The sequence below is a fragment of the Herbaspirillum sp. 1130 genome (assembly GCF_017833835.1).
GTDB classification, from domain to species: Bacteria; Pseudomonadota; Gammaproteobacteria; order Burkholderiales; family Burkholderiaceae_D; genus Herbaspirillum; species Herbaspirillum huttiense.
The window spans coordinates 57,672-284,379 of sequence record NZ_JAFICQ010000002.1 but is presented as its reverse complement, the minus strand read 5'-3'; the positions used below and the strand labels follow the sequence as shown (position 1 = coordinate 284,379).

The following is a 226,708-nucleotide window of genomic DNA, read 5'->3' as shown; positions in this document are numbered from 1 at the left end:
GACCGGACTGGTCAAGAACCGCAGCAAGAGCGGCGACCATTACTGGGTGCGTGCCAACGTGACGCCCATCCGCGAAAGCGGCCAGGTGGTCGGCTACATGTCGGTCCGCACCAAGCCCGAACGCGCGGCGGTGGAAGGCGCCGAGAAGCTCTACGCAAGCATGCGCCGTGGCCAGGCCAAGGGCATTGCCCTGCATCGTGGTGAAGTGGTGCGGACCGGACTGGCCGGATGGCTGGGCAAGCTCGGGCGCATGCAGTTGAATACGCGCCTGAACTGGTCGATGGGCGTGATGCTGGCGATCCAGATCGCCGTCGTACTGGCCGGCATGATGACGCTGCACCAGTGGTGGATCAGCGCACTGGCGGCCGCGTCAGCCCTGCTGTCCATCGTGCAGTGGATCGCCCTGCGCGCCGCGCTCATCAAGCCGCTGCAGCAGGCCCTCGATATCACCCACGCCATCACCGGAGGCGATCTCTCGGTGCGCATCGAGACCGGCCGCCATGATGAACTGGGCCGCCTGCTGGCCTCGCTGCGCCAGATGAACGTGAACCTGACCGCCATCATCGGCGACGTGCGATCCAACGTCGAGACCATCAATATGGCGACCCGCGAAATCGCCACCGGCAACATGGATCTCTCACGCCGCACTGAACAGCAAGCCGCGAATCTGGAAGAAACGGCATCGAGCATGCACCAGCTCGCCGGCACCGTGCGGCAGAATGCGGATCACGCGAGCCAGGCCAACGAGCTGGCCGGGACCGCATCATCCATTGCCATGCGCGGCGGCGATGCCGTGGCCAGCACCGGCACGACGATGAACGAGATCAGCGAATCCTCCAACAAGATCGTGGACATCATCAGCCTGATCGACAGCATCGCCTTCCAGACCAATATCCTGGCGCTCAATGCCGCGGTGGAAGCGGCGCGCGCCGGCGAGCAGGGACGCGGCTTTGCGGTGGTGGCCTCGGAAGTGCGCATGCTGGCGCAGCGCTCGGCAGCGGCGGCCAAGGAGATCAAGCAGTTGATCGACGACTCGGTGGCCAAGGTGGAAGTGGGCAATCGCCAGGTCGAGCAGGCCAGCAGCACCATGCGCGACATCGTGGCTTCGGTGCAGCGGGTCTCGGGCATCATGAGCGAGATCAACGAGGCGACCCAGCAGCAGAGTGCGGGCATCAACCAGGTGCATGAAGCCATCACGCAGATGGATGCCAGCACCCAGCAGAATGCCTCGCTGGTCGAAGAAGCGGCCGCAGCGGCCACCAGTCTGGAAGAGCAGACCATGCGCTTGCTGCAGGCCATTTCGGTGTTCAAGTTCCAGCGCAAGTAAGCGCTGCGCTCAGGCACTCTCTCCCTGCAAGGGCGCAAACGGCGCATAGATCGCCCGATAGCGTTGCAGCCGCACCTGCAGGGCCGCATGCCGTGCCGCATCGGGCTGGTACAGCGCCTGCTGTTCCGGTTTGCGGCACACCTCGGCTTCATCGCCGCCGTCGGCCAGCCAGGCCAGGCGCGCCGCACCCAGCGCACCGCCGGCCTCGCTGCCCACGTGGGTGACGATGCGCACCTGCAGCGCATCGGCCAGCAACTGTGCCCAATAAGCACTGCGCGCGCCACCTCCTACCAGCGACAGTTCGGCCACATCGGTGCCCGCCGCACGCAGCGCATCGAGTCCATCCACCATGCCGAAGGCCACGCCTTCAAGTACCGCATAACCGAGTGCGGCGCGCTGGTGTTCCGGTGTCAGCCCGTGGAAGACGCCGGTGGCGTAAGGATCGTTGTGCGGTGTGCGCTCACCTGACAGGTAAGGCAGGAACAGCGGCGCATTGTTGCGCGCTTCTTCGTCGAGTTGTTCGATCTCGGCCAGGAGGCTCTTCTCATCCACGGAACACAAGCGGCAGAACCAGCGCAGGCAACTGGCCGCCGAGAGCATCACGCTCATCTGGTGCCAGCGCTGCGGCAGGGTATGGCAGAAGGCATGAATGGCCCGCCCCGGATTCGGACGGAAGCGATCATTGACCACGAACAGCACACCGGACGTGCCCAGCGAAAGGAAACCATCACCCGGCTTGACCGCCCCGATGCCCACTGCACTGGCCGCGCCATCACCGGCACCACCGGCCACGATCACGTCCGCACGCAAGCCCCAGGCCTCTGCCACTTCCGGCAGCAGCGTGCCCGAGACCGCGCTGCCATCGACCAGCGCCGGCATCTGATCGCGCCGCATGCCGGAGGCGGCCAGCAGTTCGTCGGACCAGTTGCGGCCTTCCACATCCAGCCACAGCGTGCCGGCGGCGTCCGAGGGATCGCACACCTTGCGCCCGGTCATCATGAAGCGCAGCCAATCCTTGGGCAGCAGCACGGTCGCGATACGCGCAAACAGTTGCGGTTCATGGCGCGCCACCCACAGCAGCTTGGGCGCAGTGAAACCCGGCATAGCCAGGTTGCCGGCGATACCGTGCAGGCGCGGTGCGCGGCGTTCCAGCTCGGCGCATTCGGGGGCACTGCGCGAATCGCTCCAGAGGATGGCCGGACGCAGTACCGCATCTTGCGCATCCATCAGCACCGCACCATGCATCTGGCCGGACAGGCCGATGGCGCGGATGCGGCCGAAGCGCTCACTGCCGAGCTGCTCGCGCAGCTTGTCCACGGTGGCACAGGTGGCCTGCCACCAGTCGGCCGGACTCTGCTCGGACCAGCGCGGATGCGGACGCGAGACCGTCAGCGTACTGCCAGCCAGCGCCAGCAGCGCGCCCGTCTCGTCGATCACCACCGCCTTGACCTCGGACGTACCCAGGTCGATCCCAAGATACATGGTGCTCCTCGTTATTCGTTATTGAACGGCAATTCTATGACGCCTTGGGCACAAAAGGCAGCGTCAGTGCGCCTGCCCCAGCCACTGCTGCACGCGTCCATAAGCCGAGCGCACCAGCGCCACCAGGCGCGCGTCCCCGGCCAATTCGCCCCACAGCACGGCATCCGCGCAGAAGGCCTGCACCACATCCTCTGCCGCCAGCATGCTGCGCGCGGCAGCGGCGTCGAAGATGCCGTCCTGGTATTCGTAAGGCAGCGCACCGGCGGCCCAGCGCTGCAGGAATACCAGGAACAGCGCAGGCAGCATGGCTGTAGCCTGCGGATCGCGGCCGGCCGCCAGGCTCTCCTGCAAGGTCGGGCGGATGAAGCCGGGGATCTTGGAATAGCCATCGGCAGCCACGCGCTGGTTGGTGTCCTGGATGGCCGGATTGGAGAAGCGCGCCAGCGTCGTATCGCGGTATGCCGCCAGGTCGATGGGGCTGGGCGTGAGGCAAGGAATCACGTCCTGCGTCACATAGTCATGCGCCATCTGGCGGATGTCCTCGCGCAACGTGCCTTCGTGGATGTATTGCAGCCCGGCCAGCGTGCCGGCCCAGGCGATGCAGCTGTGGCTGGCATTGAGGATGCGGATCTTGGCTTCCTCGTAGGGCAGCACCGATTGCACCATCTCCACGCCGGCCGCTTCCAGGCGCGGGCGACCGGCCTTGAAGTCGTCTTCGATCACCCATTGGATGAAGGACTCGCCCATGAGGGCGCAGGGATCGTCGACACCTGTATTTTCTTTCACACGGGCCGCAACCGCCGGTGTGGGGCGGGGGGTGATGCGGTCCACCATGGCATTGGGGCAGGTGGTATGTGCATCCATCCAGGCCACCAGTGCGCTCTCGCCGCGCAGGGTCAGGAACTGGCGCAAGCCGTCGCGGAAACGTTCGCCATTGTGGCGCAGGTTGTCGCAGTTCAGCAGGGTCAGCGCCGCCTGCGGATGGGCCTGGCTGCGTGCGCGCAGGATGGCTGCAATCGCGCCGTAGATGGTGCGCGGTGCACCGCTGCCATCGAGGGCACAACGCAGGTCATCGGCCAGATCGGCGTTGCCGGTGTCGAGCTGGTAGTGATGGTCGAGGTAGTAGCCGCCCTCGGTCACGGTGAAGGAGATGATGCGGGTGCGCTCTTCCGCACCGGCGGCGATCAGTTGCGTGAGCCGCTCATCCCACGGCAGGATGCGGCCGATGGAGGCGATGCGCTGGTAGCTGCGCTCACCCTCGGGTGTGACGGTCTCCAGCGTGTACTGGCCCTGCTGGCGGGCCAGCGCTTCCAGCAGCGGGCTCATGTCGGCGCGGATGTTGGCCAGCGCCAGTTGCCAGCGACGGTCGGCACCGCTCTCGCGCAGCGCATTCAGGTAGACCGCCTGGTGGGCGCGATGGAAGGAACCGGCGCCGATGTGCAGCCAGGTCAGGCTGTCGGCGGCGTCCTGGTCGAGGGAAGTGGCGGTACGGGTCATGCCTGGTCCTTGTCGAGGAAGTGAATGGGCGAAGGGATCAATGCGGGCGCGGCGCGGCCACGCCCGATGCCAGGCGCGGCAAGGCCTGGCCGTCGGCACCGAACAGATGGCAGCGGGCCGGATCGGCAGCCAGGTGCAAGACGCTGCCATGCGGCGGATCGAGGCTGTCGGGCACGCGCAGGATCAGCGCATCATCGCTGCCTTCCTGGGCCGCATAGAGGTAAGAGAAATCACCCAGCAGTTCCAGCGCTGTGCAGCGTGCCTGCAGCGCGGCCTGGCCCTGGGCGATGTTGAGATGCTCGGGCCGCACGCCTAGCGTGACCTTCTGCCCCGCTTGCAGCGTGCTGCCGTCAACCGCCGCCCACTGCAGACCGCCCCCGGGCAATTGCACCTGCACGCCATCGGCCTGCACGGCGGCCACGGTGCCATCGATGAAGTTCATCTTGGGCGAACCGATGAAGCCGGCCACGAAACGATTGGCCGGATGGTGATACAGCTGCTGCGGCGAACCGACCTGTTCGATGCGTCCCTCGGAGAGCACCACGATCTTGTCGGCCAGGGTCATGGCTTCGATCTGGTCGTGGGTCACGTAGATCATGGTGGTCTTGAGGTCATCGTGCAGCTTGGCGAATTCCAGGCGCATCTTCACGCGCAGCGCGGCATCGAGGTTCGACAGCGGCTCATCGAAGAGGAACACGCTGGGCTGGCGCGTGATGGCGCGGCCAATGGCCACGCGCTGGCGCTGCCCCCCGGAGAGCGCACGCGGCTTGCGGTCCAGCAGGTGATCGATGTGCAGGATCTTGGCGGCATGCTGGACGGCGGCATCGATCTCGGCCTTGGACTTGCCCGCGATCTTCAACCCGAAGGCCATGTTGTCGTACAGGCTCATGTGCGGATACAGCGCATAGGACTGGAACACCATGGCCACCCCGCGCTTGGACGCGGGCACGTCGTTCATGCGGCGCGTACCGATGTCGAGGTCGCCATCGCTGATCTCTTCGAGCCCGGCGATCATGCGCAGCAAGGTCGACTTGCCGCAGCCCGAGGGGCCGACGAAGACGACGAATTCGCCATCCTCGATTTCCAGATTGATGTCGCGCATGACCTCGTTGTCGTCGTAGCGCTTGGCCAGGTTCCTGATGCTCACGGCTGCCATGGGATTCTCCTCGTTCTCTTGTAGGGGGACTGCGCGCTCTTTGCTCAGCGCAGCCAGATCAATTCACTCACCAGTTGCGGAAACTGTTTCATGTCCTCGAATACCTGATGCGCACCGGCATCCTTCAACTTGCGCGCCATCGTCTTGCGGTCGTGCGCCACGCCGGTAAAGCCCAGCACGTGCATGCCGGCGGCTACCGCTGCACGCACGCCGGTGACACTGTCATCGACTGCCACGCAGCGCGCGGGATCAACATTGAAGCCCGCCGCTGCCGCCAGATACACATCCGGTGCCGGCTTGGGATGGGCCACGTCATGACCGCTGTAGATGCGGCCGGCGAATTGCGGATACAGGCCGCAGCGGCGCAAGCCCGCTTCGATGCGCGGCGCATCGCTGTTGCTGGCCACCGCACGCGGCAGGCGGATGGCCTGCAAGGCCTCGACCACGCCCGGCACCGGCTGCGCTTCTTCGCCGCAGGCCACGGCCACCGCCTGGTGGATGCGCTCGGCGGCGGATGCATCCAGGCCCAGTTCGAATTCCAGATCAACTTCGCCCAGCAGGATGTCGGTGTACATGCCCAGGCGATGCGCGATGGCGGTGTGCAGGGCCTGACTGCGCTGCTCTTCCTGCTCGTCATCGTCGGCACCGCTCCAGGCGGGCAGCAGCGGCAACAGTTCACGATGCAGCACGCGCAGGGCGATGCTCTCGCTGTCGAGCAGCACGCCGTCGCAGTCGCAGATCAGGTGGGTGATCGCCTGGCGCGCCATCATCACTTCACCGCCCCGAAGGTGAGGCCGCGCACCAGCTGCTTCTGCGCCAGCCAGCCCAGCGCCATGATCGGGGCAATCGCCAGCAGCGAGGCGGCCGACAGCTTGGCCCAGAACAGCCCTTCCGGATTGGAATAGGAGGCGATGAACACCGTCAGCGGTGCCGCATTGACGCTGGTGAGGTTCAGGCTCCAGAAGGCTTCATTCCACGACAGGATGATCAGCAGCAAGGCCGTGGAAGCCAGGCCCGGCATGGCGGTGGGCAGCAGCAGGTAAATCATTTCCTGCCACGCGTTGGCCCCATCGATACGGGCCGCTTCGAGGATTTCCTTGGGTACGTCATTGAAGTAGGTGAACGCCATCCACACCGCGATGGGCAGGTTGATGAGCGTATAGATGATGGTCAACCCGGTTACCGTATCAAGCAGGCCGGTGTTCTTGGCCAGCAGATAGATGGGGATCAGTACGCCCACAGCCGGCATCATCTTGGTCGACAGCATCCACAGCAGCAGCTTCTGGGTGCGGCCGGTCGGGAAGAAGGCCATCGAATACGCCGCCGGCACCGCCAGCAGCAGCGACAACAGCGTCGACCCCAGCGACACGATCAACGAATTCTGCACATAGCCCAGGTAGTGGCTGCGGCTGAAGACTTCGCGGAAGGTGTCCAGCGTGGGCAAGAAAATCAGCGAGGGGGTATAGGCCTGGGACTCGGTCTTGAAGGCCGTCACCGCCACCCAGAAGATGGGGAAGAACAGCACGATGGCGCAGGCCCAGCCCAGCACCGCCACCCACAGGGGGCTTTTCTTAGGATCGCTCATTTTTCGTTGACTCCCTTGAGGTTCCTGGCCAGCATGCGCACCAGGAAGAACGAGACGATGTTGGCCAGCACGACCGCGAAGATGCCGCCGGCCGAAGCGATGCCGATGTCGAACTGCTGCAGGCCGATCGAATAGACCAAGAAGGTCAGGTTGGTGGTGGCCGTACCGGGGCCGCCTGCGGTGGTGGTGAAGATTTCAGCAAAGACCGAGAGCAGGAAGATGGTCTCGATCATGATGACCACCGTAATGGCGCGCTTCAGGTGCGGCAGAACGATGTAGAAGAAGATGCGCACCGGTCCTGCGCCATCAAGCTGTGCAGCTTCCTTCTGGTCGGTATCGAGCGACTGCAGCGCGGTCAAGAGGATCAGGAAGGCAAACGGAATCCACTGCCAGGCCACGATGATGATGACCGACAGCATGGGGTACTCGGCCAGCCAGTCAATGGGCTCCAGCCCCAGGTGGCGCATCACGTAGGCCAGGATGCCGTAGACCGGATGCATGATCATGTTCTTCCAGATCAGCGCGGCCACGGTGGGCATGACGAAGAAGGGACCGATGACCAGCAGGCGCGCAATGCCGCGCCCGCGGAAGGGCTGGTCGAACAGCACCGCCAGCAGGGTGCCGCCGATGACGCTGATGGCCAGTACCGAACCGATCAGCAGTGCGGTGTTGCCGATGGAGGGCCAGAAGGCCGGGTCCTGCAACAGGAAAATATAATTTTCCAGACCCACGAAACCGGTCTGGTCAGGGGCCATCAGGTTGTAGCGATTGACCGAAAAATAGATGGTCATCACCAGCGGAACGATCATCCACGCCAGCAGGATCAGCACCGACGGCGTCTGCATCAGGCGGATGGGATTGAAGCGCTCCTTGCGCGGCGGACTGGTCTGCTGCTTGCGTGCAGCAGGCTGGGAAGAACTCTGCATCATCGGTGAGGTGGACGACACCTGGGTAGAGTGGATCGTGGACATGACGGCCTCGGCATTTCAATCCCGGCGGCGCACGCAAGGTGCAGACAGCCGGGGAGAACGGCGCGATGTGCAAGGCATGCAAGCATGCCGCTCACATCGCGCGCGGGGCATGCAGCACGGGCTGCATGCCGGCGGAACCACAAGCGGAAGGACTTACTTGATGTAGCGGCCCTGGCGCATCATCCGCACTGCCTGTGCCTGGGCGGCATCCAGGGCGGCATCCGCGCTGGTCTTGCCGGCCAGTGCACCGGCAATGGCCTGGCCGGTCACGGTGCCGATCGACTGGAACTCGGGGATGGTGGCGAACTGCACGCCGGTATAAGGCACCGGCTTGAGGGTCGGCTTGTTGGCATCCGCGGTCTGGATCGCATCGAGCACGAAGTCGGAGAAGGGCGAGACCTTCTTGTATTCGGCCGACGCGTAGGTCGAATTGCGCGTACCCGGCGGCACCAGGGCCCAGCCGGAATCCTTGGCGACCAGGTTGATGTATTCCTTGGAAGTGGCCCAGGCCGCAAACTTCTTGGCGGCTTCCTGCGACTTGGAGGACTTGGGCACGGCCAGCGACCAGATCCACAACCAGTGCGAACCCTTGTCGGTCACCTGCTGCGGCGAGGGCGCGAAGGCGGTCTTGTCAGCCACCTTGGAATCCTTGCCGTGATAGAGCATGCCGGCCGCCACGGTGGCATCGACCCACATGCCGCACTTGCCGCTGGAGAACAGCACCAGGTTTTCATTGAAACCGTTGGAGCTGGCGCCCGGCGGACCGTACTTGCGCATCAGGTCGACATAGAAGTTGACCGATTTCTTCCATTCCGGCGAGGACAGCTGCGGCTGCCATTGCTCGTCGAACCAGCGGCCACCCCAGGCATTGGCCATGGTGGTGATGATGGCCATGTTCTCGCCCCAGCCGGCACGGCCGCGCAGGCAGATGCCGTAGACGCCCTTGGCCGGGTCATGCAGTTGCGCGGCCAGCTTGGCGACCTCATCCCAGGTCGGGTGCTGCGGCATGGTCAGCTTCTTCTGCTCGAACAGATCCTTGCGGTAGTAGGTCATCGAGCTTTCCGCGTAGAACGGCAGTGCGTAGAGCTTGCCATCCACGCTCAGGCCCTCCCGCACCGGCTTGATGAGATCGGCCTCATCGTAATCCGCCGGCAGGCCGCTCATCGGTGCCAGCCAGCCCTTCTTGGCCCAGATCGGCGCTTCATACGCACCGATGGTCATCAGGTCGAACTGGCCGCTGTTGGTAGCGATATCGGTGGTCAGGCGCTGGCGCAGCACGCTTTCTTCCATGGTGACCCAGCGCAGCTTGATGTCGGGATTGGCCTTCTCGAACGCCGGTGCCAGCTTCTGCAGTTCGATCATGTCGGGGTTGTTGATGGACGCGATGTTCAGCGTCACCGGCTCGGCTTGTGCATGGCCGGCAGCAAACAGGGTCGAGATGGCCGCAGCGGCCAGGGTGAAGCGAACGCGGGTAAAGCCGGACGCACGGGTGCGCACGAGTTTGGACATGCTGGTCTCCGAATGTTATGGGCCCTCCTGCACGTTCTTCCTGGGTGGCAGCGGCAGACGATGCCGGTGTACGCATGCAGGGAAAGGCGGTTTTCGCTAACGGTTTTCGCTAACTACGTTTTGAGCAAATATTATTTTTATGGGCAAATATTCATTCATTCTCGAATTTGTGTCAAGCATTTGCTTTTTGATTGAGCATTTGCCCAAGCTTCGCAATAATGGAACGGTCAACTCGCCGTAAAATGGCGACCCAAGAGGGAATTCACCGCATCAACATCACAGAGACAGCCCGCGCCCGCCTGCATTGGCAGCCACGGGGACGGCTGGCGAGGAGAACATGTCTAGCAGCGCATCCAAACTCGACCTGGCGGCGCGCGCCGCGTGGATGTACTACGTGGCCGGCAACACCCAGAACGAAATCGCCGAACGGCTCGGCATCTCGCGCCAGATGGCGCAGCGCATGGTGGCCTATGCGGCCGATGCCAACCTGGTGAAAGTGCAGATCACGCATCCGGTCTCTTCCTGCCTGGAACTGGCGCAGGGCCTGCAGGAGCGCTACGGGCTGGAGGTGTGCCGCGTGGTGCCCGGCGCAGGCGGCGCGGGCAATCCCAACGAATCGCTGGAAGTGCAGCAGATGCTGGCGGTAGCCGGGGCCGAGGTGATGGAGCAATACCTCAGTTCGGAAGCACCGCTGGTGGTCAACGTCGGCTCGGGACGCACGCTCAAGGCGGCCATCGAGCGCCTGTCGGAACTGGAGCGCCCGCAGCACCAGATCGTCTCGATGATTGGTGCCTTTGCTTCCGACGGTTCGGCCAATCGCTACGACGTGGCTCTGCAAGCCGCAGAAAAACTGGGCGCACGCTTCTACCTGCTGCCCGCCCCGCGCGTGGCCGAAAGTGAACGCGACCGCCAGCAATGGTGCAACCACCGCGCCTACAAGATCGTGACCGGCCTGGCCGAGCGCGCCGATGTGACGTTCCTGGGCATCGGCACCATCGCCCTTCAGGGCGCGATGCACGAAGATGGTTTCATCGACGATGAGGAAGTGGCCGACCTGCAGCGCCAGGGGGCGATCGGCGAGATGATCTGCCACGCCTTCGACATCGACGGCGTCATGCTGCCCTCGTCGCTGGCGGCGCGCGTGACCACGCCGCCGCTGGCGCAGAGGCCGCAGCGGCCGGTGATCGCGCTCTCCGGCGGCAGCAAGAAAGCCGACGCCGTGCGCGCCGCCTTGCGCGGCGGCTGGCTCACCGGCCTCGTGACCGACGAGACCTGCGCGCGCCACGCCTTGCAGGATTGAACCGCCTACGCATTTACTGACCACTACAACGACACGCACACGGAGACCAGCATGACCCAGAGCGCCGCATTCGTCGTCTTCGGCGAAGCCTTGACCGATTTCATCCGCCAGCCTGACGGCCAGTGGCGCGCCATTCCCGGCGGCGCCTGCTGGAACGTGGCACGCGCGGCCGCCCGCCTGGGCGTGGCCACCGGTTACGCCGGCAGCGTCAGCACTGACGTCTTCGGCGCCGAGCTGTATGCGCTCACAGAAGCGGCCGGACTGGACATGCGCTTCACCCAGCAGCACGCCAAGGCACCGCTGCTGGCCATGGTGACCTCGACCACGCCGCCCGATTACTTCTTCATCGGCGACGACAGCGCCGACCTGCATTTCGATCCGCAGCGCCTGCCCGCCGGCTGGATGGACGAAGCGCGCGTGCTGCACTTCGGCTGCATCAGCCTGACCCGCGAACCGCTGGCCTCGCGCCTGCTGCAGATCGCCCAGGAAGCGGCGCTGCGCAACAAGAAGATCGCCTTCGATCCCAACTGGCGCAAGTTGATGGACAGCCCCTCCTATCGCATCCTGTTCCAGCAATTGCTGTCCCTGTCGCATTACGTGAAGGTGTCCGACGAAGACTTGGAGCGCCTGTTCCCCGGCGACGGCAACGCGCTGGCCACGCTGCAAGCGCTGGCCCCGCAAGCGGAAATTCTCTACACGCTGGGTGCAAAGGGCATGCAGTGGATCAAGGGTGAGCAAGTCATTGACCAGCCTGCCTATCGCGTCGATGTGGTCGATACGGTCGGCTGCGGCGACGCCTCCATGGGCGGCTGGATCGCCAGCCAGCTACGCCAGCCCGAGGCCCCGGCGCAGGTCCACCTGCAATGCGCCGCGGCCGGTGCGGCCATTGCCGCCTCCAAGGCCGGGGCCTATGCCGCGACCTGGGACGAAGTGCAAGCCATGATCGCCGGGGCCTGAGGCTGGGGACTGCGCTTGTGGGCGCGTGAGCGAATGGCTAGAATCCGGCACCACTGCTCTTCTTTGTCTCCATGAACAAGCCCACCCCGCAAACTGTTGCCATCGTCGATGGCCAATCCGCCATGCGCCTTTCTCCGGCACAGGAACAGTTCAATGCGCTCATCGACGCCATCGGCACGCGCCGTGCGCAGCTCAAGGAGTGGGAAGCGGCCAGTGATGAATTCCACAAGAAATTCACGGCCCAATATGTCCCGTTGGAGCAGGAACTGCTCACCCTCAAACGTCAGGTGGTCTATCGCCTGCATGCCGCCTGGCCCGACAAGGCACTCGGCAAGGGCGAGCGCATCGCACTCTCGGCGCTGATCGCGGACATGGCGCAGGCCCTGTTGCAACGGGCCGATGATGCGGAGTTGGCGCTGATCTACCAGCAGCATGCGGAAGAAGAGGAGACGGAAGAACCCGCCTCCGTTGCGGAAGTACACGAAGACAAGACCATACAAGCAGAGCCCGCGATCGCCGAGGACGATTTCACCACCGGCACGCCGGAAGAAATCATGCAGCGCATGGAAGCGATGCTGGAACGCCAGGAGCGCGAACGCATGCAAGCCGCGCAAGCGCGCGAGGCCCAGCGTGCCAGCCGCAAGAAACCGCCCAGGCAGCGCGCCGCAGAAGCCCGCCAGCAGGCGCAGCGCATCGAATTGAGCCAGTCCATCCGCGCCGTTTATCGCCGGCTGGCCAGCGCCCTGCATCCGGATCGTGAGCTCGACGAGAGCGAACGCGCTCGCAAGACCGCGCTGATGCAGCAGGTCAACCAGGCCTATGAAAAGAACGATCTGTCGCGACTGCTTGAGCTGCAACTGGAACTGGAACAGATCGACCAGCATTCCATCCACGGCGTCAGCGAGGAGCGGCTGACGCACTACAACCGCATCCTCACGGAACAACTGGGCGACCTGGATCAGGAGATCGCCCACATGGAGCGGCATTTCAGGCAGACCTTCGGACTGGGGCCTGCCGCCCGGGTGTCGCCAAAAGGGATAGGTCGCGATTTGAACAAAGTCATTGCAGGCATGCGGCAGGAGATGCGCGATGTTGGAATGGTGTTGGGATCGTTTGACGATGTGGAGCAGGTCAGGGCCTGGTTGAAGCAAGGCGGACGCAGACAATAAGGCGTTCCTTGGAGGCCTGTCATTTACGGATCTCAGACATGCTCTTGAAGCATGAGCCACGACTCACATCAACGTATCTCCTCGATAAACCGAGGGCGGTCTATTGCCACCATGCGCCGAACGCCCAGACACTCGCAATGAGCGCAAAGATGAATGCCACCACGACGATATAAATTCTTTTTCCTGCAGGCGATGCTTCATGCCAGCGTTGTGCTCTGGTTTTGCCGAACAGCTCAGAGAGAATTTCCCGCCCCTTCATGCTGCATCTCCTTTCACTGCGTGCATCTCGGCATCACGCCCACATGAAAAACGCCTCGTTGCGCTGTTGATGGCAACGGGGCGTTTCACTGCTCAAACCCAATTCAACGGCAACGCAAAAACTTAGATTCTCTCCAGCTTCGCCACCGACAGATCCAGCAATTTCATCCCGAACTTGCCAAAGTTGATCTGCGCCCGCGCCGCACCGCCACCGCCTTCGATGTTGACGATGACGCCCTCGCCGAACTTGGCATGGGACACGTTCTGCCCGATGCGCCAGCCGGAATCGGTCTGGCGCGAGAAGTTCTGCGCGATGCGGTTGTTACCCGCTTCCGGCACTTCATCCCAGGCCGACTTGGGATTGGCGAACCAGTGATGCTGGGCGATCTTGGGCGAGAGCCACTTGATCGACTGCTCCGGCATTTCATCGAAGAAGCGTGAACGCATGTTGTAGCGCGTCTGGCCGTGCAGCATGCGGGTCTGCGAGAAGGTCATGAAGAGCCGCTTTCTCGCCCGCGTAATGGCCACGTACATCAGGCGGCGCTCTTCTTCCACGCCGCCCTCTTCCTTGGCACTGTTCTCGTGCGGGAACAATCCCTCTTCCATGCCGGTGATGAAGACCGCGTCGAACTCCAGCCCCTTGGCCGAGTGCACCGTCATCAGCTGCAGGGCATCCTGGCCGGCCTGCGCCTGGTTGTCGCCGGCTTCCAGCGAGGCATGCGAGAGGAAGGCTGACAGCGGCGACATGATGGTCACCAGCGGCGCATCGGCATCGAGCACTTCCACGCCATCGGCGGTGGTGATGGCCGTGCCGGCCGAGGCCTGCGCCTGCGGGCCGAGGAAAGCCGGGGCATCGAGGCCATAGCCCTCTTCCGAGACGAACAGCGTGGCCGCACTGACCAGCTGTTCCAGGTTCTCGATGCGGTCTGCGCCTTCCTTTTCGTTGCGGTAGTGGGTCATCAGGCCGGACAGGTCCAGCACCACCTTGACCATTTCGGGCAGGGGCAGATGCTGGGTCTCGAACCGCGCGCCTTCGATCAGCTTGATGAAGGCATTCAAGGAAGAGCCCGCCTTGCCCGCCACGTAAGGCACGGCGGCGTAGAGCGAGCAGCCATACTGGCGCGCTGCATCCTGCAAGGACTCCATGGCCTTGGCACCGATGCCGCGCGTGGGGAAGTTGACCACGCGCAGGAAGGCCGAATCATTGTGCAGGTTGTCCATCAACTGCAGGTAGGCAATGGCGTGCTTGATTTCGGCGCGCTCGAAGAAGCGCTGGCCGCCATAGACGCGGTAGGGAATGGCCGAGCTGAAGAGCGCATGTTCCAGCACCCGCGACTGCGCGTTGGAACGATAGAGGATGGCGATCTCGCTGCGCGCCCACCCTTCGGCGATCAGGTCCTTGACCTGTTCGATGATCCACTGCGCTTCCTGCAGATCGCTGGTGGCTTCATAGACCCGCACCTGCTCGCCGTGGCCGGCATCGGTGCGCAGGTTCTTGCCCAGGCGCTTGCTGTTGTTGGCGATCAGTTCGTTGGCGGTGTCCAGGATGTGGCCGTGCGAGCGATAGTTCTGCTCCAGCTTGATCAGGTTCTCCACATGGAATTCCTGCTCGAAGGCCGACATGTTGCCCACGTTGGCACCACGGAAGGCATAGATGCTCTGATCATCATCGCCCACCGCGAAGACCGCGCCGTGCTGGCCAGCCATGAGCTTCAACCATTTGTATTGCAGGTCGTTGGTGTCCTGGAACTCGTCGACCAGGATGTGGCGGAAGCGGCCCTGGTAGTGCTCGCGCAGCGGCTGGTTGCGCGAGAGCAATTCATAGGTGCGCAACAGCAGCTCGGCGAAATCGACCACGCCTTCGCGCTGGCATTGCTGGTCGTAGAGCTCGTAGAGTTCGACGAACTTGCGGTTGTAGTCGTCGTAGGCATCCACATCTTTGGCGCGCAGGCCCTGGTCCTTGGCGCTGTTGATGAAGTACATCAGGTTGCGCGGCGGATACTTCTCGTCGTCCACGTTCATCTGCTTGAGCAAACGCTTGATGGCCGAGAGCTGGTCCTGCGTATCCAGGATCTGGAAGGTCTGCGGCAGGCCGGCATCCTTGTGATGCGCGCGCAGCAGGCGATTGCACAGTCCGTGGAAAGTCCCGATCCACATGCCGCGCGTATTGATGGGCAGCATGCCCGACAGGCGCGCGGTCATTTCCTTGGCGGCCTTGTTGGTGAAGGTCACCGCCAGGATGCCCGAGGGCGAGACCTGCCCGGTCTGAATCAGCCAGGCGATGCGGGTGGTCAGCACACGAGTCTTGCCGGAACCGGCACCGGCCAGGATCAGCGCCGATTGCGCGGGCAGCGTCACGGCGGCGAGCTGCTCTTCATTGAGGTTGTGGAGAAGATTTTGCATCCCGCGATTATAAAGGGCGCGTGCCCTGACCGGGCGGGCAGGCGCGGCGCTATACTGCCGCACAGTTGATTTATCCACAGCCGAACCCGGCACTCACCTCAGCAATCGACTCTTCCGACCATGCGCCGCCTGTCTTCCCGCTCCTTCGCCGCCCTGCCCCTGATCGCCGCCCTGCTGCTCGCCGCCTGCGCCACCACACCGCCCCCGGCCGCGCGCAGCGATGTCGAACAATTGTTGACCTTGCAGAAGACCCGTCTCGACGTCGCCGCTCCCGTGGCGCGCAGCAAATGGAATTCGCATGCGCCCATCGATGATCCGGCGCGCGAGGCGGTCATTCTCGACGACGTGGCCGCCCGTGCGCAGAAACTGGGACTGGATGCCGCATGGACGCGGCGCTTCTTCCAGGACCAGTTCGAGGCCGGCAAGATCGTTCAGCGCGACCTGCATCGCCAGTGGCGTGTGGAGCAGCGTCCGCCCTTCGCCAACCCGCCAGACCTGGCGCTGCAGGTGCGCCCGGTGCTGGACCGCCTCACCCCCGACCTGCTGGCGGCGCTGGCCCGCCTGAACGGCCACTGGTGCGAGCCGGCCGTGCAGCGCGATCTGGCCGAGCTGGCACCGGAAATCCTGGGGGCCGACTACACCCCCGCCGTACGCGAACGGGCCACCGACGCACTGCACTGCCAGCGCTGAAAACCAGCCTGCAGGCAACAGGACGTCGCACAAAAACGACTAAGTTGCTGAATTGACAGGCAAAAATCTTTTGCTGTCCTGCAGCATTTTTAGGGCGGGAGTAAAATTCGGTCTGGCTGTTCACGCGCACACCGGCGCGCGCGGCCTGTTCATTCCGGTTTGCCCTTCCGGATTCACATTCCGACTTTCCCGCCATGTCCGACGATTCCTGTAGTCCCAGTTCCACCGGCACGCCCGTGCCCGCCGCTGCGCCGCGTCCATTGACGCCGGCCAAGGTCACGCGGCAGATCATCGCCACCGCCTTCTTCACCTTCCTGGTTTATCTGGCCATCGGCATCCCGATGGCGGTGCTGCCGGGTTACATCCACCTCGACCTGGGCTACAGCTCGGTGATCGCCGGCCTGGGCATCAGCGTGCAGTATTTCGCGACCTTCGTGAGCCGCGCCAATGCCGGCCGCATGATCGATACCATGGGGGCCAAGCACACCGTCATGCGCGGCATGCTGCTGTGTTCAGCCAGCGGTGGCTTGTTGCTGCTCTCGGCGCTGGCGCAGCCGCTGCCCTTCCTGTCGCTGGTGCTGCTGTTTGCCAGCCGCGCCTTCCTCGGCTTGGGCGAAAGCCTGGTCGGTACCGGCGCCATCATGTGGGGCGTGGGCCGCGTGGGGTCGGAGAACACCGCCAAGATGATCTCCTGGAACGGCATCGCCACCTATGCGGCGCTGGCCATCGGCGCGCCGCTGGGCGTGGTACTGGACCGCTCGCTGGGCTTTGCCATGATCGGCCTGACCGGCATGCTGCTCACCGTACTCGGCTTCGTGCTGGCACGCGGTGGTCCGGTCACCCCGGTGGTGCAGGGCGAACAGTTGTCCTTCAAGCTGGTGCTGCGCAAGGTGTTTGCGTATGGCATGGGCCTGGCCTTCGGCACCATCGGCTTCGGCTCGATCGCCACCTTCATCACCCTGTATTACGCCGATCAGCACTGGAGCGGCGCGGCCTTCGCGCTGACCGCGTTCTCGTCTGCCTTCGTCGGTGCGCGCCTGCTGTTTGCCAATGTCATCACGCGCTTCGGTGGCTATCGCGTGGCGGTGGTGTGCTTCCTGACCGAATCGATCGGCCTGCTGCTGCTGTGGAGTGCGACCACGCCTGCGCTCGCCTTGCTGGGCGCGGCGCTGGCCGGTTTCGGCTTTGCGCTGGTGTTTCCTTCGCTGGGGGTGGAAGCCGTCAGCCTGGTGTCACCGGCCAATCGTGGCGCGGCACTGGCGGCGTATTCGGTATTCCTCGATTTGGCGCTGGGCATCACCGGTCCGCTGGCCGGGGCCATCGCGGGACAGCTGGGATATCCGCAGGTGTTCCTCTTCGCCGCCATTGCGGCCATTGGTGGCGTGGCCCTGTCGCTGTCCTTGTATCGCACTGCGCAGCAGGGCGCCAAATCGTGATCTGATTGCCGTTGCAGTCGATGAGACGTCGGGCCGATAGGTTTTGATCTATCGGCCCGATTGATTTATAGGCGTGCATTTATCTCCAAAATCGATTGAAATGGGGAACGTCGGCCCCACTCTTTTATCAATAGTTGCGTAGTCGCAGTTTGTCCGTTTGCGATTTGCAATAGAATCGCGGTGTTGCGCAGTGTATGTACCCGCTTACGAAAAACCGAACAGCTAAGGAGCGAATAATGGCAAAGAAGAATGTGGCAGCCCCCTCGATCAACATCGGCATCAACGACAAGGACCGCAAGAAGATTGCCGACGGCCTGTCCAAGCTGCTGGCAGACACCTACACGCTGTACCTGAAGACCCACAACTTCCACTGGAACGTGACCGGTCCGATGTTCAACACCCTGCACCTGATGTTCGAAGGCCAGTACAACGAACTGGCACTGGCAGTGGACCTGATCGCTGAACGCATCCGCGCACTGGGCTATCCGGCACCGGGTTCTTACAAGGAATTCGCCAAGCTGTCTTCGATCCCCGAAGCGGAAGGCGTGCCCAATGCGCAAGAGATGATCGCCCAGCTGGTGGCCGGCCAGGAAGCCGTGACCCGCACCGCACGTTCGATCTTCCCGACCGTCGATGCCGCCGCTGATGAACCGACCGCCGACCTGCTGACCCAACGCATGCAGCTGCACGAAAAGAATGCGTGGATGCTGCGCAGCTTGCTGGAAGGCTGATGATCTGCCGGCCTTAGCCAAAGAAAAATGTCGTTCAATTGAACGGCATTTTTTTCGTCGACGCTCCGGACGGGCCCGGCATTCAGCGATACAAATCCGCCAACTGCCGCGTCTTGCGCTCCTCCACCGGCACCAGATACACGCTGCTGATGACAGCCACCATGTCCGCTCCCTGCGCCACCAGCGGCGGCGAGTTCTCCAGCGTGATGCCGCCGATCACCACCACCGGCAAGGGGATCTCGCGCTTGGATTGCGCAATGATTTCAGGCGCGGTCCGAAAATCATATTTTTTTACGCGCGACGGATAGAAGCCGCCGAAGGCCACATAACTGGCGCCATCGCGATACGCCGCATGCGCCAGCTCCAGCGTGCCGTAGCACGAGGCCCCGACGATGCGCTCCGGCCCCACGGCCTTGCGCACCTCGGCAATGGAAGCATCAGTACCGCCGACGTGGATGCCATCGGCATCGATCTCCAGGCACAGGTCCACGTGGTCGTTGATGATGAGGGGCACATCATATTGCCGGCACAGCGCCAGCAATGCCGAAGCCTGTGCGCGGCGTTGCTCCACACCGGCGGTCTTGTGGCGGTACTGCACCAGCGCAGCACCGTTCTGCAAGGCCAGCTCGGTGGCGGCCAGCAATTGGGCGGTGTCATCCCAATCCGGCGTGACGATGTAGAGGCCACGCAGATGCGTTGCGTACTGGGGGTTCATGTCAGGCTCCTGCCGCAACGGCGGCGTCAATAACAGGTTCAAAGGCAGGCACGCGATTGGGAATGCGCTGCCCCTCGGCAATCGCATAGGACGTCGACAAGGCCTGCTGCGTGTACTGCTGCGCCAGGTCGATAGCCTCGCGCATCGGCAGACCGCGCGCCAGGCAGGCCGACAGCGCGGCTGCCAGCGTGCAGCCGCTGCCGTGGAATTCATCAGGCAGCCGGGTCCAGCGCCAGCGCGCGCTCTCGATGGCCTCTTCGGCAAACTCGGAACGGAACAATTGTCCGAACCAGCGATTGATCACATCCTGCTCTTGCGGACCGTGGCCGCCCTTGAGCAGCACATGCGCGCAGCCGCGCTCCATCAGCAGCGCCGCCTGCCGCGCCGGTTCCACATCACCGCACAAGCGGCGCCCCTCGTTGAGGTTGGGGGTGATGACGGTGGCCAATTCATACAAGGGTTCGATCACGCGCGCAGCATCGTCGCGCGAGAGCTGGTCGCCCTTTCCATTGGCAAGCACCGGATCGAGCACCACCGGCAAATGCGGGTCACGCGCACGCAAGTGTCGGATCAGGCCGGCGATCACTTCGGCATTTTCTCGACTGCCTGCGATGCCCAGCTTGACCGCTGCGATGTCGAAGCGGTCAATCAGCACCTGCGCCTGATGACGCACCAGTTCCGGATCGAGCGCATGCACCGCAAAGACGCTGACGTTGTCCTGCACCGTCAATGCCGTCGGCACCGACAAGGGATGCGCACCCAGTGCCGTGATGGCCGGGATATCGGCCTGCATGCCGGCCCCGCCGCTGGGGTCGGAGCCGGAGAAGACCAGCACGCAGGGTGGCGTGGCGCGATAAGCTGCCTGCATGCTCACTCCACGCGGCCGGCCATCGGCGAGGACGGCGAGGCGGCAAACTTGCGCGCAATGCGTCCTGCGAGGAAGGCTTCGCGGCCCGCCTCCACCGCCAGTTTCATGGCGCGCGCCATGCGAATCGGATCGCGTGCACCGGCAATGGCCGTATTCATCAGCACGCCATCACAGCCCAGTTCCATCGCAATGGCCGCATCGGAAGCCGTGCCCACGCCGGCATCGACCAGCACCGGCACCCGCGCCTGTTCGATGATGAGCGAAAGATTCCAGGGATTCAGAATACCCATGCCCGAGCCGATCAGCGAAGCCAGCGGCATGACGGCAGATACGCCCAGGTCTTCCAGCATGCGCGCCTGGATCGGATCGTCGCTGCAATACACCATCACGTCGAAGCCATCCTTGACCAGGGTCTCGGCGGCCTTCAGCGTTTCGGGCATGTTGGGGAAGAGGGTCTTCTCGTCGCCCAGCACTTCCAGCTTGACCAGCTTGTGTCCCCCCAGCAGTTCGCGCGCCAGTTGCAGCGTGTAGACCGCATCGGCGGCGTTGTAGCAGCCGGCGGTATTGGGCAGGATGGTGAATTCGGAAGGCGGCACCGCGTCCAGCAGGCTGGGCGCATTCGGATCCTGGCCGATGTTGACGCGGCGGATCGCCACCGTGATGATCTCGGCACCGCTGGCGACCGTCGCCGCACGGGTTTCGTCGAGGTCCTTGTACTTGCCGCTGCCCACCAGCAGGCGCGAGCGATAGGTCTTGCCGGCGATGGTCAGGCCCTTGTCCTCGCTCAGGAGGGGGGCGTCATTCATGTTCATGTCGATTCCTTGTCTGTGAGAGCTGCGTGCCACGGGAGGAGGCCGCTGGCGGCACCGGCGCGCCGCAGCGGAACAATCTTTCATCCGCCCCCGATGGCGCGCACTACGTCTACCTGGTCGGCCTCGGCCAGCGCGCGCGCTGGCCATTGCGCGCTGGGCACCACCTGGCGGTTCACCGCCACCGCCACTGCCTTGCCAGCCAGAGAGAGGCCGGCAATGAGCTGGTCCAGCGTGGCGCCGTCAGGCAGGGTGTGAGGCTTGCCGTTCAGTTCGATCTGCATGGCGCTTACTGCTTCGCATAAATCTCGGCGCCCATCTTGACGAACTCGACCGATTTCACCTGCATGCCTTGCTTCAGGGCGTCGATCTCGGAGATGCCTTCCTTGGCGGCGTAATCACGCACTTCCTGGGTGATCTTCATGGAACAGAAGTGCGGGCCGCACATGGAGCAGAAATGCGCCACCTTGGCCGAATCCTTGGGCAGGGTTTCGTCGTGGAATTCGCGCGCCTTGTCCGGGTCCAGGCCGATGTTGAACTGGTCTTCCCAGCGGAATTCGAAGCGCGCCTTGGACAGCGCGTTGTCGCGGATCTGCGCGCCCGGATGGCCCTTGGCGAGGTCGGCTGCATGCGCGGCAATCTTGTAGGTGATGATGCCGTCCTTCACATCCGTCTTGTTGGGCAGGCCCAGGTGTTCCTTGGGGGTGACGTAGCACAGCATCGCCGTGCCATACCAGCCGATCTGGGCGGCACCGATGCCGGAGGTGATGTGGTCGTAGCCGGGCGCGATGTCGGTGGTCAAGGGGCCAAGCGTGTAGAACGGGGCTTCGTGGCACTGCTCCAGCTGCAGGTCCATGTTTTCCTTGATGAGATGCATGGGCACGTGGCCGGGACCTTCGATCATCACCTGCACGTCGTGCTTCCAGGCGATCTGGGTCAGTTCGCCCAGGGTGCGCAATTCGCCCAGCTGGGCTTCGTCGTTGGCGTCGTAGATCGAGCCGGGACGCAGGCCGTCGCCCAGGCTGAAGCTGACGTCGTAGGCTTTCATGATCTCGCAGATCTCTTCGAAGTGTTCGTAGAGGAAGGATTCGCGGTGATGCGCCAGGCACCACTTGGCCATGATGGAACCGCCGCGCGAGACGATGCCCGTCATGCGCTTGGCCGTCAGCGGCACGTATTGCAGGCGTACGCCGGCGTGGATGGTGAAGTAGTCCACGCCCTGCTCGGCTTGCTCGATCAAGGTGTCGCGGAAGATTTCCCAGGTCAGGTCTTCGGCCTTGCCATTGACCTTTTCCAGCGCCTGGTAGATCGGCACGGTACCGATGGGGACCGGCGAATTGCGGATGATCCATTCACGGGTTTCGTGGATGTTCTTGCCGGTGGAGAGGTCCATGACGTTGTCGCCGCCCCAGCGGATGGCCCAGGTCATCTTTTCCACTTCCTCGCCGATGGAGGAAGTGACGGCCGAGTTGCCGATGTTGGCGTTGATCTTGACCAGGAAATTGCGGCCGATGATCATCGGTTCGACTTCCGGGTGGTTGATGTTGGCGGGGATGATGGCACGGCCACGGGCGACTTCGTCACGCACGAATTCCGGAGTGATCTCGGCGGGAATGGACGCTCCGAAGGACTGGCCGGGATGCTGGCGACCCATCAGGTCGGCCAGCTTGTTGCCCATGGGGCCGGAGGCTTTCAGTTGCTCCAGGTATTCCTTGCGGCGCAGGTTTTCGCGGATGGCGATGAATTCCATTTCCGGCGTGATGATGCCGCGGCGTGCGTAGTGCATCTGGGTCACGTTGGCACCGGCCTTGGCACGGCGCGGCTTGCGATGCAGGTTGAAGCGCAGCTCGGCCAGGGCCGGGTCGTTCAGGCGCTGCTGGCCGTATTCGGAAGTCGGGCCGGGCAGTTCCTCGGTGTCGTTGCGTTCCAGGATCCAGGGCAGGCGCGGGGTGGAGAGACCAGCGCGGATGTCGATCTTCACGTCCGGGTCGGTGTAGGGGCCGGACGTGTCATAGACATAGATCGGCGGATTCTTTTCGGAACCGAACATGGCCGGCGTGTCGGCCTGGCTGATCTCGCGCATGGGCACGCGGATGTCCGGGCGCGAGCCGGTCACATAGATCTTGCGGGAATTCGGGAGAGGCTGGACGGCTGCCTCGTCGACGGTGGCCGTCGCGGACAGGAATTTCGGGTTGGCATTCATTTCGGCTCCTTTGCTTGATGACTCATGGCTCGGAGCCAGCAAAGGAGGTTGCGGAAGAGGACGAACGGCGTGGAGTACTGCGGACCGTGGGTGCGTCATGCTGCCGGTTGCTTCCCTTCGCTGGCATTATCCAGATCAGGTTCAAGGGTATTTCTCACCCGGCTGCCAGAGCATGTGCTCCGGTGCCAGGACCCCTAGCGATGCGACGCGGACCGCTTGCGCAGTCCTTGTCGTGGACCGGATTCTACACCGATGGCCAGCGGAGACAAGCGCTGCTTCATGAAAACTGAACTCCTGCAGCATGAGATTCAGGAACGGCAAATCAAGATAATCAAGTAATTATTTGCCATTCATTTAACTAATAATTAAAAATAATCAAATCCTGCCAAGCGAGAAACTTTCTGCGTGATATATTTTCGGCGGGAAAGAAAATGGGTTGCGCCAGAGCAAGCAGTACAGGCAACAAGCGCTTGCGGTCAACCCCATCCAGCCCGCCGCCAACGAGGCGGGCACGAGGGCACGATAAGGCAGCCTGGCACAGGGGCTGGATACGCCGGCTGCCACCGCAACACCAGACGACGCGTCGCACCCGACCGGGTGCATGCTGGGGGGCATGCGCGACTGGCAAGAAGAAATACGGCGATCCCGCTGCGCCGTCAGCAAACAAGAAACATGACTCTGACACTTCGTCGCAAGACGCTGGTGGTGCGCACGCTCGTGGCGGCCATCGGTGCAAGTTTCGTCTCGGGCTGCGCGGTCGATCCGGCCACCGGCAAACCCTCCTTCAAGGAAACCTTCGCCAGCGATGATCCCTGCTCGCAAAACGCGCGCAACATCGGCATCGGCGTGGGCGTGCTGGCCGGCGCACTGCTGGGCCGCCAGGTCGGCGGCGACAACAAGGGGCTGCTGGTCGGTGCCGCACTGGGCGGCGTCATCGGCGGCCTGATCGGCAACGACATGGACAAGCGGCGCTGCGAGTTGTCCAAGATCGCGAAGCAGTATCAGCTCGACCTGCAGATCACGGCGCTGGACAACAAGGGCGAAGCGATCACCACCACCGACAGCGCCAAGGCCAAACAGGAGACGGCGGGATCGGTGGTCGAGATCCGCGATCCGGCCGGGGCCGGCGGCCACTTCGAAAGCAATTCCGATCAGCTCACATCGCGTGCCCGCGATTACTTCACCGCGATCGCCGCCACTTACGACATACGCAAAAGCGCGGCCGAAATACAGGATCCCAACCTGCGCAAGCAATACCTGGAGAAGATGAGCCAGCGCAAGCTGCTGCTGGTCGGGCATACCGACGACACCGGCTCCTCGCGCCTGAATGCCGACCTCTCCGAGCGCCGTGCCCGCGCAGTGTCGCGCTTCATGCAGGAGCACGGCGTACCGGCAGCTTCGCTGTATTTCCAGGGTGCGGGCGAGTTCTATCCGATTGCCAGCAACGACACCGAAGACGGACGATCCAGGAATCGCCGCGTGGAAATCGTCGAGTTGGGCGACAAGGCCAGCTTCGACAACTATCTCGCCGCGCGTCGTCCGCGCGTGGAGTTCTATCGCCAGGAAAAGAGCGACGCACCGACCGTCGCGCAGTCCGGTGCAAGTACCGGGGTCACCGCTGCAGCCGCAACTCAAGGAGTGCCGCGCACGCGTGCGGCCACCAGCGCCAAAAACAACACGGCCAGGACTACCAGGAGTGCGGACGTCGTTGCCAGGGACAATCGCAACGACGGCAAAGGCGATGCGGCAGCCACTGCCCCTGCGCCGAAGACCTCTGCGTCTGCGCCTGCCGCGAACGCACCCGCCAGCGCATCCACCCGTAAAGCGGGGTTGCCCGACAGCGGCGACTGGATCGACTTTGGCGGCGCGCCGCTGATCGCCTCCAGCGACACGGCCGCCATCGGCAAGGTCGAGGGCAAGCGTCCCTTCTCCTCGCTGATCAGCCCGGCCTACGCCGATGAGCCGCCGGTACTGGCCGACTGCACGCGCGACCGGCCGCGCGCAGCCAATGGTGTCAAGTCGTTGGCTGACGGCAAGGCCTATCGCACCAGCGAACACATCCCCGGCCTGTATGGCAAGACCTGGACCGAGCAGGTCAACGGCCATCAGGTGGTGATCAACCGCATCGCCGTGCTGGCGGGCGACGGCACGCTGGCCAACCTGCCCGAGTTCAAGGTCTACAAGAACTACGATGCGGCGCGCCGCACGTCGGCCAAGGCCGATGTCCAGCTGCAGCCGGAGGTCAACACCTACCTGGGCAGCAAGGGCCTGCTGTATCGCATCTTCCTCAAGGGCCAGGGCGGCATGCAGTGCGCCGACATCGTCTTCGATGCCGGTGGTGGCAGCGCGGCCAGGGCCGGACGCCTGGTCTACCTGCGCGCCAACACGCCCTATGCGGCCGACTTCAAGCCCAGGATGTACCAGTAGGCCAGCACCGACAACCACAACACATCAACCGGGGAGCCCCTCAATGAAAGAATTCTTCGACACCTATCCACTGGCGGCCTGGAGCGTGGTGAGCGTTCTCATGGCAGCCGTCGTCATCATGACCCTGTGGGAGCAGGTCAAATGGTGGTGGTTCAACACCTGGGTCCGCTTCCCGCTGGTGGGCCGCATCGCCCGCCTCTCGCGCGACCTCAACGAAGACTCCAGCCTGCCCGGCTGGCACAAGGGCGAAAGCACGCTGTGCCTGGAATACAAGAAGTTCATCCACATCCAGGACGAGCATGACTTCAACGAGAAGGTCACCTATCTGACCAAGTCCGGTGACAACGGCCGCAAGGCCACGCCCAACTGGATCTGGCTGCTGACGATCTCGATGGTGTTCGTCGAAGCGATGGGTTTCTCCTACGTGCTGGCGGGCTACACGCTGCCGGGTGCCAGCGAGAACCTGCAGCAGACCGGGGCTTACGGTATCGCTTTCCTGATCTCGGTGATCCTGGTCGCCTTCACCCACCTGGCCGGACATGAGCTGTACAAGTCAGAGCGCGTCAATCTGGCGCGCCGCCAGTGGAACGAGGCAGGCCGCAAGCAGGAACTCTTTACCGGCACCATTCCGCTGGCCCGTCCGCAATCCAGCGATGACCACAAGCCCACCTTCACCCAGCTGTGCAACCGCGTGGGCTCGCACCCCAGCTACAAGATCACGGTGCTGACCGTGATCTTCGTGCTGCTGGTGGCCAGCCTGGCGACCTACGTCCGCGGCCAGGTGCTGGAGCGCGAGCTGGAAGCACGCGTGACCCTCAGCAGCAATCAGGCCGGCAATGCGGCACGCTCCGCAGCGGGCAGCCTGGACATGTCCGCTACCAATGTGCGACTGCCGGCCGACGATGATGCCGCCAACCGCGCCGCCGACCGCAAGGCCGTCAGCGACGAGGCCGACATTGATCGTCACGGCGGCTGGGCGACCTTCATCGTGCTGGCGTTCGTGTTCGTGTTCCTGCAGATCCTGGGGGTCATCTTCGGCTATCGCTGGGGCTTTGCCGGCGAGAACAGTGCCGAAGCCTATCGCGACATCGGCAGCGGCCGCTATTCCAGCTACAGCGCCGTACGTGAACACTATCGCCGCATCGCCGACACCGCCCAGGCCAGCCTGGCCACGCTGCAGCAGAAAATGATGATGCACAACAGCACGCATGGCACGTCCGGCCAGCACCTGAGCAAGACCTTCCGCGACTTCATGCAGCAGACCCGTCTGGCCGATGCCGCCGAACGCCAGAGCGAACGCGACTTTGCGCAGACGGTCGCGGCCCAGCAGGCGACGCCCTTGCACGTTCCCGCCCACCCTGCGGCAGCGGCCGCGCCGGTGGCTGCACCGGCCGTGGTGGCAGTGGCTGCGGTGGTACAGGCCCCTGCCGCCCCCGCTGGCACCGACAGCCTGCCGGACGTGATGACGCGCCTGGATGCGCTCGGTGAAGACAAGGAAGCCAAGAAGAAACTGATGGCGCAATTGCCCGAGGCACTCAACGTAGCTGTGCGGGAAGAACTCAAGCGCCGCAAGGACGAGCGCGAACGCAAGGCGCGCGAGGCTGACGCCGAACTGGAGGATCTGCTGTGAGGAACTGGTCTGCCCTCGTCCTGGCCACCAGCCTGCTGGGCGGCAACGCCTGGGCTGGTGCCATCGATGCCATCCCGACCTGCTACGACAACAAGCTGGTGGGGACGGCCCCGGCTGTCGTGGAGTCCGAACTGTTCGTGGTCATCGACCAGACCACCCTGCTCGATGGCGGTCTGAAACAGTCAGTGGCCGACAACCTGAAGCCTTTCCTGGCAGGGGGCAATGCATTCCAGATCATCACCTTCTCCGCCTATACCCAGGGCCATTACACGGAAGTGCTGGCCTCCGGCAAGCTGGATGTACCGATGGAGGCCAGCCGCCGCAATGATGTCTCCAAGACTGCGCTGGCCAAGTTCGACCAGTGCATGGCGCGCCAGCCGCAGCTGGCGGCGCAGGTCGCCGGCGGGGCCTTGCGCGCTGCCTTCGATGGCACCAGCGGCGAGATCGCCAAGTCCGACGTGCTGGCCAGTCTCAAGTCGATTGCCGAACTGAGCCGCAAGTCCAAGGCGCGCAACCGCATCGTGCTGCTGGTCTCGGACATGCTGGAGAACTCCTCGGTGTCCAGTTTCTACGCCGACCGCGGCCACAGCGTGCGCAAGATCGACCCGGCCAAGGAAATGCAGCTGGCCGAACAGAATCAGCTGCTGGGCGACTTCGGCGGGGCGCGCGTGTATGTGATCGGTGCCGGACTGCTGTCCGAGGATGGCAAGAAGAGCAAGAGCTATCGCGATCCCAAGACCATGCAGGCGCTGGCCGGTTTCTGGAAAACCTATCTGGAAAAGTCCGGTGCACAGCTGGTGGAGTTCGGCCAGCCGGCGCTGCTGAGCCCGATTCGTTGAGCTAGCCAACGATACAAGCTCGTCAGTTGCCTTAACCTGAATGTATAGTAAGGCTCGCGACATTTTCTGATGTCGCGAGAAAATCAACCTCAAAAATCCAAGAATCAGGGGAATCATGAATCAACTCCAGATGTTCAAAGCCGGCGTCCTGCTTGCCGTTTCCATCGTACTGACCGGTTGCGCTACCAGTCGCAGCGAGATCAAGCTGAGCGAACCATCAAGCGCCGCTGCCACCAAGGCCGCAGTGGCCTCCAAGAACAAGACGGTATTGCTGCGGGAAGTCTTCGATGAACGCGTCTTCGAAGATGCCCCCTCGTCGCCGAGCACTCCTTCGCTGGGCTTTGAGGGCTCTGCAAAAAGCACCGCCGAGATCAAGGCGCGGGCGATCGGTCGCAAGCGCAACGGCTTCGGCAAGGCGCTGGGCGATGTGCTGCTGGAAAACGGCATGACGGTGAGCCAGGTGATGCGCAAGAACATCACCACCAGCTTGCAAGAGGCCGGCTTCAAGGTGGCGGTCAACGCTGCTGACGCAGGCGAGGCCCCCATCGTGATCGATGCCCATGTGAAGAAGTTCTGGGCCTGGTTCACCCCTGGTTTCTGGGCCGTCAGCGTGGGAACGCAGATCTCGACTGATCTGGTGGTGCAGAACAAGAACATGCCCATCGTGATCAACATCGAAACATCGGAAAACCATATGGCGGTCACCGAAGGCGTCTGGATCGAGGACATCGACAAGGCGCTCGTGAAGTACCGTTCCGAAGCCACCGGCCGATTCATGGACATGAACTGAACCACAGCAGCTGCTGCAGCTGGTCGAGCAACTAAACAACGGGAGTCTCAGGACTCCCGTTTTGTTTCCGCAAAGAAAAAGGTTGCCCGTCAGCGCCCCGGCCAACGCTGCGCTTGGCCGGTTTGGCGCGCCGTTCCCTTATAATGGATGGTTTCGCAAAAACACACGTCAAATCATGGAATTAGCCAAGTCGTTCGAGCCCGCCGAGATTGAGAAATTCTGGCGCGAGGAGTGGGAAAAGCGCGGTTACTTCGCCGCCACCACCGACGCGGAGAAGCCCTCGTTTTCCATCCAGCTGCCGCCGCCCAATGTGACCGGCACCCTGCACATGGGTCACGCGTTCAACCAGACCATCATGGATGGCCTGACGCGCTACCACCGCATGCGCGGCTACAACACCGCCTGGATCCCCGGCACCGACCACGCCGGCATCGCCACTCAGATCGTGGTGGAACGCCAGCTGGATGCGCAGAAGATCTCGCGCCACGACCTGGGCCGTGAAAAATTCGTCGAGAAGGTGTGGGAGTGGAAAGAGAAATCCGGCTCCACCATCACCGGCCAGATGCGCCGCATGGGCGCCTCCACCGACTGGGCCCGTGAATACTTCACGATGGACCCCAAGATGTCCAAGGCCGTCACCGAAGTCTTCGTGCGCCTCTACGAGCAGGGCCTGATCTACCGTGGCAAGCGCCTGGTGAACTGGGACCCGGTGCTGGGCACCGCCGTCTCCGACCTGGAAGTGGTGTCGGAAGAAGAAGACGGCTCCATGTGGCACATCAAGTACCCGCTGGCCGATGGCAGCGGCCACATCGTGGTGGCCACCACCCGTCCGGAAACCATGCTGGGCGACGTCGCCGTGGCCGTGGACCCGACCGACGAGCGCTACGCCGCGCTGGTGGGCAAGATGATCAAGCTGCCGCTGGTGGGCCGCGAGATCCCCATCATCAAGGATGAATACGTCGACAAGGAATTCGGCACCGGCTGCGTGAAGATCACCCCGGCGCACGACTTCAACGACTACCAGGTGGGCGCACGCCACAACCTGGAAATGATCAGCGTCTTCACCCTCAAGGCCACCATCAACGAGAATTCGCCCGAGAAGTACCAGGGCCTGGACCGCTTCGAAGCGCGCAAGCAGATCGTGGCCGACCTGGACGCGCTGGGCCTCTTGGAACTGGTCAAGCCGCACAAGCTGATGGTGCCGCGTGGCGACCGTACCGGCGTGGTGATCGAGCCCATGCTGACCGACCAGTGGTTCGTCGCCATGAGCAAGCCGGCACCGGAAGGGACCTGCTTCCCCGGCAAGTCGATTGCCGAAACCGCGCTGGAAAAAGTCTCCTCGGGCGAGATCAAATTCGTCCCCGAGAACTGGACCAACACCTACAACCAGTGGCTCAACAACATCCAGGACTGGTGCATCTCGCGCCAACTGTGGTGGGGCCATCAGATCCCGGCCTGGTACGACGAGGATGGCGGCATCTACGTTGCCCGCACCGAAGAAGAAGCGAAGAAGCAAGCCGGTGGCAAGTCCGTCAAGCGCGATGAAGACGTGCTCGATACATGGTTCTCCTCGGCGCTGGTGCCCTTCTCCACCCTGGGCTGGCCGGAAGAAACGCCGGACTACAAGCTGTTCCTGCCCTCCTCGGTGCTGGTGACGGGCTTTGACATCATCTTCTTCTGGGTGGCGCGCATGGTCATGATGACCACGCACTTCACCGGCAAGGTGCCTTTCGATACCGTCTACGTCCACGGCCTGGTGCGCGATGCGTCTGGCCAGAAGATGTCCAAGTCCAAGGGCAACACGCTGGACCCGATCGACCTGATCGATGGCATCGGCGTGGATGAACTGGTGGCCAAGCGCACCGTCGGCCTGATGAATCCCAAGCAGGCGGCTAGCATCGAGAAGGCTACCCGCAAGGAATTTGCGGACGGCATTCCGGCCTTCGGCACCGATGCGCTGCGCTTCACCTTCGCCTCACTGGCGACCCTGGGCCGCAACATCAACTTTGACCTGAACCGCTGCGAAGGCTATCGCAACTTCTGCAACAAGCTGTGGAACGCCACCCGCTTCGTGCTGATGAATACCGAAGGCCAGGACTGCGGTTTCGACGGCCACGAGAAGGGTGTCTGCGACAAGGAAAAGCTGCAGTTCTCCAAGGCTGACCGCTGGATCGTGTCGCTCTTGCAGCGTACCGAAGCCGAAGTCGAAAAGGGCTTTGCCGACTACCGCTTCGACAACATCGCTACCGCCATCTACAAGTTCGTCTGGGACGAGTACTGCGACTGGTACCTGGAAATGGCCAAGGCCCAGATCCAGAGCGGCAATGAAGCGCAACAGCGCGCCACCCGCCGCACCTTGCTGCGCGTGCTGGAAAGCGTGCTGCGCCTGGCTCATCCGGTGCTGCCCTTCATCACCGAGCAGCTGTGGCAAAGCGTGGCCCCGCTGACCGATCGCAAGCCGGATCCGGCGGGCGATTCCATCATGCGCCAGGCCTATCCGCGTCCCGACCTGGAAAAGATCGACACCGATGCCGAAGCCTGGGTTGCCCAGTTCAAGGCCTACACCGATGCCTGCCGCAACCTGCGCGGGGAGATGCAGCTGGCACCGTCCCTGCGCGTGCCGCTGATCGTGGAAGCCGCCGATGCGTCGGCCGTGGAATCCTTCCTGCCTTACCTGCAAGGGCTGGTGCGCCTGTCGGAAGCCACGGTGGTGCCGCAACTGCCGGAGTCGCCGGCACCGGTGGCCATCGTCGGCGAAGTCAAGCTGATGCTGAAGGTGGAAATCGACGTGGCCGCCGAACGTGAACGCCTGGGCAAGGAAGTCACGCGTCTGACCGGCGAGATCGCCAAGGCCAATGGCAAGCTGTCCAATGAAAGCTTCGTGGCCCGTGCGCCCGAAGCCGTGGTGGCGCAGGAGAAGGAGCGTGTCGCCAACTTCAGCGCTACGTTGGAAAAGGTGAAGGAACAGCTGGCCAAGCTCAAGTAAGCCAGCCTGTTTCTTCATGAAGCCGTCGTCCCTTGCGGGGCGGCGGCTTTTTTTGTGCTTGCCTTGCGGCGCGGGCTTGTCTAGACTGGATCGAATAAATTAGAACAATCGTGCTTTTTTATGGCATTCGACTTGATAACAGGAGACAAACATGCCCCGTACTTCCTCCCCTTCCCGTCTGTTCAAGCTGTCGCTGCTGGCAGCCGGCCTCCTGGCCAGCGCCGCTGCCTGGGCCGATGGCTCGCCAGTCGGCCTGTGGAAGAGCATCGATGACGCCACCGGCAAGCCCAAGGCGCTCATCCGCATCAGCGAAAACAATGGCGAACTGAGCGGCAAGATCGAGAAGCTGTTCCGTGCGCCGGAAGAAGACCAGAACCCGGTCTGCCAGAAGTGTGAAGGCGAGCTCAAGGACAAGCCGGTCATCGGCATGACCATCCTGTCGGGTCTGAAGAAGGACGGCGAAGAATACAACGGTGGCCAGATCATCGATCCGGCCAATGGCAAGGTCTACAAGAGCAAGCTGACGGTGGTCGATGAGGGGCAAAAGCTCAATGTGCGCGGTTATGTCGGCATGCCCATGCTGGGCCGCACCCAGACCTGGCTGCGGGAGCAGTAACGCCGACGCGTCAGGCCGGACGTGAAGCTTTGAGCACGTAACGGTCCAGCTCACGGGCGAAGGCGCGGCCGTCGCTGGCGCTGAAGGCGGCCGGGCCGCCGGTCTCGACGCCGCTGCTGCGCAGCTCTTCCATGAAATTGCGGGTGCTGAGGTGATGGCCGATGTTCTGCGCCGTATAGAGCTCGCCGCGCGGATTGAGCGCCAGCGCGCCCTTGGCCACCACGTCGGCAGCCAGCGGAATATCGGCGGTGATGACCAGGTCGCCGGGTTCACACTGGCGGGCGATTTCCTTGTCGGCCACGTCGAAGCCGGCCGGCACCACCATGGATTTGATGTAACGCGAAGGCGGTGTGCGCAAGGGGCGGTTGGCCACCAGCGTCACGATGATGGTGGTGCGGTCGGCCACCCGGAACAGCATGTCCTTGATGACACCCGGACAGGCATCGGCATCCACCCAGATCGCCATCAGCGCGCGTTCGCCCGCGTCAGACGAAGGACACGGTCAGGCCCGGCAGGGTCACGCCCGAGAAGGCTGTTGTCCAGGTCTGGCCGGGCTCGATGGGACAGGCGTCGGTCCACGTTCCGGTGCTGATGATCTCGCCGGCCTGCAACTGGCGGAAGCGGGTCTGCTTCTGCAGCAGCTGGTGCAGGTGCCACAGCGCGTGCAGGGGGCTGTCCATCTCGTCATTGCAGAAGCCGGCGGCACGCAGCACGCTGGACGACTCCGTGTTGCAGGACAGAGAGACGCTGGCGCTGGCCAGGATCTGCGGCAGGTGGTGTTTGGTCGCCGAAGACAGCACGTGCGGCTCGCCCACAATCAGGGTGCCATGCAACCCGAAGGCGGCAATTGAATCGGCTACGGTGAATTCCCAGTTGGGGAAGGGACAGACCACGATTTCGAAGCCATGCGCCATCCACTCCAGGCAATCGGCCAGCTCCAGCAGCGATGCGCCGGGGGCCGGGGTCTTGCCGAGCTTGAAGACGATCTCGGGTTCGATACGCGGCTGCACGGCCCCGGTCAGCGATTGCGCGCCGTAGTTGTCGTCGGCGAAGCGGACCGTGGCATCGTACATCGGTGCCCAGGTCGGAATCCGCGCTTCATCGATGATGCCGTAGCGCTCCCAGTTCTTGCGCACCACAAACCCGATCTTGCGGCCGATAGGCTGCTCGCCTTGGGCAACGCGGATGTTGCGGATGTTATGAGCGATTTCGTAGGCGTCTTCGACCGACAGCGGCTCGGACTCGGAAATGCGCGGGATGATGCGGGACTGAGCGCGGGCATCCAGCAACTGATGCGCGTAGCGGAGGGCTTGGCTCGACATTAGCATGGAGGGCTCACATCGAAAGATAGTGAATAGCTATCCATTGTCGATGACGATTAATTTTTGCACAAGCAAAAACTCGCTTTTATACGAGATCTGACGAAAATTTCATCAGATTGACCTGCTCCGCGTCATGCTGTTTTTCAGTGGCTGCAACAGTCCTGTCCAGCTTGAGAATGGCAGAGCTCATGCGCCCCAGAGTTCACCGTTCGGACCGGTTTGAGGCGCGGTCACGCCGAAATGCTGATAGGCCAGCCCCGTGGCGATGCGCCCGCGCGGGGTGCGCTGCAGGTAGCCTTGCTGGATCAGGTAGGGCTCCAGCACGTCTTCGATGGTGTCGCGTTCTTCACCGATGGCCGCCGCCAGGTTGTCCAGCCCGACCGGCCCACCGCCGAACTTGAAGAGCACGGCCTCCAGCAGCTTGCGGTCCATCAGGTCGAAGCCGACCGGGTCCACGTCCAGCATCACCAGAGCGGCATCGGCCATCTCGCGGGTGATGCGCCCCTCCCCCTTGACCTCGGCATAGTCGCGCACGCGGCGCAGCAGGCGGTTGGCGATACGCGGGGTACCACGGCTGCGGCGGGCGATTTCCAGCGCGCCTTCCTCGACAATGGGGGCATTGAGCAAGCCGGCGCTGCGCGTAACGATGCGGGCCAGCTCGGGCGGGGTATAGAACTCCAGCCGGGCGACGATGCCGAAGCGGTCGCGCAGCGGATTGGTCAGCATGCCGGCGCGGGTGGTGGCGCCCACCAGCGTGAAAGGCTGCAGGTCCAGCCGCACCGAACGGGCGGCCGGGCCTTCGCCGATCATGATGTCGATCTGATAATCCTCCAGTGCCGGGTAGAGGATTTCCTCCACCACCGGCGACATGCGGTGGATCTCGTCGATGAAGAGCACGTCATTGGCTTCGAGATTGGTCAGCAGCGCGGCCAGGTCGCCCGCGCGCTCCAGCACGGGGCCCGAGGTCTGGCGCAGGTTCACGCCCATCTCGCGGGCGATGATGTGGGCCATGGTGGTCTTGCCCAGGCCGGGCGGGCCGAACAGCAAGGTGTGGTCGAGCGGCTCGCCACGCTTGCGGGCGGCCGAAATGAAGATTTCGAGCTGGGCGCGCACCTTTTCCTGGCCGACGTATTCGTCCAGCTGCTTGGGCCGCAGGGCGCGCTCGATGGCTTCCTCGTTGGCCGAGGCCGGGGTGGCGGAGATGATGCGCTGTTCGGAGAAATCGTCGGTCTGGATGCTCATGCTCTAATCCTTGTCTGGCCGGGCTCAGCCCTTGGAGAGCGCCTTCAGGGCCAGCTTGATGCCGTCCGAGACGCTGCTGTCCTTGGGCACCTGCTTCATGGCCAGGGTCGCTTCCTTGTCCGAATAGCCCAGCGCCAGCAGGGCATTGAGGATGTCGGCCGAGGCGTCGCTGTGGACCACGCCGGCCACCGCGCCAAGATCGGCACCGAGCTTGCCCTTCAGTTCCAGCAGCAGGCGTTCGGCGGTCTTCTTGCCGATGCCGGGCACGCGGGTCAGGCGGCCGGCTTCCTGCAGGGTCACGGCCTGGGCCAGGTCGGCCACCGACATGCCGGAGAGGATGGACAAGGCCGTGCGTGCGCCCACGCCGGAAATCTTGATGAGCTCCTTGAACGTATTGCGTTCTTCGGCGGTCCCAAACCCGAACAGGATGTGCGCGTCCTCGCGGATGGCCAGATGCGTCAGCAGCGTGACCTTCTCGCCCAGGCCCGGCAGGTTGTAGTAGGTGCTCATGGGCACGGCCACTTCGTAACCGACGCCCTGGCAGTCGACCAGCAGGTTCGGGGGGATTTTTTCTAGAAGAATTCCGGAGAGGCGACCGATCATGGCGTCAGGGATGTGCGTGGGAGGCAGCTTCTGTGATAATCCCGCGATGATACAGCACTGTTCGGATAAACAGTATCCAAGCCACCTCGCAGAGATGAAGACAAAGGAAAAACATGGCCGGTAGCGCCTTCTTCGCATTGATTGACGACATCGCCACCGTGCTCGATGACGTTTCCCTGATGACCAAGGTGGCCGCCAAGAAGACGGCCGGCGTGCTGGGCGACGACCTGGCCCTCAATGCCCAGCAGGTCGCGGGCGTGCGCGCCGAGCGGGAATTGCCGGTGGTCTGGGCGGTCGCCAAGGGCTCGCTGAAGAACAAGGCCATCCTGGTGCCGGCGGCACTGGCCATCAGCGCCTTCATCCCCTGGGCGGTAACACCGCTGCTGATGCTGGGCGGCGCTTTCCTCTGCTTCGAGGGCTTCGAGAAACTGGCGCACAAGTATCTTCCCCACGATGAGGAACATCATGAAGTCGCCGCCAAGGCGGCCGACGACGTCGATCCGCTGGTCTACGAGCAGGAAAAGATCAAGGATGCCGTGCGCACCGACTTCATCCTCTCGGCCGAGATCATCGCCATCACCCTGGGTACCGTCGCCGGTGCGCCCCTGCAGCAGCAGATCACGGTACTGGTGGGCATTGCCCTGATCATGACGGCGGGCGTGTATGGGCTGGTGGCCGGCATCGTCAAGCTCGATGACGGCGGCCTCTACCTGGTGCAGCATGCGGGTGCGAGCGCCTGGGGTCGCTTCAAGGCCGGTGTCGGCCGGGCCGTCCTGGCGGCGGCACCGAAGATGATGCGCAGCCTGTCGGTGATCGGGACGGTTGCCATGTTCATGGTCGGCGGCGGCATCCTGACCCACGGCCTGCCCTTCGCGCATCACGCCATCGAGGCGGCGGCGCAAGCGGTGGAGGGTGTCGCCGTAGTCGGGCCGGTCCTCGGGGCGATTACCCCGGCGGTCTTGAATGCCCTCTTCGGCGTGGTCGCAGGGGCAGTGGTGCTGGTGGTGGTGAAGCTGGCGCAGCGCGTGCTGTCGCTCTTCAAGAAAAAAAACTAACCCACCAGACGCCCGCCGCGCATGCGAATGCCCTTGCGCGCCAGCGCCGGGGCCAGCGCGCCGAGGTCCGACAAAATCCCTCCCCCATGCGCATGGCAGATCGCCACGCCCAGCGCATCGGCGGCATCGGTACCCGGCAGGCCGGGCAGCTTCAGCAGCCGCGCCACCATCTCCTGCACCTGCGCCTTCTGGGCGCGTCCATGGCCGGCCACGGCCTGCTTGACCTGCAGGGCCGTGTATTCGGCTACCGCCAGGTCGGCTGCCACCAGCGCGCAAATGGCCGCGCCGCGCGCCTGCCCCAGCAGCAGGGTGGATTGTGGATTGACGTTGACGAACACTTTTTCGATGGCCGCGCAGTCCGGTGCATAGGACTTCACCACTTCGCCGACACTGGCCAGGATCACCTTCAGGCGTGAAGGCAGGTCGCCGTCCGGCGTCTTGATGGTGCCGGAAGCGATATAGGAGAGCGTGTTGCCCTGCTTGTGGATGACCCCGAAACCGGTGGTGCGCAAGCCAGGGTCGATACCGAGGATTTTCATGCCCGCCAGTCTAACCGATCAGGCGGGCATCCCGTGTCAGAACAAGACGCCCTGCCCCGGATCCGGCATTTTCTGGCGCGGGCGGCGCTGGGTGGTCGAGGGCAGGCCGCTCTTGCGCGAGCCATGCTTGTCCTGGATGGCATCGGCTTCCGCCCGCGCGCTACTGCTGCTGCGCTGGCCGTAGAGGGCGTCCTTGGCGTGCTTGAGGGCCGTCTTCTCATCCACGATGGGGTCGGGATAAGCCGTCGTGCCGACTTCCGGCACCCAGCGCCGCACGTACTCGCCCAGCGGATCATGATCGCGCGCCTGCTTGGCCGGCGAATAGATGCGCAGGGTGTTGATGCCGGTGGTGCCGGATTGCATCTGCATCTGGCTCCAGTGGATGCCCGGTTCGAAATCCAGGAACTGCCGCGCCAGGAACAGCCCCGGCGCACGCCAGTGCAGCCACAGGTGATAGGCGGCAAAGCTGACCAGCATGGCGCGCATGCGGAAGTTGAGCCAGCCGGTCGCGCACAGCTGGCGCATGCAGGCATCGATCATGGGATAGCCGGTACGGCCTTCGCACCAGGCATCGAAACGCGCCTGCGCCTCCACGCCCCACGGACCGCCATCGCCCGGACGCAAGCCATCCAGCGAACGCGCCACGTTGCGCCATTCGATATCGGGCTGGTCTTCCAGCTTCTGCATGAAGTGGCAATGCCAGCGCAGGCGGCTGGAGAAGCCGCGCAGGCCGTAGGCCAGCGCGCGGTCGGCCGTATGTTCGATGGCCAGTTCGGTAGCCTGATGCACGCTGCGCATGGAAATGGTGCCGAAGGCCAGGTGCGCGCTGAGCCTGCTGCAGGCGTCGGGTGCGGTCAGCGGACTGGACATGCCACGCCGGTAATCGCGCCCGCCGCCGCCGAGGAAGGCGCGCAGCGTATCCCATGCTGCTGCTTCGCCGGCGGGCGGTTGCAAGCGTACCTCGGGCAAACCCAGTTCGGTCAATGTGGGCAGCCTGTCGGGCTGCATGCCTTGCGGCGCACGGAAGCCGACCGGATTGGCAATCTGCGCTGCCTCCATGCGCTGCACCCAGCGCGCGGCCCAGCCATCACGGCTGCGCAGGCGGCGCACCACGCCGGTTTGCGGAAACTCCTGCCACTGCACGCCCTGGATGCGGCTCCAGCGGTTCACCGAAATGTCGCGCGCATAGCTCCAGGCCGGGCCGGTTTCTTCGTGGCTGAAGAGATGGGTCACGCCCCACTCGCGACGCAGGGATTCCAATACCTGCACCGCCTCACCAATCCGCAGAAGCAAAGGCAGGCCGCGTTGCTTCAATTCGATCTGCAGGGGGGCCAGGGAGCGCAACAGGAAATCCACATGACGCGGATCACATTCAAAACTCTGCAGCCACGCTGGCTCGATGATGACGACCGCAAACGCACGCTCACACCGCGCCGCCTCGGCCAGCGCCGCGTGATCGCGCAGGCGCAGGTCGCGCTTGAACCAGACCAGGCCGACGCTCATCTCAGCCTCGCTCCTGACGGCGTTCGAGCCGCACCACCAGGCGTTGCACGGCCGGACGCACGCGCAGGAAGCCGCGATAGCTGCGCTCCATCAGCCACAGCATGCCGGGCAGACGCGCCAGCCGGGCCAGCCAGCGCCATCCCGGCAAGGTGGCCCACAACTTCACGAAGGCTTCGGCACCGCTGAAGACCACGCCATCGGCACGACGCACATGAAAGCGCGCCAACAACTGCTCGCGCGTCATGCCCGAAGGAAGCTCTGTGGCGGGCACATCCGCGCGGCTGATATCGCAAAAGCGCAGCGGGGCATCCTGCGCACCGCGCTGGTACATGCCGATCTCGCGCCGGCACAGCGGACAGGCACCGTCATACAGCACGGTGATCTCTTCCTGTGGCGCACGAGGGTCAGGGTCAGGCTGCGCCATCGCGCCGCTCCTTGCGCTCGGTGCGCGCCAGCAGCTCGGCGGCGCTCTGCAGGCCTTGCGTGCTGCGACGCCACCACTGGGTGAACAGGTCGCTGGGCTTGTCGACCACCGGGAACAGTTCCGGTGCCGCTACGCATTGTGCCCACAGCGGCAGCCAGGGAGCCAGATGCGGATCGGCCACACAACGCACGCTGCGCGCAGACTTCAGCGCACGGCCAACGGTGGCGGCATCACCATGCCAGCACAGCGATGTCAGCTCGCGCATGCGCGCACCAACGAAATCCCAGCGGCGCTGATCCCAGGGCCAGAGCAGATGGAAGTCCGACAGATACAGGCCCACCACCACGGTGTCTGTGGGCAGATCGGCGGGCAACTCGCCCAGGCTCCACGGATGGACCAGCCAGACATCCCGTCCGGCTACCGCTTCCGCCTCCGGGGTCACACTGCCCAAATGTTCAGGTGGCACTGGCAGCAGGGCCGGCTCCTTGCAGCGTTCCCGCGCGCGCTGGGCGGGTTCGGCGGCCACCGGGTCGGGATTGAGGGCGATTTCGCCCAACGCTTCATAAGTGGTATCTACCACCGTGCCCGGGCTATGCCACTCGGGCGGGGCGTACTTGGCCACGTTCTCGGCATTGAACAGATAAGGCTTGTGGCTGCCGGTCCCGGCCACCCATTGCCAGCTCAGGTGATTGCTGGCCAGGTCGCCATCCAGCAGATGGCCGACCATCCAGTCCGCCCCCGCACGCCAATGCACCTTGCGCAGATGCACCACGTAGCTGGCCAGCCACATGCGCGCGTGATTGTGCAGGGTGCCGGTGGCATACAGGGTGCGCACGGCCTGGTCGATCACCGGCAGGCCGGTGGCAGCTTCGCGGATATCGGCCGGCAGTTCGCGCGCATAGGCCGACTCCCGCAGCGGGCCGGCGTGCAGCGAATCGAAGATGCGCGCCCCGCGCCTGGCCCACACGTAGCGATAGAAGGCACGCCAGCCCAGCTCATAGACGAACTTGTGCTGCACATCCAGCGCCTGGCGGCTGCACACGCCCGCCAGCACCTCGCGCAGGCTGACGAAGCCGTGCGTGAGATAGGGCGACAAGCCCGTCACGGCACCGTCAAGACTGTTGCGGGTGCGGGCATAAGCACCGGGACGCACGGCGGCGATGCGCTCGCGCGCGGCGGCCAGGGTCGGCAGCAAGGGCAGCAGCGCCAGCGGTCGTGGTGCAGGGGGCGCAGCGACAGCAGCAGGGGCGGCGGGTGCGTCTTCCGGGGAAGGGGACTCCAGCACCAGGTCGAATTGATGTTTGCGATACATGGCTCGACTCCTCAAAGGCCAGGGTGGGCGCGCTTGCGGCGGCAGGCTTCGGAACAGTATTTGACCTCGTCCCAGTTCTTGGCCCAGGCGCGCCGCCAGGTCATGGGCAGGCCGCACACGGCGCAGGGCTTGCTGGGCAAGTGCGCCTTGTTGCCGCGATGTCCGGCGACTTGGCTTTTCTGTTTCATGACTCAGGATTGTACTGAATAAATGCGTCACACTTGACTCATGACGCCAAATTAGCGTCTATAATCTGTGTCAAACATGATTCACCGGAGCCCATCATGAGCCTTGCGCAATCGACCCCTTCCCCGGCCCTTGCGGCCGACAAACCTGCTGGCGAAGCCTTGCGCCGCACTGGCGCGGTGGCGCGCATGCTGCGCATGCCGGTGGCCACGCTGCGGGTGTGGGAGCGCCGCTATGCACTGACCCACGGCCAGCTGTCACCGAGCGGCCAGCGCCTGTATTCGGAAGCCGATGTGCGGCGCCTGGCGCTGATCCGGCAGTTGACCGAACTGGGCCACGCCATCGGCAGCCTGGCCGGACTGGATATGGATCAGCTGCAGCAAGTGGCGGCCACCCACGCCGAACTGCACGCAGCCCGCCCGACGCCACCGGAAGCGGTGCAGGGGCAATGGCGGCTGGCCGTGATCGGCTCCACCCTGGCGCAGCGCCTGGACAAACCCGGCCTGCTGCAGCGCCTGGGGCGTCCGCTGCAGTTGCTGGGCCCGTTCGAGACCATCGAACAGGCGGCCATGGCCTTGAAGCGTGAAGAAGTGGATGCCCTGCTGCTGCACGAGCCGCAGTTGCACGCCGGCTGGCTGGGCGCGCTGGAGAGTTCGGCACCGGCGCTGAGCGGGCTGCCGATGGCGGTGCTGTATGGATTTGCCAGCGAAGCCGTGTGCGAGACGCTGGCGGCGGTGGGCATCAGCCTGCTGCGTGCGCCGCAGCCCGATGTGGTGATCCTGCAATGGCTGCGCGGCCTGGCGGCACTGTCGTCACCGGCGCGCGATGAAGAGGCAGGCGACAAGGCGCTGCCGCCGCGCCGCTGGGATGACAATGAATTGATCGCCTTTGCCAACCAGTCCACCACGGTGGCCTGCGAGTGCCCGCGCCACGTGGCGGAATTGCTGATGCAGCTCTCGCAGTTCGAGCGCTACAGCGCGCAATGCGCCAACCGCAACGTGGCTGACGCACAGTTGCATCAATATCTGCAGCAACTGACCTCGGAATCGCGGCAGCGGTTTGAGGCGGCCTTGACGCGCATTGCCATCCATGAAGGAATGATCAGCGAGAACAGCTGAGCCCTGCGCACTGCGGCACACGAAGCACCAACAAAAACGCCCGGCATGAAGCCGGGCGTTTTCGTCGGATCTGGCAGCGATCAGTGACGGAAGTGACGCGTCCCGGTCAGCAGCATCACGACATCGCGCTCATTGGCCGCATCGATGACTTCCTGGTCGCGCATGGAGCCACCCGGATGGATGACGCAGGTGGCACCGGCATCGACCACCACATCCAGGCCATCGCGGAACGGGAAGAAGGCATCCGACGCCACGGCCGAACCGGCCAGGGTCAGGCCGGCATTCTGCGCCTTGATGGAGGCGATGCGGGCGGAATCGATACGGCTCATCTGGCCGGCACCGACGCCCAAGGTCATGCCATTGCCGCAGAAGACGATGGCATTGGACTTGACGAACTTGGCCACGCGCCAGGCGAACATCAGATCCTGCAATTGCTGCTGGGTCGGCTGCTTCTTGCTGACCACCTTTACATCGGCCAGCAGCACGTTCTTGGCGTCCGGCGACTGCACCAGCAGGCCACCGCCGACACGCTTGAAGTCGTAGCCATTCAGACCGGTGCCCAGCGGGATTTCCAGCAGGCGCACGTTCTGCTTGGCAGCGAAGATCTGCTTGGCTTCAGCGCTGAAGGACGGAGCGATCAGCACTTCCAGGAATTGCTTGGCCACAGCTTCGGCCGCTGCGGCGTCCACTTCGCGGTTGAAGGCGATGATGCCGCCGAAGGCCGAGGTCGGGTCGGTCTGCAGGGCCTTGCTGTAGGCTTCCAGCGGGTGGGCACCGATGGCCACGCCGCAGGGGTTGGCGTGCTTGATGATGACGCAGGCTGCTTCCGTGGCCGGGTCGAAGCTCTTGACGCATTCCCAGGCAGCATCGGCATCGGCGATGTTGTTGAAGGACAGTTCCTTGCCTTGCAGCTGGGTGTAGTTGGCCAGGGCGCCATCGACCTTCTTGATGTCGCGGTAGAAGGCAGCGCTCTGGTGCGGGTTCTCGCCGTAGCGCATGTCCTGGACCTTCTCGAAATGAAGGTTCAGGGTCGCGGGGTAGGCGCTGCGGGTGCTGTGCTGCTTGTCTTCACCCAGGGCGGTGAAGTAATTGGTGATGGCGCCATCGTATTGCGCGGTATGGGCGAAGACCTTCTTGGCCAGCGCGAAGCGCTTTTCGTAGGGCAGGTCGCCACCGGACTTCAGCTCGGCCAGCACGCCTTCATAATCGGTGGGATCGCAGATGACGATCACGTCCTTGTGGTTCTTGGCCGAGGAACGCAGCATGGCCGGGCCGCCGATGTCGATGTTTTCGATCGCGTCTTCCAGCGAGCATTCATCCTTGGCCACGGTCTGCTGGAACGGGTACAGGTTCACCACCACCATGTCGATGGTGGGGATGCCGTGCTGTTCCAGCGCAGCGACGTGCTCGGGGAAATCGCGACGGGCCAGGATGCCGCCATGGACCTTGGGATGCAGCGTCTTCACGCGGCCATCCAGCATTTCCGGGAAACCGGTGTAGTCGGCCACTTCGGTGACCGGCACGCCATTGTCGGCCAGCAGCTTGGCGGTGCCACCGGTGGACAGGATGTTGACGCCCATGGCGGACAGTGCGCGCGCGAAGTCGAGCACGCCTGCCTTGTCGGATACGGAAATGAGTGCTTGTTTGATCATGGTAGGCAAGACTGGTAAGGAAAAGGAAACCTGAAAAACCGTGGAAGGAAGCTGCACCCGCGCACCCTCCCGGCGCCCGCCCTGGCGCGCCGGCAAGGCCGCTGGCGGCTACAGCAGGCCGTGCTGCTGCAGCTTCTTGCGCAGCGTGTTGCGGTTGATGCCGAGGATCTCGGCGGCCTGGGACTGGTTGCCCTCGGCGCGCGCCATCACGGTCTCGAAGACCGGTTTTTCGACCGTGGCCAGCACCATGTCGTAGACATTGGTCGGTAGCTGTTCACCCAGATCCCGGAAATATTTTTCCAGGCTCTTCTTGACGACATCCTCAATACTTTCTTTGCTCATTGCTCTGCTGCTTCTGTTCTTGTCGGTGTCACCCCGCAAACCTGAATGCGCCGTTTTCCCGCGGGCGCGATGGTGCGTGGCGATGCCGTGTTGTTGATCAATTGCGCCGCTGTTGCTGCTTGCGCGAGCGCATCCGATACCCTTGTTGTCCTGTCGTGCTGTCCTGCCGTCCTGCGGTGTTGCTTCAGGCGGCCAGGGCTACCTCGTCGGCCAGTCCGTATTGCAGGCGATCGCCATGCACGGCCTGCTCGGCAAAGAACTGCCGCACCGCCTGCAACTGCTGGCCGCAGTCTTCGATGCGGTTCATGCTGCGGCGGAAGGTCTCGCCGCCCGGCAGGTCGCGCACATACCAGCCGATATGCTTGCGTGCCGTGCGCACGCCCAGGTAGTCGCCATAAAAAGCGTAATGGGCTTGCAGGTGCTCATCCATGAGGTGCGCCACCTCGGTCACCAGCGGTGCCGGCAGGTGCTCGCCGGTGCGCAGGAAGTGATCGATCTCGCGGAAGATCCAGGGCCGTCCCTGGGCGGCACGACCGACCATGACGGCGTCGGCCCCGGTCAGGCGCAGGACTTCGCGCGCCTTCTCGGGCGTGGTGATGTCGCCATTGGCCACCACCGGGATCTTCACGGCGGCCTTCACGGTCGCGATGGTCTCGTACTCGGCTTCACCGCTGTAACCGTCGGCGCGGGTGCGGCCGTGCAGGGTCAGCATGGCGATACCGGCGGCCTCGGCCCGGGCGGCAATCTTGAGGGCGTTCTTGTTGGCGCGGTTCCAGCCGGTGCGGAATTTCAGGGTCACCGGCACATCCACCGCCGAGACCACCGCGTCCAGGATGCGCGCCACCAGTTCCTCGTCCTGCAGCAGGGCCGAACCGCACCAGCTGTTGCAGACCTTCTTGACCGGGCAGCCCATGTTGATGTCGATGATCTGCGCCCCGCGCTCGACGTTGTACTTCGCGCAATCGGCCAGCATGACGGGATCGGCCCCGGCGATCTGCACCGCCTTGGGTTCCATCTCGCCATCGTGGTTGATGCGGCGCGAGGTCTTCTCGCTCTGCCACAGGCGCGGATCGGACGCGGCCATTTCCGAGACGGCATAGCCCGCCCCCAGCTGCTTGCACAGCTGGCGGAACGGACGGTCGGTCACACCCGCCATGGGGGCGACGAACACGTTGTTGCGCAGGGAATAGGGCCCAATGTTCACGACGTGGATAGGGGGAGATACGGGGAAGGGCGCTATTTTAGCGCGATTGCCTGCCTCGCCCAACAAGAATCGGGCGCGGTTACATCTTTGGGGCTGATTATTTATTGGGCAGCGGAGATTGTTGAAGAAATGCCAATATCAAATATCACTGCACAGGAAAAACGGCAGGCCAAATGCCTTCCTGCCACCCTGCTGATTACCTCAAGGCAATGAATGATCAGCGATCCACCTCATCCAGCGTCTCCCGCTGGAGATGCCCGATCTCGCCCCAGGAGCGGATGTGGGCACGTTCGCCATCCCAGTGCAGTCGATTGACGCTGGCGTTGAAGATGTCAAAGCTGCGTGGCTGGGCGAAGGAAGTCTGGCTGGCCCAGTGATGCACGCACTCCAGCACGCCGCCATGGGTGACGATGGCCACCTTGCGATAGCGGCCCGAAGCCAGCACGCGCTGCACGGCCGCCACCGAACGTTCATAGAATTCGCGCATGGTCTCGGCGATGCGCTCGCCGGCGGGATAGCGGAAGTCCGGCTCGCGCGCCTTCCACTGGCGATACGCCTCCGGATAGCGCGCTTCGATCTCGGTATGGCGCAAGCCCTCGAAGCCGCCGTAGCAGCGCTCGCGCAAACCCGCATCGATCTGCACCGTCAATCCCGCTGGCCCGGCCACGGCCTGCGCCGTATCGCGCGCACGCTGCAGGTCGCTGGCGAAGACGGCATCGATGCCCTCCCCCGCCAGCGCCTCGCCCAGCGCCAGGACCTGGCGCTGGCCGGCTTCATTCAAGCCGATGTCGATATGCCCTTGCAGGCGCTTGTCCACGTTCCAGTCGGTTTCGCCGTGGCGGATCAGCAGGATGTCGGTCATGCAGTGCAGTCAGGTCAGCTACGCGGTACCGCGTTGGGGTTGAGGGTGTAGAGGCCGGTGAGGGACGCCTGATCCAGCACATGGTCGCGCAGCGCAGTGACCACCACCGAACCTTCCAGGTTGCCGGCCACGGGCAGCTGTTCCACGTCCAGCGCGTACAGCGTGAAGATGTAGCGGTGCACCAGCGCATCGTTCCACGGCGGGCAGGGGCCGTCATAGCCGAAGTAGTCGCCGCGCATGTCGCCGTCGCCGGCGAACCAGCCGGTGTAATCGTTGATGCCTTGGCGCGCGCCCGGCATCACATCGCCCAGCACCGCCGGTCCCGGCTTGCCGCGCGCGGTCACCCCGTTGCTGAACTGGCCGGCCTTGATTTCGCTCACGCCCGCCGGAATGTCCACCAGCGTCCAGTGATAGAAATCCACACGCGGCAGCTCCAGCGGCACGGTCTTGCCTTCCTGGTTCACATCATCGCCGCGCGAAGGCACGTCGGGATCATGCACCACCAGTGCCAGCGACTTGGTGCCGGCCGGCAGATCGCTCCAGGCGAAGTGCGGATTGCGATTGGCAGAAAGGGCCACGTGCGTCTTGGGATCCATCACCGCAAAGGCGAATTCGCCCGGGATGGTGGCACCGTCCTTGAAAGAATCGCTCCAGAATTTCATATCACCTCCTAAAAGTAAGGCCACATGCAACACGCATTACGAATCCATTTGGGGACGCGCCGCCCGGCTTCAATGCCGGGCTCGGTTTTATTCAGTAACGTTCATATCGGCAACCGGTGCCTTGGGCTTGACCTGCAGCCAGAAGGTCACCGGACCGTCGTTGGTGAGCGACACCTTCATATCGGCTCCGAAGCGCCCTGTCCCCACCCTTTCCTCGCCATGGCGCGCACGCGCCTGGGCCACGAAGTGGTCGAACAGTTGACGTCCCAGTTCCGGTGCCGCCGCCGGGGTGAAGGACGGGCGCGTGCCTGAATTGGTATCGGCCGCCAGCGTGAATTGCGGGATCAGCAGCAAGCCGCCTTGCACGTCGGCAACGCTGCGGTTCATCTTGCCGGCCTCGTCGCTGAAGACGCGATAGGCCAGCAGCTTCTTCAGGAGGGCATCGGCTTCGGCCGGGGTGTCATGGCGCTCGGCGCAGACCAGCACCATGAGCCCGGTGCCGATGCTGCCCAGCGTCTGGCCATCCACCACCACCGAGGCCTGGCTGGCCCGCTGCAAGAGGGCGATCATGCGCGTTCCAGCTTACGCCAGGGTGACGCGGGCAAACTTGCGCTTGCCCACTTGCACCACGCACTGGCCGGCCTCGACCTTCAGGCCCTTGTCGCTGATGACGGTGCCGTCGATGCGCACACCGCCCTGCTCCACCATGCGCAGCGCTTCCGAAGTGGAGGCGCACAGGTTGGCTTGCTTCAACAGCTGGCCGATGCCCAGCGGCGCGCCCGACAGCGAGACTTCCGGGATATCGTCCGGGATGCCGCCCTTGGAGCGGTTCACGAAGTCGGCCAGCGCATCTTCCGCGGCCTGCTGCGAGTGGAAGCGGGCGACGATTTCCTGAGCCAGCGCCACCTTGATGTCGCGCGGGTTCTTGCCGGCCTCGACCTCGGCCTTGTAGCCAGCGATCTCGGCCATCGAACGGAATGACAGCAGGTCGTAGTAGCGCCACATCATCACGTCGGAAATGCTCATCACTTTGGCGAACATGGTGTTGGCCGGCTCGGTGATGCCGATGTAATTGCCCTTGGACTTGGACATCTTTTCCACGCCGTCCAGGCCTTCCAGCAGCGGCATGGTCAGGATGCACTGCGGCTCCTGGCCGAAATCCTTCTGCAGTTCGCGGCCCACCAGCAGGTTGAATTTCTGGTCGGTGCCGCCCAGCTCCAGGTCCGACTTCAGGGCCACCGAGTCATAACCCTGCATCAACGGGTAGAGGAATTCATGCACCGAAATCGGCGTGCCTTCCTTGAAGCGCTTGGTGAAGTCATCGCGCTCCATCATGCGCGCCACCGTGTAGCGCGAGGCCAGCTGGATCATGCCGCGGCTGCCCAGGGCATCGCACCATTCGGAGTTGTAGCGGATCTCGGTCTTGCTTGGGTCCAGCACCAGGCTGGCCTGGGCGAAATAGGTCTTGGCGTTGATCTCGATCTGCTCGCGCGACAGCGGCGGGCGCGTCGCATTGCGGCCGGACGGGTCGCCGATCATGGAGGTGAAATCGCCGATCAGGAAGATCACCTGATGGCCCAGGTTCTGCAGCTGGCGCATCTTGTTCAGGACCACGGTGTGGCCCAGGTGCAGGTCGGGCGCGGTCGGGTCCAGGCCCAGCTTGATGCGCAGCGGCTGGCCGCTTTGCTCGGCGCGCGCCAGCTTCTGCGCGAATTCGCTTTCGATGAGCAGCTCATCGATGCCGCGCTTGGTGATGGCCAGCGCTTCCTGCACCTGGTCGGTGAGGGGCAGGCGGGAAGGAGCTGCTTGGGCAGCGGCGGCGGAGGTGGACTGGTCGGCGTTCATCGATATAACTAAAAAATTGGCTTTTGTAGGACAGGACCGCTAAATCGTGTTGCTATAATTCCGACTTTCGTTTTTTCTGCCCAGCGCCAGGACGCGGCCTCAGAAGCTCAGCAGCAGGAAAACGTTCTCGACCCGTAGGCGATGTTACGCGGGCGCAACACGGCGGGGGGACAGGAAACGCCGCATTGCAGCCATCACCCGCCATCCGCCACGGAAACGTCAGATTTTAACGTATTCGGTTTGCATGTTCCCACAAGATAAACTCAAGCACGTCTCGTCCCTGTGCTTCTCCGCGTTGCAGTCCTGCCACCACAAAGTCGCCGCTTCCTCGCCCAAGACCCGCATCATCGGCGCCAGCGCCCTGTTCCTGGCCGCCTTCACCATCGGTGCCGCCGGCTTCGCCCCGGCCGAGCCTGACCTGCGCGATGCCCCGGTGAACCCGATTTCCAAGGAGCTGGCCCTGCCCGACCTGCAACAGCAGATCAGTGCACTGGAAGAGCGTTCGCAGTATTACGTCAACGAAGAGAAGGTCCGCAGCGGCGACACCCTGGCCACCCTGCTCAACCGCCTCGGTGTGGATGACGATGAGGCCACCGCCTTCATCAAGTCCGATACCCTGGCGCGCACCGTGATGCAGTTGCGCGCCGGCAAGCGCGTCGTGGCCCAGACCGATGACAACGGCGAGCTCATCAAGCTCTCCGCCACCCTCGACGACGGCAGCGACACGCCCAAGAACCTGGTGATCGCGCGCCATGACGGCAAGCTCACCGCCGAAGCCCAGCCCGCCGTGCTGGAGCGCCGCGTGGAAATGCGCGCCGGCACCATCTTCTCCTCGCTCTTCGCCGCCACCGACAACGCGCAGATCCCCGATGCGGTCGCCATGCAGCTGGTGGACATGTTCGCCACCAACATCAACTTCGCCTCCGACCTGCGCCGTGGCGACCGTTTCAACGTGGTCTACGAGACCTTCTATCAGAATGGCGACCTGGTGCGCACCGGCCGCGTGCTGGCCGGTGAATTCGACAATGCCGGCAACCGCTACCAGGCTGTCTGGTTCAGCGACCCGGCCAGCAAGACCGGCGGTGGCGGCTATTACGCCTTCGATGGCAAGTCGCTCAAGAAGGCGTTCCTGAAGTCGCCCCTGGCCTTCACCCGTATCTCTTCCGGTTTCTCGATGCGCCTGCACCCGATCCTGGGTCAGTGGAAGCAGCATACCGGCGTGGACTTCGCCGCACCGACCGGCACGCCCATCCATGCAGCCGCCGATGGCGTAGTCGATTTCGTGGGCCAGCAGAATGGCTACGGCAACATCGTCGTCATCAAGCACTGGAGCGGCTACTCCACCGCCTACGGCCACATGAGCCGCTTCGCGCCCAACATCAAGAAGGGCATGAAGGTCAGCCAGAATGACGTGATCGGTTTCGTCGGCATGACCGGCTGGGCCACCGGCCCGCACCTGCACTACGAGTTCCGCGTCAACAACCAGCCGCGCAATCCGCTGTCGGTGGAGGTGCCCAACAACCAGGCCCTGACCGGCCCGCAGTTGCAGCGCTTCCGCACCGTGGCCGCCGACATGCAGCATCGCATGGCCATGCTGCGCGTGCCGGGTGCGCCCGATGTGAAGCTGGCGGCAGCCAAGTAAGAGACGGCTGTCCGAACTCCCCGACCAGGGCGGCGCTGTAGAATCAGCGGCCGCCCTTTTCTTTTTACGACCTGCCTGCCATGAACGATTCTCCCTTTTTGACCATCGGCCTGATGTCCGGCACCAGTCTTGACGGCGTCGACGGCGTCCTGGCCGCCTTCGATGGCCAGACGATCACCGCCACGCTGGCGGCGGCTTACGTGCCCTTCCCCGCCCATCTGCGCGCGGACCTGATGGCCCTGCAGGCCGCCGGACACAACGAGATCGAACGCGAAGCCCTGGCCGCCAATGCGCTGGCCGTGCATTACGCCGACTGTGTGGCGCAACTGCTGCTGCAGGCTGGCAAGACGGCGGCCGACGTGCGCCTGGTGGGCGTGCATGGACAGACCATCCGCCATCGCCCCGAACTCGGCTTCACGCGTCAGACCAATAACCCGGCACTGCTGGCCGAACTGTGCAACATCGATGTAGTCGCCGACTTCCGCAGCCGCGACGTCGCCGCCGGCGGCCAGGGCGCACCGCTGGTGCCGGCCTTCCATCGCGCCATCTTCGGCGATGCGGCGCAGTCGCGGGTGGTGGTCAATATCGGCGGCATCGCCAACATCAGCATCCTGCCGGCGGGGGAAGACGGCGCTTACGGCTTCGATACCGGCCCCGGCAATGCGCTCATGGATGGCTGGATTCATCTGCACCAGCAGCGCGCCTATGATGCCAACGGCGACTGGGGAGCATCGGGACAAGTGCATGCGGGACTGCTGGCGCAATTGCGCGATGAGCCCTTCTTCCGCTTGCCGCCGCCCAAGAGTTCGGGACGCGACCTGTTCCATCTCGACTGGCTGCAGGCGGCCCTGCTGCGCACGGGCGCTGCAATCGCCCCGGAAGATGTGCAGGCCACGTTGACGCTGCTCACGGCCAGTACCATTGCCGAAGCCATCGTCGCGCACGCACCCACGGCGCAGCAGGTCTATGTATGCGGAGGCGGCGCCGAGAATGCCTTCCTGATGCGGCTGTTGCAGCAGCAACTGGACGGCCGCGCAACCGTGCAGTCGACGGCCGCTCTGGGCGTGTCTCCGCAGCATGTGGAGGCGCTGGCCTTTGCCTGGCTGGCGCGGCGCTTTGATCTGCGGCTGCCGGGCAACCTGCCGGCGGTGACCGGGGCACGCGGCTCGCGGGTGCTCGGCGCGTTGTACCCGGCCTGAGGTCCGATCGCTGAAACGAGAAAGCCGTCCGGTGCATGGCACGGACGGCTTTCTCTTTAGCGCTTCATGATGTTTGGCGCCTGTTTCAATACCGAACGGGTCGGTATCAAAATGAATTCAACAATCAGTAATATCAGTAATGGCGCTTGATGACGCTTGATTACTCTTGCTGACGGCGATCAATAACGGCTGATGCGGCCGTTATCCAGTCGCACACGATCCCCCACGCGGAAATCGGTATTGTCTTCCTGCGCGAAGGTCTGCAAGGAGCCATCGCTCATGCGTACGCGGATGTTGTAAACCTGGCGGCCGGCAGAGTTATTGCGCTCGACCTGGTTACCGGCATAGGCACCACCGGCGGCACCCGCGACGGTCGCCAGCACGCGGCCGGTGCCGCCACCGACGGCATTGCCCAGCAGGCCACCGGCCACGCCACCCACCACCGCACCGGCCACGCCGCTGCTTTCCTTGTGGGTCACTTCAATGGCTTCCACCACGCCGGTACCGGAATAGGACGCCACGCGTTCATAGTTCTGCGAGGTCGGTGCCGCGCCATAAGGGGCTTGCTGCGGACTCGCGCAGCCGATCAGCAGACCGGCGAAACTGGCGCTGATCACGGCCAGCGAGATGTAGTGATGACGGACGGACATGGTGTTCTCCTCTGCACGAATGCACGAATGCGATGGACGATGTTCGCAGTGTGCCGCGCAGCCTGCGTGCGCGGCATCGGAGAAGCCCGGCAATGCTTGTCGGAGAAATGAGGACGTCGCCGTCAGCAGACAGTCTCAGTTGAGCCAGCCGCGCCGACGGAAATACCAGAACGGCGCGATGGCCGACCCGACCATCATCAGGATGGCCAGCGGATAACCCACCACCCAATCCAGTTCCGGCATGACCTTGAAGTTCATGCCGTAGATGCTGGCGATCAGCGTCGGCGGCAGGAAAGCGACGGAGGCCACCGAGAAGATCTTGATGATCTTGTTCTGGTTGATGTTGATGAAGCCAACGGTGGCATCCATCAGGAAGTTGATCTTGTCGAAGAGGAAGGCGGTGTGGCCATCCAGGGATTCGATGTCGCGCAGGATCTGGCGCGCATCCTCGAACTGCTCCGAACTGAGCAGACGTCCGCGCATCAGGAAGCTGACCGCGCGGCGCGTATCCATCATGTTGCGGCGGATGCGGCCGTTCAAGTCTTCTTCGTGGGCGATGGTGTTGAGCACTTCGGCGGCGGCCTGGTCGGAGAGGCTTTTCTTGAGCACGCTGGTGCTCACCGCTTCGAGCTTCTGGTAGATGCCTTCGAGGGCATCGGCCGAATATTCGGCATCGGTCTCGTAGAGGTCCAGCAGCACGTCGCGGTAGTCGCCGATGGAACCGGGCCGCGAGCGCGCGCGCATGCGCACCAGCCGGAACACCGGCAGGTCTTCCGCATGCACCGAGAACAGGATGTTGCGTGCCAGGATGAAGGCCACCGTCATGGTGGAGGAAGAATCGTCGTCGCCTTCGAAGAGGAAGTCGGTGCGCAGGTGCAGGTCGCCGTTCTCGGCTTCGAAGTAACGGGCCGAGGCTTCGATGTCGCTGAATTCGTCCTCGTCGGGCAGGGTCACGCCGTAGATGCTCTTGACCCAGGCGCGCTCTTCGTCATTCGGTTCGGTCAGGTCCACCCAGACCGGCGCGGCCTGTTCGAGGTCGGTGCGGCTGTCGATGTTGACCTGGCTCAGCCGTCCGTTTTGCAACACGAATACATTGATCATGGGTTCTCGCTCGGTGGAACGCGGGGGGAAGAGTCCCGGGTGAAATGCGGCAGCCCGTGGCGACAGGCGCGAAACGTGCGCAAGTGTACGTTCAAGCCCCGTGCCAGGCAAGCGCCAATCCAGCGCTGGCGGAACGGCTGTGGTGAGCGTGACGCGCTGTCATACGGCGGTCATCTGGCTGCGGCAGCAGCGCAGGATTACTTGTGCGCCGGCGGCAGCGTGGCCGCGTTCATGCGGCGCAGGATCAGGCTGGTGCGCGCGGCCAGGTAGCCCGAGCCACGATTGCGGTCGTAATAGCGCGGACGTGGCAGCATCACCGCCAGCCGTGCTGCCTGTTCGGCGCCGAGATTGGCGGCCGTGGTGCGGTAGTAATGCTGGGCTGCGGCCTCGGCACCGAAGACGCCGTTGCCCCACTCCACCACGTTGAGGTAGAGCTCGAAGATGCGCTGCTTGTCGAGCAGGAATTCCAGCATGTAGGTGATGATGAATTCCTGGCCCTTGCGCAGATAGCTGCGCTCGCCCGAGAGGAACAGGTTCTTGGCCAGCTGCTGGGTGATGGTGGAACCGCCGGCAACGACCTTGCCCTTCTTCTCGTTCTTTTCGTAGGCCTTCTGCAAGGCCTCCCAGTCGACGCCGTCATGCTCGGAGAAGTTGGAATCTTCCGAGGCGATGATGGCGCGTTTGAGATTGTTGGAGATGCGAGCGTAAGGCACCCAGCGGAATTGCAGCTGGGCATTCGGGTCCTTCTCGCGCAGGATCGACAACTGCTGGCGCATGAAACTGGTGGACTCCGGATTGTGATCCTTCCACCACCAGATCTGGACGAAGAAGTACAGCTGCAGCAGCACTACCAGGGTGATGGGCAGGACGATGATCCAGAAGAGCAGCTTGCGTAGCGATTTCATGAGCCGGTTGTTGTTCTGTTGCCGTGTTCTGTCGATCGGGGAAATTCCGTCATGGCGCGATCCTGCAAAGATGCACTCATGCACTCATACAGTCCTGCACTCCTGCAGTCCTCTGCATCTGTGGAGGACTGCCTTGCCTTGTTGCCTGTTGCCTTGTTGCCTATCGCTTATTGCGACAACTGCTGGCGCAGGCTGGCAAACACCTCGGCGGTGGCGGGCCGCACGCCGCGCCACAGCTGGAAGGCTTCGGCGGCCTGCTCGACCAGCATGCCCAGGCCATCGCGCACGCTGGCCCCGTGTTGCTGGGCGCTCTGCATGAAGACCGTGGGCTGGCGGCCATACATCATGTCGTAGGCCAGGGTCTCGCTGCCATACACCGATACCGGCAGCGGCGGCAGATCGTCCGACAGGCTGGCCGAGGTGGCGTTGATGATGACATCGAACACGCCCTCCAGTCCGGCATAGGCCGCGCTGCGTACCAGGCCGAATTCCCGGAACTGGCGCGCCAGTTCATCGGCCTTGGCTTGCGTGCGGTTGACGATCACCAGTTCGGCCGGCTGCTGTTGCAGCAGCGGCAGCAGCGCGCCACGCGAGGCACCGCCGGCGCCCAGCAACAGCACGCGACGGCCTGCCAGCGCCTGGCCGGCATTGACCATGATGTCGGTCACCAGGCCGGCACCATCCGTGTTGTCGCCGAGGATGCGGCCGCCTTCGAACTTGAGCGTATTGACCGCTCCGGCCAGACGCGCGCGTTCGGTCAGCTGATCGGCCAGCGCGTGCGCTTCCAGCTTGAAGGGAACGGTGACGTTGGCACCGCGTCCGCCGCGCCGCTGGAATACCTGCACTGCCGCCTTGAAACCGCGCAGCGGCACCAGCAGACGGTCGTAGTGCAGTGACTGGCCGGTCTGGGCGGCGAACTGCGCATGGATCTCGGGCGACTTGCTGTGGGCAATCGGATTGCCGATGACGACGTATTCATCCATGGTGGTTTGCCTGCTCCCTCGTTATATGTTCTGACTGCTCTTTGCTGTTCTTGTGTCGGACCGCTGCGCCGCTGGCGATATCAGCCGGCCCCCAGTTCTGCCTGCACGCCCTGGTCACGGGTGAAACGGAAGGTCACGATGACTTCCCACACATCATCCTTACCGCTGGTGCGCATGTTCTCCGGAAAACGGCCGAACGGCACCGAGCGCCGCACGATGGCCACCGCCGCCTGGTCCAGCGCGGCATTGCCGGAACTGGTGCGCACCACCACGCCGCCATCGCGCTCGTAGATGCTGCCGTCCTGGAATACCGGAATCACCACCAGCAGTTCACCGTAGAGCTTCTTGCCGTCGCGGGTCGGGAAGTTCAGGGTGCCGACCTTTTCTATCTTGTCCTGCAGCGCCTTGAAGTACTGGGCATAACCGACTTCGCGGGTGCTTGGCGTGATCTGGGTCTTCTTGGGGCGCTTGTTGTATTGCGCGATGTCCTTGGCCAGTTCGGCTTCCATGCGCGCCATGGCCTTGGCGGTTTCGGTCAGGTCGCGCGCGTTGGGCTGCGGCGTCTCGGTCGGTTTCTGCTGCTCGGCGCTGGCCACGTGCTGGCGCGCCTCCTGCAACTGCGCCAGCATCTTGCGCTGCTGCTGTTCCAGTTCAGCCACCTTGCGCTGCGCGGCCTTGACGCTGTCACCGCTCTCCACGTGCTGCATGTCCGGCAGCGGCGATCGGGCGCGGCCGTCGTCGGCATTGCCGCCGCCATCCAGGTTGGCCTGCGCCAGCGCCTGGGCGTTGACCGGCTTCTTGTCATGCTTGGCGTTGACCAGGATGACTTCCAGTTCCGGATCGGACGGCTTGAAGCGGAAGGCGTCGGGCGCGGCGAAGTGCACGGCCAGCAGCAGGCCATGCACCAGCAGCGAGATTCCGAGCGCGACGCTCAGCAGACGATGTTGGGCAAACAGATTCACAGCAGACGGGGAGCAACGACGATATTCACAGCGCCAATTCTACGCCAGCACCGCGTCATTGCGCGGCTTGGGCCGACGGGTTTTCGTCGGCATCGGCGGCGTGGGGATGTGGCTCTTCCTGTGCATTTTCCTGTACGGAATCCTGTGCATCGTTCTGTACATTGTTCTGTACCGAATTTTGCTCGGCAGCGGCTTCCTCGCCCTGTTCTTCGCTGCCCATGGAGGCCATGCCTTCGAGCAACTCGTCATCGTCTTCACCGAGGTCGCTGGCCAGCGCCTGGGCCGCAGCGGCCGGCACTTCCAGCAGGCGCGCCTCCACGGTCAGGTCGACCTCGTCCCAGCGCAGCAGGTCCAGCTTGACCTGCAGGCCGCGCGCCAGTTGCGGCAGGCCCGGCATGCGCAGCACCAGCGGGATCTCGACCAGGCGCAGGATTTCATCCTTGAGCACCACCGCTTCCACGGTACGGGCGTTTTCCTGCGCCAGCCAGCGCAGGCACCAGTAGCGTTCCATGGTCGACTGGAAATCGGCATAGCCGGAGTAAGCCGCATCGAAGCCCGAGACGATGGCGAAGAGATCGGCATCGCGCGGCTTGAAGGGCGCCACCAGCGGCGCGGTCACGCCGTGCTCGATGCAGGCCAGGATCTGCCACTGGTTGACCAGGTCGGTGTAGCGGCGCAGCGGCGAGGTGCTCCAGGCATATTGATCCACGCCCAGGCCCTGGTGAGGCGCGGCGTGAGTGACCATGCGCACCTGCATCTTGGCGGCCCAGCCGCCGGCCCCGCCGCCTTGCGCGCGGTAGATGCCCGGCACGCCGTGATCGGCCATGAGCTTGCCCCAGGTGCTGTTGGCGAAGATCATCAGCTCGGCCACGATCTTGTCCAGCGGCGCGCCACGGCGGCGGCGCACGATGCTCACCACATCGTTCTCGACGTAGAAGTTGAAGTCGACGCGATTGTTCTGTTCCGGACGCAGGCCGAAGCTCTCGCGCTTGGCCATGCGGCCCTGTTCCAGCAATTGCACCCACTGCCACAGGAGCGCGATCTCTTCCTTGTGCGGATACTCGCCGCGATTCTCGGCCAGCGCTTCCTCGGTGACCAGCTCGTCGAGGTCGTTGTGGCGCAGGTTGGCGGCGATCGGCACCAGCTCGGCGCGGGTCTCGGTGCCCAGCACTTCCCAGTTGGCCGCATCCAGCGTGGCGTACAGCGACAGCGCAGGACGGGCAGCGCCGGCATCCAGCGTATAGGTGGCCACCAGGTCGTCTGGCAGCATGGTGATCTTTTCGCCCGGCATGTAGACGGTGGACATGCGCGCACGCGCAATCGCATCGATCGCATCGCCGCGCTTGATGGCCAGGCCCGGTGCGGCGATGTGGATGCCCACGCGCAGCTTGCCGTCCGGCAGGCGGGTGACCGACAGGGCATCATCGATCTCGGTGGTGGTCACGTCATCGATGGAGAAAGCCTGTACATCGGCCAGCGGCAGGTCGGTAGCCGCCGGCGGGATATCGATGGTCGGGAAACCGGTGCCGCGCGGGAAGAATTCGTAGAGGAAACGCGCGTAATGCAGATCCTTGGGCGAGGCCACGCCACCGGCAGCCAGCATCAGGCGCTGCGGGGTGGTCTGCATTTCCTTGGCGGCGGCATCCAGGGCCTTGAATTCGATGCCGTTCTTGTCCGGCTTGAAGAGCAGTTGCAGGGCGATGGGGCGGAAGGCTTCCGGCAGTTTGTGGGCCTTGAGTTCTTCCACATACACCGCCTGTGCGGCCAGTTGCTGCTTCTTCTTTTCCAGCCCGGCCAGGGCCGCCTGCAGCGAGGCTTGCGGTGCCGCCTTGTAGCGGCCACGGCCCTTCTTGTAGAAATAGATCGGTGCGCGATGCAGGCACAGCAGCAGGCCGGCCGCTTCCGGCGGCAGCGGGGCATGCCCGAAATACTCGGCGGCCAGGTCGGTGAAGCCGAATTCTTCTTCGCCAGCCACTTCCCACAGAAAATCCAGGTCGACTTCATCAGCGATGGCCTGGGCCTGTTGCATCAGCTCCTGCGGCGCGGGGGCAGCGAATTGCAGCAGCGCATCGCGCGACTTCACCTTGGCGCGCTTGCCGGAGGCCATCTCGACCTGGTAGGACTCGCCCTGCTGGGTCATGATGGAGCCGGCCTTGAAATCGCCGGATTCTTCGAACAATAAATTCATCTGCTTCTATCGCTTTTCAATCGGTACGTGGGCCGGCAGCGGACGCATCAGCGCCTCCAGTGCCGGCAGGAAAACATCGGTGACCATCAGCACGCCGCCGCGCCGGGTAAACAGGGAGCGGCGCGCCAGCAAACTGGTCGGCAATTCGGACTCGGGCAAGGCCTGCGCGATGCGGTGCATCAGCGGGTGGCCGGCGGACAGCCGAGCATACTGGATGGGGCTGCGCCCGACCAGCGGATCAAAGAACAAGTTGGCCCCCAGGGGCGTGCTGCCAAGCTTGCTGAAAAAGGGCCAGTCGGACTTGACCGAGCTGGTCGACAGCACCGTATGGCCAAACACCACAGGCTGCCCGTCGCCCAGCAGGATGACATCGCGCTCCACCACCCGGCTACGGGGCGATATGCACAAGGCTTCATGCTCATCGGCCAGGATGCGGCCCGGGCGCTGGCGCAGCAGGCGCACACTGAAGCTTTCGGTCCGTTTCTTCAATTTCAGGGTCATGGAACCGGGGTCGGCCAGCCAGGCGCGGGTGCGCCGCACCAGGTCGCCATCGGCCGCCAGCAGCGCCGCCAATGCCTGCGGATGCGCCATCCAGCGCGCCTTGCGGACGGCATGGGGCATCAGCGCACCGCCTTGCCGGGCAGGTCCACGCCGCAGAAGGCCAGCACCTCGTCCAGATGGTCGGCAAACTCGGCCATGCCATGGTCGCTGCCCTCGATGACGGTCTGGCGCGCGCCGGGGTAATGGGCCACCATCTCGCGCCAGTCCAGCACTTCGTCGCCGGTGGCCGCCAGCAGGAAATAGCGCTCCGGCCGCGTAATCGCCGGCACCGACAGGGCCAGCAGCTCGGCGATGTACTCGCGCTTGAATTCGAAGGGTTCGTCGGAGTGGTATTGCGTGGTCACGCCGACATAGGATTCCAGGTCACGCGGCGGCTTGACCGCCGGGTTGACCAGCACCGCCCGGCAGCCGGTGTGTTCGGCCAGCCAGGTGGCGTAGTAGCCGCCCAGCGACGAGCCGACCACGGTCAGCTGCGCCGGGTACACACCCGCCACCAGCGCACCGGCCAGAGCGATGGCCCCGGCCGGCGAGGCCGGCAGTTGCGGGCAGACGTACTGGTCCTGCAGGCCGAGCGCGGCCATGCGCTGTCCCATCACGCGCGCCTTGAAGGACTGCGGCGAGGAACGAAAGCCGTGCAGGTACAGGATCATGCCAGCGCGTCCAGCAGCTTCTGGTGTACGCCGCCGAAGCCGCCATTGCTCATCACCAGCACATGGTCGCCGGGCTGCGCGGCGGCCTTGACGGCTTGCACCAGCGCATCGAGGTCGTGGAAGGCAGCGGCCTTCTGGCCCAGCGGGGCCAGCGCCTCGGCCAGGTCCCAGCCCAGTGCATCACGCCCGGACTGGGCGCCAAAACCGAAGACCAGATCCGCTTCGGTGAGGCTGCCCGGCAGGGCTTCTTTCATCGTGCCCAGCTTCATGGTGTTGGAACGCGGCTCCAGCACCGCGAGGATGCGCGCGGCACCGACCTTCTTGCGCAGGCCGGCCACGGTGGTGGCGATGGCGGTCGGGTGATGGGCGAAATCGTCATAGACGGCCACGCCATTGGCGCTGCCGCGCAGCTCCATGCGCCGCTTCACGCTCTGGAAAGCGCCCAATGCCTCGATGGCCTGGGCCGCCGGCACGCCCACGTGGCGGGCGGCGGCAATCGCGGCCAGGGCGTTCATGCGGTTATGTTCACCGGTCAGCGACCAGTCCACCGTGCCTTGCGACTGGCCCTCAAAGAAGACCTCGAAACGGCCATCCTCATGGGTCTGCAGCGACCAGCCGGGCTGGCCGGCGGCTACGCCAAAATCTTCACGTTCGCTCCAGCAGCCGCGCGCCAGCACGCGTTGCAATGCGGCTTCACGGCCATTGACGATGACCCGGCCGATGCCGGGCACGGTGCGCACCAGATGGTGGAATTGCGTCTCGATGGCCCCCAGATCGGGGAAGATATCGGCGTGATCGTACTCAAGATTGTTCAGCACGGCGGTACGGCTGCGGTAGTGCACGAACTTGCTGCGCTTGTCGAAGAAGGCGGTGTCGTACTCGTCGGCCTCGATGACGAAGAAGGGCGACGGCCCCCCCTGGCCGTCACTGCCCAGGCGTGCCGAGATGCCGAAGTTCATCGGCACCCCGCCGATCAGGAAGCCCGGCTGGTAGCCCGCGTGTTCCAGCACCCAGGCCAGCATGGCTGAGGTGGTGGTCTTGCCATGCGTACCGGCCACCGACAGGACCCACTTGTCCTGCAGGATGTTCTCGCCCATCCATTGCGGGCCGGAGACATAGGGCAGGCCACGGTTGAGGATCTCTTCCATCAACGGGTTGCCGCGCGAGACCACGTTGCCGATGACGAACAGGTCCGGCTTGATCTCCACCTGGGACGGCTCGAAACCCTGGGTCAGGGTGATGCCCTGGGCTTCCAGCTGGGTGCTCATGGGGGGATAGACATTGGCGTCGCAACCGGTCACGGTATGGCCAGCCTCTTTGGCCAGCACGGCCAGGCCGCCCATGAAGGTGCCGCAGATGCCGAGGATGTGTATATGCATAGCGAATCTTGGGGTGTAATCCCGCGATTTTACCTGAGCCGGCGGCTGCACCTGCTAACGAGTATGATGTCGCCCATGTCTGAATTTGAATTCACCTCCCCCACCGAGCAGCTGCGTGCAGAAATCGCTGCCGCCGCCGCCCGCATGATCGCCGAAGATGGCGCCGACTACGGCAGCGCCAAGCGCAAGGCGGCCAAACAGATCCTGGGCAACCAGAAGGTGCGCGGCGAGATCATGCCGGATAACGAGCAGATCGAAGAAGAAGTCCGCATCTACAACGAACTCTTCTTTGCCGATACCCAGCCGGCGCGCCTCTTGCACCTGCGCCAGGTGGCCTTGCAGCTGATGCAGGACCTGCAGCAGTTCAATCCTTATATTACTGGTGCGGTGTGGAATGGCACGGCAGGTGAACATTCGGACATCCACCTGCAGCTGTTCTCCCCCAGCGCCAAGGATGTCGAGATTTTCCTTCTGAACAAGAATGTGAACTTCGAGGTCGGGGAGACCAGCCACTTCCGCACCGGCCACGCGGTGGAAACCCTGAGCTTCCTGCTGCCCCAGCGCGGTGCCGACCCCGAACTGGCCCATCTGGCCCTGTATGACGAAGACGACCTGCGCGGCAGCCTGCGTGCCGCCCCCGGCAAGCGCCCCGAGCGCGGCGATGCGGCCGCGCTGGCAGCGCTCATCGATGCCCCCTCCGAGGACTGATTCATGACGAAGCTGAAAAATGTGATCCTGTTGGCCGTGGTTGCGGTCGTTTGCGTGGGTGTTGGCGTCTATGCCAGCCATCGCGCCAACCCGCCCGCCTCCCCCGAGACCCAGGCGCTCAACAAGCTGCTGTCGCAATCGATGCCGGATGCCAGCGGCCAGACGCAGTCCTTGGCGCAATACAAGGGCAAACCCCTGGTCCTGAACTTCTGGGCCACCTGGTGCGGCCCTTGCGTGGAAGAAATGCCCGAGCTGACGGCCTTGCAGCAGGAGATCGCGCCGGTGCAAATCCTCGGAATTGGCGTCGATAGTCAGGAAAATATCGCCAAGTTTGCGCAAAAGTACCAAATCCGCTATCCTCTCTTCGTTGCCGGAACCGGCGCCACCGATTTGCTGCGGCAATTCGGCAATCAGGCGGGCGGTCTTCCGTTCACCGCTCTGGTGGGCAAGGACGGCAACGTCAAGAAGGTCTACCTGGGCCGCATCAAGTTCGATGAACTGCGCGCCGACCTGTCACAGCTCTGAATCGCAGAGTCACTTGCAGGGCCACCTCGGCGGCCCGCAAACGCAAATCCGTGAAAAGAAAGTTTTTCTTGCCAAATGATGGCATTTGACGGCAAAATGCGCGCATCGTCGTCAAACGGAGCTTAATCTCCATGGCAAAACAGCTTCTCCTGCTCAATGGACCGAACCTCAATCTGCTCGGAACCCGGGAGCCGGAAGTCTACGGATCCACCACGCTGGCCGATATCGAACAGCGTGCACAAGAACAGGCCCGCGCCGCCGGCGCGACCCTGGCCACCTTCCAGAGCAACCACGAAGGTGCGCTGATCGACCGCATCCACCAGGCGCGCCTGGAGAGGGTCGATGGCATCATCATCAACCCGGGTGGATTGACCCATACCAGCGTGGCCCTGCGCGATGCGCTGGCCGGGGTGGCGATTCCCTTCGTGGAATTGCATATCTCCAATGTGCACCAGCGCGAGGAGTTCCGGCATTTTTCCTATCTGTCCGGCATCGCCCGGGCAGTCCTGTGCGGCTTCGGGGTCGATGGCTATCGTATGGCCGTTGATTTCTGGCTGCGTCAATCCTGAGGGCGGACACGCCGCTTCGAACGGATCGCTTCACGTACTGCAAGACCCAGACTGAACCCGCCGGGCGCCACAGAGCGCCGGCGTTTCGTTTAACACTACTCATCTACATTCCGAGGGATTCAAATGGATTTACGAAAACTCAAGACGCTGATCGACCTGGTTGCTGAATCGGCCATCGAAGAGCTGGAAGTCACCGAAGGCGAAAGCAAGGTCCGCATCGTCAAGTCGTCCCCGAATGCCCAGAACCAGGTCGTGATGGTGCCGCAACAGCAAGCCTACGCTCCCGCCGCTGCCCCCGTGGCCGCGGCCGCCCCGGCTGCTGCTGCTCCCGCTGCCGCACCGGCGGCGCCGGCCGTGCCGGAAGGCTATATCGTCAAGTCGCCCATGGTCGGTACCTTCTACCGTTCCTCGGCACCGGGCGCACCGGCCTTCGTCGAAGTGGGCAAGGAAGTCAAGGAAGGCGATACCCTGTGCATCATCGAAGCCATGAAGCTGCTCAACGAAATCGACGCCGACAAGGGTGGCGTGGTCAAGCAGATCCTGGTGGAAAACGGCCAGGCCGTCGAGTTCGGCCAACCGCTGTTCGTGCTGGGCTGATTCCCGCCGCAGCAGTCCCTGGCCTGGCAGCAACGGCCGCCGCGCGGCACATGCCGGCTGCCGCGGCCCGGCTCCGGAACCTATAACGCTTGAACCTGGCGACGCCTCATTCCTGTTATGTTTGAAAAAATCCTCATCGCCAACCGTGGCGAAATTGCCCTGCGTATCCAGCGCGCCTGCCGCGAACTGGGTATCAAGACCGTGGTCGTGCACTCCGAGGCCGACCGCGAGGCCAAGTACGTGAAGCTGGCCGATGAGTCGGTCTGCATTGGCCCGGCCCCGTCGGCCCTGTCCTACCTGAACATGCCGGCCATCATCAGCGCCGCTGAAGTGACGGACGCCCAGGCGATCCACCCCGGCTACGGCTTCCTCTCGGAAAACGCCGATTTCGCCGAGCGCGTGGAACAGTCCGGCTTCGTCTTCATCGGCCCGCGCGCGGAAAACATCCGCATGATGGGTGACAAGGTCTCGGCCAAGCAGGCCATGATCCGTGCCGGCGTGCCCTGCGTGCCGGGTTCGGAAGGCGCGTTGCCGGACAACCCCAAGGAAATCGTCCAGATCGCCCGCAAGATCGGCTATCCGGTCATCATCAAGGCGGCCGGCGGCGGTGGTGGCCGTGGCATGCGCGTGGTGCATACCGAAGCCGCGCTGATCAATGCCGTGACCATGACCAAGACCGAAGCCGGTGCCGCCTTCGGCAATCCGGAAGTCTATATGGAGAAGTATCTGGAAAATCCGCGCCACGTGGAAATCCAGATCCTGGCCGACGAGCACAAGCAAGCCATCTGGCTGGGCGAGCGCGACTGCTCCATGCAGCGCCGCCACCAGAAGGTGATCGAGGAAGCGCCAGCACCGGGCATCCCGCGCAAGATCATCGAGAAGATCGGCGAACGCTGCGCCGAAGCCTGCCGCAAGATGAACTATCGTGGTGCCGGTACCTTCGAGTTCCTGTACGAAAATGAAGAGTTCTACTTCATCGAGATGAACACCCGCGTGCAGGTGGAACACCCGGTGACCGAAATGATTACCGGTGTGGACATCGTGCAGGAACAGATCCGCATCGCCGCCGGCGAAAAGCTGCGTTACCGCCAGCGCGACATCGAACTGAAGGGTCACGCCATCGAGTGCCGCATCAACGCCGAGGATCCGTTCAAGTTCATCCCCTCGCCGGGCCGTATCACGGCGTGGCACGTGCCGGGTGGTCCTGGCATCCGGGTTGATTCGCATGCCTACTCGGGTTACTTCGTGCCGCCCAACTATGATTCCATGGTCGGCAAGGTGATTTCCTATGGTGCGACCCGCGAACAGGCCATCCGCCGCATGCAGATCGCCCTGTCGGAGATGGTGGTGGAAGGCATTTCGACCAATATCCCGCTGCACCGCGAGCTGATGGTGGATGCGCGTTTCTTCGAAGGCGGAACCAATATCCATTATCTGGAACATAAGTTGTCGGAACGACCGACAGCGCCGGAAGCGGACAAGTCCCTCAAGAAGTAAATCGCAGTTCAGCAGCAAAAGCAGCAACAACAGTAATAACAGTAACGACAGCAAAGGCAGGCAAGCATGGCTTGGGTAGAAATCGTCATCGAAGTGGCGCGCGAACAGGCGGAGGCATTGTCCGACGCCCTGATGGACTCTGGCGCCCTCTCGGTGTCGGTGGAAGATGCCGATGAAGGGACGGACGCCGAGCGTCCGCTCTTCGGCGAACCCGGCATGGAGCCGGAAGAAGCTGCCTGGGACCGCAGCCGTGTGGTGGCGCTGGCCGGCAAGGATGCCGACCACGCGACCATCGTCATGGATGCCGCCAAGGCCATCGGCCTGGACTATGCCCTGCCCTTTGCCACGCGCAATGTGGAAGAGCAGGACTGGGTGCGCCTGACGCAATCCCAGTTCGAGCCTATCCACATTGGCCAGCGTATCTGGGTCGTGCCCAGCTGGCACGAGGCACCGGCCGATCCGGACGCCCTGGTGCTGGAACTGGACCCGGGCCTGGCCTTCGGCACCGGCAGCCATCCGACCACCCGGCTGTGCATGGAGTGGCTGGAAGCCAATGCCACCCAGGCCCAAACCCTGCTGGACTACGGCTGCGGCTCGGGCATCCTGGCCCTGGTGGCCGCCAAGATCGGCGTGCCGCAGGTGATCGGGGTGGACATCGATCCGCAGGCGCTGGAGTCAGCCCAGCACAATACCGAACGCAACCACTGCAGCGCGACTTACTACCTGCCGGAACCCTTCGCTGCAGCCCACCCGGAAGGTGAGCGCTTCGACGTGGTGGTGGCCAACATCCTGGCTGGCCCCCTGCAACTGATGGCCCCCATGCTGGCCGGCCGCGTGCGCGCCGGCGGTTCGCTGGTGCTCTCGGGCGTGCTGGATCGCCAGGCGCAAGAAGTCATCAACGCCTACGCGCCCTGGATCGCCCTGTCCGTCTGGGCCGAACATGAAGGCTGGGTGGCCCTGGCAGGCCGCCTGCCGGAGTAATCCATGGCGTTGGCGACCCAGTGTCCGCACTGCCTGACCATCTTCAGGGTCGCCAGCGACCAGCTCAAACTGCGCGGCGGACTGGTCCGCTGCGGCAATTGCCGCCAGGTCTTCAACGGTAACGAATTCCTGGTCGAGGCCAGCGTGGCCGACGGCCACTACCAGCCGGCACCAGGCAGCAAAGCCCAGGCCGGGATGGCGACACCGGTGTTTGCGCCGGCAGCTTCGTCCTCCTCCGTCCCGACGCCCCCCGCTAACAGCCCCTATGAACGAACTGGCGCGCCGCTGACCGCGCAACAGCCTCCCTTCGTTCCCCCTGCGCAAACGCCCGTCCCCGAGGTGAACGTTCCTGCGCCGCAGCCAATGTCGGCAGCCGAGCCCGTCCAGGCTGCTGCGCCGGCTCCCTTGCCTGCCGCCATCCCGGTCATTGCCGAGCCCAAGGTGTTCCGCTCGCCAACCAGTCCGGGCTACCTCCCGGATCTTGGTGCGAGCTTCAAACCCGCTGTGCCTGTGGACAAGACAAGTCCCGAGGATCAAGCCAGCAGCCCGATGCCGCCGCAAGAGGATGGCCCCGACAGCGGAGCGCTGCTGCGCCGCTCCTCGGCCGAGTCCGACGAGATTGCCGCGCCGCCCGAGGTGGCCGCCGTCTTCCGTATCGACGACGAGCCGGTGTTGCATGATGTGGCCGATGCCAAGGACGGCTTCCCCGGCGATGGAGAAAAATCCGACGCACAAGAAGCGGAAGCGGAAGACGACGAGCCCGCCGACGAACCCGGCTTCGTCAAGCGTGCCGAGCGCCGCGCGCGCATCAGCCAGGCCATGAAGATGGTGATGATGGTGCTGGCCGGCGTGATGGTGCCGGTACTGCTGCTGCAATCGCTCTACTACTGGCGCAATCCGCTGGCCGCCTCCGTGCCGCAGCTGCGCCCCATGCTCAACGGCATGTGCGTGGCTTTCCATTGCACCGTGGGCCTGCCCACCGAGATCGAGCGCCTCTCGCTGGAATCCAACGAACTGCAGGTGGTGCCACCCAACCAGAACGTGTATGCGCTCTCGCTGGTGATGCGCAATCGCGGCACCAGCGCCCAGGCTTGGCCGCATATTGAACTTACGCTCAACAATGACGACGAGAAGGCGGTGGTGCGGCGCGTCTTCCGCCCGCGCGATTATCTGGCCGACCCGGCGCAGGTCGACCGTGGCATCGGGCCCGAGAGCGAGCAGCAGATCAAGCTCAACTTCGAGCTCAAGGATGCGCTGGTCTCGGGTTATCGGATCTATCTCTTCTATCCCTGACCCGGACTCATCCCGGCTGATCGTCACCGATCATCACTGCCCGGCCTGAACTCGAAACGACTTGCGTCAGGTTCGGACTGCACGCCGCTTTTCTTCTACAATGCGGCATCATTCACTCACTTGTCCCGACCACGCCATGAGCTCCCTGATCTGCGGTTCCCTCGCTTACGACAACATCATGCAATACGAGGGCCGTTTCGCTGAAGCCCTGCTGGCTGACCAGTTGCACAAGGTCAACGTCTCCTTCCTGGTGCCCACCATGCGCCGCGAGTTCGGCGGCTGTGCCGGCAACATCGCCTACAACCTCAAGCTGCTGGGTGGCGAACCGATCGTGATGGCCACCGTCGGTCTGGACAGCGCACCCTACATGGAGCGTTTTGCCGCCCTGGACATCTCGACCCGATGCGTGCGCCAGATCGAATCCTCCTTCACCGCGCAGTGCTTCATCACCACCGACGCCGACAGCAACCAGATCACCGCTTTCCACCCGGGTGCCATGACCTGGTCGCACGAGAACAAGGTCGCTGACGCCGGTGCGGTCAAGTTCGCCATCGTCGCGCCCGATGGCCGTGACGGCATGCTGCAGCACGCACAGCAGGCGGCTGAACTGAAGATCCCGCTGATCTTCGATCCGGGCCAGGGCATGCCGATGTTCGATGGCAATGACCTCAAGAACTTCATCGACCTGGCGACCTATGTCGCGGTCAATGACTACGAAGCCGAACTGCTGACCGCGCGCACCGGGCTGTCGCTGGCGCAGATTGCTGAACGCGTCACGGCCCTGGTGGTCACACGCGGCGAGCTGGGTGCCGACATCTTCGTGGACGGCAAGCACCACGCCATCCCCTGCGTGAAGGCCGACAAGATCGCCGATCCGACCGGCTGCGGCGATGCCTTCCGCGCCGGCATGCTGTTCGGCCTGACCGAAGGCTATGACTGGGAAACCACCGGCCGCCTGGCCAGCCTGATGGGTTCCATCAAGATCGCTTCGCAAGGTCCGCAGAACCATGCGCCGTCCAAGGCGGAGATTGAAGAGCGCTTCCACAAGGCCTTCGGCTATCGCTTCGGCTGATGGGCTTCCCTGCCGTTGACGCGCAGCGACTCATGCGCGATGCCGGCTTCCTGCATCATCAAGGAGATTCGCCATGCTGAACCCTTCCTCGTTTTCCCTCACGGCCGATGCGGCCGCGCGCCTGCGCCGCTGGTGTGGTGCCTCGCTCCTGCTGGGGGCAGTGCTGTGTTCTCAGGGTGCAGTGGCCGCTCTCAAGCCGGGCGACAAGGCCCCCGAGTTCTCCGCACCGAGTTCGCTGGGCGGACAAGTGTCGACCTTCTCGCTGTCGGAAGCGCTGAAGAAAGGTCCGGTGGTGCTGTACTTCTATCCGGCCGCCTTCACCTCCGGCTGCACCATCGAAGCGCACCTGTTTGCGGAAGCCGTGGATCGCTACAAGGCGCTGGGGGCCACCGTCATCGGCGTGTCGGGCGACAACATCGAAACCCTCAACAAGTTCTCGGTCAGCGAATGCCGCAGCAAGTTCGCGGTGGCGGCCGATGTCGACAAGAAGATCATGAAGGCCTATGACGCGCAGTTCATGAAGGTCACCGGCTATGCCAGCCGTACCTCCTACGTCATCACGCCGGACCATGCGATCCTCTACGAGTACACCGACATGAATCCGGAAAAGCATGTGGAGAACACCATGCAGGCACTGGAGCAGTGGTCGGCCAGGCAGAAGCGCTGATTGCCTTGTTGCCGCGTGCAGATGAAAAAAGAGCCGGATGTCCGGCTCTTTTCACGTGGAGGCAAACCCGGCGGTCTGGTCAGAATCCGCCGAAGAGCAGGCCACTGACCACGCGTACCGCGATCTGCAGCAGGATCAGCAGGACCAGCGGCGACAGGTCCACGCCGCCCAGGGGCGGGATGATCCTGCGCAGCGGACGCAGCAGCGGATCGTTCAGGGCCCGCACGAAGGGGGCCAGCGGTGCGTGCGGATTGACCCAGCTGAAGACGGCCTCGATGATCAGCGTGGCCATGAAGCCGTAGCAGATCCATTCAAAGAAGCGCTCCAGTGCCACCAGGAAGATGAGCTTGAAGTCGAAACCGCTCTGAAAGCCCAGGATGGCGATGATGGACAGCAGCACGATGAGGAAGGCCCCCAGCAGGCTGGCCCAGTCATGGCGGCCGCCCGGCATCACCCGGCGCAGCGGCAGCACCAGCCAGTCCGAGAGCTGGTAGACGAATTGACCCACCGATTGCGGCGGACGTACGCGCACTACCTGCATCCAGAAGCGCAGCAGCAGGACGCCGGCCAGGATGCTGGCGACGGCGTTGACGATCATCGTGAAAATACTATGCAGCACAGGGATCTCCATCAGTGAGAGGCAGGGCACATACTAGTGGGCAAGCGGTCGCTGCGCAATCGCTGTCTGCTGCGTGCTGCGTGCTGCCCGCGGCGAGGTGGTCGCGCAGGCAAGCGTTAGCGCCGCGTGCGAGCACACCTGAGCTTTCATATATTGTGCCATTGTGCCGGAATGCCAGAGCAGAGATACAGTCCTTCATCATCGTCGGGAGCGGCGGTGCGGGAGCGGCAAGGCCCTTCCCGCAGGCATAAAAAAACCGCTGCATGGCGCAATGCCATACAGCGGCCTTCAGTCTGAGGGGATCAGACTAGACGCACGCCGATCTTACGGACGGCCAGCGCCGGTCGGGAACGGCCATGCAGCGGCCGGGTTCAGCACGGTCTTGGCGGCCGGTGCTGCGGCGGCGGCTGCCGGCTTGGCGGCTGCCTTCTTCGGAGCGGCGGCCTTCTTGGCGGCTGCCTTCGGTGCTGCAGCTGCCTTGGGCGCTGCGGCCTTCGGTGCGGCTACCTTCTTGGCGGCGGCCTTGGGAGCAGCTGCCTTCGGTGCTGCAACCTTCTTGGCTGCTGCGGCCTTGGGAGCGGCTGCCTTCGGAGCAGCTGCCTTCTTGGCGGCGGCCTTCGGCGCTGCGACCTTCTTTGCTGCTGCCTTCGGTGCAGCAACCTTCTTCGCTGCGGCTGCCTTCGGAGCAGCTGCCTTCTTGGCGGCGGCCTTCGGCGCTGCAACCTTCTTGGCTGCTGTCTTCGGAGCTGCAACCTTCTTCGCTGCTGCCTTCGGAGCGGCTGCCTTCTTGGCGGCGGCCTTCGGCGCTGCAACCTTCTTGGCTGCTGCCTTCGGTGCTGCAACCTTCTTTGCTGCGGCTGCCTTCGGAGCTGCGGTCTTCTTGGCTGCTGCCTTCGGAGCTGCAACCTTCTTCGCTGCGGCGGCCTTCGGAGCTGCGGTCTTCTTGGCTGCTGCCTTCGGAGCTGCAACCTTCTTCGCTGCGGCTGCCTTCGGAGCTGCGGTCTTCTTTGCGGCTGCCTTCGGGGCTGCAACCTTCTTCGCTGCTGCCTTCGGAGCGGCTGCCTTCTTGGCAGCTGCCGGCTTGGCGGCGGCCTTGGCCACGGTCTTCTTGGCGGCTGCGGCCTTGGGCGCGGCTACCTTCTTGGTGGTTTCCTTGGCGGCTGCCGCCTTCTTTGCCGCCGGCTTCTTCGCCGCGGTCTTCTTTGCTGCTGTTGCCATTTTGTTTCTCCTTCTTCACGTGAATGGAAAAAATCAAGCTTGATATAAGCAACCCGCACGCGACATCGCGATGACGCGGGCGAGCTATTCATCGGCACAAGCCGCCTGTGGCTTGCGCTAATGAATTCGGCACCAGCTGAACTGCTGCATCCCCTCACCTATGCAGCGCTTCAGCTATCTTGGCGACGCCCCTCCGGTAGTGCCCGCGCAATGGCGCAGGAAGATGCGACTACGGGAGCAGGCGCGACACCAAAAAAAACGCCAGCGTGTTCAAACGCTAGCGTCGGAATCGCGTTCCTGAAAAACCTTGGTGTTTTTCAAAGGAAAAGCCGCCTGACCCGACAAGATGGGGTTAAGCGGCGATAACAGAGAAGATTGATTCGGTCTCTGACTGTTCATTAATTTGGCGTAGGCCTTTTCCGTTTCAGCAGCCGGGCATCTTGCAAGCTACCCGGCTCCTGTTGTGCATCATGTCTCGATGAAGAGAACTTCAAGACTGCACATCATTCCCAACTCAGTGCGCCCCCGGTTTGGTATTCGATGACACGGGTCTCAAAGAAGTTGCGCTCCTTCTTCAAGTCGATCATCTCGCTCATCCACGGGAACGGATTTTCTTCTTGTGCGAACAGCGGGTCCAATCCGATTTGCTGTGCGCGGCGGTTTGCGATGAATCGCAGGTAGCCCTTGAACATGGTAGCGTTCAACCCGAGCACGCCTCGCGGCATTGTATCCTCTGCGTAACGATATTCCAACTCCACCGCGCGTAAAAACAACGATTTGATTTCGTCGCGGAACTCCGGAGTCCACAGGTGCGGGTTCTCCATCTTCACGGTGTTGATCAGGTCGATGCCGAAGTTGCAGTGCATCGATTCGTCACGCAGGATGTACTGGTACTGCTCGGCCGCGCCCATCATCTTGTTCTGGCGACCCAGTGCCAGGATCTGCGTGAAGCCCACGTAGAAGAACAGCCCTTCCATGATGCACGCGAAGACGATCAGCGACTTCAGCAGCTCCTGGTCATTCTCCATCGTGCCGGTCTTGAACTCGGGATCGGTCAGCGTATCGATGAAGGGAATCAGGAACTCGTCCTTGTCGCGGATCGATGCGACCTCGTGATACGCATTGAAGATCTCGGCTTCATCCAGGCCCAGCGATTCGACGATGTACTGGTAGGCGTGGGTGTGGATCGCTTCTTCAAAAGCCTGGCGCAGCAGGTACTGGCGGCACTCCGGTGCGGTGATGTGGCGATAGGTGCCCAGCACGATGTTGTTGGCGGCCAGCGAGTCGGCGGTGACGAAGAAGCCCAGGTTGCGCTTGACCAGACGGCGCTCGTCTTCGGTCAGGCCGTTCGGGTTCTTCCACAGCTCGATGTCGCGCTGCATGTTGATCTCTTGCGGCATCCAGTGGTTGGCGCAGCCGGCCAGGTACTTGTCCCAGGCCCACTTGTACTTGAAGGGCACCAGCTGGTTGACGTCGGTGTGGCCGTTGATGATGCGCTTGTCGGCAGCATTGACGCGGCGGGTGGTGTCGACCTGCTCGCTGTTGCCGGCCATCAGTGCCGGGTTCAGCGCAGCATTGGACTGGCCGAAGGCCGGTTGCAGTTGCGGCTGCAGGTTGGGGGTGCGCGGCGCCTGGGCCGGTTGCTTGACTTCATCATCCCAAGAAAGCATCTGTGGTTCCTCTTTACTTTATCGGTAGCTGCCGGCGAGGTCGCATGACCATGGCGCGGCGGGTGTCTATCAGGTGACAACGGCGCATCCGGTGAAGTTCACCGCGATGCGCCGGCTAGGGTGGGCAGGACTTGGGGCAGTGTTGCTGCCGTCATCTCGGATGACCTTGGATCATCCTCATCAGCAGGCCGTCCCGGCCCTGCCCGGATTGCTTACTGGCAGGCCTCGCACTCTTCGAAGCCCGGATCGCCCGGACGCATGGTGCAGACCGGACCATCGGCTTCGATCGAAGCACCCGGGGTCGGCATCACGTAGGCAGCCGAGGCAGCAGCCGCCGAAGCGATCGGTGCGGCCGGCACGGCCGTACCGGAAGCCGAGGCCATGGCACCGGCGCCGCCATCAACGGCCACGGCGTTCAGTGCACCAGCACGGGAAGTCGACTTCTCGGTGTGGGTCGCGCCGATGGTGCGCAGGTAGTAGGTGGTCTTGAGGCCACGCAGCCACGCCAGCTTGTAGGTCTCGTCCAGGCGCTTGCCGGAAGCACCGGCCATGTAGATGTTCAAGGACTGGGCCTGGTCGATCCACTTCTGGCGACGCGAGGCGGCTTCCACCAGCCAGGACGGATCCACTTCGAAGGCGGTGGCGTAGATGTCGCGCAGGTCTTGCGGGATGCGGTCGATCTTGGCCAGGCTGCCGTCGAAATACTTGAGGTCGGCGACCATGACTTCGTCCCACAGGCCACGGGCCTTCAGGTCGCGCACCAGGTACTCGTTGATCTCGGTGAATTCGCCCGACAGGTTCGACTTCACGTACAGGTTCTGGTAGGTCGGCTCGATGCAAGCAGACACGCCGATGATGTTGGAGATGGTCGCCGTCGGGGCGATGGCCACGCAGTTCGAATTGCGCATGCCGTGTTCGGCGATGCGTGCACGCAGGGCGGCCCAGTCCAGGGTCTCGGTGCTGTCGGTTTCCAGGTAGCCGCCGCGTTCTTGCGCCAGCAGCTTCAGGGAATCTTGCGGCAGGATGCCGCGATCCCACAGCGAACCGCGGTAGGAAGCGTAACGGCCGCGCTCTTCGGCCAGTTCGGTCGAAGCCATGTAGGCGTAGTAGCAGACGGCTTCCATGGAGCGGTCGGCGAATTCGACGGCGTCCATCGAGGCGTACGGCACGCGCTTGATGTGCAGGCAGTCCTGGAAGCCCATGATGCCCATGCCCACCGGACGGTGGCGCAGGTTGGAATCACGTGCCTTCTTGACGGCGTAGTAGTTGATGTCGATGACGTTGTCCAGCATGCGCATGGCGGTGCGGATGGTCTTTTGCAGCTTGGCATGGTCCAGCTCGCCATTGACCAGGTGCGCCGGCAGGTTCACCGAACCCAGGTTGCAGACCGCGATCTCGCTCTCGTTGGTGTTCAAGGTGATCTCGGTGCACAGGTTGGAGCTGTGCACCACGCCCACGTGTTGCTGCGGCGAACGGATGTTGCAAGGATCCTTGAAGGTGATCCACGGGTGGCCGGTTTCGAACAGCATCGACAGCATCTTGCGCCACAGGTCGTTGGCTTGCACCTTCTTGAAGAGCTTCAGCTCGCCACGAGCGGCCTTGGCTTCATAGGCGGTGTAGGCTTCTTCGAAGGCACGGCCGAACTTGTCGTGCAGGTCCGGGGTGTCGGAGGGCGAGAAGAGGGTCCACTCGCCCTTTTCCATCACGCGCTTCATGAACAGGTCGGGAATCCAGTTCGCGGTGTTCATGTCGTGGGTGCGGCGGCGGTCGTCGCCGGTGTTCTTGCGCAGTTCGAGGAATTCCTCGATGTCCATGTGCCAGGTTTCCAGGTAGGCGCAGACCGCGCCCTTGCGCTTGCCGCCCTGGTTGACCGCCACGGCGGTATCGTTGACCACCTTCAGGAAGGGGACCACGCCTTGCGACTTGCCGTTGGTGCCCTTGATGTGCGCACCCAGGGCACGCACCGGGGTCCAGTCATTGCCCAGGCCGCCGGCGAACTTGGCCAGCAGGGCGTTTTCCTTGATGGCTTCGTAGATGCCGTCGAGGTCGTCGGCCACCGTGGTCAGGTAGCAGGAAGACAGCTGCGAACGCTGGGTACCCGAGTTGAACAGGGTCGGGGTCGAGCTCATGAAGTCGAACGAGGACAGCAGGTCGTAGAACTCGATGGCGCGGGTTTCGCGGTCGATTTCGTTCAGTGCCAGGCCCATCGCCACACGCATGTAGAACGCCTGGGGCATCTCGATGCGGGTGCCGCCGATGTGCAGGAAATAACGGTCATACAGGGTCTGCAGGCCGATGTAGCCGAACTGCAGGTCGCGCTCGGGCTTGATGGCGGCAGCCAGCTTGGCCAGGTCGAACTGGGCCAGCTTGGTGTCGAGCAGCTCGGCTTCGATACCCTTCTTCACGTATTGCGGGAAGTATTCCAGGTACTCGGCCGGGGCGTCCGCCTGGGCCACTTCCTTGCCGAAGACTTCCTTGCGGATGGTGTGCATCAGCAGGCGCGAAGTCACCTGGCTGTAAGCAGGGTCCTTTTCCATCAGCGCGCGGGCAGCCAGGATGGCGGACTTGTACAGCTCTTCGACGGGCACGCCGTCGTACAGGTTCTTGACGGTTTCGGACAGGATGGCGTCGGCATCGACGTGCGATTCCAGGCCGACGCAGGCAGCGGCGATCAGGGAACGGACTTCGTTGATGTCCAGCGGACGGCTCTGGCCGTCTTCGGTCACGTGCAGTTGCGGTGCGGCCACTTCGGTCTTGGTGGCGGCGCCTTGCTGGGCTCGCTCTTCCATGCGCTTGGCACGGTACAGCACGTAGGCACGGGCGACGTCATGCTCGCCCGAACGCATCAGGGCCAGCTCGACCTGATCCTGAATATCTTCAATATGGAAGGTGCCACCGGTGGGCTGGCGGCGCACCAGCGCCGACACCACGTTGGTGGTCAGTTGCTCGACCATCTCGCGCACGCGCGCCGAAGCGGCACCCTGGCCACCGTTGACGGCCAGGAAGGCCTTGGTCACGGCGATGGAAATCTTGGAGGGCTCGAAACCGACCACCGCGCCATTGCGGCGGATGATGCGGTATTCGCCCAGGCCAGCGGTCTGGGACACGATGGCCTGGCCTTCAGCGGAACCTTCCAGCTCGGCAGAGGTGCCGAACGGAGCGGGCGATTTGACGGAAATTTCTTGGGTTGAGCGCACTTAGCCTCCTGGGGTACATGGGGCAGATGGCCGGGGGTTGCCACCTGCGTTGCTAATAACTTCATCCGGGCCCCGAACGGCAAAGGACCCGCGAACGGCGGAAGCGTCCCACAATGACTGTCCCTTGCGTGGACATTCATGCTGACGCAAAACTGCTTGAAACTGATGTGTGGAACGGAATTAAAAGAAGGAGAACCGGGGGCGTTGTCGTACTTGGTTACTGCCTCGCGGGTCTTGCACCTTCTGAAGCACTGCCTGAAACGGGCCCACCGTGGATGAAGACCCGATACCAACAACAAGTTCAACTGAACACTACATCTAGTATCAAAACATCGAATGGGACTAATTCTAGTAGCGGGTCCGGGCGGATGCAACCGCTATTTAGAGAATTTTTCTGCTGCTCAAGCTTGACTTTTGTGAAGGCCAACGGGGAAGCGCAATTGCGCCGCGTTAACGATTTTCACCATTTTGTTGTGATAGCCGTCCCAGTCGAAGAAGGGTCCGGGGTCGGTCTTGCGCACCGGCGCGATGTGTTCGTGGCCAGCCACGGCGGTCAATCCGTAGCGCGTTACCAGGGCCTGGGAGAGCTGCACCAACGTCTCATATTGGGCTTCGGTGAAGGGTTCAAAGTCGGTCCCTTCCAGCTCGATGCCGATGGAAAAATCATTGCAGCGCTCGCGCCCCTCGAAGCTGGACACGCCCGCATGCCAGGCGCGGCGATGGGCCGGGACGAACTGCACCACTTCGCCATCACGGCGGATCAGGAAGTGGGCGGAGACGCGCAGGGGACGCAACTGGTCGAAATAGGGATGCGCGTCAAAGTCGAGCCGGTTGCAGAACAGGTCTGCGATATGGGGGCCGCCGAATTCACCGGGCGGCAGGCTGATGTTGTGGATCACCAGCAGCTCGGCAGCCACGCCTTCGGGACGTTCGTCGCAATTGGGCGAGGGTTCGCGGCGGGCGTGATCGCACCAGCCGTCGCCATCGATGATCCAGGCGCCGGGGTCAGAGAAGACAGCGTCCATGCTCAGAAGGAAGCCAGGCGGCGATGCTCTTCGCAGCAGTAGTGCGCGCCGGAGGCGTGAACCACCGCCTCGGAGGACGGGAAGTGGATGCCGCAATGGGCGCACTGCACCATGGTCTCGACATTGCTGTCGCCACGGCGGCGAAAGCGCGAGGGCTTGGGCCGCGGCATGCCGGGCTCGGGCTCACCGGCGGCAGAGTTGCCGTCGGCGGCACGGTCGCTGCCGGCCAGCATGGATTTCTTGGCGCGCTGGAACCACACCACCACGGCCAGCAGGACCACCAGCCAAATCAGATATTTCATGTCAGAACCCGATGCAGCACGACTTCAAGAACGAACCGGCTGCCCACATAAGCCAATAAAAGGATGGCGAACCCGGCCAGCGTGAAGCTCAGCGCGGTCCGCCCCCGCCATCCCTGCCAGCGACGGCCGGCCAGGAGCAGGCCGAACAGCAGCCAGGACAGCATGGTGAAGACCGTCTTGTGGTCCCACTTGAATGGTGTCCCGAACAACTGCTCGGAGAAGACGACACCCGATAGCACCGTCAGCGTCAGCAAGGTGAAGCCGAAGGCGATCAGGCGGAACAGCAGTTTTTCCATGGTCAGCAGCGCCGGCAGTCGATCCAGCGCCAGCCCGAACCAGCCCGACTGGGCAGCCGGACCGGGCCGGGTATGCAGGCGCGACTCCTGCAGCACCATCAGCACCGCATGGAAGGCGGCGATGGTGAGCGTGCTGTAGGCCAGGATGGAGATGGCGATGTGCGCCAGGAACCAGTCGGACTTGCCGGCCAGCGCCACCATGTTGCCGGGGAAGGCGCTGGGCAGCACCACCGCTACAGCTGCCACCGGCAAGACCAGCACGCGCATGCTGTCGAGCGAGAAATTGCGATTTTCCAGCCAGTAGGCCGCCACCGAGATCCACAGCGTGGACGACAGCATGACCGCAAAGCCCACCCGCAACGCGTCGGGCGCGAACATGTCCGACAGCAGCGCCCCGCCATGCAGCATCCAGCCGGCCACGATGCCCGCCGAAATCGGCACGCGCCGCTCCGAAGGCATGAAGGCGCAGCCCAGATAGAGCAGCGCAGCCAGGATGAAAAAATAAGTTTGCATCACCCGAGTTTACACTATCTCGGCCCCCGGCCCGCTTGCGCCCGGTCAGCCGGCGCGCGAATCGGGCCCGCCAAATGCGACACGGCAGGGCTTGCCTGCCGTGTCGGGCACATCACTATAGAGAGCTGCAGCCACGTCAGTCGACCGCCGCCGCCTTCATCTCCGCATTGTGATGGCGCTGCTGCTCTTCCATCACCAGCTGGCCCAGTTCGCGTTTCAAGGCATTGAACTCGGGGTCCGCCGGATCGCGCAGGCGCGGCAGGTTCACCAGCATGTCGCGCTTGACCGTGCCCGGGCGGTAGGTCATGACCACGATGCGGTCAGCCAGGTAGATGGCCTCCTCGATGCTGTGGGTGACGAAGACGATGGTCTTCCTGAACTCGTCCCAGATGCGCAGCAGCTCATCCTGCAGGTTGCGGCGGGTCAGCGCATCGAGGGCACCGAAGGGCTCGTCCATGAGCATGATGGGCGAATCCAGCGCCAGCACCCGGGCGATGGCCACCCGCTGGCGCATGCCGCCCGAGAGATCCTTGGGGAAGCGGGTGCGGAAGTCGATCAGACCCAGCTTGTCCAGCAATTGCGTGACGCGCTGGTGGATCTCGGCCTTGGGCGTTCCCTTGATCTCCAGTCCGAAGGCCACGTTCTGTTCCACCGTCATCCAGGGGAAGAGCGCGTATTCCTGGAACACCATGCCGCGATCCGGTCCCGGCTCGGTGACCACCTTGTCGCCGGTGAGGATCTGGCCGGACGATGGCAGGGCAAACCCGGCGATGGCGTTCAGGAGCGTGGACTTGCCGCAGCCGGAAGGGCCCAGCAGGCAGACGAACTGGCCGTCCGGGATATCGAAATGGATGTCCTTGAGGGCCACGACCTCGCGGTCATCGGTCTTGAAGACCTTGTGCACATTCTGTATACGAATGCGCGGAGAAGCATTTGTCTGGTTCATCTCAGTTCTCCAGCCCGCGATGCCAGCGCAGCATGTAATTGTTGAGGCGGCTCATGCCCAGGTCGATCGCCAGGCCCAGGAGGCCGATGGTGATCATGCCGGCGATGATCTTGTCCGACCAGAAATATTCACGTGCCTCCATGATGCGGAAGCCCAGGCCATTGCTCACCGCAATCATCTCGGCCACGATCACCACGATGAAGGCAGTCCCGATGCCGATGCGCACGCCCGAGAGGATGTAAGGCACCGCCGCCGGCAGCATCACCCGCAGGAACAGCGTGGACTGGCTCGCCCCCAGATTGCGGGCCGCGCGCAGGTAGATGCTGTCGACCTGGCGTACCCCGGCGATGGTATTCATCAGCACCGGGAAGAACGCCCCCAGCGAGATCAGGAACAGCGCCGGCGGATTGCCCAGCCCGAACCAGAGGATGGCCAACGGGATGTAGGCAATCGGCGGAATCGGACGGATCACCTGCACCGTCAGATTCATGAGCCCATAGATGCGCTGGCTGGAGCCCATCAGCAAGCCCAGCGGCAGGGCCAGCCCGGCACCGATCAGGAAGCCTGCCACCACCCGGTACAGGCTGCCGATGGCATCCATGATCAGTTCGCCCGAAAAGGCCCAGGCCAGCCAACTGCCGGCCTCGGGCTCATAGGGCTTGAGCGGGGTGGCGTATTCCACCCATTTCTTCAGGACCGCCCAGGGCGAAGGCAGGATCTGCGGATTGATCCAGCCAGCCCGGGACGCGCCCTCCCACAGCGCGATCACGACGATCGGCACCAGCAGCCCCTGCAGGAAGCTGCCCTTGTTGTTCTTTCCCATCGAGATTCCCCCGTCTTACTTCAGGTTCATGCTCTTCTTGGCCTGCTCCAGCAGATCGGTCTTCACCCAATCCTTGGCCACCGGCGGCTTGGCCATCTTGCCGGTACCGTACTTGGCCATGGTGTCGGTGGTGACCTGGATGTGCTCGGCCGTGATGTCGTAGGCGTAGGGCGAGTTGCCGATGGCGTCGTAGAAGTCTTCCTTGGTGATCTGGTTCTTGAAGATCACTTCACGCACGTACTTTTCGGCCACTTCCGGCTTGTCGATGAAGGTCTTGGTCGCCTCCAGGAAGCAGCGCATGAACTTCTCGGCCAGCGGACGCTTCTCGGTGTAGAACTTCTCGGTCATCACCATGGTGCGATAGGGCTCGCCGATCGGTGTGTCATACGGTTTCATCACTTCCACGCCGAAGCCCTTGTTGATGGCCTGCGAGGATTGCGGCTCGCTCTGCATCATGGCGTTGATGTTCTTGCCCAGCAGGGCCTGGTTCAGGTCGGCGAAGGCCAGATAGACGATGGTGACATCCTTGGCCGTCAGGCCGTTCTGGCCCAATTCGGCATCCAGCAGCACTTCATGGATGCCGCCCCGGGTGACGCCCACCTTCTTGCCCTTGAGGTCCTTGACCGACTTGATACCGGAGTCCTTGCCCGCCACCAGGCGTGCGCCGCCCTTGGCGAAACCGGCCACCACATAGATCGGCGCACCGTTGGCCCGGCCCGAAATGGCGGCCTCGGAGGCGGTCGTGCCCACATCGAGCTCACCGGCCAGGATGCCCTGCATCACATCCGGGCCCTTGGCGAAGACTTTTTCGTCGACCTTGATGCCACACTTGGGGGCGATCTCCTTGATGTAGGACACCGCGCCATAGTGGGCGAACTTCAGGTTGCCCAGGCGGATGACGTCGTCTGCCGCGTGGCTGGTGGCCGAGAAACCGGCAGTGGCCAGCAGGGCCAGCGCGATCCATTGTTTTGTTTTTTGCTTTTGCATTTCCACTCTCCTCTTGTGTGTATCGTTGTTGATACGGCGCGCCGGCGGCAGTCGTGCAGGCCGGCAGTCTCGATGGCGTTGGCCCGTGCTGCGTGGCAGGGGCCTTGATTATTCTGTGCGCTTGGAAATTCAGCGCCCATGTATACACAAAGAGCGCAAGCCGTACAAGCTGTTAATTTTACGTAGCGCCCCCATCTGCGCCGCAAGCGCCGGCAGGGGCGCAGCGGGGCTGATCGGTTAGAATGCAGGATTGCCCGCCGCCCCGCCTGCGCACTCCCGGTGCGTCGTAGTCCCGGCCAGCGGCCCTGCGGCCTTTCCGCCCCCATTCATTTGCAGATATCACCATGCTAGACAACCTGACCCAACGCCTCGCCAAAGTCGTCAAAACCATGCGCGGCGAGGCGCGACTGACCGAGTCCAATACCGCCGAGATGCTGCGCGAAGTGCGCCTGGCCCTGCTGGAGGCCGACGTGGCCCTGCCCGCCGTGCGCGAGTTCATCGCCAAGGTGAAGGAAAAAGCCATGGGCGAAGAGGTCATCGGCTCGCTCACCCCCGGCCAGGCCCTGGTCGGCGTGGTCCAGCGCGAGCTGGCCAGCCTGATGGGTGCCGACCTCGGTGCCGAAGCCTCGCAACTGAACTTTGCGACCCAGCCGCCGGCCATCATCCTGATGGCCGGCCTGCAGGGTGCCGGTAAAACCACCACCGTCGGCAAGCTCGCCAAGTACCTGCGCGAGAACAAGAAGAAAAAGGTCCTGACCGTCTCCGCCGACGTCTACCGCCCGGCCGCCATCGGCCAGCTGCAGACCGTGACCGGCCAGGCCGGCGCCGACTTCTTCCCCAGCCAGCCGACCGACAAGCCGGTCGACATCGCCCTGGCCGCGCTGGACTACGCCAAGAAGCATCACCACGAAGTGCTGATCGTCGACACCGCCGGCCGTCTGGGCATCGACCAGGCCATGATGGATGAAATCCGTGCCGTGCACGCCGCCATCAAGCCCATCGAAACCCTGTTCGTGGTCGACGCCATGCTGGGCCAGGACGCCATCAACACCGCCAAGGCCTTCAACGACGCCCTGCCGCTGACCGGCGTGGTGCTCACCAAGCTGGACGGCGACTCGCGCGGCGGTGCTGCGCTGTCGGTGCGCCACATCACCGGCAAGCCCATCAAGTTCGCCGGTGTGGCCGAAAAGCTCGACGGCCTGGAAGCCTTCGATCCCTCGCGCATGGCCAACCGCATCCTCGGCATGGGCGACATCCTGGCGCTGGTGGAAGAGGCACGCAAGGGCGTGGACATGGAAGCCGCGCAGGACCTGGCGCACAAGATCAAGGGCGGCGGCAAGTTCGACCTCAATGACTTCAAGGCCCAGCTGTCGCAGATGAAGAAGATGGGCGGCCTCACCAGCCTGCTGGACAAGCTGCCGGCCCAGATGCAGGCCGCCGCCGGCAACGCCAACATGGACCAGGCCGAGAAGCAGGTGCGCCGCATGGAAGGCATCATCAACTCCATGACCCCGCAGGAACGCGCCAAGCCGGAACTGATCAAGGCCACCCGCAAGCGCCGCATCGCCGCCGGTGCCGGCGTGCAGGTGCAGGAAGTCAACCGCATGCTGTCGCAGTTCGAGCAGATGCAATCGATGATGAAGAAGCTCAAGGGCGGCGGCATGATGAAGATGATGCGTGGCATGAAGGGCATGCTGCCGGGCGGCATGCGCTGACGGCATCGGCCGCAAAGTCTTTCTGGAAAAGGCTTTGCGGCCCTTCCACACGACCTCCGGCGGTCTCTTCTGGCGCCGGAAAAACTCCCCTCCTCCGCTTTTCCCCTCCGTTTTCGAGCCCCTATCCGGTCTCTCCGGATACGTTTTCTGTACGCGTCATGCGCACGAAAACATGCCCTTCTTTCATCGCTTTTCCTTCCCCTCCGATATCGCCGATGCGGCCCTTTCCGGGACTTCCGCGATCCGCCGCGATCCCTTTACCGGCGCGGCTTGACGGCGGATCGGGGCGGCTCGTTGTTTCCTGGCGCTTTCACGGGAAAATCCACTAAAAAATACTTGCGTGGCCGTGCAAAGAGCACCACTATTAGCGGTGCGTAAATGACGCATTCATCTCATTCTTGTGAGGAGTCTTTCCGATGGCCACAGCAAAAAAAGCAGCAGCCGCAGTAAAGAAGCCAGCAGCAAAACCCGCAGCCAAACCCGCCGCCAAGGCAGCCGCCAAACCGGCCGCCAAAGCCGCCGCTCCCAAGGCAGCTGCCAAGCCTGCGGCCAAGGCAGCGCCGAAAGCCGCACCGAAGGCCGCTCCCAAGGCAGCCGCTCCCAAGAAAGCCGCAGCAAAACCCGCCGCCAAACCCGCAGCAAAACGTACTCCCAATGCCGCCTTCATGAAGCCGCTGACACCGTCGGCAGCCCTGGGCGAGGTGGTGGGCGCCAAGCCGCTGCCACGCACTGAAGTGACCAAGAAAGTCTGGGAATACATCAAGAAGCACAAGCTGCAGAACGCCGAAAACAAGCGCAACATCGATGCCGATGACAAGCTCAAGGCAATCTTCGGTGGCAAGAAGCAAGTCACGATGTTTGAAATGACCAAGCTGATCTCGGCTCACCTGAGCTGATCGACGCCCGCGGTTTGCAAGCGACTTGCAAACAAAAACGCCCGCAGATGTCATGCGGGCGTTTTTGTTTCCGGATGTTTCAGGGGGCGTGGCCTTGCCGGCCGGTTTTCCTCTTGTCTGACGCCGCATGCAGCACTTCTCTGATGGCGAGCAGGCCTGTCACCGCCTACCATGGCGGTTCTGCAGGGTGTGGCACTGGCCGCAAAGGCCGGTTTCAGCTTTCCAGCTCACATCGCCTCCGGCAGAACTGAATAAAAGAACCGAAAACCGGAAACCGGGTCTATCCCTGTGCCATCCACTGATGAGCCTGGACGCTCATGACCAAGAGAAAGGAAATGACCATGCCAAACCAAACCGCCACCCTGCGTCACCAACTGCTGCGTTCGGCCAGCGCCCTCGTGATCGGCCTGGCCGCCCTGGGCGGTGCCTCGCACGTGTTCGCTGCGGGCAAGGCCGGCCATTCGGAATACCAGCAGCAGATCGCCGCCTGCAAGAGCGGCGCCTCCACGGAAGACCGCGCTACCTGCCTGCGTGAAGCCGGTGCTGCCCAGCAAGCCGCTGCGCGCGGCACGCTGACCGATCCGGGCGCGGCGCAACTGAAGGAAAACGCCCTGCGCCGCTGTGAAGGCCTGCCGCAATCGGATCGCATCGATTGCGAGAAGCGCGTCAACGGCCAGGGCAACAGCGATGGCAGCGTCGCCTCGGGCGGCATCCTGCGCGAGACCGTGACCATCGTCCCGGCCAAGTAATTTCGCTCTCCCCAAAAACGAAGGCGGACGCCATGGCGCCCGCCTTCGTCATTGCAGCCTGTGGAAAGATCAGGCAGCCAGCTTGCCCTGGATGAAGGCCAGCGCCTCGGCCAGCGGTACTTGGGTGGCTTCTGCATCGCGGCGACCCTGGTATTCGATGTTGCCATCCTTGAGGCCACGGTCACCGACCACGATGCGATGCGGCACGCCGATCAGTTCCCAGTCGGCGAACATCGCGCCCGGACGCTCGCCACGATCATCCAGTACCACATCCACACCCGCCTCGGTCAGTTGCGCGTACAGCTTGTCGATTTCGGTCTTGACGGCTTCGCTGCGGTCATAGCCCATGGGGCAGAGCACCACTTCGAAAGGCGCAATCGAGGTCGGCCAGATGATGCCGCGGTCGTCGAAATTCTGTTCGATGGCCGCGCCCAGGATACGGGTCACGCCGATGCCGTAGCAGCCCATCACCAGCGGTTGCGGCTTGCCGGACTCATCCAGGTAAGTCGCCTTCATCGCTTCGGAATAGGTGGTGCCCAGCTGGAACACGTGTCCCACTTCGATGCCGCGCTGGATCGCCAGCACGCCACGGCCGTCCGGCGAGGCATCGCCTTCAACGACATTGCGGATATCGGCCACCAGCGGCTCGGGCAGGTCACGGCCCCAGTTGGCACCGGTGTAGTGGAAATCGGCTTCATTGGCACCACAGACGAAATCGGCCATGTTGGCCACCGTGCGGTCGGCCACGACCTTGACCGGCTTCTTGGTGCCGATCGGTCCCAGGTAGCCCGGGGGCGTGCCGAACCATTCAACGATCTCGGCTTCGTTGGCGAAGCGGTAGGTGGACAGGCCCGGAATCTTGCTGGCCTTCACTTCGTTGAGTTCATGGTCGCCGCGCAGCAGCAGCAGCCAGATTTCCTTCTTGGCCGGATCTTCGTTGTCCACTGCCAGCACGATGGATTTGACGGTGCGTGCCAGCGGCAGGCCCAGCAATTCAGCCACGGCTTCGCACTTGGACTTGCCGGGCGTGGCGGTCTTTTCCAGCGCCTGGGTGGCGGCACCACGGCTGCTGTCCACGGGCAGCGCTTCGGCCGCTTCCATGTTGGCGGCGTAATCGGAGGTGGGGCAATAGACCAGTGCGTCCTCACCGGTGGCGGCGATGACGTGGAATTCGTGCGAGCCGGAACCGCCGATGGCACCGTTGTCGGCGGCGACGGCACGGAACTCCAGGCCGAAGCGGGTGAAGATGCGCACGTAGGCGTCATACATGGCCTGGTAGGACTTCTTCAGGCCATCGACATCGCGGTCGAAGGAGTAGGCATCCTTCATCGTGAATTCGCGGCCGCGCATGAGGCCGAAACGCGGACGGCGCTCGTCGCGGAACTTGGTCTGGATGTGATAGAAGTTGACCGGCAATTGCTTGTAGCTGCGCAGTTCAGTACGGGCCACATCGGTGACCACTTCTTCGGAGGTCGGCTGGATGGCGAAGTCGCGGCCATGGCGATCCTTCACGCGCATGAGCTCGGCACCCATCTTGTTCCACCGGCCGGTTTCCTGCCACAGCTCGGCCGGCTGCACCACCGGCATCAACAGCTCGACGGCGCCGGCGCGATTCATTTCCTCGCGCACGATGGCTTCGACCTTGCGAATCACGCGCAGACCCATGGGCATGTAGGTGTAGATGCCAGCTCCCAGACGCTTGATCATGCCAGCACGCATCATCAGCTTGTGGCTCACGATTTCAGCGTCGGACGGGGCTTCTTTCAGGGTGGAAATAAAAAAACGTGAGGCGCGCATGACGGTCGGTTCTTTTTAAAAAGAGGAGGGTTATAATCGTTCCAATTTTAAAGGATTAGCTGGCTGATGCGCCCTTTCTTTGCAGATTTGCTCCTAGTTTCAATGACATCCGTGCATCGATGTGATTGCTCCTGACCGCCTGGCGTACCGGCTTTGCCGCGTGCGCCCGCAGTCGCATGAGCCTGCCTGAAAGGGACTTCCAGCCGCAGAAAGTTTGAGGATCACCATGCTGGATCGAGAAGGCTTCCGCCCGAACGTCGGCATCATCCTGCTCAACGCCAATAACGAGGTGTGGTGGGGCAAGCGCGTACGCGAGCACTCCTGGCAATTCCCGCAAGGCGGCATCAAGCACGGCGAGACCCCCGAACAGGCGATGTTCCGGGAACTGGAAGAAGAGATCGGCCTGCGTGCCGAGCACGTCAAGATCATCGGCCGCACCCGTGACTGGCTGCGCTACGAAGTCCCCGATCATTTCATCAAGCGCGAAGTGCGCGGCCATTACCGCGGCCAGAAGCAGATCTGGTTCCTGCTGCGCATGGTCGGGCGCGATTGCGACGTCAACCTGCGCGGCACCTCGCATCCGGAATTCGATGCCTGGCGCTGGCATGACTACTGGGTGCCGCTGGATGTGGTCATCGAGTTCAAACGCGAGGTCTATCAGCAGGCGCTGCAGGAATTGTCGCGCTTCCTGAGTCGTCCGGGCCACGGCCCGCGCCGTGCCGAGCAAGCCGGGCGCATTGCGCATCCCCACAAGAATCCCGGCCAGGCCGCACAAGCCCAGCCCTGCAACGGCGCGAACACGCCGGAAACCAAGTGAGTTCCATGCCCTCTTTCCAGCAACCTGAACCCCCACGTTCCCTGTTCACCGTGCGCGGCCTGCGCCGCGCGGTGCTGGCCTGCTCGCTGCTGGCGGCCTGCGCCGGCGCACTGGCGCAGAGCTTCGATGAAGAATTCGACGACGAGGAAAAGCCCTGGCAGGAAATCGCCGTGCAGTTGCCGCCGACGCCGCAAGAGCAGAACCTGGCCGAGTTCTATCTCAGCCCGAATGCCACCATGAAGGCCTACATCGATACCAATTCCGTTTCGATCGGCACTGACAAGGTGGTGCGCTACACCGTGGTCACCAAGACCGAAGGCGGTGCGGTCAACGTGATGTACGAAGGCATGCGCTGCGAGACCTGGGAAAAGAAGACCTACGCCTTCGGCCATCCCGATGGCAAATGGTCGCGCTCGCGCCGCGACAAGTGGCAGCCGATCCGCGATATCGGCGTCAATCGCATCGATGGCGCGCTGTTCAAGGATTATTTCTGCGAAGGCAAGATCATTGCCGACAATGAGAACGTCAAGAGCATCGTCAATCGCCTCAAGACGCAGACGCGTATTGATCCGGTGCGTCGCTGATCCCGGCGGCTGGCTCGAAGCACACAATAAAAAACGCGGCCTTGGCCGCGTTTTTTTTATTGTCCACATGAAATTATTTATATCGTATAAATCGTATAAATCATTTCCAGAATGCAATGTGATGCATCATCCTCACAGCAGCACCAGGTTATCCCGATGCACCAGCTCCGGCTCCTCGACGAATCCCAGGATGGCCTGGATCTCCGAGGAGGGATGACGGATGATGCGCCGCGCATCCGAGCTGTTGTAGTTGCTCATGCCACGCGCGATGGCGCGGCCGCTCTCGTCCACGCAGGTAATCACGTCGCCCCGGCCGAACTCGCCCGAGACTTCCACCACGCCGATAGGCAGCAGCGACTTGCCTTCCAGGCTCAGCTTCTGCACTGCGCCGGCATCGAGCACCACACGGCCGGCGGTCTTGAGGTGATCGGCCATCCATTGCTTGCGCGCGGTCAGTTGCGCGGTCTCGGCATTGAGCTGGGTACCGATGGCTTCACCTGCAGCCAGGCGTGTGAGGACCTGTTCCTCACGGCCCCAGGCGATCACCGTATGTGCGCCGGAGGTGGCGGCGCGCTTGGCGGCCAGGATCTTGGTCAGCATGCCGCCGCGGCCGATGCCGGTGCCGGTGCCGCCTGCGATGAGCTCCAGCGACGGGTCGCCGGCACGCGCTTCGGAAATGAGGGTGGCCGCCGGATCCTTGCGCGGATCGGCGGTGAACAGGCCCGGCTGGTCGGTGAGGATGATGAGCGCTTCGGCTTCGATCAGGTTGGCTACCAGGGCGCCGAGGGTGTCGTTGTCGCCGAACTTGATTTCATCGGTGACCACCGTGTCGTTCTCGTTGATGACCGGCACCACGCCCAGTTGCAGCAGGGCGAACAGGGTGGAGCGGGCATTGAGGTAGCGTTCGCGGTCGGCCAGGTCGGCGTGGGTCAGCAGCACCTGTGCGGTGTGCAGGTCGTGCTTGCGGAAACTGGTTTCGTAGATCTGTGCCAGGCCCATCTGGCCCACGGCCGCGCAGGCCTGCAGGTGATGGATGCCGGTCGGGCGCTTGTCGAAGCCCAGGCGCTGCATGCCCTCGGCCACCGCGCCGGAGCTGACCAGCACCACTTCCTTGCCGAGCGCACGCAATTGCGCGATCTGTTCCGCCCAGCGGGCGATGGCGTTGGCGTCCAGGCCCTTGCCATCATTGGTGACCAGGGAAGAGCCAACCTTGATGATGAGTCGCTTGGCGCGTTGAATGACCGATTGCATAGTGTTCCGGGTTCTGATTCTTCTGGAGGCGGTCGGAAAATCCGACAGGCAGAGATGATAGCCCGAACCGCCCCCGCGCGCAGCCCCAAGAAGGATCAGGGCTGCGCCGGGGTGAATCAGTCCAGGACCTTGAAGCGCGGATCGTCCGGATCGATGCTGGAGATGGCGCGGGCTTCCTCGGTCATCTGGGTTTCTTCGGCGCGGTGCTCTTCGGCGCGCTTGGTTTCCAGATACTTGTAGATGTCGTTGATGAGCTCTTCGCAGCCGTCACGGTTGAGCGCCGAGATCTCGAAGACCGGGCCCTTCCAGCCGAAGCGCTTGACGAAATCCTTCACGCGCTTGGCGCGTTCGGCCTCGGGCACCACGTCCAGCTTGTTCAGGACCAGCCAGCGCGGCTTGTCGAACAGGGACTGGTCGTACTTCTTCAGTTCCTGCACGATGGCCTTGGCTTCCTTGACCGGATCGACTTCCTCATTGAAGGGGGCCAGGTCGACGATGTGCAGCAGCAGACCGGTGCGCTGCAGGTGGCGCAGGAACTGCACGCCCAGACCGGCGCCATCGGCCGCACCTTCGATCAGGCCGGGGATGTCGGCGATCACGAAGCTCTTCTCGTGGCTCACGCGCACCACACCCAGGTTGGGGTGCAGGGTGGTGAAGGGGTAGTCGGCGATCTTCGGACGCGCGTTGGAGACGGCCGTGATGAAGGTCGACTTGCCCGCATTGGGCATGCCCAACAGGCCCACGTCGGCCAGCACCTTCAGTTCCAGGCGCAGCTCGCGGCGCTCGCCTTCCTTGCCTTCGGTCTTCTGACGCGGGGCGCGGTTGGTGGAGGTCTTGAAGTGGATGTTGCCCCAGCCGCCTTCGCCGCCCTTGGCCAGCATCACGGTCTGGCCGTGGAAGGTCAGGTCGGCGATGTGTTCGCCGGTGTTGATGTCGACGATGAGCGTGCCCACCGGCATGCGCAGGTAGACATCATCGGCACCCTTGCCGTAGCAGTCCGAGCCGCGGCCGTTTTCGCCGCGACCGGCGCGGTGCAGCTTGGCGTAGCGATAGTCGATCAGGGTGTTGACGTTACGGTCGGCCACGGCCCAGATGGTGCCGCCCTTGCCGCCGTCGCCGCCGTCGGGACCGCCGAAGGGGCGGAATTTCTCGCGGCAGAAGCTGGCGACACCGTTGCCGCCATCCCCCGCCACGACTTCAATACGTGCTTCGTCGATGAATTTCATGATTTGGACGCCTCATGGGACATGGGAGCCGCTAACAAAACGTCGATGCACCTCGGTCCTGGTCAGGACCCACCCCGGCGCTTCCGACGGAAGCCTGGGCTCGGCGCTTTGTTGACGGCTCTTCAAAAATCAAAAAGGCTCCACCATCGGCAGAGCCTTTTTTATGCCTGGTTTCCGGGCGAACCCGGATGACAGGAACGCTTACGCCGTAACGACGGTAGCGTATTGACGCTGTTGCAGGCCCTTGACAACGAACTTGACCTTGCCGTCCTTCAGGGCGAACAGGGTGTGGTCCTTGCCGACGCCGACGTTTTCGCCAGCGTGGACGCGGGTGCCGCGTTGACGGACGATGATGCCGCCAGCGTTGATCACTTGGCCGCCATAAACCTTGACGCCCAGGCGTTTCGATTCTGAGTCACGGCCGTTGCGCGTAGTGCCGCCGCCTTTTTTGTGTGCCATTTAAAACTCCTTGATGACTTTGGATGAGCAGTTCGTTCGGGTCAACGCTCAGGCGTTGATGGAGACGATTTGCAGTTCGGTGTAGTTCTGACGATGGCCTTGACGCTTTTGGTAGTGCTTGCGACGACGCATCTTGAAGATGCGGACCTTGTCATGGCGACCTTGTGCTACCACAGTAGCCAGCACCGTAGCACCTGCGACCAGCGGCGCACCGAACTTCACGGTTTCGCCTGCGCCCACTGCGAGCACTTGATCCAAAGTGATTTCGGAGCCAATGTCAGCCGGTATCTGTTCTACTTTGAGTTTTTCGCCAGCAGCAACTTTGTATTGTTTGCCGCCGGTTTTTATGACCGCGTACATGTGAAACCTCACGAATGAATGAATAAGAACGATTTTTCCCTTGCCGCGCCCGTCAAAAACCCATGGCGAAACAGGAAAACCGCAAATTATACAGGCACTTAGCCCCACGGTCAAAAGCCTTGACACTTTGCCCGACCTCTGTACAACACAGTTTCCGGCAGGACAATGGAAGAGGACTTGCCTGACAGACAACCCGAATCCTCCGCCAGGTTTTCATTCCAACAATGAAAAACCTTTACTATGCGGGCTCAGGCTCTTTGGCGTGCCCCTGCCTTGTCATCGTATAATCCGGGGAATAACCATTTTCCACAGGTTCCGCCTTGTCTGCCGCCGTACAAAACGCTTCGCAACAAACCATCATGCATCCGATCGTCGCCGACATGGAGGCGGTCAACGCAGTCATCCGCCGGCAGCTGTACTCGGAGGTGCCGCTGGTCAACCAGGTCGCCGAATACATCATCAGTGCGGGCGGCAAGCGCCTGCGCCCGGTGCTGGTCGTGCTCATCGCCAATGCCTTCGGCTACAAGGGCGAGCATCACCACTCGCTGGCGGCCGTGATCGAATTCATTCATACCGCCACCCTGCTGCATGACGACGTGGTCGACGAATCCTCGTTGCGCCGTGGCAAGCAGACTGCCAATGCCATGTTCGGCAATGCGGCCTCGGTGCTGGTAGGCGACTTCCTTTATTCGCGCGCCTTCCAGATGATGGTGGCGGTGGGCAACCCGCGCGTGATGGAAATCGTGGCTGATGCCACCAACGTCATCGCCGAGGGCGAGGTGCTGCAGCTGCTCAACATGCACAATCCGGATGTGGACGAAGCCGGCTACCTGCAGGTGATCCGTTCCAAGACCGCCAAGCTGTTCGAGGCCGCCAGCCAGATCGGCGCCCTGATTGCCGGTGCCGACGAAGCCGGCATCGAAGCCGCCGGCGAATATGGCCGCTCCATCGGCACCGCCTTCCAGCTGATCGACGACGTACTGGATTATTCCGGCAACAGTGCCGAGATCGGCAAGAACGTCGGCGACGACCTGCGCGAAGGCAAGCCCACGCTGCCGCTGATCTGGCTGATGCAGCACGGCACGCCGCAGCAGCGCGAACTGGTGCGCACCTGCATCGAGAACGGCGACGAACAGCATTTCGACGAAGTGCTGTCGGCCATCACTCACTCCGGCGCCCTGGCCTATACCCGCGAACAGGCGGAGATTGCTGCGCGGCGGGCTGCGGATGCAATTATTTCACTTCCCGATAGCCAATTCAAAAAATCCCTGTTAGAATTATCGGCTTTCGCAGTAGATCGAAATCACTGACTTAGATCTCACTCGACGGGGTGTAGCTTAGCCTGGTAGAGCGCTACGTTCGGGACGTAGAGGCCGGAGGTTCGAATCCTCTCACCCCGACCAGAATTACCTTGTAGATCAAGGACAAAAAAGCCCAGCAGCGATGCTGGGCTTTTTTATTTCCGGATTCCATTGCCCATTGCCGGGCACCACCCAACAAAAAGGCGGAATCCGCGATGTCGCGCATTCCGCCTTTTCATTCACATCGGCCTTGCGGACCTGCCCGCTCAGCCAGATTCCTGGCGGGGCATTTCCGAAAACTTCATTCAGGTTCCATCTCCTGCCAGACCGGGGCCTTGTAGACGCGGTGGCGCCACTCAGTTGCCCCAATCCCCATCCAGCGCCGGATCCAGATTGTCGATCACCGCCCTCGCCCAACCCATGCCGCGCTCCACGGCCAATACCGCGCTATCAAACCGGCCAGGCAGCTGGCGACGTGGAAACAGGGGCGGCGCCAGCCCGCCGCTGTCGGCGATATGAACTTCAGCAACCTCCCACAAGCCACCCTCGCCCTGACAGCGCAGTGAAATGTGAAAGCCCTTGTACTGCTCCTGATGAGTGACCAGAGCTTGCATATTTTTTTTCTTTCGCAAAACCGATCATAGGAGGGCGCATACCGTCGTGAAGGACAGGCGGGCCGGAAGGCATCAGGCGGCGCATCACGCCATTGGGCGTGGGAGGGATGCGCCGCGCGATCTCAGCGGCGACGGAAACCCGGACGGGGGCCGCTGGGGCCGCGCTGTTCCAGGTGACGGAAGATGATGCGACCCTTGTTCAGGTCGTAGGGAGACAGTTCCAGCGTAACCTTGTCGCCCGCCAGAATCTTGATGAAATTCTTCTTCATGCGACCGGCCGTATAGGCGATCAGCGAATGGCCGTTGTCCAGCGCCACGCGGAAACGCGAGTCGGGGAGGACTTCGGAGACTTGTCCTTGCATTTCGATCAGTTCTTCTTTTGCCATTTTCTCTTTCTTGTGCGTGAGCACGCGACCTCACGGAGGAAGGGCTCGGGGATTTGCAATCTCTGGCTTTGACGACTGGCCACGCCATGGGGAGGCCGGGAGCGTTAAGGTCGGAGGACAGGTGAACCCGCTGGCGGCGAGACCGGCAGCGCAGTTTCTTTACTCGGGGAAGCGGATGAAGATGCGAATCACGCGGATTGCAAGATGCTGTACGACAAGGCGCGTGGGGATCAGGATTTCCGCTCGGTTCTTGAGCGATCCATGCATTATACGCGATTTTTGCCCTACCCGCCACTGCGCGCCTCGGGACGGTCTGCTGTGGTTTATCTGCGCCATTGCACAATCGACATCGATTTATCGATGCCACAGATAAACAAAAATGGGGATCACGCGCCATCAGCGCAAAAAAAAAACGCCACCGCGCAGGTGGCGTAAAAAACTACCAGAGGTTCTGCCAAATCAGATAAATCATTTACGCATTCCTGCGTTTCAGGCCGACGAGCTGCCGATCTCATCTCTCAATGGTGCGGCTCCAGCGCGTATTCCACACGGCGCGGTTCTTGTTGATCTCATCCCAGTCCACCGCGCGCGCGGCCTTGACGAAGCCATTCATGCGCGCCTGCTCGGCCGCGGCCGTGCCGCTGACCTGGACCTTGGTATTGGTCGGGTTGTAGTTGCCGTTTTCCAGCGCCAGCGCTTGCGCCTGCGGTGAGAGCAGATAGGCCGCCAGCTCCTGCGCCAGCTGCGGCTCGGTGTTGTTGGCGATCACGCACTGCGCCACCATCAGCACGATGGCGCCTTCCTTGGGCTGCACGTATTCCACCGGCACGCCCTTGCTCTTCAAGAGCGTCGATTGCGTGGGCGTGTAAGGGAACAGGGCCGCTTCGCCGGTCTGTGCCATCTCGGAAATCTTGGCCGAATTGGAGATGTACTCCAGCACATTGGGCCCGATGGTCGAGGGCCAGGCCTTGAAGCCGGGATCGACGTTGGCATCCGTGCCGCCCTTGAGCTGGTTGAAGGCGAGGAAGGCATGCAGCCCGAAGGTGGACGAAGGCAGCGACTGGAACACCACGCGCCCCTTGAGCTTGGGATCGGCCAGGTCGAGCCACGAGGTCGGCGGTGCCCAGCCCTTCTCGGCATAGACCTTGGTGTTGTAGGCCAGGCCGGTAACGCTGATGGTCACGCCCGTGGCCAGGTCATCCTTGATGTGCGCCACCGGCAGCAGGTTGGCCAGGTTGGGATTGGGCTTCTGCTTCTCGCACAGGCCCATGCCGACGGCACGATACATCACGCCATCGTCCAGGAACATCAGATGCATCTGCGGCTTGTCCTTGGCGGCCTGGGCCTTGGCCAGGATGTCGGCCGAGCCGCCGGGCACCACGGCAATCTTGACGTTGTACTTCTGCTCGAAGGGACCGAACACCGCCTGCGCGAAGGTCTTCTCCATGTTGCCGCCATTCATGCCGACATACAGCGTGCGGGTCTGCGCCTGCACTTGAGCGGCGGTGGCGGCCAGCAACAGTCCGAGGGCAGCGGTGCGGGAGAGCGACATCATGAGATCTTCCTTTCAGGGTGGGAGGACAACAGGTCGACAGCGTCGGAACGTGGCGGCAGGAAGCGGCCAATCGAGAAAGCATCCAGCGCGATGGTGCTGCGGCCATGCAGCACCAGCTCGGCCAGCGCCTCACCGGCAGCCGGCCCGATCTGGAATCCGGCACCGCAGAAACCAAAGCCATGCAGCAGGCCCATTTGCGTGGTGCTGGGGCCGATCACCGGATGCTGGTCCGGCAGGTAGCCTTCCACGCCGCTCCAGCTGCGGATGATGTGGACGTGGCGCAGCGCCGGCAGCAAGGCCGCCGCCTGCGGCAGCAGCCCGAGAATGGAATCATGCGAAGCGCGGGCGCGCAGTTCATCCTGCTCGTAGCCGCGGCCGCCGCCCAGCACCACGTTGCCGCGCGCCACCTGGCGGCAGTAGATGGAGCCCCCTTCCACGCCCAGGCTCCAAGGCAGGAAGTGGGGAATCGGTTCAGTCACCACCATGCTGGGGTGGCCGCTGGTCAGGGGGACGGCCTCGCCAAAGGACTGCGCCACGCGATTGGCCCAGGCACCGGCGCAATTGATGAGCACTTCCGCACGCACTTCCAAGGGTTCGCCACCCTGCCGCGCTTCGGCCACGAAGTCGCGGCCATCGTGACCCACCTGCATGACTTCGCAACGCTCGATCACGGTCGCGCCCGCCGCTTCGGCCGCACGCGCAAAGGCCGGCGAGACCAGGCGCGGATTGGCCTGGCCATCTTCCGGACACAGCGAGCCGCCGACCGCCGCGCCGCCCAGCCAGGGACATTGCTGGCGCAGGCGTTCGCCGCTGATGAGTTCGATCCCCAGGCCGTAGGGCCGGCTCAGTTCGGCATAGGCGATCAGCGATTGCATGTCGGCCTCGCTGCGGGCCAGCTTGAAGTGGCCGCTGCGTTCGTATTCGCCGGTGGTGCCGATCAGGGACTGCAGATCGCCCCAGATCTGATGCGCGCGTTGCGACAGCGGCAGCTGCACTTCGGGCCGGCCCTGGCGGCGCACGCCACCGTAGTTGATGCCGCTGGAACGCGCACCGCACAGGTCGCGTTCCAGGATGGTCACGCGGCGTCCGGCCTTGGCCAGCACCAGTGCAGCCGAGCTGCCGACGATGCCGCCGCCGATGATGAGGACTTCGGTATGGAGGCTCTTCATGAGGCATCCTCCTGCGCATGCAGCGCGATCACGCGCGCAGAGACCGGCTCGGGGGCCGGCACATGCATGCCCAATGGAATCGGCTTGATCGGTGCCTGGCCGCGCAGACGACCGACTTCCTGCACCGGCAGGCCAGCGGCATGCGACAGAATTTCGGCGGCCGCGGCACCACACATGCGGCCCTGGCAACGGCCCATGCCAACGCGGGTGAGGGCCTTGAGCCGGTTCATTTCCGCTGCGCCTTTCTCGCGCACGGCCGCGCGCAATTCACCGGCGCGGATGTTCTCGCAGCGGCAGATCACCAGATCGTCCGGCGCGGTGGCCGCCCAGCGTTCGGGGAAGGGGAAGGCGCGCTCCAGTCCGAGTCGGAAAGCACCGATGCGCACCAGCTCCGCTTCGATCTGCGTCACCCGGGCCGCATCGACGGCGATGCCGCGATCCTGCAGCAAGGCCAGCGCAGCGCGTTCACCGGCCAGCTCGGCGGCATCGGCCCCCATGATGCCGGCACCGTCACCGGCGAGATAGACGCCCGGCACGCTGCTGCGGGTGCTCTTGTCGCGCACCGGCAGGTGCGCGCGCTGCAGGCTGTCGAACTGGAAGCGGCAACCCAGCAGATCAGCCAATTGCGTTTCAGAACGCAGTGCATAGCCGAAACCGACGGCATCGCATTCAATGCGCTGCTCAGTACCCGGCTTGCCACTCGCACTTGCCAGGTTCTCGCGACGCCAGACCAGCGCCTGCACCCGCGCATCGCCTTCCACGCGCAGCACCCGCGCGTGCGAATGCACCGGCACGCCATGCAGCTTGAGCCAGGCAAGGTAGTAGATGCCCTTGGCCAGCAAGGCCGGCTGGCCCAGCATGGCGGGCAGTGCGGCAATGCGGTCAGCCAGGCTGCTGCTGTCGAGCACCGCCGCCACCCGGGCACCGGCCTTGGCATACTGGTAGGCCACCAGATAGAGCAGCGGACCATTGCCGGCCAACACCACCGAGCGTCCGATGGCGCAGCCCTGGAACTTGAGCGCGACCTGCGAGCCGCCCAGGGTATAGACGCCCGGCGTGGTCCAGCCGGGGAAAGGCAGCACGCGATCAGTCGCACCGGTGGCCACGATGATGTCTTCCCAGGCCAGCGTTGAAGCGGATTGCGCGCTGCCCTCCATCAGGTCGAGCAAACCCGGCTGGGCATTCCAGACGAGGGTGTTGGGACGGTAGTCGATGGCCTCGCGCAGCGCATGGAAGGTGCTGTGCACCGATTGCGCGCGGCTGGCTTCGAAACCATAGAGCGTCTTGCGGCTGCGCAGGAAACCGCGCGGCGGCTGGCGATAGATCTGGCCGCCGGCCTGCGCGGCTTCATCGATGACGATGGGCCGCACGCCATGGGCCAGCAGCGTCTGCGCCGCACGCACACCGGCCGGGCCGGCACCGACGATGACGGGAGCTGCGCGCGTCATGCGGGTTCCTCCTGGCCGCTGCGCAATTGCATGCCGGCACGGATGAAGGTGGAGCAGGCACGCAGGCGCTCGCCGCTTTCAGTGGCGATCCAGCAATCCTGGCACGCGCCCATCATGCAAAAGCCGGCCCGCGGCTGGCCGCTGAATTCATTGCGGCGCAGGCTCGCGGTATTGGTCAGTACGGCGGTCAGCACCGTGTCGCCTTCCAGCGCGGTCGCCGGGCGGCCGTCCAGCGTGAAGCTGACCGCAGCGCGATTGCGTTCGGCCAGCCGTACCAGCTGGGCCTGTGCAGGAGCAGAGGTGTGATTCATGAACGCCCCACCAGCACGCGGTCCAGGCCATAGACCCGGTCCAGGATGATCATGGCCACCGCCGTGATGGCCACCATCAGCGCCGAGACGGCCGCCATCATCGGATCGATGGATTCGGTGGCGTACATGTACATGCGCACCGGCAGCGTCACCGTCGAGGGCGAGGTCACGAAGATGGACATGGTGACTTCATCAAAGCTGTTGATGAAGGCCAGCAGCCAGCCCCCGGTGATGCCCGGCAGGATCATCGGCAGCGTGATGCGCAGGAACACCGTGGAGCGCGTGGCCCCCAGCGACAGGGCGGCATGCTCGGCGCTGCGGTCGAAGCCGATGAGCGCGGCCATGATCAGGCGCATGGTGTAGGGCGTCACCACCAGCGAGTGCGCCAGCACCAGCCAGCCGAAACTGCCCGCGCCACCCACCACCGAGAACAGGCGCAGCAGGGCCACGCCCAGCACCAGGTGCGGAATGATCAGCGGCGACAGGAACAGGCCCTGCAAGACGCCGGACCAGCGATGCGGATAACGCACCAGCGCCATGGCCGCCGGAATGGCCAGGGCGGTGGAGATGGTGGCCGCTGCCAGCGCCAGCCAAAGGCTGTTCCAGAAGGAACTCACGAAGTCGGGAAACTCAAACACCGCCTTGAACCAGCGCAGCGAGAATTCAGGCCCGTTCATGGTCAGGGTGTTTTCGGGGGTGAAGGCAATCACGCACACCACCAGGATCGGGGCCAGCGTGAAGAGGATCACCAGCGCATTGAAGCACAATGCAATCGGTCCGTTCTTGTTCATGGTTCAGCCCAGCGCTTTCTTGTAGCGGCGTTCGATCATGCGGTTCCAGCCCAGCATGATGACCAGGTTGGCCACCAGCAGCAGCAGCGCGATGGCTGCGCCCAGGGGCCAGTTCAGTTCGTGCAGGTATTCGTCATAGATGATGGTGGCCATCATCTTCAGGCGGCGTCCGCCCAACAGCCCCGGAATGGCAAAGGAGCTGGCCGAGAGGCCGAAGACGATCAGGCTGCCCGAGAGAATGCCGGGCATGATCTGCGGCAGCACGATACGGCGTAGCACGGTGATGGGCGAGGCGCCCAGCGACAGCGCCGCGTTGGCCACGCCACCATCGAGCTTCTGCAGCGAGGTCCACACCGGGATCACCATGAAGGGCAGCATCACATGCACCAGCGCAATGACGATGGCCGTTTCGGTATAGAGCAGCTTGACCTTGGCAAAGCCCAGCGCCACCAGCGTGCCGTTGATGAGGCCTTCGGGACCGAGCAGCATGCTCCAGCCGAAGGCGCGCACCACCACCGAGATCATCAGCGGGGCCAGCACCACCAGCAGCATGATGGAGCGCCAGGGCTTGCGCATGCGGTTGAGAATGTACGCCTCGGGCGCACCGACGACGATGCAGATGAGCGTGACCAGGCCCGAGATCCACAGCGTGCGCCAGAAGATGCCGTAGTAATACGGATCGGTCAGCACCGCTGCGTAATGCTCCAGCGTGAAGGTACCGGCCTTGGGGCCGGTCTCGGCATCATAGGCGTTGAAGGACAGCACGAAGGTCAGCACCAGCGGCACCAGCAGCATCACCGTGCACAGCAGGATGGCCGGGGCCGACATCAGCCAGGGCAGGCTGCGCTGGCCGGGGGCCTTGTCGCTGGCGGCGGCACTCACCACGGGCGGTGCCACGGAAGTCGTGCCGGCCGCGCTCATGCTGCGACCCCTTCATCGCTGCGGGCGGTAGAGACCAGGCGCAGGCTGTAGTCGCTCCATGCCAGGCCGACGGCAGCGCCCTGCTCCAGTGCTTCGGCACCATCGTTGGCCGAGAGGACCGAGAGCAGGCCCAGCGGGGTCTCCACTTCATACATCCATTGGCTGCCGAGGAAGAAGCGGCGCACCACTTCGCCATTGCAGCGGCCCTGGCCGGGCGCGGTACAGCGGATCTTTTCCGGACGCAGGCCCAGCACTACGCGGCCGCCGCCGCGCAGGCCGGTGTCGGAGCTTTCCAGCGACAGCATCATGCCGCCCACCGCGATGTCAGCGCGTTCACCTGCGGCACCGACCACCTGGCCTTCGAGCAGGTTGGCCTTGCCCACGAAGGTGGAGATGAAGCGGTTGGCCGGATGTTCATACACGTTCAGGGGACGGCCGACCTGGGTGATGTGGCCGGCCTCCATCACCACCACGCGGTCACTGATGGACATGGCTTCGCTCTGGTCGTGCGTGACCATGATGGTGGTGGTGCCGACCTTGCGCTGGATGTCGCGCAGTTCGAATTGCATCTCTTCGCGCAGCTTGGCGTCGAGGTTGGACAGCGGTTCATCGAGCAGCAACACCGGCGGAGCAATCACCAGCGCACGCGCCAGGGCCACGCGCTGGCGCTGGCCGCCGGAGAGTTCGCGCGGATAGCGCGCACCGTGTTTTTCCAGATGCACCAGCGACAGGGCCTGCGCCACACGGTCGCGCTTCTCAGCGGCGCCGCACTTGCGCATCTCCAGCCCGAAGGCCACGTTCTGCTCCACCGTCATGTGCGGGAACAGCGCATAGGTCTGGAACACGATGCCCAGGCCGCGCGTATTGGGCTTGGCATGCGTGATGTCGCGGCCGTCGAGTTCGATGCGGCCGCCGCTGACGGCCTCGAAGCCCGCGATCATCTGCAGGGTGGTGGTCTTGCCGCAGCCCGAAGGACCGAGCAGGGAGATGAACTCACCCTTTTCCACCGTGAGGTTGAACCCCGATACCGCCTGGGTATCGCCATAGAACTTACTGACATTGGTCAGCGTGAGAAATGACATTGCAAGCTCCCTGTCGCAAGGTTCGGGCGCTGCACGGCTGGCGGGCTTGTCGGCCGGCGGGCGCTCCGATGCATACTTTCAATTACGCAACCCCATCGCTGGAGCGATGTGAGCGGCGCGTCTCCTGTTTCGTTATTGATGCAATTTCGGTGCCAATTCTGCTATCGTATTTCGACAGTCGGGAAATTTTTTATATTTATTCCATTCAATGAAATGCATCGGCGAGCGAACCGCCGCCGATTCCACCCAGCAGACAAAGCCCCCTCATGAGCGAGCACAACGACGAGGCCACGGCCGCCAGCGCCCCCGCCTCCCTGCCGGTCAACGGCATCCAGCGCACCTTTGCGGTGTTGCGCGCGCTGGCCGATGCACCACCGCAAGGCATGCGGGTGACGCAAGTGGCCAAGACCATCGGCCTGACCCAGGGCACCACGCACCGGCTGCTGCAATCGCTGGCCGGGGAAGGCGTGGTGGAACAGGATGAGCGCAGCAAGCTGTATCGCCTGGGCATGGACCTGTTCGCCCTGGCCGCGCGCGCCGGCAATGCGTCGGATGTGCGCAGCCTGTGCCGTCCGGCGCTGCTGCGGCTGTGCGGCAGTCTTGGCGATACGGTCTTCCTGCTGCTGCGCTCGCGCTTCGATGCGGTGTGCGTGGACCGCGTCGATGGTCCCTTCCCGATCCGTGCCTTCACCGGCGACATCGGCGGGCGCGTCGCCTTGGGCGTGGGCCAGGGTGCGCTGGCCATCCTCGCCTTCCTGCCGGAAGAAGAACGCGAGGAAGTGATCCGCTACAACGTGCCGCGCCTGCGCGAATTCGGGGTCTATGACGAGGTCTACCTGCGCACGGAAATCGAGCGTGTGCGCGAGACCGGTTATGCGGCACGCCAGGCCGGCCTGCTCGATGGCATGGCCGGGCTGGGTGTGCCGCTCTTCGATGCCGGCGGCAACATCGTCGGTGCCTTGAGTGTAGGCACGCTGACCTCGCGCCTGACCGAGGAGCGCCTGCCGACCGTGGTGCAGATGCTGCAGCGGGAAGCCGCCGCCCTGTCGCGCCGGATCAATCCCTTCGACCCGGCCTTGCGCCGGCCCATGCACCAGGCCAATCCCGTGGAGCCACAAGCATGACCACCCCTGCTCTTGCCCCCGTGCTGCTGATCAAGTCCGGCGGCGCTGCCGCGCTGGCCGAGTGGCGCGCCAGCTTTCATGAATTCGCACCCGAACTGGGCCTCGACGTGCGCGCCTGGGATGATCCGGAAGTCGATCCGGCGCGCGTGCAGTTCGTGCTGGTGTGGCAGCCCGAGCCGGGGCGGCTGGCGCAGTTCCCCAACCTGAAGGCCATCATCAGTGCGGCTGCCGGAGTCGATCACATCCTTGCAGACCCGCACCTGCCGGAGCTGCCCATCGTGCGCATGGTCACGCCTGAAACGCAGCAGCGCATGGCCGAATTCACGCTCATGAGCAGCCTGATGCTGTTGAAGGACATGCCGCGCATCATTGCCCAGCAGGCGCGCGCCGAATGGCGCGAATTCTCCACGCCCCGCACGGCGCGCGAAACGCGCGTGGGCGTGCTGGGCCTGGGTGCGCTGGGCTTGTCGGCGGCGCGCATGCATGCAGCGGTCGGCTTCGAGACCGCCGGCTGGGCGCGCTCGCTACGCAGCGAAAAGGGGCTGGCCTGCTTTGCCGGGGCCGCTGCGTTGCCGGATTTCCTGGCCCGCACCGATATCCTGATCTGCCTCTTGCCCGAGACCACCGATACCCGCCACCTCATCGATGCCGATCTCTTGCGCCAGTTGCCGCGCGGTGCCGCGGTCATCAACGTCGGCCGCGGCAGCCACGTGTGCCTGACCGATCTGCTGGCCGCGCTCGACAGCGGACACTTGTCCGGTGCCGTGCTGGACGTGTTCGATGAAGAACCACTGCCCGCCGAGGCCGCCGTCTGGCGCCATCCGCGCGTGCTGGTCACGCCCCATGCAGCGGCCACGCCCTCGCGCCGCGAACGCGCCAGGCAGGCGGCGGTGGCCATTGCCGCGATGCTGGGCGGCCTGCCGCCGCCGCATCTCTACGACCGCAGCAAGGGTTACTGAAGGGCAAGTCCGGGCGCAGCCGCCACACCGCGCCGCCGCCCGGCTTGCGAGATAAGCCCCCATCGTCTAGACTTTGGCGCTCGCTGGCCGCCCTGGCTTGCCTGTCATGACGACAAGCAAACAGGCCCGCCGACTCCCTCCCATGCGTGAGGGCAACCCACTGACGGCAACGTTTGGATACCGTACCCATATGGGTGCAAGCTCTTGCACTCCTCATTCTCATTCTGCTCTCGGCCTTCTTTTCCATGACCGAGACGGCGCTGATGGCCGCCAACCGCCATCGCCTGCGGCACCTGGCCAAACAGGGCAACCGGGCCGCCGTCACCATCCTGTGGCTGCTGGACCGCACTGAACGGCTGCTCTCGCTGATCCTTATCGCCAATACTGTCATCAATGCGCTGGCCACGGCCCTGGTGACGGCGCTGGCCATTGCCGCCTTCGGCAACCACCAGCGCGTGATCACGGCGGCCACCGCCTTCGTGGCGGCGCTCTTGATCATCTTTGCCGAGATCGTGCCCAAGGTGATTGGTGCCACCCATCCCGAACGCATTGCGCTCTTTACCAGCTTCATCTTGAAGCCGCTGATGCGCATCGCCAAGCCGCTGGTGTGGTTCGTCAACATCTTCGTGTCGGCCATCCTCAAGGTCTTGCGCATCAAGACCGGATCGCGCGCGGCCGAGCAGCGCATTTCTCCCGAAGAGCTGCGCTCCATCGTGCTCGAAGGCGGCAGTTTCATTCCGCAGAAGCACAAGAGCATCCTGCTGAACCTGTTCGACCTGGAAAAGATTTCGGTGGAAGACGTCATGACCCCGCGCGCCCAGGTCGAGGCCCTGAACCTGGCCGCCCCGGTGGAGGAGATCCTGCACCAGCTGGCCACCTGCTATCACAACAAGCTGCCGGTGTTCGAGGGCGAGATCAATCACATCGTCGGTATCCTGCATGTGCGCAAGACGGTCTCGCTGTTCCGCCAGGAAGACGACATCACCCACGACGACATCCGCGCCCTGCTCTCGGCCCCGTATTACGTGCCGGTGGAGACCGATGTCTTCACGCAGCTGCAGTACTTCCAGGAAAACCACGAACGCCTGGGCATCGTGGTCGATGAATACGGTGAAGTGCAGGGACTGGTGACGCTGGAAGACATCATCGAAGAGATGATCGGCGAATTCACGACCTCCTCGCCCGGCTCCTCCGGCGAAGGTTTCGGCTGGGACAAGGACGGCACCTGCCTGCTTGAGGGCAGCACCACCCTGCGCGACATCAACAAGCGCCTGGGCCTGAAGCTGCCGCTGGATGGCCCCAAGACCATCAACGGCCTGCTGCTGGAAACCCTGCAGGACATTCCCGAAGCCAGCGTGGCCGTCAAGATCGATGGCTGCGTGATCGAGATCGTGCAGGTACAGAACCAGGCCATCCGCATGGTCAAGCTCATCGCCTTGCCTGCGAAAGTGAAGGCACAGGACTGAACCTGCGCCGGGCCTTGCGGGCCGGCATCGAACTCCACCGAGTTTGTCCCGCGCAAACGGCCGGCCCGCTTTTCGGGCGGCCGCCGCGCGTGGGAGACTTGCCCTCCCCTGTGCGTTGCCCTGCGGCAGCGCCCCTGCGCGAGGTCTCCCATGCTGCACACTCCCGACACGGCCGTGGCCGATGATGACGTCCCCGTGGTGCGCCTGCTGCACAAGCTGCTGGCCGATGCCGTCGGCATGGGCGCTTCCGACCTGCATTTCGAGCCCTTCGAACATCTCTTCCGGGTGCGCTTGCGGCTGGATGGCGTGCTGCATGAACTGGCGCAACCGCCGTTGAGCTTGCGCGACAAGCTGGCCACCCGCCTGAAGATCCTCGCGCGGCTGGATATCGCCGAAAAGCGCCTGCCCCAGGACGGCAAGATGCGCCTGGCGCTAGGCACGCGCACGGTGGATTTCCGCGTCTCGACGCTGCCCACGCAGTTCGGTGAAAAGATCGTGCTACGCATCCTCGACACCGCCCAGGCGGCGTTGTCGATCAGCGACCTCGGCTATGAACCGGCCCAGCAGGAAGCGCTGCTGCAGGCCATCAGCAAGCCGCACGGGCTGGTCCTGATGACCGGGCCGACCGGCTCCGGCAAGACGGTCTCGCTGTATGCCTGCCTGCAGCGGCTGAACCAGCCGGGCGTGAACATCGCCACCGCCGAGGATCCGGTGGAAATCAACCTGCCCGGCATCAACCAGGTCAGCATCAACGAGCGCGCCGGACTGGACTTCGCCCTGGCGCTGCGCGCCTTCCTGCGCCAGGATCCGGATGTACTGATGGTGGGCGAGATCCGCGACCTGGAGACCGCCGACATCGCCGTCAAGGCTTCGCAGACCGGGCACCTGGTGCTCTCCACCCTGCACACCAACGATGCCCCGGCCACGCTCACGCGGCTGCTCAACATGGGCGTGCCGGCCTACAACATTGCGGCATCGGTCAGCCTGATCGTGGCCCAGCGGCTGGTGCGCAAGCTGTGCCGCTGCCGCCGTCCGGCCGGTGGTACGCCGGCCACCTTCGTGCCGCACGGCTGCCCGGCCTGCAACCAGACCGGCTTTCGCGGGCGCACCGGCATCTATCAGGTCATGCCGGTCAGCGCGGCCATGCAGTCGCTGATACTGGCCCAGGCCGGCACATTGGAACTGGGCCGGCAGGCGCAAGCGGAGGGCATCATCGACCTGCGGCGGGCGGGGCTGCTGAAGGTCTTGCGCGGTGAAACCAGCATGGGAGAAATCCTTGCCTGCACCTGATCGCACGACATCGGCGTCCCAATTCCGCTGGGAAGGGCTGGACCGCCACAATCGCCCGCAACGCGGTGTGATACAAGCCAGCGATGAAGCCCAGGCACGTGCCCGGCTGCGCCAGCAGGGGATGCGCGTGGCGCGGCTGCGGCGCGCGGAGCGTGCGGCCGACCTCGACAATGGCCCGGCCCCTGCGGCAAACCCGGCCACAGCGAGGACGCGTGGCCGCATCAGCGCCAAACAGATCGCCCTCTTCACCCGCCAATTGGCCACCATGCTGCGGGCAGGATTGCCGCTGCTGCAGTCGCTGGACATCGCCATTCGCGGCGCCGGCCAGAGCGCACTGGCCACGCTGCTGGACGACGTGCGCCAGGCCGTGGCGCGCGGCGAGAGCCTGCATGCGGCGCTGGCGCGCCATCCGCGCCAGTTTGATGCGCTCTTCTGCAACCTGGTGCGCGCCGCCGAAGAAGCGGGGATGCTCGACAGCATGCTGGAGCGCATCGCGCTCTATCGCGAAAAATCCCTGGCCTTGCGCGGCAAGGTGCGCGCGGCCTTGGCCTATCCCTGTGCCGTGGTGCTGGTGGCGATCATCGTGACGGTGGTCATCATGCTGTGGGTGGTGCCGGCTTTCGAGCAGATGTTCCAGCAATTCGGGGCCGAGTTGCCGCTGCCCACGCGCATCGTCATGGCCACGGCGCGTCTGCTGGGCCAGCATGGCCCGTGGCTGCTGCTGGGCACGCTGGTGGCGGGCGTGCTGGCGACCCTGGCGTGGCGGCGCCATCTTCCGCTGCGACTGGCGGCGCAGCGCCTGAGCCTGTCCTTGCCGCTGTTCGGCAAGCTGTTGCGGCAAGCGGCGCTGGCACGCTGGAGCCGCACCTTCGGCACCCTCTTCGGGGCCGGCATCGCCCTCGTGGAAGCGCTGGAAACGGTCTCCGGCGCAGCCGGCAACGTGGTCTATGCCGACGCCTCGCTGGCCGTGCGCGACGCCGTGCGCAATGGCGCCTCGCTGCATGCGGCCATGCAGGCCACGGGCGTCTTCCCCGACCTGGCAGTGCAGATGACGGCCGTGGGCGAAGAGGCCGGCGCCCTCGACGCCATGCTGACCAGGATCGCAGATCTCAACGAACGCGAGGTCGATGAAGCCGTCACCGCCCTCACCAGCCTGATGGAACCCGTTATCATGGCGGTGCTGGGCGTGGTGATCGGCGGCCTGGTGGTGGCGATGTACCTGCCGGTGTTCCGCATGGGTGCAATGGTATAAGCCGGCACGCCTGTCTTCCCCTTCTTTGACGACCAAACCAGTTGAACCCGACGATGTCTTTCCTGGATGCCCTGGCCTTCCCCGGCAACGCTGCACTCGCTGGCGCGGCGGCGCTGCTGGGCCTGCTGGTCGGCAGCTTTCTCAATGTGGTGATCCATCGCGTGCCGCTGATGATGCTGCGCGAGACTGCCAACTTCGTGGCCCAGGAACGCGGCGAGGCCCTGCCGCATGCCGACCGCTACAACCTCTGGCTGCCGGCCTCCGCCTGCCCGCATTGCGCCGCGCCGCTGGCGCTGCATCACAAGATTCCGGTACTGAGCTGGCTGCTGCTGCGAGGACGCTGCGCCTTCTGCGACCACCCCATCAGCGCGCGCTATCCGCTGGTGGAGCTGCTGACCGCACTGCTGTTCGCCCTGCTGGCATGGCGCTTCGGCCTGGGCCTGCATGGCGTGGCGCTGATGGTGTGCGCGTCCTTCCTGATTGCGCTGGCGGTGATCGACGCCCGGACCATGCTGCTGCCCGACGACCTCACCCTGCCCTTGATGTGGCTGGGGCTGCTGGTCAACGTGGTGCATCGCCTGGTGCCGCTGCAGGATGCCGTGCTGGGTGCGATGGCCGGCTATGGCGTGCTGTGGCTGATCTACTGGATCTTCAAGCTGGCCACCGGCAAGGATGGCCTGGGCTATGGCGACTTCAAGCTCATGGCCGCACTCGGGGCCTGGCTGGGCTGGCAGTCCTTGCCGCTGGTCTTGCTGCTGGCCTCGGCGCTGGGCGCAGTCCTGGGCCTGGCGCTGATGGGCTTGGGCCGCCACCGGCGCGGCCAGGCCATTCCCTTCGGCCCCTGCCTGGCCTGCGCCGGCATGCTGACCCTGCTGATGGGCCATGGCTGGCTCACGCAACTTCTCTACGACTTCTGATCCCATGACCTCATTGACTGAACGCTTCACCATCGGCCTGACCGGCGGCATCGGCAGCGGCAAGACCACGGTGGCCAACCTGTTTGGCGAGCTCGGCGCGTCGCTGGTCGATACCGACGCCATCGCCCACGCCCTGACCGCACCGCAGGGCCTGGCCATCGATCCCATCCGCGATTATTTCGGCGGCGAATTCATCGATGCGAACGGTGCCATGGACCGCACCCGCATGCGCCAGCACGTGTTCGGCAACCCGACGGCACGCCATGCGCTGGAAGCCATCCTGCATCCGCTGATCCGCAGCGAGACCGTGCGCGAGGCCGAGGCCGCCACCGGTCCCTATGTCATCTTCGTGGTGCCGCTGCTGGTGGAGTCCGGCACCTGGGTTGGCCGCGCCAGCCGCATCCTGGTGGTGGATTGTCCGGAAGAGGTGCAGATCGCGCGGGTCATGCAGCGCAACGGCCTGCAGCGCGCGGAAGTGGAAGCCATCATGGCCGCGCAGGCCAGCCGGCAGGCGCGATTGGCGGTGGCGCAGGACGTCATCGACAACGGCGGCAGCAATGCCGACCTGCCGCATCAGGTACGCGAGCTGCATGCGCGCTACCTGGCACTGGCAGGCGGGCACTGAGCGATGGTGCAGCTTGCGCGGCTGCAGCAATGCACTTGGGCAGCGCGGCAAATGCGATGCGCTCCTGCAGCTTCATTTGATGGCGACTGCATTTGTAATTTTCTTCTGCATGGGTCAGAATCACAGACATTGCACATGTTGACGAGGTTATTGCACCCACGCGGCCTGTCAGCGGCCTAACAAGTCCGGTTCAACCAATAAAGGGATCATGCTTTGATCGTCTACGAATACCCTTTCAATGAGCGTATTCGCACGCTGTTGCGACTGGAAGACCTCTACGAGAAATTCGTCTTCTTCCTGCACCAGGAAAGCCCGCATCAGCATCACATCGCCCTTGCCACCATTTTTGAAATGCTGGAGGTCGCCGGACGCGCCGACCTCAAGTCCGACCTGCTGCAAGAGCTGGAACGGCAAAAGCAGATCCTCCTGGCCTACCAGTCCAATCCCAATGTCGAGCCCGAGATGCTCAATGCCATCCTGGCCGAAGTCGACCAGGCCAGCAGCGCCCTCTCGGCCGCCCAGGGCAAGACCGGCCAGAACATCCGCGACAATGAATGGCTCATGAGCATTCGCGGCCGTACCATCATTCCGGGCGGTGCCTGCGAATTCGACCTGCCGGCCTATTACGCCTGGCAACAGCATCCGTTTGAGCGCCGTTTCCAGGACATCTCCAACTGGTTCGCCCCGCTGATCCCGCTGTTCGATGCCATCGCCATCGTCATGCGATTGCTGCGCGAATCCGGACATGCAGTAAAAATCAACGCCGAAGGCGGCAGTTACCAGCAGATGCTGCAAGGCAAGGTCTACCAGATGCTGCGCCTGTCGCTGGACATCAACCTCGGGGCCATCCCCGAGATCTCGGCCAACAAATACATGCTGTGGGTGCGTTTCACCCAGCAGGATGGCGACGAGAAGCCGCGCTCCTTCGAGGGTGAAGTGCCCTTCGAACTGGCGCTGTGCGGCTTTTGATCCGTAATCTGAATTGAATGAAGTGAAGTAAAACGTATGGCCACGATCGTAGACTGCCCGACCTGCGGCACCAAGGTGGAATGGAGCGAGAAGAACAAGTACCGCCCCTTCTGTTCCGAACGCTGCAAGCAAATCGACCTGGGTGCCTGGGCCGAAGAAAAGTACACCATCCCCGCAGTGAACCTGCCGCTGGAAGACGAAGGGGACAAGCCCGTGCAGTGATGACGGGCTTTTTCCTTCATTTCGTCTTAAAACCACCCATCTTCAGGCTTTGTCGCCATAGCGCAGCTGATCCAGCCACTGCAGCAGCGGGATGGTGGCCGGCAGCAGCGGTTCCACCCCCACGCTGCCCTGCCAGGCAAAGGCCTGGCCTTCCAGACTCTGCGGCTCACCGCGCCACTGGCGGCTAATGTAGAAATGCAGGCGTACATGGGCATGCGGATAGACGTGCTCGACGCCGCACCAGGGCTCACCGTCCAGCACCTCGATCCCCAGCTCTTCCTTGAACTCGCGCTGCAGCGCCGCGAAGATGCTTTCGCCCGGCTCCACCTTGCCGCCGGGGAATTCCCAGTAACCCGCATAGGGCTTGCCCTCTGGACGCTGGCCCAACAGCACGTCGCCGTTGGGCTGCATCAGGATGCCCACGGCTACGTCAATGGGCTTGGCCACGGGCTTGGAATCGCCGCTCATCAGCCTTGCGCCTTGCCGGCGTAGTCGCGCGCGAACTGCCAGGCCACGCGGCCCGAGCGGGAGCTGCGCTGCAGCGCCCAGCGCAGGGCATCGGCGCGGGCTTCGGCGATCTGCGCGTCATTGCAGCCGAAGTGGCGCAGCCAGTGCGCCACGATGTCCAGGAAATCGTCCTGCTTGAAGGGATAGAAGGTCACCCACAGGCCAAAGCGCTCGGAGAGCGAAATCTTTTCTTCCACCGTTTCGCCGGGGTGCAGGTCGCCATCCTCGGTGTGGGTGTAGGTGTTGTTGTCGGAGAGGCGCTCCGGCATCAGGTGGCGGCGGTTGGAGGTGGCGTAGATCAGCACGTTGTCGGACTGCGCGGCGATGCTGCCGTCCAAGGCCACCTTCAGCGCCTTGTAGCCGCCCTCGCCTTCCTCGAAGGAAAGATCGTCGCAGAAGACGATGAAGCGTTCCGGACGCGCCGCCACCAGTTCGACGATGTCCTGCAGGTCGTGCAGGTCATCCTTGTCCACTTCGATCAGGCGCAGGCCACGGTCCGCGTACTGGTTCAGGCAAGCCTTGATGAGCGAGGACTTGCCGGTGCCGCGCGCGCCGGTCAGCAGCACGTTGTTGGCCGGGCGGCCTTCGACGAACTGGCGGGTGTTCTGGTCGATCTGTTCCTTTTGCGGGCCGATGTTATGCAGGTCCGACAGGCCGATCTTCGAGATCTGCCCCACCGCCTGCAGGTAGCCGGGACGCTGGGCAGTCGCGCCGCGCCAGCGGAAGGCGACGGCGGCGTTCCAGTCGGGTTCACGGGCGGCGGCGTTGGGGAGGATGGCTTCGACGCGCGCCAGCAAGGCTTCGGCACGCTGCAGGAATTGGTCTAGCTGGGTCATGGTGATCGCAAATCGGGATGAACGGGGCGGGAATGCACGCGCCATTGTGGCGCAAGGCGCTGGCGGCCGGTGTGAATAAAATTGATCCGAGGGCGCGGGCATTCATGTTGCCGCCGCCATCCGGGCGCGCCACCGGCCCGGGGATGGATGGGCCGATGGCGGCGAAACGCCGCGAGGTGAAGAAAAACGCTCAGGAACGGTAGTCGGCGTTGATCGAGACGTAGTCGTGCGACAGGTCGCAGGTCCAGATGGAAGCCTTGGCCGTGCCGCGCGCCAGCTTCACACGCACCACGATCTCGGCCTTCTTCATGACGCGCTGGCCGTCTTCTTCGCGGTAATCCGGGTTGCGGCCGCCATCCTTGGCGACCCACACATCGTCCAGCCACAGGTTGATCTTGGACACATCCAGATCCTCGATGCCGGCATAGCCGATGGCGGCCAGGATACGGCCCAGGTTCGGATCGGAAGCGAAGAAGGCAGTCTTGACCAGCGGCGAATGGCCGATGGAGTAGGCGATCTGGCGGCACTCTTCGATGCTCTTGCCGTCTTCCACGGCCACTTCGATGAACTTGGTCGCGCCTTCGCCATCGCGCACGATCTGGTGCGCCAGATGCTGCGACAGGTCGGTGACGGCAGCAGCCAGCTGCTTGTACTCGTCGCTGTCGGCGCTGGTGATCTCCAGTTCGCCGGCACCGGTGGCCATCAGGATGAAGGAATCGTTGGTCGAGGTATCGCCATCGATGGTGATGCAGTTGAAGGAGTGATCAGCGGCGTCCTTGACCAGCTGGTTCAGCAGTGTCTGCGGCAGCTTGGCGTCGAAGGCCAGGAAACCCAGCATGGTGGCCATGTTGGGCTTGATCATGCCGGCGCCCTTGCTGATGCCGGTCATCACCACCTGCTTGCCGCCGATGGTGAGCGTGCGCGAAGCGGCCTTGGGCTGGGTGTCGGTGGTCATGATGGACTCGGCCGCGTTGAACCAGTTGTCGGCCTTCAGGTTGCCGATGGCTTGCGGCAGGCCGGCGATGATGCGATCAGCCGGCAGCGGCTCCAGGATCACGCCGGTGGAAAACGGCAGGATCTGCTGCGGCTCCACGCCCATCTGCTGGGCCAGCGCGGCACAGACCGACTTGGCGCGCTGCAGGCCTTCTTCACCGGTGCCGGCGTTGGCGTTGCCGGTGTTGATCACCAGGGCGCGGATGGGCTTGCCAGCGCTCAACTGCGCCAGGTTGGCCTGGCAGATCTGTACCGGGGCGGCACAGAAACGGTTCTTGGTGAAGACGCCCGCCACAGTCGCGGTCTCGGCCAGCTTCATGACCAGCACGTCCTTGCGATTGGCCTTGCGCACGCCCGCTTCGGCATGGCCGAGTTCGATGCCGGCGACGGCTTTCAGGTCGGAAGGAACGGGAATCGGGGAATTGACGGCCATGGCGAGCTTTCAGCGTAAAAATCGGAACGCGTATTTTAAACACTTTCCGTCACCGGCTGATGACGCAGGAACTCGCTTTCGATGATCTCGGCGCTCATCCTGGCCCATTGCGCATACTGGCCGTGGCCCGGATGGAAGCGGTCAATCGCCATCTCATGCGGCAGCGCCCATTGCAGGGAGCAGTAACGCAAGGCGGCCTCGGCATCGATCCAGTCGCGCAGGGCGCGGTCCAGCTTGCGCGCGTAGCGGCCCAGATACCAGCGCAGCGGCTGCGGTGCCACCGGCAGCAGGTGCATGGGCGGCAAGCCCGAGAAGACGATGTGTTCCACCCCGGCCTGCGCCATCAGGCGTTCGCACAGCAGGCGCAGGTTGGCCACGTAGCGTTGCGGGCTCATCTGCGAGGTCACGTCGTTCACGCCCAGAGCCACCACCAGGACGGTGGCCGGACCGATCTCATGGCGCGCCAGCAGATCCAGCGCTTCGAGCGAATTGACGCCGCTCTGCGCCACCAGCTGCCAGGCCACCGGATGCCCGGTGCGCGCGGCCAGCTGGCGAGCCAGCGGCTGGGCCAGGGCTTGCTCCTGATGCTCCACCCCGACCCCGGCGGCCGAGGAATCACCCACTACCAGCACGCGCAACGGCTCGGCCACCAGCCGAGGCTGCATGGGGGGAAACTCCATGCCGCTGCGCGGACCGGCCGCTTCCGGCAGGCGCAGCGCGGTCTGGCGCAGGCGTTTGGCTTGCGCCAGCAAAAGGGGCCCCAGCAGCAGTTTTCCCAGGATCAGCATGGGCGGCCCGTCACGGCAGCAGGTTCTTGACCACCACCAGCCACGGGCGCGCGGCAATCGGCTGGGCGCGGCCTTGCTCATCCACCGGGATCAGGGATTCGGAGACCGAGTTGAAGACATTGCCCCCGATCACGCCAGCCCAGCCATCATCGGCATGCACCTCCACCACCAGATCGCAATGGCCGGCCAGCCCGGGCCGGATTTCGTCGATGGAAGTGATGTTATTGTTGCCGCGCGGGGCGCAGATCAGGTCACCGGGCGCAATCGGCTCGCTCTCGGCCGAGCGCAACACGAATTGCGGCGAGGGGCGCGACTGGCGGTCCTTGAGGAAACTCAGGTAGTTGAAGTGCGTTTCGTTGGGCGCGAAATCCTGCGGCGGCACATTGGTGCTCACCATCAGCCAGGAAATGAAGGCCGCCGACCAGGCTTGCTGGCAATCCGCACCGGTCAGGTTCTTGCCGACCGCGTGCCAGTACTCGGCCACCCGCTGCACGGCCTCGCCCTCGTCTTCCAGCAAGCCCAGGCGCGGGGCGCTGAAGGGTTCATGGCGCATGTCGATCTGCTGGTTGCCGAAGAAATCCCACTCGGCCTTGGCCGCTTCCACCAGCGCCGCACGGGTGGGGGGCGCGGTGCTGATGGCCACGGCGGGCACGCCGGTATTGGTCACCGGGATGGAGGGCGTGACGGGCGCGTAGCCCGGGTTGCCGCTGTCGCGCCACTGCGGCAGCGGCGAGGAAGCGCAGCCGGCCAGCAGGACGGCGATGGCGGTGGCAGTGAAGCTGAGACGGGAAGCACGAAACATCTTGGCGAGCGACATCTTCTTGTTCTCCTGGGCGGCAGGCGTGGGCTGCCGGAGCGTTCATCATAAAGGGAGCCAGGCCAATTTTGCAGAAGCCTTCACCTGCAGGATGTAAAAAAGGCCGCCCACCCGCCTGGGTGGACAGCCTCTTCACATCTGGCCGGAATGCGGCCGAACCGGGGGACTCTGGTTCAGGCCAGCTTGCCGTGGCACTGCTTGTACTTCTTGCCGCTGCCGCAAGGGCAGGGATCGTTGCGGCCGACCTTGGGGTATTCCGATCCGTCGTCTTCGCCACCGGCCTGGGCGGTCGGTGCCAGCAGTTCCTCCGGCGCGGCTTCGGGATCGAAGTCGGCGTGCTGGTAGTTGACGTTGATGGGCGAGCCACCGGCCATGCTTTCCTCGGCCGCTTCGATTTCCTCGCGGCTCTGGATGCGCACGGTCATGACGACCTTGATGACTTCGTTCTTGATCAGGTCCAGCATCTGGGCGAACAGCTCAAACGCTTCGCGCTTGTATTCCTGCTTGGGGTTCTTCTGTGCATAGCCGCGCAGGTGGATGCCCTGGCGCAGGTGATCCAGTGCGGCCAGGTGTTCGCGCCAGTGGTTGTCGATGCTCTGGAGCATGACGCTGCGCTCGAAACCGGCGAAGGCATCCACACCGACCACGGCGACCTTGGCTTCGTAGGTCTCCTTGGCGGCCGTCAGCAGGCGCTCCAGCAGTTCGTCTTCGGCCAGGTCGGGCTCGGCCTTGAGCATGGCTTCCAGGTCGATGTCGAGCTGCCATTCGTTCTTGAGCACAGCTTGCAGGCCGGGGATGTCCCACTGCTCTTCCATCGACTCGGCCGGCACGTATTCGCGGAACAGGTCGGTGAAGACGCCATCACGCAGGGAGGCAATCATCTCGGCCATCTCGGCCGACTCCAGCAGTTCATTGCGCTGCTGGTAGATGACCTTGCGCTGGTCGTTGGCGACGTCGTCGTATTCCAGCAATTGCTTGCGGATGTCGAAGTTGCGGGCTTCCACCTTGCGCTGGGCCGACTCGATGGAGCGGCTCACGATGCCGGCTTCGATCGGTTCGCCTTCGGGCATTTTGAGGCGGTCCATGATGGCGCGCACGCGGTCGCCGGCGAAGATGCGCAGCAGCGCATCATCCAGCGACAGGTAGAAGCGCGAGGAACCCGGATCGCCCTGGCGGCCGGAACGGCCACGCAGCTGGTTGTCCACGCGGCGCGATTCGTGACGCTCGGTGCCGATGATGTGCAGGCCGCCGGCATTGACCACGTGGTCGTGCAGGGATTGCCATTCATCGCGCAATTGCTGCGACTTGGCAGCCTTGTCGGCATCCGACAGGGACTCGTCGGCTTCGATCAGCTGGATCTGCTTGCCCACGTTGCCGCCCAGCACGATGTCGGTACCACGGCCGGCCATGTTGGTGGCAATGGTGATCATCTTGGGACGGCCGGCCTGCGCCACGATCTCCGCTTCACGCGCGTGCTGCTTGGCGTTCAAGACATTGTGCGGCAGCTTGGACTTGGTCAGGATGCCCGAGAGCAGTTCCGAGTTCTCGATCGAGGTGGTGCCCACCAGCACGGGCTGGCCGCGCTCGTAGCAGTCCTGGATGTCCTTGACCATGGCCATGTACTTCTCTTGCGCGGTCTTGTAGACCTGGTCCTGGCGGTCCTTGCGGGCATTGGGACGGTTGGGCGGGATCACCACGGTTTCCAGGTGATAGATTTCCTGGAATTCGTAGGCTTCGGTATCGGCCGTACCGGTCATGCCGGACAGCTTGGCATACATGCGGAAGTAGTTCTGGAAGGTGATCGAGGCCAGGGTCTGGTTCTCGTTCTGGATCTTCACGCCTTCCTTGGCTTCGACGGCCTGGTGCAGGCCATCGGACCAGCGGCGGCCCGTCATCAGGCGGCCGGTGAATTCGTCGACGATCACCACTTCGCCGTTCTGCACCACGTAATGCTGGTCGCGGTGATACAGGGTGTGCGCGCGCAGGGCGGCGTACAGGTGGTGGATCAGGGTGATGTTGGCGGCATCATAGAGCGATGCGCCCTCGGGCAGCAGGCCCATCTGGGTCAGGATTTCCTCGGCCTTGTCGTGACCGGCTTCGGTCAGCAGGACCTGGTGGCTCTTCTCGTCCTTGGTGTAGTCACCGGGGACTTCGATCTTGCCTTTGCCGTCCGGGGTCTCTTCGCCGATCTGCAGGGTCAGCAGCGGCGGCACGGCGTTCATCTTGTGATACAGCTCGGTGTGGTTCTCGGCCTGGCCGGAGATGATCAGTGGGGTACGCGCTTCGTCGATCAGGATCGAGTCCACTTCATCGACGATGGCGAAGTTCAGGGCGCGCTGCACGCGGTCATCGGCATCGAAGACCATGTTGTCGCGCAGGTAGTCGAAACCGAATTCGTTGTTGGTACCGTAGGTGATGTCGGCGGCGTAGGCTTCCTGCTTGACGTCGTGTTCCATCTGCGACAGGTTCACGCCGGTGGTCAGGCCCAGCCAGCTGTAGAGGCGGCCCATGTCTTCGCAATCGCGCTGCGCCAGGTAGTCGTTGACGGTCACCACGTGCACGCCCTTGCCGCCGAGCGCATTGAGGTAGGCCGGCAGGGTTGCCATCAGGGTCTTGCCTTCACCGGTGCGCATTTCGGCGATCTTGCCGAAGTGCAGCGCCATGCCGCCGATGAGCTGCACGTCGAAGTGACGCATCTTGAGCACGCGGCGGGACGCTTCGCGGCAGACGGCGAAGGCTTCCGGCAGGATCGCATCCAGCGTTTCGCCACCGGCGATGCGTTGCTTGAATTCGGGCGTCTTGGCTTGCAGTTCGGCGTCGCTCAGCTTCTCGACCGAGGGCTCCAGCGCGTTAATCTGGCGGACGATTTTTTGATATTGTTTGAGCAGTCGCTGGTTACGGCTGCCGAAAATCTTGGTCAGGAATGACATGCTTGGATTCTATAAAAGCGCCGATGAACGATCCGGCAGAGTGACGTTGGGCTCCCGGCCGCGGGATTCCAGCCGACAACGCCCGAAAATAAACCATGGATTCTAGCACGCAGGCCGAGGGCATTGGCTCGCCAGCCCGTCTTCATGCCGCCTGCGCGCCGCATTCGCTTTAGATCGGGCGTGTTTGCAAGGTTTCAATGGGGGAGGAGGATTTGGCAAAAATCGTCATGCCAGGCTTGCCAGAGATGCAACAACGTGCAGGGAATGCGGCCTGCAGGCTACCCTGCCCGGCCGCAAACGCCCGCCCCACGGGGGCTGGCGCCGGCCAGAACTTGCCTGAACGGACTCAGCGGCCCGCGACGAAGACCGGCATCTGCTTGGGCTGGTTGCCGCCGGTGGCACCGAGCGCCAGGAACTTGCGCGGATCCTGGGCGATGCCGCGAATGCGCACCTCGAAGTGCAGGTGCGCCCCGGTCGAACGCCCGGTCGAACCCACATCGGCCACGTGCTGGCCGCGCTTGACGATGTCGCCCACCTTCACGAACAGGCGCGAGGCGTGGGCATAGCGGGTGATGATGTTGTTGCCGTGGTCGATTTCCAGCATGTTGCCGAACTGATAATGATATTCCGAGGCGATCACCACCCCGGCGGCGGCGGCGACGATGCGGGTGCCGACCGGGGCCGGGAAGTCCAGGCCTTCATGGAAGGCGTTATGGCCGCTGAAGGGGTCCAGCCGCCAGCCGAAGCTCGACGAGTTGTAGGCCACGTTGACCGGTTGATTGGTCGGCAGCAGGCGCGACTTGATCTTGTCGCCCATGAGGGTGGATTCCACCGCGTTGAGATAATCGGAACGATGGCCGGCATCCTGGGCCAGGTTGTCGAGCATGCGGCGCAGCTCGTCCATGCCGACATCCCGGCCGGAGCCGGCGATGCTGGAGACTTCAGCGCCGCCACGACCGGGCAGCTCCTTGAAATTGAATTCTTCCGGACGGATGCCGGCCAGGCCCTGCACGCGTTCGCCCAGCGCATCCAGGCGCATCATCTGGGCCTGCATCTCGCCGACCTTCACGGCCATCATGGCCAGGTTCTCTTTCAGGAATTTCTCGTTGCGGCCATCTTCTTCCTGGCTCATGGAGACGGCCAGCTTGTGCAGCATGGGCGCGGCATCCGGGTCGCCGGCCTTGTTGAGCAGGAAATAGGTGATGGACAGCGAGGCGCCGGCAATCACGCTCACCAGCAGCAGCAACATCAGCAGGAGGTGCTTGGTGCCGAGCGTGACTGATCGGGCTTTGGTGAAACGGGGGTGCAACAGGATAATTTGCATCTTTGCTCCTTGGTCTCCGGCCGGTCAGACACCGGATGTGATAAGGTTTAAAGATGAAGTACGCATCTACGTTTACCCCTTATCGGCCTGCTCTCACAAGTGCTCAACGCATGGCGAAGAGCACGAAGGGAGCCGCGGATTTCTTGCGGTCGAATTCGACGATGGCGGCGCTGTTGCCCGCCTTGGCTCGCATGGGCACGCTGCAGCAGTCAGTGGCCGCGAACTTGCCGGCGATGTTTGCCGCGTGTCAGATCTTGCAGTTTGAAGCTGGCGTGCTGGTCATGAGCGCGCCCAATGCAGCGCTGGCGGCACGGTTGAAGCAGCAAACCCCGAGGCTGCAGGACCGCCTGCTGAAGGACGGATGGCAGGTTAATTCAATCCGAATCAAAGTGCAAGTTGGCCGGACGGCCCCCCCGCCAGCGCCAAAACGGGTGCTGGAACTGACCGAAAACGCGCTCACTTCCTTCGCCGAACTCAGCAGTACACTGGCCAGCGATCCGCGCAGCCAGGGCCTGAAGGAAGCCATCGACGCCATGATACGGCGGCGCGACCAGCGCAGATTGGCCAAGCAGGCAGGAGAAGACCCGCCATTTCTTCAGGGAAAATAGTCCTGAAATAGCCGGATCACGAGATTCTTCTAAAAAATTTACAAGATTTCTCTCGTCAGATCGCCAGCAAGCCACCGCCAGAAAAGCAAACGCCCCGGTCCAGGCCGGGGCGTTTTACATTGCGGCGTGTGCAGCCAGCATCAGCGCCAGCGTCAGTTCAGCGCCCACTCCTGCTGGGCTTGCATCACGTAAGTCTGCGGGGCCTGGTCGAGCTGGTCGAAGCTGACGATCTCATAGGCATCCGGCTGCGACAGCAATTCGCGCAGCAGCAGGTTGTTGAGGCCATGGCCGGACTTGTGGGCATCGTAGCTGGCCAGCAGCGGATGGCCGATGATGTACAGGTCGCCGATGGCATCGAGGATCTTGTGGCGCACGAACTCGTTGTCGTAGCGCAGGCCGTCGGCATTGAGGATGCGGTACTCATCCATGACGATGGCGTTCTCGAAGGAACCGCCACGGGCCAGGCCCATGCCGCGCAGGGTTTCCACGTCCTGCATGAAACCGAAGGTGCGCGCGCGGGCGATTTCCTTGACGTAGGAGTCGATGCCGAAATCGACCTCGGCCACCTGTCCGGTACCATCCACGGCCGGGTGGTTGAATTCGATGAAGAACTTCAGGCGGAAGCCGTCATAGGGCTCCAGGCGCGCCCATTTTTCCTTGTCGCCCGTGCCTTCGCGCACTTCCACCGCCTTCTTGACGCGGATGAATTTCTTGGGCGCGTTCTGCTCCTGCAGGCCGGCCTGCTGCAGCAGGAACACGAAGGACGAGGCCGAGCCATCCATGATGGGGATTTCTTCGGCGGTCAGGTCGATGATGAGATTGTCGATGCCCAGGCCGGCGCAGGCCGACAGCAGGTGTTCGACGGTGGACACCTTGGCACCATCCTTGGTCAGGGTCGAGGCCATGCGGGTATCGCCCACGCCGGTAGCGATCATCGGCAGCTCGACCACGGGATCGAGATCCACGCGGCGGAACAGGATGCCGGTATCGGGTGCGGCCGGACGCAGGGTCAGCTCGACCTTGGTGCCGGAGTGCAGGCCGACGCCGGTGGTCTTGACCAGATTCTTGATTGTGCGCTGTTTCAACATCCGGTCATTATAGCCAAGATGCCCCTGCCCCGCCCCTTGCGGCAGGGCTTTGTTGCAAATCGTTCCTATCTGTAAAACAGGGGCCGGAGGCGCCCATTCATCGATCACAGCGATAAATCCATTTCCCCAAGGAAAAACGGCATGCCGCAGCATGCCGTTTCTTTTTCGCCTGGTGGCCGGGAAATCCCGGCAGGCATCAGCCCAGCTGGCCCAGCAGGGTTTCCGCGTTGGAGACCTCGAACTTGCCCGGGGCTTCCAGATTCAGTTGCTTGACCACGCCGTCTTCGACCAGCATGGAATAGCGCTGCGAGCGCACGCCCATGTTGCGTTCGGTCAGGTCGAATTCCATGCCCAAAGCCTTGGTGAACGTGGCGCTGCCATCACCCAGCATGCGCACGATGCCGGTGGCCTTTTGGTCGCGGCCCCAGGCGCCCATCACGAAAGCGTCGTTGACCGAGATGCACCAGATCTCATCCACACCCTTGGCCTTGAACTGGTCAGCCAGGGCGATGTAGCCCGGCACGTGCTTGGCCGAACAGGTCGGGGTGAAGGCGCCCGGCAGCGCGAACAGCGCGATCTTCTTGCCCTTGACCAGGTCCGACACCTTGAAGGCATTGGGGCCCAGGCTGCAGCCTTCGGTCTCGGTCTCGATGAATTCGGTCAGGGTGCCTTCGGGCAGGCGGTCGCCGATCTTGATGGTCATGGTGTTTCCTCGTCTGGTTGTAGGACTGTGAATTAAGTGGTGAAACAGATGCATCTGCCGCGATTGATCGATTCAGCAGATGAGTTGCCGGCACGCTGCGCACGAAAAAAAACGCCGCGCACCAGGCGCGGCGTTAGTATGCCTTGGAACGGAGCGGCCTGCTGTGAAGCTGGCAGCCGTCCGTGGCCAACGACGATCAGTCCGCCTGCTTGCGCAGGAAGGCCGGGATGTCGTAGGTTTCCATGCCGTTCTTTTCCAGGGCGCGCACGGTGTCGGAAGCCGACTCGCGACGCCACACGGCCGGGGCCTTCAGGCCACCGAAGGTAGCACCACCGGCTTGCGCGTTACCTTGCGGCATCACGCCACCGACGGCCATCATCGGCTCGTTGTGGGTACCGGTGCGCATGACCGGGGTCTGCACCAGTTGCACGGCCTTGCGGGCACGGCCCAGGCCGGTGGCCACCACGGTCACGCGGATCTCGTCACCCATGCTGTCATCGTAGGCGATGCCCTGGGCGATCGAGGCGTCCGGTGCCGCGAAGGCGCGCACGGTGGCCATGACTTCCTTGATTTCCTTGCCCTTCAGGCCACGGCTGGCAGTGACGTTGACCAGCACGCCGCGCGCGCCGGACAGGTCGATGCCATCCAGCAGCGGCGAAGCCACGGCCTGTTCGGCGGCCACGCGGGCGCGGTCAACACCGGCGGCCGTCGCGGTACCCATCATGGCCTTGCCCTGCTCGCCCATGATGGTCTTGACGTCGTTGAAGTCGACGTTGATGTGGCCGGGCACGTTGATGATTTCGGCGATGCCGGCCACCGCGTTGTTCAACACGTCATCGGCGTGCGACAGCCATTCGATCATGCTGTCGTCTTCGTAGATCTCTTCCAGCTTTTCGTTGAGGATGATGATCAGCGAATCGACGTGCTGGGTCAGCTCTTCCAGACCGGCGTCGGCGATGTCCATGCACTTCTGGCCTTCGTAGGAGAAGGGCTTGGAGACCACGGCCACCGTCAGTGCGCCCAGCGACTTGGCCACTTGCGCCACCACCGGAGCGGCACCGGTGCCGGTACCGCCACCCATGCCGGCGGCGATGAAGACCATGTGCGCGCCGCGCAGGGAGTCTTCGATGCGGGCGCGGGTTTCCTCGGCCAGGCGGCGGCCGACGTCGGGCTGCATGCCGGCGCCCAGACCGGTATCACCGATCTGGATGACGTTGTGCGCCTTCGATTGCTTCAGTGCCTGGGCATCCGTATTGGCGGCGATGAATTCGACGCCGGACACACCCTTGTTAATCATGTGCTGCACGGCATTGCCGCCAGCACCGCCAACGCCCACGACCTTGATGATCGTACCCAGCGTCGCATTGTCGACCATATCGATTTCCATGATGACTCCTTAAAATATATGTGTCCTGCAGCTGGCAGTTGATAGGCATCACGCGGTGTGACGACTAGCAACTGATCACTGCTGTCCGTATGTGTGCTTCCCTGTTGTTTCTTGTTGATGCTGATACCGATGCTGCCAATGATGCGACTGATACCTTGAAACCTTAAATTCTTGAAACCTTAAATTCTTGAAGCCTTGATATCGCTATTCTAAGAAAACACTGCTGCAAATTTGCTGCCGTTCTCATCAATTTTTACTGCCAGAACCGTACAACCGAACCGCCAGCAACGACCAATGCTTTTACATCCTGATGCATTCACCACCGGCCGCTCGTGGCAGCCGATGAGAATCGGTCAGAAATTGCCGAGGAACCATTCCTTCATGCGCTGCCAGACCGCCTTCACAGAGCCTTCCTGGCGCGTCACGATGTAGCCGCGCAGATACTGTTTCTTGGCTTCCTGCAGCAGGCCCAGCACGGTCGAGTAGCGCGGGCTGCGCACCACGTCGGCCAGCTGGCCGCTGTATTCAGGCGTGCCCAGGCGTGCCGGTTTCAGGAAAATGTCTTCGGCCAGTTCGGTCATGCCCGGCATCATCGCCGAGCCACCGGTCAACACGATGCCGGAAGACAGCACCTCTTCATAACCCGACTCGCGCACCACCTGGTGCACCAGCGCGAACAGCTCTTCCACACGCGGCTCGATGACGGCCGCCAAGGCCTGGCGCGAGAGCGTGCGCGGATTGCGGTCGCCCAGGCCGGGCACTTCCAGCGTCTCGGTCGGATCGGCCAGGATCTGCTTGGCCACGCCATAGCGCAGCTTGATTTCTTCGGCTTCCAGCGTCGGAGTACGCAGGGCCATGGCGATGTCGTTGGTGATCTGGTCGCCGGCAATCGGGATCACGGCGGTATGGCGGATCGCACCTTCGGTGAAGACGGCCACGTCAGTGGTGCCGCCGCCGATGTCGACCAGCACCACGCCCAGCTCGCGCTCGTCGGTGGTCAGCACCGAATCGGCCGAAGCCATCGGCTGCAGGATCAGGTCCGACACTTCCAGGCCGCAGCGGCGCACGCACTTGACGATGTTCTGCACGGCAGAGACCGCACCGGTGACGATGTGCACCTTCACTTCCAGGCGGATGCCGCTCATGCCGATGGGCTCGCGCACGTCTTCCTGGTTGTCGACGATGAATTCCTGCGGAACCGTGTGCAGCAGCTGCTGGTCGGTCGGGATGTTGACCGCCTTGGCGGTCTCGATCACGCGCGAGACGTCGGCAGCGGTGACTTCCTTGTCCTTGATGGCGACCATGCCGCTGGAATTGAAGCTGCGGATGTGGCTGCCCGCAATGCCGGTATATACATTGCGGATCTTGCAGTCGGCCATCAGCTCGGCTTCTTCCAGCGCGCGCTGAATGGATTCGACGGTGGCCTCGATGTTGACCACCACGCCTTTCTTGAGCCCCTTGGATTCGGACTGCCCCAGCCCGATCACTTCATGGCGGCCATCGGGCAGCACCTCGGCCACCACCGCCACCACTTTCGAGGTGCCGATGTCCAGACCGACGATCAGATTTTTTGCGTCTTTTGTCATAGCGTTCCGCTTATTTCTTTTTCCCGTTCATTGCCGCCAGCACCATTCCATCTGCCTTCAGGGCCATCCCGTTGGGATAGCGCAAGTCGACGCTTTCTATCTTGCCCTGCAATCTTTCCAGCAGCTGCGGATATACCGCCACCAGCCGCGCCACCCGTTCCTTCAACACCGCATCGCCCTGGTCACGGCCCAGCTCGACGGTCATGCCGTTGTCCAGCCGCACGGTCCAGGCGTAGCGGTTCGACAGCACCAGCGACTCCGGCTCCAGCTTGATGGGCGCGAACCACTGGCGAAACAGCGCCAGCCGCGCCACCACCTGCTTCTCGCTGCCGGGCGGGCCATCGAACTCCAGCAGGTCACCGTCGTCCTCGGCCTCGGCCAGGTTGGCGGTGAACACGTCACCCTTCTGCGAGAGCAGCTTGCCATCCTCGCCCCAGGTGCCCAGGGCCTTGTGTTCCTCGATCTTCACCACCAGCCGGTCCGGCCATTCACGCCGCACCATGGCCTTACGCACCCAGGGCACGGCTTCGAAGGCCGCCCGCACCGCCGTCAGATCGGCGGTGAAGAAATTGCCATGGATGCGCGGCACCGCGGTCGCCCGCACCGTCAACGCATTGACCTTCTCCAGCGGCATGTCGCCGGAGGATTCGATGCGTATCGTGTGCAGCGTAAACATCGGGCGCTGCGCTACCCACCATAAACCCGATGCCACCAGGGCCAGCAGCACCAGCGCAATGAGCGCACTGCTGATGGCGTTGAGCATCTTGACGTCCTGCCACATCGACGCGTTCTTCCTTAAACCCGGGCCATTACGGCTGGCCCGCCTGCGGCGTCCAGTCCTTCGAGGGCGTCATGTCCAGCGACGCCATCTGCAGGATCGTGCAGCACAGGTCTTCATAGCTCAGGCCCACGGCCTTGGCCGCCATCGGCACCAGGGAATGGCCGGTCATGCCCGGCGAGGTATTGATTTCCAGCAGGAAGGGCTCGCTCTTGCCATCGGCCTCGCGCAGCATGAAGTCCACACGGCTCCAGCCACGGCAACCGAGCGCATTGAACGCACGTACCGCCAGATCCTGCAAATGGCGCGTCAGTTCCTCGTCAAGGGGCGCCGGACACAAATATTTCGTGTCGTCGGTGAAATACTTGTTCTGGTAGTCGTAATTGCCCTCCGGTGCGCGGATCTCGATGACCGGCAGCGCGCGCGCCTCGCGGCCCGTGCCCAGCACCGGCACCGTCAGTTCGCGGCCACGGATGAACTCCTCGGCCAGCACCACGCTGTCGTAGCGCGCGCAGAGATCAAAGCCGGCCTGCATGTCCGAGTAACCGTTGACCTTGGCAATGCCGATGGTCGAACCTTCGTGCGGCGCCTTCAACATCAGCGGCAGGCCCAGCTCGTCAGGGACCACGCGCAGTTGCTCACGCGTAGTGGCCTTGGCATCCAGGCTCAGGAAGCGCGGCGTCGGCAGGCCGTGCGAGAGCCAGATGCGCTTGGTCATGATCTTGTCCATGGCGATGCTGGAGGCCATCACGCCGGGACCGGTATAGGGCAGGCCCATCTGTTCCAGCGCGCCCTGCAGCGTGCCGTCTTCGCCGTAGCGGCCATGCAGGGCGATGAAGACGCGGTCGAATTTCTCGGCCTGCAGATCACCCAGGCTGCGCTCGGCCGGGTCGAAGGCATGCGCATCCACACCCTTGCTGCGCAAGGCCTGCAGGACACCGTTGCCCGACATCATCGACACTTCGCGCTCGGCGGAGCGGCCGCCGAAGAGCACGCCGACACGGCCGAAGGCCTTGATCTGGTCTTGGCTGATCATGCGGCCCCCTGTTCGTTCTTGCCACCGGCTTGCGCCACCAGGCGGCCGGGTACGGCGGAAATCGATCCCGCGCCCATGGTCATGACCACATCGCCATCGCGCACCACGTTGCGGATGGTCTCGGGCATGTCGCCAATGTCATCCACGAAGACCGGCTCCACCTTGCCTGCCGCACGCAGCGCATGCGCCAGCGAACGGCCGTCAGCGGCCACGATGGGCGCTTCACCGGCCGAATACACTTCGCCCAGCACCAGCACATCGGGCGAGGACAGGACCTTCACGAAATCCTCGAACAGGTCGCGCGTGCGGGTGTAGCGATGCGGCTGGAAGGCCAGCACCAGGCGGCGGCCCGGATAGGCGCCACGGGCGGCGGCGATGGTGGCGGCGGTCTCGACCGGGTGGTGGCCGTAATCGTCCACCAGCGTGAAATGACCGGCCGGATTGCCCTGCGCATCGGTGATCGGCACTTCGCCATAACGCGTGAAGCGGCGGCCGACGCCATTGAATTCGGTCAGTGCCTTCTGGGTGGCGGCATCGTCCACGTCCAGTTCGCGCGCAATCGCGATGGCGGCGCAAGCGTTCTGCACGTTGTGCATGCCGGGCTGGTTCAGGCTCACCTGCATGGGGGCGTAGCCGTCCTGGATCACGGTGAATTCCATCTTGCCCTCGACCGCCTTGGCATCGATGGCGCGCACATCGGCGTCTTCATGGAAGCCATAGGTGAGGATGGGCTTGGAGACCATGGGCATGATTTCTCGCACGTGCGGGTCATCCAGGCAGAGCACGGCCACGCCGTAGAACGGCAGGCGCTGGGTGAACTCGACGAAGGCCTGCTTCAGGCGCGCGAAATCATGGTTGTAGGTTTCCATGTGATCGGCATCGATGTTGGTGATGACTTCGATCACGGGCGTAAGGTTGAGGAAGGACGCATCCGATTCATCGGCCTCGGCCACGATGAATTCGCCGGTGCCCAGCTTGGCGTTGGCGCCGGCGCTGGTGAGGCGGCCGCCGATGACGAAGGTCGGGTCCAGCCCGCCCTGCGCCAGCACGCTCGCCACCAGGCTGGTGGTGGTGGTCTTGCCGTGCGTACCGGCAATCGCAATGCCCTTCTTCAGGCGCATCAATTCGCCCAGCATCACCGCACGCGGCACGATGGGGATGTGCTTCTTGCGGGCGGCCAGCACTTCCGGGTTGTCGCCCTTGACGGCGGTGGAGGTGACGATGGCGTCAGCGCCCTCGATGTTCTCGGCTGCATGGCCATAGCGGATGCTGGCACCCAGCTGCGCCAGGCGCTGGGTGGCGGCGTTGCTGCCCAGGTCCGAGCCGGAGACGCCATAGCCCAGGTTGAGCAAGACTTCAGCAATGCCGCTCATGCCCGAGCCGCCGATGCCGACAAAATGGATGTTCTTGACGCGATGCTTCATGGTGTTACCAGTCCTTCCAGCACGCGCGCGATTGCCTCGTTGGCATCGCGCCGGCCTTGTTCGTACGCCGCCTGCGCCATGGCATGGCATGCAGCGCGGTCCAGTTTCTGCAGCAAACCGGCCAGGTGATCCGGCGTCAGTTCGCGTTGCGGCAGGTGAATCGCCGCCTTGTTCTGTGCCATCCATTTGGCATTGTCGATCTGGTGCGAGGTGGTCGACACCGCCAGCGGAACCAGCACGCTGGCCACGCCCGCTGCCGTCAGCTCGGAGACGGTGATCGCGCCGGCGCGGCAGATCACCAGATCAGCCTCGGCATAGCGGCGCGGCATGTCGTCGATGAAATCGACCACTTCGGCCTGCACGCCTGCCGCCTCATACGCTGAACGCAAGGCCGCGATGTGCTGCTTGCCCGATTGATGCGTCACCTGCGGACGCAACTCGGCTGGCAGTTTTGCCAGCGCCGCCGGCACGTTGTCGTTCAGCACCTTGGCGCCCAGGCTGCCGCCCACCACCAGAATCTTCAGCGGGCCGCTGCGGCCGGCGTAACGCTGGGCCGGTTGCGGCAGCACGATGATTTCCTTGCGCACCGGATTGCCGGTGACCTCGGCCTTGCCCGCTGCCTTGCCAAAATCGGCAGGGAAGCCGAACAGCACCTTGGTGGCCATCGGCGTGAGGGTCTTGTTCGACAGCAGCAGGGCCGCATCCGCATTGACCAGCACCAGCGGCTTGCCACGCAGGCGCGCCATCATGCCGCCCGGCACGGTGACGTAACCGCCCATGCCCAGCACCACATCGGGGCGACGGCGGCCGAGGATGGCATGGCAATGCAAGAAGCTTGCCGCCAGGCGCCACACGCCCTTGACCGTATGCATCAGGCCCTTGCCGCGCAGGCCGGCGAAGACGATGCTGTCCATCTCCACGCCATGGCGCGGCACCAGCTCGCGCTCCATGCCGTGCGTGGTGCCCAGCCAGCTCACCTGCCAGCCGCGCGCACGCATGGTGTCGGCAATGGCCAGACCCGGGAAGATGTGTCCACCGGTACCGGCGGCCATGATGAGCAATGTGCGGGGCGCGTTCATAGACGGCCTCCGCGCATGAGCACCCGGTTTTCGTAATCGATGCGCAGCAGAATGGCCAGGCCCACGCAATTGAGCAGCACGCCCGAACCGCCATAGCTCATCAGCGGCAGCGTCAGGCCCTTGGTCGGCAGCAGGCCGAGGTTCACGCCCATGTTGATGAAGGCCTGCACGCCCAGCCAGATGCCGATGCCCTTGGCCACCAGGCCGGCAAAGGTCAGATCGAGCGCGATGGCCTGGCGGCCGATCTCGAAGGCATGCTTGACCAGCCAGTAGAACAGCAGCACCACCACCAGCACGCCGGCGAAACCGAGTTCCTCGCCGATCACGGCGAGCAGGAAGTCGGTATGCGCTTCCGGCAGGTAGTGCAGTTTTTCCACGCTGCTGCCCAGGCCCACGCCGAAGAGCTCGCCACGGCCGAAGGCGATCAGCGAGTGCGACAGCTGATAGGCCTTGCCCAGTGCGTTTTCCTCTTCCCACGGATTCAGGTAGGCAAAGATACGCTCGCGCCGCCACGGAGAAGTCACGATGACCAGCGAGAACACCCCGACCAGCGTGGCACCGATGCCGCCAAACCAGACGCCGTTGATGCCGCCCAGGAACAGGATGCCCATGGCGATGCAGACGATCACGCCGAAGGCACCGAGGTCGGGCTCCAGCAGCAGCAGCAAGCCCACCAGGCCGACGGCGGCCGCCATCGGGAAGAAGCCCTTGACCAGCTTGTGCATCACCGCCTGCTTGCGCACCGTGTAGTCGGCGGCGTACAGCACGATGAAGAGCTTCATCAGTTCGGAGGGCTGCAGGTTGATGACCTTCAGCGAGAGCCAGCGCTTGGCACCGTTGACGCCCTTGCCGACGCCAGGAATGAGCACCATCAACAGCAGTATCAGGGTGATCGCGAACAGATAGGGCGCCCACTTCTGCCAGGTCTCCATACGCACGCGGAAGGCCAGCGCGCCCGCGATGATGGAGAGCACGATGAAGATCGCCTGGCGGATCAGGAAGTGGTAATTCGAATAGGAGGCGTACTTGGGCGAATCCGGCAGCGCCACCGAGGCCGAGTAGACCATCACCATGCCGAACAGCATCAAGAGCAGCACCACCCAGATCAGCGGCTGGTCGTATTCCATCATGCGCGAACGCTGCTCGAAACCGATGCTGCCCGATGCGCTGCCACGGCCACTGCGGCCACCCTGGGCGCGGCCGGCGGCCGCCGGCGCGGCTTCTTTCAAGCCACCCAGCCAGCTGCGCACGGAAGACAGGCCCAGTTTCATGCCAGCACCTCACCGCGCGAGAGCGCCAGTTCACGCACGGCATCCACGAAGACTTCGGCGCGATGGGCGTAGTTGCGGAACATGTCCAGGCTGGCGCAAGCCGGCGAGAGCAGGACGATGTCGCCGGCGGTAGCGAGTTCGCCGGCCTTTTCCACGGCGGCTTCGAGGCTGGCGCAATCGATCAGCTCGACCCCGCTGTCGGCCAGGGCGGCGCGCACGGCAGGAGCGTCACGGCCGATCAGCAAGACTGCACGAGCATATTTCTGTACCGGCAGGTCCAGCGGCGAAAAGTCCTGGCCCTTGCCGTCGCCGCCGGCGATCAGCACGATGCGATTGGGACGGCCGCCCAGCCCCAGGCCATTGAGCGCGGCCACCGTGGCACCGACATTGGTGCCCTTGCTGTCGTCGTAGTATTCGACATCCTGGATCACGCCGACCAGTTCCACGCGATGCGGCTCACCGGTGTACTCGCGCAGGCCGTGCAGCAGCGGTGCCATCGGCAGGTCGATGGCGCGGCACAGGGCCAGTGCGGCCAGCGCATTCATGGCGTTGTGGGCACCGCGAATGCGCAGGGCATCGGCGGGCATGAGACGCTTGACGGTCACCGGCGGCGGCAGCATGTCCTTCTGCTTGCGGCGGCGCTTGCCTTCCGGCACTTCGTCGTCTTCATGCACGAAAGCATTGGCCAGCCACAGCATGCCGTTGTCGTTGACCAGGCCGAAACTGTTGGGGGTGGACGGTTCATCCAGGCCGAAGGTGGACAGTGGCGCGGCCGCGGCGCTCATCTCCATCACCAGGGCATCATCGCGATTGAGTACGCGCACGGTATCCTGGCCGAAGATGCGGGCCTTGTCGGCGGCGTAGTGCTCCATGCTGCCGTGCCAGTCCAGGTGGTCCTGGGTCAAATTCAGGACGGTGGCGGCGTGCGGCTGCAGGCTGTGCGTGGTGTGCAGCTGGAAGCTGGAGAGCTCCAGCACCCAGGCTTGCGGCATCGAGCCGCGATAGGTCGGCTCGGGCGGCGGCGGTGGCGGGACTTCCACCAGCGCATCTTCCTCGGCCTTGCGCGAGACTTCCATGAAGTCGCCCAGGTTCATGGCCTCGCCAGTGGTCGCCGGGGCGTCGATCTCGGCTTGCGGGATCGCGTCGGAAGCGACGTCCAGCGTGGCCGCGACAGCCGGCTCCGGCGCTTCGTGCGCGGCGGAGCTGGCTGCCTCGGCGTCATCGGGGGAGGCTTCGGTGGCGGAATGCGCGGCCTCGGGTGCCGGCTGCAGTGCAGTTTCCTGCCCTGTTTCCTGTCCTGTTTCCTGTCCTGTTTCCTGTCCTGTTTCCGGTACAGATTCCTGCACAGAAGCTGGTACAGAATCCTGTACGTTCTCCTGTCCTGTTTCCTGCTCTGCCACCGGCTGCTGCTCCGCAGTCGCCAGCAGATCCATCTGCGGCGCGGGTTCAGATTCCGATGCGGAGACCGGCGCGTCTGCTTGCGGCTGCGCCTGCAACACCGGCACCGCAATCGCAGCGGCCGCCTCGATGCTGGCGGCGGCACGGCGATGCTTCTCGGCTTCGGCCGCCTGCTGGGCATCCAGCACGGCCTGCTGCGCGGCTTGCGCTTCAGCTTCGGCGGCAGCCTGTTCGGCGGCGATCGCATCCTGCTCGGCCAGTTCGGCCAGGAATACCTTGTCCTTGATGACCGCTTCGCGCAGCACATCCAGGGCGGCCGGGCTGATGTTGCCCGCCACTTGCACCGACAGGCCGGCGCGCTGGCACAGCAGGCCGGTCAAACGGGTCACGGTAGTCTTGCCGTTGGTGCCGGTGATGGCCAGCACCTTGGGTTGATACAGGGTCTCTTCGCGCAAGGCGGCCAGCGCCTGCGCAAACAATTCGATCTCGCCCCACAGCGGCAGGCCGCGTTCGGCAATGGCCGGCATCAGCGGTGCCAGCTCGCCTTCGGGTGCCAGGCCGGGACTGACGGCGACGAAATCGATTCCATCCAGCAAGGACGGCGACAAGGGCTGGCCCAGCACGGCCTGCGCCTCGGGCGCGTCGGCGCGCAAGGCGGCCAGGCGCTCGGCCAGGGCCGCTTCGCCACGGGTATCGGCCACGCGCACGCCGGCGCCGCAGTAGACCAGCCACCGCGCCATTGCCAGGCCGGACTCGCCGAGTCCGAGCACCAGAACGTGTTTGCCCGAGTAATTCATCGTTGTTTCCAGACTCACTTCTTCACTTGTTTCTTGCCATGCAGGGACTGCCCTGCCAACCACAAAGGCAGCGCTTGCCATACTTCACAAGGGCTGCCGTTTTTGTTCATATCGCCTGTTTACCGCAGCTTCAGCGTCGACAAACCGACCAGCACCAGCATCATGGTGATGATCCAGAAACGCACCACCACCTGGGTTTCCTTCCAGCCCTTCTGCTCGTAGTGATGGTGCAGCGGCGCCATCAGCAGCACGCGGCGGCCGGTACCGAAACGCTTCTTGGTGTACTTGAAATAGGCGACCTGAATCATCACCGAGAGCGTTTCCACCACGAAGATGCCGCCCATGATGAAGAGCACGATTTCCTGACGCACGATGACCGCGATGGTGCCCAGCGCACCGCCCAGCGCCAGTGCGCCGACGTCGCCCATGAACACCTGCGCCGGGTAGGCGTTGTACCAGAGGAAGGCCAGCCCCGCGCCGCCCATGGCACCGCAGAAGATCAGCAGTTCGCCGGCCCCCGGGATGTGCGGGATGAACAGATACTTGGCATAGGCCGCATTGCCGGTCAGGTAGGCGAACAGGCCGAGGGCCGCACCGACCAGCACGGTCGGCATGATGGCCAGGCCGTCCAGGCCATCGGTCAGGTTGACCGCATTGCTGGTGCCGACGATGACGAAATAGGTCAGCGCGATGAAACCCCACACGCCCAGCGGATAGGTCACGGTCTTGAAGAAGGGCACGATCAGGTCGGCCTTGGGCGGCAGGTCCAGGCTGAAGCCGGAACGCACCCAGGCGACGAAGAGATCGAAGACCTTCATGTTGCTCACCTCGGATACCGAGAAGGCCAGGTAGAACGCCGCCACCAGGCCGATCAGCGATTGCCAGAAATATTTTTCACGCGAGCGCATGCCTTCCGGATCGCGATAGACCACCTTGCGGTAGTCATCGACCCAGCCGATGGCGCCGAAACCGAGCGTGACGATCAGCACGATCCACACGAAACGGTTGGACAGGTCGGCCCACAGCAAGGTGGAAATGCCGATGCCGATCAGGATCAGCACGCCGCCCATGGTCGGGGTGCCGGACTTGATGAGGTGAGTCTGCGGACCATCCTGGCGCACGGCCTGGCCGACCTTCATGCGGGTGAGCATGCGGATCACGGCCGGACCGGCGATCATGCCGATCAGCAGGGCCGTGAGCGTGGCAAACACCGCGCGGAAGGTGATGAAGTTGAACAGGCGCAGAAAGCCGAAATCCTGTTGAAAATTCTGTGCGAGCCAGACCAGCATGCTAATGGGTCTCCTGTTGATGTTGCGTGAGGGATTCAACGTTGACCAGATGCTGTACAACTCGCTCCATCTTCATGAAGCGTGAACCTTTTACCAAAACGGTCGCGCCCTGCGGCGCGGCCTGTTCCACCGCCGCATTGAGTGCGGCGATGTCGTCGAAATGCATGGCCTGCGCTACGTTTTGTAGCGCGGGGCCATACGAAGTGACGGCGTGTTTCGTCAATTCGCCCAGTCCGAAGAAGAGCGGGATGCCACGGCTGCGGGCATAGGCACCGATCTCGGCATGGAACTGCGGACCCTGGTCGCCGACCTCGCCCATGTCGCCCAGTACCAGCACGCGCGGGCCGGCGATGGACGCCAGCACGTCGATGGCGGCGCGCACGGAATCAGGGTTGGCGTTATAGGTGTCGTCGATCACCAGCGCACCGCTGCGTGCTTGCTTGCGCTGCAGGCGGCCGTTGACCGGGGCGAAGCTCTGCAGGCCGCGCACCACGGCGTCCACCGGGATGCCAGCACCCAGCGCGCAGGCGGCAGCCGCCAGCGCATTGCGTACGTTGTGCTCACCGACGGCAGCCAGTTCCACCTTGAACTGTGCGGGCGGCACGGCCAGCCCTTTCACCGTCACTTGCAGGGTGCTGCCGAACGCGGAGGCCTGGTAGCTGGCGCTCACATCGGCTTGCGCATTCAGGCCGAAGGTCAGCACGCGGCGCGCACCGGCTTCTTCACGCCAGAGCGCGGTGAAATCATCATCAGCCGGGAACACGGCCACGCCATCGGCGGGCAGGTGGCGGATCACGGCGCCGTTCTCGCGGGCCACCGCTTCCACGCTGGCCATGAATTCCTGATGCTCGCGCTGGGCATTGTTGACCAGGCCCAGCGTCGGCTCGGCGATGCGCGAGAGCACGGCGATTTCGCCCGGATGGTTCATGCCCATCTCGATGACGGCCGCCTGATGTTGTGCGCGCAGGCGGAACAGGGTCAGCGGCACGCCGATCTCGTTGTTGAAATTGCCGCGCGTGCCCAGGTAGCCGTCTTCACCGAAGGCGGCCGCGAGGATGGCGGCGATCATTTCCTTGACGGTGGTCTTGCCGTTGCTGCCGGTGACGCCGATCACGGGAATCTGGCGCTGCGCCCGCCAGCCATGGGCGATCTGGCCCAATGCGGCGCGGGTGTCGGGCACCACGATGGCCGGTACGCTCAATCCCGGCGGCACACGGTCGACCACCACGGCGGCAGCGCCTTGGGCGACCACCGCATCGAGGAAATCATGCGCATCGAAACGTTCGCCGCGCAGCGCGACGAAGACATTGCCGGGCTTGACCGCACGGCTGTCGGTGACCACGTCATTAAGTTCAAGCACGCCGGCCGGGGCATTGACCACGCCCGGCACGGTGTGCGCAGAGGCGGCTTCCTCGGCGGTGCGGATCCATTCCAGCAACTGGCGGAAATCGAATCGCATCATGCGCCCCCCATCATGGTCGAGCGCGCGGCGAGCGCCAGCGCGACATGGTCGGCATCAAGGAAGGGCAATTTCTTGCCGGCGATTTCCTGGTAGGGCTCGTGCCCCTTGCCGGCCAGCAGGACCACATCGGCCTTGGTGGCGTGGCGGATCGCCCACAGGATGGCACCGGCGCGATCGGGCAGCACGGTCGGTTCCACGCGGCTCATGCCGGCGCGGATCTGTTCGATGATGGCGTTGGGATCTTCGGTGCGCGGGTTGTCGCTGGTCAGCACGACCTGGTCGGCCTGCTCGGCGATCTGGCCCATCTGCGGGCGCTTGCCCGGATCGCGATCGCCACCGCAGCCGAACACGCACCACAGCTGTCCACCGCGCTGGGTAGCGACCTGGCGCAGGGTGGACAGAGTCTTGTCGAGGGCATCGGGCGTATGCGCGTAATCGATCACGATCAGCGGTACATCGGGTCCACCGAACTGCTGCATGCGGCCGGGTGCCGGGCTCAGCGCAGCGGCGGCCGCGACCACGGCCTCCCAGGCCACGCCCTGGGTGAGCAGCACGCCCATGATGCCCAGCACGTTGCTGACATTGAAACGTCCGACCAGCTGGGTCTTGACCTGGCCGCTGCCGAAAGGGGAATCGACATGGAAGGCGGTACCGGTATGGCTGCTGCGCAATTGGCTGGCGCGCAAAGTCGGTACGCCGTGCGTATCGCCGCCCTGCTCGTCCGCAATCGCGTAGCCGATCACCGGCAGCTTGCGCTCGGCCAGCAACGGCAGCAGGCGCTGGCCCATGCCGTCATCCAGATTGACCACGGCATGCTTCAGGCCCGGCCACTGGAACAGCTTGCGCTTGGCGTCTTCGTAGGTCTGCATGTCACCGTGGAAATCCAGGTGATCGCGGGTGAAATTGGTCAACAGGGCGACATCGACGTGCATGCCGTTCATGCGGCCCTGGGCCAGTCCGATGGAGGAAGCCTCAATGGCCAGCGCGCTCACGCGGGCCTGCGACAGCTTGAACAGGCTGCGTTGCAGCAGCACGGCGTCCGGCGTGGTGTAGCCGGTGACGTCGAAGCCTTGCGGCTTGCCGTTGACGAATGACCCCACGCCCAGCGTGCCGATGACACCGGCGCTGCTGGCACCGGCCAGGCGCGACAGTGCCGTACCCAGCCAGTAGGCGCAGGAGGTCTTGCCGTTGGTGCCGGTCACGGCCACCGTCAGCATGTGCTGGTCAGGCTGGCCATACCAGGCGGCGGCGATCTCGCCGGCACGCATCTTCAGGTCGGGCACGGCCAGGTGCGGCGCATCGATCTGCTCGGGCCAGGTGTAGCCAGCGGCTTCATACAGCACGGCAGCGGCACCGCGCTCGACGGCATCGGCAATATAGGAACGGCCGTCGGCGTCGCCCACGTAGGCGAAGAACACGTCGCCCGCTGCCACGCGGCGGGAATCCGAGGTCAGTTGCGCAGACGGCGACGCCTGGCGCAGCCAAGCGAGGATTTCTTGAAGGCTCGGAACGCGCTGGGACATTACATGCTCTCCTCTAGCGGTTCTTTGGGAATGATGATGTTGGTCACGCTGGAATCAGGCGGTACGTTCAATGCGCGCAAGGCATTGGCGGCCACGTTGGCAAACACCGGGCCGGCCACCGGGCCGCCGTAGTGCTGGCCTTGCGGCTCGTCGATCATCACCGAGATGATCAGGCGCGGGTCCGACATCGGGGCGATGCCCGAGAAGGAGGCCACGTACTTGCGCACATACTTGCCGCCCTCGATCTTGTAGGCGGTACCGGTCTTGCCACCGACGCGATAGCCCGGCACCTGAGCCTGCGGGGCCGTGCCGCCGGGGGCGACCACGGTTTCCAGCATGCGGCGCATCTGCAGGGCGGTATCAGCCGAGATGACGCGCTGGCCGATGGGCGAATCGGTGACCTTGGTGAAGGACAGCGGAATGATGTCGCCATTGCGGGCGAAGATCAGGTAAGCGTGCGCCAGCTGGATCAGCGAGACCGAGATGCCGTGGCCGTAGCTCATGGTGGCCTGCTCGATCGGACGCCACGACTTGTAGGGACGCACGCGCCCGGCCACCGCACCCGGGAAGCCGAACTTGGGCTGCTGGCCGAAACCGACCGTGGTGAACATTTCCCACATCTCTTCCGGCGGCATGCCCAGCGCGATCTTGGCGGTACCGATGTTGGAAGACTTCTCGATGATCTGCGCCACCGTCAGCGGACCGTGGGCATGCGAGTCGCCGATGGTGGCGGTGCCGATGGTCATCTTGCCGGGCGCGGTCTGGAACACGGTCGAGGGCGTGACGCGATGGGTATCCAGCGCCAGGGCCACGGTGAAGGGCTTGAGGGTGGAGCCGGGTTCGAAGGTATCGGTCACGACGCGGTTGCGCAGCTGCGCGCCGGTCAGTACCGAACGGTCATTGGGGTTGTAGGTCGGCAGGTTGGCCAGGGCCAGCACCTCGCCGGTCTTGGCATCGACCACGATGATGCCGCCGGCCTTGGCCTTGAATTTGTCGACCGCTTCCTTCAGTTGGGTGAAGGCGATGTACTGGATCTTGCTGTCGATGGACAGGGTCAGGTCGCGGCCGTCATGCGGCTCGCGGATGGATTCGATGTCTTCCACCACGCGGCCCAGGCGATCCTTGATGACGCGGCGGCTGCCGGTCATGCCGGCCAGGGTCTTCTGCGCGGCCAGTTCCATGCCGTCCTGCCCGGCGTCTTCGATATTGGTGAAGCCGACCACGTGCGCCATCACCTCGCCTTCGGGATAGAAGCGCTTGTATTCCTTGCGGGTCTCGATGCCGGGGATGCCCAGCTTGACGATCTTGTCAGCGGTATCCTGTTCGACCTGACGCTTCAGGTAAACGAAGCTGCGGTCGGAATCGAGCTTCTTGCGCAGTTCGGCATCGCTCATTTCCAGCAGCTTGGCCAGCTGCACCAGCTTGTCCTTGGGCGCGGCCTGCACGTCTTCCGGAATGGCCCAGATGGCCTTGACCGGCACCGACGAAGCCAGCACCTGGCCGTTGCGGTCGGTGATCTTGCCGCGCGTGGCCGGCAATTCGAGCGTGCGGGCGTAGCGTGACGCCCCCTGCTTCTGCAGGAAATCGGTGGACACGCCCTGCAGCCACAGCGCGCGCAGTACCAGCGCCACGAAGGCGGCAAACAGCACGAACAGCACGAAGCGCGAACGCCACGCCGGCAGCTTGACCTGCAGGATGGGATTGGAAGAAAACGCCACGCCCTTGGAAGCCGCCACACGGCCACCGGAGAGGTTGGTACGCGGAGGCATCTTGGTCATGGTGCCCCCACGGTCAGGTATTGGGTACGGGCGGAGGAGACCGGAACCATGCCCAGGTCACGGCGCGCCAGTTCCTCGATGCGGGCGTTCTTGCCCAGCGTCGATTGGTCCAGCTGCAGCTGCGCCCAGTCGACGTCGAGCTGGCGGGCCGCGCTCTGGGCGCGTTCCAGCTCAATGAACAGGCTGCGGGCCTTGTACTGGGCGCTCACGACCGACAGCGCGCAACCCACCAGCATGATGGTCAGCAGGATGCACAGGCGCCCGGTCATGCAGGCGCCCCTTGGGTCGTGGTGGAGGAAACGGGCGTCACGCGCTCCAGGCCGCGCATGACCGCCGAGCGGGCACGCGGGTTGGCAGTGACTTCGTCAGTGCTGGGCATGACACGCGGCAGCAGGCGGGCCGGCGCTTGCGGCAGGTCCACGGCACGGATCGGCAGGCGACGGTCGGGCTGCGGCGCATGGGCTTTGGAGGCCATGAACTGCTTGACGATGCGATCTTCCAGCGAGTGAAAGCTGATCACGACCAATCTCCCGTGCTGCGCCATCTGGGCAAATGCCTTGTCCAGACCTACTTCGAGTTCTTCAAGCTCTTGATTGACGAAAATCCGTACAGCCTGAAATGTACGAGTGGCCGGGTCTTTGCCTTTCTCGCGGGTTTTGACGGCTTGTGCCACGAGCGCGGCAAGCTGTCGTGTGCTTGAAATTGGCTCGATTGCCCGGCCAGCAACAATCTTCTTTGCAATCTGAAGAGCAAACCGTTCTTCCCCATAATCTCGTATCACCTTTGCAATCTGCTGTTCATCTGCCGTTGCCAGCCATTCCGCTGCCGACACGCCACGGGTGGTATCCATGCGCATGTCCAGCGGGCCATCGAGGCGAAAACTGAAGCCGCGCGCGGCGTCATCCACCTGCGGCGACGAGATGCCCAAATCCATCAATACGCCGTCGACCTGCGCAATGCCGCGTGCGGCAAGCGCTTCATCCATGGTCGCGAAGCTGTCGTGCACGATCTCGAACCGGGCATCGTCAATCTTCTGCGCCGTGGCGATGGCCAACGGATCCTTGTCAAATGCGATCAGGCGCCCTTGCGGGCCCAGCCTGGACAGGATGGCGCGGCTATGACCGCCACGGCCGAAGGTTCCGTCCAGGTAAATGCCATTGGCGCGCTCGCCCGCAATGGCCAGCGCGTCCACGGCTTCTTCCAACAGCACGGTGCGGTGCTGCAGCTCGGGCACCGGTTGCAGATTCATCTTGTCCGGCCGTCAGAAGGAAAAGTTGCTCAACACATCCGGCATGCCACCTGCCACAGCCTCGGCTTCGCTTTCGGCCAGCTTGACGGCATCCCAGATTTCGAAATGACTACCCATGCCCAGCAACATCACATCACGCTGCAGACCCACGGCCGCGCGCAGTTCGGGCGCGATCAGGATGCGGCCGGCGCTGTCGAGCTCCACGTCCTGGGCATTGCCCAGGAAGATGCGCTGCCAGGCACGGGCCGACATCGGCCAGTTGGCGATCTGCTCGCGATGCGTCTCCCAGGTCGGGCGCGGGAAAAACAGCAGGCAGCCATGCGGATGGCGCGTCACGGTGGCGCGTCCTTCGCACTGCACAATCAGGGCGTCACGATGCTTGGCCGGAATGGTCATCCGTCCTTTGGCATCGAGATTGAGTGCTGACGCGCCCTGGAACACTGTGTTTTTCCTTCGCCTGCGGCGAGTGAGATTGCTGATCGGGTGCCGTGTCCTGCCGGGCAAATGCAAATGACGCCACAAATGCCCCACAAAAAAACACTTTTTGACACTGCCGCCCACTTTAGTGGATGCACTATTGCAGGTCAAGCGGTATACGCAGCGAAAAACCGGGATTTTGCTAATAAAGTCAAAGACTTAGCGCACTTCCTTAAAACCGGCCATTCACAACATTTGTGAAGAAAATGAAGGACTTAGCATTTACATTGAAGGTGCAACCTGAGCTATACACATGTGTTTCGCGCCAGAATTGCGCAACGGCGCGGATTTGCGCCGCATGGAACAGCCGCTGTGCCCGATTTCGGGGCAGCGCCAGAGAGGAAATTGGAGGGAATCCGACTGCGCCCGATTTGCGAGTGCGCGAGGCCAACGGACATGGATTTTGCAGTGCAACTTAAGTTCACCAGAGGGCGGAAAAAAGGGCAAAAAATATCCGGATTCGGGATGCCATCACCCGGATCGTTTTCCATCCCGGTCGCGACCGCGAGGAAGGTGACACCGGGAGGGCGTACAGGGAAGAGGTCGGCGAAGCAGCATCCGAGCCCGAAACTTCATCAAATTCTTCGTCAAATGAATGGCAGGAAGCGTTTTTGTTTTGACTTCCGCGGCGAGCACCTTTTACTATCCGTGTCTTTGGGAAGATCGATACGCAAGAACGCGGCCGGCATGGCCCGTTTGCGGGTGTTGAAAAGCACGTCGATTTTTTTCAATCCAAGCCGGTTCCGGCCAGGGCCTATCGGCTGAAAACGCAGATAGGGCTTGCGGATCCGGCTCATTCCAGTGCTAAAATCTGGGCACCTTAACAGTGAAAGGAATTTTAAAGTGAACAAATCTGAATTGGTTGACGTTATCGCCGCCGACACCGAGATCTCCAAGGCAGCAGCCCAGCGCGCGCTGGACTCCGTCATCGAGAACATCATCAAGGCCGTGACCAAGGGCGATACCGTGCAATTGGTTGGCTTCGGTTCCTTCTCGACCGGCAAGCGCGCTGCTCGCACCGGCCGTAACCCGCAAACCGGCGAAGAAATCAAGATCGCCGCTGCAACCACCGTGAAGTTCTCGGCTGGCAAGGCTTTCAAGGAAGCCGTGAACAAGAAGAAGAAATAATTTCACGCTTCGCGCATTTGAATGCCCTAAACCAGGTTCAGGGCATTCAAATCGAGGCCGATTCGACAGGATCGGCCGTCCCCTCCCCCCCTCGCTTCACCCGCTTCCGCACTACGCTCCCCTGATGGTTCTTCGCTTGCACACTGGCCACAGTGAATGCACGGTGTCTGGACGCATTCCTTGCACAAGCCCCGCCAGCACAGTTGCCATCCGGACCGGCACGTACAGCAGGAGCGACCTCCATGAGCAGCAAGCTTCGTTTGCCAAGGCCACCCGCAGCGCCTAGAATTTTTTCGGCCTGACTTCTGCACACTGCCTCATTTCCGCTTGCCGTCCCGTCGTACACCATGAACAGCCGGCCCGTCCGGTTCATCCAAGGAGACCGTCGATGAATAGCCCTGCCCAGCGTCCGCCACTTCCGCCCTTCACCTGCGAGACCGCCGCCATGAAGGCGCGTGCCGCCGAAGATGCGTGGAATTCCTGCGATCCGCAACGCGTCTCGCTGGCCTATACCGAAGACAGCCGCTGGCGCAATCGTGCAGATTTCGTCCACGGACGGGCCGAGATCGTCGCCTTCCTCACCCGCAAATGGGCGCGCGAACTGGATTATCGCCTCATCAAGGAAGTCTGGGCGCACGAAGGCAACCGCATCGCCGTGCGCTTCGCCTATGAATGGCACGATGATTCGGGGAGCTGGTTCCGCTCCTATGGCAACGAAAACTGGGAATTCGACGAGCATGGCCTGATGCGCCTGCGTCATGCCTCCATCAACGACCTGCCCATCAAGGAGGCAGACCGCAAATTCCACTGGGACCGTTCAGGTCCGCGCCCGCCCGATCATCCGGGCCTGTCCGAACTGGGTCTGTAAGGCCGGACCGCTGGCCCGGCCGGGGAGCGCCTGAAGCGTTTCATGCACCCAGGTCAGCCAGCGGATGATCCGCCTGCGTCCACGGATCAGCGAAGAAACCTTCCACCCATTGCGGCGTGGCGGCGGCCAGCGAAGCCGGATTCCATTGCGGTTTCTGGTCCTTCTCGATGATCAGTGCGCGGATACCTTCGACGAAATCGGGGCGTGCCGCGCAATGCAGCGACACCACGAATTCCAGCCGGAACACCTGCGCCAGCGACAGCGGACGCACCCGCTTCTGCAAGGCGTAGCCCAACCAGGCCGAACCGGGCGAACCGGCGCGCAAGGTCGCTTGTGCCTTGACGAGCCAGGCATCCTCGGTCTCCAAGGTGAGGATGCCGTCCACGATCTCGGGCAGCGTGGGCCGGCGGCACAGGGAGTCGATCAGATCGAAATGCGTGCGCAGGTTGGAGGACGCGAAGACGGCCGCCCCTTCCTGCGAGGAGGAGGCCTGCGCGCTTGCCAGGACACGATCCAGCAATTCGGCATCATTGCCCTGCCCCCACGGCTGCATCAGCAGGGCATCGATCACCGAGGCCTTGGCGGCATGCGCCACGCGATAGTCGGCCAGCCCGGCGAAGAGCGCGTCGTTGGCATTGAGGTTGGCACCGGTCAGCGCCAGGAAGATGCCGGTCTTGCCCGGCATGCGCGCCAGGAACCAGCTGCCGCCCACGTCCGGATAAAGCCCGATGGTGATTTCCGGCATGGCCAGGCGCGATTTTTCGGTGACCACGCGGTGGCTGCAACCGGCCATCAGGCCGATGCCGCCGCCCATGACGATGCCATGCCCCCAGCACAGGATGGGCTTGGCGAAGCTGTGGACAAGATAATCCAGACGATATTCGTGCTCGAAGAATTCGGCCGCGTAGGTATTGGCGCGGATGTCCTCGCGCGCGGGCGAAGCGTGATGCTCGCGCATGGACCGATAGAGCTGCTGCAGGTCGCCCCCGGCACAGAAGGCTTTCTCGCCCTGCGCCTGCAGGATCACCATGGCCACGCCCGGATCGGCCTGCCACTGCTGCAGTTGCGGCGTGAGCAGCCGGACCATCTCCAGCGAGATGGCGTGCAGCGTCTTTTCGGAAGCGAGGGTGGCGATACCGATGCGACGGCCGTTGGCGGCCGTCAGTTCTTCGAATACCACGGGGGCGGCGGTTTGATTCATGGGTCTCCTGGGTCTCTGGCGAGCCCGCAGTGCCCACGGGCCGCAGTGTGTTTTATGTCAATGAATTCAATGAAGCAGGCCGGTAGGCCGGATTCTGTTACGGCGGGAAACCCGCTATGACAGCCATTCCTCTAGGCGACGGATCACTCCGCCGCTCAAGCTTTCTACCCGCACGCTCCGCGAGCCACATCAACGCGTGCCTATTTGAAATTGCTCCGGGTGGAGGTTACCGCGTTTCACCGTAACTGAATACGCTCGTCTCTGTGGCCCTGTTCCTCGCCTTATACCGGCTTGCGCCGGCTTTCAGCGGACGGCCGTTAACCGTCACCCTGCTCTGTGGAGTCCGGACCTTCCTCCCGCCACCTCCTTGCGAAGGCGGCCAGCGGCTGTCTGGCCTGCATCGGGCGCTATTGTAGCGCAGCATGGCCCGGCACCGGAGATCCGCCGTCGCAAAACGCTTGTGCGTGCGCGCAAAAACTCATGCCAATTCGGCATGTGACACCCGTGCGGCTCTTCGGTAGTCTGCTGCTGATCCGCTGCAGGCCCCGTGCCGCGCGGTTCTTGACAGACTTCCACGAAATTCCATGCATATCAGCGTACTGGGTGCCGGCGTGATCGGCGTGACCACTGCCTACCGTCTCCTGCAGGATGGCCATCAGGTCAGCCTCATCGATGCTCGCCAACAGCCCGGCGAGGGCACCAGCCAGGGCAATGGCGCCCAGCTCAGTTACTCCTATGTGGCGCCCTTGGCCGACCCCTCGGTCTGGACCAAGTGGGCTTACTACCTGTTCAGCAAGGATTCGCCGCTGACCATCCGGCCTACCGCCGATCTCGACCAGTACCGCTGGCTGCTGGAATTCCTGCGCTGCTGCAATGCGCAGCGGGTGCGCCAGACCACCATCGACCTGCTGCAACTGGCCTTCTACAGCCGCGATCAGCTCACGCAATGGAACGCCGGCCTGCAGCTGTCATTCGACCATCAACGTTCCGGCAAGCTGGTGATGTTCACCGACGCGCAGGGACTGGAAGCCGCCGCGCAGCAGGTGCAATTCCAGTCGCAATATGGCTGCCAACAGGAAGTCCTGGGCGCGGCCGAATGCATCCGCATCGAGCCGGCGCTGGGCCACTCGCAGCGCGACTGGGTCGGCGGCGTTTACACGCCGAGCGAAGAAGCCGGCGATTGCCCGCAGTTCTGCCGCGCGCTGGTGGCGTCCATGCAGGCCCATCCGAACTTCCGCTTCATCGGTGGCGCCCGCATCAGTGACGTGCGTCGTGAAGACCGCGCGCTGCGTGCGGTGCAGGCCGGCGGCCAATGGATTGCGGCGGATCGTTTCGTGCTGGCGCTGGGCGCCGAGAGCGTGGAGTTCGCGCGCTTGCTGGACTTGCGCCTGCCGCTCTATCCGCTCAAGGGTTACAGCGTCACGGTGCCGCTGGAGGACGAGGCCAGCCGCACGGCGGCACCGCAGGTCTCCATCACCGACATCGCCAGGAAGATCGTCTATGCGCGCCTGGGCCAGCGCCTGCGCGTGGCCGGGCGCATCGAACTGGTGGGCCAGGATCGCCGCATTCCGCCGGCGGCCATCGAAGAACTGAAGAACGGCCTGCGCGAACTCTTCCCCGGCTGCGCGCTGGGCGAGGATGCCACGCTGTCGCCGTGGATGGGCTTCCGTCCGGCGACGCCGAGCGGCGTGCCGATCGTGGGGGCGTCGCCGATCGAGAATCTTCATCTCAACATTGGCCAGGGTGCACTGGGTTGGACGCTGGCCTGCGGCAGCGCGGCGCTGGTCGCCGACCAGATCGCCGGCCGCCGCCGCGCCATCGACGACACGGCCTTCCAGTACCGCGGCTGAAGAAGTTTCATGCCAGGCTTCGGCATTCGGACTTAACATGGCCCCTGGCCTGCAATGGCGCAGGCCCATCCATGGGAGACGAACGATGCGGGAAAACCGGCTGCGCACCCTCTTCGCGCAACAGCAACTGGCCCTCTCGGGCTGGGTATCGATGGGCAACTCGCTGCTGGCCGAGGTGCTGGGCCACAGCGGCTACGATGCGGTGACGGTGGACTTGCAGCACGGTCCGTTCTCGATCGAATCGGCGCTGCCCATGCTGCAGGCCATCTCCAGCACGCCCGCCGTGCCGCTGGTACGCTGCTCCGAAAACAGCTTGGGAGAAATCAACAAGCTGCTCGATGCCGGTGCCTACGGCGTGATCTGCCCGCTGATCAACACGGCCGCCGACGCCGAGCGCTTCGTGCGCGCCTGCCATTATTCACCGCGCGGCGGACGCAGCTATGGCCCGGCACGCGGCTTCCTGTATGGCGGAGCGGACTACTTCGCCCACGCCAACGCCACCATCCTGACCCTGGCCATGATCGAAACCCGCGAAGGCTACGCCAACGCTGAAGCGATCCTGCAGACCCCGGATCTGGACGGCATCTTCATCGGGCCCAGCGACCTGGCCATCGAACTCGGCCTGGCACCGGACGCCTACGACAATGCGCGGCTCAACGAGGCCATCGATCATCTGCTGGCGCTGGCGCGCAAGCTGGGCAAATACGTGGGGATCTTCGCCGGCACCATGGAGATGGCGCAGCGCATGAAGGGCATCGGCATGGACCTGGTGGTGCCGGGGACTGACATTCAGCAGATCAAGGCGGAGGGGGCGCGGAGGATCGCTGCGTTGCGCTGACGTGCTACCCGGGAAAATCGTAAACAAAAAAAGCGGATCAGCCGCCTGCAGCTGATCCGCTTTCATGCACCGATGCGCGACGCGCGGTGTGACGTCAGCCCCTCACCACCCGCCCAAAGAACGGATAATTCGGATCGTTGTACCCATGCGTGGACGCATGCCCCGGCGTGACCAGGCTGTCGACCACTGCCTCTTCCTCGGCGCTGATCTTCATTTCCGCCGCATCGTAGTAATCCTCCATCTGCGCCAGCGTGCGCGGTCCGGCGATGACGCTGCTGATGGACGCGTTGGCCAGCACCCAGGCGGTGGCGAACTGGCCCAGCTTGATGCCGCGCGCTTCACAATGCTGCTGCAGGCGCTGCGCGATCAGCAGCGATTCCTCGCGGAATTCGGTCTCCATCATGCGCTTGTCGCCGCGGCCGGCTCGCGTGTCCTGCGGCGGCTTCTGGCCGGGCTGATACTTGCCGGTCAGCACGCCGCGTGCAATCGGGCTGTAAGGCACCACGCCCAAACCATAGTTGGCGCAGGCCGGCAGGATTTCCACTTCGGGCTGACGGTTCAACAGGTTGTAATACGGCTGGCACACCAGCGGCAGCGGGACATTGTTCTTCTCGCACAGGCGCACGATCTCGGCAATGCGCCAGCCACGGAAGTTGGACACGCCAAAGCCACGGATCTTGCCCGCACGGATCAGGTCGCCCAACGCCTGCACGGCCTCTTCCAGGTTCTCGTCCTGGTAGTCGCGGTGCATGTAGAGGATGTCGAGGTAATCGGTATCGAGCCGCTTGAGGATGCTTTCGGTCTCGCGCACGATCCAGCTGCGCGAATAGTGCGACTCATTCGGCTTGCCACTCATGGCATTGCCCAGCTTGCTGGCCAGCACCCACTCATGGCGCTGTCCGGCCAGCAGCTTGCCGACGATTTCCTCGGACTTGCCCTTGGTGTAGACGTCCGCCGTATCGATGAAATTGATGCCATGCTCGCGGGCCGATGCCACGATGCGGCCGGACTCTTCCAGGTCGGTCTGGTCCCCGAACATCATGGACCCCAGACACAGGGCCGATACCTTCAGGTTGCTCTTGCCGAGGCGACGATAATGCATGCTGTCTCCGAATCAAATGGGATGTGGATAACTTAACTGCCGCAAGCCGCTCATTCTAGCGAGCCTCCGGTACGCCTGCTCAAGCTCACAGCACCGGCGCTTCCTCTTCCTGCCAGCGCCGCTTGTCGCGCAGCGGCGGCGCGCCGAACAGGCGGCTGTACTCGCGGCTGAACTGCGATGAACTCTCGTAACCCACGCGATGCGCGGCAGTGGCCACGCTGGCGTCGGCGGTGAGGATCAGTTTGCGGGCTTCCTGCAGGCGCAAATTCTTCTGGTATTGCAGCGGACTCATGGCCGTCACCAGCTTGAAGTGGTGATGCAGCGAAGACACGCTCATATGCACATCGCGTGCGACATCCTCGATGCGCAAGGCCTGGTCAAAGCCTTCCTTGATGAGGCGGATGGCCTTGGCCACGCGGTTCATCTGGCTGTCCTGCAGCACGGTCTGGCGCAACAGCGCCCCCTGTCCGTTCATCAGCAGGCGATACAGGATCTCGCGCCGGATCATCGGCGCCATGATCGGCACGTCGCGCGGGGTCTCATGCAGGCGCAACAGGCGCAGCACCGCATCGAGCAGGTCAACGTCCAGCCGGTTCACATACAGGCCGCGCGCAGCCCCTTCGCCAAAATTGGCCGACGCCGGCAGGTTCTCGTCGCCGATCAGCTCGCCGATTTCCTGGGTATCGAGCTCCAGCCGCAACCCCAGATAGGGTTCATCGGGACTGGTCACCATGACCTTGCCGACCACCGGCAGATCCACCGAGGCGACCAGGTAATGCATGGGATCGTATTCGTAGATCTCATCGCCCACGAAGATGCGCTTGGAACCCTGCGCAATGACCGCAAAGACCGGCTTCTGCACCGCGTGCTTGGGGCCGCTCGGACAGGTGATGCGATAGATTTCCAGGTTGGGGATGGCCGTAGCCAGCATGCCTTCGACGCCGGCCGTAGTGCGCTCCAGCAGTTGCAGCAGCTCCTGCTGCATGGCCTGGAAACGCGGATCATCCTGCTGCCGGGCGGGCGCACTCTCCACTGCCTCCGGCAGCAGCAACGGGCCGGAATCCTGAACGGAATGCAGATCGAGGTCCATAAGCTCCTCTCATTGAAAGACAGACGCGACTCTAGCGCGGACTGGCAACTGCCTGATCCTCTGCAGTCCATCCATGGAGAATCGGGCAAGAAGTTTGCAGGATCAGGTATGCCCTTGCACGATTGAGCGCAATGATCATGGACCGAACACACCGAAAACCACGCACCAGCGCGATTTCACCTGAAATCCCAGCAAGCATGAAAAGAGAATCGGGCAAAAAACCAGCAGCTTAAGGCACGCGAAAACACCGGCCCGCCCTGCATAATCCTCGCCGAACCCCAAGCCAGATTTACATCGATCAGAACACGCTCTCGGCGATGTTGTACTGCTCCACCACCGTGCGCACCGTCGTGGATTCGGGCTTGTTGACGAAGTGGCACTCGCTCTCTTCCATGCCCATGGTGCAGGCCTTGTTCAACGGGCAGGTGGCGAACAGTTCGGCCACCCAGTCGACGAAGGCACGCACCTTGGGCGAGAGATGGCGGTTGTGCAGGTACACCACGGAAATCGGTAGCGGTGCCGGCTTCCATTGCGACAGCACTTCCACCAGACGGCCTTCATCGATGTGGCGGGTGACCATGTAGAGCGGCGCCTGCACCATGCCGAAGCCTTGCAGGGCGCACTCCACGTAGGCATCGGCATCGTTGACCGACAGACGGCCATTCATCTTCACCTCGCGGGTGATGCCATCGACCACGAAGTCCCAGTCGATGGTGCGGCCGGTACGGCCGGAGAAATAATGGACCGACTGGTGCTGTTGCAGGTCTTCGATGGTGTGCGGCACGCCATGGCGCTCCAGGTAGGACGGGGCGGCGCAGGTCACGGTCTGGAAGGTGCCGATGCGGCGCGCCACCATCGAGGAATCCTGCAAGTCGCCGATGCGGATGACGCAGTCCACGGCCTCCTGCACCAGGTCCACGGGACGATCGCCCATGCCCATGACCAGCTCGATGTCCGGGTACTTGCTGTAGAAGTCGCACAGGTTGGGCAGCAGCATGAGCCGGCCGATGGAGCCCGGCACATCGATACGCAGCCGCCCCTGCGGACCGCGGGTGACATTGCGGAAGGATTGTTCAGTCTCCTCGACGTCCGCCAGGATGCGCACGCAGCGCTCGTAATACGCCGCGCCGTCGGGCGTGAGGCTGATGCGACGCGTGGTGCGGTTCAGCAGACGCACCTTCAGCATGCTCTCCAGCCCCTGGATCAGGGTGGTCACGGTAGTGCGCGGCAGGTTCAGGTTGTCGGCAGCGCGTGTGAAGCTGTTGGCATCCACCACAGCAGTAAAGACTTGCATGGCCTGGAAACGGTCCATCGCTCTCTCCTTTGAGGCCGCCTCCAGGCAAAACGCCGGGACGGGAATCGGGGGCAAGACAGATCCCTGCAAGACCAGGCACCGCCCCCGGCGCGCCATCTTGCCATGACCGGATGGACCTGGATCGCAGTGACCAGCCCCATCCCAATTTAAACCAAATACAGACAAAATCCAGCCAACTTTGCGCATCTGATGACAACAGCATCGATGTTGCATGAGCCACCCACTTCACCGAGGAGGGAAGCTAGGGCTTTTTCTTCACTGAAAGGATCAGCAAGGTGAATGAATTAATTTCACTGATTGTTCAGACTTACCGAACAGTGTTGTTGGATTATAGGTGTTTATTCGAGACCCTGCTGTGGCGCACAATCCGCTCCATTCTTGGACAAGTGGCTTCGGCCCAGGCGCTCATCATGCAAGGTTCCTCTCCGCTGGACATCCGCAATTTCTTCGTTCCCGGCCCGCTGGGACGCATCCCGGTGCGCCTGTACCAGCCCGCTGCCGCCCTGCCCAAGGGTGAGAAACGCCCGCTGGTGCTGTATTTCCACGGCGGCGGTTTCACCAGTGGTTCGCTGGATGACGCCGACACCCCGGCCAGCTTCCTGGCCGAGCACAACCAGGCGGTGGTGCTGTCGGTCGGCTACGCGCTGGCGCCGGCCAAGCCCTTCCCGGCCGCGCCCGAAGATGCCTTCGCCGCTGCCACCTGGGCCTGCAAGAACGCCACCGAACTGCAGGTGGACCTGGACCGCATGGTGGTCGCTGGCGACGATGCCGGCGGGAGCCTGGCCGCCAGCCTGACGATGATGACCCGCGACCGCTGCGGCAGGCCGCTGGCGGCCCAGGTACTGATCAGCCCGATGCTGGACCCCAGCATGCGCCTGCTGGGCGATGCCACCCGCCTGCAATCCGATGTCACCGCCGAGACTTGCGCGGCCAGCTATCGCCAGTACCTGCCGCAGACCATGCAGCGCCTGCATCCCTATGCCGCGCCGCTGGAAGTGAGCCGCCTGGCGGGCCTGCCGCCGGCCTTCATTGCCACCGCCGAACGTGACGTGCTCTGCCCGGAGGCCGAGAAATACGCCTCCAGCCTGATCCGCGCCGGCGTGCCCACGCAGGTCTCGCGCTTCGTCGGCATCACGCACGGGGCCCTGCGTACGCACCTGCCGCTGCTGACCGAGATCGTCAATTTCCTGCGCTGCCGCTTCGCCACCCTGCGACGCGATGCTGCGCTCCCTGAATTTTTGCCGCATCCGCTTCACCCCTCCACTTCACTCTGAGGACAAGAAAATGAACACTCCCGCCCCACTGCGCAAACGTTTCGCTCTCACTGCCACAGTCCTGGCCGTCATCGCCCTCTCGGTCGGTGGCACCATCTCCATGGTCGGCCTCTCGGCCAATGCCTCCACGGCCCCGAACGCTGCCGCCGCCGGCGCGCCGGTCGATGTCGCCGAAGTGGTCCAGCGCCAGATCATCGACTGGCAATCCTATTCGGGCCGCATCGAAGCGGTCGATCGCGTCGAGGTCCGCCCGCTGGTGGGCGGCACCCTGACTGCCGTGCACTTCAAGGATGGCGCACTGGTGAAGAAGGGCGACGTGCTCTTCACCATCGACCCGCGCCCCTATGAGGCCGAAGTCGCCCGCGCCGAAGCGCAACTGGCCGGTGCCGAAGCCCGTGCCGGCTATACCGCCTCCGACCTGGCCCGTGGCCAGCGCCTGCTGGGCGACAACGCCATCGCCAAGCGCGATTTCGAAGAGAAGCAGAACGCCTCGCGCGAAGCCTCGGCCAATGTCGCCGCCGCCCGTGCCGCCCTGCGCGCGGCCCGCCTGAACCTGGAATACACCCGCATCACCGCACCGGTCTCGGGCCGCATCTCGCGCGCCGAAGTGACCGTGGGCAACGTGGTGAACCCGGGTGCCGCCAATGCGCCGCTGACCACGCTGGTATCAGTGGCCAAGGTCTATGCCTCCTTCGACGTGGATGAACAAAGCTTCCTGAAGTACGTGAACCCGGCGCGCGCCGCGGGTGCCACCGTGCCGGTGGAACTGGGCCTGGCCAATGAAGACGGCTACTCCCGCAAGGGCCGCGTCGGATCGGTCGACAACCGCCTCGATACCGCCTCCGGCACCATCCGCGTGCGCGCCATCTTCGACAACGCCGATGGCCAGCTGGTCCCGGGCCTGTATGCCCGCGTGCGCCTGGGTGGCGGCGCGCCGCACCAGGCCGTGCTGATCGACGAAAAGGCCCTCGGTACCGACCAGGACAAGCGCTTCGTCATGGTGGCCGACAAGGACAACAAGGCCAATTACCGCCAGGTGGTGGTGGGCGCCGGCCATGACGGTCTGGTGGTGATCGAAAAGGGCCTGCAGCCGGGCGAACGCATCGTGGTCAATGGTCTGCAGCGTATCCGTCCGGGTGACCCCATCACCCCGACCGTCGTGCCGATGCAGGCGCAGACCGCCACGGCAGCACCGGCACCTGCCGCCGGCAAGGCCTGATCCGAAGCAGCGCTCTCGCATTCAAGGAAGAACAAGTCGCAGGGGCTGCAAGGCCCGCTGCCAGGGCATTTGCATCCTGACGACTGACAAGGAACCTACATGAATATCTCAAAATTCTTCATCGACCGCCCGATCTTCGCGGGCGTGCTGTCGGTACTGCTGCTGCTGGGCGGCGTGCTGGCCATGCTGCAGCTACCCATCTCCGAATATCCGGAAGTGGTGCCGCCCTCGGTAGTGGTGCGCGCGCAGTATCCCGGCGCCAACCCGAAAGTGATCGCTGAAACGGTGGCTTCGCCGCTGGAAGAGCAGATCAACGGCGTGGAAAACATGCTCTACATGCAGTCGCAGGCCAACAGCGACGGCAACCTCACCATCACCGTCAACTTCCGCCTGGGCGTCGATCCCGACAAGGCCCAGCAGCTGGTGCAGAACCGCGTCTCGCAAGCCCTGCCGCGCCTGCCGGAAGACGTGCAGCGACTGGGCGTGACCACGCTCAAATCCTCGCCCACGCTGACCATGGTGGTGCACCTGACCTCGCCCGACAACCGCTACGACACCACCTACCTGCGCAACTATGCAGTCCTGAACGTCAAGGACCGCCTGGCGCGTATCCAGGGCGTGGGTGAAGTGGGCCTGTTCGGCTCGGGCAACTACGCCATGCGCGTCTGGCTCGATCCCAACAAGGTGGCCCAGCGCGGCCTGACGGCCACCGACGTGGTGCGCGCCATCCGCGAGCAGAACGTGCAGGTGGCGGCCGGTGTGATCGGTGCCTCGCCCAGCTCGCCCGAAACGCCGCTGCAATTGTCGGTGAACGCGCAGGGTCGTCTGAAGACCGAGGGCGAATTCCGCGACATCATCCTGAAGGCCTCGCCCGATGGCGCGACCACCCGCCTGGGTGACGTTGCACGTGTCGAACTGGCCGCCTCCGAATATGGCCTGCGCTCGCTGCTGGACAACAAGCCGGCCGTGGCCATCCCCATCTTCCAGGCCCCTGGCGCCAATGCGCTGGATGTCTCGACCCAGGTGCGGGCGGCGATGAAGGAATTGTCGGCCGACTTCCCCAGCTCGGTCAGCTACAGCATCGTCTATGACCCGACCCAGTTCGTGCGGGCCTCCATCGAAGCGGTGGTGCATACCCTGCTGGAAGCCATTGCATTGGTCGTGATCGTGGTGATCATCTTCCTGCAGACCTGGCGCGCTTCCATCATTCCGCTGTTGGCAGTGCCGGTCTCCATCATCGGTACCTTCTCGCTGATGCTGGGCTTTGGCTACACCATCAATGCGCTGTCGCTGTTCGGGATGGTGCTGGCCATCGGTATCGTGGTCGATGATGCCATCGTGGTGGTGGAAAACGTGGAACGCAACATCGGTGCCGGCCTCTCGCCGCGTGACGCCACCTATCGCGCCATGCAGGAGGTCTCTGGCCCCATCATCGCCATTGCCCTGACGCTGGTGGCGGTGTTCGTTCCGCTGGCCTTCATGACCGGCCTCACCGGCCAGTTCTACAAGCAGTTCGCGATGACCATTGCGATCTCCACCGTCATCTCGGCCTTCAACTCGCTCACGCTGTCCCCGGCTCTGGCCGCCCTGCTGCTCAAGGGCCACGGCGACAAGCCGGACTGGCTGACGCGCCAGATGGACCGCTTCCTCGGTGGCTTCTTCATCCGCTTCAACCGCTTCTTCAACCGCGCCTCCGACAACTACGGTCATGGCGTGACCGGCGTGATCAAGCGCAAGGGTGCCACCATGGGCGTGTATGTGGTGCTGCTGGCGGCGACGCTGGGTGTGTCCTACATCGTTCCCGGCGGCTTCGTGCCGGGCCAGGACAAGCAATACCTGGTGGCCTTCGCCCAGCTGCCCAATGGCGCTTCGATCGACCGCAGTGAAGAAGTGATGCGCAAGATGAGCGACATCATGCTGAAGGAACCGGGCGTGGCCAGTGCGATTGCCTTCCCTGGCCTGTCCATCAACGGTTTCACCAACAGCTCTTCGGCCGGTATCGTCTTCGTGGGCCTGAAGCCCTTCGAGGAACGCAAGAGCAAGGAACTGTCAGGCAATGCCATCGCCGCCTCGCTGAACAAGAAATTCGGCGGCATCAAGGAAGCCTTCACCGCCGTCTTCCCGCCGCCGCCGGTGATGGGCCTGGGTACGCTGGGTGGCTTCAAGATGCAGATCGAAGACCGCGATGCGCTGGGTTACGCCGAACTGGACAAGGCTGCGCAAGCCTTCATGAAGGCCGCCGCCAAGGAACCGGCGCTGGGTCCGATGTTCTCCAGCTACCAGATCAACGTGCCGCAGCTGGATGTGGAACTGGACCGCGTCAAGGCCAAGCAGTTGGGCATTCCGGTCACCGACGTGTTCAATACCATGCAGATCTACCTGGGTTCGCTGTACGTCAACGACTTCAACCGCTTTGGCCGCGTCTATCAGGTGCGGGCCCAAGCTGACGCGCCCTTCCGCGCCAAGGCCGAGGACATCGCGCAACTGAAGACCCGCAACGATGCCGGCGAGATGGTGCCGCTGTCCTCCGTGGTGAAGGTCAAGCAGACCTTTGGTCCGGAAATGGTGGTGCGCTACAACGGCTATACCGCCGCCGACATCAATGGCGGTCCGGCTCCGGGTTATTCCTCGGACCAGGCCCAGGCTGCGGCTGAACGCGTGGCGGCTGCCACCCTGCCGCGCGGCATCAAGTTCGAATGGACCGACCTGACCTACCAGAAGATCCTGGCCGGCAACGCAGGCGTCTGGGTGTTCCCGATCAGCGTGCTGCTGGTGTTCCTGGTGCTGGCGGCGCTCTATGAAAGCCTGACCCTGCCGCTGGCCGTGATCCTGATCGTGCCGATGAGCATCCTGGCGGCACTGACCGGTGTGTGGCTCACCCGCGGCGACAACAACATCTTCACCCAGATCGGCCTGATGGTGCTGGTGGGTCTGTCGGCGAAGAACGCCATCCTGATCGTGGAATTCGCCCGCGAACTGGAGATGCAGGGCCGCACTGCCGTGCAAGCCGCCATCGAAGCCAGCCGCCTGCGTCTGCGCCCGATCCTGATGACCTCGATCGCCTTCATCATGGGGGTGGTGCCGCTGGTGACCTCCTCCGGTGCCGGTTCGGAAATGCGTCATGCAATGGGCATTGCGGTGTTCTTCGGCATGCTGGGCGTAACCCTCTTCGGCCTGTTCCTCACCCCCGTGTTCTACGTCCTGCTGCGTACCATCGACCGCCGCGCCCTGCACTCGGCCTCGCATCACGAAGCCCCGATGACCGCCGGCACCCACATCGCCCACGCTGCACCGGGCGCACAGGATGATCGCTGATCTGCGGATCGGCCCATGAATGGAGCAAGAAAAATGATGACCCAATCTCTCTCGATGAGCCGCCTGCTGCGCCCCGTGCGCATCAGCTCGGCCCTGCTGGCGGCACTGCTGGTGCTGGCCGGCTGCTCGGTGGCCCCGACCTATGAACGTCCGGCGGTGGACACCCCGGCCGCCTTCAAGGAAGCCGCCCCTGCGCCGCAGACCGGCGAGAACGGCAGCCAGTGGAAGACCGCGCAACCGGCCGAAGACATTGCCCGTGGCGAGTGGTGGAAAATCTTCGGCGACGACAAGTTGAACGCCCTCGAAGACACCGCCCAGCAAGCCAACCAGGACCTCAAGGCGGCCGCCGCCCGCCTGGGCCAGGCGCGCGCCCTGACCCGCGATGCGCGCTCGGGCTACTTCCCGCAGGTGGATGCAGGGGTCGGTGCGACCCGCCAGCGCCCGTCGCCCGCCTCGCAAGGCTTGCCGGCCGATGCCAACACACAACCGTTCACTCTTTATCGTGCTCAGGTGAACGTTTCTTACGAAGTCGACCTGTTCGGGCGGGTCGCCTCGACCGTCGATGCCGCCACCGCCGACGCCCAGCGCAGCGAAGCGCTGTTCCACTCGGTACTGCTGGCCCTGCAGGCAGACGTGGCGCAGCAGTACTTCCAGGTACGTGAACTGGACGCTGCCGCCGAGCTCTATCGCGGCACCGTCGAACTGCGCCAGGAATCGCTGCGCCTGGTGCAGCGCCGCTTCGACGAAGGCGACATCAGTGAAGTGGACGTAGCCCGCGCCCGTTCCGAACTGGCCTCGGCCCAATCGGAAGCGCTGGGCATCGCCCGCCAGCGCGCCACCGCCGAACACGCGCTGGCCATCCTGCTGGGCCGCACCCCGGCCGAGTTCTCGCTGCCGCCGCAACCGCTGACACGCCTGAGCGTGTCGGTGCCGGCCGGACTGCCCTCGACGCTGCTGGAGCGCCGTCCCGACATCGCCGCCGCCGAACGCGCCATGGCTGCCGCCAATGCCCGCGTGGGCGTGGCCAAGTCGGCCTTCTTCCCGGCGTTGAACCTGACCGGTGGCCTGGGGTATGAGTCGGCGCAACTGGGTGATCTGTTCAACTGGTCCAGCCGCACCTTCCTCCTGGGCCCGCTGGTGGGCACGGCGCTGTCGATGCCGCTGTTCGATGGCGGCCGCCGCCAGGCCGGTGTGGATCGTGCGCGCGCCAGCTATGAAGAGCAGGTGGCAACCTATCGCGGCACGGTTCTGAACGCTTTCCGCGAAGTGGAAGACAACCTGGCCAACCTGCGCATCCTGGACGACCAGAACCGCGCGCAAGATGAAGCCGTGGCCGCATCCTCGCGCGCAGCCAAGCTCTCGCACACGCAGTACCGCGAAGGTGCAGTCAGCTACTTCAGCGTCATCGATGCCGACCGTACCGTGCTGCAAACCCGGCGCGCTTCGGTCACGCTCGATGGCGAACGGGCCCGTGCAACAGTCAACCTGATCCGTGCCCTGGGCGGCGGATGGGGTAGTCCGGAAATGCAACTATCCTCATCGAAGTAAGCACGCAGACGTGACATCGGCCCGCATCCTGCGATGCGGGCCGACGATGAAGCATGATTTCCCGTGGTACTTCTGGCCCGCCTTGCGCAAGCGACGGCGGGCTTTTTTTTTTACGCTACCTGCGGCAAGCCCGCGCGTTCCAGCAACTGGCTGCAACGCTGCGACAAGGCCACCACGCGCAGCTCCTTGCCAGCACGCACATAACGCTCGGCCAGGGTCTGCACGGCCGCAATGGCGGAGTGGTCCGCCAGGCGCAGATGACGGCAATCCAGGGTGACCTGCTGCGGATCGTTGGCCGTATCGAAGAGGTCGAGGAAATGCGTGGTGGAGGCGAAGAACAGCGTGCCCTGCGGCAGGTAAGTGCGGCTGCCGTCGGCCTCGTCGCGGCGGTCGGCACGGATTTCACGGGCATGCTGCCAGGCAAAGTTGAGCGCGGTGATGACGATGCCGCACAGGACGGCCACGGCCAGGTCGGTCAGCACGGTGATGATGGTCACCGCAATGATGACCAGCGCATCGCTGCGCGGCACCTTGCCCAGCACGCGCAGCGAACCCCAGGCAAAGGTCTCCTGCGCCACCACGAACATGACACCGGCCAGCGCGGCCAGCGGGATGCGCTCGATGGCCGGCGACAGGAAGAGGATGAACAGCAGGATCATCCCGCCCGCCACCACACCCGAAAGACGCGAGCGCCCGCCCGAGCCGAGGTTGATCATGGTCTGGCCGATCATGGCGCAACCGCCCATGCCGCCGAACAGGCCCGAGACGATGTTGGCCGCGCCCAGTGCCAGGCATTCGCGGTTGGGCTGGCCACGGCTGGCGGTGATTTCGTCAGTGAGGTTGAAGGTCAGCAGGGTTTCCAGCAGGCCGACGATGGCCATGAGCACCGCATAGGGACCGATGATGCGCAGCGTCTCCAGGTTCATCGGCACACTGGGCCAGTGCAGCGGCGGCAGGCCGCCGGCGATCTGCGCCATGTCGGCCAGGGTGCGGGTGTGGAGGCCACTGAAATAAGTCACCAGGCCCACGCCGAGAATGGCCGCCAGCGCCGGTGGAATCGCCTTGGTCACGCGCGGCAGCAGCCACACGATCAGCATGGTGGCCAGCGTCAGGCCGATCATGATGGCCAGCGCCCCGCCCTGCAACCATTGCGGACCGGCGGGGGTCTCGACGCGGAAATGTTCCAGCTGCGACATCGCGATCACGATGGCCAGGCCATTGACGAAGCCCAGCATCACCGGATGCGGCACCATGCGCACCAGCTTGCCCAGCCGCAGCGCGCCGAAGAGCAGCATGATCACGCCCGACAGCACCACCGTCGCCAGGAAATATTGTGCACCATGCTGAACGACCAGGGCCACGATGACCACGGCCATCGAGCCGGCCGCCCCGGAAATCATGCCCGGGCGGCCACCGAACAGGGCCGTGATGGTACAGATGAAGAAAGCGCCATATAGCCCCATCAGCGGGTTCAACTGCGCCACCAGCGCAAAGGCGATGCATTCGGGCACCAGCGCGAAGGAGGTGGTGAGGCCGGCCAGAACGTTCTGGCGCAGGTCGCGCAGGCGCGAAGTGGATGAGGAGAGAGTCGTCATGGGCAGGGAAGAAACAGGCCGCAGGGGCCGGCACCATCATGAACGCGTCAGCGCGCGTGAGGCGGCAAGGGCGGTACGGCAGAGATGCCCTGCGCACGCACTGCCATCGCCGGAAACTGGGCGAAAGCACGTCCGCAAGACTTGAAGACAGCATTTTACCGCACCGCAGCATCGACTGCCGGTGGCCGTGGCGCGGCTGCCACGCCAGGCCCTAGCTCCAGATCACCTCGATCTCGGTATCAAGAAGATAGCCAGCCCCGCGCTCGGTACGCAGCAGGGTCGGATGCTTGGGGTCGGCTTCGAGCTTGCGGCGCAGGCGCAGGATCTGCACATCGATGGCGCGATCATAGACTTCGTCGAAGGCGCGCGTGCTTTCCAGCAAGTGTTCGCGCGAGATGATGCGGCCCGGTGCGCCCAGGAACGCCACCAGCAGGCTGAATTCGGCATTGGTCAGACTGACCTGGCGCTGGTCCGGCGCGGTCAGCCGGCGCGTATTGAGGTTGAGCTCCCAGCCGGCGAAGCGATAGGCCCGCGGATGCCGGCCGCGCGTCACCGGAGCGGCCGGCGCAGCCTGCGCCGCGGCGCGCCGCAGCACCGCGCGCATGCGTGCCAGCACTTCGCGCGGCGAGAAGGGCTTGGTGATGTAGTCGTCCGCGCCCAGTTCCAGGCCCATGACCATGTCGGCCTCCTCATTGCGGCCGGTCACGCAGATGATGGACAAGCCGCCCGCAGCCCGCCAGCCGCGTGCCAGTTCGGCACCATCGACATCGGGCAGACCGAGGTCGAGCAGCACCATGTCGTACTGCGTGGCCTGCACGGCGGCCTGCGCCTGGGCACCGGTGGCGGCGCTGTCCACGATCAGTCCGTGGCCGCTCAGGTAGTCGACCAGCAATTGACGCATGGCCTGGTCATCATCGACGACCAGGATGCGCGGCGGGGGCGTGATGCTCATGGAGAACCTCGTTCGGATGCGCCCAGGGCGTGCAGGACCGCACGCCGCAGGGCAGGAAGATCATTCGGCTTGGCCAGCGAGAGCAGCACGCGCTGCACCTCGCCCGACCAGCCCAAGCCGCGCACGCCAGCAGCACGCCGCTCACCGGGAGAGCACGTGAAGGGGGGGCGGGAGCTTGGGAGATCGGCCATGAGGAACGTGTCAGCTGCGTGAGTAGAGCACGCGCAGGGCCACCCGCCGTTCGTCCGCCGGCAACTGCATGACTGCGCGCAGATAGGCAATGGAGGCGTCGCAGGTAGCGTCCGGGTCAGCCTGGCGGCGCAGGGGCGAAGACAGCAATTTCAGTTGTTCCTGGGTCAGCGGCGCAAGTGCCTTGCGCATCACGCGGGTGCGCTCGGCCAGGCTGTAGCGCCCGGCATTGGCCGGATCGGCGTCACGCAGCAGGCGCTGCGTCATCACCTGTTCGCGGTTGGCGAATTCCTGCGGCAAGGCCGCTTGCGGCGCCTCGCGCCCGGCCGCCGCCTCCGCGCGCGAACGCGGGTAGATCAGCTCGGTGCAGGCCGCCACGCTGATGCCGCGCAAGGCCACGGCTTCGTCCAGCAGCAATTGCTGGAATTCGGCCAGTGATGCATCAGAGGCAATCGGCAGCAGCCGCCGGCTCAACAGGCCGACCTGCTCGCGGCCGACGGCCAGGATCTCGGCGTCCGACGCATGCGCCTGTACCTTGGCCCAGGCCAGGTCGATGGTGCGGGCAAAGTCGGCGGGGTGGTAACGGGCCATGATGTCGAACAGCGCCCCCTTCTTGAATTCCGCCTCCAGCACGTCGCGCGAGGTGGCGATGGTGGCCAGTTGCGCGGTCTCGCCGCCCGGTGCCAGACGCGTCAGCACACCGGCCTGCAGCAGCTGGCCCAGCTCCGGATACCAGCTCTGCGCCGCCGGGGTATCGGCAATGCGTTCGATGAAGTCATGCGGCAGACCCAGCTTGCCGTAGGTATCGAAGGTCAGCTTGCGGTCGAAGCTCTTGTTGATGCGATCATCGCCGCCGACCGTATAGAGCGTATGGAAACCGATGTGTGCACGCGGGTCCATCGCGCGGTCACGTCCCGCCAGGAAGGCCAGCGTGCAGGAGGACGAGCACTCCTGCTCGACATAGGTATTGAGCCGGCGGCGGCGGATCACCTCGCCCACCAGCTTGCCTTCGCGCACCCAGCCACCGGCCGAATACAGGACCACCGTCTGCACGCCAGGATGCTGCTGCAGGATGGCATCCAGCCCATCGGCCGCGCCGTCGTTCATCCCCCCTTGCAGCAGGACCGACTTGCCATCCACCCGCACCTGGTACACCACCGGTGGCCCGAGCTGTTTGCCCAGGGCGATCTCGAGCTGTTCGCGCACGGAATGCGCGGCCCGCCAGGTACTGGTGACCATGCTGATGGCACCACACACGATCAGGAACTTGACCACCACCTCGGCCCAGCGCCGTCCGCCGCGTGCCACGTGCTTGCTGGCCGAGCGCCAGCAGCCCCACACACCCCAGGTCCAGGCCAGGTAGCTGAAGGCGGCGATACCCAGCACGCCGGCCATGCCGTAGCGCGCCGGCATGTCATTGGTCAGCCGCGCCAGTACCGAGATGGCCAGCGCCGGCACCAGCGAAGTCAGGAGGACGGTATGCAGCCAGTAGGAACGGCCCAGCGAATAGTCGCCGCGCCAATGACGGCGCAGGAAACTGGCGGGCGGGCTGGAAGGAACGGACGATCGGGTTACTGCCTGGGACACGTGATGCTTTTCCTCGATGCGCTGCCGCGCAGTGCGCACAGCGTCTTCAATGAAGGGAGACTTTATGAAGCCAACAGCATAACCCAGCTTGGCGATGCCGTCGCGCCTTCACCCGCCATGGCCGGGGATACGCGACAGGTCGACCGGGTCGATCTGGCTGGGATGCATGAATTGCTCGGCATACTTTTCGTAGATGCGTTCGCGCACGAACAGGTCGAAGATATCCGGATCGATGTGATTGCGCGCCTTGAAGCCGGCCAGGATATCGACCGCCTCGTTGAGGGTATTGCCGCGCTTGTAGGGACGGTCAGCGGCGGTCACGGCTTCGAAGATGTCGGCCACCGCCATGATGCGCGCCTGCACCGACATCTGCTCGCGTGTCAGTCCCTTGGGATAGCCTTTGCCATCCATGCGCTCGTGGTGGCCACCGGCAAACTCGGTGACGCGGGCCAGCTGCTTGGGCCACGGCAGGGACTCCAGCATCTTGATGGTGATGACGATGTGGTTGTTGATGATGGCGCGTTCGGCATCGTTGAGCGTCCCCGCACGGATGCGCAGGTTGCCGGCCTCTTCGTCATCGAGCAGCTTGCGGATCTGGCCGTCGGGACCGCGCCAGCTGCGTTCGGCGATATCCAGCACGCGCTGCTGGTCTTCGGCGCGCATGCCTTCGTTGCCGTAGTTGATCCTGCGCAGGAAGGCGCGCTCATCCTCCATCTGCAGAAACTCGGCCTGCAGGCCGGCGTCCAGCTCGGCGGAGCGCTCCGGCGTGAGCGCGCTACCCAGCGCCAGCTTCTCCTGCAGCACGCGGATCTGGGCATCGCGCTTGAGCACTTCAAAACGGGTATCGATCAGGTGGATGCGATCGAAGATGGTTTCCAGCTTGGTGGCTTTTTCCACGATGTGGCTGGGCGTGCCGATCTTGCCGCAGTCGTGCAGCAGCGCTGCCAGCCACAATTCGCGACGATCGGCGTCGGTCATGCGGAAATCGGCCAGCGGGCCTTCGGTGGTGTTGTGCGCAGCCTCGGCCAGCATCATGGCCAGTTGCGGTACCTGCTCGCAGTGGCGGCCGGTGTGCGGCGACTTTTCGCCGATGCCGATGTTGATCAGCTTGATCAGGCTTTCGAACAAGTTTTCCAGGCGCGCGATCAACTGCTGGTTGGTCATCGCCATGGCGGCCTGCGAGGCCAGGGCCTCGATGAAGCGCTGGTCGGTCTCCGAGAAGGGGACCGGCACGCCACTGTCGGGATCAATGGCATTGATGAGCTGCAACACCCCCACCAGTTCCCCCTCGTGATCCTGCATCGGCACGGTCAGGATGGACTTCGAGCGGTAGCCATACTTCTCGTCGAACAGGCGCATGCCGTTGAAGTTGAAGCCGCTGGCCTGGTAGACGTCGGCGATGTTGACCGACTCCCGGGTGTTGGCCGCATAGGCGGCGACCGCCGCCAGGTTGGGCTGGCCATCGGGAAGCGTCAGGGCGATATCGGGAATCGAGACGGCCTGGCCACTGCTGCCGCCCTGGTGCATCTTGAGGGTTTGGTTGACGGAGATGTCGAAACGCAGCGCGTCGCCATGGTCGGTGGTGCGGTACAGCGTGCCGCCATCGGCGCGCGTGATGTCGCGCGCGGTCAGCAGGATGCGCTCCAGCAACAGCGGAATGTCGCGCTGGCTGCCCAGCTCGCGGCACAGCTCGGTCAGCCGTTCCAGGCGATAGGCAATGTCGCGGTGCTCGCCGGCCGTGGGGGCGAGATCATGCATGCTGGCCGGGACGTTCATGCCGCCCTCTCCCGTCCGCCGCAGTGCAGGCACTGGACGGTCTGGCAGGTGTGGGCTGCTGGGTGGACTGCTGGCAACATGCGACTCCCTGAAGCGTTGGCGGACGGACATGGCGCGATCATTGCGCAAGGGCAATGCCGACGCACTTTTGGCGGATGCTTTTTCGGCATCATCGCGATTCTAGACCGGCAGCGCACGCTGTCTTGCAGCGAGCTTGAGGGGATTTGGCCGCCAATTCTGCGCTTGCCGGCAACCGCGACCAGCACCCCTCGGCCGCGCCCGCGTTCAGGGATCTCCCGATTGCGCTGATGAGCCGTATCCCTTACCATCCACCTGTGTTGCATAATTTGCCACATCGTCCGCAAAGCCAGTCCGGAAAAGGGTTTCCGGGCTGCAACAAGGTTCCCTCTCAACCCGTGCGGCAGGGCCGGAACCCACAACTCTATGAGCGGCAATCACAATGCGTGTAGAAATCCTGGGCTGCAGCGGGGGCATCGGTGGCAATGGCATGCGCACCACCTCCCTGCTCATCGATGACGATATTTTGATCGACGCCGGTACTGGCGTAGGCGACCTGCCGCTGACGCGGCTGGCGCAGATCGATCACGTCTTCATCACCCATGCGCACCTGGATCACATTGCCTGCCTGCCGCTGATGATCGACAGCGTGGGCGACATGCGCAGCACGCCGCTGACCATGCACGCGACGGCCGCGACCATGGAGATCATCCGCAAGCACATCTTCAACTGGCATATCTGGCCCGACTTCAGCGTCATCCCGACCCCCGAGCAACCCTTCCTGCGCTTCGCCACGGTCGAGCCCGGCCAGCCGGTGCAACTGGGCCAGCGCAGCATCACGCCGCTGCCTGCGGCGCACACGGTGCCGGCGGTCGGCTACCAGCTGCGCAATCATGCCAGCGGGTCGTCGCTGGCCTTCAGCGGCGATACCTGTCTCTGCCCGCCGCTGTGGGAAGCGCTCAATCGCATCGGACAATTGCGCTACCTCATCATCGAGGCCGCGTTCGCCAATCGCGACCGTGAGCTGGCGCTGCTGTCCAAGCACCTGTGCCCCAGCCTGCTGCTGGAAGAACTGCAACACTTGCAAGGCCGGCCCGAAGTGCTGATCACGCACGCCAAACCCGGGCAGCTGGACGAGATCGCCGCCGAGATCAAGGCTGGCAACAGCGCGCACCAGCCGCGCATGCTGGCCACGGGCACCGTGCTCGACTTCTGATCCATCCCGCCCTCAACGACAAAGGCACCGCGCTCCAGAGCCGGTGCCTTTTCTCTTGATCTACCGCCAGCCGCTCCCGCCTTACTGGGTCACGCAGGCATCCAGCTTGGCCGCGCCGATCTTCTGCGTCCCGGTGTTGCCATTGCTGCTGATGGCCGGCGGCATCGTCACTGTCACGCCCTGTGCCGGCGGCACGATCACCGGCGGCTGCGAGATCGAGGGGACGAAGCCGAACTGGCCGGCGCTGTAGAGTTGCGATCCGCTCGGGTTGGTGACCTGGATGGCCCCGGTCACCACATCCACATGCAGGCCATTGGCCGGCGGCTGCCCGCTCGGGGTCGGCACGCCGGCGCAATCGTCCTGGCAGTACAGGGCACCGAAGTGGGTGCCGCGGATGCCGATGGTGGCCGTGGGCGTATCGAAATTGACGGCATCATGATTGCGCTTGCCGACCAGCCCGGTCACCGCCCGCAGACCGCCCTTGACCAGGCCGATGGCCACGGCATCATTCTTGGGTTCCTTCTCGTCATAGAGGTATTTGCTCACCGCCACCTCGGAACCCGGCCGCAGCACGATCTCGCCGTTGTCGACGAACTTGACGCGGGCATAGGTCTCGCGCTCGGTGATGAGCGTATCGCCTTGCAGGATCGCCGATTTCACCGACAGCACCACGCGTGCACCGTCCGCATGGCGCACGCTGAGCACACCCGACAGATGGGTGACCTGGCCCACCACCGGCTGCGACTGGGCGAAAGCAGTCGCCACCGCCAGCAGAAGCAGCAGCGCCAGGATCAACCCGGCCAGAGGGCGCCGGACCGAGGCCGGCGAAGTTTGCTTGAAGGAATTCATGAAGATCACATCATCCGGTTATCAGGTGCACATCGGCAGCGGCTTCTTAGCCTGCTTGCGGTCATCGCCTTCGTCGCCAAAGTGGTCGGTCGTACCGCCCACGGTTTGGGTGGTGGCACCGGTCTGCTGTACGACATTGCCGCTGGTGGCGGGCACGGTATCGGTGAGCTGGGCGTTGTTCAGGCTGGCCTGCAGGTCACGGCTCTGCTGGTTCTGTTGCTGCTGCACGGCCAGCGCGGTCTGGCTGTTGGATGCGCTGCTGCTGGTACTGCTGGAGTTGGAACTGGAACTGGAACTGGAACTGCTGGAGCTGGCCGCTACCGGCGTGCGCGTCCCGTTGGCGTCGACGATGGTGACGCCCTGGGCGTAACCGATCACCTGGCCGGAATCCACCGACAGCAGCGCCACGCCCGGCGGCGAGGTGGAGATGTTGGCGTTGATGGTCATCGAATCGCCCGCCGACAGCGTGATGTTGCCGCCAGTGGAAACCAGCACGCCATTGACCGTCAGCGTGTCGTTGCTGCCCGACGAGGCGCTCGCGGTCAGGGTAATGGTTCCGGTGGCGCTGACGCCGCCCGAACCGATGGTCAGCGGGCTGTGCGTGACCACGCTGACCGAACCGTTGCTGCTCTTGAGCTGGCCGGTGCTGTTGATACCCAAGGTGGCCAGCTTGCTGTCGGTACTGATGGCCGTGCCATTGGCATTGCTGGGCAGACTGCCGAGGAAGCTGGCGCGGGTGCCGATGGCCGAAGTGACCACACCGCCCGTGTTGTCGATGCTGATGTTGCCGCGCGCGGTGGTCACACCGTTGATGCTGACCGCGCTGGCATCGCTGGTGTTGAGCGCGTTCTTCAGCGTGATGTCGCCGGTGCCGCTGTTGTTGGCGGCAAAGCCGGCAATCTGGTTGCCGCTGTTGTTGAAGGTGATGCCGCTGCTGGCCGAGGCGATCAATTGCGACTTCACCCGCATCGAGGTGCCGGTGCTCTGGGTAAGGTTGCCATTGGCAGCCTGCAGCACCAGATTGTTGGCGGTGATGTTGCCGATGGCCAGCGAGCCGGTAGCCTGCGACAGCGCGGCATCAGCCAGGGTCAGGTTGCCGCCGGTCTGGCTGAAGGCATCAGCCACGACCAGGCGCGAGCCGACGTTGCCGGTCACGGTGCCGTTGGACACGGTCAGATTGGACAGGCGGACATCGCCGCCCAGGGTCAGGTTGCCGGCGACCAGCTCCGCCGTCATGTTGGACTGGGCGGCATTGGCCAAGGTGACGGTTCCGTTGAGCAGGACCGTCTCGCCGTTGATGAAGTCCGTGCTGCCGATATTGAGCGTGCCGTTTCCGCTGGTAGTGCCATTGAGCACCAGGGCAGCGATGCTGTTGTTCGAGCCACTCATGCGGTTGACGCTGATCGTGCCGTTGTTGCTGGTGCTGTTGCGTACCGTCAGCGTACCGCCGCGCTGGTAGAGCTGGGAACCCGCGGCGATCTGCAGATTGGCGATGGTATCGTCAACACTGTCATGTCTCACGGTCTGGTTGCCCGAGATCACCACGGTATCGATCTGGGTCGGCATGTAGGTGGACACGTTGTCCACGGTCGCGTTGCTGACCCAGTTTTGGCGGTCCTCCCAGCCCCCTTCCGAATAGCCGTACTGCTGATAAGTGAAGGTCTCGGCACCGCGCAGGGAGAGGTTCGCCAGGCCGTTGTCCCCGTAGACCGCCTTGAACATCTTCTCCTGTCCGCCCGCCGTGACGATATCCCCGGTCACGGAGCGGAAGTAGCCAGTCGGTGACGAAGTACCGCTGATGTTGATGGCATTGATGCTCACTTCGCCAGAGGGTGAGTAGCCGCTCAGCAGACGGGTCTTGAGGCTGCCGTCCAGACTGGTCGAAGAGAATCCGGTCAATTCGATCACGTCATAACTGCCGTCGCTGGCACCTGCGATATCGATCAGCATTTTTCCGGTATCGCCCTGGCTGAAGCTGGCATCGCTGGGGTCGCCGGTTGCCCGCAACGCCAGACGCCCTACTGTCCCGTCGCCACCCGGTGCGAGGCTACCGTCATTGGTAAACGACCCACTGACAGACAACGTACCATTGCCCGAAATGGTCCCGTTGGTCTCGTTGCGGATGTAGCTCGCGCTGACATTGCCGCCGGCCATCGTCAGGGTGCCATAGTTGCTCACACTGGCATTGCCGGTGACGCTCAACACGGCAGCGTCACCATTGAGGACCAGCGTGGCATTGGCATTGTTGGTCACATCACCACTGGAGTTGACGCGACCGCTGATGTTGAGCGTACCGTTGTTGGTGATGCCATCGCTACCGACCAACAATCTGCCCTCACCGTTGGAGGCGACGCTGACGGTACCGTTGTTCGTGAGCGAATTGATATTGCCCCCGCCGCCGTTGAGCGTAAGCGTACCGGCGCTGTTGACGCGCACTGCTGCGGCGTAGAGGTTGCCGCTGCCAAGGTTGACCGTGCCATTGCTGATGAGCAGATCCCCGTTGCCGGAATCATCGGTGACCCTCAGCGAGCCGCCGTTCAGCACGATGCGTGCGCCATTGTCGATGGTACTCAGATTGCGCGGCTTGACCGCGTCCATGATGCGGGCTTCCGAGAAGCTCTCTTGCGATGACTGCACATAGCCGCTGTTGAGGGTCAGCCCAAGCCGTCCGCTCTCGCTGATGATGTTGGCCCGGATGCTGATGTTGTTGGCGGAGTTGAGCGTCAGTGTGCTGTCCGCGCCGCCGCTCTTGGTGATGTTGGCGGAGACGGTGATGTTGCCGCCCACGCCATCGCTATCGCCGGTGGTCAGGCTGACGCTGACACCATTGCTGAGCTGATTGGAAATGGTCGCCGCTGAAATCGTCGCGCCACTATCGGTGGAGGTGACCGCGTAGGACGAACAGCCATCGAAGCTGACGTTCGTTGTAGTGTTGGGCACCACCTCCAGATCATGCGGATCGATGAGCCAGGTCCCGCCCGTCCCGACCTTCGGCACCTTCACCACATCCAGGCGTTTCAGCCCGGAGGTATCCACAAATCCACCCTGCCCTGGCGCGCCCACTGCCGACACATCGCCATCGATGAAGGCGGCATTGGCGGCATACAGCGTGACATTGCCGCCCTTGGTGCCATCGGCACTGATGCCGGAACTGGCCGTGGTGGTCAGGTTGCCCGAGGCGCGCAGGAAGATGCGTCCGCCCTCGCGCACCACGCTGGAGGCATTGATGACGCCGCCATTCGTGATGAGGCCCGCCGCCACGCCGATGCGCCCGGCTTCGGCGGTGATGGTGCCGAGATTGGTGACGTTGCCGGCACTGCCGGTCACGTTCACGGTCACGCCCGGGGTGGCGGTATCGGCCAGCGTCACGGTCTGGCCGGCTGCGAGGATGACCTCGCCCTGCGGGCTGGTGATGATGCCGCTGTTGGACACGCTGCCGCCAATCAGGTAAACGCTGCCGCCGGTGGCCGAACTGATCTTGCCCTGGTTGTCCACCAGGCCGGCATTGCCGTCCTTGATGAAATTGAGACGGCCTGCCAGAAAGTCGTTGTCGCTGATGGCCAGGGAGGTCGCGATGAAGCGGGCGGCATCCACCGTACCGCCGGGCCCGATCACCACGCCATTGGGGTTGTACAGCACCACCGTGCCATTGGCCGAGAGCTTGCCGTAGATCTGCGAGATGTCGGCACCGGTCACCTTGGCCAGCAAGGCCGCGGACGAACTCGGCTGGGCCACGTTGACCGCCGCATCGGCACCGATGCTGAACGAGGCGAAGCGGGCAATGGCCTGCGGCGACAACTGGTTGATGTTGAGCGTGTTGCCGTTCTGGCTGAAGCTGAGATTGCCATTGGCCACGCTCCAGCCGGTGGGCAAGGTACCGGGCGCAGGCGCGGCGGCCAGCGCCGGGGCCTGCCACGCGCCACACACGGCGGCGGCGGCCAGCGACAGCCGCAACCCGGGCGCGAGCGCCCGCTTCCACGCACGCTGCAACAGACGCGACAGCAGCAGCGGCAAGGGCTTGCGCGCCCGCCAGGAAAGCGTCAGGCGGCGCTTGCCGACGCGTACCGTGATCGAGGGCGGCAGCAGTTCGATGGCCGGCGGAACCGGGGCTGGTGCGGGAGTGGATGGTGATGTCATGTCAGAACCCCAGGATGGCACTCAGGTGGGCGTTGAGATCGCCCCGCTGTTCGGTGACGGAATTTCCGTTGAGCAGAACCCGCGCCACATCCAGGCGCAAGGTGAAGTCACGTCCCAGCGTATAGCGCAACCCGGCGCCGAAGCTGGCCAGCGTGAGCGTCGACGGCACCGTCGAGGCCGCAGTCACGTTGTTGTTGGCACCGCGCGCGGCATCGACAAAGCCCAGCAGACGCAGGTTGCCGCGCGCCTCGCTCTTGACCAGCAGATCCGGGGTGTAGAGTTCGGCATTGACCACCGCACCGCTGTCGGCAGCCACCGCGCGCTCGGTGAAGCCGCGCACGGTATTGGCCCCGGCCAGACCGAACTGTTCCACCGGCGGCAGCGCATGGGGAGAGACCTGCAAGCTGCTGGCCAGGCGTACCTGCCAGTCATTCTGGAAGACCTTGAACCAGCTTGCACCGCCCCGCACGATGATGAAATTGTCCATCGACTGGCGCGAACCGGTGAAGAGCGAATAACGGTCCGTCACCTGCAGCGCGTCGTTGCGGCGCGCCTCGCCGGTGGCCATGTTGCGGGCGATGCCGAGGTTGTAGTCCAGCACCTGTCCCACGCCCTGTTGCTGCGCGCTGTAGCTCACCGACAGCGGCAATGTGGAATACGGCAGGCAGGTATTGAGCGAGGCGCCATTGAGCAGACCGCCATTGATGTTGCAGCTGGAATCGACCTTCTTGTAGTCGGCACCGAAGACCAGCTTGCTGCTCCACTCGCCGCTGCGGGCAAAGTAGTGGTTCCAGCGCAGCGCATAGATTTCGCCGCGGCCGGTGATGTTGAGCGTGGAGTTGACCGCCAGCGTCTGGCCCGAGGTGACGTTGGATTTGCCGTAGATGAAATCGAGGCTGTCGCCCAGTCCATACATGGGCAGACGATAACCCAGCGAATACAGGTCGACCTTGGCCCCCGAGGGACTGTCGGGCGAGGTGGTGTAGGCCACCGTAGCCACATGGTCGCGGTTGAACAGGTTGGAGTGCTGCACGGCCACGCCGGTGCGCCATTGCCCGGTATCACGGTTGCCGCTGTTGTCGACGTTGAGCATCACGCGCAGGGGATTGTCATCCTTGACCGTGATGGCCGCATCGATCTGGTTGGTGGATTCGGAGGCGGTGAGCGTGACGTTGACCTGCTTGGCCGGATTGTCGTTGGCCAGTTGCACCGATTCGGAAATGCGCCGCAGGTTGGGAGCACTGCCCTCCACCAGCTGCGGAATGCTGGCGCGGATGTTCTGCTCGCTGAAATGGCGGTTGTCGCTCACCACCACCTTGCCCACCACCGTCTCGACCACCTGCAGGCGCACTACGCCGCCGGTCAGTTCCTGCTCCGGCACGCTGACCTGCACGGCGGTATACCCGGCACTGCGATAGGCGTTCTCCAGGGCTTCCAGCGCCTGCTGGATGTCGCCATAGACGCGGCCGGGGCCGCGGAAAGGCGTGACCGCTTCGTCAACCCTGGCCTGGGTCAGCAAGGTGTTGCCCTCCACCGCGAAGCGCGTGATGTCGAATCGTTCGTCGTTGCGGACTGGCGCGCTGCCCGCCGCCACGGCGGACGCCTGTGGTGCCGGCTGCGGCTGTGCCCATGCGGCGACGGCGCTGCCCAGCAGCGCCATCCCGATCAGAGAATGCCCAAAGCATCGTTTCATTGTCTCTGTGACCCGCCCCCCGGCGAGCCCTCCCAGTTCTCTTGTTGCGCAGCGCGGCGGCAAGCCACGCTGTCACTGCCACCCTCCCATCCGGCCAGCCGCCTGCACTGACGTCAGCACATGGATCGCGCGGACGCAATGCGTGGCCGGCACGCAGGTACCCGGACCACGTAAGCGAACAACAAGACGAAAAGGAACCCCTGAAGCAGATGCGCTCGGACACCGATATTCCACTTCTTGAAGGAGGGATCAATCGCGTCCGGCAGCGACGTTGCCTTGCCAGGCAACATCACTCTTGATGCTTGTAAAGTATACTGACTAGTCCTGACCGCGTCGACAAGAATCGCTGAAAAACCGCTTCCAGCGGGCGTTTGCGGCTGATTGCACAGCACTTGATTGCCGCTCGGAAATAATTTGCGGTTTCAACATGCAAAGATTTTCGTGAAGTGCCAGCGGATGAGAACGTTTGTGCAAAACACGTCGCGCGGCGATCACACCATGCTGATTTCCCCAAGGAAAATGCGGCGGACTGACCGGGTCTCTTTATTTGGTATCGAAGGTCGTCACGCCATCCCAATCGGCCGGCGGCGGCGACTGGCGATAGTGCGCAATACGCTCCAGGTAGAGCGCATAAAGTCCCCGCGCGTGCGCGGCCTGCAGCGCTTCGATGGCGGCCTGCGCCTCCTCCCAGCGCAGCGCGCGCACCAGCGCCAGCGCCGCATGCCATTGCTCGACTTCCGCGCGCAACCCGGCATCGAGTTCGCTCTCGACGGCCAGCGGCTCGAAGATCGGCACGGGTTCGTTCTTGCCCTTCACCCGCACCCGGTCCAATTCGCGATAGGCAAACTGCGGCGCGGCCTGGCGCGTGGCATCACCGACCATCACCCCCACCCCGTAGACCTTGGTGATCGACTCCAGGCGCGAGGACAAATTGACCGCATCGCCCATCACCGTATAGGCCTTGCGGATGCGCGAGCCCATGTCGCCCACGCGCATCTGGCCGCTGTTCAAGCCGATGCCGATCTTCAGCGGCGGCCAGTTGCGGCGCGTGAATTCCTCGTTGAGCAGCAGCGTGGTCTGCTGCATCTTCAATGCCGTGGCCACTGCGCGGGCGGCGTGATCGGGCACATCCAGGGGCGCGCCCCAGAAGGCCATCACGGCGTCGCCGATGTACTTGTCGAGCGTGCCGCGATTGCCACGGATATCTTCGGACATGGCCGTGAGATACATGTTGATGTATTCACGCAGCTCGTTGGGCTGCAAGCTTTCGGAGATGGTAGTAAATCCGCGCACGTCGGAAAACATCACGGTCAGTTCGCGGATCTCGCCTTCCATGTTGTAGCTGGCCGGATTGGCCGCCATTTCGGCCACCAGTTCGGGAGCCACGTATTCGCCGAACAGGTTGACGATGGCCTTGCGGTTGCGATATTCGAACAGGTAGCCCCAGGCCAGGTTGCTGATGAACAGCAGCGCCACCAGCAGCAACGAGGACGCCAGCGGCAGCACCAGGCCGGCGCTGTCATAGAGCCAGTAGTTGAGTCCGCCCAGGGCGGCCGCCGTCCCCAGCGACAGCAGCACCGAGGCCAGCGGCCCCAGCGCGGGCAACAGCAGGCCCAGCAGCAGGCCGGCCAGCGCCACCTGCAGGCCGTCATAGCCCGCCGCGAAATCGGGGCGGGTCTTGAAGTCGTCATCGATGATGGACGCGATCAGATTGGCGTGGATCTCCACCCCGGGATAGACCGGACTCACCGGCGTGGCCCGCAGGTCGTTCAGGCCCGGCACGGTGGTCCCGACCAGCATGATGCGGCCATCCAGCTGGTCGTGCGGATAGGTGCCACGGATCACGTCCACTGCCGGTACATAGCGATAGGCACCGCCCTGCGGACCGCCACGCCCGCGATAGGTCACCAGCGTGGTCAGCCCGCGCTCCACCGGAATGATCAGCGGCTGCGGACGCGCTTCCACGGCGATGGCGGCGAGCGCATCGTAGGTCTCCTTCTGGTTCCCCAGCAGTCCATCCGCGCCGGTCAGGAAGACCGGCTTGATGCGCTTGCCATCGACCGCCACCCGGGCCGTCGCCAGGGCCAGCGACTCGTAGAAGTTGTCGCCATGCCGCGCCAGCAGCGAGACCGTGCGAATCAGCCCGTCGTCATCGGGAACCGGATTGAAGAAGCCGCCGGCACGCGCCGCCGCTTGCAGCTGCGGCAGGTTGGCACCATAGGCGCGCCAACGCACCACCTCCACGTCGCGCCCGCCCAACGCGGCCACGCTGAAGGCGGGCGGCGGCAACTGCCCCTTGATCACGGCCCCGCCCTCATTGGAGAAGGCATAGCCCATCACCACCGGCTGGCCCTGCAGGGCGGCGGCCAGGCGTGCGTCGTAATCCATCTGCGGCTTGAGCAGGCGCAATTGCTGTGCCAGTTGCGGCACGTCCTTCAACGGTCCGCGCGCCAGGTCTTCCAGACGGCCATAGCCGGAGGTGGTGTCGGGCTCGGCGAAGACCACGTCGAAACCGACCGACTGCGCCTGGTAGGCCTGCGTCATCTGCTCCACCAGCTTGGCCACCAGGTCGCGGCTCCAGGGCCAGCGGCCCAGCTCGTTGATGCTGCGCTCGTCGATATCGACGATGACGATGCGCGGATCCAGCGCCGGCTTGGCCACACGCATGCGCAAGTCATAGAAGAACAGGTCCATGCGCTCGACCACGCGATTGGGCAGCACCCCCACCACCACCGCCTCGGCCAGGCCGATGAGCACCAGCGCCAGCAGCCAGCGCGCCCAGTACTTGGCGAAGACGATACGCAAACGACGCAACATGGACTTTCCCCCGATTCCTTTTTTGATTGGCTGCGATCATGCCACCAGTTGCCGGTACCCACAATCGGCGCGGCACGCCGGACGTTGCCACACGGCATGACTGCATGAATAGCTGAAATAAGCCAGACGCGATGAACCGATGCGCAAAATGGGTTCTAATGATTTCCCGCCACCGATGAAGGAGCCCCGCATGCAGCCCATTCCAATGATCACCCTGCGCAATGGCGCGCAAGTCCCGGCACTTGGCCAGGGCACCTGGAACATGGGCGAGTCCGCCGCGGCCGCCAGCGCCGAGGTACGCGCCCTGCAGGCCGGCATCGACCTGGGCATGACGCTGATCGATACCGCCGAGATGTATGCCGATGGCCAGTCCGAACGCGTGGTCGGCAAAGCCATCGCCGGCCGCCGCGAACAGGTCTATCTGGTCAGCAAGGTGTTGCCGCACAACGCCAGCGAACGCGGCACCATCGCCGCCTGCGAGGCCAGCCTCAAGCGCCTGGGCACCGATCATCTGGATCTCTACCTGCTGCACTGGCGCGGATCGCATCCGCTTTCGGCCACCATCGCGGGCATGGAGACCCTGATGGCGCAGGGAAAAATTCGCGGATGGGGCGTCAGCAATCTCGACACCGACGACATGGACGAGCTGGCCGATGCACCCGGTGGCGAGCAGGTGCTGTGCAATCAGGTGCTGTACAACCTCTCGCGGCGGGGAATCGAATTTGACCTGCTGCCGCAGGCCGAACAAAGCGGCGTGGCCGTGATGGCCTATTCGCCCATCGAGCAGGGGCGCATTCTCAAGCAGCCGGCCCTGAAGGCGGTCGCGCAGCGCCACGGCGTGACACCGGCGCAGGTGGCGCTGGCGTGGGTGTTGCGACGTCCCGGGGTGATCGCCATTCCCAAGGCCGCGGATGTCGCGCACGTGGAGGCCAACCGGGCCTGCCTGGCGCTGCATCTGAACGAAAATGACTACAGTGAGCTGGATGCGGCCTTTCCACCGCCACGGCGCAAGCAGCCGCTGGCGATGTTGTGAAGCAATGGGCCTTCAGGCCGCTGCCTCCAACGCTTGCAAGGCCTTGAGCAAGTAGCGCACGGCCGCCGGAATCGGCGCGATCACCGGCACCGAAAACCGCTGCGCCAGTGCCGTCGCCGCCTGCCCCAACGGACCGCCGCCAATCACCACCGCCTCGGCACCATCGCGCTCCACGCAGGCGCGCACGGCTTGCGCCAGTGCCTCTACCAGTGCCTGCGGATCGGCCGCCAGCGCGCGCGGATCACCGGCGGTCAGACGAATGCCGGTGTAGAGCGCACCGACACCTGCCTGCTGCGCTTTTTCACCAATCACATCAGCCAGCTCCGGCGTGACGGTGGCCACACCGAAGCGGCGTCCACCCTCGGCTGCTTCCAGCATCGACGCTTCACACAGCCCGGCGACGGGCCGGCCATCGAGCGCACGCAGGCGCTCAATGCCAGGATCGCCAAAGGCGCTGATGATGCACCCGACGCTGTGCCGCCCGCCTTCGCGCCAGTTGCGCTCGACCTCCGCCCCCGCTGCCGCCAGTTCCACGGCATTGACGATCATCTCCGGCCCCTGCCGCGCACTCACGCCGCTGAGGGCATATCCCGCTGGCAGCGAAGTGCGGGCAATGGCCACCATCATCTCGGTGGTGGCCTGGGAGGAATTGGGATTGATCAACAGGATATGCGGCATGCCAGACTCATGAAAAAGAAAATCAACTACGTGCAGCGACCGCCGGCACCACTGCCTCCGGCGCGGTCTCCTCCAGCGGTGCATCGGGCGACTTGCCATAGGTCTCGGGCACGGTGCGGATGGCCACGGTGAAGATGCCGTACATGGCGGCGATCATGCCGAACACGCCCGCCAGCCCGAAGGCATCGAACAGGCGGCCGGCCACCAGCGGCATCAGGGCCCCCGCCGCGGTGCCGGTGGCGAGGATGAAAGCGGTACCGAAGGCGCGCACGCGGGTCGGATACAGCTCGGGCGCGAAGATCCAGATGGTGGTGTTGAGCAGCAGCACGAAGAACTGGAACACCGCACCCGCCGCCAGGATCAGCACGATGCTCTTGGCCAGGAAGCCGATCGCCAGCGCCGCCAGGCAGGCGCAGATCGCACCGGCGGTCAGCACGCGCTTGCGCGGCAGATGGAATCCGAACACCGACGCGGCAATCGCCCCCAGCAGGCTGCCGCTCTGCATGACCATGGTGAACAGCAGGCTCTTGGAGATGGTGTAGCCCAAGCTCACCAGAATGGTCGGCATGAGCGTGAGCACCGAAATCTGCGCACCATAGGTCATCCAGATGGCGATGCACAGCGGCAGCGTGCGCCGCGCCAGCGCGCCCTGGAAGATTTCCATGGAGCGCACCTTGGCCGGTGCGGCCTGCTGGCGGCTGCCATCGTCGCTGATCCAGTCACGGCCTTGCGGCGCCGGGCCGGAGAGCTTGCCGCTGGCCAATCGCGCCAGCACCTGATTGGCTTCGGCGATCTTGTTGCGGGAGAGCAGGAAACGCGGCGTCTCCGGAATGTAGCGGCGATAGAAGGCCCCCAGCAGTGCCGGCAGCATCAGGCAGAAGAACAGCCAGCGCCAGCTGTTTTCACCGGGAAAGAGCGTAAACACCAGCAGGCCGAACGCCGGTGCCAGGAAATTGCCCATGCCGCCCGCGCCCACATTGACCAGGCCCACGGCGGTGCCACGGAACTTGCTGGAACAGAATTCGGCCAGCATGGTGACCGCAATGGCGATTTCACCGCCGAGACCGAAACCGACGATGGCTCGGCCCACAGCCATCACCGTCAGGTCCGGGGCCAGCGCGCAGATGCCGGCTCCCAGTGTGAACAGCAGCAGGTCCAGGCTCAGCATGACGCGCCGGCCATAACGGTCCGCCACGAGACCGGAGACGATGCGGCCGATGGCGGCGCTGGCGAAGGTCACCGTATTGAGCAGGCCGATGTCGGTCGCCGTCAGGCCCCACTGCTGCTTGAGCAGCGGGCCGACCAGGCCGATGGCGTTCTGTTCGAAGGCGTCGAACAGGCAGCCGATCAGGATCAGGAAGATGATGGTGTGATGCGAACGGGTCACCCCGATCTTGTCCAGCGCGCCGTCCAGTTCGGCCACGCGTGGCGAGTGCGGCAGGTCGGGCGATGAAAGTGTGGGTCCGGCCATGGTCTGCTCCTCTTGCGTTGGAAGGTCCAATGAGTGCTGCTCGGTATGTGCATCGGGTGATGCGAGGCTGGGAGACCACGGCGACCTGACCTTGCGGCCGTGAAACTACTGTAGTCCAGCATGCCCGGCAATGAAAGCCAGATTTCAATATATATTGTTTATTGAAATTTAGATTTCACTCATGCAGCAGCATTAGCAATCTGCGTGCCAGCCATTTGGGAGGGATGAAATCAGGATTTCAGGAGGAAATGACCGGCCGGGAACGCCCGGCATGCGCCGCAAGAGGGCAGGCAGCACGGTCGCCGCACCGGCGCGGGGCGGCACGCATGAAAATCGGGAGTCAGAAAATTGAGGTACCTGAAATCAGGATTTCAATATTGAAGGAGGGCAATTGTCCAGCATTCCGCCCCGGCAACTCACTCGAAGTCGCCCAGTTCCTCATGCTCCTGCTCCACTGCCGCCAGCCGCTTGCGTCCGGCGGCACCACTGGCTTCGATCACCAGGGTGGACAAGAGATCACACAGCGCCATCACGCCGACATGATTGTCCAGCGAGCCGGGACCGCGGCAATGTGCCTGCAGCGACCATGTGGCCAGGGCGTAGTCGGCCGAGGCCTGGTCGCTGATGTAGAGAAGATAAGATCCGGCGCGCGTGGCGGCCTCCAGCAGGCGGTCCATCTGCCCGGTCTGGCGGCGCGTGCCGAAGACGATCACGCAATCGCGCTCGGACAGACCGGCAGTGTATTCCGCGAGGGTCTCGCCCGGCCCCGGCAGGCAGGTCACGCGCGGCAAGACCTGGATGATCTGCCAGCGCAGGTAGAGCGCAAAGGCCTGGCTGCTGCGGCTGCCGAAGATCAGCACCTGGGGCGCGTTGACGATGGCGCGGGCGATCTCGGCCAGGGTGGCGTCGGAGAGGCGCTCGAAGGTGGCCGCCAGGTTCTGCTGGGATTGCTGGAAGTGCGCCGCCACCGAGCGTACCTGGCGCGCAGCGCCGGGGCTGCTGGCATGGAACAGCGGGGAGCCGGTCTCCTGTTCCTCGCGCACGTGGCGGCGCGCTTCCTCGTAGCTCTCGTAACCGACGCGGCGGATGAAGCGGCTCACGGTCGACGGCGACACGCCCGCCAGTTGTGCCAGCTCGTTGCCGGCATAGCTGGCCAGCTCGCCCGGAAACTCCAGCAGGAAGTCGGCCAGCTGGCGTTCGGTACTGGAGAGTTCGTCGAGTTTGCTGCGCACGCGGCGCACGAAGGATTCGGCAGAAGGTTTCATGTCGGTGCGGGGCAGATCCGCGAGGCAGTTCAATGCGGGCGGTCGCGAAGCCGTGGCGGGCGATTTGCTTCATATCGCCTCAAACCCACGCGATCCGGACCGGGTCGCCGCATTGTATAGCAGCCAGGCCCTGCTGCGGCGTCAGCCGAACTTGCGTGCAGCGTCGATGGCCAGGCCGCTGCCGATGCTGCCGAACAGGTCGCCCTCCACATGCCGCGCCTGCGGTGCCAGCGCACTGATGCGTTCGCGCAGCAGGCGCACGCCGCTGGAACCGCCGGTGAAGAACACGCTGTCGATATCGTCGGCGCGCAGGCCGGCCTGCTGCAACAGCGCCAGCACGGTCTGCTCCACCGATTGCACCAGGTGGTCGACGGCACCGTTGAAGTCGCTGCGCAGGAGCGGCAACTGTTCCGGCTGGCGCAGGCGGTCCAGGTCCAGCAGGGTCTGCTCGGCGCTGGAGAGCGCGATCTTGCCCGCCTCCACCTGCAGCGCCAGCCAGTGGCCGCAACGCTGCTCGACCACGTCCAGCAGGCGCGCAAAGCGCTCGCGGTCGGCCACTTCGCGCGCCACGTCCTGCAGTTGCTGCCAGGCCTTGCGGGTGTAGAGCTGGTTGATGGTGTGCCAGGTGGCCAGGTTGAAGTAATAGCTGGAGGGGATCTCGGCATTGCCCTGCAGGCGGCCGCCCAGGCCCAGCAGCGGCATCACGCAGGCCAGGCTGAAATACTTGTCGAAGTCGGTGCCGCCGATGTGCACGCCGCCATTGGCCAGGATGTCCTCGCGCCGCTCGCTGCGCGCCGCGCGCTCGGGCGAGAGGCGCACCAGCGAGAAGTCGGAGGTACCGCCGCCGATGTCGACGATGAGCACCAGCTCTTCCTTGTCGATGCGCGACTCGTAATCGAAGGCGGCCGCAATCGGTTCGAACTGGAAGGCGATGTCCTTGAAACCGACATCGCGCGCGATCTCTTCGAGCGTATCCTGGGCCAGCTGGTCGGCGGCCGCATCCTCATCGACGAAGTGCACCGGACGGCCCAGCACCACCTTGGAGAACGAGGTCCCGGCGGCACGTTCGGCGCGTTGCTTGAGTTCACCGATGAACTGCGAAAGCAGGCCACGATAGGGCAGCGCCCGGCCGCCCACTTCCGTCTGGCCATCGATGGCGCCGGAACCGAGCAAGCTCTTCAGTGAGCGCATCAGGCGGCCTTCGTAGCCGGCCAGGTATTCGCCCAGGCCGGCGCGGCCATAGCTGAAGCTGTTCTCGTCGGCATTGAAGAACACCACCGAAGGCAGCGTGGCCTTGCCGTCTTCCAGCGGCAGCAGCAGGGAATCCCCGGCCTGCGGACGCATCCAGCCGACCGTGGAATTGGAGGTGCCGAAATCCACACCGCACGCGTTCGCCATCGATCACTCCTTCTTTTTGGGTCGGCAATCATATAGAAAAGGACGGTGCTTGTCTGCACGGCGTCACGGCGGCGTTTGAAGCAAACAACATGCCGCCGTGAAACCATTACCGATTCGGCAATGGCAGGATGGCAATCCAACGAAAAAAGGCACCGCCGGGCAGGGCTGCCCGGCGGTGCCGTCAGATCGAACCGGCTGAAAACGGCTGTGGAAAACTTAGAATTCCTGCGCCACCGGACGCAGCACCACTTCGCTGATATCCACATTGGCCGGCTGCTCGATGGCATAGGCAATGGCGCGCGCCACCGAATCGGCCGGAATCTGGTTGGCCTCATACCAGGCCAGCAGGGCTTCCGAGGTCTCCTTGTCGCTGCTGTGCGTCTTCAGTTCGGAATCCACCGCCCCCGGGGAGATGATGGTAGTGCGCACACCGTCCGGTGCTTCAGCGCGCAGGCCTTCGGTCAGGGCACGCACCGCGAACTTGGTGGCGCTGTAGACCGTGCCCATGCCGGCGAAGACCTTGATGCCCGCCACCGACGACACATTGATGATGTGGCCCGAGCCCTGCGCAGCGAAGCGCGGCAGCGCGGCGGCCACGCCATAGAGCACGCCCTTGACGTTGACGTCGATCATGCGGTCCCACTCTTCGACCTTGAGCTTGGCCATCGGAGCCAGCGGCATGATGCCGGCATTGTTGACCAGCACGTCAATGCGGCCGAAGTGCTGCTCACCCTTGGCGACCAGGGCTTCCACGTCGTCGCGGCGCGCCACGTCAGTGGTCACGGCGATGGCCTGGCCACCGGCGGCGGTGATGTCGGCCACCAGCTTTTCCAGACGCTCGGTGCGGCGCGCACCCAGTACCAGCCTGGCGCCCAAGGAAGCCAGGTGGCGTGCGGTGGTTTCGCCCAGGCCGCTGCTGGCACCGGTGATGACGACGACTTTGTCCTTGATGTTGTTGCTCATGATGAATCCTTTCCAGTGATGGGGTTGGCTTGCGGTTGCTGCGTGTCGATGGAAGGATTATGGGTGGCGCCACTATGCCAAACAATGGAAATGATAAGATTACAGAATTCCATTTTCAGGAATCATCATGCTCAACCGACTGGAGATGTTGCGCATCTTCTGCGCTGCCGCCGATACCGGCAGCTTCAAGGAAGCCGCGATCCGGCTCGGCATTTCACCGCAGGCCGTCACCCGCGCCATCCAGGAACTGGAGCGCCTGCAGGGCGAGATGCTGTTCCATCGCAATACGCGCCAGGTGCGCATCACCAGTTTCGGCGAAGCGCTCGCCGAACGCGCACGCGAAAGCCTGCGTGATCTGGATGGACTCTTCGAAACGGAGGCCGCCAGCCCGGCCGACGAGATGAGCGGACTGGTGCGCCTGGCCGCACCGTCGGCACTGGGACGCAGCCGCCTGCTGCCCATCGTGGAGCGATTGGCGCAGGCGCATCCCGGCTTGCGCTTCGACCTGCGCCTGACCGATCAGCGCGCCGACGTGGTAGGAGAAAAGATCGACATCGGCATCCGCGTCGGCACCGTGCCGGACAACCGCTTCGTGGTGCGGCGTCTGGGCAAGGTGCGCTTCTACGTGGTGGCAACGCCGCGCTTCCTGCGCCGTCATGGGGCCCCGGAGGACACCGAGGCCCTGCGCGCCCTGCCCTGCACCGCCATGCTGGACCGGGGCACGGGCCGCCCCTGGCCCTGGCTGTTCGCGCAGGAGAACCAATGGATGGCCGATCATGCCCGCTTCCTCTGCGATGATTCCGAGGGCGAATATTTGTTGGTAAGAAGTGGGGTGGCCATCGGCCAGATTGCCGGTTTCCTGTGCGAGGACGATATCGCGGCAGGACGGCTGGTCCCCGTCATGACTGATCACGAACCCGATCCCTGGGACATGTACCTCTACCGTCCGCAACGCGGACCGGTGCCGCCGCGCCTGCGGCTGGTGTTCGATACGCTGGTGCGCGAATTCGCCGAGTGAATGTGCTGGCTTACCAGCGGCAGTCGTGATCCATCAGCACTTCGGCACTGCCCTGTTCCTCGCGGTCGAAGTTGACCGGCATGTTGACCAGGAAGAAGCCGGTGCTGCCATCGGCAAAACGCGCCCCGGTCAGCAGCAGTGACTGCGAGGCCATGTTGTCGGCCGCATAGGCGCTGCGGGCAGCGGCCAGCTTGAAGGGGTCGTGCAGTGCCAGCGTATCGGCGGGCAGGCGCATGACCCAGTAGCGATGGCCTTCGAAATACCACGGCAGCCATTGCTGCAAAGGGTCACCCCGGTGATCGTCGAGGCTGGCCGCCACATCGCGGCGCATGCAATCGATGTGCAGATGCAGGTGCAATTGCGAACGGCCGGCCGCCGAATTGATTTCAATGCCCAGCTGTTCATCGGAGAGCGGACGGCCCAGGGCCTGCGCCACACGCCCGCGCTGCTCCCATGCATAAGCCCAGTAGTTGGGCGCATCCGGTGCCAGCAACTCCGGACTTTCGATGCCGGTCAGGCGACGGGTCGGCATGAGCAGGTATTGCGCGGGACCGACCAGATCCTTGAGCACCACGAAGCCGCGCGCCAGATCGACCATCACGCATGGCTGCGGCTGGCCGGCCGACTGCATGTTGGGCACGCATTGCTGGCCGGTGATTTCCCACAGCTTGTGAGGATCGGCGGCCTGGGCCGGACTGGCCGACAAGACGCAGGCGGCCAGCAACAGCGAACACAGGAAAGCGGCGCGGGAAGAAAAAAGGGAAAGCAGTCGCATCGAAACCATCCGGGACAATGAGCTGCAAGGCGGCAGGCAGCGCCGCAGCGAGGCCGTGAGATTAACGGTCCGGTATGTCCGCAGCATGACAGCCGTATGACGGGGGAGATTATTTGTCGCGCGTGGCCTGCACCAGGCACTTGGAGAGCTTGTCGAAATGCAGCCAGGCAGCCTGGCTCAGTTCGACCTGCTTGCGGCGCGGATCTTCGGTATCGGCCAGCACGATCCAGCCCTTCTCGCGCATGGATTTCAGGCGCGCATGCAGCATCGCGGGCGAACCGAATTCGCTTTGCGCCATCAGGTCGCGCACCGACAGCCGCTGTTGGTCTTGGCCGGCACGGGCGATGAAAGCCAGGATCCGGTCTTCGAGCGGATCCAGCGTAGCCAGTGACGGCAATCCCCGGAGTGCTTCGGCCAGTTGCAGAAATCTCAGGTAGATATCCGCCGGCCGCTTGTTTTTACCCATATGGCGATGGTGTTGGTTGTTGTCTTGCAAGTCAGGAACGCGTTACGTACGGAGCGCGCGTAACACGCGCGCGACATCGTTCCAGAATTGATAGCGAATCATACGCCGGGCCTGCCGGAAAGTGCAATCTTTACCGCCTTGACCGGCAGCAATGCGTCCGGCGGTAACGTTTGCACCCCGATTTGCGAGGCTGGCGCGCCACACTGCTGAAAATTGTTGAGGTGCAGCGCCCCGCCGCATTGGGTAACATACGCGCCGTTCCGCATGTCCCAGCCTCCCCTCGCCATGCACGCCTCGCCCGACCATCGTTCCGTCCTGCGCACCCACCTGGCCGCCATCGCCGGCACGGCGCTGTGCTATTTCCTGTTCTATTCGATCAACGAATGGCTGTTCCGGCGCACCCAGTTCACCGAAGGCATCGCCTGGATCTACCTGCCCGCCGGCGTGCGCCTGATCTGCACCCTGCTCTTTGCCGAGGCCGGCTGCGTGGGCCTGCTGGTGGGCTCCCTGGCCACGGCCGCGACCTATCAACTGTTCCCGCATGACCTCATCGCTGCCGCCGGCTACTGCCTGATCTCGGCCGGCGCCCCCTACCTGGCCTACCGCCTTACGCTCTCCGGCATGGACCTGGGGCGCAACCTGGGCAACCTCAACACCACCCGGCTGATGGCCTGCATCCTGCTCTATGCGCTCTCCAATCCGCTGTTCCAGCTGATCTGGTTCGTCATGCGCGGGGTCTATCCGGATTTCTGGAGCGGCCTGATCGTCATGTCCATCGGCGATCTCTCGGGCTCGCTGATCGTGGTCTACCTGTGCAAGCTGCTGCTGTCCATGCTGCCCCGCATGCCCGTGCCACGGCGCTGATGGCAGGCCGCACGCTGTCGCCGGCAGGCGTCAGCCGCTGGCACACCTGCGGACTTGCGGATAACCCCAGGCAACATTTTCTTCACTCGGGTTAACGCAAACCAGCATGGTGTAATACGCACGACACATTTCCTCGCTACGCTGCGCATCGCTATAAAAACTATAGCGCTACAAATCGTATAACGAAGCTTCGAGGAGTGTGGCATGCGCAGTTGGGACGAACCCAAAAAACGGAAGGCCCGCGTCGAGATCATCCCGATGATCGACGTGATGATGTTCCTGCTGGTCTTCTTCGTGCTGATCAGCCTGAACGTGATTCCGGCCCTGGGCCTGAAGACCCAGCTGCCCAGTTCGTCCACCGCCCAGGATCTGAAACCGCAGACCAAGGCCGTCATCACCATCGCCAAGGAAGACGTGATCCAGGTCGATGGCGAGAACACTACCCTGGACGCCCTCACCGCCCGCCTCGACAAGCTGCGCAAGGATGGCGAGAAACTCAATCTCATCATCAACAGCGACCGCGGCGTGGAAGTGCAGCGCCTGGTCGACGTGATGGATACGCTCAAGAAGGGCGGCTTCGATTCCATCTCGATTGCCACCCGCAAGCAGTGATGATGAACGTTCCCATCCTCTTCCGTTTCCGCGAGCCGCTGGCCACGCTGCCCTCGCTGGTGGTACTGGCCGTGCTGATCCTGGCCGGCGTGCAGAAAGTGACCGAACTCAAGCGCAAGGAAGATCCGCAGCCGGTGCAAATCTCGCTGACGGAAATACCGCCGCCTCCGGTGCCGCAACCCAAGCCGCAAGTGGAACCGCAGCCCAAGCCGGTCGAGCCGCCGAAGAAACAGGAAGCGCCCAAGCCCGTGGCCAAGCCGGCTCCGGTCAAGCAAGCGCCGGCCCCGGTGGACCCGGCACCGCCCTCGGCCACCGCACCGATCCTGCCGGCCACGCCGCCGCAACCCAGCGCTCCGGCCGCACCTCCGGTGCAGTCCGCGCCGGTGGCCCCGCCATCGCCGCCGCCGGCCAACACCGCCAACATCGAGCAGACCTACGTCGGCCAGTTGCGCGCACATCTGAACAGCATCAAGCGCTATCCGACCGGACGCGAAGCCAGCACCCTGCGACCGCAAGGCAAGGTGCGCGTGTGGTTCGTGTTGAAGCGCGATGGCAGCGTGGTCGACAGCGGCATCGAGAGCTCATCGAACTCCATGCTGCTCGATGATGCCGCCCGCAAGACCATCAATCGCGCCGCCTTCGCGCCCTTCCCGGAAGACAGCTACAAGGGCGAGAGCACGCACCGGTTTACCGCCGATCTGGAATTCATTCCCGTCTGACGCGGCCCGCTGCAGAACGCAGGGGGCGCGCACCGGGCGCAACGACTTCGACACGCAGTTCAACAAACCCAGGGGAACACGACATGCAATGCAAACTCACCCGGCTGTCCTTGCTGATATCCGGGCTCTTCATGGCAGGCGCACCGGCCTTCAGCTTCGCCCAGTCCACCACCACTGACGTCGGCACCGTGACCGTGCAGGGCGGCGGCAGCGCCAGCGCCGGCACGGCGGCGGCCACCGGCCTGATCCAGGCGGAAGATTCGCCCAAGGCGCGCAGCTCGGTCAACCGTGACTACATCGAGAAGCAATCGCCCACCGGCACGCCCTACCAGATGATCAACCTGCTGCCCGGCGTGAACACCTACGACAACGACGGCTCGGGCCTGTTCGGCGGCAACATCCGCGTGCGCGGCTTCAACAGCGACCAGCTGGGCTTCACCATCAACGGCGCACCGGTCAACGACTCCGGCAACTTCGCGGTGTATCCGCAGGAGTACACCGAGCCCGACAACCTGTGCAACATCTTCGTGACCCAGGGTTCGACCGATACCGAAGCGCCTCACGTGGGCGCCACCGGCGGCAACATCGGCATGACCTTCTGCGCACCGGAAGACCAGCAGCGCATCCGCGTGACCAATGCCTTCGGCTCCAACAGCCTGTGGAAGCGCTATGTGCGCTTCGACTCGGGCAAGCTGCTGGACAACAAGTTCAAGTTCTTCATCTCGTACTCCAAGACCACTGCCGACAAGTTCAAGGGACCGGGCGGCGCCATCAAGGATCACGTCGACATCGGCACCAACTTCGACCTGGGCCAGGGCAGCTTCATCAACGCCAACCTGCTCTACAACCGCCAGCTCAACAACAACTACCGTTCGCTGACCAAGACCCAGATCGCCCAACTGGGCCGCAATGCCGACTTCGGCAGCACCATTCCGCAGCACCAGCCCGCAGTGGCCGGTACCGCGCAGAACGACACCACCTATGCCCCCAACGTTGCGGCCAACATCGCCAACAACGCGTACTACGCCTACAACCTCAATCCCTTCGAGAACTGGCTGGGCACCATCAATGCGCACTTCCAGCTGAGCCCGACCTCCAGCCTGGATATCGATCCCTACTTCTGGTACGGCTTCGGCACCGGCGGCAACCAGCTGCAGACCGTGCGTGAAGGCGGCGTGACCGGCGCCAGCCAGCTCGGTGGCGGCGCACGCGACGTCAACGGCGACGGCGATCGTCTCGATACGGTCTACGCCTACGAAGGCAGCCGCACCCGCACCTATCGTCCGGGCGTGACCTTCAAGTTCAACCAGCAGCTGGACAACCACCGCATCCTGGCCGGCTACTGGGTCGAGCGCGCCCGTCACCAGCAGACCGGCCCCTTCAGCCGCGTGGACAACAACGGCAACATCGCCGACCTGTGGCAGGACAATTCGGACCAGTGGCTGCGCAATGCCGATGGCTCCATCTTGCAGTACCGCGACACCATGACCGTCAGCACGGCGCAGTCGATCTTCCTGCAGGACAGCATCAGCATGATGAACGACAAGCTCAACGTGCAAGTCGGCGGCCGCTACTCCTCCATCGACCGCGACTTCACCAACTACCCGAGCACCGGTTCCACCAGCGGCACCAACAGCTATTCCAGCGCCGGCTACTACAAGGTCAAGAAGAACTACGCAGACTTCCTGCCCAGCCTGGGCGTGCGCTTCCAGCTCGATGAGAAGCAGTCGGTGTTCTTCAACGCCGCCAAGAACTTCAAGGCACCGGGCAACTTCTCCTACTTCGGCCTGCTCTCGGGCGGCACCATCGTCAACGGCCAGCTGGTCGGGGCGACCCAGCGCGAAGTGCCGGTGGACAAGGAAACCTCCTGGAACTACGACCTCGGCTACCGCTACAACACCGAGAAGTGGATGGCCTCCGGTTCGCTGTTCTACATCGATTATCACAACCGCATCGCCAGCGCCTACAACCCGGACACCAACAACAAGACCGACTACAACGTCGGCGATGCCAGCTCGCACGGCCTGGAACTGGAAACCGGTTACGCCTTCACCCGCAACCTGTCGATGTATGGCTCGCTGTCCTACATCAAGAGCAAGATGAAGCAGGACCTGCGCAACAGTTCGACCCAGTTCCTGCCGACCTCGGGCAAGGAATTCCCGGATACGCCGAACTGGCTGTCGGGCCTGTCGCTGCAATACCAACAGGATGGCTGGTACGTGTTCGGCCAGGCCAAGTACACCGGCCGCCGCTACACCACCCTGGTCAACGACGATGCACTGGGTGGCTACACCCTGTTCAACGCCGGTGCCGGCATGACCTTCGCGTCCACCACCTGGCTGAAGAAGCCGACGGTGCGCCTGAACGTCTACAACCTGTTCGACAAGCAGTACCTCAACCTCAACGGCGGCAGCGGCAGCCAGTTCACCACCAACGCAGTGGCGGTCAACGGCATCCCTGGCACCGATCCATCGCTCTACATCGGTGCCCCGCGCACCTTCACCGTCACCCTGACCGCGGATTTCTGATCGCGGCCTGAACCGGGCGGCCCGCACCTGCAACACGGGCCGCCCATCACTGCAAGAGAGGCAAGCATGAACATGCAATTACTCCACGAACTGGCCTTCTACCTGATGTACGCCTGCGCGGCGCTGGCCATTTTCGTCATCGTCGAACGCGGCCTGTTCTTCGGCTACACCATGCGCCAGGCCACGGGCCTGGAGCGCGCCATGACGCACGCGGTCCAGCATCTGCAGGAACTGCCGGCCGAACTGACCACCCGTCCCAGCCTGCCGCTGGCCCTGGTGTCGGACATCCTGGCCGAAAAGCATCACCTGCATACCGAAAAGGACCTGGAAGATTTCAGCGAGTCGGTCTACATTGCCAAGCGCGGCGAAGTGCAGCAGCGCCTGTGGATCCTCGATACCATCGTGACCGCTGCGCCCCTGCTGGGCCTGCTCGGTACCATCCTCGGCATCATCGACACCTTCAAGGCACTGGCGGTGCAGGGCGTGTCGGACCCGGGCCAGGTGTCGCAGGGCATCGGTACGGCGCTGTATGCGACGGCTCTGGGCATCGGCATTGCGGTGGTCGGCATGTTCTTCTTCAACCTGTTCCAGGAACGCATCGAGCGCATCAACGATCACCTGAAGGTCCTGATGCTGCGCGCCTGCGTCGGCCGCCTGAACCCGCAGCCGCAACACAGCCCGCAGCCGCAGGGCAAGCTGCACATCGCCTGAGCGCCACACTGACTTCTCCCTTGCCGACATCATGACCCTCGCGCCACGCCGTCTTCTGCTTCGTCTCGCTGCCGCCTTCGGGCTGGTTCTTTCGCTGGCCACACCGGTCCGGGCCGAATTCGCCATTCCCGGCTTCGAACTGGTCCACACCGTGCCGCGCGAAACCACGCTGGCCACGCCGGATCTGCGCGATGCGGCGGTGGTGTGGAAGGAAATGTTCGACAGCGCGCAGCGCGAGATCGTGTTCGGCCAGTTCTACGTGGCCGGGCAGGATGGCGAGGCGCTCGATGACATCATGGCGCACCTGGAGGCGGCCGGACGGCGCGGCGTGAAGATCCGCTTCCTGATGGAAAAGAAGGGCGAGTTCGCCTCGGTCCCGGCCACCATCGAGAAGCTCAAGCGCATCCCGAATCTGGAATTCCGCCAGATCGATTATTCCCGCATGACCGGCAACGGCATCATCCACGCCAAGTATTTCGTGGTCGATGGCCGCAGCGCCTATGTGGGCAGCCAGAACTTCGACTGGCGCTCGTTCTCGCACATCCATGAAACCGGATTGAAGATCACCGACCCGGCCGTGGCAGCGCAGGTGCAGGCCATCTTCGAAATCGACTGGGCGGCGCAGGCGGCCATCGCCGCCGGACACACCCCGGTCATGACCAACCGCAGCGTGGTCCCGGCCGATGTGGCGCGCGGCAATTACCTCGTGGCCAGCCCGAATGCCTACAACCCGCCCGGCGTGGGCGATTCGCAAAGCGAACTGGTACGCCTGATCGGAGAAGCGCAACAGGAGGTTCGGGTGCAGTTGCTGGACTATGCGCCGCTCTCCTATGGTCCCAACCACACCCGGCCCTATTACGCCGTGATCGATGATGCCCTGCGCGCAGCGGCCACGCGCGGCGTGAAGATCAAGCTGATGGTCTCCAACTGGAACACCGAGGCCCCCGCCATCCGCTACCTGCAAAGCCTGGCGGTGCTGCCCAACGTGGAGATCCGCATCGTGACCCTGCCGCAGGCCACCAGCGGTTTCATCCCCTTCGCCCGGGTGATCCACACCAAGGCCATGAGCATCGATGGCAAGGTGGCCTGGGTCGGTACCAGCAACTGGGCCGGCGGTTATCTGGACAACTCGCGCAATCTGGAAGTGGTGCTGCATGACGCGGCCATGGCACAACGCGTGGCGGCCCTGCATGAGCAGACCTGGAGTTCGGCTTATGCCCAGCCCATCGATGTACTGAAGGTTTATCCCAAACCGGCCAAGGGCAAGCCCGCCTCGGAATGATTCGACCAGGAAGCGCTGTTTGAAGACCGCTTCCGCCATTCCCTGCCTGCTGGTCTACACTGACGAAATGTAGCGTTGTTTCGTCATTGTGTAGCATCGACCAGGAGAACCGGGATGACCAGGCTGGACCAACTCGACGACATCGACCGTCAACTGCTTTCCATCCTGCAGCTGAACGCCCGCGAACCGGTGGCCGAGATCGCCCGCCGCCTCGGTGTGGCGCGCACCACCGTGGTAGCCCGCATCGAGCGGCTGGAACAGACCGGCATCATCGGCGGCTACACCCTCAAGCTCGGGCGCGACGTGGTTGACGCCAGCCTGCAGGCCTACGTGGGCGTGACCGTGCAGCCGCGCGCCGGGCGCGAGGTCATCCGCCGCTTCGGCCGCATTCCGGAAGTCCACCAGCTCTGCGCGGTCAGCGGCGAATACGATTACGTGGCCTGGCTGCGCGTCAATACGCCCGAGCAACTCGACAAGATCCTGGACCAGATCGGCGAAATGGAAGGCGTGCTCAAGACCACCACCTCGGTGGTGCTGGCCCGCAAGATCGACCGGGGAGATGCCGCCAGGACGCGTTGAAAAGCACCCGGATTTCGCCGGATTGCACTGGCAACGCTACATAATGACGAAAGCGCACTGCAAAGTGACGAAAGCTGCGCTGCTTTCTGACGATCTGGCAATGGTTTCCGTCACGGCGGCTTCCTAGAATGAATCATCGTATTCACGTTGATTCAGGAGCCCATCATGCGTACCGTCCTCCTCGGCTGCGGCCATATCGGCCAGACCATCGCCCGCCTGCTGGCTGAATGCGGCGAGGGCCGCGACTACAACGTCACCATCGCCGACCACGATGCCGCGGCCTTGCAGGCCATCGCGGACGTGCATGCCGAGAAGGCCGTGGTCGACTCCTCCGACCCGCAGGCCCTGGCGGCACTGCTGCAGCGCGCCGACGTGGTCATCAATGCCCTGCCCTATCACATGGCCATCAGCGTGGCCACGGTGGCACGCCAGACCGGCACCCACTACTTTGACCTGACCGAGGATGTGCAGGCAACCCGCGCCATCGCTGCGCTGGCCGAGGGCGCGCCCTGCGCCTTCATGCCGCAATGCGGACTGGCCCCGGGCTTCATCGGGATAGCCGCACACCATCTGGCCGCCGGCTTTGATGAGGTGCACGAGATCAAGATGCGGGTCGGTGCGCTGCCGCAGTATCCGACCAACGAACTGAAATACAACCTGACCTGGAGCGTGGACGGCCTCATCAACGAGTACTGCCATCCCTGCGAAGCCTTGCGCGACGGCGAGCGTGTGATGGTCGATCCCCTGGCCGATCTGGAACACTTTTCGCTGGAGGGCGTGGAGTACGAGGCCTTCAATACCTCGGGCGGGCTGGGCAGCCTGTGCGAGACGCTGGCCGGCAAGGTACGTCATCTCGACTACAAGTCGGTGCGCTACCCCGGCCACCAGCAGCGCATGAAATTCCTGCTGGGCGATCTCGGGCTGCGGCATGATCCGGCCTTGCTCAAGGACATCCTGCGCAAGAGCGTGCCGGCCACGCTGCAGGATGTGGTGCTGGTATTCGTCACCGTGAGCGGGCTGCGCGCGGGCAAGTTGATGCAGGAAGTCTTTACCCGCAAGATTGTCGCGCAAGAGCGTGCGGGCCGGCGCGAGAGCGCCATCCAGACCAGCACGGCCGCCGGCGTCTGCGCGGCGCTGGACCTGTTCCGTGCAGGCCGCCTGCCCGCCCGCGGCTTCATCCGGCAGGAACAGATCAGCTTGCCGGAGCTGCTCGGCAATCGCTTTGGCGCGGTGTATGCCTGATTGAGGCGGGCTTCACTTGCCTCCGGTGACGTCGAGAAAGGTCCCCGTGCTAAAGGAAGCCTCCTCGCTGGCCAGCCAGAGAATGGCGCGCGCCACTTCCTCGGGCTGTCCGCCCCTTCCCATGGGGATGGATTCGCGGACCCGGTTGACCCGGTCCGGTTCGCCGCCGCTGGCATGCATCTCGGTATAGATGTGACCGGGCCGCACGCAGTTGACGCGGATGCCTTCACGCGCCACTTCCTTGGCCAGGCCCGTGGTGAAGGTTTCCAGTGCGCCCTTTGAGGCGGCGTAGTCGACATACTCGTTGGGACTGCCCAGGCGGGCAGAGGCTGACGACACGTTGATCACCGCGCCACCCTTGCCCTGATGGCGATAAGCCATGCGCCGGACCGCCTGCTGCGCGCACAGCATGGGCCCGATGGCATTGACCGCGAAGATACGCTGCATGCGCGCGAAACCCAGGTCTTCCATGCGTGACTGGCGCTCCAGCATGGCCGCATTGTTGACCAGCACGTCGATACGGCCGAAGCGCGCATCGATGGCAGCGAAGAGCTGCGCCACCTGCTCCGGGTCGGCACTGTCGGCCTGCAGCGCCAGCACCCGTGCGCCGCGCTGCGCGATATCGGCCGCCACCGAATCGGCCGCGGCCGCATCGCGCAGGTAGCTGAAGGCCACGTCGTAGCCACGTTCAGCGGCCAGCCGCGCGGTGGCGGCGCCCATGCCGCGGCTGCCGCCGGTGATGAGGATGACTGGCTTGGTTGATGCGTGAGTCATGACAGATCTCCATGGAGTGAGCAAAACGGGAGGGGAGCAGGAACGGCCACCGGATCAACCGATCAGTACCGTCCCCGCTGCGATGGCAGCACAGGCCAGCACACGTGGCCAAGTCAGCGTCTCGCCCAGAAACAGACGGCCGATGACGGCGGCGAACAGCACGCTGGTTTCGCGCAGTGCCGAGACCGCCCCCATCGGTGCCAGCGCCATGGCCTGGATGACGATGCCATAGGCCAGCAGCGAGACCAGTCCGCCAGCGAAGGCGGTGGCGCAGGTCGCCGCCGAGGCGGGCGGCTGCCACAATGCGCGGGGACCGCGCCACACCACGAAGACGGCGGGCATCAGCAAGCCCCAGCCGGCGCACATCCATGCGGTATAGGCCATGGGGCTGCCGGAGAGCCGCACGCCCAAGCCATCCACCACGCTGTAGGCCGCAATGAAGCAGCCGGTCCCCAGGGCATAGCGCAGTCCGGGCAACGCCATCCTGCTGCCCCTGAATGCCAACGCGATGATGCCGCCCGATACCAGACCTGTTCCCAGCAGCGCCGCCGGCCCCGGCATCTCACCGGCCAGCAGGGCCGCACCCAGCGTCACCAGCAGGGGCGAGGATCCACGCGCGATCGGATAGGTCTGGCCCAGCTCACCACTACGGTAACTGCGGACGAGGAACAGGTTGTAGCCCACGTGCAGCAGGGCCGAGAGCAGTCCGTACGGCCAACTGGCCGGCAAGGGCAACGGCAGCCACGGCGTAACGGCCAGACTGGCCAACGCCACGGCCAGGCACATCACGGCCATCGACCAGAGACGGTCCGCGCCGTTGCGCAGCAGCGCATTCCAGCTGGCGTGCAGGAAGGCGGCAAGGAGGATAAGCAGGACGACGGGCAAAGGCATGCGCCATGGTAAGCAGGAGCGCCGCCGGACAGAAGCGAAGTCTCCTCATCCCGCCATGAGCAAATCCTCATACCTGGCGCCGAGGCGGTGACCTTGCATGTCAGTAGCGTGCACCGGCCGCCTGTGACTGCGCCTGCAGCCAGGCCCGGAAACTGGCCACGTGCGGCTGCGTTTCCACGCCCTTGGGACAGACGAAGTAATACGCCAGCGGAGAGGGCAAGGCCAGTTCGAACAGCCGCACCAGGCTGCCATTGGCCAGTTCCTGTTCGACGTGGCCGCTGCGGGCCAGGGCCACGCCCTGGCCCAGCAGCGCTGCTTCGATGGTCATGTTGGTATCGGCCAGGCGCACGCTTTCGCGCAGGGCCGAGACGCTCACCCCGGCTTGCTGGAACCACAGGTCCCATTTTGGCACCATGTCGGCCCCGGCCCGCGTGAGCAGGGGATAGCGGCGCAGGTCAGCCGGCTTGCGGGGCATGCCCAGGCGCGCCAGCAGGGCCGGGCTGGCCACCGGGAAGATCTGCTCGCGGAACAGGAATTCGGAAAACAGGCTGGGGTAGTGGCCGGGACCGAAGCGGATCGCCACATCCGGTTCGGCCGGCGTGAAGTGGATGGCCGTATCGGTGGTCTCCAGCGTCACCAACAGCTCGGGATGGGCTTGCGCCAGCGCCGGCAGCCGGGGCAGCAGCCATTTCAGCGCAAAGGAGTAGGTGGTGCTGACCTTCAGCGGCTGCCGCCCTTCCTGCGCGCGCAGCTCGGACAGCGTGGCCTCCAGCCGGGCGAAGAACTCGCGCACCACCGGCGCCAGCGCGGCCCCGGCCGGCGTCAGCGTGTTGGACTTGCCGCGCTGGAACAGCGCCATGCCCCACAGCGCTTCGAGGTGGCGCAGCTGGTGGCTGACCGCACTCTGGGTGACATGCAGCTCTTCCGAGGCGGAGGTGAAGCTGGCATGCCGGGTCGCAACTTCGAAGGCCCGCAACGTGGCCGTGGGGGGAAGGTCTCTCATGGGTGCGCTCAGGGGTGGACGGCTGGAAAAACCGGTCATGAATGAGAGCTCATGATAGCAACAGCCGCCGTCTTGCAGTCCGCAACGGCCCTCGCAAGCGGACGAGAATGCAGCGTAAAATCCAATCTATACACAACGTCTAATTTTAGATAATATGTATTGCATGAGCTCCCGCACCCGCAAAAAGAAACCCGACCGTCCCGACCACGCCCTGCTGCTTTCCCAGTTGCAGCAGGTAGCGCAAGGTCTGGGCGAGACCTTTGCGCCGTTCTGCGAAGTGGTGCTGCACGACCTGCGCGATGCGGATCACTCCATCGTCGCCCTGCACAACAACCTGTCCGGCCGCGAGGTCGGCGACGCCACCACCGAACTGGGTCTGGCGCGCATCGCCGACGAGAGCTATCCGCAAGTCCTCACCAATTACGCCAACACCTTGCCGGACGGACGACAAGCCAAGAGCACCTCGATCGGCATCAAGGATGCCGATGGCAAATACGTGGCCGCGCTGTGCATGAACATCGACCTGACCCTGTTCGGTGCGCTGCAGGGCATGCTGCGCCAGTTCGGTGGCATCGACCAGGGCGTGCGCGTGGCCGAGACGCTGGAGCCGGCCGGGGCCGAAGGCCTGCGCAGCCGCATCGATGCCTTTGCCGCGCGACTGTCGACCACGCCGCGCAGCCTCAAGGCCGAAGACCGCCGCCAGCTCATGCGTGAACTGCGCCAGTCCGGCTGCTTGGATATCCGGCGCGCGGCCGAGATCGTGGCCGCGCATCTGGGTGTCTCGCGCGCCACCGTCTACAACGACGAGAAGGAGTAAGCGCGGCCGTCACGCGCGCTCTCCGCCCTGTGCATCGTCACTGTCTCTTTCCATCCCACTTGAAGGAAACCTCATGATCCCCGTCTCCAGCGCTACCGAATCCCCCAGCTTCGCCGATGTCCTGCTGGCCGCCGAACGCATCAAGCCGTGGGCGCACAGAACGCCCGTCCTGCGTTCGCGCACGGCCGATGCGGAAGTGGGCGCACAGCTGTTCTTCAAGTGCGAGAACTTCCAGCGCATGGGGGCCTTCAAGTTCCGCGGTGCCATGAATGCGCTCTCGCAGTTCGACAGCGAACAGCGCAAGCATGGCGTCATCACCTTCTCCTCCGGCAACCATGCGCAGGGGACCGCGCTGGCCGCGCAATTGCTGGGCATTCCCGCCGTCATCGTGATGCCCGAGGATGCGCCGGCAGCGAAGGTCGCCGCCACGCGCGGCTATGGTGCCGAAGTGGTGATGTATGACCGCTATACCGAAGACCGCGAGGCCATCGGTGCGCGCCTGGCCGCCGAGCGCAAGATGACGCTGATCCCACCCTACGATCATCCGCACGTGATGGCCGGGCAAGGCACGGCCACGCTGGAACTGCTGCAGGAAACCGGTCCGCTGGATGCGCTCTTCGTCTGCCTGGGGGGCGGCGGCCTGCTGTCCGGTGCGGCGTTGGCGGCACGGGCACTGTCTCCCGATTGCAAGATCTATGGCGTCGAACCGGAAGCTGGCAACGACGGACAGCAGTCGCTGCGCGCGGGCCAGATCGTGCATATCGATACCCCCAAGACCATCGCCGATGGCGCCCAGACGCAGCATCTGGGCAAGTACACCTTCGACGTGATTCGCCAGCTGGTGGACGACATCCACACCGTCAGCGATGCCGAGCTGGTGTCCGGCCTGCGCTTCTTTGCCGAGCGCATGAAGATGGTGGTCGAGCCGACCGGCTGCCTGGGCTTTGCTGCCGCCCGCAAGCTGAAGGAGCAGCTGCAGGGCAAACGCGTGGGCGTCATCATCAGCGGCGGCAACATCGACCTGGGCAAGCTGTCGGGATATTTGTCCTGATTATCGGGCGCATCAGTGAGCCCAATCGCACGCGACTTCGTTTTGGCCTACAGTGTTGAGCCCTCATCATTCAATGCTGATCCCTCCACTCACCCACAAGGACTGGAAACACCATGCCCCATCTCGTACTGGAATACACCGGCAATCTCGCCCTCGATGTGCAACCGACGCTGCTCAAGCTGAACCAGGCGCTGGTGGCCAGCGGACACTTTGAAGAAAACGCCATCAAGGCGCGTGCCGTGCGTCTGGACAACTACCTGGTCGGTACCGCACCGGAGGCCAAACGTGCCTTCGTGGCGGTGCGCCTGGCCATCCTGACCGGCCGCACGCTGGAAGACAAGAAGCAGGTATCCGACCTGCTGGGCGCGGCACTCCAGAAGGACCAGAACTGGCCCAAGGATCTGCAGGTACAGCTCACGGTGGAAGTGGTGGACATGCAGCGCGAGAGCTACTTCAAGCTCGCCCTGCAATAAGCTGCGGGCCCGCCAGCGCCATCACGGCGCGGCCCTCAAAACGAAAAGCCGCACGGTGCAGACCGGGCGGCTTTTTTTGCTGGTGCACGACAGGTGCGCGATATTGTTCTTGTGATGCCGCGCGACCGTGCGTGGTCAGTGCATCCGAGCTTCAGGATGCCAGTGCGGGTTCGCGCAGGAATTCGCGGAACTGCACCACGTTGCCTTCCGGATCGAAGCCATCGCAGGCACGAAAATCCGGACCGCTCCATTCGGCCTCGGCCGCTTTCATGCCACCGCCGAGCTGCTGCGTGGAGAGTCGGGCGTGGGTGAGCGAACGCACGGGAAGGAACAGCTTCACCGGCACGTTCTCGCGCAGCACCGGTGGCGAAGTGATCTCCACCGTGGCTGCACTGGCTTGCGGAATCGCATGAATCACCAGCAGGAAATCCTCGGCTTCAATCACTACTTTCTCGGCCTGGGCCTGCTTGGGAACCACCGCCAGCACCTGCGCATAAAACGCGGCGAGGCGGGCTACATCTTTGGCGAACAGGACTGCGCCTGCTTTGGGCTGGGTCGACATCTCTGCTTTCAAAAACGTTGATCGGATCAAACAAGGAACGGCAGAGTTTATTTACGACCATCGCGCTTGGCAAGCATTAATCGTCTCCCTGTGGCGACAGCGTTATGTCGCCGCATGGCGACGCCCGTTCGTCGCCTTTCCCCCGACATATTGCAGAGCAATATAAGAATCCGCTGACACGCGAAAGTGGTGCTGTCCGATGTTCATTTCAGCGCGAAAAAACTAATGTCGCATATCGCCGGTAAGAGACTAATAAATCGTCAATTGTCAGCATGATCAGCCAAGCTGTTTGTATGTGATCGGAATAGCATCGTTTGCGCTACGAACGCGTATAAATTGTAAGAGGATGTTCCAAATCGGTTTACTTCCGAACTCGATCTGCTACCTTGATGTCGCAGGGCAACATGGTGTGTGGCGAAGAAAAAGAAAAATATTTCCACTTGCACACCGCTATGCCACGCCGTCCTCCCCACTGCAATCCACTGCGCTGACGGCGACCGAACATAACGCAACACAACCCTCACGAGTATCGCGCCATGAACATTCGAGATTTGCACGCTCAGTACACTCCCGAACGCTCCATTTTCAAGCGGACCCAAGCTGCGCATCGCGCCATGACGGACAACGCCTCCCAGCGCATCGAGCTTGCGCACACCGACAGTGACGCCGATGCCTGGCTGGAACCGGCCCTGTCCGACTTCATCTCGCTGGCCTCCAGCGTCTGCGGCACGCCCATGGGCATGTTCAGCCAGCTGCATGCCGACATCGGCCTGCAGCATCCTTACCTGTCGGTCAACAATGGCCGTGGCGATGCCCGCAACCAGTGGTGGCGCTTCCCCGGCCAGACCGGGGTGATGCGCAATGCGGTCGACTTCTCGCTGTGCGAAATGGCGGCACGTACGCCTGGCCAGATTACGGAAGTGAATGACCTGTCCAGCGATCTGCGCTTTGCCACCAGTGCGCTGGCACGCGGCAATCCGGCTGTGCGTTTTTATGCGGGTGTGCCGCTGGTGTCGGGCAATGGCGACATCCTGGGCACGCTGTGCGTGATGGACCGCGTACCGCGCACCCTGACCCCGGCACAACGTGACGCCTTCCAGAAACTGGCACGCCAGCTGGAAGCGCAGATCGACAGCCATCGCGCCATGCAGAAGCTGGAACAGCAGACCATGACCGATGCCCTGACCGGCATCGGCAACCGCCGCAGTTTCGATTCGCGCCTGCGCGAAGAATGGACACGCCATCTGCGCAATGCCCGTCCGCTGACCATGCTGATGGTGGACGTGGATTACTTCAAGCAATACAACGACACCTATGGCCACCCGGCCGGTGATGCGCTGCTGGTGCAATTGGCACGCGTACTGCGCTCGCCGCTGCGGGCCAGCGACTTCCTGGCACGTTACGGTGGCGACGAGTTTTCGCTGATCCTGCCGGATACCGATGAGACCGGTGCCATGCAAGTCTCGGAACGCATCAAGCAGTCCGTGGCCCGCGTGAAGTGGCCGCACACCGACATCGAGATCAGCCTGGGCGCGGCGACCGTGACGCCTTCGAAGATGTGCGACTTCAGCGCATTGCTGCATGCGGCGGACCAGGCCATGTATCAGCGCAAGCATGGGCGTAATCCGCGCAATGCATGAGCTCGCTCCTTGCCGCTGCTGACGCTGGTGCAGGAACGAAAATCGCCGCTGTGAAAACAGCGGCGATTTTTTTATGGTCCGTAGCGAGCTCTTATCGCCCTTGACCAGCAGGCGGTTTGGAAAGCAGAGAGAGCGCCACCAGCATCGACAAGCCTACCACCACGGCCCCCGCGAGATACACGCTCTGTACCCCCGCATGGCTGGCCAGCGCACCGGCCAGCGGGCTGGTGATGCCCAGCGACAGATCCAGGAAGGCCACATACGCCCCCATGGCCAAGCCGCGCGTCTGCGGTGGTGCGCGGCGCATCGCTTCCACGCCGAATCCGGGGAACACCAGCGAATAGCCAAAACCGGTCAGTGCCGCACCTGCATAGGCCATCCAGGCGCTATCGGCCTGCCAGATCAGCAACTGCCCGCACACCTCGATGACCACACACACGAGCGCCACTTTTGCGCCACCGACCTGATCCGGCAGATGGGCAAAGAACAGGCGCGCCAAGATGAACGCCACACCAAAGCTGGTGAAGGCCAACGAGGAATCCCCCCACGACCGTGCCGCAAACAACAACGCGATGAATGCCGTGATGACGCCGAAGCCGACGCTGGAAAATGCCAGCCCCAGGCCAGGCTGCCACACGGCACCCAGCACCTGGTAAAAGGGCGTGCGGCGGCTGGCACCGGGCGCTACGCCACGCAAGGGGCTGACCGCCAGCAGCGCCACTATCGGCAAGAGCACGCTCACACCGGCAATCCCCGCAAATCCCCAGGCCTTGCTGACGGCCACACCCAACGGTGCACCGCCGGCCATGGCTGCATAGATGGCGATGCCGAGCCAGGCCATCACCTTGCCGCCATGCTGCGGCCCGACCAGCGCGATGCCCCAGCCCATGGTGCCGGTGATGACCAAGCTCTCGCCCAGCGCCAGCAGGACGCGTCCCGCCAGCAGTACCGCCACCGAGATGGCCGGCTGGTCCAGCCAGAGCAGAGAGGCCAGATAGATCAACCCTGACAGCGCCGCGGCCACGAAGCCGCCGACGACGGCGCGCTTGGGGCCACGCAGATCCGCCACGTTGCCGGCCCAGGCACGCGAGAGCAGCGCCGCTGCAAATTGTGCACCGACCACCACACCCACTACGGTGGCGTTCATGCCCAGTGCCTCCTTCAGGTGCAAGGGCAGCACCGGCAACTGCAGGCCGATGGTGAGAAAGGCGATGAAGACGGCCAGCGTCAGCGGTGCAAGCGCCTGCAGGACGGATGTGCCGGTGCCGGCGGCGGTGGCCGGCGGGATGGAGAGAGGCGGGTCTGCCTGTTTTCCGTTCATGGGAAACCTCGAAGAAAATTGTGAAGGGTGGACTCAGGAATGTTGCGGAAGTCCCGTTGATGGCAGGAACGCTGCGCAGTAGAATGCGACGAAGCCGTCATATTCCGTCGATAGCAGTATGTGACGGATTCGTCAGGTTTCCTAGTCGCATTCCATTTACGTCTTCGCTTCTTCCCCGCCCTCCCCATGAACAAGCCCCGCCGCCCCGAGATTACCCTCCGCAAGACACCGCAACAGGCGCGCTCCACCGAGCTGGTGGCAGCCATCCTGGAAGCTGCTGTTCAGGTTTTGCTGCGCGAAGGTGCGCCGCGTTTCACAACGGCGCGCGTGGCCGAGCGCGCGGGCGTGAGTGTGGGATCGGTGTACCAGTATTTCCCCAACAAGGCGGCCATCCTGTTTCGCCTGCAGGCCGACGAATGGCAGCAGACCACGGCGATGGTGCGCCAGTTGCTGCAGGAGACGGACAAGCCACCGGCACGCCGCCTGCGCGAACTGGTGCATGCCTTTTTGCGCAGCGAATTCGAAGAAGCCCAGGTACGGATGGCGCTGGCCGATGCCGCGCCGCTCTACCGCGATGCGCGCGAGGCTGAAGAAATGCGCCACGACTGGGACGGCATCATCGCGCAGTTCATGCGCGAAGCCTTGCCGGGGGTTTCCGCGCCACGACGCAAACGCGCGGGGCAATTGATGATGACCACGCTCACCACGGCGGGCGAACATCTTTCGCGCGGCACGCTGCCTGAGAAGGAAATACGCGCCTATGGCGAGGCCATGGCCGACATGTTCGGTGCTTACCTGGAGAGCCTGCAGCGCTGAATTGCGCTCATGCCTTGCGCTTGCGCGGTGCCGCCGTGGAAGCGCGCTGCACCAGCTGCGGTGTCGCCGTCACGCGCATCACGGGCGAGGGACTGCGGCCCTCGATCAAGGCCAGCAGCAGGTCGATGGACATGCGCGCCGCTTCTTCCGTCGGCACCGCCACGGTGGTCAGCGCCGGACGCGAGACCCGCGCCCACTGGATGTCGGTGATGCCGATCACCGAGATGTCGCGCGGCACATTCATCCCCAGATCGGCGATGGCGTTCATCGCACCCAGTGCCGGCAGATCATTGCTGGCGAAGATGGCGGTAAGCTGCGGCTCCTCGCGCAACAGCGCGATGGTGGCCTGATACCCCGCCTCGACCGTATCAGCGATGTAGCGCGTACGCTGCAAGGTGTGCCTGACGCCGGCAGCGGCACAGGCCTCGACGAAGCCGCGATAGCGTTCCGCATGAATGCCGCTCTTCTTGCTGCCGACCAGCGCACCGATGTGACGATGGCCGATCCCCAGCAGGTGCTGCGCAGCGGTCGCGCCGGCCGCATAGAAATCCACCGCGATGCAGGGCAGCTCGGGCGGGGCGTCCGGTTTCTCCCACATGCACAGCACCACCGGGGCGCCACGCCGCTCGGTCTTCTTGAGCTCGTCCATGGGCAGGTTGGCATTCATGATGAGCACGCCGTCGGAGAGCGTTCCTGCGATCTGGTCGAGGTAGGCGCGGCCGGTGTCGGGATCGTCGTTGGTATTGCAGACGATCAGGAAGCGGCCGCGCTCGCGCGCCGCACGCTCGGCCGCCAGGGCGAATTCCGGATAGAACGGGTTGGCGATGCTGGAGACCACCAGCGCCAGCGTGGGCGCGCGCCCCTCGGCCAGCGCACGCGCGGTCAGATGCGGACGATAGCCGAGCTGGGCGACCGCTTCCAGCACGCGCTGGCGCGTCTGCTCGCCGACCTTGCCGCGCTGGCGCAAGACGTTGGACACAGTGGCCGAGGTGACACCGGCCAGACGGGCAACTTCGGATAAGGTGGTCATGGGTGCATGGAGTTGGAAGCCCTCGCATTCAAACCGCTTATGACGGGCTTGTCAACGCGCACAAGCGGGTCGCGCAGCGCAAATTGAAGACGCGCCGCGCAGCCGATCCGTAAATGATTTACGTATTGTTCATCCGCGCCGCACTCCTTCAGAGGAACGCATTCCTGACAAAACGCTGGCAGTTTTTCGTTACAGGATTGTTGTTGCAGAGGCCATCCAAGATGGGTATGATCGACCAAAATATTTGCCAACCCAACACGGCAACACGCTCAGAACAACGACGTGGAGACAACCCCCGATTGCATACAGGAAACTCAGGCGATCTTTTTTTTGGGTCACTTGATTAAGCGCTTAACCTGACGCCGCACCTGCCTCGTGGTGCCCTGCCCTGCAATCCATTTCTGCTAGGAAAACGTGATGGCCAGCATCAGCTTGCGTGCAGCACAAAAAGCCTACGGCGACGCACCGCCGGTAATCCGCAATGTCGATCTCGACATTGGCGAACATGAATTCTGTGTTTTCCTGGGTCCCTCCGGCTGCGGCAAATCCACGCTCCTGCGCAGCATCGCGGGGCTGGAAGATCTCACCAGCGGCGATCTCTTCATCGGCGGCAAGCGCGTCAATGACGTGCCGTCGGCGCAGCGTTCGGTAGCGATGGTGTTCCAGAGCTATGCGCTGTTCCCGCACATGACGGTGTATGAAAACATGAGCTTCGGCCTGACCCTGGCCAAGCTGCCCAAGGCCGAGATCGAACAGAAGGTGCGCGAAGCGGCGCGCATCCTGCAGCTGGAAGAACTGCTGCAACGCAAGCCCAAGGAACTCTCCGGCGGCCAGCGCCAGCGCGTGGCCATCGGCCGCGCCATCGTGCGCCGTCCCGGCGTGTTCCTGTTCGACGAACCGCTCTCCAACCTCGACGCCACACTGCGCAGCCAGACCCGCATCGAGATCGCCCGCCTGCATCGCCAGTTCGAACAGGCCAGCGTGGTCTACGTCACGCACGACCAGGTCGAGGCCATGACCCTGGCCGACCGCATCGTGCTGCTGCATGCCGGCGCCGATACCCAGCGCTTCGGCAGCATCGCCCAGGTCGGTGCCCCGATGGAGCTGTATCACCATCCGCGCAATCGTTTCGTGGCCGGCTTCATCGGTTCGCCACGCATGAACTTCCTGCCCGCGCAGGTGGTGAATGCGCAGGAGAACGGCATCCTGATCCGCCTGCAGCACAGCGAGGAAACCTTGCTGGTGGCGGCCAAGGGACCGGTGCAGCCAGGCCAGCAGGTCACCTTGGGCGTACGCCCCGAACACATGGAAATCGGCAGCCAGGGCCAGTACGGCATCACCCGCGAAGTGATGCTGGTGGAGCGCCTGGGCGAGCAGACCTATGTGCACCTGGACGAGCCGGCCGGCCAGCCGCTGGTGGCCAAGGCCCCGGGCGATGCCCACATCGCGCGCGGCGAGCGCCTGCGCGTGTCGGTCGCGCCCAGCTGCGCCTACCTGTTCGATGCGGACGGCGTGGCACTGGCGCGCACACAAGTTCATCCGGGCCTGGCTGCCGCCGCCTGATCAGGCAGTGCGCACGCGCCCTCTTCTCTTGACGCTTCACTACCGCTAAGGAACCACGATCATGTCGTTACGATTGGGAGTCTGTTACTACCCCGAACATTGGCCCGAGGCCATGTGGGAAAGCGATGCCCGGCGCATGAAGGCGCTCGGCATCAAGCAGGTGCGCATCGGCGAATTCGCCTGGAGCCGCATCGAGCCCTCGCCCGGCGACCTGCGCTGGGACTGGCTGGACCGCGCCATCGAGGTGCTGGCCAGCCACGGCCTGGAAGTGGTGATGTGCACCCCGACCGCGACCCCGCCCAAGTGGCTCATCGACCGTCACGACGACGTGCTGGCGGTCGACGCCAACGGCCGCGAACGCGCCTTCGGTTCGCGCCGCCATTATGATTTTTCCTCGGACTCGTATTACGAAGAATCGCAGCGCATCGTGCGCCTGCTGGGCGAACGCTACGGCCAGCATCCGGCGGTGACCGCCTGGCAGCTGGACAACGAATACGGCTGCCACCAGACCGTGGTCAGCTATTCGCCCTCGGCCCAGCGCCGCTTCCGCCAGTGGCTGCGCCAGCGCTATGGCAGCATCGATGCGCTCAATACCGCCTGGGGCACCGTGTTCTGGAGCATGGAATACCGCAGCTTCGACGAGATCGATGCGCCCGTCGGCACCGTCACCGAGGCCCATCCCTCGCATCGCCTGGACTATCGCCGCTTTGCCTCGGACGAAGTGGTGCGCTACAACCGCATGCAGGTCGAGATCCTGCGCCCGCTCTCGCCGGGCCGGCTGATGGTGCACAACTTCATGCAGATGTTCCTGGAGTTCGATCACTATCCGGTGGCCGCCGACCTCGATGTGGCGACCTGGGACAGCTATCCGCTGGGCGCGCTGGAAGTGATGTGGTACGACGCCGACACCAAGGCCCGCTGGCTGCGCACCGGCCATCCCGATTTCGCCAGCTTCAACCACGACCTGTATCGCGGCATGTCGGCCCAGCCGTTCTGGGTGATGGAACAGCAGCCCGGCCCGGTGAACTGGGCCCACTGGAATCCCGCCCCGCTGCCGGGCATGGTGCGCCTGTGGAGCTGGGAAGCCTTCTCTCATGGTGCCGGCTGCGTCTCCTACTTCCGCTGGCGCCAGTGCCCGTTCGCGCAGGAGCAACTGCACGCCGGGCTCAACCGTCCTGACAATCGTCTCGACGTGGGCGGCACCGAAGCCGAACGCGTGGCCCAGGAAATCATCGCGGTGGAAAACGCCAGCGGTGCCTTGGCCCAGCCGCGCGGCAAAGTGGCGCTGCTGTTCGACTACGATGCCAAGTGGCTCTTCGAGATCCATTTCCAGGGCATCGATTTCGAATATGCGCATTTCGCCTTCGACTATTACTCGACCCTGCGTTCGCTCGGTCTGGATGTGGACATCGTCCCGCTCAACGCCGATCTGCAAGGCTACGCCATGATCGTGGTGCCGCCGCTGCCCATCGTGCCGGACGACCTGCCGGGCCGCATCGCAGACAGTGGCGCGCAGGTGGTGTTCGGTCCGCGCAGCGGCTCCAAGACCAAATCGCTGCAGATTCCGTCGACCCTGCCACCGGGCCCGCTGCAGCAGCTGCTGCCGATGCGCGTATGGCGCGTGGAATCGATGCGCCCCAACGTCAGCGAAACAGTACGGTTCGGTACGGAAGAAAGCCAGGCCCGCTACTGGCGCGACCTGATCGAAGCCGATGGCGACGGCCTGCAGACCATTGCCACCTTCGCTGACGGCCATCCCGCCATCGTGCAGAAGGAGCGTGCGCACTACCTGGCTGGCATCTTCGATGCCGGGCTGACCACGCGCTACTTCGAGCAGGTGGCGCGCGCCGCCGGACTGGCTCCGCAACGTCTGCCGGAAGGCCTGCGCCTGCAGCAGCGCGGCGGCCTGCAGTTCGCCTTCAACTACAGTGACGCACCGATCACGCTGCCGCATGCCGACGGCGCGCAGTTCCTGGTCGGACAGGCAGCGCTGGAACCGCAGGGCGTGGCGATTTATCGTCCGCACACGCAAGGATAAGCAACACGCCGGCCGCACTCTGGAAGACAGCACGGCGGCTGCGGCAGCCGTGCACGAGCAGGCGACAGAACCTGCAGGATCCTGGAAAAATCTGGAAGATCCACGACACCGCCGTATCAACTTTTTAGAACTTCAAGACTTTTTAAACTTTATAAATTTTATAAACTGTTTAGTGGTTTGAATGGTTTCAACTGTCTGAACCAAACATTCGGAGACAACAATGAAGAAAATGATGCGCATGACCGTGATCGCCGGCTGCCTGGCCGCCTCCGCCGCCTGGAGCGCCGCCGCCCTGGCCGGCACGCTGGCCGTCAACATCGCCTACAAGGGCGCCGTGCAGCGCACCGTGTGGCAATCCACGGTCGATGAATTCAAGAAGGCCAACCCGGACGTCGACGTCAAGGTCTCCTTCATCGAGGAAGAAGCCTACAAGGTGCAACTGCCGGGCTGGCTCTCGACCCAGGCCCCGGACATCATCAACTGGCACAACGGCGAACGCATGGCCTTCTACGCCAGCCGCGGCCTGCTGGAAGACCTGAGCGAAGACTGGAAGAAGAACGGCTGGGACAGCACCTACGCCTCCACCAAGGAAGCCTCGTCCTGGCAGGGCAAGCAATACTCGGCACCGACCGTGTATTACTCGTGGGGCATGTTCTATCGCAAGGACCTGTTCAAGAAGGTCGGCATCGCTGCCGAACCCAAGAGCTGGGATGAATTCCTGGAGGCCTGCAAGAAGTTGAAGGCTGCCGGCATCGCCCCCATCGCCGTCGGTGGCCGTGACGCCTGGACCCTGGCCGGCTGGTTCGATTACCTCGACCTGCGCATCAACGGCAACGCCTTCCACCAGCAGTTGATGGCCGGCGACGTCGCCTACACCGACCCGCGCGTCAAGAAGGTCTACACCGCCTGGAAGAGCCTGATCGACAACAAGTATTTCATCGACAATGCGCTGTCCTATGACCTGGATGGCGCCCAGCCCTTCCTGTTCCAGGGCAAGGCCGCCATGATGCTGATGGGCACCTTCATCGCCAAGGGCTTCCCGGCCAAGCTGGCACCGGAGATGGGTTACTTCCAGTTCCCCATCATCGATGCCAATGTGCCGACCGCCGAGGAAGGTCCGACCGAATCCATCCACATCCCGGCCAAGGCCCGCAACAAGACCGATGCACGCCGCTTCATCGCCTTCGTCGGCACGCCGGCCATCAGCGCCAAGCTGGCCGATGGCCTGGGTTCGCTGCCGGCCAACAGCAAGTCGCCGGCCCCGGCCGATCCGATCTCGCGCATCGGCTTCGAGATCCTCTCCAACGCCAAGGGCGGCATCTCGCAGTTCTATGATCGCGACATGACCAAGGAAATGGCCGATGAAGGCATGAAGGGCATGCAGAAGTTCGTCAGCGATCCGACCAAAATCGATGACGTGCTCAACGAACTGGAACAAAGCCGCAAGCGTATCTACAAGAAGTCCTGATCGTCGTCGTTGATGCCTGGCTGGTCCAGGCAGTCCATCCGGGCCATTCCGCCTGCCCCGTGCAGCAGCGGAATGGCCCGCAGAAAAAGAAGGAGACTCCGCCATGCTAGCGCCCACATCCGCCGCGCAGCCGCCTGCGACCCAACCTGCTGCCACGCCGGTCTCCGGCCCGCAGCGCAGTGCCGCCCGCCGCAATCGCGCCGCCTTCTGGTTCCTGGCGCCGGCCTGCGTGATGACGCTGGTCTACGTGCTGTACCCGATTCTCTATACGATCTATCTCAGCTTCTTCAGCTGGGATGGAATGACCGCTCCCAAGTATGTGGGCCTGGCCAACTACATCGAACTGTTCCATGCGCCGACCTTCTACACGGCCTTGAAGAACAACGTGCTGTGGCTGCTCATGTTCCTGCTGGCCCCGCCCATGGGCCTGGCCATCGCGCTCTACCTGAACCAGAAGGTAGCCGGGATGCGCGTGGTGAAGTCGCTGTTCTTCGCGCCCTTCGTGCTCTCGGGCGTGGTGGTCGGACTGATCTACAGCTGGTTCTATGACCCCAGCTTCGGCCTGCTCTCGCTGATTCTGGGCCAGGGCGTGCCGGTGCTGGGCGATGCGCGCTATGCCACCTTCGGCATCATCTTCGCCGCCCTGTGGCCGCAGACCGCGTATTGCATGATCCTGTTCCTCACCGGCCTGACCGCCCTGAACCATGACCAGGTGGAAGCCGCCCGCATGGAAGGGGCCAAGGGCTGGAGCATGCTGCGCTACGTGATCCTGCCGCAGTTGCGTTCAACCACCTTCATGGCCTTCGTGGTCAGCATCATCGGCGCGCTGCGCAGCTTCGACCTGATCTCGGTGATGACCAGCGGCGGCCCTTACGAAAGCTCCACCGTGCTGGCGTATTACGCCTATGACCAGGCCATCAAGTATTACCGCCAGGGATATTCGGCGGCCGTGGCGGTGACGCTGTTTGCCATCATGCTGGTCTACATCATCTATCAACTGCGCCGCATGCTGCGCGACGAACGCTGATCATCCGTCGCCGCACGTCCATCGCCCAACGTTCAAGAGAAAAGAGAGATCGCCATGTTCCCCATGCCGATAGAAAAATGGAAGCCGATCAACCGCGCGCTCTACCGGGCTTCGCTGCCGGTGGCGCTGCTGATCTGGCTGCTGCCGATGCTGACCGCGCTGGTCACCTCGATCCGCTCCAACGATGAACTGATGGCCGGCAACTACTGGGGCTGGCCGCAGGACTTCGCCATGCTGGAGAATTACCGCGAGGCGCTGACCGCCTCGCCCATGCTGCATTACTTCTGGAACAGCTGCCTCATCACCATTCCCTCTGTGATCGGCGCGATTTCGCTGGCGGCCATGGCCGGCTTTGCGCTGTCCACTTACCAGTTTCGTGGCAACACGGTGCTGTTCGCCACCTTCGTGGCCTGCAACTTCGTGCCGCAGCAGATCCTGATGATTCCGGTGCGTGACCTGTCGCTGTCGCTGGGCCTGTTCAACACCATCACCGGGATGATGCTGTTCCATATCGCCATGCAGACCGGATTCTGCACCTTGTTCCTGCGCAATTTCATCAAGCAGCTGCCCTTCGAGATGATCGAGGCGGCGCGCATCGAAGGGGCCAGCGAATGGACCGTGTTCTATCGCATCGTGCTGCCGCTGATTCGCCCGGCGCTGGCCGCGCTGGCCGTGCTGGTATTCACCTTCGTGTGGAATGATTACTTCTGGGCGCTGGTGCTGACCCAGGGCGATGACGTGGCGCCCATCACCGTGGGCGTGGCGGCGCTGCGCGGACAATGGACCACGGCCTGGAACCTGGTCTCGGCCGGTTCCATCCTGGCAGCGCTGCCTTCGGTGATCCTGTTCTTCGTGATGCAGAAGCAGTTCGTGGCCGGGCTGACCTTCGGGGCCAGCAAGGGCTGAAGGATCGCGGCCGGCGCTTACTGCAGGGTCGCGACGCCCGCCTCGGGCGTTTGCGCTGGTACCGGGGGCGGCACATCGGTGTGGATCATGAGTACCGTGCAAAGGCGTGCAGTCGTGCCATTCTTGGCCAGCTGCGCGCCTTTGCCGTTTTAGATCTTGCCGTTGCCCATGAAGACGCCATCGATCTTGAAGGTCCACGAATTGGCCGGGTTCTCCAGCCGGTAACCCATCCCGGCCAGGCTCAGGGACTCGCCGGAGATGGTGCCCGACATGACTTCCTCGGCGATCTTGTTGCGCCGTCGGATGACCACACGGTTGCCGTCCACCTGGGCGTTGAAGCTGGCCTGGAAGGGCTGCGAATCCTTGTTGAAGCGGTTGGCATCGCAGGACATGACGGCGCGCCAGCGACCGTCCGGCGGACTTGGGTCGATGCTGACCGTGCCCGCGTTGCTGCCATTGGGAGGTGCCACCCCGGCCACGCCAGAGGAGGACATCATGCCCAGCTTGCCGCCCAGGATCACCGTGACCGTCTCGGGATAATCAAAGCCGGCACCGCTGTTGCGGTCGATGGCATAGCCGATCAGCCCGCCTGCGAAGACGTTGCCCCAGACATTGTTGTTGGCCCGGGAGACGGCTTTGACTTGTCCGGTCACGCCATCCTTGGCGCATTCCACAAAGAGGTCGGCGGTGCTCTTCCTGACAGTGACACTGCCCGGCGTCTTCACGAACCATTGACCCGCGTCATTGGTGAGGGTGCACGTGGCGCCCGAGATGATCTGGTTGCCCTGCGTGGCCTGAACCGAAACGGGTTGCGTCTGCGTGCCGGTGATGGAGGCACAACCGCTCAGCAGCAAGGCTGCCATGCATACCAGCATTCTCAACATGAAATCCCCGATGTTCCTTGCGCGCCCGCGCGTGTTGTCGTTATCGTTGCCGCATCCCTCGATGGCGGGCCTCAGGCCTGCCATCCAGCGAGAATATAGCCGAGCTGCGCGTCGCGTGACTGACGAATCACTGACAGGAAAAAGAAAATATTTCAGCTGAAATACGCGCGTGGTTTTTTGACATACGGCCGTGATGGCAGCGGCGCACGATGTCTCCATCGACACCGCAACCCAAGGAGAACATCATGCATACCACCACCCTGCGCCTGGCCGTATTCATCGGCATGTTGAGCATGACTGTCGAGGCCCACGCCGGACGCGGCGGGGCGATGCTGTTCAAGGACCTGACGCGGCTGTTCAGCCACCTGTTCCACCAGTACACCGGTGGCTGAACTGCGCGATCCTCAGGGCTGGGCCGCCTGCTGCCGGGACGCGTCCAGCCCTACGCCCATGGCCTGATACAGCGTGGCCGTATCGTTCATGCGGCTGGCAGTTGCGCGAATTTCGCCCAGCTTCGCATTGAGATACTGGCGTTCGCCGGCCCGCGCTGCACTGGCCGGATAAGCGCCCAGTTGCGCGCGCCGCTGCGCATTGCGCCAGCCCTGCTCGGTGGCCGCGCGTGCCGCCGCCGAGGCCTGCAAGGCGTCGGCATCCTGCGTCAAGGCCACCAGACTATCGGCCACGTTCTGGAAAGCATTCAACACGGTCTGGCGATAATGCGCCTCGGCTGCGAGGTAGGCTTCCTTGCTGGCATCGCGCTTGGCGCGCAGGGCACCGCCATGGAACAGCGGCTGCGTCAGCGATGCGCCCAGACCCCACACGGCTCCCGCACCGCTGGTGGCCTTGGCCCAGGAGAAACCGGACTGGCCGAACGATGCGCTGATGGACAGGCTGGGGAACATCTCCGCTGTCGCCAGCGCCTGCTGTGCGGCCGCCACCTTCAATGCGGCATCGGCCGCGAGAATGTCGGGGCGCTGTTTCAGCAATTCCGAAGGCACCGTCATCGGCACCTGTTCGGGCAGCTTCAGGCGCGTGATGTCGAGATCGGCCGGTGCGGCATCCGGCGTGCGGCCCATCAGTACCGCCAGCGCGTGACGTGCGCCCTGCCATTGCGCTTTCAGGGCGGGCAGGCTGGCGCGCAGCGATTGCGCATTGGCGCGCGCGGACAGGACATCGTCATTGGAGACGGCTCCGAGCGCAAGACGCCGCTGCAATTCGTCCACGTCGGCATCGGCCAGCGCCACCAGGCGCTCGGTGTCGGCCACCTGCGCGCGCAGGGAGGCGGCATTGATGGCCGTGATGACCACGTTGGCCGCTACCGCGCGGCGTGCCGCATCGAACTGGTAGGACTGGGCATCGACCTGGGCGGCCAGCGCCGAGTTGGCGAAGCGCTCCACGCCGAACAGGTCGAAGGTATAGCTGGCGCGGATCTGGCCGGCGAAGACGTTGTACAGGTTGGTGGTCGGGCCAAGATTGGGCAGACCCAGGGCGCGCTGGCGCTGGGCCTGGCCGACTGCGTCGATGGTCGGCCACAGCGATTCATCGATCTGCGCACGCAATTGCAGGCGTGCACTGGCCAGGTTGCGGTCCGCTTCGGCCAGCGAATGATTGCTGCGCAGCGCCTCCTCGACCCAGGCGGACAAATCCGCCGAACCAAAGGCGCGCCACCATTGCGGCACGCTGCGCTGGCCCAGTACGAAGGTCTGGCGCGCCTCCTGCGGACCCAGCATGGCCGGGGTGGCCTCGGCGGCGTAGTGGACCGGTTGCGGCACGGCCGGTGCTTCGCCGGTCGGGCCCAGCGCGCAACCCGACAGCAGCAGTGCCGCGGCCAGCGCCAGAGGGCGCACCTGCGGGGCAAACATCAAACGAACGGCGCTCATCAGTGGCTCCCTTGCGCGGCGTGGTCGCGGTGATGGGTTTCATCCGGCTTGACCCGGTAGCACAGCGCATACAGCGCCGGCAGGTAGAACAGGGTCAGGATGGTGGCGATGGTGATACCGCCCATCAGGGCAGTGGCCATCGGACCGAAGAAGTTGCTGCGCAACAGCGGAATCAGCGCCAGCACGGCCGCCGCCGCAGTCAGCGTGATCGGACGGAAGCGGCGCACGGTGGCACCGACGATCGCATCGAAGCGGCCACGTCCTGCGGCAATGTCCTGCTCGATCTGGTCCACCAGGATCACCGAGTTGCGCATGATGATGCCCAGCATGGCGATGGTACCCAGCATGGCGACGAAGCCGAAGGGCTGGCCGAACAGCAGCAGTGCGCCCACCACGCCGATCAATCCGAGCGGTGCGGTCATGACCACCATCAGGGTGCGGCCGAAACTCTGCAACTGCACCATCAGCAACAGCAGCACGGCAATGATCATCAGCGGCATCTGCGCCGAGATCGAGGATTGCGCCTTGGCGTTCTCTTCCACGGGTCCGCCGACGTCGATGCGATAGCCCACCGGCAGCTCGCCACGCAGCGCATCAAGCTTGCGGTTGACGTCATTGGTGACGTCGATGCCCTGCACGCCGGCGCGCACGTCAGCCAATACGGTAATCGTCGGTTGGCGATCACGCTCCCAGATCACGCCGTATTCCAGCGTATTGTGGAACTGGCCGAGCGCGGCCAGCGGTACCGGGCCGTTGGCGGTCGGCATGGACAAGGTAGCCAGGCGCGACGGATCAACCCGCTCGCTGCGCGGGGCCCGCAGGTCGACGCCAATGAGTTTGTCGCGTTCGCGGTATTGGGTCACCGTGAAGCCCGACAATTGCATCGCCAGGAAATTGGCAATCTGCTGGCTGCTCAACCCCAGTTCGCCGGCACGCTTCTGGTCGATCTCGAAGGACACCGAACGCTGGGCCGGTTCATCCCAGTCGAACTGGATATTGGTGGCGCGGCTCTCCTTGCGCAATTCAGCCGCCACCTGTTCGGCGATGGCACGCACCTTGGGAATCTGTTCGCCACTGATGCGGAACTGCACCGGGAAGCCCACCGGCGGGCCGTTCTCCAGTCGGGTCATGCGCGTGCGTGCGCCGCTGAACTGCTTGCGCAGCGGCTCTTCCAGCGCGCGGGCCAAGGCCTCGCGATCTTCCACCGACTTGGCGGTAACCACGAATTGCGCGAAGTTGGGGCTGGCCAGTTGCTGATCCAGCGGCAGGTAAAAGCGCGGCGCACCGACCCCGACGAAACTGACCACGTGGTCGATCTGCGGGCGATCCTTGAGCAGCGCTTCCATGCGCACTGCCTCGCGCTGGGTGGCTTCAAAGGAGGCGCGCTCCGGCAGGTGCAGGTCGATCAGCAATTCAGGGCGGTCGGAGCTGGGGAAGAATTGCTGCGGCACCAGCGCAAAGGCCGCCAGGGAAGCGATGAAGAGCACCGTGGTGGCGATCACGACGCGGCCGCGGAAGGCCACGCACCAGGCCACCGAACGGCGCAGCCAGGTGTAGATGCGGGTCTGGTAGATGGGGTGATCGTGGTCTTCCTCATCATGGCCAGCATGCGGATTGGCGGCGATCTGTTCATCGGTGAGCGCGCCCGGCTTTTCCTTGAGCATGTGATAGCCCAGCAGCGGAATGAGCACGACCGCCGCCAGCCAGGACAGCAGCAGCGCAATGGCCGAGACCTCGAAGATGGAGCGCGTGTATTCACCCGTGCCGGACTTGGCCAATGCAATCGGCAGGAAGCCGGCCACCGTCACCAGAGTGCCGGTCAGCATCGGGAACGCCGTGCTGGTGTAGGCGAAGGCCGCGGCGCGGCGGCGGTTCCAGCCCTGTTCCAGTTTCACCGCCATCATCTCGACGGCGATGATGGCGTCATCCACCAGCAAACCCAGTGCCAGCACCAGCGTGCCCAAGGAAACCTTGTGCAGGCCGATGTCGAACAGGTACATGAACAGCGACGTCACCGCCAGCACGATGGGAATCGAGATCACCACCACCATGCCGGTGCGGATGCCCAGCGATACCAGGCTCACCACCAGCACGATGGCGACCGCTTCGGCCACGGCTTCCAAAAAGTCATCGACCGATTTTTCCACCGCATGCGGCATGCTCGACACTGCCGTCAGCGTGAGCCCGGCAGGCAGGCGCTTGCGCAATTGTTCAGTTCGCTCGTCCAGCGCCTTGCCCAGGCGGATCACGTCGCCGCCCGGCTGCATGGTCACGCCGATGCCCAGCACCGGCTGGCCGTTGGCGCGCATCTCCTGTTCCTGCGGTTCGTCGTAGCCACGCGTGATGGTGGCGATGTCGCCCAGGCGGAAGTTGCGGTTGTTGACGTGGATGATCTTGTCTTCCAGCGCGCGCAGGTTGTCGAACTGGCCGGTGGGACGCACGTAGACGCGGTCACTGCCGGTGGTGATGAGGCCACCCGGCACCACCGCATTCTGCCCGCCGATGGCGTCGGCCAGTTGCTGCGGGCTGATGCCCAGGCGCGTCATGCGGGTGTTGCCGATGTCGATGTAGATGCGTTCCTGGCGCTCGCCGAAGTAATCGATCTTGGCCACGCCCGGCACATGCAGCAGTTCGCCGCGCAGCTGGTCGGCATAGTCGCGCAGCTGCGCAGGCGTGAAGCCATCGCCGGCCAGGGCGTAGATGTTGGTGTAGACGTCCCCGAACTCGTCATTGAAGTAAGGGCCCCTGACGCCCTGTGGCAAGGTCGCCGCAACGTCGCCGACTTTCTTGCGCACCTGGTACCAGGTCTGCGGTACCTGCGAGGCCGGGGCCGTGTCCTTGATGGTGAAGAAGAGCTGCGACTGCCCTGCGCGCGAATAGCTGCGCAGGAAATCCACATCGGGCGTCTCCTGCAGCTTGCGGGCGATGCGGTCGGTAATCTGCTCCTGCACCTGGCGCGCGGTGGCACCGGGCCAGTCGGTCTGGATCACCATCACCTTGAAGGTGAAGGGCGGGTCTTCCGATTGGGACAGGCGCGAGTAGGAACCGATGCCCAGCAGCGTCACCAGCGCCAGGATGAAGGTCACCAGCGCCTGGTGCTGCAGGGTCCAGGCGGAAAGATTGAAACGGCCAGGCGCGCTCATAGGGCGAAGTCCTCGGCGTGCAGCGGGGCGACCGGCTTGACCTTCTCACCCGCGGTGAGGGTATGCACGCCCTGCACCACCACCTTGTCCTGTGTGGCCACGCCTTGCGAGAGCGAGATGCTGCGCTCGCCGTAGGCCGCGACGGTGACCGGGCGCAATTCCAGCTTGCCCTCGTTGCCCACGATCCATACCGCAGGCTTGCCGCCTTGATGGAACAGGGCAGTCGCCGGGAGCAGCAGCACCTGGCCCTGCGCCGTATCGGCCGGTGTGATCTTCACTTCACCGGTCATGCCGAGGCGCACGCTGGCGTCCGGCTGTTCCAGCGTGACCTTGATGCGGAAGGTGCGGCTTTGCGGATCGGCCGCCGGGCTGACCTCGCGTACGCGGCCCTTGTAGGTCTTGCCGGGCAAAGCCGCCAGCGTGACCTCGGCGGCGGCACCGGGCTGCAGGCCGGCCAACTGGCGGTCCGCCACGTCGGTGACCACGTCCACTGCGCCCGACCAGGCCAGCGAATAAACCGGCTGGCCAGCACTCAAGACGTCACCGGTATTGGCCTGCTCGGCGCTGATGACCCCATCATGCTGGGCTACCAGGGTGGTGTAGTCGCGCTGGTTGCCGGCCACCGAGGCACGGGCCTGCGCGGCCTTGAATTGCGACAGCGCGGCGGCATGCGCATCCTGGCTCTGCTCCAGTTGCTGGGCGCTGATGAGCTGTTCGGCGGCTTGTGCGGTGTCACGCTGCAACTGTTTCTCCGCTGCATCCAGATGCTGGCGGGCGGAGGCCAGTTCGGCGCGCGCCGAGGCAGCATTCTGATCGGCGTCCGAGGGATCGAGACGCGCCAGCACCTGGCCCTTGCGCACGGCGTCACCCAGATGCACGCGGCGTTCCACCAACTGGCCCGCCACGCGGAAGGAGAGCGAGGTTACATAGCGCGACTGCACTTCGGCCGGCAGGTGCAGCGGCCGGGTGCTGCCGCGTTCCTGCGCCTGCAGCACCACCACTTCACGCGGGGCGTCGGCGACGGGGGCCGGCTTGCTGCAGGCCGAGAGCAACACCGCGAAGGGAATCGCCAGCAGCGCCATGCGCGTCAGCGGGACGCGGCGAGGGGCCGAAAGAGACGTGGAAAGACGGCCGGAACACGGACGGGAGACTGGCTTCACAGCATTCCTTTCGGGAAAGGGTAGTGTCAGGTGTCGGACCGCGGCGCGTTCCGCATCTTTACAAAAGTTCAGCGATTCTAATGCACATATGAATTCAAATGCAATCCTGTATCCGAATACAACAGTGTTAGAATCCAGCCCCATGACACGCCAACGACTCAGCCGCGAGCAAAGCCGTGAGCAGACCCGGGAACGTCTGCTGGAGGCGGCGCACGCGGTGTTCATGCAGAAGGGATACGCGCAGGCCAGCGTGGAGGATATCAGCACCGCCGCCGGATACTCGCGCGGGGCCTTCTACTCCAACTTCGATGACAAGGAGCAACTGTTCTTCGAGCTGCTGCGCCGTGAAGGCGAGAGCATCGACCGCGGTTTCGAGCGCATCCTCGGTGGCGAACTGACCGACCCCGATGCCCTGCGCGACGCGCTGGCAGTGCAATACTCGGCGCTGTACCGCGATGACAAATGCAGCCTGCTGTGGATGGAAGCGCGCATCATTGCCTTGCGCGACGAAAAATTCCGCGCCCAGCTCGATACCTTCCTGGAGCAGCGCTACGGCCAGATCACCCGCTTCGTCGAAGCCTACTGCCGCCTGACCGGCACCGCCCCGGCCGCGCCGCCGCGCGAGATCGCCATCGGGCTGATGGCCTTGTGCGAGGGCGTGAGTTTTTCCTATCGCTGCGTACCGCACATCGTCGATGGCAAGACCGCCGAATCGGTGCTGGCGTGGTTCCTCAAGGCGTCCATTGCGATTGCCGCACCCGGTGCAGCAGTGCTTGCAAGTCCTGCTGCCTGAGAAATCGCTTCAGCAACTGGTATGACCTCCCCTGCTCGTGTTGTTGGCAGGCTGCATCCCGCGGCCTGGAAGCTGCGCGCACTGGCGCTTGCTGCTATATTCCGTTTCGAAAAAAAGGCGGCCTGCTCGCCCTTTCCTGCAGATAGCCACGTGAGGCAGTTCCCGGAACAGAAATGGACGGGCCACGCATCTGGTCTGTGACGTTCCGGAGTCCAAAATTCAAATCCTGAAGCGCGATGTGCAAAGGGGCTGGGTGATCATGGTCTTGATGGCCATCCTGCTCGGCGGCGGTGCCATCTACCAGAGTCACCAGCAGGCGAAAGAAACGGCCATCGGCCATGCGGCCAACATCACGCTGGTGATGCAGCGCGGCCTGCAGCGGCACGCAGAGTTCTTCTGTTCGGTCCTCGATTCCATCGGCGAACGCTATCGCCAGGTGCTGCATTTCCCGGTGTCGGGCAGCGAGCTGGGGTCGTTTCTCTTCACGGGCGGACAAGTCAATCGCTACATCGTCGAAACCGCCGTGCTCGACAAGAACGGCCTCCTGGTCTCCAGTTCACGCAGTTCGCCGGTGCTGCTGACCAATGATTTCAGCGATGCGCCTTTCTTCCAGGCCCAGCAGAACGCCGACAGCCCCGCCGGCAAGCTGTTTCTCTCCAAACCCATCCAGCTGGCCAAGGATTACTTCGTCGTCGTGCTGTCCCGGCGCATCACCGACGTGCAGGGCAACTTCGCTGGCGTGGCCATGATGGTGCTGGACCTGGCCTATTTCCGCTCCATGCTGGAAGGGGTGGATGTGGGCAACAACGGCGTCCTGTCGATCTACTCGCGCGATGCCACGGTGTATGTGCGCATTCCCTATGACCCGGCCATGGTCGGCCGCAATCTGAGTTCGGCACCGATGCTCGACAGTTTCCTGAAGCAGGACTCCGGTCACTTCTTCTGGAAGTCGGTCAATGACGGCGTCGAGCGCCTGTACGCCTTTCACGCGGTGCCGGGCACCAACCTGATGGTCTTCGTCGGCTATGCCAAGAGCAACATCTACAACTACTGGCAGAAGACGCTGGCCATCCTCATCATCGGTTCCATCCTGCTGATCTTCAGCGCCCTCTCCTTCTTCCGCTCGATGCAAAGTGAATTCCTGCGCCGCCATGCGTCGGAAAAGACCCTGACCACACTGGCCACCATCGATGGCCTGACCGGACTGATCAACCGCCGCTCGATGGACGAGCTGATGGCGCGCCACTGGCAGCACCTGCGCGAGGGAACGCTGCGGCAGCTCAGCGTGATCTTCATCGATGTCGATTTCTTCAAGCTCTACAACGATGGTTACGGCCACCAGTCCGGCGACCTGGTTCTGGCCCAGGTAGCCGCCGCCTTGCGGACCAGCCTGGCGCGCCATGAGGACGGCGCGGCGCGCTATGGCGGCGAAGAATTCGTGGTGATCCTGCCGGGCAGCGATGCGGCTGGCGCGAGCAAGGTGGCCGAGCGCATTCGGGCAGCCATCGAGCACCTCGCCCTGCCGCATGCGCACAGCCGTTTCGGCAAGGTCACCATCAGCCTCGGCGTGGCACAGGCCAACTTGCAGCGTCACGCGCAAGCCGAACAACTCCTGGCCGAAGCCGATCAGGCCTTGTATGCCGCCAAGTCAGCGGGCCGCAATCGGGTGGAGATCAGTTCCGCGATCTGAGGTCGGCCTTCATGCAGCGAGCCACTGCGCGATCTGAGGCCAGGCCTCAGCCAGGGTGCGCCCGCCCATGAACAGGCCGATATGCCCGCCCGGCACCACGCGCTGCGTGATGTGCGCAGCAGGGGTGCCCACCAATTGCGCTGCGTTGAGCACCTGCTCGGGTGTGGTGATGTCATCGCGTTCTCCGGCCAGCAGGTAGAGCGGGCAGGTGATATCGCGCAGGTCCAGCATCTTGCCCAGCGCCACGTACTGGCCGCGTGCCAGCAGATTGTCCTTGAAGATCTGGCGGATGGCCTGGAGATACCAGCGTCCCGGCAGGTCGATCGGCGTTTCGTACCAGGCCGCGAAGATCTCGCGCTTGGCCAGATACACCGGGTCGTCGATGTGCTGGAACAGGTCCACATGTTCGCTGAAGTAATGCTCGTCGGGATGCATGTTCTTCCAGCCCTGCAGCATGAAACTGCCGCGCATGAGGCCGCCGCCGGTACGCACCAGATCTTCGTAGAAGCGAATCGGCGTGCGCTCCACCATCTGCTTGAGCGGGCCTTCTCCCGCCCCGGCATCGATGGGCGAGCCGGCCAGTACCAGCCGCTGTACCTTGTGCGGGAAGCGCGCCGCGATCATGGCCGAAATCCAGCCACCCTGGCACAGGCCCACCAGGTTGGCGCGTCCGCCAAGTTCATCGATGACCACGCAGAGATCAGCCAGGTAGTTGTCGATCTCCAGGTCCTTCATGTCCTCGCTGGCGCTGTGCCAGTCAGTCAGGAACACGTGCGGCACGCCATGTTCCATCAGCGTTTCGACCAGGCTCTGACCGCGGTAGTAGTCGGCGATCACCGAGGTGTGTCCCGCATAGGGAGCCACCACCAGCGTCGGGACCGCATGCGCGGCAGCGGGCTTGCCGTATTCGCGCAAGCTCAGCGTACGCAGCGTCAGGCGCACCTGGTTGGCGGTGGCCATCTGCGGGTGATGCAGGGAATGCAGCTTGGTCTCTTCTTCCAGAAAGCGCAGATGCTTGTCCACCACTTCCTGTCCCTGGCGAAACACTTCGGTGGCCAGCATCATGGGCCAGAACAGCGGTACGCAACCGGGCCCGCAGGCCGCAGGCTCTGGTGCGGGATGGCGGGCGTGGCTGGCAGATGAGGTCGTCATGCGGGGCTCCCATGGATGAGTCTTGCCGCATCGTCGGCAATGACCTGTTCTTCATTGGTCGGAATCACCAGCACGCGCACGCGGCTGGCCTGATGGCTGATGCATTCGAGATGCTGGGCGTTGGCGCTTTCGTCGAGCTGCACGCCCAGCCAGTCGAGGCGGGCGCAGATGGCCGCACGCATGCGCGCGTCGTGTTCGCCGATGCCGGCCGTGAAGACCAGCGCATCCATGCCGCCCAGCGTGGTCGCCAGGCGTGCGGCTTCACCGGCACAGCGCAACGCGAACAACTCCAGCGCCTCGCGCGCGGAGGGTTCCGTACTCTGCTGCAGGGTGCGCACATCGGCACTCACCCCGGACACACCCAGCAGACCAGACTGGTGGTACAGCAAGTCTTCCAGCGCCGCCGGCGTCATCCCTTGCTGCAGCAGATACAGCAGCACGCCCGCATCGAGAGCACCACAGCGCGTGCCCATGGGCACGCCTTCCAGCGTGGAGAATCCGGTACTGGCATCGACACTGCGCCCGTTCTGGATGCCGCACAGGCTGGCACCATTGCCCAGATGCGCCACCACCACGTTGCCATGCGCCTCGGGCAACTGGCGGCGGCGCAATTCACTGGCGATGTAGCGGTAGGAAATGCCATGGAAACCATAGCGCAGCACGCCCTCGTCATGCAGCTTGCGCGGCAGCGCGAAGCGGCGCGCCAGTGCATCCTGCGTCGCATGGAATGCGGTATCGAAGGAGGCCGTTTGCGGCAGGCCCGGACGCAGGCGCGCGATGGCGCGGATCAGACGCAGGTTCTGCGGCTGGTGCAGGGGTGCCAGCGGGGCCAGGGATTCCAGTTCCTGTTCGATGCGCTCATCCAGCAGTACCGAATGGGCCAGATGCAAGCCGCCATGCACCACGCGATGGCCCACTGCACACAGCGCGCCCTGCTCGTGACCCACCTCCAGCTGGTGCAGCACCTGCTCCAGTACCTTGTCCATGGAGGCAGCAGGATCGGCGTCGATGGCCATGGCCGACGCCACGCCTTCGATCTCCAGGCGCAGCCGCAAGGGAGACAGATGCAGGTCGAGCTGTCCGTGGCCGATCTTGCTGGCACGCTCGCCATCGAGCCGGAAGATGCCCAGCTTGATCGAGGACGATCCCGCATTGAAGGTCAGCAGCCAGCGATTCATGCAGCCTCCTTGCCGACCGCCTGCACCTTGCTGCGCGAGGCGAACAGACGGGCCAGTGCCGAGGAGGCCAGACGTACGCGCAAGCTGTCGGCGCGGCTGGTGAGGATGACCGGCACGCGTGCCCCCAGCACCAGCCCGGCGGCCTCGGCCTGTGACAGGTAGATCAATTGCTTGGCCAGCATGTTGCCGGCTTCGAGGTCGGGGACCAGCAGGATGTCGGCACTGCCGGCCACCGGCGAAGTAATCTGCTTGATGCTAGCCGATTGCAGACTGATGGCATTGTCGAAAGCCAGCGGACCGTCGACCAGCGCACCGGTGATCTGATGGCGCGTGGCCATCACGGTCAGGGCTGCGGCATCGAGCGTGGAGGGCATGGCCGGATTGACCGTCTCCACTGCCGCCAGCACCGCCACATGCGGACGCGGCACGCCCATCACGTGCAGCAGGTCGATGGCGTTCTGGCAGATGTCGCGCTTGTGCGCCAGGGTGGGCGCAATGTTGATGGCGGCATCGGTGATGATGAGCGGCTTGGCATAGGTGGGAATGGCCATGGCATACACATGGCTGATGCGGCGCTCGGTACGCAGTCCCGAGCCGGAGGCCACGACCGCCCCCAGCAGTTCATCACTGTGCAGGCTGCCCTTCATGAGCGCGGATACCTGCCCTCGTACCGCCAGCTCGACGGCGCGCGCAGCGGCGGCGTGGCTGTGTTCGGTGGACTCGATCTGCAGACCCGCCAGCGACAGGCCGGCTTCTTCGGCGACGCGCCGTATCCGGGCTTCAGGCCCGACCAGCAGCGGCTCCAGCAGGCCCTCTTCGCGCGCCTCCAGCGCGCCCTGCAAGGCCTCGGCAGAACAGGGATGGACTACGGCAACCCGCATCGCCTGCGCGCCCAGGGCATCGCGGATGAGTTGACCGTAGCGCTCGGCAGGCGTGGCCTGCGTCGGTGGAAACATGGTGTCCTCCTGAGGGAATGGCATGAGGCCGGACGCACTCATGCTGGCTTGCTGTGTCGCAGCATAGCCGCAGGCGGAGGTGAGTTCAATTGCAGGATTGCCCGCAAACCGGACAGAGAAGACAAAGCTTGATCTGCTTCAACTTTGTCCGGGTGCATCCGCCGTCGCGGGCGGGACTGCGGACGGTCAGGCCGGAGTCAGTGCCAGCACGTGCTGGCGCGCGCGTTCGGCGGGCATCGGTTCGGCAAAATAATGCCCCTGCATGGCGTGACAATGCATGGATTGCAGGACCTGCAGGTCTTCCTCGCTCTCAACACCCTCGGCCACCACCTGGAAGCCGAAGGAGGCCGCCAGTTGCAGCACCGCCGACACCAGCGCCTGGTTCTCGGTCTGGTCGGCCAGGCCGGTGACGAAGCTGCGGTCGATCTTCACGCGCGAGACGTGCAGCTGGCGCAGGAAGCCCAGCGAGGAATAGCCCACGCCGAAATCGTCGATGGCGATGCTCACGCCCTGCAGCGCCAGCGCGGTCAGCGTCTGGGTGGCGGCCTGCAGGTCGAGCGCGGTCTCTTCGGTGATCTCGATCTCCAGCATCTGCGCCGGCAGGTTCTGGCGCTTGAGGGTGCCCACCACCAGATCCTCGATGATGATGCGCTCCATTTCGCGCGGCGAGATGTTCATCGACACGCGCAGGTCGCTGCGGCCGTTGTCCCGCATGAACTGGATCATGTGCGCCACCTCGCCCATGATGAAACGCAGCAGCTCTTCCGACAGTCCTGCCAGCGCTGCAATCTCGATCAGATCGGGCGGCGCAATCGGACCATGGCGGCGATGCGTCCAGCGCACCAGCGCTTCGAAGCCATCAAGCGCGCGCCCGTCCTCGCAGACGATGGGCTGGAACCACACCTGCAGTTCGCCATCGGCCAGCGCCTGCGCCAGATCACGTTCGACATCGCGCTTCATCTGCAGATGCGCATCCAGCGCCGCATTGAAGACCTGGTACTGATTGCGGCCACGGCGCTTGGCCTCGTACATGGCGGCATCCGAGCAGACCAGCATCTCGTTGATATCGTCGCCACGCGACAGGTAGATGCCCAGGCTCAGACCGATGTGACGATGGGCCAGGCGCGCGAAGGGCTGGCGCATCGCTGCGATCAGGCGCTGCGCCACGTGCTCCGGCGGCTCCGCGTGGGCGGTGAGCGGATAGAGGATCACGAATTCATCGCCGCCCAGGCGCGCCAGCGTAGCGCCCTCGGGCAAGGCCGCCTGCAGGCGGCGTGCCACTTCGATGAGTACCTGATCGCCCGCTTCGTGCCCGTAGGCATCGTTGATGACCTTGAAGCCATCCAGGTCAAGGAACATCAGGCATTGGCGTTCCCGCTGCTGCACCAGGACCTGCGCGGCCACCTGCATGAAACCGGCACGGTCCAGCAGGCCGGTCAGCAGATCGTGCTCGGCCTGGTATTGCATGCGCGCGGCGAACTGGCGCAGGTCTTCGTGGGCCACGGCCAGGGCCTGGCTGGCGGTAGTGGCTTCGTTCTTCAGGGCGCAGGCGCGCGCGAACATGCGCTCGCCCACGCGGGCACCGCGAATCAGGCCGGCCAGGTAGATCACGGCCGTCGCTGCCAGCGCCAGGCGGGTCGGCGTGCGATTGAAGGCAAACAGGCAGAAGATCACCGACAGCAGCGGCGGCGTGATGAAGCTGATCGGGATGCGAGCAAACGCGAAGCCGTGGGTGACCGCACCGGCCGTGATGCCGCACACGCAGGTCAGATAGAACAGGGTCTCGGGTGTGGTATAGCCTTCGCTCAGCCAGGGCATGCCGGCCCAGGCGAAGCCCGAGATCAGGGCGAGGATCCAGTGCAGGCGCAGGTTCAGTTCCACCACGTCGCTGGCGTCGCGCACCTGACCGCGCGGGGCCATCCACGGCACCAGTTGCGCCACGCGTTGCGGTGAGAGGCGGCACAGCGGGATCCGCACCAGGTTGACCAGCGTGGCGCAGGCCAGCCAGATCAGTGCAACCCAGAATTTGCCGGAATGCCAGGCCACGAAAGTGGAGATGCCGCTCAGCACGAAGGCCACCGGGATCGACAGCATGACGGTATGGCGGGCCGCCGTGAGCTGGTCCGCGCGAATCAGTTGTCGCAATGCAAGCCGGGACGCGTGGTCGCCGGCACCGGTTTCTGTCTTGAGTTCGTTCACATCCCCATCCCGTGGTGCCCAGTTGCGCTGCCCGCCGAGCGGCGAGGCAGAAGCGGCGGCCACCTGCCCAAGGTAGCGCTACCGATGGCGGGTATTATCCAATGAATAAGAAGAATTCCCATCAAAACATGAGCCCCATTGAGATGTATCAACGAGTTGTTGGCGCGGAAGAGACAAGCTCCGGGCTTGCTGAACCCCTTTCATGACCTGGAGAACCCTCATGTCCCAAGACAACGGCAACTGGTTATCGGCCGAACAGGCCGTCATGCCCGATGGCAGCGAACGTCAGAACTTGCCCCTGATCAACAGAAAACTGCCGCATCTCTCGCCGCAACAAGCTGCCGGCAGCACGACGGCGGCAGACGCTGAAGAAGCATCAACGGCACCTGCCGGGCCAGCGGCGGCAGACTGAGTTCTCCCGCAGCAACACCTCCTGCGGAGGGATTTCCGGAGGCATCGTGCCGGAAGGCTAAAATGGAGCCGTATTTACTGCGCGGCAAACTGGCGCTGCTTCTGTCATGGCTCTCGATCCCTCCACTCTTCTCATCCTCACCATCGCGCTGGCGGCGGCCGCTTCGCTCTACCTGGCCATCGAATGGACCAGCGTCAGGGAACGCTCGCTGCTGCTGTGGAGCAGCGGCTTCGCCATCATCACGGTCGGCTCCTTCCTTGCGCTGCTGCGCTCGCGCGGCTATCTGCTGGTCGGCATCTGGTTCGCCAACGGCTTGCTGATCGCGGCGCATGCCTGCTTCCTGGCGGGCGTGGCCTGGTTCACGCGCACCCGAATCTCGCGCGCCTGGTGGCTGATTGCCTTGCTGTGGCTGCTGATGCTGTTGCTGCCCGTGCACGCCTGGTGGTCGCGCGTGATGCTGGGACTGCAATCGCTGATGATCGCCGCCCTCACCTTGCAGGCCAGCGCCCTGCTGCGTCCGCATGGTGCGTCGTTGAGCGTGGGCGCGGTGCAGCTGCGCTTCGTACTGCTGATCCATGGACTGTTCTATGTGGCCAAGGCGGTCTCGGCGCTGGCGCTGGGGGCGTTCGTGGACCTGGCGGCCTTTGGCGGCGTGTTGATCCAGGTGTCGCTGGTGGAGGGATCGATGGCAGTGATGCTGATCGCCTTGTCGATGACCGGCACCGAGCGCCATCGCCGCGAAGAACGCATCGGGCAACTGGCCGCACGTGATCCCCTGACCGGACTGCTGAACCGGCGCGCCCTGCAGGCGCGCGCACCGGCGCTGCTGGCACGGGCCAGCGAGGCCCATCCGGGCGCGCTGTTGCTGATCGACATCGACAACTTCAAGCAGGTCAACGACCTGCACGGCCATGCCGCCGGTGACAAGTTGCTGGAAGCCCTGAGCACGCTGCTGCGTGAAGTCTTGCCCGCCGATGCGCTGGCCGCGCGGCTGGGCGGGGATGAGTTCGTGATCCTGTTGCAGGATGTGCGTGAAGAACAGGTCGCCCATCTCGGCGAACAGTTGCGGATGGCCTTCTCCCACGTGGCGCGCAAGGGGGTGGTCACTCCCGAGGCGGTGAGCCTGAGCGTGGGCGTCAGTCTCTACACCAAGCCGGCACTGGCGCTGGAAAGCCTGATGGCGCTGGCCGATGCGGCCCTGTATGACGCCAAGCGCGCCGGACGCGACCGGCTCATCGTGAGCCCGGCACACCTCACTGCAGCCAATCCTTGAGCCGGTACCAGGCCCCGACCAGGGGCAGGAACCAGGGCTTGCCCAGATGACCTGGAATGGCCGGCCAGTCGAAATCTTTCCATGGATTGAGATCGGTCCTGCCGTCCATGACCTCGGCCATCAGCGTCCCCATGAGGCTGGCCATGTGGGTGCCGTGGCCGCTGTAACCCATGGAATAGAACACGCCATCGCGCTGTCCGGCACGCGGCAGGCGGTCCATCGTCATGTCGACCATGCCGCCCCAGCAATAGTCGATGCGGACCTTGGCCAGTTGCGGGAAGACCTCCAGCATCTGGCTGCGCAGGATCTCGCCGCTCCGGGCATCGGACTGCGGATTGGACACCGCGAAACGCGCGCGTCCGCCGAAGAGCAGGCGATTGTCCGGCGTAGCGCGGAAATAATTTACAAAATTCTTGGTGTCGGTGTACATGCGCCGCGTCGGCAGCAACTGTGCCAGCAGCTCCGCCGGCAAGGGTTCGGTGACGATCAGGAAAGCGCCGACCGGCACGATGCGGCGGCGTATCCAGCCCAAGGGACCGACCTGGGAAATGCCGCTGCTCAGCAGCACCTGGCTGGCGCGGAGGCTGCCGGCAGGCGTCTGCGCCTGATAGCCGCCTCCTTGCGCCTTCAGGCCCAGCACGGGAGTGTGTTCGAGGTAGATCGCACCGCGCCGCTGGGCAGCGTGGGCCAGGCCGCGCACATAGCGGCCGACATGCATGCCGGCGCTCTTCTCCATCAGCAGTCCACCGTAGTAACGGTCGCTGCCCAGTTCGTCACGCAGCTCGGCGCGGGTGATCAGGCGCGTGTCAGTGTCCACGTTGGCGGCCAGCAGGGCCTGGCTGCGCGCCAGCTTGTCGACGTGCTCGGGCTTGGCTGCCAGCTTGAGCTTGCCGTAGCGTGCAAAACTGCAGTCGATGGATTCCTCGCGCACCAGCCGTTCCACCGTATCGACGCCGGCATCGAAGGCGCGATAGAGCCGGTTGGCCCATTCCGTTCCCAGGCGTTGTGACAGGGCAGCGTAGTCCTGCGCGAAGCCGTTGTTGCACATGCCGCCGTTGCGGCCGGAGGCGGCACCGCCGACGATATCCGCTTCGCACACCACCACCCTGGCCCCCTTGCGCGCCAGCGCCAGGGCGGCCGCTGAACCGGTGATGCCGCCACCGACGACCAGTACGTCGCATCCATCGCCCGGCAAGGCGGTGTGGGTGCTGACGAAGGGGGATGAGGTGTCCAGCCAGTACGACTTCAATTGCATCAGGAGCTCCATCGACAGTCGGCAGCCGGATCATGAACGCAGGGGACGAGGCCGCAACAGGGTAGGGACTGATTATGGTGCGCGCTCCCGGTACGGTGATTAATGCTCATTGAACGCAGCATTAAGCCCAGGTTAATGCTCGTGCAGCGCCCGTCCTTGCTGGCTGCCAGCAGGACGAGCAGCGCAGCGTAACGAAAAATGCCGGAAAGCCGACTTTTAAAAGTAGAAGCTGCTCCGATCCCGGCGCAATAAAAATTATTAGTTGGAGGCCGGCGGCCATACTTCTTCCATCCCCAACGAAGGAGTTTGAGCAAATGACTTTCAAGCCGAAGTACATCAGTTTTGACTGCTATGGCACCCTGATCAATTTTGAAATGGGCCCGACCGCCCGCAGGCTCTTCGCCGACCGTGTCGACGAAAAGCGCATGCCGGCCTTCCTGGACAGCTTCCGTTTCTATCGTCTCGACGAAGTGCTGGGCGCCTGGAAACCGTTCCTGGAGGTGGTGGACAACGCCATCCGCCGCACCTGCCACGCCCATGGCGTGGAATGCCGGGACAGCGATGGCCAGGCCCTCTATGCGGCCGTGCCGACCTGGCAGCCACATCCGCATGTGGTGGAAACGCTGGAGAAGATCGCGCCCCACATCCCGCTGGTGATCCTCTCGAACTCGATGATCGACCTGATCCCGCACAGCGTGGCGCACCTCAAAGCGCCCTTCCATGCGGTCTACACCGCCGAGGAAGCGCAAGCCTACAAGCCGCGCGGGCAGGCCTTTGAATACATGTTCGACCAGCTGGGCTGCGGCCCGGAAGAGATGGTGCATTGCTCGTCGAGCTTCCGCTATGACCTGATGACGGCCAAGGATCTCGGCTTCATGGGCAAGGCTTACATCGACCGCAATCACGAGCCCTACTGCGATGGCTATGGCGTGAGCCGGCTGACGGACTTCCGCCAGCTGGCCACGCTGGTAGGCCTTTGATGGCTGCCGTCGCGCCTACGAGAGACGGGACGCATCATGCTTGAGACCGCATTGCAAGAACCCGCCGCCCTGAATACGGCGGCACCTGATCTTGCGCCGGCCGCGCTGGAACAACTGGCCGCCGTCCGCTATGGCATCGCGGGCAAGTCCAGCGCCCTGGGAGGTGAGCGCGACCAGAACGCCTGCATCGAGAGCGCCGATGGCACGCGCTACGTGCTGAAGATCAGCAATCCTTCCGAACAGGCGGCGGTGGTGGATTTCCAGATCGCCGCGCTGGATCACATCGCGCGGGCAGCACCGGACCTTCCGATTCCGCGCGTACTGCGCTCCTTGAGCGGGCAAAGCATCGAACAGGTGACACTGCCGGATGGCAGCGTGAGCATGGTGCGCCTGCTGACTTACCTCGACGGCGTACAGATCAAGCACACCGAACGCAGCGACGGCCAGCGGCGCGCCATGGGCAGCGGCCTGGCCAGGCTCGATCTGGCCCTGCAAGGGTTCAGCCACACCGGGGCACATCATGACCTGCTGTGGAATGTCTCCACCGCGCACCGCTTGCGCGACAAGATGGAGAGCCTGCAGGATCCGGCCAAGCAGCAGCTGGCACGGCACTTCATGGCGCGCTTCGAACGAGATGTGCTGCCGCGCCTGGGCGACGTGCGTGCGCAGGTGATCCACAACGACTATCACCTCTACAACGTGCTGGTGGCACCGCAGGAGCTGGAGCGCATCACCGGCATCATCGATTTCGGCGACATGCTGCACGCGCCGCTGGTGGGTGAAGTCGCCACGGCGGCGGCCTTCCACATGACCGGCAGCGAGGATCCGTTTGCCGGACCGGCGCAGTTCGTCGCGGCCTATCACGCCGAGCTGCCGCTGACCGCGCCGGAACAGGAGATCGTCGCCGACCTCATGGTCACGCGCCATCTGGTCACGGCGCTCATTTCCGAATGGCGCGCGGTGCGCTATCCCCACAACCGCGCCTACATCATGCGGCACAACCCGGCGGCCTGGGAGGCGCTCGGCCAGCTGGCCGACCTGCCCCGCCAGGACGCACGTGACCGCCTGCTTTCCGACATCTGACACAGGAGCATTGCATGAGCACCCCTACCGACCTCACCATGGTCAACGCCTACATCCCCGGCCGTGCCGACGTCGGGCCCGTCACCGGGGCCCTGATCGAGCGCCGCAATGCCCTGCTGGGGCCGGCGTATCGGCTGATGTATGAACATCCCTTGCACATCGTGCGTGGCGAGGGCGTCTGGCTGATCGATCCGCAGGGGCGGCGTTATCTGGATGTGTACAACAACGTCACTTCGCTGGGACACTGCCATCCGGCCGTCACCGCAGCGATCTGCGAACAGGTGCAAACGCTGGCCACCAACACGCGCTACCTGCACGACACCATCCTGGAGCTGGCCGAAC

Annotated in this window: 200 protein-coding genes, 1 tRNA gene, 1 other RNA gene, 2 pseudogenes and 1 riboswitch (2 of these 205 only partly in view); of the genes and pseudogenes, 81 read left to right on the top strand and 123 right to left on the bottom strand. The window is 63.9% G+C overall.

What is annotated here, in order from left to right:
• Positions 1–1,327, top strand: the 3' portion of a protein-coding gene (locus JOD78_RS10080; protein WP_121042701.1) for a PAS domain-containing methyl-accepting chemotaxis protein. Its footprint begins 236 nt before the window's first position; the window shows 1,327 of its 1,563 coding nt (coding positions 237–1,563); its start codon lies beyond the left edge, outside the window; the stop codon is at positions 1,325–1,327.
• Between the two features lie 9 nt (positions 1,328–1,336).
• Here JOD78_RS10080 and xylB read toward each other — a convergent pair whose 3' ends face one another.
• The 7 genes and pseudogenes from xylB to JOD78_RS10045 all read right to left on the bottom strand — a co-directional run bounded on the left by xylB (position 1,337) and on the right by JOD78_RS10045 (position 9,527).
• Positions 1,337–2,809, bottom strand: coding sequence for a xylulokinase (gene xylB / locus JOD78_RS10075; protein ID WP_209568152.1), 1,473 nt, complete (start codon positions 2,807–2,809; stop codon positions 1,337–1,339).
• 63 nt (positions 2,810–2,872) lie between these two features.
• Complete coding sequence (dalD, locus tag JOD78_RS10070) at positions 2,873–4,306, bottom strand: D-arabinitol 4-dehydrogenase (RefSeq protein WP_121042698.1); 1,434 nt, start codon at positions 4,304–4,306, stop codon at positions 2,873–2,875.
• A 37-nt stretch (positions 4,307–4,343) separates the two neighbouring features.
• Positions 4,344–5,462 (bottom strand): sn-glycerol-3-phosphate ABC transporter ATP-binding protein UgpC, encoded by a 1,119-nt coding sequence (gene ugpC / locus JOD78_RS10065; protein WP_134135638.1) that lies wholly within the window; start codon positions 5,460–5,462, stop codon positions 4,344–4,346.
• A 44-nt stretch (positions 5,463–5,506) separates the two neighbouring features.
• Positions 5,507–6,232: an HAD-IA family hydrolase gene (locus tag JOD78_RS10060; RefSeq protein WP_209568153.1), complete on the bottom strand. Its 726-nt coding sequence runs from the start codon at positions 6,230–6,232 to the stop codon at positions 5,507–5,509.
• Positions 6,232–7,011, bottom strand: a pseudogene (locus JOD78_RS10055) (carbohydrate ABC transporter permease); the annotation flags it as partial. The gene JOD78_RS10060 and the pseudogene JOD78_RS10055, both read right to left, overlap by 1 nt.
• Positions 7,012–7,043: 32 nt before the next feature.
• Positions 7,044–8,018 carry a sugar ABC transporter permease gene (locus tag JOD78_RS10050; protein WP_034330884.1) on the bottom strand — a complete coding sequence of 325 codons (975 nt, stop codon included), beginning with the start codon at positions 8,016–8,018 and terminating at the stop codon, positions 7,044–7,046.
• 153 nt (positions 8,019–8,171) lie between these two features.
• Positions 8,172–9,527 (bottom strand): sugar ABC transporter substrate-binding protein, encoded by a 1,356-nt coding sequence (locus JOD78_RS10045; protein WP_121042689.1) that lies wholly within the window; start codon positions 9,525–9,527, stop codon positions 8,172–8,174.
• Positions 9,528–9,864: 337 nt separating this feature from the next.
• Here JOD78_RS10045 and JOD78_RS10040 point away from each other — a divergent pair, with 337 nt between their 5' ends.
• The 3 genes from JOD78_RS10040 to JOD78_RS10030 all read left to right on the top strand — a co-directional run bounded on the left by JOD78_RS10040 (position 9,865) and on the right by JOD78_RS10030 (position 12,953).
• Positions 9,865–10,827 carry a sugar-binding transcriptional regulator gene (locus JOD78_RS10040; protein ID WP_121042687.1) on the top strand — a complete coding sequence of 321 codons (963 nt, stop codon included), beginning with the start codon at positions 9,865–9,867 and terminating at the stop codon, positions 10,825–10,827.
• A 51-nt stretch (positions 10,828–10,878) separates the two neighbouring features.
• A complete protein-coding gene (locus tag JOD78_RS10035) occupies positions 10,879–11,784 on the top strand; it encodes a carbohydrate kinase (RefSeq protein WP_121042685.1) in 906 nt (301 codons plus the stop codon).
• Positions 11,785–11,855: 71 nt separating this feature from the next.
• Entirely contained in the window at positions 11,856–12,953 is a 1,098-nt protein-coding gene (locus tag JOD78_RS10030; protein WP_209568155.1) for a J domain-containing protein, read from the top strand.
• Positions 12,954–13,053: 100 nt separating this feature from the next.
• Here the strand turns inward: JOD78_RS10030 and JOD78_RS10025 are convergent, their stop codons facing one another.
• Positions 13,054–13,212, bottom strand: a complete 159-nt coding sequence (locus JOD78_RS10025) for a hypothetical protein (RefSeq protein WP_209568157.1) — start codon at positions 13,210–13,212, stop codon at positions 13,054–13,056.
• Positions 13,213–13,334: 122 nt separating this feature from the next.
• On the bottom strand, positions 13,335–15,614 hold the full coding sequence (locus JOD78_RS10020) for a UvrD-helicase domain-containing protein (protein ID WP_209568159.1): 2,280 nt from the start codon (positions 15,612–15,614) through the stop codon (positions 13,335–13,337).
• A 120-nt stretch (positions 15,615–15,734) separates the two neighbouring features.
• On the opposite strand from JOD78_RS10020, the gene aroQ (JOD78_RS10015) reads away from it, so the two are divergent.
• The 3 genes from aroQ (JOD78_RS10015) to JOD78_RS10005 all read left to right on the top strand — a co-directional run bounded on the left by aroQ (JOD78_RS10015) (position 15,735) and on the right by JOD78_RS10005 (position 18,471).
• Entirely contained in the window at positions 15,735–16,304 is a 570-nt protein-coding gene (aroQ, locus tag JOD78_RS10015) for a gamma subclass chorismate mutase AroQ (RefSeq protein ID WP_209568160.1), read from the top strand.
• A 194-nt stretch (positions 16,305–16,498) separates the two neighbouring features.
• A complete protein-coding gene (locus JOD78_RS10010; RefSeq protein ID WP_134135641.1) occupies positions 16,499–17,740 on the top strand; it encodes an MFS transporter in 1,242 nt (413 codons plus the stop codon).
• A gap of 236 nt (positions 17,741–17,976) precedes the next feature.
• Complete coding sequence (locus tag JOD78_RS10005; RefSeq protein ID WP_008334773.1) at positions 17,977–18,471, top strand: Dps family protein; 495 nt, start codon at positions 17,977–17,979, stop codon at positions 18,469–18,471.
• Between the two features lie 82 nt (positions 18,472–18,553).
• On the opposite strand, the gene thiE is transcribed toward JOD78_RS10005, so the two are convergent.
• The 5 genes from thiE to thiC all read right to left on the bottom strand — a co-directional run bounded on the left by thiE (position 18,554) and on the right by thiC (position 23,066).
• A complete protein-coding gene (gene thiE, locus JOD78_RS10000; RefSeq protein ID WP_209568163.1) occupies positions 18,554–19,186 on the bottom strand; it encodes a thiamine phosphate synthase in 633 nt (210 codons plus the stop codon).
• 1 nt (position 19,187) lies between these two features.
• The gene (locus JOD78_RS09995; RefSeq protein ID WP_209568165.1) at positions 19,188–20,054 is read right to left on the bottom strand and encodes a hydroxymethylpyrimidine/phosphomethylpyrimidine kinase; all 867 of its coding nucleotides are present in this window, start codon (positions 20,052–20,054) and stop codon (positions 19,188–19,190) included.
• 2 nt (positions 20,055–20,056) lie between these two features.
• Entirely contained in the window at positions 20,057–20,866 is an 810-nt protein-coding gene (locus JOD78_RS09990; protein ID WP_209568167.1) for a thiazole synthase, read from the bottom strand.
• Positions 20,867–20,946: 80 nt separating this feature from the next.
• Positions 20,947–21,147: a sulfur carrier protein ThiS gene (gene thiS, locus JOD78_RS09985; RefSeq protein ID WP_209568169.1), complete on the bottom strand. Its 201-nt coding sequence runs from the start codon at positions 21,145–21,147 to the stop codon at positions 20,947–20,949.
• Between the two features lie 5 nt (positions 21,148–21,152).
• Entirely contained in the window at positions 21,153–23,066 is a 1,914-nt protein-coding gene (gene thiC, locus JOD78_RS09980; protein ID WP_121042667.1) for a phosphomethylpyrimidine synthase ThiC, read from the bottom strand.
• A 95-nt stretch (positions 23,067–23,161) separates the two neighbouring features.
• Positions 23,162–23,272, bottom strand: a riboswitch (TPP riboswitch).
• 466 nt (positions 23,273–23,738) lie between these two features.
• Between thiC and JOD78_RS09975 the strand changes: the two genes are divergently transcribed.
• From JOD78_RS09975 to JOD78_RS09950, 6 genes are all read left to right on the top strand, one after another.
• On the top strand, positions 23,739–25,493 hold the full coding sequence (locus tag JOD78_RS09975) for an OmpA family protein (protein WP_121042665.1): 1,755 nt from the start codon (positions 23,739–23,741) through the stop codon (positions 25,491–25,493).
• A gap of 43 nt (positions 25,494–25,536) precedes the next feature.
• Positions 25,537–27,123 carry a hypothetical protein gene (locus JOD78_RS09970; RefSeq protein ID WP_121042663.1) on the top strand — a complete coding sequence of 529 codons (1,587 nt, stop codon included), beginning with the start codon at positions 25,537–25,539 and terminating at the stop codon, positions 27,121–27,123.
• A complete protein-coding gene (locus tag JOD78_RS09965; protein WP_121042661.1) occupies positions 27,120–27,962 on the top strand; it encodes a hypothetical protein in 843 nt (280 codons plus the stop codon). Before JOD78_RS09970 ends, JOD78_RS09965 begins: the two co-directional genes overlap by 4 nt.
• 115 nt (positions 27,963–28,077) lie before the next feature.
• Positions 28,078–28,752 carry a flagellar biosynthesis protein gene (locus JOD78_RS09960; RefSeq protein ID WP_134040280.1) on the top strand — a complete coding sequence of 225 codons (675 nt, stop codon included), beginning with the start codon at positions 28,078–28,080 and terminating at the stop codon, positions 28,750–28,752.
• 175 nt (positions 28,753–28,927) lie between these two features.
• The gene (locus tag JOD78_RS09955; protein WP_209568171.1) at positions 28,928–31,738 is read left to right on the top strand and encodes a valine--tRNA ligase; all 2,811 of its coding nucleotides are present in this window, start codon (positions 28,928–28,930) and stop codon (positions 31,736–31,738) included.
• 151 nt (positions 31,739–31,889) lie between these two features.
• Complete coding sequence (locus tag JOD78_RS09950; protein WP_209568173.1) at positions 31,890–32,354, top strand: DUF2147 domain-containing protein; 465 nt, start codon at positions 31,890–31,892, stop codon at positions 32,352–32,354.
• A 10-nt stretch (positions 32,355–32,364) separates the two neighbouring features.
• Here JOD78_RS09950 and JOD78_RS09945 read toward each other — a convergent pair whose 3' ends face one another.
• From JOD78_RS09945 to ruvA, 4 genes are all read right to left on the bottom strand, one after another.
• Positions 32,365–32,820 (bottom strand): YaiI/YqxD family protein, encoded by a 456-nt coding sequence (locus tag JOD78_RS09945; protein ID WP_034333361.1) that lies wholly within the window; start codon positions 32,818–32,820, stop codon positions 32,365–32,367.
• 19 nt (positions 32,821–32,839) lie between these two features.
• Entirely contained in the window at positions 32,840–33,682 is an 843-nt protein-coding gene (locus JOD78_RS09940) for a 4-oxalocrotonate decarboxylase (protein WP_205703745.1), read from the bottom strand.
• A gap of 180 nt (positions 33,683–33,862) precedes the next feature.
• Positions 33,863–34,918: a Holliday junction branch migration DNA helicase RuvB gene (ruvB, locus tag JOD78_RS09935; protein WP_034341561.1), complete on the bottom strand. Its 1,056-nt coding sequence runs from the start codon at positions 34,916–34,918 to the stop codon at positions 33,863–33,865.
• A gap of 24 nt (positions 34,919–34,942) precedes the next feature.
• Positions 34,943–35,521: a Holliday junction branch migration protein RuvA gene (ruvA, locus tag JOD78_RS09930; RefSeq protein ID WP_034341563.1), complete on the bottom strand. Its 579-nt coding sequence runs from the start codon at positions 35,519–35,521 to the stop codon at positions 34,943–34,945.
• Between the two features lie 113 nt (positions 35,522–35,634).
• Here ruvA and JOD78_RS09925 point away from each other — a divergent pair, with 113 nt between their 5' ends.
• Positions 35,635–36,576: a DUF808 domain-containing protein gene (locus JOD78_RS09925; protein WP_209568175.1), complete on the top strand. Its 942-nt coding sequence runs from the start codon at positions 35,635–35,637 to the stop codon at positions 36,574–36,576.
• On the opposite strand, the gene ruvC is transcribed toward JOD78_RS09925, so the two are convergent.
• Genes ruvC through JOD78_RS09900 form a run of 5 tightly spaced genes read right to left on the bottom strand, consistent with a single transcriptional unit; the run spans position 36,573 to position 40,542 of the window.
• Positions 36,573–37,115, bottom strand: coding sequence for a crossover junction endodeoxyribonuclease RuvC (ruvC, locus tag JOD78_RS09920; protein ID WP_209568177.1), 543 nt, complete (start codon positions 37,113–37,115; stop codon positions 36,573–36,575). The two genes, JOD78_RS09925 and ruvC, sit on opposite strands and share 4 nt — an antisense overlap.
• A 36-nt stretch (positions 37,116–37,151) precedes the next feature.
• Positions 37,152–38,618: an FAD-binding domain-containing protein gene (locus tag JOD78_RS09915; protein WP_209568179.1), complete on the bottom strand. Its 1,467-nt coding sequence runs from the start codon at positions 38,616–38,618 to the stop codon at positions 37,152–37,154.
• A gap of 1 nt (position 38,619) precedes the next feature.
• Positions 38,620–39,042: a DUF393 domain-containing protein gene (locus JOD78_RS09910; protein ID WP_209568181.1), complete on the bottom strand. Its 423-nt coding sequence runs from the start codon at positions 39,040–39,042 to the stop codon at positions 38,620–38,622.
• Positions 39,029–40,354 (bottom strand): FAD-binding domain-containing protein, encoded by a 1,326-nt coding sequence (locus JOD78_RS09905; RefSeq protein WP_209568183.1) that lies wholly within the window; start codon positions 40,352–40,354, stop codon positions 39,029–39,031. Before JOD78_RS09905 ends, JOD78_RS09910 begins: the two co-directional genes overlap by 14 nt.
• An 11-nt stretch (positions 40,355–40,365) precedes the next feature.
• Complete coding sequence (locus JOD78_RS09900; protein ID WP_134135654.1) at positions 40,366–40,542, bottom strand: DUF2256 domain-containing protein; 177 nt, start codon at positions 40,540–40,542, stop codon at positions 40,366–40,368.
• Between the two features lie 96 nt (positions 40,543–40,638).
• On the opposite strand from JOD78_RS09900, the gene JOD78_RS09895 reads away from it, so the two are divergent.
• The gene (locus tag JOD78_RS09895; RefSeq protein WP_134135655.1) at positions 40,639–41,658 is read left to right on the top strand and encodes a MerR family transcriptional regulator; all 1,020 of its coding nucleotides are present in this window, start codon (positions 40,639–40,641) and stop codon (positions 41,656–41,658) included.
• 80 nt (positions 41,659–41,738) lie between these two features.
• On the opposite strand, the gene purH is transcribed toward JOD78_RS09895, so the two are convergent.
• The 7 genes from purH to tyrS form a co-directional block, all read right to left on the bottom strand.
• Positions 41,739–43,310: a bifunctional phosphoribosylaminoimidazolecarboxamide formyltransferase/IMP cyclohydrolase gene (gene purH / locus JOD78_RS09890; RefSeq protein ID WP_034341574.1), complete on the bottom strand. Its 1,572-nt coding sequence runs from the start codon at positions 43,308–43,310 to the stop codon at positions 41,739–41,741.
• 108 nt (positions 43,311–43,418) lie between these two features.
• Positions 43,419–43,652: a Fis family transcriptional regulator gene (locus JOD78_RS09885; RefSeq protein WP_006463627.1), complete on the bottom strand. Its 234-nt coding sequence runs from the start codon at positions 43,650–43,652 to the stop codon at positions 43,419–43,421.
• 184 nt (positions 43,653–43,836) lie between these two features.
• A complete protein-coding gene (gene dusB / locus JOD78_RS09880) occupies positions 43,837–44,856 on the bottom strand; it encodes a tRNA dihydrouridine synthase DusB (RefSeq protein ID WP_204726164.1) in 1,020 nt (339 codons plus the stop codon).
• 217 nt (positions 44,857–45,073) lie between these two features.
• Positions 45,074–45,718, bottom strand: coding sequence for a histidine phosphatase family protein (locus tag JOD78_RS09875; protein WP_121042637.1), 645 nt, complete (start codon positions 45,716–45,718; stop codon positions 45,074–45,076).
• A 14-nt stretch (positions 45,719–45,732) separates the two neighbouring features.
• Positions 45,733–46,380: a YbhB/YbcL family Raf kinase inhibitor-like protein gene (locus tag JOD78_RS09870; protein ID WP_209568185.1), complete on the bottom strand. Its 648-nt coding sequence runs from the start codon at positions 46,378–46,380 to the stop codon at positions 45,733–45,735.
• Positions 46,381–46,467: 87 nt separating this feature from the next.
• Entirely contained in the window at positions 46,468–46,950 is a 483-nt protein-coding gene (dtd, locus tag JOD78_RS09865; protein ID WP_134135656.1) for a D-aminoacyl-tRNA deacylase, read from the bottom strand.
• A 12-nt stretch (positions 46,951–46,962) separates the two neighbouring features.
• Complete coding sequence (tyrS, locus tag JOD78_RS09860; RefSeq protein WP_121042632.1) at positions 46,963–48,225, bottom strand: tyrosine--tRNA ligase; 1,263 nt, start codon at positions 48,223–48,225, stop codon at positions 46,963–46,965.
• 244 nt (positions 48,226–48,469) lie between these two features.
• Between tyrS and JOD78_RS09855 the strand changes: the two genes are divergently transcribed.
• The gene (locus tag JOD78_RS09855; protein ID WP_034341584.1) at positions 48,470–49,867 is read left to right on the top strand and encodes a M23 family metallopeptidase; all 1,398 of its coding nucleotides are present in this window, start codon (positions 48,470–48,472) and stop codon (positions 49,865–49,867) included.
• Positions 49,868–49,947: 80 nt separating this feature from the next.
• The gene (locus tag JOD78_RS09850) at positions 49,948–51,066 is read left to right on the top strand and encodes an anhydro-N-acetylmuramic acid kinase (protein ID WP_209568188.1); all 1,119 of its coding nucleotides are present in this window, start codon (positions 49,948–49,950) and stop codon (positions 51,064–51,066) included.
• A 179-nt stretch (positions 51,067–51,245) separates the two neighbouring features.
• On the opposite strand, the gene JOD78_RS09845 is transcribed toward JOD78_RS09850, so the two are convergent.
• The 9 genes from JOD78_RS09845 to mpl all read right to left on the bottom strand — a co-directional run bounded on the left by JOD78_RS09845 (position 51,246) and on the right by mpl (position 60,445).
• On the bottom strand, positions 51,246–51,716 hold the full coding sequence (locus JOD78_RS09845; RefSeq protein WP_034341587.1) for a glycine zipper 2TM domain-containing protein: 471 nt from the start codon (positions 51,714–51,716) through the stop codon (positions 51,246–51,248).
• Positions 51,717–51,851: 135 nt separating this feature from the next.
• On the bottom strand, positions 51,852–52,817 hold the full coding sequence (corA, locus tag JOD78_RS09840; protein ID WP_039789235.1) for a magnesium/cobalt transporter CorA: 966 nt from the start codon (positions 52,815–52,817) through the stop codon (positions 51,852–51,854).
• Positions 52,818–53,014: 197 nt separating this feature from the next.
• Positions 53,015–53,722: a monofunctional biosynthetic peptidoglycan transglycosylase gene (gene mtgA, locus JOD78_RS09835; protein WP_209568190.1), complete on the bottom strand. Its 708-nt coding sequence runs from the start codon at positions 53,720–53,722 to the stop codon at positions 53,015–53,017.
• A gap of 167 nt (positions 53,723–53,889) precedes the next feature.
• A complete protein-coding gene (aroE, locus tag JOD78_RS09830) occupies positions 53,890–54,705 on the bottom strand; it encodes a shikimate dehydrogenase (protein WP_204726167.1) in 816 nt (271 codons plus the stop codon).
• 80 nt (positions 54,706–54,785) lie between these two features.
• A complete protein-coding gene (locus JOD78_RS09825; protein WP_121042622.1) occupies positions 54,786–55,667 on the bottom strand; it encodes a TonB C-terminal domain-containing protein in 882 nt (293 codons plus the stop codon).
• A gap of 55 nt (positions 55,668–55,722) precedes the next feature.
• Complete coding sequence (locus JOD78_RS09820) at positions 55,723–57,855, bottom strand: RNB domain-containing ribonuclease (RefSeq protein ID WP_209568192.1); 2,133 nt, start codon at positions 57,853–57,855, stop codon at positions 55,723–55,725.
• Positions 57,856–57,861: 6 nt separating this feature from the next.
• A complete protein-coding gene (locus JOD78_RS09815; RefSeq protein WP_121042618.1) occupies positions 57,862–58,476 on the bottom strand; it encodes a chorismate lyase in 615 nt (204 codons plus the stop codon).
• Positions 58,476–59,066, bottom strand: coding sequence for a YqiA/YcfP family alpha/beta fold hydrolase (locus JOD78_RS09810; RefSeq protein WP_204726168.1), 591 nt, complete (start codon positions 59,064–59,066; stop codon positions 58,476–58,478). Before JOD78_RS09810 ends, JOD78_RS09815 begins: the two co-directional genes overlap by 1 nt.
• Positions 59,063–60,445 carry a UDP-N-acetylmuramate:L-alanyl-gamma-D-glutamyl-meso-diaminopimelate ligase gene (mpl, locus tag JOD78_RS09805; RefSeq protein ID WP_121042614.1) on the bottom strand — a complete coding sequence of 461 codons (1,383 nt, stop codon included), beginning with the start codon at positions 60,443–60,445 and terminating at the stop codon, positions 59,063–59,065. The genes JOD78_RS09810 and mpl overlap by 4 nt, the downstream gene beginning before the upstream one ends.
• Before the next feature lie 66 nt (positions 60,446–60,511).
• Between mpl and JOD78_RS09800 the strand changes: the two genes are divergently transcribed.
• From JOD78_RS09800 to JOD78_RS09760, 9 genes are all read left to right on the top strand, one after another.
• A complete protein-coding gene (locus JOD78_RS09800; protein WP_121043074.1) occupies positions 60,512–61,153 on the top strand; it encodes a hypothetical protein in 642 nt (213 codons plus the stop codon).
• Positions 61,154–61,156: 3 nt separating this feature from the next.
• Positions 61,157–61,678 (top strand): TlpA disulfide reductase family protein, encoded by a 522-nt coding sequence (locus JOD78_RS09795; protein WP_121042612.1) that lies wholly within the window; start codon positions 61,157–61,159, stop codon positions 61,676–61,678.
• 131 nt (positions 61,679–61,809) lie between these two features.
• Positions 61,810–62,247, top strand: a complete 438-nt coding sequence (gene aroQ / locus JOD78_RS09790; protein ID WP_121042610.1) for a type II 3-dehydroquinate dehydratase — start codon at positions 61,810–61,812, stop codon at positions 62,245–62,247.
• A 123-nt stretch (positions 62,248–62,370) separates the two neighbouring features.
• On the top strand, positions 62,371–62,844 hold the full coding sequence (accB, locus tag JOD78_RS09785) for an acetyl-CoA carboxylase biotin carboxyl carrier protein (RefSeq protein ID WP_121042608.1): 474 nt from the start codon (positions 62,371–62,373) through the stop codon (positions 62,842–62,844).
• A 117-nt stretch (positions 62,845–62,961) separates the two neighbouring features.
• Positions 62,962–64,341, top strand: coding sequence for an acetyl-CoA carboxylase biotin carboxylase subunit (accC, locus tag JOD78_RS09780; RefSeq protein WP_034333769.1), 1,380 nt, complete (start codon positions 62,962–62,964; stop codon positions 64,339–64,341).
• Positions 64,342–64,407: 66 nt separating this feature from the next.
• Entirely contained in the window at positions 64,408–65,322 is a 915-nt protein-coding gene (gene prmA, locus JOD78_RS09775; protein WP_209568193.1) for a 50S ribosomal protein L11 methyltransferase, read from the top strand.
• A gap of 3 nt (positions 65,323–65,325) precedes the next feature.
• Positions 65,326–66,615, top strand: a complete 1,290-nt coding sequence (locus tag JOD78_RS09770; RefSeq protein ID WP_209568196.1) for a DUF3426 domain-containing protein — start codon at positions 65,326–65,328, stop codon at positions 66,613–66,615.
• A gap of 136 nt (positions 66,616–66,751) precedes the next feature.
• Entirely contained in the window at positions 66,752–67,687 is a 936-nt protein-coding gene (locus JOD78_RS09765; RefSeq protein ID WP_034333773.1) for a carbohydrate kinase family protein, read from the top strand.
• Positions 67,688–67,760: 73 nt separating this feature from the next.
• Positions 67,761–68,354 (top strand): peroxiredoxin, encoded by a 594-nt coding sequence (locus JOD78_RS09760; protein ID WP_209568198.1) that lies wholly within the window; start codon positions 67,761–67,763, stop codon positions 68,352–68,354.
• A gap of 79 nt (positions 68,355–68,433) precedes the next feature.
• On the opposite strand, the gene JOD78_RS09755 is transcribed toward JOD78_RS09760, so the two are convergent.
• The 10 genes from JOD78_RS09755 to JOD78_RS09710 form a co-directional block, all read right to left on the bottom strand.
• Complete coding sequence (locus JOD78_RS09755) at positions 68,434–68,973, bottom strand: YggT family protein (protein WP_121042598.1); 540 nt, start codon at positions 68,971–68,973, stop codon at positions 68,434–68,436.
• Positions 68,974–69,297: 324 nt separating this feature from the next.
• Positions 69,298–70,191 carry a histone H1-like repetitive region-containing protein gene (locus tag JOD78_RS09750; RefSeq protein WP_204726174.1) on the bottom strand — a complete coding sequence of 298 codons (894 nt, stop codon included), beginning with the start codon at positions 70,189–70,191 and terminating at the stop codon, positions 69,298–69,300.
• A 503-nt stretch (positions 70,192–70,694) separates the two neighbouring features.
• A complete protein-coding gene (locus JOD78_RS09745) occupies positions 70,695–71,861 on the bottom strand; it encodes a ribonucleotide-diphosphate reductase subunit beta (protein ID WP_209568201.1) in 1,167 nt (388 codons plus the stop codon).
• 212 nt (positions 71,862–72,073) lie between these two features.
• Entirely contained in the window at positions 72,074–75,058 is a 2,985-nt protein-coding gene (locus JOD78_RS09740) for a ribonucleoside-diphosphate reductase subunit alpha (protein WP_134221192.1), read from the bottom strand.
• Between the two features lie 401 nt (positions 75,059–75,459).
• On the bottom strand, positions 75,460–76,083 hold the full coding sequence (gene ampD / locus JOD78_RS09735; RefSeq protein WP_209568203.1) for a 1,6-anhydro-N-acetylmuramyl-L-alanine amidase AmpD: 624 nt from the start codon (positions 76,081–76,083) through the stop codon (positions 75,460–75,462).
• 2 nt (positions 76,084–76,085) lie between these two features.
• The gene (locus JOD78_RS09730; protein WP_209568205.1) at positions 76,086–76,385 is read right to left on the bottom strand and encodes a PP0621 family protein; all 300 of its coding nucleotides are present in this window, start codon (positions 76,383–76,385) and stop codon (positions 76,086–76,088) included.
• A complete protein-coding gene (gene ccsA / locus JOD78_RS09725; protein WP_204726176.1) occupies positions 76,382–77,194 on the bottom strand; it encodes a cytochrome c biogenesis protein CcsA in 813 nt (270 codons plus the stop codon). Before ccsA ends, JOD78_RS09730 begins: the two co-directional genes overlap by 4 nt.
• A 136-nt stretch (positions 77,195–77,330) precedes the next feature.
• Complete coding sequence (locus JOD78_RS09720) at positions 77,331–78,140, bottom strand: ABC transporter ATP-binding protein (RefSeq protein ID WP_034334689.1); 810 nt, start codon at positions 78,138–78,140, stop codon at positions 77,331–77,333.
• Between the two features lies 1 nt (position 78,141).
• Positions 78,142–78,963: an ABC transporter permease gene (locus JOD78_RS09715; RefSeq protein ID WP_134135672.1), complete on the bottom strand. Its 822-nt coding sequence runs from the start codon at positions 78,961–78,963 to the stop codon at positions 78,142–78,144.
• A gap of 15 nt (positions 78,964–78,978) precedes the next feature.
• On the bottom strand, positions 78,979–79,950 hold the full coding sequence (locus tag JOD78_RS09710; RefSeq protein ID WP_209568207.1) for an ABC transporter substrate-binding protein: 972 nt from the start codon (positions 79,948–79,950) through the stop codon (positions 78,979–78,981).
• A gap of 344 nt (positions 79,951–80,294) precedes the next feature.
• On the opposite strand from JOD78_RS09710, the gene ffh reads away from it, so the two are divergent.
• The 3 genes from ffh (at position 80,295) to JOD78_RS09695 (ending at position 83,310) form a co-directional block, all read left to right on the top strand.
• Positions 80,295–81,665 (top strand): signal recognition particle protein, encoded by a 1,371-nt coding sequence (gene ffh / locus JOD78_RS09705; protein WP_039790476.1) that lies wholly within the window; start codon positions 80,295–80,297, stop codon positions 81,663–81,665.
• Between the two features lie 416 nt (positions 81,666–82,081).
• Positions 82,082–82,561 carry an SWIB/MDM2 domain-containing protein gene (locus JOD78_RS09700; protein ID WP_121042583.1) on the top strand — a complete coding sequence of 160 codons (480 nt, stop codon included), beginning with the start codon at positions 82,082–82,084 and terminating at the stop codon, positions 82,559–82,561.
• Between the two features lie 341 nt (positions 82,562–82,902).
• Positions 82,903–83,310 carry a hypothetical protein gene (locus tag JOD78_RS09695; protein ID WP_134135674.1) on the top strand — a complete coding sequence of 136 codons (408 nt, stop codon included), beginning with the start codon at positions 82,903–82,905 and terminating at the stop codon, positions 83,308–83,310.
• 69 nt (positions 83,311–83,379) lie between these two features.
• Here the strand turns inward: JOD78_RS09695 and JOD78_RS09690 are convergent, their stop codons facing one another.
• Positions 83,380–85,107: a proline--tRNA ligase gene (locus JOD78_RS09690; protein WP_121042579.1), complete on the bottom strand. Its 1,728-nt coding sequence runs from the start codon at positions 85,105–85,107 to the stop codon at positions 83,380–83,382.
• A 226-nt stretch (positions 85,108–85,333) separates the two neighbouring features.
• On the opposite strand from JOD78_RS09690, the gene JOD78_RS09685 reads away from it, so the two are divergent.
• Both JOD78_RS09685 and JOD78_RS09680 read left to right on the top strand, forming a co-directional pair.
• Entirely contained in the window at positions 85,334–85,924 is a 591-nt protein-coding gene (locus JOD78_RS09685) for an RNA pyrophosphohydrolase (RefSeq protein ID WP_121042577.1), read from the top strand.
• A 5-nt stretch (positions 85,925–85,929) separates the two neighbouring features.
• A complete protein-coding gene (locus tag JOD78_RS09680) occupies positions 85,930–86,508 on the top strand; it encodes a CNP1-like family protein (RefSeq protein ID WP_034333967.1) in 579 nt (192 codons plus the stop codon).
• Positions 86,509–86,640: 132 nt separating this feature from the next.
• On the opposite strand, the gene proB is transcribed toward JOD78_RS09680, so the two are convergent.
• The 4 genes from proB to rplU form a co-directional block, all read right to left on the bottom strand.
• Complete coding sequence (gene proB, locus JOD78_RS09675; RefSeq protein ID WP_121042575.1) at positions 86,641–87,759, bottom strand: glutamate 5-kinase; 1,119 nt, start codon at positions 87,757–87,759, stop codon at positions 86,641–86,643.
• A 116-nt stretch (positions 87,760–87,875) separates the two neighbouring features.
• Positions 87,876–88,985: an Obg family GTPase CgtA gene (gene cgtA / locus JOD78_RS09670; protein ID WP_121042573.1), complete on the bottom strand. Its 1,110-nt coding sequence runs from the start codon at positions 88,983–88,985 to the stop codon at positions 87,876–87,878.
• A gap of 201 nt (positions 88,986–89,186) precedes the next feature.
• Positions 89,187–89,444 carry a 50S ribosomal protein L27 gene (gene rpmA / locus JOD78_RS09665; protein ID WP_006713216.1) on the bottom strand — a complete coding sequence of 86 codons (258 nt, stop codon included), beginning with the start codon at positions 89,442–89,444 and terminating at the stop codon, positions 89,187–89,189.
• Between the two features lie 48 nt (positions 89,445–89,492).
• The gene (gene rplU, locus JOD78_RS09660) at positions 89,493–89,804 is read right to left on the bottom strand and encodes a 50S ribosomal protein L21 (RefSeq protein ID WP_006713215.1); all 312 of its coding nucleotides are present in this window, start codon (positions 89,802–89,804) and stop codon (positions 89,493–89,495) included.
• Positions 89,805–90,163: 359 nt separating this feature from the next.
• Between rplU and ispB the strand changes: the two genes are divergently transcribed.
• Both ispB and JOD78_RS09650 read left to right on the top strand, forming a co-directional pair.
• The gene (ispB, locus tag JOD78_RS09655; RefSeq protein ID WP_186450175.1) at positions 90,164–91,114 is read left to right on the top strand and encodes an octaprenyl diphosphate synthase; all 951 of its coding nucleotides are present in this window, start codon (positions 90,164–90,166) and stop codon (positions 91,112–91,114) included.
• A gap of 16 nt (positions 91,115–91,130) precedes the next feature.
• Positions 91,131–91,207 (top strand) — tRNA-Pro (locus JOD78_RS09650).
• Positions 91,208–91,461: 254 nt separating this feature from the next.
• On the opposite strand, the gene JOD78_RS09645 is transcribed toward JOD78_RS09650, so the two are convergent.
• Both JOD78_RS09645 and infA read right to left on the bottom strand, forming a co-directional pair.
• A complete protein-coding gene (locus JOD78_RS09645) occupies positions 91,462–91,719 on the bottom strand; it encodes a hypothetical protein (RefSeq protein ID WP_121042572.1) in 258 nt (85 codons plus the stop codon).
• A 122-nt stretch (positions 91,720–91,841) separates the two neighbouring features.
• Complete coding sequence (infA, locus tag JOD78_RS09640) at positions 91,842–92,105, bottom strand: translation initiation factor IF-1 (protein ID WP_006713209.1); 264 nt, start codon at positions 92,103–92,105, stop codon at positions 91,842–91,844.
• Positions 92,106–92,309: 204 nt separating this feature from the next.
• Between infA and JOD78_RS27965 the strand changes: the two genes are divergently transcribed.
• A complete protein-coding gene (locus JOD78_RS27965) occupies positions 92,310–92,540 on the top strand; it encodes a hypothetical protein (RefSeq protein WP_227022653.1) in 231 nt (76 codons plus the stop codon).
• Between the two features lie 76 nt (positions 92,541–92,616).
• On the opposite strand, the gene JOD78_RS09630 is transcribed toward JOD78_RS27965, so the two are convergent.
• The 7 genes from JOD78_RS09630 to JOD78_RS09600 are packed head-to-tail and all read right to left on the bottom strand — an operon-like array spanning position 92,617 to position 99,382.
• Positions 92,617–93,660 carry an ABC transporter substrate-binding protein gene (locus JOD78_RS09630; protein WP_209568209.1) on the bottom strand — a complete coding sequence of 348 codons (1,044 nt, stop codon included), beginning with the start codon at positions 93,658–93,660 and terminating at the stop codon, positions 92,617–92,619.
• Positions 93,657–94,829, bottom strand: a complete 1,173-nt coding sequence (locus JOD78_RS09625; RefSeq protein ID WP_209568212.1) for an FAD-binding oxidoreductase — start codon at positions 94,827–94,829, stop codon at positions 93,657–93,659. The genes JOD78_RS09630 and JOD78_RS09625 overlap by 4 nt, the downstream gene beginning before the upstream one ends.
• Positions 94,826–96,277, bottom strand: a complete 1,452-nt coding sequence (locus JOD78_RS09620) for an NAD(P)/FAD-dependent oxidoreductase (RefSeq protein WP_134135676.1) — start codon at positions 96,275–96,277, stop codon at positions 94,826–94,828. The genes JOD78_RS09625 and JOD78_RS09620 overlap by 4 nt, the downstream gene beginning before the upstream one ends.
• The gene (locus tag JOD78_RS09615; RefSeq protein ID WP_134135678.1) at positions 96,274–96,588 is read right to left on the bottom strand and encodes a (2Fe-2S)-binding protein; all 315 of its coding nucleotides are present in this window, start codon (positions 96,586–96,588) and stop codon (positions 96,274–96,276) included. Before JOD78_RS09615 ends, JOD78_RS09620 begins: the two co-directional genes overlap by 4 nt.
• Entirely contained in the window at positions 96,585–97,379 is a 795-nt protein-coding gene (locus JOD78_RS09610) for an ABC transporter permease (RefSeq protein WP_121042562.1), read from the bottom strand. The genes JOD78_RS09615 and JOD78_RS09610 overlap by 4 nt, the downstream gene beginning before the upstream one ends.
• 3 nt (positions 97,380–97,382) lie before the next feature.
• Complete coding sequence (locus JOD78_RS09605; RefSeq protein WP_199725086.1) at positions 97,383–98,300, bottom strand: ABC transporter permease; 918 nt, start codon at positions 98,298–98,300, stop codon at positions 97,383–97,385.
• A complete protein-coding gene (locus JOD78_RS09600; protein ID WP_121042560.1) occupies positions 98,297–99,382 on the bottom strand; it encodes an ABC transporter ATP-binding protein in 1,086 nt (361 codons plus the stop codon). The genes JOD78_RS09605 and JOD78_RS09600 overlap by 4 nt, the downstream gene beginning before the upstream one ends.
• Before the next feature lie 266 nt (positions 99,383–99,648).
• On the opposite strand from JOD78_RS09600, the gene JOD78_RS09595 reads away from it, so the two are divergent.
• The 9 genes from JOD78_RS09595 to yacG all read left to right on the top strand — a co-directional run bounded on the left by JOD78_RS09595 (position 99,649) and on the right by yacG (position 108,206).
• Positions 99,649–100,506: an IclR family transcriptional regulator gene (locus JOD78_RS09595; RefSeq protein WP_121042558.1), complete on the top strand. Its 858-nt coding sequence runs from the start codon at positions 99,649–99,651 to the stop codon at positions 100,504–100,506.
• Positions 100,503–101,465: a glyoxylate/hydroxypyruvate reductase A gene (locus JOD78_RS09590; protein WP_121042556.1), complete on the top strand. Its 963-nt coding sequence runs from the start codon at positions 100,503–100,505 to the stop codon at positions 101,463–101,465. Before JOD78_RS09595 ends, JOD78_RS09590 begins: the two co-directional genes overlap by 4 nt.
• A 173-nt stretch (positions 101,466–101,638) precedes the next feature.
• Positions 101,639–102,931, top strand: a complete 1,293-nt coding sequence (locus JOD78_RS09585) for an HlyC/CorC family transporter (RefSeq protein WP_134135679.1) — start codon at positions 101,639–101,641, stop codon at positions 102,929–102,931.
• Positions 102,932–103,081: 150 nt separating this feature from the next.
• The gene (locus JOD78_RS09580) at positions 103,082–104,221 is read left to right on the top strand and encodes an ATPase, T2SS/T4P/T4SS family (RefSeq protein ID WP_121042552.1); all 1,140 of its coding nucleotides are present in this window, start codon (positions 103,082–103,084) and stop codon (positions 104,219–104,221) included.
• Positions 104,208–105,473 carry a type II secretion system F family protein gene (locus JOD78_RS09575; RefSeq protein ID WP_209568214.1) on the top strand — a complete coding sequence of 422 codons (1,266 nt, stop codon included), beginning with the start codon at positions 104,208–104,210 and terminating at the stop codon, positions 105,471–105,473. Before JOD78_RS09580 ends, JOD78_RS09575 begins: the two co-directional genes overlap by 14 nt.
• 53 nt (positions 105,474–105,526) lie before the next feature.
• Entirely contained in the window at positions 105,527–106,390 is an 864-nt protein-coding gene (locus JOD78_RS09570) for an A24 family peptidase (protein ID WP_204726185.1), read from the top strand.
• 4 nt (positions 106,391–106,394) lie between these two features.
• On the top strand, positions 106,395–107,015 hold the full coding sequence (gene coaE / locus JOD78_RS09565) for a dephospho-CoA kinase (protein WP_121042546.1): 621 nt from the start codon (positions 106,395–106,397) through the stop codon (positions 107,013–107,015).
• Between the two features lie 213 nt (positions 107,016–107,228).
• Positions 107,229–107,984 carry a cell division protein ZapD gene (gene zapD / locus JOD78_RS09560; protein ID WP_034336663.1) on the top strand — a complete coding sequence of 252 codons (756 nt, stop codon included), beginning with the start codon at positions 107,229–107,231 and terminating at the stop codon, positions 107,982–107,984.
• Between the two features lie 36 nt (positions 107,985–108,020).
• On the top strand, positions 108,021–108,206 hold the full coding sequence (gene yacG, locus JOD78_RS09555; RefSeq protein ID WP_034336666.1) for a DNA gyrase inhibitor YacG: 186 nt from the start codon (positions 108,021–108,023) through the stop codon (positions 108,204–108,206).
• 42 nt (positions 108,207–108,248) lie between these two features.
• Here yacG and mutT read toward each other — a convergent pair whose 3' ends face one another.
• From mutT to JOD78_RS09520, 7 genes are all read right to left on the bottom strand, one after another.
• Positions 108,249–108,674 (bottom strand): 8-oxo-dGTP diphosphatase MutT, encoded by a 426-nt coding sequence (mutT, locus tag JOD78_RS09550; RefSeq protein WP_209568216.1) that lies wholly within the window; start codon positions 108,672–108,674, stop codon positions 108,249–108,251.
• Entirely contained in the window at positions 108,674–109,549 is an 876-nt protein-coding gene (locus JOD78_RS09545) for an ATP-binding protein (RefSeq protein ID WP_039790449.1), read from the bottom strand. The genes mutT and JOD78_RS09545 overlap by 1 nt, the downstream gene beginning before the upstream one ends.
• Positions 109,550–109,739: 190 nt before the next feature.
• Positions 109,740–110,975: a bifunctional glutamate N-acetyltransferase/amino-acid acetyltransferase ArgJ gene (argJ, locus tag JOD78_RS09540; protein WP_209568218.1), complete on the bottom strand. Its 1,236-nt coding sequence runs from the start codon at positions 110,973–110,975 to the stop codon at positions 109,740–109,742.
• Between the two features lie 35 nt (positions 110,976–111,010).
• Positions 111,011–111,763, bottom strand: coding sequence for an SGNH/GDSL hydrolase family protein (locus JOD78_RS09535; RefSeq protein ID WP_209568220.1), 753 nt, complete (start codon positions 111,761–111,763; stop codon positions 111,011–111,013).
• Positions 111,764–111,773: 10 nt separating this feature from the next.
• The gene (locus tag JOD78_RS09530) at positions 111,774–112,580 is read right to left on the bottom strand and encodes a DUF2272 domain-containing protein (RefSeq protein WP_209568222.1); all 807 of its coding nucleotides are present in this window, start codon (positions 112,578–112,580) and stop codon (positions 111,774–111,776) included.
• A gap of 173 nt (positions 112,581–112,753) precedes the next feature.
• Positions 112,754–115,510, bottom strand: coding sequence for a preprotein translocase subunit SecA (secA, locus tag JOD78_RS09525; RefSeq protein ID WP_209568224.1), 2,757 nt, complete (start codon positions 115,508–115,510; stop codon positions 112,754–112,756).
• A gap of 346 nt (positions 115,511–115,856) precedes the next feature.
• Complete coding sequence (locus tag JOD78_RS09520) at positions 115,857–116,834, bottom strand: M23 family metallopeptidase (RefSeq protein WP_121042534.1); 978 nt, start codon at positions 116,832–116,834, stop codon at positions 115,857–115,859.
• A gap of 161 nt (positions 116,835–116,995) precedes the next feature.
• On the opposite strand from JOD78_RS09520, the gene JOD78_RS09515 reads away from it, so the two are divergent.
• Positions 116,996–117,442, top strand: coding sequence for a DciA family protein (locus tag JOD78_RS09515; RefSeq protein WP_245202109.1), 447 nt, complete (start codon positions 116,996–116,998; stop codon positions 117,440–117,442).
• 152 nt (positions 117,443–117,594) lie between these two features.
• On the opposite strand, the gene lpxC is transcribed toward JOD78_RS09515, so the two are convergent.
• The 17 genes from lpxC to mraZ form a co-directional block, all read right to left on the bottom strand.
• A complete protein-coding gene (gene lpxC, locus JOD78_RS09510; protein ID WP_039790443.1) occupies positions 117,595–118,530 on the bottom strand; it encodes a UDP-3-O-acyl-N-acetylglucosamine deacetylase in 936 nt (311 codons plus the stop codon).
• A gap of 196 nt (positions 118,531–118,726) precedes the next feature.
• Positions 118,727–119,233, bottom strand: a complete 507-nt coding sequence (locus JOD78_RS09505) for a peroxiredoxin (RefSeq protein WP_034329321.1) — start codon at positions 119,231–119,233, stop codon at positions 118,727–118,729.
• Positions 119,234–119,429: 196 nt separating this feature from the next.
• Positions 119,430–120,620, bottom strand: a complete 1,191-nt coding sequence (ftsZ, locus tag JOD78_RS09500; RefSeq protein ID WP_034329320.1) for a cell division protein FtsZ — start codon at positions 120,618–120,620, stop codon at positions 119,430–119,432.
• A 353-nt stretch (positions 120,621–120,973) separates the two neighbouring features.
• A complete protein-coding gene (gene ftsA, locus JOD78_RS09495) occupies positions 120,974–122,206 on the bottom strand; it encodes a cell division protein FtsA (protein WP_008334543.1) in 1,233 nt (410 codons plus the stop codon).
• Between the two features lie 10 nt (positions 122,207–122,216).
• Complete coding sequence (locus JOD78_RS09490; protein WP_121042532.1) at positions 122,217–122,987, bottom strand: cell division protein FtsQ/DivIB; 771 nt, start codon at positions 122,985–122,987, stop codon at positions 122,217–122,219.
• Positions 122,988–123,015: 28 nt separating this feature from the next.
• Positions 123,016–124,020, bottom strand: coding sequence for a D-alanine--D-alanine ligase (locus tag JOD78_RS09485; protein WP_121042530.1), 1,005 nt, complete (start codon positions 124,018–124,020; stop codon positions 123,016–123,018).
• Positions 124,017–125,444, bottom strand: coding sequence for a UDP-N-acetylmuramate--L-alanine ligase (gene murC, locus JOD78_RS09480; RefSeq protein WP_134135690.1), 1,428 nt, complete (start codon positions 125,442–125,444; stop codon positions 124,017–124,019). Before murC ends, JOD78_RS09485 begins: the two co-directional genes overlap by 4 nt.
• A complete protein-coding gene (gene murG, locus JOD78_RS09475) occupies positions 125,441–126,523 on the bottom strand; it encodes an undecaprenyldiphospho-muramoylpentapeptide beta-N-acetylglucosaminyltransferase (protein ID WP_209568227.1) in 1,083 nt (360 codons plus the stop codon). The genes murC and murG overlap by 4 nt, the downstream gene beginning before the upstream one ends.
• On the bottom strand, positions 126,520–127,794 hold the full coding sequence (gene ftsW, locus JOD78_RS09470) for a putative lipid II flippase FtsW (protein WP_134135692.1): 1,275 nt from the start codon (positions 127,792–127,794) through the stop codon (positions 126,520–126,522). Before ftsW ends, murG begins: the two co-directional genes overlap by 4 nt.
• On the bottom strand, positions 127,791–129,989 hold the full coding sequence (gene murD / locus JOD78_RS09465) for a UDP-N-acetylmuramoyl-L-alanine--D-glutamate ligase (protein WP_209568228.1): 2,199 nt from the start codon (positions 129,987–129,989) through the stop codon (positions 127,791–127,793). The genes ftsW and murD overlap by 4 nt, the downstream gene beginning before the upstream one ends.
• A gap of 119 nt (positions 129,990–130,108) precedes the next feature.
• Positions 130,109–131,278, bottom strand: a complete 1,170-nt coding sequence (mraY, locus tag JOD78_RS09460) for a phospho-N-acetylmuramoyl-pentapeptide-transferase (RefSeq protein WP_034329301.1) — start codon at positions 131,276–131,278, stop codon at positions 130,109–130,111.
• Between the two features lies 1 nt (position 131,279).
• A complete protein-coding gene (gene murF / locus JOD78_RS09455; protein WP_121042522.1) occupies positions 131,280–132,740 on the bottom strand; it encodes a UDP-N-acetylmuramoyl-tripeptide--D-alanyl-D-alanine ligase in 1,461 nt (486 codons plus the stop codon).
• Entirely contained in the window at positions 132,737–134,263 is a 1,527-nt protein-coding gene (locus tag JOD78_RS09450; protein ID WP_204726191.1) for a UDP-N-acetylmuramoyl-L-alanyl-D-glutamate--2,6-diaminopimelate ligase, read from the bottom strand. The genes murF and JOD78_RS09450 overlap by 4 nt, the downstream gene beginning before the upstream one ends.
• Positions 134,263–136,041: a penicillin-binding protein 2 gene (locus JOD78_RS09445; RefSeq protein WP_121042518.1), complete on the bottom strand. Its 1,779-nt coding sequence runs from the start codon at positions 136,039–136,041 to the stop codon at positions 134,263–134,265. Before JOD78_RS09445 ends, JOD78_RS09450 begins: the two co-directional genes overlap by 1 nt.
• Positions 136,038–136,310, bottom strand: a complete 273-nt coding sequence (ftsL, locus tag JOD78_RS09440; protein ID WP_034329293.1) for a cell division protein FtsL — start codon at positions 136,308–136,310, stop codon at positions 136,038–136,040. Before ftsL ends, JOD78_RS09445 begins: the two co-directional genes overlap by 4 nt.
• Positions 136,307–137,290, bottom strand: a complete 984-nt coding sequence (rsmH, locus tag JOD78_RS09435) for a 16S rRNA (cytosine(1402)-N(4))-methyltransferase RsmH (RefSeq protein ID WP_034329291.1) — start codon at positions 137,288–137,290, stop codon at positions 136,307–136,309. The genes ftsL and rsmH overlap by 4 nt, the downstream gene beginning before the upstream one ends.
• Before the next feature lie 12 nt (positions 137,291–137,302).
• Positions 137,303–137,731 carry a division/cell wall cluster transcriptional repressor MraZ gene (gene mraZ, locus JOD78_RS09430; protein WP_006465511.1) on the bottom strand — a complete coding sequence of 143 codons (429 nt, stop codon included), beginning with the start codon at positions 137,729–137,731 and terminating at the stop codon, positions 137,303–137,305.
• An 879-nt stretch (positions 137,732–138,610) separates the two neighbouring features.
• Here mraZ and JOD78_RS09425 point away from each other — a divergent pair.
• Positions 138,611–138,895 (top strand): HU family DNA-binding protein, encoded by a 285-nt coding sequence (locus JOD78_RS09425; protein WP_006465510.1) that lies wholly within the window; start codon positions 138,611–138,613, stop codon positions 138,893–138,895.
• 388 nt (positions 138,896–139,283) lie between these two features.
• A complete protein-coding gene (locus tag JOD78_RS09420; RefSeq protein WP_121042516.1) occupies positions 139,284–139,763 on the top strand; it encodes a nuclear transport factor 2 family protein in 480 nt (159 codons plus the stop codon).
• Positions 139,764–139,803: 40 nt separating this feature from the next.
• On the opposite strand, the gene JOD78_RS09415 is transcribed toward JOD78_RS09420, so the two are convergent.
• The gene (locus tag JOD78_RS09415; RefSeq protein WP_121042514.1) at positions 139,804–140,964 is read right to left on the bottom strand and encodes an enoyl-CoA hydratase/isomerase family protein; all 1,161 of its coding nucleotides are present in this window, start codon (positions 140,962–140,964) and stop codon (positions 139,804–139,806) included.
• Positions 140,965–141,031: 67 nt separating this feature from the next.
• Positions 141,032–141,366: RNase P RNA component class A (gene rnpB, locus JOD78_RS09410), an RNA gene on the bottom strand.
• A gap of 182 nt (positions 141,367–141,548) precedes the next feature.
• On the opposite strand from rnpB, the gene JOD78_RS09405 reads away from it, so the two are divergent.
• Together JOD78_RS09405 and JOD78_RS09400 are read left to right on the top strand one after the other, a co-directional pair.
• Positions 141,549–142,814, top strand: a complete 1,266-nt coding sequence (locus JOD78_RS09405) for a D-amino acid dehydrogenase (protein ID WP_209568230.1) — start codon at positions 141,549–141,551, stop codon at positions 142,812–142,814.
• Between the two features lie 85 nt (positions 142,815–142,899).
• A complete protein-coding gene (locus JOD78_RS09400) occupies positions 142,900–143,652 on the top strand; it encodes an aldolase/citrate lyase family protein (RefSeq protein ID WP_209568231.1) in 753 nt (250 codons plus the stop codon).
• A gap of 94 nt (positions 143,653–143,746) precedes the next feature.
• Here JOD78_RS09400 and JOD78_RS09395 read toward each other — a convergent pair whose 3' ends face one another.
• From JOD78_RS09395 to JOD78_RS09385, 3 genes are all read right to left on the bottom strand, one after another.
• The gene (locus JOD78_RS09395) at positions 143,747–144,754 is read right to left on the bottom strand and encodes an aldo/keto reductase (protein ID WP_209568232.1); all 1,008 of its coding nucleotides are present in this window, start codon (positions 144,752–144,754) and stop codon (positions 143,747–143,749) included.
• Positions 144,755–144,839: 85 nt separating this feature from the next.
• The gene (locus JOD78_RS09390) at positions 144,840–145,844 is read right to left on the bottom strand and encodes an AraC family transcriptional regulator (RefSeq protein ID WP_121042506.1); all 1,005 of its coding nucleotides are present in this window, start codon (positions 145,842–145,844) and stop codon (positions 144,840–144,842) included.
• Between the two features lie 298 nt (positions 145,845–146,142).
• Positions 146,143–147,156 (bottom strand): LysR family transcriptional regulator, encoded by a 1,014-nt coding sequence (locus JOD78_RS09385; protein WP_121042504.1) that lies wholly within the window; start codon positions 147,154–147,156, stop codon positions 146,143–146,145.
• A 413-nt stretch (positions 147,157–147,569) separates the two neighbouring features.
• Here JOD78_RS09385 and JOD78_RS09380 point away from each other — a divergent pair, with 413 nt between their 5' ends.
• The 4 genes from JOD78_RS09380 to JOD78_RS09365 all read left to right on the top strand — a co-directional run bounded on the left by JOD78_RS09380 (position 147,570) and on the right by JOD78_RS09365 (position 154,515).
• A complete protein-coding gene (locus tag JOD78_RS09380; RefSeq protein WP_245202085.1) occupies positions 147,570–148,433 on the top strand; it encodes an alpha/beta hydrolase in 864 nt (287 codons plus the stop codon).
• A gap of 10 nt (positions 148,434–148,443) precedes the next feature.
• Positions 148,444–149,652 carry an efflux RND transporter periplasmic adaptor subunit gene (locus tag JOD78_RS09375; RefSeq protein WP_121042501.1) on the top strand — a complete coding sequence of 403 codons (1,209 nt, stop codon included), beginning with the start codon at positions 148,444–148,446 and terminating at the stop codon, positions 149,650–149,652.
• A gap of 99 nt (positions 149,653–149,751) precedes the next feature.
• A complete protein-coding gene (locus tag JOD78_RS09370) occupies positions 149,752–152,967 on the top strand; it encodes a multidrug efflux RND transporter permease subunit (protein WP_088755841.1) in 3,216 nt (1,071 codons plus the stop codon).
• Positions 152,968–153,000: 33 nt separating this feature from the next.
• Entirely contained in the window at positions 153,001–154,515 is a 1,515-nt protein-coding gene (locus JOD78_RS09365) for an efflux transporter outer membrane subunit (protein WP_204726196.1), read from the top strand.
• 110 nt (positions 154,516–154,625) lie between these two features.
• Here JOD78_RS09365 and JOD78_RS09360 read toward each other — a convergent pair whose 3' ends face one another.
• From JOD78_RS09360 to JOD78_RS09340, 5 genes are all read right to left on the bottom strand, one after another.
• On the bottom strand, positions 154,626–156,110 hold the full coding sequence (locus JOD78_RS09360; RefSeq protein ID WP_209533741.1) for a SulP family inorganic anion transporter: 1,485 nt from the start codon (positions 156,108–156,110) through the stop codon (positions 154,626–154,628).
• A 211-nt stretch (positions 156,111–156,321) separates the two neighbouring features.
• Positions 156,322–157,062, bottom strand: coding sequence for a response regulator (locus tag JOD78_RS09355; RefSeq protein WP_121042495.1), 741 nt, complete (start codon positions 157,060–157,062; stop codon positions 156,322–156,324).
• Positions 157,059–157,253 (bottom strand): hypothetical protein, encoded by a 195-nt coding sequence (locus JOD78_RS09350; protein WP_134040282.1) that lies wholly within the window; start codon positions 157,251–157,253, stop codon positions 157,059–157,061. The genes JOD78_RS09355 and JOD78_RS09350 overlap by 4 nt, the downstream gene beginning before the upstream one ends.
• A gap of 10 nt (positions 157,254–157,263) precedes the next feature.
• The gene (locus JOD78_RS09345; RefSeq protein WP_199725084.1) at positions 157,264–158,838 is read right to left on the bottom strand and encodes a hypothetical protein; all 1,575 of its coding nucleotides are present in this window, start codon (positions 158,836–158,838) and stop codon (positions 157,264–157,266) included.
• Positions 158,839–158,946: 108 nt separating this feature from the next.
• The gene (locus JOD78_RS09340; RefSeq protein WP_121042491.1) at positions 158,947–160,614 is read right to left on the bottom strand and encodes an HD family phosphohydrolase; all 1,668 of its coding nucleotides are present in this window, start codon (positions 160,612–160,614) and stop codon (positions 158,947–158,949) included.
• Between the two features lie 460 nt (positions 160,615–161,074).
• Here JOD78_RS09340 and JOD78_RS09335 point away from each other — a divergent pair, with 460 nt between their 5' ends.
• On the top strand, positions 161,075–161,848 hold the full coding sequence (locus tag JOD78_RS09335; RefSeq protein ID WP_209568233.1) for a 3',5'-cyclic-nucleotide phosphodiesterase: 774 nt from the start codon (positions 161,075–161,077) through the stop codon (positions 161,846–161,848).
• Positions 161,849–161,929: 81 nt separating this feature from the next.
• On the opposite strand, the gene JOD78_RS09330 is transcribed toward JOD78_RS09335, so the two are convergent.
• From JOD78_RS09330 to JOD78_RS09315, 4 genes are all read right to left on the bottom strand, one after another.
• A complete protein-coding gene (locus JOD78_RS09330; protein ID WP_121043072.1) occupies positions 161,930–162,697 on the bottom strand; it encodes a FecR domain-containing protein in 768 nt (255 codons plus the stop codon).
• A 21-nt stretch (positions 162,698–162,718) separates the two neighbouring features.
• Complete coding sequence (locus JOD78_RS09325) at positions 162,719–166,834, bottom strand: filamentous hemagglutinin N-terminal domain-containing protein (RefSeq protein ID WP_209568234.1); 4,116 nt, start codon at positions 166,832–166,834, stop codon at positions 162,719–162,721.
• 1 nt (position 166,835) lies between these two features.
• Complete coding sequence (locus tag JOD78_RS09320; RefSeq protein WP_121042485.1) at positions 166,836–168,527, bottom strand: ShlB/FhaC/HecB family hemolysin secretion/activation protein; 1,692 nt, start codon at positions 168,525–168,527, stop codon at positions 166,836–166,838.
• Positions 168,528–169,070: 543 nt separating this feature from the next.
• Positions 169,071–171,344, bottom strand: a complete 2,274-nt coding sequence (locus JOD78_RS09315) for an adenylate/guanylate cyclase domain-containing protein (protein WP_121042483.1) — start codon at positions 171,342–171,344, stop codon at positions 169,071–169,073.
• A gap of 190 nt (positions 171,345–171,534) precedes the next feature.
• Here JOD78_RS09315 and JOD78_RS09310 point away from each other — a divergent pair, with 190 nt between their 5' ends.
• Positions 171,535–172,377, top strand: coding sequence for an aldo/keto reductase (locus tag JOD78_RS09310; protein ID WP_134135712.1), 843 nt, complete (start codon positions 171,535–171,537; stop codon positions 172,375–172,377).
• Between the two features lie 12 nt (positions 172,378–172,389).
• Here JOD78_RS09310 and JOD78_RS09305 read toward each other — a convergent pair whose 3' ends face one another.
• From JOD78_RS09305 to JOD78_RS09285, 5 genes are all read right to left on the bottom strand, one after another.
• Positions 172,390–173,055 (bottom strand): aspartate/glutamate racemase family protein, encoded by a 666-nt coding sequence (locus tag JOD78_RS09305; protein ID WP_121042479.1) that lies wholly within the window; start codon positions 173,053–173,055, stop codon positions 172,390–172,392.
• Between the two features lie 22 nt (positions 173,056–173,077).
• Positions 173,078–174,526, bottom strand: coding sequence for an MFS transporter (locus tag JOD78_RS09300; RefSeq protein ID WP_034330466.1), 1,449 nt, complete (start codon positions 174,524–174,526; stop codon positions 173,078–173,080).
• A 416-nt stretch (positions 174,527–174,942) separates the two neighbouring features.
• Positions 174,943–175,791 (bottom strand): MurR/RpiR family transcriptional regulator, encoded by an 849-nt coding sequence (locus JOD78_RS09295; protein WP_134135714.1) that lies wholly within the window; start codon positions 175,789–175,791, stop codon positions 174,943–174,945.
• 141 nt (positions 175,792–175,932) lie between these two features.
• Complete coding sequence (locus tag JOD78_RS09290) at positions 175,933–177,189, bottom strand: Hsp70 family protein (RefSeq protein ID WP_209533752.1); 1,257 nt, start codon at positions 177,187–177,189, stop codon at positions 175,933–175,935.
• A gap of 216 nt (positions 177,190–177,405) precedes the next feature.
• Positions 177,406–178,152, bottom strand: coding sequence for an SDR family oxidoreductase (locus tag JOD78_RS09285; RefSeq protein ID WP_121042473.1), 747 nt, complete (start codon positions 178,150–178,152; stop codon positions 177,406–177,408).
• Positions 178,153–178,279: 127 nt separating this feature from the next.
• Between JOD78_RS09285 and JOD78_RS09280 the strand changes: the two genes are divergently transcribed.
• Positions 178,280–179,170 carry a LysR family transcriptional regulator gene (locus JOD78_RS09280; protein ID WP_209533754.1) on the top strand — a complete coding sequence of 297 codons (891 nt, stop codon included), beginning with the start codon at positions 178,280–178,282 and terminating at the stop codon, positions 179,168–179,170.
• A 10-nt stretch (positions 179,171–179,180) separates the two neighbouring features.
• On the opposite strand, the gene JOD78_RS09275 is transcribed toward JOD78_RS09280, so the two are convergent.
• A complete protein-coding gene (locus JOD78_RS09275; protein WP_134135719.1) occupies positions 179,181–179,945 on the bottom strand; it encodes a CDP-diacylglycerol diphosphatase in 765 nt (254 codons plus the stop codon).
• A 109-nt stretch (positions 179,946–180,054) separates the two neighbouring features.
• Positions 180,055–180,411 carry a helix-turn-helix domain-containing protein gene (locus JOD78_RS09270; protein ID WP_034330473.1) on the bottom strand — a complete coding sequence of 119 codons (357 nt, stop codon included), beginning with the start codon at positions 180,409–180,411 and terminating at the stop codon, positions 180,055–180,057.
• A 264-nt stretch (positions 180,412–180,675) separates the two neighbouring features.
• Between JOD78_RS09270 and JOD78_RS09265 the strand changes: the two genes are divergently transcribed.
• The 8 genes from JOD78_RS09265 to JOD78_RS09230 all read left to right on the top strand — a co-directional run bounded on the left by JOD78_RS09265 (position 180,676) and on the right by JOD78_RS09230 (position 188,948).
• Entirely contained in the window at positions 180,676–181,275 is a 600-nt protein-coding gene (locus JOD78_RS09265; protein WP_227022656.1) for a hypothetical protein, read from the top strand.
• Between the two features lie 204 nt (positions 181,276–181,479).
• Positions 181,480–181,887 carry a biopolymer transporter ExbD gene (locus JOD78_RS09260; RefSeq protein WP_034330477.1) on the top strand — a complete coding sequence of 136 codons (408 nt, stop codon included), beginning with the start codon at positions 181,480–181,482 and terminating at the stop codon, positions 181,885–181,887.
• Positions 181,887–182,606: a TonB family protein gene (locus JOD78_RS09255; RefSeq protein ID WP_134221115.1), complete on the top strand. Its 720-nt coding sequence runs from the start codon at positions 181,887–181,889 to the stop codon at positions 182,604–182,606. The genes JOD78_RS09260 and JOD78_RS09255 overlap by 1 nt, the downstream gene beginning before the upstream one ends.
• A gap of 83 nt (positions 182,607–182,689) precedes the next feature.
• Positions 182,690–185,134, top strand: a complete 2,445-nt coding sequence (locus JOD78_RS09250; RefSeq protein ID WP_134135720.1) for a TonB-dependent receptor — start codon at positions 182,690–182,692, stop codon at positions 185,132–185,134.
• Positions 185,135–185,200: 66 nt separating this feature from the next.
• Positions 185,201–185,845: a MotA/TolQ/ExbB proton channel family protein gene (locus JOD78_RS09245; protein ID WP_039787660.1), complete on the top strand. Its 645-nt coding sequence runs from the start codon at positions 185,201–185,203 to the stop codon at positions 185,843–185,845.
• A gap of 31 nt (positions 185,846–185,876) precedes the next feature.
• On the top strand, positions 185,877–187,127 hold the full coding sequence (locus tag JOD78_RS09240) for a phospholipase D-like domain-containing protein (RefSeq protein WP_209568235.1): 1,251 nt from the start codon (positions 185,877–185,879) through the stop codon (positions 187,125–187,127).
• 114 nt (positions 187,128–187,241) lie between these two features.
• The gene (locus tag JOD78_RS09235) at positions 187,242–187,706 is read left to right on the top strand and encodes an Lrp/AsnC family transcriptional regulator (protein ID WP_209568237.1); all 465 of its coding nucleotides are present in this window, start codon (positions 187,242–187,244) and stop codon (positions 187,704–187,706) included.
• A gap of 165 nt (positions 187,707–187,871) precedes the next feature.
• Positions 187,872–188,948: a saccharopine dehydrogenase NADP-binding domain-containing protein gene (locus JOD78_RS09230; protein WP_209568238.1), complete on the top strand. Its 1,077-nt coding sequence runs from the start codon at positions 187,872–187,874 to the stop codon at positions 188,946–188,948.
• A 12-nt stretch (positions 188,949–188,960) separates the two neighbouring features.
• On the opposite strand, the gene JOD78_RS09225 is transcribed toward JOD78_RS09230, so the two are convergent.
• From JOD78_RS09225 to gcvA, 3 genes are all read right to left on the bottom strand, one after another.
• Complete coding sequence (locus JOD78_RS09225; protein ID WP_121042457.1) at positions 188,961–189,722, bottom strand: glucose 1-dehydrogenase; 762 nt, start codon at positions 189,720–189,722, stop codon at positions 188,961–188,963.
• 54 nt (positions 189,723–189,776) lie between these two features.
• On the bottom strand, positions 189,777–190,613 hold the full coding sequence (locus tag JOD78_RS09220; RefSeq protein ID WP_209568239.1) for a DMT family transporter: 837 nt from the start codon (positions 190,611–190,613) through the stop codon (positions 189,777–189,779).
• Between the two features lie 100 nt (positions 190,614–190,713).
• Positions 190,714–191,616: a transcriptional regulator GcvA gene (gcvA, locus tag JOD78_RS09215; RefSeq protein ID WP_134135724.1), complete on the bottom strand. Its 903-nt coding sequence runs from the start codon at positions 191,614–191,616 to the stop codon at positions 190,714–190,716.
• 154 nt (positions 191,617–191,770) lie between these two features.
• Between gcvA and JOD78_RS09210 the strand changes: the two genes are divergently transcribed.
• The 3 genes from JOD78_RS09210 to JOD78_RS09200 all read left to right on the top strand — a co-directional run bounded on the left by JOD78_RS09210 (position 191,771) and on the right by JOD78_RS09200 (position 193,957).
• Complete coding sequence (locus JOD78_RS09210) at positions 191,771–192,433, top strand: PAS domain-containing protein (protein WP_121042451.1); 663 nt, start codon at positions 191,771–191,773, stop codon at positions 192,431–192,433.
• 73 nt (positions 192,434–192,506) lie between these two features.
• Entirely contained in the window at positions 192,507–193,484 is a 978-nt protein-coding gene (locus JOD78_RS09205; RefSeq protein WP_121042449.1) for a threo-3-hydroxy-L-aspartate ammonia-lyase, read from the top strand.
• Between the two features lie 113 nt (positions 193,485–193,597).
• A complete protein-coding gene (locus JOD78_RS09200; protein ID WP_034331145.1) occupies positions 193,598–193,957 on the top strand; it encodes a 5-carboxymethyl-2-hydroxymuconate Delta-isomerase in 360 nt (119 codons plus the stop codon).
• Positions 193,958–194,108: 151 nt separating this feature from the next.
• Here JOD78_RS09200 and JOD78_RS09195 read toward each other — a convergent pair whose 3' ends face one another.
• On the bottom strand, positions 194,109–194,519 hold the full coding sequence (locus JOD78_RS09195) for a hypothetical protein (protein WP_121042446.1): 411 nt from the start codon (positions 194,517–194,519) through the stop codon (positions 194,109–194,111).
• Positions 194,520–195,070: 551 nt separating this feature from the next.
• Here JOD78_RS09195 and JOD78_RS09190 point away from each other — a divergent pair.
• Positions 195,071–196,159 carry a sensor domain-containing diguanylate cyclase gene (locus JOD78_RS09190; RefSeq protein ID WP_209568287.1) on the top strand — a complete coding sequence of 363 codons (1,089 nt, stop codon included), beginning with the start codon at positions 195,071–195,073 and terminating at the stop codon, positions 196,157–196,159.
• A gap of 91 nt (positions 196,160–196,250) precedes the next feature.
• Here the strand turns inward: JOD78_RS09190 and JOD78_RS09185 are convergent, their stop codons facing one another.
• Complete coding sequence (locus JOD78_RS09185; RefSeq protein ID WP_209568240.1) at positions 196,251–197,480, bottom strand: arabinose transporter; 1,230 nt, start codon at positions 197,478–197,480, stop codon at positions 196,251–196,253.
• A 186-nt stretch (positions 197,481–197,666) separates the two neighbouring features.
• Between JOD78_RS09185 and JOD78_RS09180 the strand changes: the two genes are divergently transcribed.
• Positions 197,667–198,296 carry a TetR family transcriptional regulator gene (locus JOD78_RS09180; RefSeq protein WP_134135728.1) on the top strand — a complete coding sequence of 210 codons (630 nt, stop codon included), beginning with the start codon at positions 197,667–197,669 and terminating at the stop codon, positions 198,294–198,296.
• Positions 198,297–198,303: 7 nt separating this feature from the next.
• Here the strand turns inward: JOD78_RS09180 and JOD78_RS09175 are convergent, their stop codons facing one another.
• Positions 198,304–199,326, bottom strand: coding sequence for a LacI family DNA-binding transcriptional regulator (locus JOD78_RS09175; protein ID WP_134135730.1), 1,023 nt, complete (start codon positions 199,324–199,326; stop codon positions 198,304–198,306).
• A gap of 417 nt (positions 199,327–199,743) precedes the next feature.
• Here JOD78_RS09175 and ugpC (JOD78_RS09170) point away from each other — a divergent pair, with 417 nt between their 5' ends.
• The 5 genes from ugpC (JOD78_RS09170) to JOD78_RS09150 all read left to right on the top strand — a co-directional run bounded on the left by ugpC (JOD78_RS09170) (position 199,744) and on the right by JOD78_RS09150 (position 206,328).
• Positions 199,744–200,889 (top strand): sn-glycerol-3-phosphate ABC transporter ATP-binding protein UgpC, encoded by a 1,146-nt coding sequence (gene ugpC, locus JOD78_RS09170; RefSeq protein WP_121042436.1) that lies wholly within the window; start codon positions 199,744–199,746, stop codon positions 200,887–200,889.
• A 61-nt stretch (positions 200,890–200,950) separates the two neighbouring features.
• Positions 200,951–202,927 carry a beta-galactosidase gene (locus tag JOD78_RS09165; protein ID WP_209568241.1) on the top strand — a complete coding sequence of 659 codons (1,977 nt, stop codon included), beginning with the start codon at positions 200,951–200,953 and terminating at the stop codon, positions 202,925–202,927.
• Positions 202,928–203,147: 220 nt separating this feature from the next.
• The gene (locus JOD78_RS09160; protein ID WP_051057388.1) at positions 203,148–204,395 is read left to right on the top strand and encodes an extracellular solute-binding protein; all 1,248 of its coding nucleotides are present in this window, start codon (positions 203,148–203,150) and stop codon (positions 204,393–204,395) included.
• A 103-nt stretch (positions 204,396–204,498) separates the two neighbouring features.
• Positions 204,499–205,422 (top strand): sugar ABC transporter permease, encoded by a 924-nt coding sequence (locus tag JOD78_RS09155; protein ID WP_034331164.1) that lies wholly within the window; start codon positions 204,499–204,501, stop codon positions 205,420–205,422.
• A gap of 54 nt (positions 205,423–205,476) precedes the next feature.
• The gene (locus tag JOD78_RS09150) at positions 205,477–206,328 is read left to right on the top strand and encodes a carbohydrate ABC transporter permease (RefSeq protein ID WP_039789561.1); all 852 of its coding nucleotides are present in this window, start codon (positions 205,477–205,479) and stop codon (positions 206,326–206,328) included.
• A 149-nt stretch (positions 206,329–206,477) separates the two neighbouring features.
• Here the strand turns inward: JOD78_RS09150 and JOD78_RS27960 are convergent, their stop codons facing one another.
• Complete coding sequence (locus JOD78_RS27960; RefSeq protein WP_245202083.1) at positions 206,478–207,212, bottom strand: hypothetical protein; 735 nt, start codon at positions 207,210–207,212, stop codon at positions 206,478–206,480.
• A 245-nt stretch (positions 207,213–207,457) separates the two neighbouring features.
• Between JOD78_RS27960 and JOD78_RS09140 the strand changes: the two genes are divergently transcribed.
• Entirely contained in the window at positions 207,458–207,604 is a 147-nt protein-coding gene (locus tag JOD78_RS09140) for a hypothetical protein (protein ID WP_158601263.1), read from the top strand.
• Positions 207,605–207,616: 12 nt separating this feature from the next.
• Here JOD78_RS09140 and JOD78_RS09135 read toward each other — a convergent pair whose 3' ends face one another.
• From JOD78_RS09135 to JOD78_RS09125, 3 genes are read right to left on the bottom strand one after another with little or no spacing between them, the layout of a single operon-like run.
• Complete coding sequence (locus JOD78_RS09135; RefSeq protein ID WP_121042430.1) at positions 207,617–209,092, bottom strand: efflux transporter outer membrane subunit; 1,476 nt, start codon at positions 209,090–209,092, stop codon at positions 207,617–207,619.
• Positions 209,092–212,235 carry an efflux RND transporter permease subunit gene (locus tag JOD78_RS09130; RefSeq protein ID WP_121042428.1) on the bottom strand — a complete coding sequence of 1,048 codons (3,144 nt, stop codon included), beginning with the start codon at positions 212,233–212,235 and terminating at the stop codon, positions 209,092–209,094. Before JOD78_RS09130 ends, JOD78_RS09135 begins: the two co-directional genes overlap by 1 nt.
• Positions 212,232–213,317, bottom strand: coding sequence for an efflux RND transporter periplasmic adaptor subunit (locus tag JOD78_RS09125; protein ID WP_199725094.1), 1,086 nt, complete (start codon positions 213,315–213,317; stop codon positions 212,232–212,234). The genes JOD78_RS09130 and JOD78_RS09125 overlap by 4 nt, the downstream gene beginning before the upstream one ends.
• Before the next feature lie 220 nt (positions 213,318–213,537).
• Here JOD78_RS09125 and JOD78_RS09120 point away from each other — a divergent pair, with 220 nt between their 5' ends.
• Both JOD78_RS09120 and JOD78_RS09115 read left to right on the top strand, forming a co-directional pair.
• Complete coding sequence (locus JOD78_RS09120; RefSeq protein WP_121042426.1) at positions 213,538–214,188, top strand: TetR/AcrR family transcriptional regulator; 651 nt, start codon at positions 213,538–213,540, stop codon at positions 214,186–214,188.
• Between the two features lie 259 nt (positions 214,189–214,447).
• Entirely contained in the window at positions 214,448–215,878 is a 1,431-nt protein-coding gene (locus JOD78_RS09115; protein WP_245202107.1) for a GGDEF domain-containing protein, read from the top strand.
• A 9-nt stretch (positions 215,879–215,887) separates the two neighbouring features.
• On the opposite strand, the gene JOD78_RS09110 is transcribed toward JOD78_RS09115, so the two are convergent.
• The 4 genes and pseudogenes from JOD78_RS09110 to JOD78_RS09095 all read right to left on the bottom strand — a co-directional run bounded on the left by JOD78_RS09110 (position 215,888) and on the right by JOD78_RS09095 (position 221,363).
• Entirely contained in the window at positions 215,888–216,943 is a 1,056-nt protein-coding gene (locus tag JOD78_RS09110; protein ID WP_310162082.1) for an alpha/beta fold hydrolase, read from the bottom strand.
• 83 nt (positions 216,944–217,026) lie between these two features.
• The gene (locus JOD78_RS09105; RefSeq protein ID WP_121042421.1) at positions 217,027–218,208 is read right to left on the bottom strand and encodes an acetate/propionate family kinase; all 1,182 of its coding nucleotides are present in this window, start codon (positions 218,206–218,208) and stop codon (positions 217,027–217,029) included.
• Positions 218,205–219,134, bottom strand: a pseudogene (locus tag JOD78_RS09100) (bifunctional enoyl-CoA hydratase/phosphate acetyltransferase); the annotation flags it as partial. The pseudogene JOD78_RS09100 and the gene JOD78_RS09105, both read right to left, overlap by 4 nt.
• Before the next feature lie 216 nt (positions 219,135–219,350).
• Positions 219,351–221,363 (bottom strand): EAL domain-containing protein, encoded by a 2,013-nt coding sequence (locus JOD78_RS09095; protein ID WP_121043064.1) that lies wholly within the window; start codon positions 221,361–221,363, stop codon positions 219,351–219,353.
• A 220-nt stretch (positions 221,364–221,583) separates the two neighbouring features.
• Here JOD78_RS09095 and JOD78_RS09090 point away from each other — a divergent pair, with 220 nt between their 5' ends.
• Positions 221,584–221,775 (top strand): hypothetical protein, encoded by a 192-nt coding sequence (locus JOD78_RS09090; protein WP_121042417.1) that lies wholly within the window; start codon positions 221,584–221,586, stop codon positions 221,773–221,775.
• 106 nt (positions 221,776–221,881) lie between these two features.
• Positions 221,882–223,048, top strand: coding sequence for a GGDEF domain-containing protein (locus JOD78_RS09085; RefSeq protein ID WP_134135741.1), 1,167 nt, complete (start codon positions 221,882–221,884; stop codon positions 223,046–223,048).
• Here the strand turns inward: JOD78_RS09085 and JOD78_RS09080 are convergent.
• The gene (locus tag JOD78_RS09080; RefSeq protein WP_209568242.1) at positions 223,029–224,303 is read right to left on the bottom strand and encodes an FAD-binding oxidoreductase; all 1,275 of its coding nucleotides are present in this window, start codon (positions 224,301–224,303) and stop codon (positions 223,029–223,031) included. The genes JOD78_RS09085 and JOD78_RS09080 overlap by 20 nt on opposite strands.
• 314 nt (positions 224,304–224,617) lie before the next feature.
• On the opposite strand from JOD78_RS09080, the gene JOD78_RS09075 reads away from it, so the two are divergent.
• The 3 genes in view from JOD78_RS09075 to JOD78_RS09065 are tightly spaced (at most 36 nt apart) and all read left to right on the top strand, a layout consistent with a single transcriptional unit that may run on beyond the window.
• Positions 224,618–225,283, top strand: a complete 666-nt coding sequence (locus JOD78_RS09075) for a haloacid dehalogenase type II (RefSeq protein ID WP_134135743.1) — start codon at positions 224,618–224,620, stop codon at positions 225,281–225,283.
• A 36-nt stretch (positions 225,284–225,319) separates the two neighbouring features.
• Positions 225,320–226,366, top strand: a complete 1,047-nt coding sequence (locus JOD78_RS09070; RefSeq protein ID WP_209568243.1) for a phosphotransferase — start codon at positions 225,320–225,322, stop codon at positions 226,364–226,366.
• A gap of 14 nt (positions 226,367–226,380) precedes the next feature.
• A protein-coding gene (locus JOD78_RS09065) for an aspartate aminotransferase family protein (RefSeq protein WP_209568244.1) crosses the window boundary here: on the top strand, positions 226,381–226,708 show its start. 1,028 nt of this gene lie beyond the right edge of the window; only the first 328 of its 1,356 coding nucleotides appear in the window; it begins with the start codon at positions 226,381–226,383; its stop codon lies beyond the right edge, outside the window.

What these genes read in the sequence shown, in the direction of transcription:
- JOD78_RS09545 (WP_039790449.1), bottom strand. Translation starts at nt 109,549, where the DNA reads ATGACCCAGCTAGACCAATTCCTGCAGCGTGCCGAAGCCTTGCTGGCG.
- JOD78_RS09110 (WP_310162082.1), bottom strand. Translation starts at nt 216,943, where the DNA reads ATGATGCTGGCCACCGAAGTGTTTCGCCAGGGACAGGAAGTGGTGGAC.
- yacG (WP_034336666.1), top strand. Translation starts at nt 108,021, where the DNA reads ATGGCCACGATCGTAGACTGCCCGACCTGCGGCACCAAGGTGGAATGG.
- JOD78_RS10045 (WP_121042689.1), bottom strand. Translation starts at nt 9,527, where the DNA reads ATGTCCAAACTCGTGCGCACCCGTGCGTCCGGCTTTACCCGCGTTCGC.
- JOD78_RS09085 (WP_134135741.1), top strand. Translation starts at nt 221,882, where the DNA reads ATGGCTCTCGATCCCTCCACTCTTCTCATCCTCACCATCGCGCTGGCG.
- JOD78_RS09340 (WP_121042491.1), bottom strand. Translation starts at nt 160,614, where the DNA reads ATGAACGTCCCGGCCAGCATGCATGATCTCGCCCCCACGGCCGGCGAG.
- JOD78_RS09230 (WP_209568238.1), top strand. Translation starts at nt 187,872, where the DNA reads ATGCGTACCGTCCTCCTCGGCTGCGGCCATATCGGCCAGACCATCGCC.
- JOD78_RS09770 (WP_209568196.1), top strand. Translation starts at nt 65,326, where the DNA reads ATGGCGTTGGCGACCCAGTGTCCGCACTGCCTGACCATCTTCAGGGTC.
- JOD78_RS09885 (WP_006463627.1), bottom strand. Translation starts at nt 43,652, where the DNA reads ATGAGCAAAGAAAGTATTGAGGATGTCGTCAAGAAGAGCCTGGAAAAA.
- JOD78_RS09185 (WP_209568240.1), bottom strand. Translation starts at nt 197,480, where the DNA reads ATGAACGGAAAACAGGCAGACCCGCCTCTCTCCATCCCGCCGGCCACC.
- JOD78_RS09530 (WP_209568222.1), bottom strand. Translation starts at nt 112,580, where the DNA reads ATGTCGCTCGCCAAGATGTTTCGTGCTTCCCGTCTCAGCTTCACTGCC.
- thiC (WP_121042667.1), bottom strand. Translation starts at nt 23,066, where the DNA reads ATGAATGCCAACCCGAAATTCCTGTCCGCGACGGCCACCGTCGACGAG.
- JOD78_RS09625 (WP_209568212.1), bottom strand. Translation starts at nt 94,829, where the DNA reads ATGAAGAGCCTCCATACCGAAGTCCTCATCATCGGCGGCGGCATCGTC.
- JOD78_RS09870 (WP_209568185.1), bottom strand. Translation starts at nt 46,380, where the DNA reads ATGAAATTCTGGAGCGATTCTTTCAAGGACGGTGCCACCATCCCGGGC.
- ruvC (WP_209568177.1), bottom strand. Translation starts at nt 37,115, where the DNA reads ATGAAAATCCTCGGTATCGACCCTGGCTTGCGCACCACCGGTTTCGGG.
- JOD78_RS09570 (WP_204726185.1), top strand. Translation starts at nt 105,527, where the DNA reads ATGTCTTTCCTGGATGCCCTGGCCTTCCCCGGCAACGCTGCACTCGCT.
- JOD78_RS09300 (WP_034330466.1), bottom strand. Translation starts at nt 174,526, where the DNA reads ATGGCCGGACCCACACTTTCATCGCCCGACCTGCCGCACTCGCCACGC.
- JOD78_RS09140 (WP_158601263.1), top strand. Translation starts at nt 207,458, where the DNA reads ATGCATACCACCACCCTGCGCCTGGCCGTATTCATCGGCATGTTGAGC.
- JOD78_RS09690 (WP_121042579.1), bottom strand. Translation starts at nt 85,107, where the DNA reads ATGCGCGCCTCACGTTTTTTTATTTCCACCCTGAAAGAAGCCCCGTCC.
- infA (WP_006713209.1), bottom strand. Translation starts at nt 92,105, where the DNA reads ATGGCAAAAGAAGAACTGATCGAAATGCAAGGACAAGTCTCCGAAGTC.
- JOD78_RS09900 (WP_134135654.1), bottom strand. Translation starts at nt 40,542, where the DNA reads ATGAAACAGAAAAGCCAAGTCGCCGGACATCGCGGCAACAAGGCGCAC.
- JOD78_RS10035 (WP_121042685.1), top strand. Translation starts at nt 10,879, where the DNA reads ATGACCCAGAGCGCCGCATTCGTCGTCTTCGGCGAAGCCTTGACCGAT.
- JOD78_RS09910 (WP_209568181.1), bottom strand. Translation starts at nt 39,042, where the DNA reads ATGGCGCAGCCTGACCCTGACCCTCGTGCGCCACAGGAAGAGATCACC.
- aroE (WP_204726167.1), bottom strand. Translation starts at nt 54,705, where the DNA reads ATGGATGAATACGTCGTCATCGGCAATCCGATTGCCCACAGCAAGTCG.
- corA (WP_039789235.1), bottom strand. Translation starts at nt 52,817, where the DNA reads ATGATCAATGTATTCGTGTTGCAAAACGGACGGCTGAGCCAGGTCAAC.
- JOD78_RS09975 (WP_121042665.1), top strand. Translation starts at nt 23,739, where the DNA reads ATGACTCTGACACTTCGTCGCAAGACGCTGGTGGTGCGCACGCTCGTG.
- dtd (WP_134135656.1), bottom strand. Translation starts at nt 46,950, where the DNA reads ATGATCGCCCTCTTGCAGCGGGCCAGCCAGGCCTCGGTGGTGGTGGAT.
- JOD78_RS10010 (WP_134135641.1), top strand. Translation starts at nt 16,499, where the DNA reads ATGTCCGACGATTCCTGTAGTCCCAGTTCCACCGGCACGCCCGTGCCC.
- JOD78_RS09120 (WP_121042426.1), top strand. Translation starts at nt 213,538, where the DNA reads ATGACACGCCAACGACTCAGCCGCGAGCAAAGCCGTGAGCAGACCCGG.
- JOD78_RS09320 (WP_121042485.1), bottom strand. Translation starts at nt 168,527, where the DNA reads ATGAAACGATGCTTTGGGCATTCTCTGATCGGGATGGCGCTGCTGGGC.
- JOD78_RS09850 (WP_209568188.1), top strand. Translation starts at nt 49,948, where the DNA reads ATGAACGATTCTCCCTTTTTGACCATCGGCCTGATGTCCGGCACCAGT.
- JOD78_RS09295 (WP_134135714.1), bottom strand. Translation starts at nt 175,791, where the DNA reads ATGAAACCTTCTGCCGAATCCTTCGTGCGCCGCGTGCGCAGCAAACTC.
- JOD78_RS09620 (WP_134135676.1), bottom strand. Translation starts at nt 96,277, where the DNA reads ATGACGCGCGCAGCTCCCGTCATCGTCGGTGCCGGCCCGGCCGGTGTG.
- ftsZ (WP_034329320.1), bottom strand. Translation starts at nt 120,620, where the DNA reads ATGGAAATCGATATGGTCGACAATGCGACGCTGGGTACGATCATCAAG.
- JOD78_RS09280 (WP_209533754.1), top strand. Translation starts at nt 178,280, where the DNA reads ATGCTCAACCGACTGGAGATGTTGCGCATCTTCTGCGCTGCCGCCGAT.
- JOD78_RS09180 (WP_134135728.1), top strand. Translation starts at nt 197,667, where the DNA reads ATGAACAAGCCCCGCCGCCCCGAGATTACCCTCCGCAAGACACCGCAA.
- JOD78_RS09685 (WP_121042577.1), top strand. Translation starts at nt 85,334, where the DNA reads ATGCTGGATCGAGAAGGCTTCCGCCCGAACGTCGGCATCATCCTGCTC.
- murG (WP_209568227.1), bottom strand. Translation starts at nt 126,523, where the DNA reads ATGAACGCGCCCCGCACATTGCTCATCATGGCCGCCGGTACCGGTGGA.
- rsmH (WP_034329291.1), bottom strand. Translation starts at nt 137,290, where the DNA reads ATGAATCTGCAACCGGTGCCCGAGCTGCAGCACCGCACCGTGCTGTTG.
- JOD78_RS09520 (WP_121042534.1), bottom strand. Translation starts at nt 116,834, where the DNA reads ATGCAAATTATCCTGTTGCACCCCCGTTTCACCAAAGCCCGATCAGTC.
- thiE (WP_209568163.1), bottom strand. Translation starts at nt 19,186, where the DNA reads ATGAACCCCCAGTACGCAACGCATCTGCGTGGCCTCTACATCGTCACG.
- ruvB (WP_034341561.1), bottom strand. Translation starts at nt 34,918, where the DNA reads ATGAGCATCCAGACCGACGATTTCTCCGAACAGCGCATCATCTCCGCC.
- JOD78_RS09355 (WP_121042495.1), bottom strand. Translation starts at nt 157,062, where the DNA reads ATGAGCATCACGCCCCCGCCGCGCATCCTGGTCGTCGATGATGACCAG.
- ftsA (WP_008334543.1), bottom strand. Translation starts at nt 122,206, where the DNA reads ATGACAAAAGACGCAAAAAATCTGATCGTCGGTCTGGACATCGGCACC.
- JOD78_RS27965 (WP_227022653.1), top strand. Translation starts at nt 92,310, where the DNA reads ATGCTGTACGACAAGGCGCGTGGGGATCAGGATTTCCGCTCGGTTCTT.
- JOD78_RS09415 (WP_121042514.1), bottom strand. Translation starts at nt 140,964, where the DNA reads ATGAATCAAACCGCCGCCCCCGTGGTATTCGAAGAACTGACGGCCGCC.
- JOD78_RS09820 (WP_209568192.1), bottom strand. Translation starts at nt 57,855, where the DNA reads ATGAATTTATTGTTCGAAGAATCCGGCGATTTCAAGGCCGGCTCCATC.
- JOD78_RS09115 (WP_245202107.1), top strand. Translation starts at nt 214,448, where the DNA reads ATGGTCTTGATGGCCATCCTGCTCGGCGGCGGTGCCATCTACCAGAGT.
- JOD78_RS09485 (WP_121042530.1), bottom strand. Translation starts at nt 124,020, where the DNA reads ATGATCAGCCAAGACCAGATCAAGGCCTTCGGCCGTGTCGGCGTGCTC.
- JOD78_RS09395 (WP_209568232.1), bottom strand. Translation starts at nt 144,754, where the DNA reads ATGCATTATCGTCGCCTCGGCAAGAGCAACCTGAAGGTATCGGCCCTG.
- JOD78_RS10050 (WP_034330884.1), bottom strand. Translation starts at nt 8,018, where the DNA reads ATGTCCACGATCCACTCTACCCAGGTGTCGTCCACCTCACCGATGATG.
- JOD78_RS09195 (WP_121042446.1), bottom strand. Translation starts at nt 194,519, where the DNA reads ATGTCGACCCAGCCCAAAGCAGGCGCAGTCCTGTTCGCCAAAGATGTA.
- JOD78_RS09960 (WP_134040280.1), top strand. Translation starts at nt 28,078, where the DNA reads ATGAATCAACTCCAGATGTTCAAAGCCGGCGTCCTGCTTGCCGTTTCC.
- dalD (WP_121042698.1), bottom strand. Translation starts at nt 4,306, where the DNA reads ATGACCCGTACCGCCACTTCCCTCGACCAGGACGCCGCCGACAGCCTG.
- murC (WP_134135690.1), bottom strand. Translation starts at nt 125,444, where the DNA reads ATGAAGCATCGCGTCAAGAACATCCATTTTGTCGGCATCGGCGGCTCG.
- JOD78_RS09535 (WP_209568220.1), bottom strand. Translation starts at nt 111,763, where the DNA reads ATGCTGATCCTGGGAAAACTGCTGCTGGGGCCCCTTTTGCTGGCGCAA.
- JOD78_RS09505 (WP_034329321.1), bottom strand. Translation starts at nt 119,233, where the DNA reads ATGACCATCAAGATCGGCGACCGCCTGCCCGAAGGCACCCTGACCGAA.
- JOD78_RS09305 (WP_121042479.1), bottom strand. Translation starts at nt 173,055, where the DNA reads ATGCCGCATATCCTGTTGATCAATCCCAATTCCTCCCAGGCCACCACC.
- JOD78_RS09970 (WP_121042663.1), top strand. Translation starts at nt 25,537, where the DNA reads ATGAAAGAATTCTTCGACACCTATCCACTGGCGGCCTGGAGCGTGGTG.
- mutT (WP_209568216.1), bottom strand. Translation starts at nt 108,674, where the DNA reads ATGAGCGGCGATTCCAAGCCCGTGGCCAAGCCCATTGACGTAGCCGTG.
- JOD78_RS09380 (WP_245202085.1), top strand. Translation starts at nt 147,570, where the DNA reads ATGCAAGGTTCCTCTCCGCTGGACATCCGCAATTTCTTCGTTCCCGGC.
- JOD78_RS09945 (WP_034333361.1), bottom strand. Translation starts at nt 32,820, where the DNA reads ATGGCGATCTGGGTGGATGCCGATGCCTGTCCGGGTGTCATCAAGGAC.
- JOD78_RS09365 (WP_204726196.1), top strand. Translation starts at nt 153,001, where the DNA reads ATGATGACCCAATCTCTCTCGATGAGCCGCCTGCTGCGCCCCGTGCGC.
- JOD78_RS09270 (WP_034330473.1), bottom strand. Translation starts at nt 180,411, where the DNA reads ATGGGTAAAAACAAGCGGCCGGCGGATATCTACCTGAGATTTCTGCAA.
- ftsL (WP_034329293.1), bottom strand. Translation starts at nt 136,310, where the DNA reads ATGACCGGGCGCCTGTGCATCCTGCTGACCATCATGCTGGTGGGTTGC.
- JOD78_RS09710 (WP_209568207.1), bottom strand. Translation starts at nt 79,950, where the DNA reads ATGCAAAAGCAAAAAACAAAACAATGGATCGCGCTGGCCCTGCTGGCC.
- JOD78_RS09405 (WP_209568230.1), top strand. Translation starts at nt 141,549, where the DNA reads ATGCATATCAGCGTACTGGGTGCCGGCGTGATCGGCGTGACCACTGCC.
- JOD78_RS09645 (WP_121042572.1), bottom strand. Translation starts at nt 91,719, where the DNA reads ATGCAAGCTCTGGTCACTCATCAGGAGCAGTACAAGGGCTTTCACATT.
- JOD78_RS09905 (WP_209568183.1), bottom strand. Translation starts at nt 40,354, where the DNA reads ATGTATCGCAAACATCAATTCGACCTGGTGCTGGAGTCCCCTTCCCCG.
- JOD78_RS09105 (WP_121042421.1), bottom strand. Translation starts at nt 218,208, where the DNA reads ATGAATCGCTGGCTGCTGACCTTCAATGCGGGATCGTCCTCGATCAAG.
- ampD (WP_209568203.1), bottom strand. Translation starts at nt 76,083, where the DNA reads ATGGACGCTGTCTTCTCTGACCCCGGCGCCTGGATCATCGATGGCGAC.
- JOD78_RS09155 (WP_034331164.1), top strand. Translation starts at nt 204,499, where the DNA reads ATGCTAGCGCCCACATCCGCCGCGCAGCCGCCTGCGACCCAACCTGCT.
- JOD78_RS09130 (WP_121042428.1), bottom strand. Translation starts at nt 212,235, where the DNA reads ATGAGCGCGCCTGGCCGTTTCAATCTTTCCGCCTGGACCCTGCAGCAC.
- JOD78_RS09325 (WP_209568234.1), bottom strand. Translation starts at nt 166,834, where the DNA reads ATGACATCACCATCCACTCCCGCACCAGCCCCGGTTCCGCCGGCCATC.
- JOD78_RS09400 (WP_209568231.1), top strand. Translation starts at nt 142,900, where the DNA reads ATGCGGGAAAACCGGCTGCGCACCCTCTTCGCGCAACAGCAACTGGCC.
- JOD78_RS09265 (WP_227022656.1), top strand. Translation starts at nt 180,676, where the DNA reads ATGTCCCAGCCTCCCCTCGCCATGCACGCCTCGCCCGACCATCGTTCC.
- JOD78_RS09940 (WP_205703745.1), bottom strand. Translation starts at nt 33,682, where the DNA reads ATGCTAATGTCGAGCCAAGCCCTCCGCTACGCGCATCAGTTGCTGGAT.
- ftsW (WP_134135692.1), bottom strand. Translation starts at nt 127,794, where the DNA reads ATGAAACTGGGCCTGTCTTCCGTGCGCAGCTGGCTGGGTGGCTTGAAA.
- JOD78_RS09590 (WP_121042556.1), top strand. Translation starts at nt 100,503, where the DNA reads ATGACCACCCCTGCTCTTGCCCCCGTGCTGCTGATCAAGTCCGGCGGC.
- JOD78_RS09615 (WP_134135678.1), bottom strand. Translation starts at nt 96,588, where the DNA reads ATGAATCACACCTCTGCTCCTGCACAGGCCCAGCTGGTACGGCTGGCC.
- aroQ (WP_121042610.1), top strand. Translation starts at nt 61,810, where the DNA reads ATGGCAAAACAGCTTCTCCTGCTCAATGGACCGAACCTCAATCTGCTC.
- coaE (WP_121042546.1), top strand. Translation starts at nt 106,395, where the DNA reads ATGACCTCATTGACTGAACGCTTCACCATCGGCCTGACCGGCGGCATC.
- mtgA (WP_209568190.1), bottom strand. Translation starts at nt 53,722, where the DNA reads ATGAAATCGCTACGCAAGCTGCTCTTCTGGATCATCGTCCTGCCCATC.
- JOD78_RS09165 (WP_209568241.1), top strand. Translation starts at nt 200,951, where the DNA reads ATGTCGTTACGATTGGGAGTCTGTTACTACCCCGAACATTGGCCCGAG.
- JOD78_RS09260 (WP_034330477.1), top strand. Translation starts at nt 181,480, where the DNA reads ATGCGCAGTTGGGACGAACCCAAAAAACGGAAGGCCCGCGTCGAGATC.
- JOD78_RS09125 (WP_199725094.1), bottom strand. Translation starts at nt 213,317, where the DNA reads ATGGCGCTGCTGGCGATTCCCTTCGCGGTGTTGCTCTCGGCCTGCAGC.
- JOD78_RS09610 (WP_121042562.1), bottom strand. Translation starts at nt 97,379, where the DNA reads ATGAACAAGAACGGACCGATTGCATTGTGCTTCAATGCGCTGGTGATC.
- JOD78_RS10040 (WP_121042687.1), top strand. Translation starts at nt 9,865, where the DNA reads ATGTCTAGCAGCGCATCCAAACTCGACCTGGCGGCGCGCGCCGCGTGG.
- JOD78_RS09390 (WP_121042506.1), bottom strand. Translation starts at nt 145,844, where the DNA reads ATGGACCTCGATCTGCATTCCGTTCAGGATTCCGGCCCGTTGCTGCTG.
- JOD78_RS09075 (WP_134135743.1), top strand. Translation starts at nt 224,618, where the DNA reads ATGACTTTCAAGCCGAAGTACATCAGTTTTGACTGCTATGGCACCCTG.
- accC (WP_034333769.1), top strand. Translation starts at nt 62,962, where the DNA reads ATGTTTGAAAAAATCCTCATCGCCAACCGTGGCGAAATTGCCCTGCGT.
- JOD78_RS09375 (WP_121042501.1), top strand. Translation starts at nt 148,444, where the DNA reads ATGAACACTCCCGCCCCACTGCGCAAACGTTTCGCTCTCACTGCCACA.
- JOD78_RS09760 (WP_209568198.1), top strand. Translation starts at nt 67,761, where the DNA reads ATGCTGAACCCTTCCTCGTTTTCCCTCACGGCCGATGCGGCCGCGCGC.
- JOD78_RS09360 (WP_209533741.1), bottom strand. Translation starts at nt 156,110, where the DNA reads ATGACGACTCTCTCCTCATCCACTTCGCGCCTGCGCGACCTGCGCCAG.
- secA (WP_209568224.1), bottom strand. Translation starts at nt 115,510, where the DNA reads ATGTCATTCCTGACCAAGATTTTCGGCAGCCGTAACCAGCGACTGCTC.
- JOD78_RS10005 (WP_008334773.1), top strand. Translation starts at nt 17,977, where the DNA reads ATGGCAAAGAAGAATGTGGCAGCCCCCTCGATCAACATCGGCATCAAC.
- JOD78_RS09175 (WP_134135730.1), bottom strand. Translation starts at nt 199,326, where the DNA reads ATGACCACCTTATCCGAAGTTGCCCGTCTGGCCGGTGTCACCTCGGCC.
- JOD78_RS09200 (WP_034331145.1), top strand. Translation starts at nt 193,598, where the DNA reads ATGCCCCATCTCGTACTGGAATACACCGGCAATCTCGCCCTCGATGTG.
- JOD78_RS09855 (WP_034341584.1), top strand. Translation starts at nt 48,470, where the DNA reads ATGTTCCCACAAGATAAACTCAAGCACGTCTCGTCCCTGTGCTTCTCC.
- JOD78_RS09730 (WP_209568205.1), bottom strand. Translation starts at nt 76,385, where the DNA reads ATGAAATATCTGATTTGGCTGGTGGTCCTGCTGGCCGTGGTGGTGTGG.
- JOD78_RS10030 (WP_209568155.1), top strand. Translation starts at nt 11,856, where the DNA reads ATGAACAAGCCCACCCCGCAAACTGTTGCCATCGTCGATGGCCAATCC.
- JOD78_RS09515 (WP_245202109.1), top strand. Translation starts at nt 116,996, where the DNA reads ATGGCGGCGCTGTTGCCCGCCTTGGCTCGCATGGGCACGCTGCAGCAG.
- JOD78_RS09250 (WP_134135720.1), top strand. Translation starts at nt 182,690, where the DNA reads ATGCAATGCAAACTCACCCGGCTGTCCTTGCTGATATCCGGGCTCTTC.
- JOD78_RS10025 (WP_209568157.1), bottom strand. Translation starts at nt 13,212, where the DNA reads ATGAAGGGGCGGGAAATTCTCTCTGAGCTGTTCGGCAAAACCAGAGCA.
- JOD78_RS10020 (WP_209568159.1), bottom strand. Translation starts at nt 15,614, where the DNA reads ATGCAAAATCTTCTCCACAACCTCAATGAAGAGCAGCTCGCCGCCGTG.
- JOD78_RS09080 (WP_209568242.1), bottom strand. Translation starts at nt 224,303, where the DNA reads ATGCAATTGAAGTCGTACTGGCTGGACACCTCATCCCCCTTCGTCAGC.
- murF (WP_121042522.1), bottom strand. Translation starts at nt 132,740, where the DNA reads ATGATGCGATTCGATTTCCGCCAGTTGCTGGAATGGATCCGCACCGCC.
- JOD78_RS09925 (WP_209568175.1), top strand. Translation starts at nt 35,635, where the DNA reads ATGGCCGGTAGCGCCTTCTTCGCATTGATTGACGACATCGCCACCGTG.
- JOD78_RS09255 (WP_134221115.1), top strand. Translation starts at nt 181,887, where the DNA reads ATGATGAACGTTCCCATCCTCTTCCGTTTCCGCGAGCCGCTGGCCACG.
- ispB (WP_186450175.1), top strand. Translation starts at nt 90,164, where the DNA reads ATGCATCCGATCGTCGCCGACATGGAGGCGGTCAACGCAGTCATCCGC.
- rpmA (WP_006713216.1), bottom strand. Translation starts at nt 89,444, where the DNA reads ATGGCACACAAAAAAGGCGGCGGCACTACGCGCAACGGCCGTGACTCA.
- JOD78_RS09450 (WP_204726191.1), bottom strand. Translation starts at nt 134,263, where the DNA reads ATGTCCCAGCGCGTTCCGAGCCTTCAAGAAATCCTCGCTTGGCTGCGC.
- thiS (WP_209568169.1), bottom strand. Translation starts at nt 21,147, where the DNA reads ATGCAGATCGAACTGAACGGCAAGCCTCACACCCTGCCTGACGGCGCC.
- JOD78_RS09275 (WP_134135719.1), bottom strand. Translation starts at nt 179,945, where the DNA reads ATGCGACTGCTTTCCCTTTTTTCTTCCCGCGCCGCTTTCCTGTGTTCG.
- JOD78_RS09605 (WP_199725086.1), bottom strand. Translation starts at nt 98,300, where the DNA reads ATGAGCGCGGCCGGCACGACTTCCGTGGCACCGCCCGTGGTGAGTGCC.
- ccsA (WP_204726176.1), bottom strand. Translation starts at nt 77,194, where the DNA reads ATGCAAACTTATTTTTTCATCCTGGCTGCGCTGCTCTATCTGGGCTGC.
- JOD78_RS09310 (WP_134135712.1), top strand. Translation starts at nt 171,535, where the DNA reads ATGCAGCCCATTCCAATGATCACCCTGCGCAATGGCGCGCAAGTCCCG.
- JOD78_RS09950 (WP_209568173.1), top strand. Translation starts at nt 31,890, where the DNA reads ATGCCCCGTACTTCCTCCCCTTCCCGTCTGTTCAAGCTGTCGCTGCTG.
- cgtA (WP_121042573.1), bottom strand. Translation starts at nt 88,985, where the DNA reads ATGAAATTCATCGACGAAGCACGTATTGAAGTCGTGGCGGGGGATGGC.
- JOD78_RS09715 (WP_134135672.1), bottom strand. Translation starts at nt 78,963, where the DNA reads ATGGGAAAGAACAACAAGGGCAGCTTCCTGCAGGGGCTGCTGGTGCCG.
- JOD78_RS09090 (WP_121042417.1), top strand. Translation starts at nt 221,584, where the DNA reads ATGTCCCAAGACAACGGCAACTGGTTATCGGCCGAACAGGCCGTCATG.
- JOD78_RS09700 (WP_121042583.1), top strand. Translation starts at nt 82,082, where the DNA reads ATGGCCACAGCAAAAAAAGCAGCAGCCGCAGTAAAGAAGCCAGCAGCA.
- JOD78_RS09630 (WP_209568209.1), bottom strand. Translation starts at nt 93,660, where the DNA reads ATGATGTCGCTCTCCCGCACCGCTGCCCTCGGACTGTTGCTGGCCGCC.
- JOD78_RS09595 (WP_121042558.1), top strand. Translation starts at nt 99,649, where the DNA reads ATGAGCGAGCACAACGACGAGGCCACGGCCGCCAGCGCCCCCGCCTCC.
- tyrS (WP_121042632.1), bottom strand. Translation starts at nt 48,225, where the DNA reads ATGAACGCCGACCAGTCCACCTCCGCCGCCGCTGCCCAAGCAGCTCCT.
- JOD78_RS09955 (WP_209568171.1), top strand. Translation starts at nt 28,928, where the DNA reads ATGGAATTAGCCAAGTCGTTCGAGCCCGCCGAGATTGAGAAATTCTGG.
- ugpC (WP_121042436.1), top strand. Translation starts at nt 199,744, where the DNA reads ATGGCCAGCATCAGCTTGCGTGCAGCACAAAAAGCCTACGGCGACGCA.
- purH (WP_034341574.1), bottom strand. Translation starts at nt 43,310, where the DNA reads ATGATCAAACAAGCACTCATTTCCGTATCCGACAAGGCAGGCGTGCTC.
- JOD78_RS09160 (WP_051057388.1), top strand. Translation starts at nt 203,148, where the DNA reads ATGAAGAAAATGATGCGCATGACCGTGATCGCCGGCTGCCTGGCCGCC.
- JOD78_RS09225 (WP_121042457.1), bottom strand. Translation starts at nt 189,722, where the DNA reads ATGACTCACGCATCAACCAAGCCAGTCATCCTCATCACCGGCGGCAGC.
- JOD78_RS09750 (WP_204726174.1), bottom strand. Translation starts at nt 70,191, where the DNA reads ATGGCAACAGCAGCAAAGAAGACCGCGGCGAAGAAGCCGGCGGCAAAG.
- JOD78_RS09220 (WP_209568239.1), bottom strand. Translation starts at nt 190,613, where the DNA reads ATGCCTTTGCCCGTCGTCCTGCTTATCCTCCTTGCCGCCTTCCTGCAC.
- JOD78_RS09135 (WP_121042430.1), bottom strand. Translation starts at nt 209,092, where the DNA reads ATGAGCGCCGTTCGTTTGATGTTTGCCCCGCAGGTGCGCCCTCTGGCG.
- JOD78_RS09385 (WP_121042504.1), bottom strand. Translation starts at nt 147,156, where the DNA reads ATGGACCGTTTCCAGGCCATGCAAGTCTTTACTGCTGTGGTGGATGCC.
- JOD78_RS09580 (WP_121042552.1), top strand. Translation starts at nt 103,082, where the DNA reads ATGCTGCACACTCCCGACACGGCCGTGGCCGATGATGACGTCCCCGTG.
- JOD78_RS09150 (WP_039789561.1), top strand. Translation starts at nt 205,477, where the DNA reads ATGTTCCCCATGCCGATAGAAAAATGGAAGCCGATCAACCGCGCGCTC.
- JOD78_RS09445 (WP_121042518.1), bottom strand. Translation starts at nt 136,041, where the DNA reads ATGACCAAGATGCCTCCGCGTACCAACCTCTCCGGTGGCCGTGTGGCG.
- ruvA (WP_034341563.1), bottom strand. Translation starts at nt 35,521, where the DNA reads ATGATCGGTCGCCTCTCCGGAATTCTTCTAGAAAAAATCCCCCCGAAC.
- JOD78_RS09245 (WP_039787660.1), top strand. Translation starts at nt 185,201, where the DNA reads ATGAACATGCAATTACTCCACGAACTGGCCTTCTACCTGATGTACGCC.
- JOD78_RS09335 (WP_209568233.1), top strand. Translation starts at nt 161,075, where the DNA reads ATGCGTGTAGAAATCCTGGGCTGCAGCGGGGGCATCGGTGGCAATGGC.
- mraY (WP_034329301.1), bottom strand. Translation starts at nt 131,278, where the DNA reads ATGCTGGTCTGGCTCGCACAGAATTTTCAACAGGATTTCGGCTTTCTG.
- rplU (WP_006713215.1), bottom strand. Translation starts at nt 89,804, where the DNA reads ATGTACGCGGTCATAAAAACCGGCGGCAAACAATACAAAGTTGCTGCT.
- JOD78_RS27960 (WP_245202083.1), bottom strand. Translation starts at nt 207,212, where the DNA reads ATGTTGAGAATGCTGGTATGCATGGCAGCCTTGCTGCTGAGCGGTTGT.
- JOD78_RS09315 (WP_121042483.1), bottom strand. Translation starts at nt 171,344, where the DNA reads ATGTTGCGTCGTTTGCGTATCGTCTTCGCCAAGTACTGGGCGCGCTGG.
- JOD78_RS09810 (WP_204726168.1), bottom strand. Translation starts at nt 59,066, where the DNA reads ATGATCCTGTACCTGCACGGCTTTCGTTCCTCGCCGCAGTCCTTCAAG.
- lpxC (WP_039790443.1), bottom strand. Translation starts at nt 118,530, where the DNA reads ATGTTGAAACAGCGCACAATCAAGAATCTGGTCAAGACCACCGGCGTC.
- JOD78_RS09420 (WP_121042516.1), top strand. Translation starts at nt 139,284, where the DNA reads ATGAATAGCCCTGCCCAGCGTCCGCCACTTCCGCCCTTCACCTGCGAG.
- ffh (WP_039790476.1), top strand. Translation starts at nt 80,295, where the DNA reads ATGCTAGACAACCTGACCCAACGCCTCGCCAAAGTCGTCAAAACCATG.
- JOD78_RS09995 (WP_209568165.1), bottom strand. Translation starts at nt 20,054, where the DNA reads ATGCAGGCAGCTTATCGCGCCACGCCACCCTGCGTGCTGGTCTTCTCC.
- aroQ (WP_209568160.1), top strand. Translation starts at nt 15,735, where the DNA reads ATGCGCCGCCTGTCTTCCCGCTCCTTCGCCGCCCTGCCCCTGATCGCC.
- JOD78_RS09600 (WP_121042560.1), bottom strand. Translation starts at nt 99,382, where the DNA reads ATGTCATTTCTCACGCTGACCAATGTCAGTAAGTTCTATGGCGATACC.
- JOD78_RS10060 (WP_209568153.1), bottom strand. Translation starts at nt 6,232, where the DNA reads ATGATGGCGCGCCAGGCGATCACCCACCTGATCTGCGACTGCGACGGC.
- JOD78_RS09290 (WP_209533752.1), bottom strand. Translation starts at nt 177,189, where the DNA reads ATGGCGAACGCGTGCGGTGTGGATTTCGGCACCTCCAATTCCACGGTC.
- JOD78_RS09815 (WP_121042618.1), bottom strand. Translation starts at nt 58,476, where the DNA reads ATGCCCCATGCCGTCCGCAAGGCGCGCTGGATGGCGCATCCGCAGGCA.
- xylB (WP_209568152.1), bottom strand. Translation starts at nt 2,809, where the DNA reads ATGTATCTTGGGATCGACCTGGGTACGTCCGAGGTCAAGGCGGTGGTG.
- prmA (WP_209568193.1), top strand. Translation starts at nt 64,408, where the DNA reads ATGGCTTGGGTAGAAATCGTCATCGAAGTGGCGCGCGAACAGGCGGAG.
- JOD78_RS09240 (WP_209568235.1), top strand. Translation starts at nt 185,877, where the DNA reads ATGACCCTCGCGCCACGCCGTCTTCTGCTTCGTCTCGCTGCCGCCTTC.
- JOD78_RS09845 (WP_034341587.1), bottom strand. Translation starts at nt 51,716, where the DNA reads ATGTCCGTCCGTCATCACTACATCTCGCTGGCCGTGATCAGCGCCAGT.
- JOD78_RS09915 (WP_209568179.1), bottom strand. Translation starts at nt 38,618, where the DNA reads ATGAGCGTCGGCCTGGTCTGGTTCAAGCGCGACCTGCGCCTGCGCGAT.
- proB (WP_121042575.1), bottom strand. Translation starts at nt 87,759, where the DNA reads ATGCAATCGGTCATTCAACGCGCCAAGCGACTCATCATCAAGGTTGGC.
- JOD78_RS09285 (WP_121042473.1), bottom strand. Translation starts at nt 178,152, where the DNA reads ATGAGCAACAACATCAAGGACAAAGTCGTCGTCATCACCGGTGCCAGC.
- JOD78_RS09765 (WP_034333773.1), top strand. Translation starts at nt 66,752, where the DNA reads ATGAGCTCCCTGATCTGCGGTTCCCTCGCTTACGACAACATCATGCAA.
- JOD78_RS09800 (WP_121043074.1), top strand. Translation starts at nt 60,512, where the DNA reads ATGTCGCCCATGTCTGAATTTGAATTCACCTCCCCCACCGAGCAGCTG.
- mpl (WP_121042614.1), bottom strand. Translation starts at nt 60,445, where the DNA reads ATGCATATACACATCCTCGGCATCTGCGGCACCTTCATGGGCGGCCTG.
- JOD78_RS09070 (WP_209568243.1), top strand. Translation starts at nt 225,320, where the DNA reads ATGCTTGAGACCGCATTGCAAGAACCCGCCGCCCTGAATACGGCGGCA.
- JOD78_RS09720 (WP_034334689.1), bottom strand. Translation starts at nt 78,140, where the DNA reads ATGAACCAGACAAATGCTTCTCCGCGCATTCGTATACAGAATGTGCAC.
- JOD78_RS09695 (WP_134135674.1), top strand. Translation starts at nt 82,903, where the DNA reads ATGCCAAACCAAACCGCCACCCTGCGTCACCAACTGCTGCGTTCGGCC.
- JOD78_RS09895 (WP_134135655.1), top strand. Translation starts at nt 40,639, where the DNA reads ATGAGCCTTGCGCAATCGACCCCTTCCCCGGCCCTTGCGGCCGACAAA.
- JOD78_RS09350 (WP_134040282.1), bottom strand. Translation starts at nt 157,253, where the DNA reads ATGGCCGATCTCCCAAGCTCCCGCCCCCCCTTCACGTGCTCTCCCGGT.
- JOD78_RS09330 (WP_121043072.1), bottom strand. Translation starts at nt 162,697, where the DNA reads ATGAATTCCTTCAAGCAAACTTCGCCGGCCTCGGTCCGGCGCCCTCTG.
- ugpC (WP_134135638.1), bottom strand. Translation starts at nt 5,462, where the DNA reads ATGGCAGCCGTGAGCATCAGGAACCTGGCCAAGCGCTACGACGACAAC.
- JOD78_RS09235 (WP_209568237.1), top strand. Translation starts at nt 187,242, where the DNA reads ATGACCAGGCTGGACCAACTCGACGACATCGACCGTCAACTGCTTTCC.
- JOD78_RS09490 (WP_121042532.1), bottom strand. Translation starts at nt 122,987, where the DNA reads ATGTGGCAGGACGTCAAGATGCTCAACGCCATCAGCAGTGCGCTCATT.
- JOD78_RS09205 (WP_121042449.1), top strand. Translation starts at nt 192,507, where the DNA reads ATGATCCCCGTCTCCAGCGCTACCGAATCCCCCAGCTTCGCCGATGTC.
- JOD78_RS09370 (WP_088755841.1), top strand. Translation starts at nt 149,752, where the DNA reads ATGAATATCTCAAAATTCTTCATCGACCGCCCGATCTTCGCGGGCGTG.
- JOD78_RS09680 (WP_034333967.1), top strand. Translation starts at nt 85,930, where the DNA reads ATGCCCTCTTTCCAGCAACCTGAACCCCCACGTTCCCTGTTCACCGTG.
- JOD78_RS09875 (WP_121042637.1), bottom strand. Translation starts at nt 45,718, where the DNA reads ATGACCGACATCCTGCTGATCCGCCACGGCGAAACCGACTGGAACGTG.
- JOD78_RS09210 (WP_121042451.1), top strand. Translation starts at nt 191,771, where the DNA reads ATGTATTGCATGAGCTCCCGCACCCGCAAAAAGAAACCCGACCGTCCC.
- JOD78_RS09990 (WP_209568167.1), bottom strand. Translation starts at nt 20,866, where the DNA reads ATGAACATGAATGACGCCCCCCTCCTGAGCGAGGACAAGGGCCTGACC.
- gcvA (WP_134135724.1), bottom strand. Translation starts at nt 191,616, where the DNA reads ATGAGAGACCTTCCCCCCACGGCCACGTTGCGGGCCTTCGAAGTTGCG.
- JOD78_RS09745 (WP_209568201.1), bottom strand. Translation starts at nt 71,861, where the DNA reads ATGCTTTCTTGGGATGATGAAGTCAAGCAACCGGCCCAGGCGCCGCGC.
- murD (WP_209568228.1), bottom strand. Translation starts at nt 129,989, where the DNA reads ATGAATTACTCGGGCAAACACGTTCTGGTGCTCGGACTCGGCGAGTCC.
- accB (WP_121042608.1), top strand. Translation starts at nt 62,371, where the DNA reads ATGGATTTACGAAAACTCAAGACGCTGATCGACCTGGTTGCTGAATCG.
- JOD78_RS09795 (WP_121042612.1), top strand. Translation starts at nt 61,157, where the DNA reads ATGACGAAGCTGAAAAATGTGATCCTGTTGGCCGTGGTTGCGGTCGTT.
- argJ (WP_209568218.1), bottom strand. Translation starts at nt 110,975, where the DNA reads ATGGCCGTCAATTCCCCGATTCCCGTTCCTTCCGACCTGAAAGCCGTC.